The organism is Streptomyces sp. NBC_00086 (assembly GCF_026343255.1).
In the GTDB taxonomy this organism is placed as follows: domain Bacteria; phylum Actinomycetota; class Actinomycetes; order Streptomycetales; family Streptomycetaceae; genus Streptomyces.
Map to the genome: position 1 here is coordinate 6992857 of NZ_JAPELZ010000001.1, position 230686 is coordinate 7223542.

General features: G+C 71.5%; 193 protein-coding genes, 3 rRNA genes, 9 pseudogenes and 1 riboswitch (2 of these 206 running past the window's edge). Of the genes and pseudogenes, 116 read left to right on the top strand and 89 right to left on the bottom strand.

Features of this window, described 5'->3' with window-relative positions:
• The 6 genes from OG276_RS31775 to OG276_RS31800 all read left to right on the top strand — a co-directional run.
• On the top strand, positions 1–253 hold the 3' portion of the coding sequence (locus OG276_RS31775; protein ID WP_266910572.1) for a phosphoribosyl-ATP diphosphatase. It extends 26 nt beyond the left edge of the window; only the last 253 of its 279 coding nucleotides appear in the window; its start codon lies beyond the left edge, outside the window; it ends in the stop codon at positions 251–253.
• A 121-nt stretch (positions 254–374) separates the two neighbouring features.
• Positions 375–1223 carry an ATP phosphoribosyltransferase gene (gene hisG / locus OG276_RS31780; RefSeq protein ID WP_266910574.1) on the top strand — a complete coding sequence of 283 codons (849 nt, stop codon included), beginning with the start codon at positions 375–377 and terminating at the stop codon, positions 1221–1223.
• A 57-nt stretch (positions 1224–1280) separates the two neighbouring features.
• Positions 1281–1745 carry a PH domain-containing protein gene (locus tag OG276_RS31785; protein WP_266910576.1) on the top strand — a complete coding sequence of 155 codons (465 nt, stop codon included), beginning with the start codon at positions 1281–1283 and terminating at the stop codon, positions 1743–1745.
• A 200-nt stretch (positions 1746–1945) separates the two neighbouring features.
• Positions 1946–3355, top strand: a complete 1410-nt coding sequence (locus OG276_RS31790) for a hemolysin family protein (protein ID WP_266910578.1) — start codon at positions 1946–1948, stop codon at positions 3353–3355.
• Positions 3352–4431 carry a hemolysin family protein gene (locus OG276_RS31795; protein ID WP_266910580.1) on the top strand — a complete coding sequence of 360 codons (1080 nt, stop codon included), beginning with the start codon at positions 3352–3354 and terminating at the stop codon, positions 4429–4431. The genes OG276_RS31790 and OG276_RS31795 overlap by 4 nt, the downstream gene beginning before the upstream one ends.
• 112 nt (positions 4432–4543) lie before the next feature.
• The gene (locus OG276_RS31800; RefSeq protein WP_266910582.1) at positions 4544–5080 is read left to right on the top strand and encodes a hypothetical protein; all 537 of its coding nucleotides are present in this window, start codon (positions 4544–4546) and stop codon (positions 5078–5080) included.
• Positions 5081–5130: 50 nt separating this feature from the next.
• Here OG276_RS31800 and OG276_RS31805 read toward each other — a convergent pair whose 3' ends face one another.
• Positions 5131–7083, bottom strand: a complete 1953-nt coding sequence (locus OG276_RS31805; RefSeq protein ID WP_266910584.1) for an AAA family ATPase — start codon at positions 7081–7083, stop codon at positions 5131–5133.
• 400 nt (positions 7084–7483) lie between these two features.
• On the bottom strand, positions 7484–8119 hold the full coding sequence (locus OG276_RS31810) for a uridine kinase (RefSeq protein ID WP_266910586.1): 636 nt from the start codon (positions 8117–8119) through the stop codon (positions 7484–7486).
• Positions 8120–8537: 418 nt separating this feature from the next.
• On the opposite strand from OG276_RS31810, the gene OG276_RS31815 reads away from it, so the two are divergent.
• The 3 genes from OG276_RS31815 (at position 8538) to OG276_RS31825 (ending at position 10735) form a co-directional block, all read left to right on the top strand.
• Positions 8538–9950, top strand: coding sequence for a C39 family peptidase (locus OG276_RS31815; RefSeq protein ID WP_266910588.1), 1413 nt, complete (start codon positions 8538–8540; stop codon positions 9948–9950).
• 84 nt (positions 9951–10034) lie between these two features.
• Positions 10035–10460 carry an SPW repeat protein gene (locus OG276_RS31820; RefSeq protein ID WP_266910589.1) on the top strand — a complete coding sequence of 142 codons (426 nt, stop codon included), beginning with the start codon at positions 10035–10037 and terminating at the stop codon, positions 10458–10460.
• Positions 10461–10576: 116 nt separating this feature from the next.
• Entirely contained in the window at positions 10577–10735 is a 159-nt protein-coding gene (locus OG276_RS31825) for an SCO1431 family membrane protein (RefSeq protein ID WP_243341628.1), read from the top strand.
• Here OG276_RS31825 and OG276_RS31830 read toward each other — a convergent pair.
• From OG276_RS31830 to OG276_RS31840, 3 genes are read right to left on the bottom strand one after another with little or no spacing between them, the layout of a single operon-like run.
• Positions 10732–11646, bottom strand: a complete 915-nt coding sequence (locus OG276_RS31830; RefSeq protein ID WP_266910590.1) for a hypothetical protein — start codon at positions 11644–11646, stop codon at positions 10732–10734. The genes OG276_RS31825 and OG276_RS31830 overlap by 4 nt on opposite strands.
• Entirely contained in the window at positions 11643–12605 is a 963-nt protein-coding gene (locus OG276_RS31835; protein WP_323182382.1) for a DUF6114 domain-containing protein, read from the bottom strand. Before OG276_RS31835 ends, OG276_RS31830 begins: the two co-directional genes overlap by 4 nt.
• The gene (locus tag OG276_RS31840; protein ID WP_266910591.1) at positions 12596–13240 is read right to left on the bottom strand and encodes a DUF6230 family protein; all 645 of its coding nucleotides are present in this window, start codon (positions 13238–13240) and stop codon (positions 12596–12598) included. Before OG276_RS31840 ends, OG276_RS31835 begins: the two co-directional genes overlap by 10 nt.
• Before the next feature lie 111 nt (positions 13241–13351).
• On the opposite strand from OG276_RS31840, the pseudogene OG276_RS31845 reads away from it, so the two are divergent.
• Positions 13352–13861, top strand: a pseudogene (locus OG276_RS31845) (TetR/AcrR family transcriptional regulator); the annotation flags it as partial.
• A gap of 543 nt (positions 13862–14404) precedes the next feature.
• Complete coding sequence (locus OG276_RS31850; protein ID WP_266910592.1) at positions 14405–15574, top strand: acyl-CoA dehydrogenase family protein; 1170 nt, start codon at positions 14405–14407, stop codon at positions 15572–15574.
• An 18-nt stretch (positions 15575–15592) separates the two neighbouring features.
• On the opposite strand, the gene OG276_RS31855 is transcribed toward OG276_RS31850, so the two are convergent.
• A complete protein-coding gene (locus OG276_RS31855; protein WP_266910593.1) occupies positions 15593–15811 on the bottom strand; it encodes a hypothetical protein in 219 nt (72 codons plus the stop codon).
• Between the two features lie 1266 nt (positions 15812–17077).
• Here OG276_RS31855 and OG276_RS31860 point away from each other — a divergent pair.
• Together OG276_RS31860 and OG276_RS31865 are read left to right on the top strand one after the other, a co-directional pair.
• Entirely contained in the window at positions 17078–18211 is a 1134-nt protein-coding gene (locus OG276_RS31860; protein WP_266910594.1) for a hypothetical protein, read from the top strand.
• A 98-nt stretch (positions 18212–18309) separates the two neighbouring features.
• A complete protein-coding gene (locus OG276_RS31865; protein WP_266910595.1) occupies positions 18310–19413 on the top strand; it encodes a phosphotransferase family protein in 1104 nt (367 codons plus the stop codon).
• Positions 19414–19450: 37 nt separating this feature from the next.
• Here OG276_RS31865 and OG276_RS31870 read toward each other — a convergent pair whose 3' ends face one another.
• Positions 19451–19897: a hypothetical protein gene (locus OG276_RS31870; RefSeq protein ID WP_266910596.1), complete on the bottom strand. Its 447-nt coding sequence runs from the start codon at positions 19895–19897 to the stop codon at positions 19451–19453.
• Positions 19898–20115: 218 nt separating this feature from the next.
• Between OG276_RS31870 and OG276_RS31875 the strand changes: the two genes are divergently transcribed.
• From OG276_RS31875 to fxsA, 4 genes are all read left to right on the top strand, one after another.
• A complete protein-coding gene (locus OG276_RS31875; RefSeq protein ID WP_250741559.1) occupies positions 20116–20556 on the top strand; it encodes an Lrp/AsnC family transcriptional regulator in 441 nt (146 codons plus the stop codon).
• A 178-nt stretch (positions 20557–20734) separates the two neighbouring features.
• Complete coding sequence (locus OG276_RS31880) at positions 20735–22384, top strand: amidohydrolase (protein WP_266910597.1); 1650 nt, start codon at positions 20735–20737, stop codon at positions 22382–22384.
• Positions 22385–22692: 308 nt separating this feature from the next.
• Positions 22693–23526 carry a polyprenol monophosphomannose synthase gene (locus OG276_RS31885; protein ID WP_266910598.1) on the top strand — a complete coding sequence of 278 codons (834 nt, stop codon included), beginning with the start codon at positions 22693–22695 and terminating at the stop codon, positions 23524–23526.
• Between the two features lie 89 nt (positions 23527–23615).
• A complete protein-coding gene (gene fxsA / locus OG276_RS31890) occupies positions 23616–24209 on the top strand; it encodes an FxsA family membrane protein (RefSeq protein WP_266910599.1) in 594 nt (197 codons plus the stop codon).
• Positions 24210–24374: 165 nt separating this feature from the next.
• On the opposite strand, the gene OG276_RS31895 is transcribed toward fxsA, so the two are convergent.
• The 3 genes from OG276_RS31895 to OG276_RS31905 all read right to left on the bottom strand — a co-directional run bounded on the left by OG276_RS31895 (position 24375) and on the right by OG276_RS31905 (position 27290).
• Positions 24375–24749 (bottom strand): RNA polymerase-binding protein RbpA, encoded by a 375-nt coding sequence (locus OG276_RS31895; protein WP_007262928.1) that lies wholly within the window; start codon positions 24747–24749, stop codon positions 24375–24377.
• A 320-nt stretch (positions 24750–25069) separates the two neighbouring features.
• On the bottom strand, positions 25070–26452 hold the full coding sequence (locus OG276_RS31900; RefSeq protein WP_266910600.1) for an MFS transporter: 1383 nt from the start codon (positions 26450–26452) through the stop codon (positions 25070–25072).
• A 67-nt stretch (positions 26453–26519) separates the two neighbouring features.
• Entirely contained in the window at positions 26520–27290 is a 771-nt protein-coding gene (locus tag OG276_RS31905; RefSeq protein ID WP_266910601.1) for a glycerophosphodiester phosphodiesterase, read from the bottom strand.
• A 307-nt stretch (positions 27291–27597) separates the two neighbouring features.
• On the opposite strand from OG276_RS31905, the gene OG276_RS31910 reads away from it, so the two are divergent.
• Positions 27598–29100, top strand: coding sequence for a PLP-dependent aminotransferase family protein (locus OG276_RS31910; protein ID WP_266910602.1), 1503 nt, complete (start codon positions 27598–27600; stop codon positions 29098–29100).
• 27 nt (positions 29101–29127) lie between these two features.
• Here OG276_RS31910 and OG276_RS31915 read toward each other — a convergent pair whose 3' ends face one another.
• Complete coding sequence (locus tag OG276_RS31915; RefSeq protein ID WP_266910603.1) at positions 29128–30765, bottom strand: hypothetical protein; 1638 nt, start codon at positions 30763–30765, stop codon at positions 29128–29130.
• Positions 30766–30815: 50 nt separating this feature from the next.
• Positions 30816–31010: a hypothetical protein gene (locus tag OG276_RS31920; protein WP_007262923.1), complete on the bottom strand. Its 195-nt coding sequence runs from the start codon at positions 31008–31010 to the stop codon at positions 30816–30818.
• 280 nt (positions 31011–31290) lie between these two features.
• Here OG276_RS31920 and OG276_RS31925 point away from each other — a divergent pair, with 280 nt between their 5' ends.
• Together OG276_RS31925 and OG276_RS31930 are read left to right on the top strand one after the other, a co-directional pair.
• Positions 31291–31734, top strand: a complete 444-nt coding sequence (locus tag OG276_RS31925; protein ID WP_266910605.1) for an ankyrin repeat domain-containing protein — start codon at positions 31291–31293, stop codon at positions 31732–31734.
• Between the two features lie 378 nt (positions 31735–32112).
• Positions 32113–33510 (top strand): HEAT repeat domain-containing protein, encoded by a 1398-nt coding sequence (locus OG276_RS31930; protein ID WP_266910607.1) that lies wholly within the window; start codon positions 32113–32115, stop codon positions 33508–33510.
• An 81-nt stretch (positions 33511–33591) separates the two neighbouring features.
• Here OG276_RS31930 and OG276_RS31935 read toward each other — a convergent pair whose 3' ends face one another.
• The 5 genes from OG276_RS31935 to OG276_RS31955 form a co-directional block, all read right to left on the bottom strand.
• Positions 33592–34311: a hypothetical protein gene (locus tag OG276_RS31935; RefSeq protein ID WP_266910609.1), complete on the bottom strand. Its 720-nt coding sequence runs from the start codon at positions 34309–34311 to the stop codon at positions 33592–33594.
• Positions 34308–34892, bottom strand: a complete 585-nt coding sequence (locus OG276_RS31940) for an RNA polymerase sigma factor (RefSeq protein ID WP_266910611.1) — start codon at positions 34890–34892, stop codon at positions 34308–34310. Before OG276_RS31940 ends, OG276_RS31935 begins: the two co-directional genes overlap by 4 nt.
• Before the next feature lie 107 nt (positions 34893–34999).
• Complete coding sequence (locus OG276_RS31945) at positions 35000–35869, bottom strand: biotin-dependent carboxyltransferase family protein (RefSeq protein WP_266910613.1); 870 nt, start codon at positions 35867–35869, stop codon at positions 35000–35002.
• The gene (locus OG276_RS31950; RefSeq protein WP_266910615.1) at positions 35866–36489 is read right to left on the bottom strand and encodes an allophanate hydrolase subunit 1; all 624 of its coding nucleotides are present in this window, start codon (positions 36487–36489) and stop codon (positions 35866–35868) included. Before OG276_RS31950 ends, OG276_RS31945 begins: the two co-directional genes overlap by 4 nt.
• Positions 36486–37286: a LamB/YcsF family protein gene (locus OG276_RS31955; protein ID WP_266910617.1), complete on the bottom strand. Its 801-nt coding sequence runs from the start codon at positions 37284–37286 to the stop codon at positions 36486–36488. The genes OG276_RS31950 and OG276_RS31955 overlap by 4 nt, the downstream gene beginning before the upstream one ends.
• A 107-nt stretch (positions 37287–37393) precedes the next feature.
• Between OG276_RS31955 and OG276_RS31960 the strand changes: the two genes are divergently transcribed.
• From OG276_RS31960 to OG276_RS31970, 3 genes are all read left to right on the top strand, one after another.
• A complete protein-coding gene (locus tag OG276_RS31960; RefSeq protein WP_266910619.1) occupies positions 37394–38899 on the top strand; it encodes a hypothetical protein in 1506 nt (501 codons plus the stop codon).
• A gap of 382 nt (positions 38900–39281) precedes the next feature.
• Positions 39282–40244: a hypothetical protein gene (locus OG276_RS31965; protein ID WP_266910621.1), complete on the top strand. Its 963-nt coding sequence runs from the start codon at positions 39282–39284 to the stop codon at positions 40242–40244.
• Between the two features lie 116 nt (positions 40245–40360).
• Positions 40361–45013, top strand: a complete 4653-nt coding sequence (locus tag OG276_RS31970) for a hypothetical protein (RefSeq protein ID WP_266910623.1) — start codon at positions 40361–40363, stop codon at positions 45011–45013.
• 66 nt (positions 45014–45079) lie between these two features.
• Here OG276_RS31970 and OG276_RS31975 read toward each other — a convergent pair whose 3' ends face one another.
• Positions 45080–45553 (bottom strand): hypothetical protein, encoded by a 474-nt coding sequence (locus OG276_RS31975; RefSeq protein WP_266910625.1) that lies wholly within the window; start codon positions 45551–45553, stop codon positions 45080–45082.
• A gap of 358 nt (positions 45554–45911) precedes the next feature.
• On the opposite strand from OG276_RS31975, the gene OG276_RS31980 reads away from it, so the two are divergent.
• From OG276_RS31980 to OG276_RS31995, 4 genes are read left to right on the top strand one after another with little or no spacing between them, the layout of a single operon-like run.
• Positions 45912–49040: a nitrate- and nitrite sensing domain-containing protein gene (locus OG276_RS31980; protein WP_266910627.1), complete on the top strand. Its 3129-nt coding sequence runs from the start codon at positions 45912–45914 to the stop codon at positions 49038–49040.
• Entirely contained in the window at positions 49037–49474 is a 438-nt protein-coding gene (locus OG276_RS31985; protein ID WP_243341589.1) for a roadblock/LC7 domain-containing protein, read from the top strand. The genes OG276_RS31980 and OG276_RS31985 overlap by 4 nt, the downstream gene beginning before the upstream one ends.
• 10 nt (positions 49475–49484) lie before the next feature.
• Positions 49485–49931, top strand: a complete 447-nt coding sequence (locus tag OG276_RS31990) for a DUF742 domain-containing protein (RefSeq protein WP_266910629.1) — start codon at positions 49485–49487, stop codon at positions 49929–49931.
• On the top strand, positions 49912–50550 hold the full coding sequence (locus OG276_RS31995; RefSeq protein ID WP_266910631.1) for an ATP/GTP-binding protein: 639 nt from the start codon (positions 49912–49914) through the stop codon (positions 50548–50550). The genes OG276_RS31990 and OG276_RS31995 overlap by 20 nt, the downstream gene beginning before the upstream one ends.
• Before the next feature lie 209 nt (positions 50551–50759).
• Here the strand turns inward: OG276_RS31995 and OG276_RS32000 are convergent, their stop codons facing one another.
• Genes OG276_RS32000 through OG276_RS32015 form a run of 4 tightly spaced genes read right to left on the bottom strand, consistent with a single transcriptional unit; the run spans position 50760 to position 53652 of the window.
• A complete protein-coding gene (locus tag OG276_RS32000; protein WP_266910633.1) occupies positions 50760–51959 on the bottom strand; it encodes a lipid-transfer protein in 1200 nt (399 codons plus the stop codon).
• Entirely contained in the window at positions 51956–52432 is a 477-nt protein-coding gene (locus tag OG276_RS32005) for a Zn-ribbon domain-containing OB-fold protein (protein ID WP_266910635.1), read from the bottom strand. The genes OG276_RS32000 and OG276_RS32005 overlap by 4 nt, the downstream gene beginning before the upstream one ends.
• 43 nt (positions 52433–52475) lie before the next feature.
• Positions 52476–52856 (bottom strand): DUF962 domain-containing protein, encoded by a 381-nt coding sequence (locus OG276_RS32010; protein WP_266910637.1) that lies wholly within the window; start codon positions 52854–52856, stop codon positions 52476–52478.
• Between the two features lie 13 nt (positions 52857–52869).
• Entirely contained in the window at positions 52870–53652 is a 783-nt protein-coding gene (locus tag OG276_RS32015) for a M15 family metallopeptidase (RefSeq protein ID WP_266910639.1), read from the bottom strand.
• Between the two features lie 29 nt (positions 53653–53681).
• On the opposite strand from OG276_RS32015, the gene OG276_RS32020 reads away from it, so the two are divergent.
• On the top strand, positions 53682–54200 hold the full coding sequence (locus tag OG276_RS32020) for an NUDIX domain-containing protein (protein ID WP_266910641.1): 519 nt from the start codon (positions 53682–53684) through the stop codon (positions 54198–54200).
• 36 nt (positions 54201–54236) lie between these two features.
• On the opposite strand, the gene OG276_RS32025 is transcribed toward OG276_RS32020, so the two are convergent.
• A complete protein-coding gene (locus OG276_RS32025) occupies positions 54237–56672 on the bottom strand; it encodes a glycoside hydrolase family 31 protein (protein WP_266910643.1) in 2436 nt (811 codons plus the stop codon).
• 248 nt (positions 56673–56920) lie between these two features.
• On the opposite strand from OG276_RS32025, the gene OG276_RS32030 reads away from it, so the two are divergent.
• On the top strand, positions 56921–58900 hold the full coding sequence (locus tag OG276_RS32030) for an acetoacetate--CoA ligase (protein WP_266910645.1): 1980 nt from the start codon (positions 56921–56923) through the stop codon (positions 58898–58900).
• A gap of 70 nt (positions 58901–58970) precedes the next feature.
• Positions 58971–59888, top strand: coding sequence for a hypothetical protein (locus tag OG276_RS32035; RefSeq protein ID WP_266910647.1), 918 nt, complete (start codon positions 58971–58973; stop codon positions 59886–59888).
• 79 nt (positions 59889–59967) lie between these two features.
• On the opposite strand, the gene ptsP is transcribed toward OG276_RS32035, so the two are convergent.
• Positions 59968–61638 (bottom strand): phosphoenolpyruvate--protein phosphotransferase, encoded by a 1671-nt coding sequence (gene ptsP / locus OG276_RS32040; RefSeq protein ID WP_266910649.1) that lies wholly within the window; start codon positions 61636–61638, stop codon positions 59968–59970.
• A gap of 74 nt (positions 61639–61712) precedes the next feature.
• On the bottom strand, positions 61713–62162 hold the full coding sequence (locus OG276_RS32045; protein WP_266910651.1) for a PTS glucose transporter subunit IIA: 450 nt from the start codon (positions 62160–62162) through the stop codon (positions 61713–61715).
• A gap of 735 nt (positions 62163–62897) precedes the next feature.
• Here OG276_RS32045 and OG276_RS32050 point away from each other — a divergent pair.
• The 13 genes from OG276_RS32050 (at position 62898) to OG276_RS32110 (ending at position 78645) form a co-directional block, all read left to right on the top strand.
• Positions 62898–64422, top strand: a 16S ribosomal RNA gene (locus OG276_RS32050).
• 286 nt (positions 64423–64708) lie between these two features.
• A 23S ribosomal RNA gene (locus tag OG276_RS32055) occupies positions 64709–67831 on the top strand.
• A 74-nt stretch (positions 67832–67905) separates the two neighbouring features.
• Positions 67906–68023 (top strand): 5S ribosomal RNA (gene rrf, locus OG276_RS32060).
• Together the 16S, 23S and 5S rRNA genes form the textbook arrangement of a ribosomal RNA operon.
• Before the next feature lie 130 nt (positions 68024–68153).
• Positions 68154–68744, top strand: a complete 591-nt coding sequence (locus OG276_RS32065) for a CDP-alcohol phosphatidyltransferase family protein (protein ID WP_250745186.1) — start codon at positions 68154–68156, stop codon at positions 68742–68744.
• A 97-nt stretch (positions 68745–68841) separates the two neighbouring features.
• Entirely contained in the window at positions 68842–71337 is a 2496-nt protein-coding gene (locus tag OG276_RS32070) for a mannose-1-phosphate guanyltransferase (protein WP_266910653.1), read from the top strand.
• 131 nt (positions 71338–71468) lie between these two features.
• Complete coding sequence (locus OG276_RS32075) at positions 71469–72371, top strand: DUF881 domain-containing protein (RefSeq protein WP_266910655.1); 903 nt, start codon at positions 71469–71471, stop codon at positions 72369–72371.
• On the top strand, positions 72368–72700 hold the full coding sequence (locus tag OG276_RS32080) for a small basic family protein (RefSeq protein WP_112452698.1): 333 nt from the start codon (positions 72368–72370) through the stop codon (positions 72698–72700). The genes OG276_RS32075 and OG276_RS32080 overlap by 4 nt, the downstream gene beginning before the upstream one ends.
• 5 nt (positions 72701–72705) lie before the next feature.
• A complete protein-coding gene (locus OG276_RS32085; RefSeq protein WP_266910657.1) occupies positions 72706–73605 on the top strand; it encodes a DUF881 domain-containing protein in 900 nt (299 codons plus the stop codon).
• 483 nt (positions 73606–74088) lie between these two features.
• Positions 74089–74628, top strand: a complete 540-nt coding sequence (locus OG276_RS40885) for an FHA domain-containing protein (RefSeq protein WP_323182383.1) — start codon at positions 74089–74091, stop codon at positions 74626–74628.
• Positions 74629–74647: 19 nt separating this feature from the next.
• Positions 74648–75421, top strand: coding sequence for a MerR family transcriptional regulator (locus tag OG276_RS32095; RefSeq protein ID WP_266910659.1), 774 nt, complete (start codon positions 74648–74650; stop codon positions 75419–75421).
• 107 nt (positions 75422–75528) lie between these two features.
• Positions 75529–76002: a bifunctional nuclease family protein gene (locus tag OG276_RS32100; protein WP_030009777.1), complete on the top strand. Its 474-nt coding sequence runs from the start codon at positions 75529–75531 to the stop codon at positions 76000–76002.
• Between the two features lie 180 nt (positions 76003–76182).
• Positions 76183–76839 carry a MerR family transcriptional regulator gene (locus OG276_RS32105; RefSeq protein ID WP_266910661.1) on the top strand — a complete coding sequence of 219 codons (657 nt, stop codon included), beginning with the start codon at positions 76183–76185 and terminating at the stop codon, positions 76837–76839.
• Positions 76840–76992: 153 nt separating this feature from the next.
• A complete protein-coding gene (locus OG276_RS32110; RefSeq protein ID WP_266910663.1) occupies positions 76993–78645 on the top strand; it encodes a DNA polymerase IV in 1653 nt (550 codons plus the stop codon).
• A gap of 467 nt (positions 78646–79112) precedes the next feature.
• Here OG276_RS32110 and OG276_RS32115 read toward each other — a convergent pair whose 3' ends face one another.
• Entirely contained in the window at positions 79113–79478 is a 366-nt protein-coding gene (locus OG276_RS32115) for a PRC-barrel domain-containing protein (protein WP_266910665.1), read from the bottom strand.
• Positions 79479–79597: 119 nt separating this feature from the next.
• A riboswitch (glycine riboswitch) is annotated at positions 79598–79696 on the top strand.
• A 198-nt stretch (positions 79697–79894) separates the two neighbouring features.
• Here OG276_RS32115 and gcvP point away from each other — a divergent pair.
• Positions 79895–82780: an aminomethyl-transferring glycine dehydrogenase gene (gene gcvP, locus OG276_RS32120; RefSeq protein ID WP_266910667.1), complete on the top strand. Its 2886-nt coding sequence runs from the start codon at positions 79895–79897 to the stop codon at positions 82778–82780.
• Positions 82781–82884: 104 nt separating this feature from the next.
• Here gcvP and OG276_RS32125 read toward each other — a convergent pair whose 3' ends face one another.
• Positions 82885–83091 carry a DUF5999 family protein gene (locus OG276_RS32125; protein ID WP_323182384.1) on the bottom strand — a complete coding sequence of 69 codons (207 nt, stop codon included), beginning with the start codon at positions 83089–83091 and terminating at the stop codon, positions 82885–82887.
• A 269-nt stretch (positions 83092–83360) separates the two neighbouring features.
• Positions 83361–83981 (bottom strand): hypothetical protein, encoded by a 621-nt coding sequence (locus OG276_RS32130; protein ID WP_266910671.1) that lies wholly within the window; start codon positions 83979–83981, stop codon positions 83361–83363.
• Between the two features lie 512 nt (positions 83982–84493).
• On the opposite strand from OG276_RS32130, the gene OG276_RS32135 reads away from it, so the two are divergent.
• A complete protein-coding gene (locus OG276_RS32135; protein ID WP_266910673.1) occupies positions 84494–86029 on the top strand; it encodes a glutamate-cysteine ligase family protein in 1536 nt (511 codons plus the stop codon).
• 230 nt (positions 86030–86259) lie between these two features.
• The gene (locus OG276_RS32140) at positions 86260–87003 is read left to right on the top strand and encodes a CPBP family intramembrane glutamic endopeptidase (protein ID WP_266913286.1); all 744 of its coding nucleotides are present in this window, start codon (positions 86260–86262) and stop codon (positions 87001–87003) included.
• A gap of 17 nt (positions 87004–87020) precedes the next feature.
• Here OG276_RS32140 and OG276_RS32145 read toward each other — a convergent pair whose 3' ends face one another.
• Positions 87021–87839 (bottom strand): PhzF family phenazine biosynthesis protein, encoded by an 819-nt coding sequence (locus OG276_RS32145; RefSeq protein WP_266910675.1) that lies wholly within the window; start codon positions 87837–87839, stop codon positions 87021–87023.
• 121 nt (positions 87840–87960) lie between these two features.
• Positions 87961–88137 (bottom strand): annotated as a pseudogene (locus tag OG276_RS32150) (DUF4265 domain-containing protein); the annotation flags it as partial.
• Between the two features lie 598 nt (positions 88138–88735).
• On the opposite strand from OG276_RS32150, the gene OG276_RS32155 reads away from it, so the two are divergent.
• Entirely contained in the window at positions 88736–89356 is a 621-nt protein-coding gene (locus OG276_RS32155) for a PadR family transcriptional regulator (protein WP_266910677.1), read from the top strand.
• 130 nt (positions 89357–89486) lie between these two features.
• Here the strand turns inward: OG276_RS32155 and OG276_RS32160 are convergent, their stop codons facing one another.
• Complete coding sequence (locus OG276_RS32160; RefSeq protein ID WP_266910679.1) at positions 89487–89915, bottom strand: SRPBCC family protein; 429 nt, start codon at positions 89913–89915, stop codon at positions 89487–89489.
• A gap of 215 nt (positions 89916–90130) precedes the next feature.
• Here OG276_RS32160 and OG276_RS32165 point away from each other — a divergent pair, with 215 nt between their 5' ends.
• Together OG276_RS32165 and OG276_RS32170 are read left to right on the top strand one after the other, a co-directional pair.
• Positions 90131–91090, top strand: coding sequence for a DMT family transporter (locus OG276_RS32165; RefSeq protein ID WP_266910681.1), 960 nt, complete (start codon positions 90131–90133; stop codon positions 91088–91090).
• A gap of 204 nt (positions 91091–91294) precedes the next feature.
• The gene (locus OG276_RS32170) at positions 91295–92311 is read left to right on the top strand and encodes a DMT family transporter (RefSeq protein WP_266913288.1); all 1017 of its coding nucleotides are present in this window, start codon (positions 91295–91297) and stop codon (positions 92309–92311) included.
• On the opposite strand, the gene OG276_RS32175 is transcribed toward OG276_RS32170, so the two are convergent.
• Positions 92298–93029, bottom strand: coding sequence for a pyridoxamine 5'-phosphate oxidase family protein (locus OG276_RS32175; protein ID WP_266910683.1), 732 nt, complete (start codon positions 93027–93029; stop codon positions 92298–92300). The genes OG276_RS32170 and OG276_RS32175 overlap by 14 nt on opposite strands.
• A 37-nt stretch (positions 93030–93066) precedes the next feature.
• Here OG276_RS32175 and OG276_RS32180 point away from each other — a divergent pair, with 37 nt between their 5' ends.
• On the top strand, positions 93067–94398 hold the full coding sequence (locus OG276_RS32180) for an aminotransferase class I/II-fold pyridoxal phosphate-dependent enzyme (protein WP_266910685.1): 1332 nt from the start codon (positions 93067–93069) through the stop codon (positions 94396–94398).
• A gap of 62 nt (positions 94399–94460) precedes the next feature.
• Here the strand turns inward: OG276_RS32180 and OG276_RS32185 are convergent, their stop codons facing one another.
• Positions 94461–95456 carry a DMT family transporter gene (locus OG276_RS32185; protein ID WP_266910687.1) on the bottom strand — a complete coding sequence of 332 codons (996 nt, stop codon included), beginning with the start codon at positions 95454–95456 and terminating at the stop codon, positions 94461–94463.
• A gap of 74 nt (positions 95457–95530) precedes the next feature.
• Here OG276_RS32185 and OG276_RS32190 point away from each other — a divergent pair, with 74 nt between their 5' ends.
• Positions 95531–96451 carry a LysR family transcriptional regulator gene (locus OG276_RS32190; RefSeq protein ID WP_266910689.1) on the top strand — a complete coding sequence of 307 codons (921 nt, stop codon included), beginning with the start codon at positions 95531–95533 and terminating at the stop codon, positions 96449–96451.
• On the opposite strand, the gene OG276_RS32195 is transcribed toward OG276_RS32190, so the two are convergent.
• Entirely contained in the window at positions 96448–96906 is a 459-nt protein-coding gene (locus OG276_RS32195) for a pyridoxamine 5'-phosphate oxidase family protein (protein ID WP_266913290.1), read from the bottom strand. The two genes, OG276_RS32190 and OG276_RS32195, sit on opposite strands and share 4 nt — an antisense overlap.
• Before the next feature lie 121 nt (positions 96907–97027).
• Between OG276_RS32195 and OG276_RS32200 the strand changes: the two genes are divergently transcribed.
• From OG276_RS32200 to OG276_RS32260, 13 genes are all read left to right on the top strand, one after another.
• Entirely contained in the window at positions 97028–97642 is a 615-nt protein-coding gene (locus tag OG276_RS32200) for a cysteine hydrolase (RefSeq protein WP_266910691.1), read from the top strand.
• 164 nt (positions 97643–97806) lie between these two features.
• Complete coding sequence (locus OG276_RS32205; RefSeq protein WP_266910693.1) at positions 97807–99114, top strand: cation:proton antiporter; 1308 nt, start codon at positions 97807–97809, stop codon at positions 99112–99114.
• Positions 99115–99123: 9 nt separating this feature from the next.
• On the top strand, positions 99124–99447 hold the full coding sequence (locus tag OG276_RS32210; protein WP_266910695.1) for a PadR family transcriptional regulator: 324 nt from the start codon (positions 99124–99126) through the stop codon (positions 99445–99447).
• Positions 99444–100124: a hypothetical protein gene (locus OG276_RS32215; RefSeq protein WP_266910697.1), complete on the top strand. Its 681-nt coding sequence runs from the start codon at positions 99444–99446 to the stop codon at positions 100122–100124. Before OG276_RS32210 ends, OG276_RS32215 begins: the two co-directional genes overlap by 4 nt.
• 292 nt (positions 100125–100416) lie before the next feature.
• The gene (locus OG276_RS32220; RefSeq protein ID WP_266913292.1) at positions 100417–102660 is read left to right on the top strand and encodes an MMPL family transporter; all 2244 of its coding nucleotides are present in this window, start codon (positions 100417–100419) and stop codon (positions 102658–102660) included.
• A gap of 185 nt (positions 102661–102845) precedes the next feature.
• The gene (locus tag OG276_RS32225) at positions 102846–103223 is read left to right on the top strand and encodes a hypothetical protein (protein WP_266910699.1); all 378 of its coding nucleotides are present in this window, start codon (positions 102846–102848) and stop codon (positions 103221–103223) included.
• Between the two features lie 27 nt (positions 103224–103250).
• Entirely contained in the window at positions 103251–104090 is an 840-nt protein-coding gene (locus OG276_RS32230) for a HipA family kinase (RefSeq protein ID WP_266910701.1), read from the top strand.
• A complete protein-coding gene (locus OG276_RS32235) occupies positions 104087–104470 on the top strand; it encodes a DUF3037 domain-containing protein (protein ID WP_266910703.1) in 384 nt (127 codons plus the stop codon). The genes OG276_RS32230 and OG276_RS32235 overlap by 4 nt, the downstream gene beginning before the upstream one ends.
• 115 nt (positions 104471–104585) lie before the next feature.
• Positions 104586–105347, top strand: coding sequence for a 3-oxoacyl-ACP reductase FabG (fabG, locus tag OG276_RS32240; RefSeq protein WP_266910705.1), 762 nt, complete (start codon positions 104586–104588; stop codon positions 105345–105347).
• A gap of 20 nt (positions 105348–105367) precedes the next feature.
• Entirely contained in the window at positions 105368–106129 is a 762-nt protein-coding gene (locus OG276_RS32245) for an SDR family oxidoreductase (RefSeq protein ID WP_266910707.1), read from the top strand.
• Positions 106130–106281: 152 nt separating this feature from the next.
• On the top strand, positions 106282–107865 hold the full coding sequence (locus OG276_RS32250; protein WP_266910709.1) for an ABC transporter substrate-binding protein: 1584 nt from the start codon (positions 106282–106284) through the stop codon (positions 107863–107865).
• Between the two features lie 165 nt (positions 107866–108030).
• Complete coding sequence (locus tag OG276_RS32255) at positions 108031–108702, top strand: uracil-DNA glycosylase (protein WP_266913294.1); 672 nt, start codon at positions 108031–108033, stop codon at positions 108700–108702.
• 93 nt (positions 108703–108795) lie between these two features.
• Positions 108796–109302, top strand: a complete 507-nt coding sequence (locus OG276_RS32260) for a hypothetical protein (RefSeq protein WP_266910711.1) — start codon at positions 108796–108798, stop codon at positions 109300–109302.
• 40 nt (positions 109303–109342) lie between these two features.
• Here OG276_RS32260 and OG276_RS32265 read toward each other — a convergent pair whose 3' ends face one another.
• Both OG276_RS32265 and OG276_RS32270 read right to left on the bottom strand, forming a co-directional pair.
• A complete protein-coding gene (locus tag OG276_RS32265) occupies positions 109343–109927 on the bottom strand; it encodes a hypothetical protein (RefSeq protein WP_266910713.1) in 585 nt (194 codons plus the stop codon).
• Between the two features lie 72 nt (positions 109928–109999).
• Complete coding sequence (locus tag OG276_RS32270) at positions 110000–110524, bottom strand: DinB family protein (protein WP_266910714.1); 525 nt, start codon at positions 110522–110524, stop codon at positions 110000–110002.
• 82 nt (positions 110525–110606) lie between these two features.
• On the opposite strand from OG276_RS32270, the gene OG276_RS32275 reads away from it, so the two are divergent.
• A complete protein-coding gene (locus tag OG276_RS32275; RefSeq protein WP_266913296.1) occupies positions 110607–111512 on the top strand; it encodes a Gfo/Idh/MocA family protein in 906 nt (301 codons plus the stop codon).
• Here the strand turns inward: OG276_RS32275 and lnt are convergent.
• The 4 genes and pseudogenes from lnt to OG276_RS32295 all read right to left on the bottom strand — a co-directional run.
• Positions 111436–113121: pseudogene (gene lnt, locus OG276_RS32280) on the bottom strand (apolipoprotein N-acyltransferase). The gene OG276_RS32275 and the pseudogene lnt overlap by 77 nt on opposite strands.
• Before the next feature lie 159 nt (positions 113122–113280).
• The gene (locus OG276_RS32285; RefSeq protein WP_266910716.1) at positions 113281–113760 is read right to left on the bottom strand and encodes a nuclear transport factor 2 family protein; all 480 of its coding nucleotides are present in this window, start codon (positions 113758–113760) and stop codon (positions 113281–113283) included.
• Positions 113761–113829: 69 nt separating this feature from the next.
• Positions 113830–114006: a hypothetical protein gene (locus tag OG276_RS32290; protein ID WP_266876352.1), complete on the bottom strand. Its 177-nt coding sequence runs from the start codon at positions 114004–114006 to the stop codon at positions 113830–113832.
• 132 nt (positions 114007–114138) lie between these two features.
• Positions 114139–114276, bottom strand: a pseudogene (locus OG276_RS32295) (undecaprenyl-diphosphatase); the annotation flags it as partial.
• 265 nt (positions 114277–114541) lie between these two features.
• On the opposite strand from OG276_RS32295, the gene OG276_RS32300 reads away from it, so the two are divergent.
• Entirely contained in the window at positions 114542–114703 is a 162-nt protein-coding gene (locus OG276_RS32300; protein ID WP_266910718.1) for a hypothetical protein, read from the top strand.
• The gene (locus OG276_RS32305; RefSeq protein WP_266910720.1) at positions 114696–115313 is read left to right on the top strand and encodes an IS3 family transposase; all 618 of its coding nucleotides are present in this window, start codon (positions 114696–114698) and stop codon (positions 115311–115313) included. The genes OG276_RS32300 and OG276_RS32305 overlap by 8 nt, the downstream gene beginning before the upstream one ends.
• A gap of 689 nt (positions 115314–116002) precedes the next feature.
• Here OG276_RS32305 and OG276_RS32310 read toward each other — a convergent pair.
• The 4 genes from OG276_RS32310 to OG276_RS32325 form a co-directional block, all read right to left on the bottom strand.
• Entirely contained in the window at positions 116003–116212 is a 210-nt protein-coding gene (locus OG276_RS32310; RefSeq protein WP_266910722.1) for a hypothetical protein, read from the bottom strand.
• A gap of 780 nt (positions 116213–116992) precedes the next feature.
• Entirely contained in the window at positions 116993–117412 is a 420-nt protein-coding gene (locus OG276_RS32315; RefSeq protein ID WP_266910724.1) for a hypothetical protein, read from the bottom strand.
• A gap of 104 nt (positions 117413–117516) precedes the next feature.
• On the bottom strand, positions 117517–124065 hold the full coding sequence (locus OG276_RS32320) for an RHS repeat-associated core domain-containing protein (RefSeq protein WP_266910726.1): 6549 nt from the start codon (positions 124063–124065) through the stop codon (positions 117517–117519).
• Positions 124066–124186: 121 nt separating this feature from the next.
• Entirely contained in the window at positions 124187–127915 is a 3729-nt protein-coding gene (locus tag OG276_RS32325) for a LamG domain-containing protein (RefSeq protein ID WP_266910728.1), read from the bottom strand.
• 865 nt (positions 127916–128780) lie between these two features.
• Between OG276_RS32325 and OG276_RS32330 the strand changes: the two are divergent.
• The 6 genes and pseudogenes from OG276_RS32330 to OG276_RS32355 all read left to right on the top strand — a co-directional run.
• Positions 128781–128888, top strand: a pseudogene (locus OG276_RS32330) (hypothetical protein); the annotation flags it as partial.
• Positions 128889–128944: 56 nt separating this feature from the next.
• Complete coding sequence (locus tag OG276_RS32335) at positions 128945–129283, top strand: hypothetical protein (RefSeq protein WP_266913458.1); 339 nt, start codon at positions 128945–128947, stop codon at positions 129281–129283.
• A complete protein-coding gene (locus OG276_RS32340) occupies positions 129228–129653 on the top strand; it encodes a hypothetical protein (RefSeq protein ID WP_266913460.1) in 426 nt (141 codons plus the stop codon). The genes OG276_RS32335 and OG276_RS32340 overlap by 56 nt, the downstream gene beginning before the upstream one ends.
• 22 nt (positions 129654–129675) lie before the next feature.
• A pseudogene (locus tag OG276_RS32345) lies at positions 129676–129979 on the top strand (transposase); the annotation flags it as partial.
• Positions 129980–130505: 526 nt separating this feature from the next.
• On the top strand, positions 130506–131006 hold the full coding sequence (locus OG276_RS32350; protein ID WP_266910730.1) for a hypothetical protein: 501 nt from the start codon (positions 130506–130508) through the stop codon (positions 131004–131006).
• A 49-nt stretch (positions 131007–131055) separates the two neighbouring features.
• Positions 131056–131163, top strand: a pseudogene (locus tag OG276_RS32355) (aldo/keto reductase); the annotation flags it as partial.
• Between the two features lie 30 nt (positions 131164–131193).
• Here the strand turns inward: OG276_RS32355 and OG276_RS32360 are convergent.
• From OG276_RS32360 to OG276_RS32370, 3 genes and pseudogenes are all read right to left on the bottom strand, one after another.
• Positions 131194–131508, bottom strand: a pseudogene (locus OG276_RS32360) (hypothetical protein); the annotation flags it as partial.
• A gap of 62 nt (positions 131509–131570) precedes the next feature.
• A complete protein-coding gene (locus OG276_RS32365; RefSeq protein ID WP_266910732.1) occupies positions 131571–132089 on the bottom strand; it encodes a hypothetical protein in 519 nt (172 codons plus the stop codon).
• Positions 132044–132367, bottom strand: a complete 324-nt coding sequence (locus tag OG276_RS32370) for a hypothetical protein (protein WP_266910734.1) — start codon at positions 132365–132367, stop codon at positions 132044–132046. The genes OG276_RS32365 and OG276_RS32370 overlap by 46 nt, the downstream gene beginning before the upstream one ends.
• Positions 132368–132717: 350 nt before the next feature.
• Here OG276_RS32370 and OG276_RS32375 point away from each other — a divergent pair, with 350 nt between their 5' ends.
• Entirely contained in the window at positions 132718–133326 is a 609-nt protein-coding gene (locus tag OG276_RS32375) for a barstar family protein (RefSeq protein ID WP_266910736.1), read from the top strand.
• Positions 133327–133361: 35 nt separating this feature from the next.
• On the opposite strand, the gene OG276_RS32380 is transcribed toward OG276_RS32375, so the two are convergent.
• From OG276_RS32380 to OG276_RS32395, 4 genes are all read right to left on the bottom strand, one after another.
• Positions 133362–135719, bottom strand: coding sequence for a site-specific integrase (locus OG276_RS32380; RefSeq protein WP_266910738.1), 2358 nt, complete (start codon positions 135717–135719; stop codon positions 133362–133364).
• 85 nt (positions 135720–135804) lie between these two features.
• A complete protein-coding gene (locus OG276_RS32385) occupies positions 135805–137001 on the bottom strand; it encodes a tyrosine-type recombinase/integrase (RefSeq protein ID WP_266910740.1) in 1197 nt (398 codons plus the stop codon).
• 377 nt (positions 137002–137378) lie between these two features.
• On the bottom strand, positions 137379–138257 hold the full coding sequence (locus tag OG276_RS32390) for an undecaprenyl-diphosphate phosphatase (protein WP_266910742.1): 879 nt from the start codon (positions 138255–138257) through the stop codon (positions 137379–137381).
• A 48-nt stretch (positions 138258–138305) separates the two neighbouring features.
• A complete protein-coding gene (locus OG276_RS32395) occupies positions 138306–139043 on the bottom strand; it encodes a TVP38/TMEM64 family protein (RefSeq protein WP_266910744.1) in 738 nt (245 codons plus the stop codon).
• 49 nt (positions 139044–139092) lie between these two features.
• On the opposite strand from OG276_RS32395, the gene OG276_RS32400 reads away from it, so the two are divergent.
• From OG276_RS32400 to OG276_RS32415, 4 genes are all read left to right on the top strand, one after another.
• A complete protein-coding gene (locus tag OG276_RS32400; RefSeq protein ID WP_266910746.1) occupies positions 139093–139833 on the top strand; it encodes a DNA alkylation repair protein in 741 nt (246 codons plus the stop codon).
• Between the two features lie 257 nt (positions 139834–140090).
• Complete coding sequence (gene tuf / locus OG276_RS32405) at positions 140091–141269, top strand: elongation factor Tu (protein ID WP_266910748.1); 1179 nt, start codon at positions 140091–140093, stop codon at positions 141267–141269.
• A gap of 110 nt (positions 141270–141379) precedes the next feature.
• Positions 141380–142249, top strand: a complete 870-nt coding sequence (locus OG276_RS32410; RefSeq protein WP_266913298.1) for a patatin-like phospholipase family protein — start codon at positions 141380–141382, stop codon at positions 142247–142249.
• 67 nt (positions 142250–142316) lie between these two features.
• On the top strand, positions 142317–143108 hold the full coding sequence (locus OG276_RS32415) for a spermidine synthase (protein ID WP_266913300.1): 792 nt from the start codon (positions 142317–142319) through the stop codon (positions 143106–143108).
• Positions 143109–143195: 87 nt separating this feature from the next.
• On the opposite strand, the gene OG276_RS32420 is transcribed toward OG276_RS32415, so the two are convergent.
• Positions 143196–144545 carry an MFS transporter gene (locus OG276_RS32420; RefSeq protein ID WP_266910750.1) on the bottom strand — a complete coding sequence of 450 codons (1350 nt, stop codon included), beginning with the start codon at positions 144543–144545 and terminating at the stop codon, positions 143196–143198.
• Between the two features lie 70 nt (positions 144546–144615).
• On the bottom strand, positions 144616–145674 hold the full coding sequence (locus OG276_RS32425) for a hypothetical protein (protein ID WP_266910752.1): 1059 nt from the start codon (positions 145672–145674) through the stop codon (positions 144616–144618).
• Positions 145675–145769: 95 nt separating this feature from the next.
• On the opposite strand from OG276_RS32425, the gene OG276_RS32430 reads away from it, so the two are divergent.
• The 3 genes from OG276_RS32430 (at position 145770) to OG276_RS32440 (ending at position 149859) form a co-directional block, all read left to right on the top strand.
• Positions 145770–146222, top strand: coding sequence for a DUF4442 domain-containing protein (locus OG276_RS32430; protein ID WP_266910754.1), 453 nt, complete (start codon positions 145770–145772; stop codon positions 146220–146222).
• Positions 146223–146555: 333 nt separating this feature from the next.
• Positions 146556–149090, top strand: coding sequence for a beta-glucosidase (locus OG276_RS32435; protein WP_266910757.1), 2535 nt, complete (start codon positions 146556–146558; stop codon positions 149088–149090).
• A 61-nt stretch (positions 149091–149151) separates the two neighbouring features.
• Complete coding sequence (locus OG276_RS32440) at positions 149152–149859, top strand: DedA family protein (RefSeq protein WP_266910759.1); 708 nt, start codon at positions 149152–149154, stop codon at positions 149857–149859.
• Between the two features lie 63 nt (positions 149860–149922).
• Here the strand turns inward: OG276_RS32440 and OG276_RS32445 are convergent, their stop codons facing one another.
• Entirely contained in the window at positions 149923–150468 is a 546-nt protein-coding gene (locus OG276_RS32445) for a gamma carbonic anhydrase family protein (RefSeq protein ID WP_266910761.1), read from the bottom strand.
• A gap of 162 nt (positions 150469–150630) precedes the next feature.
• Here OG276_RS32445 and OG276_RS32450 point away from each other — a divergent pair, with 162 nt between their 5' ends.
• The gene (locus OG276_RS32450; RefSeq protein WP_266913302.1) at positions 150631–151362 is read left to right on the top strand and encodes a DapH/DapD/GlmU-related protein; all 732 of its coding nucleotides are present in this window, start codon (positions 150631–150633) and stop codon (positions 151360–151362) included.
• 16 nt (positions 151363–151378) lie between these two features.
• Here OG276_RS32450 and OG276_RS32455 read toward each other — a convergent pair whose 3' ends face one another.
• Positions 151379–152248, bottom strand: coding sequence for a DMT family transporter (locus OG276_RS32455; protein ID WP_266910763.1), 870 nt, complete (start codon positions 152246–152248; stop codon positions 151379–151381).
• A gap of 115 nt (positions 152249–152363) precedes the next feature.
• Here OG276_RS32455 and OG276_RS32460 point away from each other — a divergent pair, with 115 nt between their 5' ends.
• A complete protein-coding gene (locus OG276_RS32460) occupies positions 152364–152945 on the top strand; it encodes a helix-turn-helix domain-containing protein (RefSeq protein WP_266910765.1) in 582 nt (193 codons plus the stop codon).
• Positions 152946–152997: 52 nt separating this feature from the next.
• Here the strand turns inward: OG276_RS32460 and OG276_RS32465 are convergent, their stop codons facing one another.
• Together OG276_RS32465 and OG276_RS32470 are read right to left on the bottom strand one after the other, a co-directional pair.
• Positions 152998–153807 carry an HAD family phosphatase gene (locus OG276_RS32465; protein WP_266910767.1) on the bottom strand — a complete coding sequence of 270 codons (810 nt, stop codon included), beginning with the start codon at positions 153805–153807 and terminating at the stop codon, positions 152998–153000.
• Positions 153808–153951: 144 nt separating this feature from the next.
• Positions 153952–154356 (bottom strand): CoA-binding protein, encoded by a 405-nt coding sequence (locus OG276_RS32470; protein ID WP_266913304.1) that lies wholly within the window; start codon positions 154354–154356, stop codon positions 153952–153954.
• A gap of 279 nt (positions 154357–154635) precedes the next feature.
• Here OG276_RS32470 and OG276_RS32475 point away from each other — a divergent pair, with 279 nt between their 5' ends.
• Complete coding sequence (locus OG276_RS32475) at positions 154636–155262, top strand: YigZ family protein (protein ID WP_266910769.1); 627 nt, start codon at positions 154636–154638, stop codon at positions 155260–155262.
• Positions 155263–155280: 18 nt separating this feature from the next.
• Here the strand turns inward: OG276_RS32475 and OG276_RS32480 are convergent, their stop codons facing one another.
• Positions 155281–156489 (bottom strand): NAD(P)/FAD-dependent oxidoreductase, encoded by a 1209-nt coding sequence (locus tag OG276_RS32480; protein WP_266910771.1) that lies wholly within the window; start codon positions 156487–156489, stop codon positions 155281–155283.
• Between the two features lie 1026 nt (positions 156490–157515).
• Here OG276_RS32480 and OG276_RS32485 point away from each other — a divergent pair.
• The 6 genes from OG276_RS32485 (at position 157516) to OG276_RS32510 (ending at position 173588) form a co-directional block, all read left to right on the top strand.
• Positions 157516–160782 (top strand): LamG-like jellyroll fold domain-containing protein, encoded by a 3267-nt coding sequence (locus OG276_RS32485; RefSeq protein ID WP_266910773.1) that lies wholly within the window; start codon positions 157516–157518, stop codon positions 160780–160782.
• 315 nt (positions 160783–161097) lie between these two features.
• Positions 161098–167496 (top strand): RHS repeat-associated core domain-containing protein, encoded by a 6399-nt coding sequence (locus OG276_RS32490; protein WP_266910775.1) that lies wholly within the window; start codon positions 161098–161100, stop codon positions 167494–167496.
• On the top strand, positions 167496–168008 hold the full coding sequence (locus OG276_RS32495) for a hypothetical protein (protein ID WP_266910777.1): 513 nt from the start codon (positions 167496–167498) through the stop codon (positions 168006–168008). Before OG276_RS32490 ends, OG276_RS32495 begins: the two co-directional genes overlap by 1 nt.
• Before the next feature lie 774 nt (positions 168009–168782).
• Complete coding sequence (locus tag OG276_RS32500; protein ID WP_266910779.1) at positions 168783–169955, top strand: exonuclease SbcCD subunit D; 1173 nt, start codon at positions 168783–168785, stop codon at positions 169953–169955.
• Positions 169952–172963, top strand: a complete 3012-nt coding sequence (locus tag OG276_RS32505; protein ID WP_266910781.1) for an SMC family ATPase — start codon at positions 169952–169954, stop codon at positions 172961–172963. The genes OG276_RS32500 and OG276_RS32505 overlap by 4 nt, the downstream gene beginning before the upstream one ends.
• Before the next feature lie 121 nt (positions 172964–173084).
• Complete coding sequence (locus tag OG276_RS32510; RefSeq protein ID WP_266910783.1) at positions 173085–173588, top strand: rhodanese-like domain-containing protein; 504 nt, start codon at positions 173085–173087, stop codon at positions 173586–173588.
• Positions 173589–173739: 151 nt separating this feature from the next.
• Here the strand turns inward: OG276_RS32510 and OG276_RS32515 are convergent, their stop codons facing one another.
• The gene (locus OG276_RS32515; RefSeq protein WP_266910785.1) at positions 173740–175452 is read right to left on the bottom strand and encodes a DUF885 domain-containing protein; all 1713 of its coding nucleotides are present in this window, start codon (positions 175450–175452) and stop codon (positions 173740–173742) included.
• A gap of 260 nt (positions 175453–175712) precedes the next feature.
• Between OG276_RS32515 and OG276_RS32520 the strand changes: the two are divergent.
• Both OG276_RS32520 and OG276_RS32525 read left to right on the top strand, forming a co-directional pair.
• A pseudogene (locus OG276_RS32520) lies at positions 175713–175973 on the top strand (PLP-dependent transferase); the annotation flags it as partial.
• 32 nt (positions 175974–176005) lie between these two features.
• Positions 176006–176236, top strand: a complete 231-nt coding sequence (locus OG276_RS32525) for a PLP-dependent transferase (protein ID WP_266910787.1) — start codon at positions 176006–176008, stop codon at positions 176234–176236.
• Here OG276_RS32525 and OG276_RS32530 read toward each other — a convergent pair.
• The 3 genes from OG276_RS32530 to OG276_RS32540 all read right to left on the bottom strand — a co-directional run bounded on the left by OG276_RS32530 (position 176169) and on the right by OG276_RS32540 (position 180305).
• The gene (locus OG276_RS32530; RefSeq protein ID WP_266910807.1) at positions 176169–177614 is read right to left on the bottom strand and encodes a GNAT family N-acetyltransferase; all 1446 of its coding nucleotides are present in this window, start codon (positions 177612–177614) and stop codon (positions 176169–176171) included. The two genes, OG276_RS32525 and OG276_RS32530, sit on opposite strands and share 68 nt — an antisense overlap.
• Positions 177615–177729: 115 nt before the next feature.
• A complete protein-coding gene (locus tag OG276_RS32535; protein WP_266910809.1) occupies positions 177730–179328 on the bottom strand; it encodes an alkaline phosphatase in 1599 nt (532 codons plus the stop codon).
• 137 nt (positions 179329–179465) lie between these two features.
• On the bottom strand, positions 179466–180305 hold the full coding sequence (locus OG276_RS32540) for an alpha/beta fold hydrolase (RefSeq protein ID WP_266910811.1): 840 nt from the start codon (positions 180303–180305) through the stop codon (positions 179466–179468).
• A 401-nt stretch (positions 180306–180706) separates the two neighbouring features.
• Here OG276_RS32540 and OG276_RS32545 point away from each other — a divergent pair, with 401 nt between their 5' ends.
• Entirely contained in the window at positions 180707–181468 is a 762-nt protein-coding gene (locus tag OG276_RS32545; RefSeq protein WP_266910813.1) for a GntR family transcriptional regulator, read from the top strand.
• Positions 181469–181786: 318 nt separating this feature from the next.
• Here the strand turns inward: OG276_RS32545 and OG276_RS32550 are convergent, their stop codons facing one another.
• The 3 genes from OG276_RS32550 to OG276_RS32560 form a co-directional block, all read right to left on the bottom strand.
• Positions 181787–182941, bottom strand: coding sequence for an ROK family transcriptional regulator (locus OG276_RS32550; protein WP_266910815.1), 1155 nt, complete (start codon positions 182939–182941; stop codon positions 181787–181789).
• Between the two features lie 112 nt (positions 182942–183053).
• The gene (locus tag OG276_RS32555) at positions 183054–183704 is read right to left on the bottom strand and encodes a response regulator transcription factor (RefSeq protein ID WP_266910817.1); all 651 of its coding nucleotides are present in this window, start codon (positions 183702–183704) and stop codon (positions 183054–183056) included.
• Positions 183705–183708: 4 nt separating this feature from the next.
• Positions 183709–184902, bottom strand: a complete 1194-nt coding sequence (locus tag OG276_RS32560) for a sensor histidine kinase (protein ID WP_266910819.1) — start codon at positions 184900–184902, stop codon at positions 183709–183711.
• A 108-nt stretch (positions 184903–185010) separates the two neighbouring features.
• Between OG276_RS32560 and OG276_RS32565 the strand changes: the two genes are divergently transcribed.
• Entirely contained in the window at positions 185011–185922 is a 912-nt protein-coding gene (locus tag OG276_RS32565; protein ID WP_266910821.1) for an ABC transporter ATP-binding protein, read from the top strand.
• Positions 185923–185948: 26 nt separating this feature from the next.
• On the top strand, positions 185949–186698 hold the full coding sequence (locus OG276_RS32570) for an ABC transporter permease (protein ID WP_266910823.1): 750 nt from the start codon (positions 185949–185951) through the stop codon (positions 186696–186698).
• Between the two features lie 105 nt (positions 186699–186803).
• On the opposite strand, the gene OG276_RS32575 is transcribed toward OG276_RS32570, so the two are convergent.
• The 6 genes from OG276_RS32575 to OG276_RS32600 form a co-directional block, all read right to left on the bottom strand.
• Entirely contained in the window at positions 186804–187454 is a 651-nt protein-coding gene (locus OG276_RS32575; RefSeq protein ID WP_266913306.1) for an HAD family phosphatase, read from the bottom strand.
• Between the two features lie 45 nt (positions 187455–187499).
• Entirely contained in the window at positions 187500–188060 is a 561-nt protein-coding gene (gene mug, locus OG276_RS32580; protein ID WP_266913308.1) for a G/U mismatch-specific DNA glycosylase, read from the bottom strand.
• Positions 188057–189490, bottom strand: a complete 1434-nt coding sequence (gene purB / locus OG276_RS32585) for an adenylosuccinate lyase (RefSeq protein ID WP_266910825.1) — start codon at positions 189488–189490, stop codon at positions 188057–188059. Before purB ends, mug begins: the two co-directional genes overlap by 4 nt.
• A gap of 262 nt (positions 189491–189752) precedes the next feature.
• The gene (locus OG276_RS32590; RefSeq protein ID WP_266910827.1) at positions 189753–190544 is read right to left on the bottom strand and encodes an SGNH/GDSL hydrolase family protein; all 792 of its coding nucleotides are present in this window, start codon (positions 190542–190544) and stop codon (positions 189753–189755) included.
• Between the two features lie 73 nt (positions 190545–190617).
• On the bottom strand, positions 190618–191637 hold the full coding sequence (locus OG276_RS32595; RefSeq protein WP_266910829.1) for a hemolysin family protein: 1020 nt from the start codon (positions 191635–191637) through the stop codon (positions 190618–190620).
• Complete coding sequence (locus OG276_RS32600) at positions 191634–192974, bottom strand: hemolysin family protein (protein ID WP_266910831.1); 1341 nt, start codon at positions 192972–192974, stop codon at positions 191634–191636. Before OG276_RS32600 ends, OG276_RS32595 begins: the two co-directional genes overlap by 4 nt.
• 318 nt (positions 192975–193292) lie before the next feature.
• Here OG276_RS32600 and OG276_RS32605 point away from each other — a divergent pair, with 318 nt between their 5' ends.
• Together OG276_RS32605 and OG276_RS32610 are read left to right on the top strand one after the other, a co-directional pair.
• The gene (locus tag OG276_RS32605) at positions 193293–193724 is read left to right on the top strand and encodes a GNAT family N-acetyltransferase (protein WP_266910833.1); all 432 of its coding nucleotides are present in this window, start codon (positions 193293–193295) and stop codon (positions 193722–193724) included.
• Positions 193721–194353, top strand: a complete 633-nt coding sequence (locus OG276_RS32610) for a hypothetical protein (protein ID WP_266910835.1) — start codon at positions 193721–193723, stop codon at positions 194351–194353. The genes OG276_RS32605 and OG276_RS32610 overlap by 4 nt, the downstream gene beginning before the upstream one ends.
• A gap of 29 nt (positions 194354–194382) precedes the next feature.
• Here OG276_RS32610 and OG276_RS32615 read toward each other — a convergent pair whose 3' ends face one another.
• The 4 genes from OG276_RS32615 to bioB all read right to left on the bottom strand — a co-directional run bounded on the left by OG276_RS32615 (position 194383) and on the right by bioB (position 198671).
• A complete protein-coding gene (locus OG276_RS32615; protein ID WP_266910837.1) occupies positions 194383–195249 on the bottom strand; it encodes a DMT family transporter in 867 nt (288 codons plus the stop codon).
• Between the two features lie 162 nt (positions 195250–195411).
• On the bottom strand, positions 195412–196113 hold the full coding sequence (gene bioD / locus OG276_RS32620; protein WP_266910839.1) for a dethiobiotin synthase: 702 nt from the start codon (positions 196111–196113) through the stop codon (positions 195412–195414).
• Between the two features lies 1 nt (position 196114).
• Positions 196115–197437, bottom strand: coding sequence for an adenosylmethionine--8-amino-7-oxononanoate transaminase (locus tag OG276_RS32625; protein WP_266910841.1), 1323 nt, complete (start codon positions 197435–197437; stop codon positions 196115–196117).
• Positions 197430–198671, bottom strand: coding sequence for a biotin synthase BioB (bioB, locus tag OG276_RS32630; protein ID WP_266910843.1), 1242 nt, complete (start codon positions 198669–198671; stop codon positions 197430–197432). The genes OG276_RS32625 and bioB overlap by 8 nt, the downstream gene beginning before the upstream one ends.
• Before the next feature lie 157 nt (positions 198672–198828).
• Here bioB and OG276_RS32635 point away from each other — a divergent pair, with 157 nt between their 5' ends.
• Entirely contained in the window at positions 198829–200004 is a 1176-nt protein-coding gene (locus tag OG276_RS32635) for an 8-amino-7-oxononanoate synthase (RefSeq protein WP_266910845.1), read from the top strand.
• A gap of 82 nt (positions 200005–200086) precedes the next feature.
• Here OG276_RS32635 and OG276_RS32640 read toward each other — a convergent pair whose 3' ends face one another.
• A complete protein-coding gene (locus OG276_RS32640) occupies positions 200087–200308 on the bottom strand; it encodes a DUF397 domain-containing protein (protein ID WP_266910847.1) in 222 nt (73 codons plus the stop codon).
• A 12-nt stretch (positions 200309–200320) separates the two neighbouring features.
• Positions 200321–201208: a helix-turn-helix transcriptional regulator gene (locus tag OG276_RS32645; RefSeq protein ID WP_266910849.1), complete on the bottom strand. Its 888-nt coding sequence runs from the start codon at positions 201206–201208 to the stop codon at positions 200321–200323.
• A 197-nt stretch (positions 201209–201405) separates the two neighbouring features.
• Between OG276_RS32645 and OG276_RS32650 the strand changes: the two genes are divergently transcribed.
• Positions 201406–201858: an ATP-binding protein gene (locus OG276_RS32650; protein WP_266910851.1), complete on the top strand. Its 453-nt coding sequence runs from the start codon at positions 201406–201408 to the stop codon at positions 201856–201858.
• Positions 201859–201877: 19 nt separating this feature from the next.
• Here OG276_RS32650 and OG276_RS32655 read toward each other — a convergent pair whose 3' ends face one another.
• Positions 201878–202267, bottom strand: coding sequence for a VOC family protein (locus OG276_RS32655; RefSeq protein WP_266910853.1), 390 nt, complete (start codon positions 202265–202267; stop codon positions 201878–201880).
• 304 nt (positions 202268–202571) lie between these two features.
• Between OG276_RS32655 and OG276_RS32660 the strand changes: the two genes are divergently transcribed.
• From OG276_RS32660 to OG276_RS32690, 7 genes are all read left to right on the top strand, one after another.
• Positions 202572–202874, top strand: coding sequence for an urease subunit gamma (locus OG276_RS32660; RefSeq protein WP_266910855.1), 303 nt, complete (start codon positions 202572–202574; stop codon positions 202872–202874).
• 14 nt (positions 202875–202888) lie between these two features.
• Complete coding sequence (locus tag OG276_RS32665) at positions 202889–203200, top strand: urease subunit beta (protein WP_266910857.1); 312 nt, start codon at positions 202889–202891, stop codon at positions 203198–203200.
• On the top strand, positions 203193–204914 hold the full coding sequence (locus tag OG276_RS32670; protein WP_266910859.1) for an urease subunit alpha: 1722 nt from the start codon (positions 203193–203195) through the stop codon (positions 204912–204914). Before OG276_RS32665 ends, OG276_RS32670 begins: the two co-directional genes overlap by 8 nt.
• Before the next feature lie 18 nt (positions 204915–204932).
• Positions 204933–205607: an urease accessory protein UreF gene (locus OG276_RS32675; RefSeq protein ID WP_266910861.1), complete on the top strand. Its 675-nt coding sequence runs from the start codon at positions 204933–204935 to the stop codon at positions 205605–205607.
• Positions 205608–205674: 67 nt separating this feature from the next.
• Positions 205675–206379: an urease accessory protein UreG gene (ureG, locus tag OG276_RS32680; protein WP_266910863.1), complete on the top strand. Its 705-nt coding sequence runs from the start codon at positions 205675–205677 to the stop codon at positions 206377–206379.
• A gap of 80 nt (positions 206380–206459) precedes the next feature.
• Positions 206460–207206 carry an urease accessory protein UreD gene (locus tag OG276_RS32685; RefSeq protein ID WP_266913310.1) on the top strand — a complete coding sequence of 249 codons (747 nt, stop codon included), beginning with the start codon at positions 206460–206462 and terminating at the stop codon, positions 207204–207206.
• A gap of 221 nt (positions 207207–207427) precedes the next feature.
• Complete coding sequence (locus OG276_RS32690; RefSeq protein ID WP_266910865.1) at positions 207428–209122, top strand: alpha/beta hydrolase; 1695 nt, start codon at positions 207428–207430, stop codon at positions 209120–209122.
• 42 nt (positions 209123–209164) lie between these two features.
• On the opposite strand, the gene OG276_RS32695 is transcribed toward OG276_RS32690, so the two are convergent.
• The 6 genes from OG276_RS32695 to OG276_RS32720 all read right to left on the bottom strand — a co-directional run bounded on the left by OG276_RS32695 (position 209165) and on the right by OG276_RS32720 (position 214434).
• Positions 209165–209875 carry a 1-acyl-sn-glycerol-3-phosphate acyltransferase gene (locus tag OG276_RS32695; RefSeq protein WP_266910867.1) on the bottom strand — a complete coding sequence of 237 codons (711 nt, stop codon included), beginning with the start codon at positions 209873–209875 and terminating at the stop codon, positions 209165–209167.
• Positions 209876–209952: 77 nt separating this feature from the next.
• Positions 209953–210111: a hypothetical protein gene (locus OG276_RS32700; protein WP_266910869.1), complete on the bottom strand. Its 159-nt coding sequence runs from the start codon at positions 210109–210111 to the stop codon at positions 209953–209955.
• Positions 210112–210143: 32 nt separating this feature from the next.
• Positions 210144–211073, bottom strand: a complete 930-nt coding sequence (locus OG276_RS32705; RefSeq protein WP_266913312.1) for a cytochrome c oxidase assembly protein — start codon at positions 211071–211073, stop codon at positions 210144–210146.
• A gap of 138 nt (positions 211074–211211) precedes the next feature.
• Positions 211212–212240 (bottom strand): 6-phosphofructokinase, encoded by a 1029-nt coding sequence (locus OG276_RS32710; RefSeq protein WP_266910871.1) that lies wholly within the window; start codon positions 212238–212240, stop codon positions 211212–211214.
• A gap of 207 nt (positions 212241–212447) precedes the next feature.
• Complete coding sequence (locus OG276_RS32715; RefSeq protein ID WP_266910873.1) at positions 212448–213176, bottom strand: type 1 glutamine amidotransferase; 729 nt, start codon at positions 213174–213176, stop codon at positions 212448–212450.
• Between the two features lie 19 nt (positions 213177–213195).
• Complete coding sequence (locus tag OG276_RS32720) at positions 213196–214434, bottom strand: MurT ligase domain-containing protein (RefSeq protein ID WP_266910875.1); 1239 nt, start codon at positions 214432–214434, stop codon at positions 213196–213198.
• Between the two features lie 123 nt (positions 214435–214557).
• Between OG276_RS32720 and def the strand changes: the two genes are divergently transcribed.
• Positions 214558–215121, top strand: coding sequence for a peptide deformylase (gene def / locus OG276_RS32725; RefSeq protein ID WP_250740164.1), 564 nt, complete (start codon positions 214558–214560; stop codon positions 215119–215121).
• A 96-nt stretch (positions 215122–215217) separates the two neighbouring features.
• Here def and OG276_RS32730 read toward each other — a convergent pair whose 3' ends face one another.
• Complete coding sequence (locus tag OG276_RS32730) at positions 215218–215862, bottom strand: TetR family transcriptional regulator (protein ID WP_266910878.1); 645 nt, start codon at positions 215860–215862, stop codon at positions 215218–215220.
• Positions 215863–216083: 221 nt separating this feature from the next.
• Between OG276_RS32730 and OG276_RS32735 the strand changes: the two genes are divergently transcribed.
• Positions 216084–217313, top strand: a complete 1230-nt coding sequence (locus OG276_RS32735; protein WP_266910880.1) for an acyl-CoA dehydrogenase family protein — start codon at positions 216084–216086, stop codon at positions 217311–217313.
• 119 nt (positions 217314–217432) lie between these two features.
• Here the strand turns inward: OG276_RS32735 and OG276_RS32740 are convergent, their stop codons facing one another.
• Positions 217433–217870 (bottom strand): SRPBCC family protein, encoded by a 438-nt coding sequence (locus tag OG276_RS32740; RefSeq protein ID WP_266910882.1) that lies wholly within the window; start codon positions 217868–217870, stop codon positions 217433–217435.
• A 155-nt stretch (positions 217871–218025) separates the two neighbouring features.
• Here OG276_RS32740 and OG276_RS32745 point away from each other — a divergent pair, with 155 nt between their 5' ends.
• On the top strand, positions 218026–218211 hold the full coding sequence (locus OG276_RS32745) for a DUF5999 family protein (RefSeq protein WP_243341733.1): 186 nt from the start codon (positions 218026–218028) through the stop codon (positions 218209–218211).
• A 173-nt stretch (positions 218212–218384) separates the two neighbouring features.
• Here the strand turns inward: OG276_RS32745 and OG276_RS32750 are convergent, their stop codons facing one another.
• Complete coding sequence (locus OG276_RS32750; RefSeq protein ID WP_266910886.1) at positions 218385–220406, bottom strand: NB-ARC domain-containing protein; 2022 nt, start codon at positions 220404–220406, stop codon at positions 218385–218387.
• Between the two features lie 223 nt (positions 220407–220629).
• The gene (locus OG276_RS32755; RefSeq protein WP_266910888.1) at positions 220630–221637 is read right to left on the bottom strand and encodes a fibronectin type III domain-containing protein; all 1008 of its coding nucleotides are present in this window, start codon (positions 221635–221637) and stop codon (positions 220630–220632) included.
• 224 nt (positions 221638–221861) lie between these two features.
• Between OG276_RS32755 and OG276_RS32760 the strand changes: the two genes are divergently transcribed.
• From OG276_RS32760 to OG276_RS32790, 7 genes are all read left to right on the top strand, one after another.
• A complete protein-coding gene (locus tag OG276_RS32760) occupies positions 221862–223463 on the top strand; it encodes an ABC transporter substrate-binding protein (RefSeq protein WP_266910890.1) in 1602 nt (533 codons plus the stop codon).
• Between the two features lie 38 nt (positions 223464–223501).
• Complete coding sequence (locus OG276_RS32765; RefSeq protein ID WP_266910892.1) at positions 223502–224467, top strand: ABC transporter permease; 966 nt, start codon at positions 223502–223504, stop codon at positions 224465–224467.
• Positions 224460–225347, top strand: coding sequence for an ABC transporter permease (locus OG276_RS32770; RefSeq protein WP_266910894.1), 888 nt, complete (start codon positions 224460–224462; stop codon positions 225345–225347). The genes OG276_RS32765 and OG276_RS32770 overlap by 8 nt, the downstream gene beginning before the upstream one ends.
• Positions 225348–225460: 113 nt before the next feature.
• A complete protein-coding gene (locus tag OG276_RS32775; RefSeq protein ID WP_266913314.1) occupies positions 225461–226351 on the top strand; it encodes an ABC transporter ATP-binding protein in 891 nt (296 codons plus the stop codon).
• The gene (locus OG276_RS32780; RefSeq protein WP_266910896.1) at positions 226344–227003 is read left to right on the top strand and encodes an ABC transporter ATP-binding protein; all 660 of its coding nucleotides are present in this window, start codon (positions 226344–226346) and stop codon (positions 227001–227003) included. Before OG276_RS32775 ends, OG276_RS32780 begins: the two co-directional genes overlap by 8 nt.
• Positions 227004–227103: 100 nt before the next feature.
• The gene (locus OG276_RS32785) at positions 227104–227298 is read left to right on the top strand and encodes a hypothetical protein (RefSeq protein WP_243341740.1); all 195 of its coding nucleotides are present in this window, start codon (positions 227104–227106) and stop codon (positions 227296–227298) included.
• Positions 227299–227453: 155 nt separating this feature from the next.
• Positions 227454–229022, top strand: coding sequence for a hypothetical protein (locus OG276_RS32790; protein ID WP_266910899.1), 1569 nt, complete (start codon positions 227454–227456; stop codon positions 229020–229022).
• Between the two features lie 257 nt (positions 229023–229279).
• Here OG276_RS32790 and OG276_RS32795 read toward each other — a convergent pair whose 3' ends face one another.
• Positions 229280–230686, bottom strand: partial view of a M28 family peptidase gene (locus OG276_RS32795; RefSeq protein WP_266913316.1) — the final stretch only. 2061 nt of this gene lie beyond the right edge of the window; only the last 1407 of its 3468 coding nucleotides appear in the window; its start codon lies beyond the right edge, outside the window — the gene reads right to left on this strand; its stop codon occupies positions 229280–229282.

Below are 230686 nucleotides of genomic sequence, written 5' to 3' on the forward strand. Positions count from 1 at the left end.
CGAAGAGCTCTTCACCGAGCTCCAGCTCAAGGCCAACGGTGACCCCGGCACCTCCCGCACCGCCGAGCTGGTCGGCAAGGGCGTCCATGCCATCGGCAAGAAGGTCGTCGAGGAGGCCGCCGAGGTCTGGATGGCCGCCGAGTACGAGGGCAAGGAAGCCGCCGCCGAGGAGATCTCCCAGCTGCTCTACCACGTCCAGGTGATGATGGTGGCGCGCGGGATCACCCTCGAAGACGTCTACGCGCACCTCTAGGCCGCAGCGGTTCACAGGCCGCGGCAAGTCCGCGCGGCCCCGGCACAGGCTGCCGGGGCGTCCGCGCGCCCCGCACACGTACCAGCACACCCTTTCGCACCTACGCACCAAAGGAAGCCCCATGCTGCGCATCGCCGTCCCCAACAAGGGTTCACTCTCCGGACCGGCGTCGGCGATGCTCCATGAGGCCGGCTACCGGATGCGCAAGGAGTCCAAGGAGCTCGTGGTCGTCGACCCCGACAACGAGGTGGAGTTCTTCTACCTCCGCCCCAAGGACATCGCGATCTACGTGTCCTCCGGGAAGCTCGACATCGGCATCACCGGCCGCGACCTGCTGCTCGACTCCGGCGCCAGCGCCGAGGAGATCCTGCCGCTGAACTTCGGCCGCTCCACCTTCCGCTACGCCACCATCCCCGGCACCGCGAAGGGCCCCGAGGACTTCCACGGGATGACCATCGCGACCTCGTACGAGGGAATCGTCGCGAAGCACCTCGCCGACCAGGGCATCGAGGCCTCCGTCGTCCACCTCGACGGCGCGGTCGAGACCGCCATCCAGCTCGGCGTCGCCCAGATCATCGCCGACGTCGTCGAGACCGGCACCAGCCTGCGCAACGCCGGACTGGAGGTCATCGGCGAGCCGATCATGACCTCCGAGGCCGTCGTCATCCGCGGCAACGGCACCGACCCCGAGGACCCGCGCGCGCAGCAGTTCCTGCGCCGCCTCCAGGGCGTCCTGGTCGCCCGCAGCTACGTGATGATGGACTACGACTGCCGCGCCGAGCACCTGGAGCGCGCGGTCGCCCTCACCCCGGGCCTGGAGTCGCCGACCGTCTCCCCGCTGCACAACGAGGGCTGGGTCGCCGTCCGCGCCATGGTCCCCGCCAAGGAGGCCCAGCGGATCATGGACGACCTGTACGAGCTCGGCGCGCGGGCGATCCTCACCACCTCGATCCACGCCTGCCGCCTCTGACGGGTCCGCCTCGCGCACCTTTCTTCATCCGGCACCACCCGAAGGCATCTGACGAACATGGCCGACGCCACCGCCCAGCCCGCACCGCCCGCCCTGCCGGTCACCTTCCGGCCGACCCGCACCCGGGCCGTCCTGCTGGGCGTGGGCGCCGCCATGTTCGTCACGATCACGGCGATCGCCCTGGTCCTCGAAACCCTGCACCCCGGTGAGCGGATCGCCTTCGTCTTCACCGCGGCCCTGCTCTCCTCCGTCCTCGTCCTGCTCAGCCGCCCCAAGGTGGTCGCCGACGAGACCGGAGTCACGGTCGTCAACCTCACCACCACCCGCCGCCTGGAGTGGGCGCAGATCCTGCGCGTCAACCTCCGCCCCGGCGACGCCTGGGTGTTCCTCGACCTGAGCGACGGCACCAGCCTGCCCGCCCTCGGCATCCAGCCCGGGGTCGCCAAGGCCCAGGCGATCGGCGACGCCCGCGCCCTGCGCGCCCTGGCCGAAGCCCACGGAACCGGCTCAAAGAACGACTGAGCCCGTCCGGCCTCGTCGCTGCGTCCCATTGCGGCTGCGATCTCAATGACTAACCTGGTGTGGGGGCGCGACCGTGCGCCCTCCCACCGGCCCCGGGACCCCGAGGCCCGTGGGCACCTGCGACTCGAGGAGTGACTCCCTCCAGCAATGGACGGATCGTCCGGTAGTACACGCGCCGCCCTCCCCACGGAGGCGGCGGCATGACCATCCCGCTACTCCTGCTCGTGGCGGCATTCGCCCTGATCCTCGCCAACGGTTTCTTCGTGGCAGCCGAATTCGGCCTCGTCACCGTCGAGAGACCCGAGGCCGAACGCGCCGCGGCCGAGGGCGACCGCCGTGCACGCACGGTCGTCGCAGCCCTGCGGGAGCTGTCCTTCCAGCTCTCCGGCACCCAGCTCGGCATCACCATCACCTCCCTCGTGGTCGGCATGCTCGCCGAGCCCGCCCTCGCCGCCCTGCTGGCCGGGCCGCTCGAAGCGACCGGCCTCCCCAAGGGCGCCGTACCCGGCGCGGCCGTCGTCATCGGCATGCTGCTCGCCTCCGCCGTCCAGATGGTCGTCGGCGAGCTCGTCCCGAAGAACTGGGCCGTCTCCCGGCCGCTGCAGGTCGCCCGTTTCGTGGCCGGCCCGCAGCACGTCTTCTCCCGGGTCTTCCGGCCGGTCATCGCCGGCCTCAACGCCGTCGCCAACCGGCTCGTCCGGGCGCTCGGCGTGGAGCCCACCGAAGAGATGGCCTCCGCCCGCACCCCCGGCGAACTGGTCTCCCTGGTCCGCCACTCGGCCCAGGCCGGCGCCCTGGAACAGGACACCGCCGACCTCTTCGTACGGACCATCTCGCTGGGCGAGCTCACGGCGCAGCTGGTCATGACCCCCCGGGTCAAGGTCAGCGCCCTCCAGCACACGGCCACCGCGGCCGACGTGCTCAACCTGACCCGCGCCACGGGCCTGTCCCGCTTCCCCGTCTACCGCGAGCGCATCGACGAGATCACCGGGGTCGTCCACCTCAAGGACGCCCTCGCCGTGCCCGAGTCCGAGCGCGCCCGCACCAGCGTCAGCGGGATCTGCGTGGCCCCGCTGCTGGTGCCCGGCTCCCTGCCGGTGCAGCCGCTGCTGGAACGGCTGCGCAGCGAACAGCCCATGGCCGTGGTCGTCGACGAGTACGGCGGCACCGCCGGCGTCGTCACCCTGGAGGACATCGTGGAGGAGCTCGTCGGCGAAGTCCGCGACGAGCACGACTTCGCGGAGGACGGCAGCCCCGAACTGGCCGCCGTACCCGCCGAGGACGGCCGCCCCTCCTGGGAGGCCGACGGGAGCTGCCGCGTGCAGACCCTGCGCCGGATAGGCCTGGAGGTCCCCGAAGGCCCCTACGAGACCGTCGCCGGGCTCGTCGCCGACCTGCTCGGCCGCATCCCCGCCCCCGGGGACCGCGCCGAACTGCCCGGCTGGAAGCTCTCCGTGCGCCAGGTCCGCCGCTACCGCGCCGAGCGGGTCCGCCTCGTGCGCACCGCCCCCGCGGGCCCCGGCGCACCGGGCTCCGACGGGCAGGGCTTCTACGGATTCGGCCCCGACGCCGCCGCCCCCGCCGAGCTGGCACAGGTGGGTGGCCGGTGAACGCGCTCCAACTGCTGTTCGCCCTGCTCCTCGTCCTGGCCAACGGCTTCTTCGTCGGCGCCGAGTTCGCCCTCGTGTCCGTCCGCCGCAGCCAGATCGAACCCCTGGCCGTCGACTCCAAGCGGGCCCGCCAGGTGCTCCACGGCCTGGAGAACCTGCCGCGCATGATGGCCGCCGCACAGTTCGGCATCACCATGTGCTCGCTCACCCTCGGAGCCGTCGCCGAGCCCACCGTGGCCCGGCTCCTGGAGCCCGTCTTCCACGCCGCCCACGTGCCCGAAGGGCTGATCCACCCGCTGGGCTACGCGGTGGCCCTCACCGCGGTGATCTTCCTGCACCTGGTCATCGGCGAGATGGTCCCCAAGAACCTCGCCATGGCCGCCCCCGAGAAGACGGCCCTGTGGTTCAGCCCCGGACTGGTCGCCTTCGCGCGGGTCTGCGGACCGGTGACCACGGCGCTGGGCGCCTGCGCCACGCTGATCCTGAGGCTCTTCAAGGTGGAGCCCAAGGACGAGGTCGAGGCCGTCTACACCTCCGCCCAGCTCGGCCGCCTGCTCAAGGACTCGCGGCAGGCCGGTCTCCTGGAGCCGGTGGAACAGGAGCGCCTGGAGGACGCGCTGGAACTGGGCAGCCGCCCGGTCACCGACGTCCTCCTCGCCCCGGACCGGCTGGTCACGGTCGGCCCGGCCGTCACCCCGCGCCAGATCGAGCAGCTCACGGTCCGCACCGGGTACTCCCGCTTCCCCGTCCGCGCGGACAGCGGTGCCTTCATGGGCTACCTGCACGTGAAGGACGTCCTGGACCTGGAAGACCGGGAACGGGCCGTGCCCCAGCGGGTCTGGCGCCGCATGACCACGGTCTGCTCCACGCTCCCGCTGGACGACGCCCTGACGGTGATGCGCCGCGACGCCACCCATCTGGCGCAGGTCGCGGATCCCTCGGGCCGGGTCCTCGGCCTGGTCGCCATGGAGGACGTCCTGGAAACGCTGGTCGGCGAGGTGCGCGACCCCGCGCACCGCACGGCACCGCACGCCCGCAGGACCGAACCCCGCTCGGAGGGGGCGCTCACCGGCTGACGCCGTCGCCGCACCGGCGCCGGACCCGTCGCAAGACGGGTCCGGCGGCCGCGCCGGGCCGCCATACTCGCGGTGCGGTGCGGTGCGGTGCGGCGTGGGAGGGGGCGGGGTCATGCGGTCCGACGAACGGGACGAACGCGGCGAGCGCGACGAGCACGGCGGGTCTACTGGGTCTACTGGGTCTACTGGGTCTACGGGGGCCGGTGGGTCCGGCGGGCGTGACGAGTCCGGCGGGCACCGGGACCCGGAGCTCCGGGACACGGCCCGCGCGGTGCTGGACCTGCTGAGGGAGGACCTCGACGCACCCTCCCCGGTGGCGCGCCGACTGCGCGAGGTGATCCTCGACGGGCTGCCGGCCGAACGGGTGGCCGTCGTCGCCGCCTTCGAACGCGAACCCTTCGCACCGGCCGCGGCCCTGGCCTTCGAATCGGTCCTGTGGGAACGCGCGGCGGCGGACCCGGAGTTCGCGGACCGCGTCCGGGCCCTGCTGCAAGGCAGGCTCGGCGACGTCGAGGCGGACGAGCGGTGGGCCGAGCAGTACGGCGGACGGCCCCTGTGGGCGGGCTGGATCTTCATCGCGGCGGGTTTCGCCTTCCTGGTCCTCTCCGCCTTCGCGGCCTGCGCCGGCCCGCCGCCGGACATTCCGTAGCGCGCACGGCGTTGCGGGATGCCGGCGCGGTACGGGCGCGCCGGAGGCGCTCACAGGGGCGGCGGCTCCGGCCGTTCCTGGGGGCCGCGGCCCGACAGGACCTCCCCGTACGCCTGCATCAGGTCCGCCAGCCGCAGGGTGGAGAGGTCCTCCCGGGAGGGATCACCGGTGAAGCCGGACAGCCGCAGGTCCCGGTACGCGCAGCTCTTCTCGTACAGCGTGCGCAGGAACCGCCCGTTGCCCAGCTCGTCGATCCACCCCTGCTCCACCACGTGCCCGCTGATGCTCCGCAGCTCCTCCAGCGCCTCCTCGTCCCACCGGTCGCCGTTGGCGTCCGCCAGGACCCCGCCGATCGAGGTGAGTTCCAGCGGCCGGTAGCTGGGGAAGTCGACCCGGGTGGTGAACCGCGAGGACAGCCCCGGATTCGTGGCGAGCAGCCGGTCCATCCCCGCCGGATAGCCCGCGAGGATCACCACCAAGTGGTCGCGGTTGTCCTCCGCCCGCTTCAGCAGCACCTGCAGGGCCTCGTCGCCGTACGCGTCGCCCTTGCTGTAACCGGAGTTGGAGAGGCTGTACGCCTCGTCCACGAACAGCACCCCGCCGATCGCCGAGTCGATCAGCTCGTTCGCCTTCACGGCGGTCTGCCCGAGGAACTCGCCGACCAGGTCCGCGCGCCCGGCCTCCACGAGGTGGTCGCCGCCGAGCAGGCCCAGCGCGTAGAAGACCCGGCCCAGGATCCGCGCCACCGTGGTCTTGCCCGTGCCCGAGGGCCCGGAGAAGACGAAGTGCCGTTTCGGCGGCTGCACCGGCAGCCCCTGACCCGTCCGCAGCCTGGCCATGTGCAGCTGCGCGGAGAGTGCCTTCACCTGCCGCTTGACCGGTTCCAGGCCCACCATCCGCTCCAGCTCCGCGAGCGCCTCGGCCAGCGCCGCCGGATCCGCCGGCCCGGCCGGCAGACCCACCGGTCCCGGCTGCGAAGGCAGCGAGGCCTTGCGCCGTACGCCGGCCGGCAGCCCCGCGCCGGGCCCCGGCGCCCCCGGGCCGTGCCGCGGCTCCGGCGGGTCGGCCGCCGTCAGCGGGTCAGCGTCCGGCTGCCCGTCCGCGGCGATGCCCTGGACCGGCCCGCCCCCGCCCAGCGCCACCGCCGCGAAGTCCCCGCCCGACGGGGCCGCTCCGTGCCCGCCGAAGGCCTCGTAACCGCCACCGCTCGCGTACCCGGCCAGGCCGTCGGCGTCCTCGCTGTCCTCGATGGCCGTCAGCCGGGCCGCCGTGTCCATGAACGCCGGGTCCACCCGGTGCACCGCCCGGTACAGCGGCAACGCCGCCGCGCTGCGCCCGGTCCCCTCGTGCGCCCGCGCCAGCCAGTACCGCAGCTCCTTGCGCTGGGGCTGCTCGCTGCGGCAGCGCATCAGGGAGGCCGCCAGCAGCGGCTCGGCCTGCCCGTACATCTCCAGCCGGACCCGGGCCATCCCGCCGAAGAGGCCCGCCTCGATGCCCAGGAGCGGATCGTCGACCAGCGATTCGGTGGAGCGGACCAACTGCTCCCAGTCCTTGACCAGGTACGCCCGGCAGGCGTGCAGGAAGCGGACGTGCGGATCGGTGTCCACGGGCGGCAGGGCCGCGAGCGCCTGGTCCAGCTCGGGGACGTGGCGCCCGTCCAGCCAGTGCGAGGCGTGCGCCAGCAGCAGGTCCCGCCTGGTCTCCAGTACCGGCTGCACCCACCAGCCCAGCCAGTACCAGGAGTTCAGCGTCCGCCGGTGGCGGGCCCGCTGTTCCCCGAAGCGGTCCCGGTGGGCGTACATGCGCAGTAACGCGTTCGTGGTGTCGACGCGGAGCGCGTGCAGGCCCAGCCAGGCATCCGCCATCGCGGGATCGAGTCGTACGGCCGCCCGGAACTCCTCCTCGGCCTGCGGGTAGGCGCCCATCGTGCAGGCGTCCACTCCTCGCAGCCAGGCGAGTTCGGCCGGGGCGTGCGCGCTGCTGCCGTGCGCGGCGAAGTCCATCACGTCCCCCACAAGCCTGCCCCCGTGGTGCCCAGCAACCCCCGCGATGCGTACGCGAGTTGTCGCTGCGCCGATGAAATCAGGGGTGCATCGTACCTGCGGTTACGCACCTTACGTAGGGTGCCGCGAAGACGGGCCGGGCGCGTATCAGGGCGGTCCGTGGTGACGCAGGGTGACGAATCGGCCGGGATGTGCCCCCTGCGACACCGCGACGGAGGAGTGCAGGGCGGGACTCGGCGGGGTGTCGGGGGCGACACGAAGCCCCCGATCACGGGGGAACAATCGGGGGCTCCATGTTCGCGGCGGCCGGTGAGGGCCGCTTCTTCAGAACGTAAGGCCGTCCCGGCCCCCGGGTCAAGCGGCCCGGAGGCGCCCGCGGAGAGGGACTTTCCGCGGCCCCTCAGCCCTGGGGGGCCTCATCACCCTCAGTCACCCGAGCGGTGCTTCCGGCTGCCCCGGCAGCCCCGGAAGTCCACTCGTATCCCGTAGCGCTCTGCCGTACCAGGGTGTCCGCGAAGGGGCGCGAAGGATCATTCGAGAAGTGCGCGAGCTCCGCGCGCTCCCATCCGTCCCAGAAGTCGGAAAGTTCCCGCCCGTCCCGATCGCGCCCGCGCCCCCACGACTTCGCACGCGGGGTCTCCATCCACAGCAGCCGCGCCAGGTGCGGACGCAGCGCGCGCCGTCCGGCGCCGACACCCTCCACGAGCAGGACCGGACCCGGATCCAGCACCCGCTCCGGCCCGAACCGCCGCTCGACCCAGTCGTACGGGGCCCAGTGCGCGGCCCGCCCCGCGGAGAGCGGCTCCAGCACCTGCGTCCGCAGCCGCCCCACCCAGCCGAACAGCTCCTCGTGCGTGGCCACATCGTCCAGCCGCAACACGGGGACCCCGCCCAGGGCTTCGGCGAGCGCCTTGGCGAAAGTCGTCTTCCCGGACCCGGCGTGCCCGTCGATCCCGACGAGGCGGACGGGCCCGAGGGAGGGCGGCAGGGCGAGGATCTCGCGCGCGAGGGGCTGGAGCGAAGGCTGATCTTCCACGCCCCCACCGTATGACCCCGCCGCCACCCCGCGCGACGAACCGGCCCTGCGGGCGGAGGTCCCCTACCGGCCCTTCGCCCGTTCTCCGGGCTGCGCTCGGACCCCCTGGGGCTCCGCCCCAGACCCCGCGCGCCAAACGCCGGCGAAAATCCAGCCCCTCCGGCGTTTGAGGAGCGGGGGTCCGGGGGCCGGCCCCCGGCAACGGCGCCGCACCCGGCAAAGGGTCCGGGCGGAGCCCGGGGAACGGTGGAAGGGCGGGTAGGGGACAGCCCCGCAGGGCCCACCCCCGAGGGAACGGGGGAGAGGGGGCGGAGCCCCGTCACCCCGACACGGCCCTCCGGCTTCACGGCGTCGCAGACGGGAACTGGAAGGGTGTGCGGGAGCCGACCCGCCGCACCGACCCCTGGGGGCCACGCAGATGACCGCACCCACACCCCGCCGAGCCCTACTGGCGGTAGCCCTGGCGGCAGCCGCAGCCACCGTCCCCGGCGGCCGAGCCTCCGCGGCGCAGCCGAAGCCCGCCCCCGGGGGCCCGGGGCAGGACACCCCGGCCCCGGCCCCGGCCAAGGCCAAGGCAGAGGCCGCCGCAGCCACCCGCAAGACGGTCGACAACCGCTTCTGGTACTCGTACGCCCACTGGACCGCCGGCCAACACCAGGGCACCACCGCCATCGGCGGCGCCCGCCCCGGCCTGGAGATCAAGACCCCGACGGGCCGCACCGAGTACAAGGACCCGCACACCGCCAAGAAGAGCACCTGGGAGTACGCCACCTGGACCTCCCCGGTCCACACCTCCACCGTGCCCGCCACCGAGGCCATCGCCTCCTGGAACGCCCGTACCCCCGCCGGCACCTGGATCCAGGCCGAACTGCGCGGCACGTACACCGACGGCACCGCCTCCCCCTGGTACGTGATGGGACGCTGGGCCTCCGGCGACGGCGACATCCGCCGCACCTCCGTGGACGGGCAGACGGACGGCAAGTCCACCGTCTGGACGGACACCCTGGCCGTGGACACCCCGGCGAGCGGGCTGCGCATCAAGGACTGGCGGCTGCGCCTGACCCTGTACCGCAAGCCCGGTGCGAGCCGGGGCCCCACGGTGTGGCTGGCCGGAGCCATGGCCTCGGACGTCCCGGACCGGTTCACCGTCCCCGCGTCCGCCGCCTCCGGCGGGGCCCACGAGCTGAAGGTGCCGAGGTACTCGCAGGAGACGCACGCCGGCCAGTACCCCGAGTACGACAACGGCGGCGAGGCCTGGTGCAGCCCCACCTCCTCGCAGATGATCATCGAGTTCTGGGGCCGCAGGGCCAGCGTCTCCGCCGTGGCCTGGGTCAAGAAGGACTACGCGGACCCGCAGGTCTGCCACGCCGCCCGCTCCACGTACGACTCGGCCTACAAGGGCTGCGGCAACTGGCCCTTCAACGCCGCCTACGCCGCCACCTACCGGCAGCTCGCCGGCGTCGTCACCCGCCTCGGCTCCCTCGCCGACGTGGAGACCCTGGTCCGGGCGGGCATCCCGGTCATCACCTCCCAGTCCTTCACGGCCGAGGAGCTCACGGGCGCGGGCTACGGCACGGCCGGGCACCTGATGACCGTCATCGGCTTCACGGCCTCGGGCGACGTGATCGCCAACGACCCGAACTCGGCCGACAACGCCGCCGTGCGCCGCGTCTACCGCCGCCGGCAGTTCGAGAACAACTGGCTCCGGACCAAGCGTCACAACGCGGCCGGCAAGGTCGTCTCCGGCACCGGAGGCGTCTGCTACCTCTACGGTCCGATCCGGCCGAACCCGGCCCAGGTCCTCGCGCTGCGGGCGGTCGGCGTGCTCTGAGATTTCGCGTTGCCACGGACGGCATGTAAGTGGAACATAAAGGGCAAAAGGGCAATAGGAGCTTCTCATAGGAGGCAGCCCGCCATGACCACCCAACCCAGAATCGAACACCACCCCGACCTCGCTGAGATGCGCTCGCGGTTCGAGCGGGTCACCAGCACCCCGAGTGCCCAGGTCGTCGAGGCGCTGGCCCTGATGACTGGCCTCTACATCGCCGCTTCGCCGTGGATCGCCGGATTCAGCGGGCTCAGCTCGCTGGCGATCAACAACCTCATCGCGGGCCTGGCGTACTGCCTGTGCATGAGCGGACTCGGCTCCGCTTACGAACGCACCCACGCCATGGCCTGGACGGCGGTGGGTCTCGCCGCCTGGACGATCGTCGCGCCCTTCGTCATCTCCGGCGACGTCAGCACCACGCGCACGGTGTGGAGCAACGTCATCGCCGGCGGCATCGCCCTGTGCCTGGCACTGGCGATGGCGGGCATGGCGGGCCGCGACCGCACCACCTGATCCGCCCCGCACCCCTCACGCCCTCGGTCCGCACCCCGCGGCCGGGGGCGTGAGACATGCCACCCGTGACCATCGTCTCTACCGCGAGGGCCGCCTCCGCTGTCACATTGGAGGGCATGACCGCACACAGCGCCGCCCTGACCGCCCGCGCCCGCAACCTGGTCCGCACCGGCGGCCCCGAGGACGATTCCTCCTCCTGGCTGGAGCACGTGCTCGGCTGGACCCTGGTCGTGGTCGTGGCCATGTTCGTCACCCAGGTCGGCTGGTTCTTCTAACCTCCGCCGTTCCCCGCCCCGGGCTCGGCCTCGGCTTCGGGCTCGGCCTCCGGCTCCACCCGCCAGTGCCCGTCCGGCACGCCCACCAGCCCGTACAGCGTCCGCACGGGCGAGCGCGCCGGCAGCAGCACCACCCCGGCCAGCAGGGCGAACGCCCCGATCCCGGCCCACCACCCCAGCAGCCGGACGAGGACGCTCGCGCCCACCGCCCCCGCGAAGGGCAGCGCGTAGACCCCCGCCCCGGCGATCGCCACCGCGACCACCCGGGGCACCTTGAGGTCCGCCGCGGCGCCCGGCAGCCGCCAGCCCTCCACGAGCCAGCCGATCTCGGCCAGCAGCATCGTGCCGATGACGGCCGTCCCGAAGATCAGCACGGCCAGGAAGGTGCCCGAGGTCGCGAAGGCCAGGACGCCGTTCGCGACACCGGCCGAGGCCCAGTCCGAGTAGGCCCCCGGGTCGGCGCTCAGCAGCCGCTCGTACCCCGTGCCGTCCCACCCGTGGATCAGGGTGAAGAACAGCAGGAAGTACCCGGCCACCGCCTGGAGGTACCCCCAGTACCCGGCACCGACCAGGACGAACAGCCGCGCCGTCAGGAAGCCGAGCAGCGCGCCGACCACCACCGAGGCCCCGTAGAAGAGCGCGAAGCCGGCCCACACGCCCTCGTGGTCGCGGGCCACGTGCATCGTGGACCAGGCCGGGTTCTGCCACATCAGGTACACCCCCGTGGGGGCGGGCAGCAGCGCCGCGTAGAGCAGGGTGAGCGCCAGGTACGGATTGGCCGCGCGGCTCCTCGTACGGACTCCCTCGCCCCGGACCGACCGCTCCCACCACTGGAGCTGGCGCCCGGCGGCCACCGCGAAGGTGGCGCCGATGCCGTACGCCCACAGCGGCGCGGCCTGGAGGGGGATCACGAGGCCACCAGCCGCAGGTCGTCGGTCTTGATCACGTCGGAGGTGACGAGCGCCTGCTCCGCGCTCACCCGGGTCATGAAGACGAACGGCGGGATGACCGGGGGAGCGGGCAGCCCGTCGGGGCTGAAGGTCACGCAGAGCAGTCCCTCGATGCACCCGCTGAACCTCGTCAGGTACAAGGTCACGTCGCCGCTCAGGTCGAGCCTCTTCGCGGCGAGCCCGTACTCCTCGCGGCCGTCGCGGGTGCGCAGCTCGTAGTCGGTGAGCGTGGCGGCCCGCATCCGCAGCACCAGCACCTTCAGCGGGCCGTCCGCCGTGGGCACGTGGGTGACCCCCGCGAAGGCGAACCCCTGCGGGGCGAAGAGCGAGGTGGTCACGGTCGGGGGAGTGCGCGCGGCCATCGGCGGACCGGCCTGAGCGGCCCTCGCCTCCCCGGTGCCCGCCACCAGCGAGGCGAGCAGCACCACCGGCAGCGCGACCGCCAGCGTGCGCGGCCCGCTGCCGTCCAGGCTCGGGACGTACGGGCCCTCCTCGCCCGCCTCCGGATCGGGCAGCGGGGTCCAGCCGAAGGCCAGCGCGCTGCCCGCGATGCCGAGCAGCATGCCGAGGAGGAAGCCCCCGAGGTTGGTCGCCACGAAGGACAGCACCGAGAGCAGCAGCGCGTGGATGGAGACGTAGGCCCGGGCCTGCGGCAGCAGCCACAGGAACAGGCCGGCGGCGATCAGCGCGAGGCCGATCCCGATGGCGGCGATCCCGCCGAGGCCCAGGCTGACCAGCACCGTGAGCGGGGAGAGCGGGACCAGCAGCAGCTCGGTCCCGCCCAGGATCACCAGCAGCCCGCCCCAGAAGGGACGGGTGCGGCGCCAGGCGCGCAGCCGCCGCCGGGGGCCGGGCAGCGGGAGCCGACGCTCCAGCCATCCGCTGCCCGGCCCGGCGGCCCCGCGCAGGCCTAGAAGCACTTCTTGCCGTCCAGGCTGACGTTCAGCTTCAGGCCCTTGAGGTGGAAGTTGCCGCCGGTCGCCGACCAGGCGTGCGACTTCACGTCCACCACCTCGATGTCCCCGGCCTGGAGGCCGAACTTGCCGGCCTCGCCCTTGATCCCGCCGACCTGGTCGAGGGTGGAGGCGTCGCGGCCGATCTGCGCCGTCCCGAAGACTGCGTCGCCGGCCAGGTCCTCGCCGTCGATGACGAGATTGCTGGCGGTGACGTTGCCGGACGGGCCGCCGGCGGTCAGCTTGAAGACCACCTTGCCCACCGGGGTGTCCACCTCGGCGGCCTGGCAGATGTCCGTGAGGGTGGCCTCGCCGATGCCCAGCAGCGCCACGGGATGCCCCTTGCCGTCGACGGAGCGGTCGGTGTGCACGTAGGAGGCCAGGCCCTTGCTGCTCAGTTTGGATGAGGAGACCTGGAAGCTCGTCCCCGAGACGGCGAAGGAGGCGGCGAGCGCGCCCTGCGCCATGACCATCGCCATCGCCCCGACCGCGACGACCGCGGGCATCGCGACGGCTGCGGTCTTCTTCCAGTTGGTCCGGCCCTCGGGCGTGTTTCTCGTACTTCTCGTGCTTCTCGTCGTGCTCGTCCTGCCGTTGCCCATGATGTGGTCCTCCCGTACGTCGTCCGGTGCGCAGGGGGAGTGCAAAGGGGGGTGCAACAGGGGTCTGCCATACTTCGGGCTTCCTGTGGCAGTTCGAGGCTAGGGCTGAATTTGAATAATAGTCAACAGCGCGGAACGACCGGCCGTTCGCAGGTTCGGCGGGCCGAACTGATAGCGATCGGGCGCAAGTTGTTCGCCGACACCTCGTACGACGCGCTCTCCATGGACGACATCGCCAAGCACGCGGGCGTCGCCAAGGGGCTCATCTACTACTACTTCAAGAGCAAACGCGGCTACTACCTGGCCATCGTCGAGGACTCGGTGGCCGAGCTCGTGGCCCGCGCCGCGGGCGAGAGCGAGCTGCCCAACGCGCAGCGGGTGCGCAGCACCATCGACGGCTACCTGTACTACGCCGAGCACCACCAGGCCGCCTACCGCACCATCGTCACGGGCGGGGTCGGCTCCGACTCCGAGGTGCTCGCCATCCGCGACGCCGTCCGCGAGGAACTCATGGCGACCATCGCGGAAGGCGCGTACGGCCGCCGCGAGATCCCGCCGATCGCCCGGCTGGCACTGGTCGGCTGGCTGGCGGGCGTCGAGGGCAGCACCCTCGACTGGATCGGCCCGGGGGAGGCTCCGGCGCGGGTTCCGGCGCAGGGCTCCGCGCAGGGCTGTGAGGAGATCGCCGGCGAGGCCTGTGACGAGACCTTGGGCGAGGCCTCGGTCGAGACGCCCGGCCGGACCTCTGGACAAACCCCCGGCGAGACCTCTGGCCAGACCCCTGAGTGCGTCCCTGGGCAAGCCCCCGAGCACACCCCCGAGCACGCCCTCGCCCAGGCCCGGGAAGGCCGGGGCTCCGGGGCCCCGGGGCATCCCGGCCACCCGGACCGGGCCGAGTTCGGCGCCCTGCTGGTGCGCACGCTGCGTGCGACCCTGACGGTGATCGAGGAGTTCGCCCCCGAATGCCCGGCCCCGCCCGTCCCCGAGGAGGATCTCGCGCCCGTGACGGGAAGCCCCTGATCGGGCATACTCAACCGCCGCAGCCTCTTGAACAGGACCTTCCCGCGATCCGGGAGGGCACCATCGGCTGTGAGCCCCGAGACCCGGCGACGCGTACCACCCTCACGCGTCGCCCCGTGCTTGACGAGTGAGGAGAGCGCCGCCATGACCGACCGCGCGCCGCAGGTGGACCGATCGCTGCCCACGGAGGAGTCCCGCGACCTGCTCGCGCTCGTTCGCGAGATCGCTCAGCGGGAGATCCGGCCCCGGGCCGCCGAGGAAGAGGACGCCGGCCGTTTCCCCCGGGAGGTCTTCACCCTTCTCTCCGAGGCCGGACTGCTCGGGCTCCCGTACGCCGGTGAATTCGGCGGCGGCGACCAGCCGTACGAGGTCTACCTCCAGGTGCTGGAGGAGCTCGCCGCGGCCCGCCTGACCGTCGGGCTCGGTGTCAGCGTGCACTCGCTGGCCTGCCACGGCCTGGCCGGCTACGGAACCAAGGAGCAGCAGGCCGCCCACCTGCCCGCCATGCTCGGCGGCGGACTGCTCGGCGCGTACTGCCTCTCCGAGCCGGCCTCGGGCTCGGACGCGGCCTCCCTGACCACGAAGGCGGTCCGGGACGGCGAAGACTGGGTGATCAGCGGAACGAAGGCCTGGATCACCCACGGCGGCGTCGCCGACTTCTACACGGTGCTGGCCCGCACCGGCGTGGCCGGCCCGAAGGGCATCACCGCCTTCCTGGTCCCGGGCGACGCGGAGGGCCTCACGGCCGCGGTCCCCGAGAAGAAGATGGGCATGAAGGGCTCGCCCACCGCCCAGCTGAACTTCGACGGCGTACGGGTACCCGACTCGCGCCGCATCGGCGAGGAGGGTCAGGGCTTCACCATCGCCCTGGCAGCCCTGGACGCGGGCCGCCTCGGCATCGCCGCGTGCGCCATCGGCGTGGCCCAGGCCGCTCTGGACGAGGCCCTGGCCTACGCCCTGGACCGCAAGCAGTTCGGACACCCCATCGCGGACTTCCAGGGCCTGCGGTTCATGCTGGCCGACATGGCGACGAAGATCGAGGCGGGCCGCGCGCTGTACCTGGCGGCGGCCCGGCTGCGGGACGCGGGCAAGCCCTTCTCCCGCCAGGCGGCGATGGCCAAGCTCTTCTGCACCGACGCGGCGATGGCCGTCACCACGGACGCGGTCCAGGTGCTGGGCGGCTACGGCTACACGGCGGACTTCCCGGTCGAGCGGCTGATGCGCGAAGCGAAGGTCCTCCAGATCGTGGAGGGCACGAACCAGATCCAGCGCATGGTGATCGCCCGCCACCTGGCGGGCCCCGAATCCCGCTGACCGCGCCGCGGTGAGCGGTCAGCCGCCGCCGAAGAGGGGGCCGGTCGGCCAGATGGGCGAGGAGGCGATCCGGGACCACTCCGGATCGCGCTGCCCCGGCACGGTCCGGCCGTCCTCCTCCCAACGGGTGAGCAGCGCCTTGTAGATGGGCGGGTCGGGGGTTTGCCGAACCGATTCTTCGTACCCTGCGGCCGGCGCCCTTCGGCGGCGCCCCACCCTCGGTGTGGAAGTCTCCATCGTGGTCATACCGGGCCAACGCGCCACCGGACCCACGGGTAACCCCGCCCATCCGTTCGACCTGTCCCCACCGCCGCCACCGGCCCGCCCCCCCCGGCATCCGGAAGCGGCCCCCGGGTCCCCCCGCTGGCAGCGCGCCCCCCAACCCACCGCACCCCGCAGGCAGCACACGCGTCTGGGCGCCCGCGTCCCGCTCCCGCCGCGCAACGCGGGCATCCCCTCCGGCAGGGGCGGGTCTGCCACCGGGGCGCCCGCGTCCTGCTCCCGCCGTGCGACGCGGGCGTCCCCTTCGGCAGAGGCGGGTCTGCCACCGGGGCGCCAGCGTCCCGCTCCCGCCGCGACGCCGATGCCCCCTCCGGCAGGGGCGGGTCTGCCACGGGCCGACGGTGGCCCGGTCCGGGCGGCGCCCGGGGAACGGTGGAAGGGCGGGTAGGGGACAGTCCCGCAGGGCACCGCCGCCACCGCCAAGGCCATGACATGACCTCTCCTCCGGGCACCCGGAAGCGTCCCCCGGATCCACCACCGCCCCCGCTGGCAGCGCGCCCCCCAATCCACCGCACCCCGCAGGCAGCACACGCGTCCGGGTGCCCGAGACCTGCTCCCGCCGCGCGACGCGGCCTCCCCTCGCGCAGAGGCGGGCCTGCCACCGACCGAACCCGGCCCCGCCGACCGGGACCCGGCCGGGACCCGACCGGCGGGCGTCCTCCGGGATCCCGCACCCCACCGGGAGCGAGGGCCTCCGCTCGCGCAGAGGCGGGTCCACCACCGGCCGACCCCTCGCAGGCGCCCTCCGGCTAGCCCGCGCCCCGCGGGAAGTGCGCGCCTTCCCGCACGCAAAGGCGGGTCCGCCACGGACCGACCGGGGCCCCGCCCGTCGGGCCCGGCCGGGCCTCCCGCATCCCGCCGGAAGGCGCGCCCTTCCTCACGCCGAGGCGGGTCTTCCGCCACCGGACCGACCGGGACCCCTGAGGATCCCGCATCGCGGGGAGCGCGGCCCTGCCATCCCACACAAGCGGGGCCGACCTGGTCGGGCAGGCCGCCGGGCGCCGGCCCGGGAAGCCCCCGAACGGGCGCGCCCGGTCCTCCGGGGCCACCCCGGGCACCTCGGGGAGCCCCCCATCCCCCGTCAACGGCCCGCCCAACCGGGCCCCCGCACGATGTGTCTCCCTGCCAGTTCGTGCCACAACCCTGTTCCCCACCACGCAATCTGACGTACCGTCATCTCCGCCCAGGTGTCACCCTCGCACCCGTTTCCGGAGGTTCGTCATGCCCGCCGACCGTCCCGTACCGCTCGATGAATACCCCATCCACCAGGCCCCGTTGTCGATGAAGCACCTCGTCACCGGCGACCGCAACGCCTACGACCGCTGCATCTTCCACGTCTTCGACCACGCGGGCCGCGCCGTCCTGATACTCGGCCTCGGGGTCTACCCCAACGCCGGCGTCATCGACGCCTACGCCACCCTCCGGGTCGGCGACGAACTCCTCGCGGTCCGGGCCTCCGACGCCCTCACCGACGACCGTATGAACCTCTCCGTCGGCCCGCTCCGCATCACCGTCGACGAACCCCTCCGGCGGCTCACCCTCTCCTGCGCCGCCGACCCCGAGGACCCCGACGGGCTCTCGTACGAGATCACCTGGACCGCCGAGTTCCCCGCCGTGTGGGAGCCGCACCACACCCAGCGCCGGGGCGACCGCCTCATCCTGGAAGGCCGCCGCTTCGTCCAGGCGGGCAGCGTCACCGGCACCATCCGGGCCAAGGGCGAGGAGTTCACCCTCGACGCCGACTGGACCGGCACCCGCGACCGCAGTTGGGGCGTGCGCCCGATTCCCGGCGAGGAGGGCGGCCGCGCCGCCGAGGAGCACCGGCCCGAGGGTTTCCACTGGCTCTGGATCCCCGTCCGGTTCGAGGACCGCTTCCTGATGGTCATCACCCAGGAGGACGCCGACGGCCACCGGGCCCTCAGCGAGGCCGTCCAGGTCTTCCCCGAGGGCAGCGGCCGCCACGACGTGCAACTCGGCTGGCCGCACACCGACATCCGCTATCGCCCGGGCGGCCGCCACCCCGAGAGCGCCGTCGTCCACCTCACCGATCCGGCCGGCCGCAAACCCCTCGAACTCGGCGTGGAGATCATGAACTCCTCCCCGCTCGCCGTCGGAGCCGGCTACCCGCCCGCCTCCGACTGGCAGCACGGCACCTGGCAGGGGCGCGGCTGGACCGACCGCCGCACCTACGACCTCTCCGACCCCTCGGCCCACCCCATGGCCGCCTTCGGCGTCACCGACCACTCGGCCCGCTTCACCCTCGAAGGCCGCACCGGCTACGGCATCTTCGAGCACGGCAGCTTCGGCCGCCACGACCCCAGCGGCTTCGCCGACTACAGCTCGGTGGCCCCGTAACCCCGGACGGAACGACCGGCGCCGCACCGCAACCACCCGCATCCGCATCCGCAACCGCATCCGCCACCTCAACAGCCAAGCCAGAGAAGGGGTTTCCCATGGCAGGACCGGCACCGCGCCCCCGCACCTCCACCCGCGAACCCGAGGAGCTGGGCCGGCGCCTCGCCGCCTGGCTCGACGCCGAACTCCCCGGCGCGAAGGTCACCAACGTCTCCGTCCCCGGTTCCAACGGGATGTCCAGCGAGACTCTGCTCTTCGACATTGAGCACCCCGACGCCCCGATCCGCGCCTGCGCCCTGCGCCTCGCCGCCGACCCGGCCGCCTACACCGTCTTCCCCACCTACGACATGCCCCGCCAGCACCGGGTCATGAGCCTGGTCGCCGCCCACACCGACCTGCCGGTCCCGCGGGTGCAGTGGCTGGAAGAGGACCCCGGGCCGCTCGGGGCCCCCTTCTTCGTGATGGCCCGCGCCGAAGGGCGCGTACCGCCCGACGTGATGCCGTACACCTACGAGGGGAACTGGCTGCACGCCGCGACCGACGCACAGCGCGCCGAGCTCCAGGAGGCGAGCATCGCGCTGCTCGCCCGGCTGCACGACCAGTTCCCGCCCGAGGAGGCGCGGTTCCTCCTCCCGGACGGCGACGGGAGCCCGCTGCGCCGGCACGTCGAGTCCCAACGCGCCTACTACGACTGGGTGGTGGCGGGGAAGTCCCGGTCACCGCTGCTGGAGCGGGCGTTCGCCCGCCTCGAAGAGCTGTGGCCGGACGACGAGGGCGGCCCGGCCGTCCTCAACTGGGGTGACGCGCGCATCGGCAACGTCATCTACCAGCCCGACGGCTTCGAACCGGTGGCCGTACTCGACTGGGAGATGGCGGCCTGCGCCCCGCGCGAAGTCGACCTGGGCTGGACCGTCTACCTGCACTGCTTCTTCCAGGACCTGACCGTCGGTTTCGGCCAGCCGGGCCTGCCGGGCTTCCTGCGCCGCGAGGACATAGAACGCCGGTACGCCGAACTCACCGGGCACGCGCCGCGGGACATGGACTTCCACACGCTCTACGCCGCCCTGCGGCACGGGATCGTGATGCTGCGCATCGCCTACCGGCAGGCGCACTTCGGCGAGGTCGAGATCCCGGCGGACCCCGACAGCCTGATCCTGCACCATGCCAGTCTCACCGCCATGGTGCAGGGAACGTACTGGTAGACGCCTCGGTGGCCGTCGGGGCCATTCCGGCCGGGGGTCAGGCGGCCTGCGCGTGCTGGCGCATCTGCGGCATCGCCGCGGGCGCCGGCATCCGTACGGGACGCGAGCCGGGGCCGCCGACGTGCGAGAACGGCTGCGTCCGCCAGTCCAGCCCCTGCGGCAGCGCCAGGTGGACGACGGGCTCCAGCTCGGGAGCCTCCTCGGCGCCGAAGTCGAGGGTGGGCAGCGCGTCGGAGGCGGGCCGCCCGGTGCCCGCGCACACCGTGAGCCCGAAGGGGTTCCACGGGGTCAGGCAGAGGGCGTGCTCCGGCAGGAACTCCTCGTCCGCCACGAGGGCGATCGACTGGCCGCAGTCGGGGCAGGTCGCGTGGTGGATCTCGAAGCCCTCGGCGTATTCGAGGTAATCGTCGTCGTCGGCGTAACCGCTCTCGACGATTTCCAGGGGCTCCGGTTCGGTGCGACCGGCGCGCTTGGTGTTCAGCATGGATGTACTCCCCCTTGGGTGGGCCGGGCGGGCAGGTTCTTCGGCCACGGCCACCCCAAGCACTTCCCGTCGCGCGGCACGAGTAACCACTTCCGGCCGTCGTACGCCCGCATACGCCTGTGGCCTTGGTCACATGCCTGCCGCAGGTGCCACCTCAATCCGTGGACACGGGTGGGCCTAAACGGTTCGGGGCCGTAAGTTGTGCGGCTATGAGCGCAATGGAGGAGCTGGACCGCCAGATCGTGGATCTGCTCGTGCGGGACGGGCGGATGAGCTACACGGACCTGGGCAAGGCCACCGGACTGTCCACGTCGGCGGTCCATCAGCGAGTACGCCGCCTGGAGCAGCGCGGTGTCATCCGCGGGTACGCGGCCGTCGTGGACCCCGAGGCCGTCGGTCTCCCCCTCACGGCCTTCATCTCGGTCAAGCCCTTCGATCCGAGCGCACCCGACGACATCGCGGAGCGGCTGGCCGGCGTTCCCGAGATCGAGGCCTGCCACAGCGTCGCGGGCGACGAGAACTACATCCTCAAGGTCCGCGTGGCCACCCCGCTGGAGCTGGAAGACCTCCTGAGCCGCCTGCGCGCCCTGGCCCACGTCTCCACCCGCACGACGGTGGTCCTCTCCACCCCGTACGAGGCCCGCCCGCCCCGGGTGTAATTCCAGCCTCGTCGGCAAATCCAGCCCGCAGGCCAAATCCAGCCTCGCCGGCGTTTGAGGCGCGGGGTCCGGGGCGGAGCCCCGGGGAACGGGCGAAGGGCGGGTAGGGGAAACACCCCCGGCCCCCTGTGGCGGGGCCGTGGTCCGCGGCGCGCAACGCACCCGCCAGACTGTCGGCATGACAGACCGCACCACCGCCGACTCCGCCACAGCCGCCGGAGCCCCCGCCCCCACCACCGCAGGCACCCGTACGGTCCTCCTGCGCGGCGGCGAGGTCCACAGCCCCGCCGATCCCTTCGCCACCGCGATGGTCGTCGAGCGCGGCCACATCGCCTGGGTCGGCTCCGAGGGCGCCGCGGACGCCTTCGCGCAGGGCGTGGACGAGGTCGTCGACCTCGACGGGGCGCTCGTCACCCCCGCCTTCACCGACGCCCACGTGCACACCACCTCCGCCGGCCTCGCCCTGACCGGCCTGGACCTCTCCACGGCCGCCTCCCTCGCCGAAGCCCTCCAGCGCGTGCGCGCGTACGCGGACGCCCGCCCCGGTGACCGGGTGCTGCTGGGCCACGGCTGGGACGCCGCCCGCTGGCCCGAGCGCCGCGCCCCCCGCAGGCAGGAGCTCGACGAGGCCACCGGCGGCCGCCCGCTCTACCTCAGCCGCATCGACGCGCACTCCGCCGTGGTGACCACGGAGCTGCTCCGGCTGGTTCCCGAGGCGCGCACGGCAGCGGACGAGCCGCTGACCCGGGACGCCCACCACGCCGTACGCCGGGCCGCGCTCGGCGCCCTCACCCCGGCCCAGCGCGCCGAGGCCCAGCGGGCCGCCCTCGACCGGGCCGCTTCCCTCGGGATCGGCTCCGTCCACGAGTGCGGCGGCCCGGAGATCTCCTCCCCGGAGGACTTCACCGCCCTCCTGGAGCTGGCACGGACCCACCCCGGCCCCCGCGTCTTCGGCTACTGGGCCGACCGGGACCTCGCCCAGGTCAAGGAACTCGGCGCCGTCGGGGCCGCCGGCGACCTCTTCGTCGACGGGGCCCTCGGCTCGCACACCGCCTGCCTGCACGCCCCGTACGCCGACGCGGAGCACACCGGCACCGACTACCTCGACGCGCGGGCCGTCGCCGAACACGTCGCCGCCTGCACCGAAGCGGGCCTCCAGGCGGGCTTCCACGCCATCGGGGACGCCGCGATCACCGCCGTGGTCACCGGGGTCCGGGCCGCCGTCGACAAGGTCGGCCTGGACCGCGTGCGAGCCGCCCGGCACCGCGTCGAGCACGCCGAGATGATGACCCCGGCCACCATCGCCGCCTTTGCCGAGCTCGGCCTCACCGCCTCGGTGCAGCCCGCGTTCGACGCGCTGTGGGGCGGCGCGCAGGGCATGTACGCCGACCGGCTCGGCGCCGAGCGCGCCCGCACCCTCAACCCGTACGCGGCCATGCTCAAGGCCGGCGTTCCGCTCGCCTTCGGCTCCGACGCCCCGGTCACCCCGCTCGACCCCTGGGGCACCGTCCGGGCGGCCGCCTTCCACCACACTCCCGCCCACCGCATCTCCGCACGGGCCGCCTTCGCGGCCCACACCCGCGGCGGCTGGCGGGCCCTGGGGCGCGACGACGCGGGCATCCTCGTCCCGGGCGCCCCGGCCGACTACGCGGTCTGGGACACGGCCGAACTGGTGGTGCAGGCCCCCGACGACCGGGTCGCCCGCTGGTCCACGGACCCCCGCTCCGGCACCCCCGGACTGCCGGACCTGACCCCCGGCGGCGAGCTGCCGGTCTGCCTGGCCACGGTGGTCGGCGGCCGGGAGGTATTCGTACGGCCACAGGGGTGATCCGGGTGGCCGTGGTTCGGTGAGGGCGGCCGGACCCGGATAGGTTCGGCCGGGTCCACCACCGGACGTCCGAACCGGACGGAGCCGATCGCACAGCCGCGCCCGCGCCTCGGGGGCGAGGGAAGGTTTCGCCGCAAGGGTGTCCCCCCTGCTTCGCAGGAGTTGGGGGCGGGTGGCCTCAGATCGGGGCCCCGCGGTCCAGTAGACAACGGTCAGGCGGCCCGCAGCCAGCGGGAGCCGGTCCGGCCCGAAGGACCGCGGGCCCCGATCGCTGTTCTAAAATCATCCTCTGCGACACGACGTACAGGATGTACGAGAACGCAAAAGGGGAATCAGTGAGCGACGGCGGACAGCGAAGCTACGGACCGCTCGGCACGGCCTTGGTGATCATTCCGACCTACAACGAGGCGGAGAACATCGGGCTGATCGTCGGCCGCGTCCGCGCGGCTGTACCGGGGGCCCACGTCCTGGTCGCCGACGACAACAGCCCGGACGGCACCGGAAAGCTCGCCGACGAGCTTGCCTCTGCGGACGACCAGGTCCACGTCCTGCACCGCAAGGGCAAGGAAGGGCTCGGGGCCGCCTACCTGGCGGGCTTCGGCTGGGGCCTGGAGAACGGCTACGGCGTCATCATCGAGATGGACGCCGACGGCTCCCACCAGCCCGAGGAGCTGCCCAGGCTGCTCACCGCCCTGGAGGGCGCAGACCTGGTGCTGGGCTCCCGCTGGGTGCCGGGCGGCCGGGTCGTGAACTGGCCCAAGAGCCGCGAGTTCCTCTCCCGGGGCGGGTCCACGTACTCCCGGCTGATGCTGGGCGTCCCGATCCGCGACGTGACCGGCGGCTACCGCGCCTTCCGCCGCGAGACCCTCGAAGGGCTGGGCCTGGCCGACGTGGCCTCGGCCGGCTACTGCTTCCAGGTCGACCTGGCTCGCAGGGCCGTGCAGAAGGGCTTCCGCGTCGTCGAGGTGCCCATCACCTTCGTCGAGCGCGAGTTCGGCGACAGCAAGATGAGCAAGGACATCGTGGTGGAGGCCCTCTGGCGGGTCACCCAGTGGGGCATCAAGGAGCACGCGGGCAAGCTCTCGGGCAAGGTGTCGGACACGCTGTCGGGGAAGCTGACGGGCAAGGCCCGGGGCAAGTAGGCCGCGTCACCGGGGGGCCGCCACCCCTAGGGGATGTCCGGTACCTCCGGCTGAGGACGTCTTTACGCCGGCCCAGGCACACTGGGGGTATGACGACCGGAGTTCCGACCTCTACGGCCCCCCGGCGGCGTTCGCCCGCCCGTACGTACCTTCCCCTGGCCATCGCGGCCTGGCTCATCCTGGAGATCTGGCTGCTCGGCCAGGTCGCCGGAATGATCGGCGGCGGGGGAGTCGCCCTGCTGCTCGCGGGCGGCCTCGTGCTGGGTGCGGTGGTCATCAAGCGGGCCGGGCGACGTGCCTTCAAGAACCTGACGGACACCTTCCAGCAGGCCCAGGAGGGCCGTCAGCCGACTCCGCAGCAGCCCGGCAAGCCCGGCACGGGCAACGGCCTGACCATGCTGGCAGGGCTGCTCCTGATGATGCCCGGCCTGATCTCCGACGCGGCCGGTCTGCTGCTCCTGCTCCCGCCCGTCCGCGCCCTGATCGGCCGCCGGGCCGCCCGCTCCCTGGAGCGGAAGATGGCCTCCGCGCCGGCGGGCTCCTTCGGCGACGCCTTCCAGCAGGCCCGTATCCACTACCCGGACGGCAAGGTTGTCCCGGGCGAGGTCATCCACGGCGAGGTCATCCGCGAGGACGGGCCGCAGCGGCCCGACAACGGCAGCCGTCCGCCGCTGACCCCCTGAGGGACTGCCCCCTGCGGCACTGACCCCCTGAAGCACTGAGCCGGCCCGCCCAGCCGGCAGACCGACCCAACCGCGCAGCACAAGGCCGAGGGGCCCCACCACACGGTGTGTGGTGGGGCCCCTCGGCCTTGTGCTGTCGTGCTTCGCCGCTGTGGCGTCCGGCTGTCAGGCGGACTTGCGGCTGTCCCGCGGATGCACGGCAATGTTCATGGCGCCGGAACGAAGGACCGCGAGCCTCTCGGCCAGCACTTCCTCCAGCTCCTCGCGGGTGCGCCGCTCCATGAGCATGTCCCAGTGCGTTCGCGCAGGCTTGCCCTTCTTCTCTTCGGGCCCATCCCCGTCAACCAGGAGTGCCATGGCGCCACACGCCTTGCACTCCCACTCCGGCGGAATTTCTGCCTCAACCGAGAACGGCATCTCAAATCGATGTCCGTTCTGGCATGCGTACTCCACCGCCTGGCGCGGGGCCAGATCGATGCCGCGGTCCGTCTCGTAGCTGGTAACCACGAGCCGCGTACCGCGGAGAGCTCGCTCACTCATGAATCGTGCCTCCCGGGCTTGTCGCCCACAGGACAGGTGTCGCTGTCGTCGTCATCCGGTCAACGTCCGGTCGGCGGTATAGATTCCCGCTCCGGGTCATGCGTCGCCCGTCGTACCGCCCCTTGTTGTACCCACCAGTGCCCGTTTTGTCACATCTGGCAGCAGATGTCACCCAACGTCTTCACTTCATAAGCACGCAGTAACGGTCCGCCTGGCAGGCCAAAGGCGTACACTACCGGCCCTTAGCTTGAACGTCGAAATTCGTTCCGAATTAGCGCGGCTGAAGTCTGCCCGATCCGTCGGAACCGCCGGATCCCCGGTCAGATCCGCTCGGGTACAGGATTGCCCGCCGCCTCCACCGCGCGCCGCACCGGCACTCGGGCGAGCAGCACGAAACCCAGTGCGAAGAAGACCACCAACGAGATGATCGCGTCCCGGTAGCTGCCCGTGACCTGGTACGTCAGCCCGAAAACCAGCGGTCCCACCCAGCTCAGCCCCCGGTCGCTCATCTCGTACGCCGAGAAGTACTCGGCCTCCTTGCCCGCCGGAACCAGGTGCGAGAACAGCGAGCGCGACAGCGCCTGGCTGCCGCCCAGCACCAGTCCGATCATCGCGGCCAGTGCGAAGAACCACACCGGGGTCCGGGCCGGCAGGAAGTATCCGGCGGCCAGCGTCACGCCCCAGGCCGCCAGCGATCCGAGAATCGTCCGCTTGGCGCCGTACCGGAGGGCCAGCCGGCCCATCCCCAGCGCACCGGCCACTGCGAGGACCTGAACGAGCAGGATCGCCCCGATGAGCGTGGACTGCTCCAGCTTCAGCTCCTCCGACCCGTAGATCGAGGCCTGGGAGATCACCGTCTGCACGCCGTCGTTGTAGATCAGGTACGCCAGCAGGAACGACAGGGTCAGCGGGTAGCGCCGCATGTCCTTCAGGGTGGCGATGAGCTGCTTCCAGCCGCTGACGGCCGGGGCGGCGCCCGGCTCCCGGACCACGGCGCGGTCCCGCAGCCGGCGCAGCGGGATCAGCGCGAAGGCACCCCACCACAGGCCCGCCGAGGCCAGGCAGATGCGGATCGCCATGCCTTCGGTGAGACCGAAGGAGTCGTGGCCCATGTAGAGCGCCAGGTTCATCACGAGCATCAGCGAGCCCGAGGTGTATCCGAAGGCCCAGCCGCGCGAGGAGACCGTGTCCCGCTCGTCCGGCGTGGAGATCTGCGGCAGGTAGGCGTTGTACAGCACCATCGAGACCGACAGCGAGGCGTTCGCCACGATCAGGAGCAGTCCGCCCAGCAGGTAGCGCTCGCCGGCCAGGAAGAACATGCCGGCCGTCGCCGCGGCCCCCGTGTACGCGGCCACGGCCAGCAGCGGCTTCTTGCGGCCGGTCCGGTCGGCGACCGCCCCCGCCAGCGGCATGAGCAGCACGGCCAGGATCACCGAGGCGGACACCGTGTAGGCGAAGAAGGAACCGGCCCGCACCGGGATGCCCAGCGGATGGACGAAGCCCTCGGCGTCGGCCGCGGCCTTGGCGATCGACGTGAGGTACGGCCCGAGGAACACGGTGAGCACGCTCGCCGAGTACACCGACACCGCGAAGTCGTAGAAGTACCAGCCGCGCTGCTCGCGCTTGCGCGCGGCCGTTGCCGCCGCGGCGGCTCTGCCGTCCTCGGCCCCCGGTTCCGCGTCGTCCGTCGTCTGCGCACTCATCGGTGCCCCCTCGCTGTCCCCGTACCGCTGCGGCCGCCGCCACCTGGCGCGCAGCCGAACGGGCCGGTCAGGCCCAGGCTCCGCGCCGGTCCAGCACCGTGCGCAAGATGTCGATCCGGTCGGTCATGATGCCATCGACTCCCAGGTCCAGGAGAGCCTCCATGCGTTCCGGTTCGTTCACGGTCCACACGTGCACCTGGAGCCCCCGTTCGTGGGCCGTCCGCACGAACCTGCGGTCCACCACGCGGATGCCCGCCTGGGTCTCCGGCACCTGCGCCGCCACCGCGCCCGCGCGCAGCGCGGCGGGGATCGCGTACGACCGCAGCCGCAGCCCGAACACCCCCGCCACCCCGTACGAGGTCGCCAGGCGGGGGCCGGCGATCTTCTGGGCCCGGGCCACCCGGCGCTCGGAGAAGGAACCCACGCACACCCGGTCCCAGACCCCGGTCCGCGCGATCAGGCCGACCAGCGGGTGCACGGCGGACTCGTCCTTGATGTCCACGTTCCACCGGGCGTCCGGGAACTCCTCCAGCAGGTCCTCGAAGAGCGCGAGGGGCTCGGTCCCGCCGGCCCGGACCTCGCGGATCCGGCGCCACGGCAGCTCCCGGATGCGCCCCTGCCCGTCGGTGACCCGGTCCAGGGTGGCGTCGTGGAAGGCGACCAGCTTGCCGTCGGCGCTGGCGTGCACATCGGTCTCGAAGTACCGGTAGCCCAGGGCGGCGGCCCGCCGGAAGGCGGCGGCGGTGTTCTCCAGCCCGTCCGAGGCCCCGCCGCGGTGCGCGAAGGGGATGGGACCCGGGTGGTCGAGATAAGGGTGGGGTAGGCGTACGTGCGTCACCGCGGCAGTATGCCCCCTGCTCCCGCCGGTGCGGGAGTGCCCCGATGGCCGCCCGGTGAACGGCCCGCCGGTTCAGTTCCGCAGCACCCACGGATCGACGCCGGAGTACACGTACGCGGCCTGGTACCCCGGGGCGCGGGGGAAGAGGTCGAGGGCCATCCTCCGGACGCTCCAGGCGGGCCCGAACCCGGGGCCTCCTCATTTCGCGCGGAGCACTCCGTGGCACCCTGGACCCCGCAGGACCAATCCAATGCCGGCTCCCGCGGGGGCCGACAGGGGCCAATTCGACGAAGGTGGACCGGACGACATGGCGCAGTGGACCTCGGCCGTAGGTGCCGCACAGCTCGGCCGGCTCATCACCTCCCAGCAGGGCCGGACCGCCGCGCCCGGCGGGCGCAAGCTGCCCGCGTACCGCACGCTCGCCGACGGCGTCCGCCTGCTCGTCCTCGAAGGCCGCATCCCCGTGGCCGCCCGGCTCCCCGCCGAGCGGGAGCTGGCCGTCGCGCTCTCCGTCAGCCGCACCACCGTCGCCGCCGCCTACGAGGCCCTGCGCGGCGAGGGGTTCCTGGAATCCCGCCGGGGCGCCGGCAGCTGGACCTCGGTGCCCGCCGGCAACCCGATGCCGGCCCGCGGGCTGGAGCCCCTGCCCCCCGAGTCCCTCGGCTCGATGATCGACCTCGGCTGCGCCGCCCTCCCGGCCCCCGAGCCCTGGCTCACCAAGGCCGTGCAGGGCGCCCTGGAGGAACTCCCGCCGTACGCCCACACCCACGGGGACTACCCGGCCGGCCTGCCCGCGCTGCGCCGCATGCTCGCCGACCGCTACACCGAGCGCGGCATCCCGACCATGCCCGAGCAGATCATGGTCACCACGGGCGCGATGGGCGCCATCGACGCCATCTGCAGCCTCTTCGCGGGGCGCGGCGAGCGGATCGCCGTCGAATCCCCGTCCTACGCCAACATCCTCCAGCTCATGCGCGCCGCCGGGGTCCGCCTCGTGCCCGTCGCCATGGGGGAAGGGCTGACCGGCTGGGACATGGACGTCTGGCGCCAGGTGCTGCGCGACTCCGCCCCGCGCCTGGCCTACGTGGTCGCCGACTTCCACAACCCGACCGGGGCCCTGGCCTCCGACGAGCAGCGCCGCGCGATGGTCGAGGCGGCCCGCTCGGCCGGTACCGTCCTGGTCGCCGACGAGACCATGGTCGAGCTCCAGCTGGACCCGGCGATGGAGATGCCCCGCCCCGTCTGTTCCTTCGACCCGGCCGGCTCCACCGTCATCACCGTCGGCTCCGCCAGCAAGGCCTTCTGGGCCGGCATGCGCATCGGCTGGGTCCGCGCGGCCCCCGACGTCATCCGCAGCCTGGTGGCCGCCCGTGCCTACGCCGACCTGGGCACGCCCGTGCTGGAACAGCTCGCGGTGGACTGGCTGATGCGCACCGGGGGCTGGGCGCAGGCCGTGGAGATCCGCCGCGACCAGGCCCGCGAGAACAGGGACGCCCTGGTGGCGGCGGTCCGCCGGGAGCTGCCGGACTGGGAGTTCCGGGTCCCGCTGGGCGGCCTGACCCTGTGGGCCCGCGCGGGCGGGCTCTCCGGTTCCCGGCTGGCCGAGGTGGGGGAGCGGGTGGGCGTACGGGTCCCCTCGGGGCCCCGGTTCGGCGTGGACGGCGCCTTCGAGGGGTACGTCCGGCTCCCCTTCACCGTCGGCGGCCCGGTGGCCGAGGAGGCGGCGGCCCGGCTGGCCGCCGCGGCCCGGCTGGTCGCCACCGGAGCGGGCGGCGGCGGGGCGGAGCCGCCGCGCACCTTCGTCGCGTAGGACGGGGCCGATCGGACCCGCCGCGTCCTACGGGACGTCCGCCGGGACCTCGGGGATCTCCGAGGCGTCGATCGCCGGGCCCTGCGCCTGGGCGGGCGGCTGGACGATGTGCAGCGGCTTGCCCAGCGTGACGTGGTCCGGGGCGGGCTTGGGCGCTGCCTGCCGCTCGGGCAGCAGGTCCAGTACCGCCTGCCGGTGTCCCGGGTGGGTGGCGTCGTCGTACGGGTCCGGCGTGGCCGGAACCTGGAGCCGGTGCACGGGACCGGCGCCGAGCCGGGCGTACCCGCGCCCCGGCGGCAGGACGGCCGTCGGCGTGGTGTGCGGGGGCAGTCCCAGCACGTCGGCGATCTGCTGGATCGTGGCGGCTCCGAGCACCGCCCGGGCCCTCGTGTGCTGCCAGACGGAGTCGTGCAGCAGCTCCAAGTGGTCGAACTGCTCGGCCACCACCACCGTGACGTGCGCGGCGCGCCCGTGCCGCAGCGGCACCTGGAGCTGCGCGATCGGATCGGGGGCGCCCTCGGCGGCGGCCAGGTGGGCCAGCACGCTGGGCCGGTCGAGCAGGATCCACAGCGGACGCCGGGTGTCCTCGGGCGCGGGCCGGCCGGCTTCGCGGGCCCGGTGGGTGGCGATCAGGCGCCGCTCGGTCTCGCGGGCGGCCCATTCCAGGGTGGCCAGCGCCCCGGTCGGCCCGCACTCCACGGCGAGGACGCCCGCGCGGCCGGAGAGGCAGGAGTACTCGCCGGTGCCGCCGCCCTCGACGATCAGTACGTCGCCCCCGTGCCGCAGGGCCTGCAGGGCGACGGACCGCAGCAGCGTGGACGTACCGCTGCCGGGCTGCCCCACGGCCAGCAGATGGGGCTCGGCGGAACGGGATCCGGTGCGCCAGATGACCGGCGGCATGTCCCGGGGCTCGTCGCCGTCCAGGACGGGCAGCGTGCGCTGCACGCTGCCGGGGTCGGTGAAGCCGAGCACGGTCTCACCGGGGGAGGTGACGAAGGGCTGGGCGGCGATACCTGTCGGCAGCGCCGCCAGCACGCTCAGGTCGAGCTGGTTTCCCTCCTCGTCCCAGTCGAAGAGATACTCCCGTCCGCGCCCGGACTTGGCGTGCAGCAGTGCCTCGATCCGGGCCCTCGATGCGGCCTCGCCGTCGGTGAAGTAGGCCGGGTAGCGGATGTGGAGCCGGGTGACGCGGCCCGCCTCGTCGAACTCGTAGCCGCTGAAGGCCTTGTCCCACTCCCCGCCGTGGGCGAAGAGGGGGCTCGGATCCTCCGGGATGGAGAAGTACGGCACGAGGGCTTCGTAGAGGGAGCCGAGCCGTTCGGTCTCGGCATCGCTGGGACCGGTCTTCGCCGGGGTGCGGTCGCGTCCCTGCCAGGCCGCCGCCGCCATGAGGGTGATCAGGGCGGTGAGGGGCCCGTAGGGGACGAGCGCGACCACGAGGACGCAGGCGGCACCCAGGAACAGCGCGGGACCACGCTTGTCCTTGGGGGTGTCGCACCACTTGCGCCGTCCGGCCGAGGCCAGGACGCGCAGGCCCCGTCCGATGGTGAGGAGCGGATGGAGGACGTCCGTGGCGCTGTCGGCGGCCGTGCGAGCGAAGTCGCGGCCCCGGGTCAGCGACACGGTGCCGCTGCTGAGGATGCGGGGAAGTGGGCGCCGGGCCACGGGCGTCTCCTGGAGTTGTGGATGCTTCGGGTGGGTGCCGGGGCCGGGCGCTAGAGCTTGATCCCGCCGAGAAGACTCGCGAGGCTCGCCGTGCTCGCCGTGATGCTGGGGGCGATGGCGGAGCCTGCGAGGAAGAAGCCGAAGAGGGCGCACACGAACGCGTGCGTCAGCTTCATGCCGTCCTTCTTGAAGAACAGGAAGCAGATGATGCCGAGCAGGACGACACCTGAGATGGACAGGACCATGAGTCAGTTCTCCTGGTGGGTGGGGACAGTCACCATCAGTTCTTCCAGGCTCACAGGAAGTATCAATGCGATAAAAGGTGCATATGGGTGAATCTAGTAATTTTTCACTTGACCGGCCCATCCCGGCTGGCGCGCCTGGCGGGACGGGGGCATGGGGGCCGCAAGGTGATCATTGCCTCGGCCCGCGCCGCTCATGTGCAGGTCCGGGCGTTACTCTGACGCTTCACCCGTACGGACGCAGTGCCGTGCGCAGCCCTGCCCGTGAAAGGCGGTACGACCGATGAGTGAGCACGTCGAGAACGGCTCCCAGGACTCCCAGGCCTCCCAGGACTCTCCGGGCGTTCCCGACGAGGACGTCGTCGAGCTGGCCACCAAGATCTTCGACCTCGCCCGCCGCGGTGAGACCGAGACCCTCGCCGCGTACGTCGACGCGGGCGTCCCGGCCAACCTCACCAACGACCGCGGCGACACCCTCGTCATGCTCGCCGCCTACCACGGCCACGCCGACGCCGTCACGGCCCTGCTGGCCCGCGGCGCCGAGGCCGACCGGGCCAACGACCGCGGCCAGACCCCGCTCGCCGGCGCGGTCTTCAAGGGCGAGGAGGCCGTCATCCGCGCGCTGCTCGCCGGGGGCGCCGACCCGAACGCCGGAACGCCCTCCGCCGTGGACACGGCCCGCATGTTCGCCAAAGCCGACCTGCTGGAACTTTTCGGAGCCAAGTAGTCCGCTTCTGTCGGTCCCCAGCCGGTGCCCAGGCCGGTCTCCGGGCCGGTTCCCGGCCGGTTTCCGACTGGTCCAGACCTCACGGGTTGGTCACGGCGGCCTTAAATGTGGTCGCGGCGCACAAACCGCCTGGGTCATCATGGCGTCGGATTCGATTCGCGGACAGGGCGGACGGGCAGGAGCGGGCAGGACACAACGGGTGTCCGACCCCCACTCCTGCCGGGGGACCGCCACCCTGGCCGAGAAGCACCGACGAGAGTGAGAAGGCAATGGTCTACATCGAGCGGAACCTGACGGCGGACGTCCTCGCATGCTGTTACGCGGCCCTGTGAATTCCGATTCCCGGTTGCGTCCCCAGCTTGATTTGAGGCCATTCCCATGTTCGAACCAGTCATAGCGCCGAGCGGCACCCTGCTCGGGCTCCTGCAGCGCGGCCGCGGCGACGGCACGCTGCACGCGCTCGCCGCGCCCAGAGCCGAGGCCCTCGCGGCGCTCAACCACTGCGTGGCCGGCGATCCGCGCCAGGACTGGCAGGTCGAGAACCGCTCCCTGTACTACGCACGCCTGTACCTGGACCTCGACGGCCCCCTGGGCGAGATCGAGGCCCACCTCCTCGGCGTCGACGACCTCGTCGACGAGGACGACCGCCGCACGGGCCTCGCCCTGTCCGTCCTGGGCCACCTGGCCTCGTACGGCCGTGACGACGCGCTCATGCTGCTGCGCCGGTACGCCGCCACGGGCGCCAACTGGGCCTGGGCCCTCGACGAACTCGCCCTGCGCGACGACGACGAGGGACTGCGTTCCCTGGCCGCACCGGTCCTCGCCCGCTTCCCCGACACCGCCGAGGGTGAGGCGCGGCTCGCCGCCGCCGTCCGCGACGCCTACGAGCCCAGGCCCTGGTGCCTGTGGGAAGAGGACCCGGCCTACGGCGAGCGGCTGCGCGCCGCCCGCCAGCAGGGCTCCTTCGACCGCTGGCAGCGCCAGCTCACCCCGCGCGGCCCCCAACCCGGCTGGGGCGTCCAGGCCGTCTTCGACTGGGCCGCCGACGGACTGCGCCGGGGCACCCCCCTGCACGTCCCGGCCGCCCGCTGCCTGGCCGCCGTGGCCACCCCCGAGGACCGCTCCGCGATCCTCGCGGCCGCCGCCGGCGCGTCCGGAGAGGCCGCCCGCGCCACCGCGCTGCACCACCTGGTCCTCGCCGAGCCGGAGAACCCGGCCGTACTGGACCTCATCGAAGCCGCCGGCGACGAGCCGGCCGTAGCCGCCTACGAGCGCATGTGCGGCCCCGCCGCCGTCGAGCGGGCCCGGCGCTGGGTCCAGCGCCCCGACGCCCTCGGAACGGCCGCAGGGACCCTCCTGGCCGCCCGCGGCGGAGCCGAGGACGCCACCCTGGTCCTCGGGGCCCTGCGCTCCACCGTCCGCGGCTCGGGCCCGGACTCCACGCCGCTGTTCACCCTGGTCGACGGAGCCGGCCGGCTCCGCATCGGCTGCGCGGCGCCGGTACTGCGCCACATCTACCGCGAGACGGCCTCCTCCCACCTGCGGGGCCGCGCCGCCCGGGCCCTGGCGGCCACGGACCCCTCCTTCGCGGCGGGCTTCGCCGTCGAATGCCTCTGGGACTGCGAGGAGACCACCCGGGAGGTGGCCGCCCGCCACGCGGAGACGGCCGACGCCCGAGTGGCCCCGCGCCTGCGCCGCCTGGCGGCGGACCCGGCCGAGGAAGAGGACGTCCAGTCGGCGGTACGGAGCCGGATCGCCCCGGAGTCGGCCGTGTAGCCGCGCACCCCTGCGCAGCGCGGCGCGCCCCCGGTCCGAGGAACGGACCGGGGGCGCGCCGTCGGTTGGCCGACCGTCGGGCTACGGCTTGCGCGGTGAGCCCGCCGTAGGGCTCGCCGTGGCGGATCCGCCCGTCCGGGCCTCCTTCTCCCGCTCCTCCCGCGCGATCCGCTGCTTGTCCTTGAGCACCGCGGCCTCCTTCGGGCTCAGGGTCCGCTGGGGAGCCTTGGCCGGGTCGGCGTAGACGGGCACGCAGGACGGCACCTTCGGCGTCTCGACGGCGCCGAAGCCGATCGGGTGGACGTCCGAGGCGTCCGCGGGCGTGCTCACCACCAGCGTGTGGCCCGGCGGCACCGTCTCCGGGGTGATCATCATCTGTGCGGACTCGTCCCGGGCGCCGGCGAACTCGCCCCCGCCCTCCCCGGGAGTGAGTCCCTGCGGGTAGGCCACGCTCGACGGGCACCGCTCCGACGGCTTGCGCGGCACCACCGCCACCGCGATCCCCAGCTCCCGCAGCTCGCGGACCGTCCCGTCGAGACCGTCCGGGTGGAAGATGTGGACCGAGATGGTGCCGTCGTCGTTCCGGGACACGGCGTACGCGGGCGACGTACCGCCGTCGTCGCCGAGCACCGGCAGGACCACCAGAGCCGCGACCGTCGCCGCCACCGCGCCGAGGGCGATCGGGATCCGGTAGCGCCGGGCGGTCGACCGCACAGGGGCGGCGGCGGGGGGCTGATCCGCGGCGATGGCCATGAGCTCGGCCTTGAGCCGCTCCTCGAACGCGTGGGGCCTGCTGCTCATCGGACTACCTCCAGGTGCGGTTCCGCGGTGGAGAACGGGGCGGGTTCGGTGGCGCGAAGGGCGCGCCGGGCACGGTGCAGGCGGACGCGGACCGTCGTCGTGGTGACGCCCAGGGCCTGCGCCGCCTCCGCCGGCGTGAGGCCGTCGACGACGACCAGGTCGAGCGCCGCGCGCAGCGGCTCGGACAGGGCGGCGTGCCGCTCGGCGACGGCCCGGAAGGCCCGCTCCGCGTCGATGCGCTCCTCCAGCGCGGCCACGTCCTCGTCGTCGAGGAGCCGGCGGCCGCTGAGCCGGGCCAGGGCGCCGCTCTCGCGGGCCAGACCGCGGGCGTGGCCCGACAGGACGTTGCGGGCGATGCCGAACAGCCAGGCGACCGGCACGCCCCGGTCGGGCCGGTAGCCGCCCGCCGACCCCATCGCCGCGAGGAAGACGTCCGCCGTCAGGTCCGCCGCCACGTGCGGATCGGCGACCCGGCGGGTGACGAAGCCGAGGACGGCGTCGACGTGCTCCTCGTAGAACCTGCCGAACCCCTCGGGCGTGGTGAGATCCGGTGGTCCGGCCTCCCGTGATGGGTTGCGCACCCGTTTCCTCCCGTGTGTGCGAGGCCCCTGCGGCCCCGTTCACCCGTACTTGGCACCCTGAGCGCGAAGCGTTTCATCCGGCCGCGCACCGGGTTACGGACCCGGCCTCAGCGGCTCCGTACGAACCGGACGGGGACCCCCGGCCGGGCCTGGGCCGCCGCGTCGAGCGCGGGGCCCGGCGGGACGACGCCGACGACCGGATAGCCGCCGGTGACCGGGTGGTCGGCCAGGAAGACCACCGGCTGCCCGTCCGGCGGAACCTGGACCGCACCGAGCACCATCCCCTCGCTCGGCAGCTCCCCGCCCCGGGCCCGGACCAGCGGCGGCCCCTCCGTGCGCAGCCCGATCCGGTTCGAAGCGGCGGAGACCCGGTACGCCGCCCGCAGCAGCCGCGCCGTCAGCGACTGCGCCGTGAACCAGTCGGCCCGCGGCCCCAGCCGCAGCGGAAGGACCAGTTCCGCAGGCGGGCCCGGCGCCGCAGGGGCGTCCGCCCCGGCCACCGGATCCGGACCGGGCGCGCCCACCGGCAGCAGCGCCCCCGCCGACAGGACCGGCGGGCCCAGGCCCGACAGCAAGTCGGTCGAGCGACTGCCGAGCACCGGCTGCACCGCGAACCCTCCCCGCACCGCGACATAGCCGCGCAGTCCCGACTCCGCCCGGCCCACCTCCAGCTCCGACCCGGCGCGCAGCAGGACCGGGGCTCCCCAGGCCGCCGCGCGCCCGTCGACCCGTACCGCACAGGGCGCCCCGGTGACCGCCACCGTCACCGGGCCGCCCACCGCCCGCAGCCCCACACCGTCCAGGGTCGTCTCCAGGACGGCCGCCCCGGGCGGATTGCCCAGCAGCCGGTTCGCCAGCGCGTGCGCCCCCGTGTCCAGGGCCCCCGAACGGGGAACGCCGAGGTGGGCGTACCCGGGCCGGCCCCGGTCCTGGACGGTGGTCAGCGCGCCCGCCCGTACGACCTCCAGCCCCCTCACGGCGCCGCCTCCGCGGCGAACCGCACCCGCACCCCCGGCGCGAACAGCGCGGCCGGCTCGCGCGCCGGATCCCACAGCACCGCGTCGGTGGATCCGATCAGCTGCCAGCCGCCGGGGGAGGAGCGCGGGTAGACCCCCGCGTACTCGCCCGCGAGGGCCAGCGAGCCCGCCGGCACCGCGGTACGGGGCGTCGCGCGCCGGGGCAGGTGGAGGCGGGCGGGCAGTCCCGTCAGGTAGCCGAAGCCGGGGGCGAACCCGCAGAAGGCCACCCGGAAGGTGATCGCGCCGACGATGCCGGGCACCTCATCGGGGGACACCTCCCACAGGGCGGCCACCTCCGCGAGGTCCGGGCCGTCGTAGCGCACGGCGACCGTCACCGGGGGCGGCCCGTCGGACGGCGCCAGCGGGGGGACCCGCCAGCGGGCGATCCGGGCGGCGAGGACGCGCGGCTCCCGTACCCCGTCCAGCAGGACGGTCCGGGCCGCCGGCACGATCTCCCGTACGGCGCCCAGCTCGCCCGCGTCCCGGCGGCGCAGCAGCTCCGCGTGGAGCGCGGCCACCTCCCCGGCGGAGTCCACCTCCAGCAGCAGCGCCCCGGCGCCGGCCTCCAGCGCCCTCACGCGAAGGCCTCCACCCGGACCCCGGCCCCACCGAGCGCCCCGCGCACGCGCAGGGCCAGCTCCGCGGCCCCGGGGGTGTCCCCGTGCAGGCACAGGGAGCGGGCGGACACCGGGATCCGGGAGCCGTCCGCGGCCGTCACCGCGTGCCCGGCGGCCATGTCGACCGCGCGGGCCACCACCGCGTCCGGGTCGTGGACGACGGCGCCCGGCTCACCGCGCGGGACGAGCGTGCCCGCGGGGGTGTAGGCGCGGTCGGCGAAGGCCTCCGGGACGCCGGGCAGCCCGGCCCGCCCGGCGGCGGCGAGCAGCAGGGAACCGGGCAGCCCGAGCACCGGGAGCCCGGCGGGACCGGCCGCGAGGCGCACGCCGGCCACGACGGCTTCGGCCTGGCCCGCGTCGTGCACGGTGCGGTTGTAGAGCGCGCCGTGCGGTTTCACGTACGACACCCGGGAACCGGCCGCCCGCGCGAAGACCTCCAGCGCCCCGATCTGGTAGGCCACCTCGTCGGCCAGCTCACCGGCCGGCACGTCCATGGAGCGGCGGCCGAAGCCCGCCAGGTCCCGGTACGAGACCTGCGCGCCGATCCGCACCCCGCGCGCGGCCGCCAGCTCGCAGACGCGGCGCATGATGGACGGGTCGCCGGCGTGGAAGCCGCAGGCGACGTTGGCGCTCGTGACGACGGACAGCAGGGCCTCGTCGTCGGTCAGCGTCCACCGCCCGAAGCCTTCGCCGAGGTCGGCGTTGAGATCGATCACGGGGCCGGCCGCCGGGGTTTCCGGCGCGATCATGGAAGCCATGCGGTGAGCGTAGAACAGGGCGCGGGCCGCGCACTCGCCGATCGCGGGAGGATCGGGCGAACCATCCCGTTTGGGATGTTGTCAGGGTCAGCGCCTAGTCTTTGCCCGTGACTCTCCCTGCCCCGGCGAAGACCCTTCCCTCCCCGGCGCCGGGCCCGGCCGCCGACGAGGGCCTGGCCCGGCGGCTGCGCGCGCTCGCCTGCACCGCCCCGCTGCACGACCTCGACGTACGCAAGGCCAATCTGGCCGGCGAGTACGGGGTCTACGCGATGGCGGAGGTCGCGCTCGCCGCGATCGACCTGGTCACGCTCAACATGGACTTCGACACCGGCGCGGACCACGAGCAGATAGTGGCCCGCCTGCTGCCGCGCGTCGCCGCCCAGGCACCGGCGCGCCCCGCGGCCGAGCACGAGCGGGTGGCCCGCTGGGTGCTGGAGAACCTGATCAACGTCGGCAGCGTCGACCGCGGATTCCGCGCGATCTACGGCACGTTCGGCCCGGACGGGGTGTACGTCCGGCGCGACTACGACTTCAAGCTCATCGAGGAAGTCCCGGGCTACGGCGGCGCGGTGTACCTGCGCACCACGGACGAGGCCGTCAACGTCCTGGTCGGCGCCCTCGACACGGACGTCACCAGCGCGCAGATCGCCGCCGAGGTGAAACTGGAGGTCCTGATCAGCCGGGGCCGCCTCGCGGACGCCCAGCTCGCCGCCGAACAGGCCCGCTACCGCACCGTCCAGTACGCCGAGACCCTGCGCCGCACCCTCGACGCGACCCGGCGCAACGTGCGGGCCGTGGACTGGCTGGTGACCGTCCCCGACATGATCGCGGAGGCCCTGGACCACGTCGCCGACCGCTACCGCCACGAGAACGCGATCCTGACCAACATCCGCAAGGCCCGCGACGAGGCGGAGGAGCCCGACAACAAGCGGCGCGCCGCCGAGCTGGTCGACATCGTCAAGGACTGCATCCGCCGCCACACCCAGCTCCAGTCCCGACTCCTCGACGCGGGCCCGCTCTTCCGCGCCGAACAGGACCGCCAGGCCTTCGCCGCGCCCGCACCGCGCTCCGGGATCGACCTCTACGGGCAGCTCGTGGCCCCCACCCTGCCGCTCCCGGTCGCGTCGGCGATCCGCGTCACGGACGCCTTCTTCGCCTCGGGCGCGGGCCTGCGCACCCCCGTCTCGGTGCGCGTCGCGGACCTGGTGGAGATCCTCCTCACCCCGCCGGTGGAGCGCGAGCACCTGGGTCTGGAAATGCCGGAGCCGGACCTGATCGCGACCCCGGACGACAGCCGCTTCAGCGAAGAGCAGCTCGCCGCCGCGATGACACTCCTCGAACTTCCGCACGACGCCCCGCGCCGCCTGTCCGGCCTCCTCGCCGAAGCCCGCCGCTCCGACCCCGATCTCCCCTACCTGGTCGCCCTGCTGGCCGTCCACGCGGCGAGCCCGGCCGTGGGCACGGCGTACCGCCAGGGCGAGGAACGCCTCCTCTTCGCGGTCGACGACGGCACGGAACTCGAAGACCCCGAATTCGGCGGCGCGGACCTCATCGTCGGCACCGCCCTCCTGGACGCGGCAGCCATGACGGCGGACCGCACGGAGGCGGCATGACCCCACCGCCCCACCACCGCCCCACCTGCCCCGCCTCCGCCCTCGCGGGGCGGAGGGTCCGACCCACGCAGCCCGGGTCCGCCCCGGCGCCGCGGCGGGGCCGGTCCGTACCGCTCCGGCGTGCGGCCGGGACCGGCCGTGCCGGTGGTGTCACCCTCCCCGCGGGTGTGCCCGCGGGGTCCGTTGCGGGGGCGGAGCCCCAGGTGTCCGGGGCCCACCCGGGGGTGTGGGGGCTTGCCCCTGCTTTCAGGAAGGGGCGGGGTGGGGGAAATCCCTCCGCCGCCGAAGCCACCGCGCAGCAGCACGTCACCACCCGCTTGAGCCGCACCCGCATGAGCCGCACCCGCATGAGCCCCACCCGCACCGCCGAGGAGACCCACCCGTGAGCGACCACCACGCCGAGCCGCACCCCGCGTGGAGCGAGCCCGACGCGCCCGAGGCATCGGCTCCGGTCCAGGCGCACGCACACGCACACGCGCCCGCGCCCGCGCCGGCCATGGCGACGGCTCAGCCCCCGCAGGGCCCCGTCACCCCGGCGGACGCCGCAGACGCGGCCCGCCTCGTGGCGTTCGGGCTCCAGCCCAAACTGCTGCCGGCCCGCGACGCGGAGTACGCCGAACTGCTGCGCCGCTACCGCGAGGACTCCCCCTTCGCCCGGCTCGCCGACGCCGTCGCCACCGGCCTCGGCTTGGTCGTCCTGGAGGTGTCCCCCCGCGCCGGCATGGCCGTGGCCGCCGGCGAGGACTCCGTCTTCGCCGTCCGCATGGGCGACTACGCCCGCCGCACCACCGCCGACTCCGCGGACCGCTTCCTGCACGGCCTCGCCCACCTCGCCGTGGCGGCCCTGGCCTTCCCCCGCCCCGAGGACCTCGCCGACGACGGCTACATCGGCCGGATCACCGTCAACGGCGTCGACGCCTTCGTCCGGCAGACCTGCCGCCGCCTGGAGGAGCGCGCCGAGGAACTCGGCGAGAACACCGACCCGGCCTCCGACGCCCCCGGCCTGGAGGCCGCCTGGCGGGTCTACGCCCGCCGCAGCGCGACCGGCGCCACCAAGGACGCCCGCAGGCTGGCCGGTTCCACCACCGGCATCGTCGGTAAGGCCGCCGCCTTCCTCACCGACTCCGGCTTCCTCCAGCGCACCGGGGACGAGGCCGGAGGCACGTACCGCACCACCCCCCGCTACCAGCTCCAGGTCCGCGACATGGCGGGCAGCGCGGCCATGGCCGAGCTCCTCGACCTCGGCGTGGTCCCCGTCAGCGACGGCTCCGCCAGCCTGCTGCCGCCGCCCGAGGGCGACGACCTCGAACTCGCCGCCGACGCGGGCCTGCCCTTCCACGCCTGAGCCGAGCCGCCGCACCCGCCGAGCCGCCCCACCCGCCGCCCCCACCCGCCGGGCCACCCGACAGGCCCGCCACCCGTCCCCGTACGACCTACGAAAGACCACGAGAGTCCGCCGCCATGTACGAGCTGTCCCGGATCCGCCTCTACTCCATCGGGCCCGCCGGCGCGCGCTACGCCGACACCGTGCTCGACCTGCGCGGAGTCGGTGAGCCGGTGCCCCACCCGGCGCCCACCCAGGCGGAGTTCTTCGAGGACGAGCCCACCGGCCCGCCGCGCCGCCCCGCGCCCGCCGGTGTGCTCTTCCTGGAGAACGGCGGCGGCAAGTCCGTGCTGCTCAAGCTGATCTTCTCGGTGATGCTGCCCGGCCACCGCAACACCCTGGGCGGCGCCAGCTCCGGCGTCCTGCGCAAGTTCCTGCTGGCCGACGACTGCGGCCACGTGGCGCTGGAGTGGCAGCACACCCAGACCGGCGAGTGCGTGGTCGTCGGCAAGGTCAGCGAATGGCGCGGCCGCCAAGTCTCCAACGACCCGCGCAAGTTCGCCGAGGCCTGGTACTCCTTCCGGCCCGGCCCGGGCCTCAGCCTGGACAACCTCCCGGTGGCCGAGGCCACTTCGGTGCGCCCGCCCGTGGAAGGCGTCTCCGGAGCCCAGGGGCGCCGCCGCACGATGAAGGGCTTCCGCGACGCCCTGACCGAGGCGGGCAAGGCGTACCCGCACCTCGAGGTGTACTTCGAGGAGATCCACGACCGCTGGAACGAGCACCTCACCGAGGTCGGCCTCGACCCCGAACTCTTCCGCTACCAGCGCGAGATGAACGCCGACGAGGGTGAGGCCGCCGGCCTCTTCGCGGTCAAGAAGGACTCCGACTTCACCGACCTGCTGCTGCGCGCCGTCACCGACACCCGGGACACGGACGGCCTCGCCGACCTCGTCCACGGCTTCGGCAACAAGCTCGGCCGCCGCGCCGAGCTGATGGCCGAACGGGAGTTCACCGCGGGCTCCGTGGACCTCCTCACCAAGATCGTCGAGGCCGCCGCGGCCCGCTCCCGACTCCGCGACGTCCACGCCGGCGCCGAACGCCGTACGCGCACCCTCGCCCGGCGCCTGTCCGCCCGCGCGGGCGAGGAGCGCGGCCGCGCCGCCGACCTCGCGCAGCGGGTCACCGGCGCCGCCCACCAGGTCACCGCCGCCGAATCCGCGCGCGCCCGCAGCGCCGCCGTCTCGGCCGAACTCGCCTACCGGCACGCCTCGCTGGCCCTGACCGTCGCCGACAAGGCCGCCGCCGCGCAGCGCCGCGAACTCCTCGAAGCCCGCACCCTGCACTCCGCCTGGCAGGCCGCCGAGCACGTCCTGCGCCACCGCTCCGCCGCCGATCGCTCCGCCCGGGTCGCCGCCGCGATCCTGGAGGCCGAGCGGGACGCCGCCCCGGCGCTCGCCGCCCGGGCCACCGCCGCCACCGAGCTCGTACGGGCCCTGCACGCCGCCGCCGAGCAGGGTGAGCGGGCCGCCAACGAGGAGGAGGAGCGTTCCGCCGTCCTCCAGGAGACCGGCGAGGCCTCCCACCGCGCCGCCACCGCCGCCGCCACGGCCGCCCAGCGGGCCCGCAGCGAGGCCGAGCACCTGCGCGCCCGCCTCGCCGAGGTCCAGCAGGAGACCGCCGAGGCCGTCCGGGCCGGCTGGCTCGACGACTCCGCCCCCGACGCCGACCCGGCGCGCGCCGCCCTGGCCGCAGCCGACGCGGAGAAGACGGCCGTGGCCGCCTGGGACGAGTCCCGCGAGGCCTCCCGCACGGCCGCCGAGGCCGCCCGCGAGGCCGCCGCGGCGGAATCCCGCGCGGAACTCACCGCCGCCCGCGCGGCGGACGCAGCCGACGCGGCCGAGGCGGCCCACGACGCCGAGCACCGGGCCGCCGCGTCCCTCGCCTCCGCACCGCGCCTGGCGGCCCTCCTGGGCCTCCCGGACGCCCCGGGAGCGACCGGCACGGGCGGTGCGCCCCAGGGCTCCACAGGGTCCCCCGCCCCGACCGGCGTCGAGGTCGCCGGGCTCACGGTCGCCGACTTCGACCGGGGCGCCGACGAACTGCGCGAACTGCTGACCCGCGCAGTGGCGACCGCCGAACGCCAGCTCTTCGACCTGCGCACCGCCGCCGCCGACGACTCCCGCATCCTCGGCGCCCTCGGCGACGGCGGCCTGCTGCCGCCCGGCCCCGATGTTCTCGCCACCGTCGAGTTCCTCGGCGAGCACGGCATCCCGGCCCTCCCCGGCTGGCGCTACCTCGCCCAGTCCGTGGACCCGGCCGACCACGCCGCCGTCCTCGCCGCCCGCCCCGAACTCGTCGACGGCGTGGTCATCACCGACCCCGACACCCACTCCCGGGCCCGCGAGGTCCTCTCCGGCGCGGCCCTGCTGCCCCGCTCCACCGTCGCCGTCGGCACCGCCGCCGCCCTGCTGGCGCCGGTTCCCCCGGCCGACGAAGCCACCGGATCCGCCATCCACGGCATTTTCATCGTCACGCCGAACCCGGCCATGCACGACGAGCACGCCGCCGACGAGGAACGCCAGGCGCTGCGCGCCCGTGCCACCGCCCGCGACACCGAGATCCGCGAGCTCGCCGCCCGCCTGTCCGGCGACCGCGAGCTCGCCGCCCGGCTGCTGTCCTGGCGCAACGGCTGCCCGCCCGGCCGCCTCACCGAGCTCGCGGAGCAGGCAGCCGCCTCCCGCGGCTTCGCCGAGGAGACCGACGCCGAACTCGCGGAGGCCCGCACCGTACGCGCCGAGGCCGACGAGGCCGCCGCCGACGCCGCCCGCGTCCGCGACGAGCGCCAGGACACCGCCCAGCGCGCCCGCCGCGTCGCGGACGCCCTCGCCGGTCTCGCGTACCGGCTGCGCGAGCGCTCGGGCTGGCAGACCAAGCTGCGCGAACTCGCCGACGACGCCGCCGAGTCCGAGGCCCGCGCCGAGGTCTGCCTCGACCGGGCCCGGGCCGCCGACGAGGACCGCCGCGCCGCCCAGCGCGCCGCCGACGACGCCCGCCGCACCGCCCGCGCCCTGCGCGCCGAGCGTGCCGAGGTCGCGGGTGCCCCCGATCCGCTGCCCGAGGCCCCCGCGGGCAACGGGGCCAAGGCGCCTCTCCCGGCGCTGCGCGAGGCCTACCGCGCCGCCTCCCAGCTCTACGAGAAGGTCGGTGTCGGCGCCGACCTGCGCTCCGAACAGGCCCGCGCCGAGAGCGACGAGAGCGTGGCCCTCGCGGAGCTCGACCGCCTCACCAACAAGGTCCGTACCCGCGCCGCCCAGCTCCTCGAAGGCACCGACGGCGCCGACGGCCCCTCCCGGCAGGCCGCGGCCGCCCGCGCCGAAGCCCTCGTACAGATGCTGGAGACCCGCGCCTCCACCGCGAGCGAGCAGCTCGGCCGGCTGCGCGGCGAGGCCGAACGGCACGCCCCCGCCGAGGGCGAGGCACACACCGAGCTGCCCGAGGAGCTGATCCCCGACAACGTCGAGGACGCCCAGGCCATGCTCCGCACCGCCACCGCCCAACTCGCCGCCCACACCACCGCCGTGGAGTCCGCCCGCGCGGCCCACGCCGACCTGCTGCGCTCCCACCGCACCGCCGAGGAGGGCGCGGGCGGCTTCGACGAGACCGCGGCCATGCTCCGGGACCTCCTGCGCGACCACACCCACCAGGAGGACGAGCAGGAGCCGGTGGCCCACCCCGGCAGCCTGGAGGAGGCCCGCCAGTCGGCCACCGAGGCCCGCCGCGCGCTACGGGCCTGCGCCGCCGACCTGTCCGCCGCCGAGGCGGCCGTCCGCGAGGCGAGCGACATCCTGGTCCGGCACGCCAACGCCAACCGCTACGAGCAGGTACGCACCCCCGCGCGCCAGCAGATCCGCGAACTGCCCGCCTCCGCCCTGCCCGAGCACGCCGCGGCCTGGGCGGTGGCCTTCGCCCCCCGGCTGCGCGTCCTCACCGACGAGCTGGCGCAGCTGGAGCGCAACCGGGACAGCATCGTGGACCGGCTGCGCGGCCTCGTGGAGTCGGCCCTGGCCACCCTGCGCTCCGCCCAGCGGCTCTCCCAGCTCCCCGAGGGGCTGGGGGAGTGGTCGGGCCAGGAGTTCCTGCGCATCCGCTTCGAGGAGCCCGACCAGGCCACCCTCACCGAGCGGCTCGGCGAGGTCATCGACGAGGCGACCCGCGCCGCGGTGAAGAAGAACAGCACCGCCTCCTTCGGCGAGGGCCGCCGCGACGGCATGTCGCTGCTCCTGCACGGGGTCCAGGCGGCCCTGGAGCCCAAGGGCATCGCGGTGGAGATCCTCAAGCCCGACGCGGTGCTGCGCGCCGAGCGGGTCCCGGTCGGCCAGATGGGCGACGTCTTCTCCGGCGGCCAGCTGCTCACCGCCGCGATCGCCCTGTACTGCACGATGGCGGCGCTGCGCAGCAACGACCGGGGCCGCGACAAGCACCGGCACGCGGGCACGCTCTTCCTCGACAACCCGATCGGGCGCGCGAACGCCACCTACCTGCTGGAACTCCAGCGGGCCGTCTCCGACGCGCTCGGCGTCCAGCTGCTCTACACCACGGGCCTGTTCGACACCACGGCCCTCGCCGAGTTCCCGCTGGTCATCAGGCTGCGCAACGACGCCGACCTGCGCGCGGGGCTCAAGTACATCAGCGTCGAGGAGCACCTGCGCCCGGGCCTGCCCCAGCAGTTCGCGGAGGGGGAGACCATCCACGGCGAGATCACGGCGACCCGCATGTACCGCCGCAGCTGAGCCCGTGGGGCGGGGCGGCACGGGGCGGGGCGGCACGGCACGGGGCGGGCGGCCCGTGCGGGCGCCTCAGCCCCGCCCCGTGCCCGTCGGCGGCGGCCAGATGCCGGTCGCCTCGCCGCGCACGGGTATGCGGGGCGGCAGGGGAGGCGCCGAGCGGGCCTCCCGGCGCGCCTTGCGACGCTCGCGCCGCCGCCCCCGCGCCGTACTGCTGGGCTCCGAGAGGACCCCGTAGCGCTGGTTCCACGTCTGCCGGGTGATCAGCACGTCGAGCACGCCCCACGTGGCCACGATGACCCCCGCTATCGCGCACAGCGACAGCGGAAGCGCCAGCCAGGAGGCGGTGACCGTCAGGAAGAAGGCGATCGTCGCGTCCGTCAGCGTCACGGCGACTATCAGCACCGCCCGCACGGCGGATCTGCGCACCGGGTCCGGCATGCGCCTGCGCCCCGCCGGCTGATCCACCCACAGGGCCCGCCCCTGCTGCGCCCCGGATCCCGCGTCTCCGACGTCGTCGCCGTGGTCCTCGTACCTCTTCGCCATGGTCGGTGCCTCCCCTCCACGCGGCCTCTCATGCCCGCCCCGAACAGGTAGACGCGCGAAGGGGCCGATAGATTCCCGGATCCCGGACGCGTCGGGAGCCCCGAAGTATCGCGGAACGAAGAATTCCAGCCATCCATTCCGCCACGGGGACCGAGGCCCCACCAAGTGTCATCTGCCACATATCGGGCCGCACTTCACGGGAACTATCGGACAACTCGTGATCTTCGTCCGGGGCTCAGGCCGAAAACGTCCGGACAGGCCTTCGAAGGTTCGCCGTGGCAGTAGTAGGCTCACGCCGTTTAAATGACGGAACACCAACCCCCGGTAACGGGGTTGAGCTGGGGAGGCTGGGGAGGCCATGCGCTTTCGCGGGAAGTCCATCCGCCGGAAGATCGTGGCGTTGCTCCTTGTGCCGCTCGTCTCCCTGACGGCCCTCTGGGGCTTCGCAACGGTGATCACCGGCCGGCAGGCCGTCCAACTCCTCGATGTCGCCTACGTCATCGACAAGGTCGGCTACCCCGTGGAGGACGTCGTCCGCGTCATCCAGAAGGAGCGCCGCCAGACCCTCGTGGTCATCGGCGACCCGCGCGCCGCCGTCGCCAACACCGAGCTGCTCATCAGTCGCGCGGCCACCGACGAGGCGGTCGAGAAGATCTCCGCCGACGCCAAGGACCCCGAGGTCGCCGACGAACTCGACCCGGCCTCCGCCCGGCACCTGAGCTCCGTCCTCGAAGCGTTCCGCAGCATCGGAGCGCTGCGCAGCGCGGTGGACGGGGGCTCCCTCGACACCAACCAGGCGCTGGAGCTCTACAACCGGCTCGTGGACCCCTGCTACGACTTCCTCATGAACCTCCACGCGCTCGAAGACGTGGAAATGGACAAGCAGGGCCGGGCCCTCGTCGGCATCACCCGCGCCCGCGAGACGCTCTCGCGCGAGGACGCCCTCGTCGCCGGGGCCCTGGCCGCCCGCAACGTCAGCCAGGCGGACATCCGCCACGTCTCCGACTTCGTCGCCAACCGCAAGCTGCTCTACGAGTTCAACCTCGCGATCCTCCCGGCCGCCGACCGGGAGCAGTTCGAGCAGTACTGGAACAACCCGGAGAGCCGCGCCCTGCGCGAGGCAGAGGAGCGATTCCTCGTCCAGGGCCCGACCCACAGCCCGCGCAACGTCCCTGCCGCCCACTGGGACACGGCCGCCGGAAAGGTGCTCGAAGACCTCGCCGTCATGGGCACCGCCGCGGGCGACCGCTACCAAAAGCGCGTCGAGCCCGTCGCCATGGACGTCTTGGTCCAGGCCGCCCTCGCCGGGGTGCTCGGATTCATCGCCCTGATCGTCTCGCTCGTCCTGTCCGTGCGCATCGGCCGCGAGCTGATCCGCGACCTGTCCCGGCTCCGCAAGGAGGCCCACGAGGTCTCCGGCATCCGCCTCCCCGGTGTCATGCGCCGCCTCGCCGCGGGCGAGAACGTGGACGTGGAGACCGAGGCCCCGCGCCTGGAGTACGAGAAGGACGAGGTCGGCCAGGTCGGCCAGGCCCTCAACACCCTCCAGCGCGCGGCCATCGAGGCCGCCGTCAAGCAGGCCGAACTGCGCCGCGGGGTGTCCGAGGTCTTCGTCAACCTGGCCCGCCGCAACCAGGTGCTCCTGCACCGCCAGCTCACCCTGCTCGACACCATGGAGCGGCGCACCGAGGACACCGAGGAGCTCGCCGACCTCTTCCGCCTCGACCACATGACCACCCGCATGCGCCGCCACGCCGAGGGCCTGGTGATCCTCTCCGGAGCCGCGCCCTCCCGCCAGTGGCGCAAGCCCGTGCAGCTGATGGACGTCGTACGGGCCGCCGTCGCCGAGGTGGAGGACTACGAGCGCATCGAGGTGCGCCGGCTGCCGCGCCTGGGCATCGGCGGCCCGGCCGTGGCCGACGTCACCCACCTCATCGCCGAACTCCTGGAGAACGCCACCGTCTTCTCCCCGCCGCACACCGCGGTCCAGGTCCTCGGCGAGCGCGTGGCCAACGGCTTCACCCTGGAGATCCACGACCGCGGCCTCGGCATGACACCCGAAGCGCTCTTCGACGCGAATCTCCGGCTCAGCGAGACCTCCGAGTTCGAACTCTCCGACACCGACCGGCTCGGCCTGTTCGTCGTCAGCCGCCTCGCGCACCGCCACGAGGTCAAGGTCCGCCTCCAGATCAGCCCCTACGGAGGCACCACCGCGGTGGTCTTCCTCCCGGTGGCCCTGCTGACGGAGGCTCCCGAGACCAACGGCGCCGGCATCCGGCTGGCCGGCGGCAAGGCACTCGGCGGTCCGGTCGGCGCCACCCGGCAGAGGGCCGTCGCCGAGAGCGGAACCTCCGGCCGACGGCTCCCGGCCGGCGCCGAACTGCGCGGCCCCGTCGAGCTGGAGGCCCCGATCGGCATGCTGGGGCTGGACGAGCCCGCCCCGGCCCCGGAGGACGTCCCCACCGGCATCACGGGCTCCGCCGCGACCGCCGGGCTCACCGGGGTCTCCGGAGCCAAGGGCAGGCCCGCCATGGCCACCCTCGACGACGAGACCCCGCCGAACGGCATCTCGCGCAACTCCCTGCTCGGCCTGCGCCCGGCCGGCCGCCCGCACACGGACCGGCACACCGACCGAGGCGGTCCCCGCAAGGCCGACCGCATCGCGGACCGCATGGGCGAGCGGGCCCCGGACGGCTCCGGCGACCGCACCGGTCTCTGGAAGGGCGACCGGTCCACCGACGCCACCGCCGAGCGGGGCGGCGCCCGGCTCACCGACCGCGACGCGGGCCGGGACGGCCTGCGCGACCGCGACCGGAACCACGACCGGGACCGCGACCGCACCCGTGACCGCCGCGACCACCGCGAGCGGGAGCCCCTGCCGCCCACCGGCCCGGTCCGCCTGGAGCCGGCGCGCGCGGAATCCGCCCGCCCCGACGGCGCCCGCTCGCCCGGCGCCGTGCCGCTCCCGCGCCGGCGCCCCACCCCGACCCTGGTGGCCGAGCACGGCCGCCGCGTGGACCCCCGTCCCGTCTCGGCCGTTCCGGACCCGGCCCAGGAGGGGCCACTCCCCAGCGGCCCGGCGCACCCCGCGCCGGCGCCCTCCGGGGCGACCCTGCCCCGCCGGATCCGCCAGGCCAGCCTCGCGCCCCAGCTCAAGGACGCCCCGGCCCCGGCCCCCGCCGAAGCCGCCGCGGACCCGGGGGCCGACCGCGACGCCGAGGACGTACGCCGGCGCATGTCCTCGCTCCAGCGCGGCTGGACCGCGGGCCGCGACCACCACGCGCGGCAGCAGGCGGAGCACGCGACTCAGGCCGAGCAGACGGCTCAGGCCGAGCCGACGACCCAGGCGCCGCAGCAGACCACGCCCGCCCTGCAGGCCGACCAGCCGCGGCAAGCGCGGCGACCCGCACCACACCAGTCCGTGACCGAGGCCGGCACCCCTGCCGCCACCGGTCCCGGTAGCGAGAACGAAGGGGACGGTCGATGACCGCACCGCAGTCCGGCAACGACACCAGGGGCCGCGGCTCCGGCCCGCTCAACTGGCTCCTCGACGAGCTCGTCGACCGGGTCGCCAGCATCCGCAAGGCCGTGGTCCTCTCCGGCGACGGCCTGCCCACCGGAAGCTCCAAGGACCTCACCCGGGAAGACAGCGAGCACCTGGCCGCCGTGGCCTCCGGGTTCCACAGCCTCGCCAAGGGCGTGGGCCGTCACTTCGACTCCGGCAGGGTCCGCCAGACCGTGGTCGAGCTGGACGAGGCGTTCCTCTTCGTCATGGCGGCCGGCGACGGAAGCTGCCTGGCGGTCCTGGCCGACGCCGACTCCGACGTCGGCCAGGTCGCGTACGAGATGACGCTCATGGTCAAGCGGGTCGGTGACCACCTGGCGACCGCCCCGCGCACCGGGCTGCCAGCCGGAGGGTGAGTCGGACGGCATGAGCGATCCAGGCCAGGACCACCCCGCCCACATCCCCGGCACTGCCGCCGCTTCCGCTGCCGACGCCGCTCGCGACCAGTGGTTCGACGACGACGCGGGTCCGGTGGTGCGTCCGTACGCGATGACCCGCGGCCGGACCAGCCACGCCGGACAGCACCGCCTCGACCTGATCGCGCTGGTGGTCGCGGAATCCGCGGCGGCCGACCCGGTCTGGGACACGACCCTGTCCCCGGAACACGCCGACATCCTCGGGCTCTGCCTGCTCCGCCCGCAGTCCGTCGCGGAACTCGCGGCCGAACTCGACCTCGCGGTCGGGGTCGTACGCGTTCTGATCGGCGACCTCGTCGACGACGAACTGGTACACGTGACCCGGCCGGTCCCCCCGGCCGAACTGCCCGACGAATCCATTCTGCGTGAGGTGATCGATGGCCTTCGGGCGCTCTAGCCGCACCGGCGCCATGCATGCCGTGACGCCGGTCGAGCCGCTGACCCTGAAAATCCTGGTCGCGGGCGGCTTCGGGGTGGGCAAGACCACCCTGGTCAGTGCGGTGAGCGAGATCAGACCGCTCCGGACGGAGGAACGTCTCTCCGAGCCGGGCCGCGCCATCGACGACACCGGGGGAGTGGAGGGCAAGAGCACCACCACGGTGGCCATGGACTTCGGGCGCATCACCCTGCGCGAGGACCTGGTGCTCTACCTGTTCGGCACCCCCGGGCAGAACCGCTTCTGGTTCCTGTGGGACGAGCTGGCCCAGGGCTCGCTCGGCGCCGTCGTCCTCGCGGACACCCGGCGGCTCTCCGACTGCTTCGCGGCCATCGACTACTTCGAGCGCCGCGAGATCCCCTTCGTGGTCGCCGTGAACTGCTTCGAAGGAGCGGAGCAGTACCCCGTGGTGACCGTACGGGAAGCCCTGGACCTCACTCCGGAGGTACCGGTGCTGCTGTGCGACGCACGGGACCGGGAGTCGGTGAAGGACGTGCTGGTGGGGGTCGTGGAACACGCGATGACCCTGGCCAGGGCCCGCCGCCGGAGCCTGACGGCGGGGGACCGGGGCCCGGCCTGATCCGAAGGCCACGCCCCCGCCATGGGCCGCGACATGGAGGCGGCCCGTACCCCCGCCGACTGGGGTACGGGCCGCAGCTCTCATGGGGGGTTCCGGGATCCCGGTCGCGGCGCGGGACCGTGGAGAGAGTGTGAACCCGCCACTGGGGACCGTCAAGCATTCGGACAGCAGCCGCTGTTCAGCGGCCCACCAGGCGCTGAGCGAACCCTCTAGCGCACGGCGACGACCGCCGAACCGTGCCCGAACAGCCCCTGGTTCGCGGTGATTCCGGCCCGCGCTCCCGCCACCTGCCGATCCCCGGCCGTGCCCCGGAGCTGCCAAGTCAGCTCGCACACCTGGGCGATGGCCTGCGCCGGCACCGCCTCCCCGAACGACGCCAGTCCACCACTGGTGTTGACGGGGATCCGCCCGCCGAGCGCGGTCGCGCCCTCCCGCACGAGCTTGGCCCCCTCGCCCTCCCCGCACAGGCCGATGTCCTCGTACCACTCCAGTTCCAGCGCGGTGGACAGGTCGTAGACCTCGGCGAGCGAGAGGTCGTCCGGTCCGAGCCCCGCCTCCTCGTACGCGGCCCGCGCGATCGAGGCCCGGAAGGACCCGGGTACCGGAACGGCCGCGGTGGTCGAGTCGGTGGCGATGTCCGGCAGGTCCAGGACGGTACGGGGATACGTGGGCGTCACCGTGGACACGGCCCGGATCCGCACCGGGTCCGGGACGCCCCGCGAGCGCGCGAAGTCCATGCTGCTCAGCACCAGCGCCGCGCCGCCGTCGGAGGTGGCGCAGATGTCGAGCAGCCGCAGCGGATCGGCGACGATCGCCGAGGCGGCCACCTCCTCGGCCGTCACGGCCTTGCGGTAGCGGGCGTTCGGGTTCAGCAGCCCGGCCGCCGCGTTCTTCACCTTGACCTGCGCGAAGTCCTCACCGGTGTCCCCGTAGAGGGCCATCCGGCGCCGGGCGTACAGCGCGAAGTACGCCGGGTTCGTGGCCCCCAGGACCCGGAAGCGCAGCCAGTCCGGGTCGTCCGGCCGGTCCCCGCCCGCCGGCGCGAAGAACCCCTTCGGGGCGGCGTCCGCCCCGACCACCAGCACCACGTCGGCCAGACCGGCCAGGATCTGCGCCCGGGCCGCACCGATGGCCTGGGCGCCGGACGCGCAGGCCGCGTACACGCTGGTCACGCGTGCGCCCTGCCAGCCCAGCGCCTGCGCGAAGGTGGCCCCGGCCACGTAGCCGGGGTAGCCCGACCGCACGGTGTCGGCCCCCACGATGGACTGCACGTCGGTCCAGTCCAGCCCGGCGTCGGCGAGCGCGGCCCGCGCGGCGGCCCGCCCGTACTCGACGAAGCTGCGGCCCCACTTGCCCCACGGGTGCATGCCGGCCCCGAGGACGGCGACGTCCGCGACGGAGGCGCTCACCGCTCCACCCCCACGGGCCGGAACTGCCAGGTGGTCCAGGCGGTGCCGTCCGGTCCGTCGGAGTCCACGTTCAGCACACCGCCGACCACCTCGACCTCCATCCCGACCGCCAGGTCGCCGACGCCCACCCCGGGCACCGTCTGCCCGAGCACGACCATCCCCTCGGCCTCCAGCTCCACGGCGACCAGGGTGTACGGGGTCCAGGGTGTGTCCGGGTCGGACACGTACGGCGCGGGCGGCCGGTACCGCCCGTCCGTGTAGGACCAGACCCGGCCGCGCGGGGACAGCGGGGTCTCGACGAGCTCGCCGCCGCCCGGGCAGCGCGGATTGCGGCAGTACGCGTCCTCGCGCGGGAAGAACACGGCGGCGCAGGCGGAGCACCGGGTGCCCAGCAGGCGGAAGCCGCCGCCCGTGCCGTCCGCGTCGTCCCCGGTGAACCACCCGCTGACCACGGGTGTGCGTGTGCGTTCCAAGACCCCTCCCGAAACCGATATCTGACGAACCGTCAGAAGTCTGTCAGGGAACGCTCGGGAACGCACCCCCGGTGCCGCACTCCTCGCACGGGTTCTCGGCAAGCCACTTCCGCGCGATCTCACCGAGCTCCGCGTCCCGCCCGGCCAGCATCATCCGGATCATCTGCGCGTCCCCGCGCAGCGACCACCCCGGATTGCCGAAGCTGGCCGGGTTGTTCCGCTCGATCAGGAAATGCGCCGGCCAGGCGGTCCCGTACCCGATCACGGGGAGCGCGGCGAGGTACCGCTTGCGGCCGCGGGCCAGCCCGTAGGCGGTGAGCGCGAGGCCGGTGAGGGTGCCGGTGAGATGGATCCAGCGGGTGGCGGCGCGGGAGTGCATGGCGACGTAGTAGGGCCAGAACTCCTCGTACGAACTGAATGTCATGCGGGCACGGTACTCAGCGGTGAACGGAGGCGACAGAGACGGGAAAATCGAAATACGTGGCCGGGAACGCCTCCGGTGCGTACGTGAAGTGCCACCACTCCTGAGGCAGGTTCACGAACCCCTGCGCGCCGAGCAGCCGCCCGAGCACCTCCCGGTGCGCGCGGGCCGAACCCGTCACCCGCGGGCTGGCGGTGTGCGCCAGCGGATCGAAGAAGTCGAAGGGCGTCCCCATGTCGAGGGGCCCCCGTCCCACCTCCGTCAAGGTCACGTCGACGGTGCTGCCGCGACTGTGCCCGGACTTCTCGGCGATGTACCCCTCCGGGATCAGCCGTTCCTTGGCCACCTCCGGATAGAACTCCGCCTTGGTCCGCTGATCCGCCCCGTCCCGGGCCCACCGCACGAACCGGTCGACGGCCCGCTGCGGCCGGTAGCAGTCGTACACCAGCAGCGAGTACCCGCCGCGCAACGCCTCCCGCTGCGCCCGCCGCAGCGCCTCGGCGGCGGGCCGCGCGAGCAGACAGACGGGCTCGTCGTAGCCGTCCACGACCGCCCCGGTGAAATTCCGCGACGTGGCGTACCGCATCTCCTGCCCGATGGTCGCATCCACCTCGGACACCACGACGAACCCATCGCCCGGCGCGGCCCGCCCGACGGGGACGGCTCGGGGCGGGACGGCCGCTCCGAGCGCGCCCACCGCCCCGGGCGAGCCTGGCGCGGCCACCACCCCAGGCGCGCCCACCGCCGCCAGTGCCCCCAGCATCCCCAGCGCGCCCACCCATCCCGCAACGACCGTCATCCGCATGCCCCTTGGCATACCATCGCCGCATGCCGGCGCACCTGAAGGACTCGCACTGCTCCACCTGCGGAGCCCTGTTCGATTCGGCCGACTGGCCCCGCACCTGCCCGTCGTGCGGCGCGGTCGCCTACCGCAACCCCCTCCCGGTAGCCGTCGCGCTCCTCCCCGTCGAGGACGAGCTGGGCGCCGGCCTGGTGGTCATCACCCGCACCATCGAGCCCGCCCTCGGCGGCATCGCCCTGCCCGGCGGCTTCATGGACTTCGGCGAGGACTGGCGCGAGTCCGTCGTCCGCGAACTCCGCGAGGAGACCGGCATCCACGCCCCGGCCTGCGAGGTCGCCCTCGCCGACACCCTCAGCTCCCCGGCCGGCCACCTGCTCGTCTTCGGCCTGCTGCCCGTACGCCCCACCGCTTCCCTCCCCGCGTCGACCCCGACGGACGAGACCACCGGCTGGCACGTCCTGCGCGGCCCGGAGCAGCTGGCGTTCCCGCTCCACACGAGGGCCGCCGCAGCGTGGTTCGAGGGCAGGTATACGCACCCGGCCTGAGGCGGCCGACCCCGGCCGCCCCACGCCCGTCCCGACTCAAAGCCCCCGCAGCACCACCCCGTCCACCCGTTCCCCGGCCTCGTCCTCCACCACCACCGCGTCCCCGACCCACCGCACCACGTACCGTTCCACCTCGCCCGGCTCGAAGCCCGGCCCCGGGTCCCGGATCACCACCCCGCCGCCCGTGCGGCCCCGCGCCGGGGCCCACGCCTCCAGGGCCACCGATCCGTCGGCCGCCCGCACCGGCAGCAGCGAGCCGGCCCGCGCCAGCACCGGGATCCGGTCCGCCGGGGCGTCCAGCAGGATCTGGCCCGGTCCCTCGTACGCCCGGCCCGTCGCCGTGTCGTACCACTGCCCGCGCGGCAACCGCACCGCCCGCCGGTCCGACCCGCACTCCAGCACCGGAGCCACCAGCAGGGCGTCACCGAGCAGGAACGCGTCCTCGCACTCCCGCAGCGCCCGGTCCTCCGGCGCCCCCCACCACAACGGCCGCACGTACGGGGCCCCGGTGCGCCGCGCCAGATGGGCCAGCGTCACGAAGTACGGCCGCAGCCGCTCCCGTTCCGCCAGGACGGCCCGCGCGGCCCGGGTGGTCTCCTCCCCGAACTCCCAGGGCTCCCGCCGCCCCGCCCAGATCGCCGAGTGGGTCCGGAACAGCGGCAGGTAGGAGCCCAGTTGCAGCCACCGCAGGTACAACTCCGGTGAGGGGGTGCCCCAGAAGCCGCCGACGTCCGGCCCCGAGTACGGCACCCCGCACAGCCCGAGGCCCAGCACCAGCGCCAGCGAGGCCCGCAGCCCGTCCCAGCTGCTGGCCACGTCACCCGACCACGTGCCCCCGTACCGCTGCATCCCCGCCCACCCCGACCGGGAGAAGAGGAACGGCCGCTCGGCCGGGCGCAGCCGTACGAGCCCCTCCCAGCCCGCGCGCGCCATCGCGAGGGCGTACACGTTGTGCGCCTCCCGGTGGTCCCCGCCGGCCCCGTCCATCGCGTGCCGCGCCGAGCGGGGCAGCGTCCGGTCCCCGAACGGGGCGAAGGCGACCGGCTCGTTCATGTCGTGCCAGACCCCGGCGAAGCCCTGCGCGAGCCGCTCCTCGTACAGCCCTCCCCACCACCGCCGCACCTGCGGATCGGTGAAGTCCGGGTACGCGCACTCGCCCGGCCACACCTCTCCCCGGACCTCCCGCCCCGCCGCGTCCCGTACGAAGGCCCCGTGCGCGCCGACCGCGAGCCCCGAGGCGTGCACCGGGTCGCCGGTCTTCACCGCCGGGTCGACGATGGAGACCAGCCGGACGCCACCGTCCGCCAACTCCTTGGCCAGCCCCGGCAGATCGGGGAACCGCTCGCGGTCCACGGTGAAGACCCGGTGGCCGTCGTAGTGGTCGATGTCCAGATGGACGGCCGACAGCGGCAGCCCGTGCTCGGCGTACCCCGCCACGATCCGCCGTACCTCCGCGGCGCTGCCGAACCCCCACCGCGCGTGCTGGTACCCCAGTGCCCACTCCGGCGGCACGGCCGCCCCGCCGGTCAGCCCGGACCAGCCCTGCAACACCCGCCCGGGCGGCCCCACCAGCACCCAGCACCGCAAGGGGCCGCCCTCCATGCGGAGTTCACAGGATCCGGGCCGGTCCGCCCCCGAGCCCGCGCCCTCCTCGCCCTCCCGCAGCACCACCCGCCCGTCCCAGGAGTTGTCGTGGAAGATCAGGTGCGTACCCGCGTCCGCGACCACCAGCTGCACCGGCATCGTGATGTAGAGGGGGTCCTCGCCGGAACCGGCCCCGGACCCGAACCCGCCCTTGGGGTCCGTGTTCCACAGCCGGTAGCTGCCGTCGCGCAACCGCGGCCCCACCGCCCGCCCGCCCAGCCCGAACACCCGCGCGTCCGCCGCCACCTCACTCCGCAGCAGCCACCGCGCGTCCCCGCCGCGACCGGCAGCTCTGCCCCCACGGCCCCCGCCGGCGGCTCCGCCCTCGTCGGCTCCACCACCTCCAGCGGCCCCGCCGCCCCCGCCGGCCGGCTCCCACCACCGCGGCGGCAGATCCCGCCGCAGCACCGTCCCACCGGGGGTGCGCACCTCCACCGCCCCGTGCCGGGACACCGCCACCGTCACGCGCTCGGACACCACCCGCCACCCGCCGTCGGTGTCCGGTTCCAGCACGGCGCGCGGATCGGGCTCCGGCCCGCTGCCGACCACCGCGTACGAGGGCGTCGGCGCGGCGCCGTCCCATCCCCAGAACACCGCCCCGCCCGCGGTGACCCGTACCAGCAGCTCCGAACGGGTGAACCGGAGCACCCCACCACCCGCCCGCGGCTCCGTACCGGTCAGCACACCCGGCACCCGCGCCCGCTCCGCGCCCCGGGGCGCGAGCCCCGCCGCGTCCACGCGCCGGTTGCGCCACGCGGAGCGCCAAGCGCGCCGCCCCCGCTCGCCGCCGAGGTCCTTCACCGCACGCACCAGCCCACGACCGTCCATGGCGCCCACCCTGCCACCGCCACTCGGCCCAGAAGGCGCCGTTCAACTGCCGTTCACCCGCAAAAGGATCACAGCCGACCGCCGATGACGGCTCTGGTGCGGATGTCGATCACATGGCATCGTCCCTGTGAGCCCCCGTGCGCACACCCCGCGCGCGATGGCACCGTACGAACACAGACACCACACCACACCGCACACCACGACACGCCCACGAAGCGCGAACCGCAGACGTGACCGGGAGCCGACGCATGACCGCAGCAGCCACCCCCTCCGAGCCCCTCTGGTCCCCGGGCCCCGACCGGATCGCCGCGGCCCGGATCACCGCCTTCCAGGCCTGGGCCGCCGAACACCACGGCGCCCCCGCGGACGGCGGCTACCCGGCCCTGCACAGCTGGTCCGTCGACGAACTCGACACCTTCTGGCAGGCCGTCGCCGAGTGGTTCGACGTCCGCTTCACCACCCCGTACGAGGCCGTCCTCGCGGACCGCTCGATGCCGGGCGCGGTCTGGTTCCAGGGCGCCACCCTCAACTACGCCGAGCACGCCCTGCGCGCCGCCGAGGACCCGGCCCGCGCCGCCGACGCGGCCCTGCTCCACGTGGACGAGACCCACGAGCCCACCCCCGTCACCTGGGCCGAGCTCCGCCGCCAGGTCGGCGCGCTCGCCGCCGAACTGCGCGCCCTGGGCGTGCGCCCCGGCGACCGCGTCAGCGGCTACCTCCCCAACATCCCCGAGGCCGTCACCGCGCTCCTCGCCACCGCCGCCGTCGGCGCCGTCTGGACCTCCTGCGCCCCCGATTTCGGCGCCCGCAGCGTCCTGGACCGCTTCCAGCAGGTGGAGCCGGTGGTCCTCTTCACCGTCGACGGCTACCGCTACGGCGGCAAGGAACACGACCGCCGCGACACCGTCGCCGAACTGCGCGCCGAGCTCCCCTCGCTGCGCGCCGTCGTCCACATTCCGCTCCTCGGTACGCCGGCCCCCGCGGGCGCCCTCGACTGGTCGGCCCTCACCTCGGGCGACACCGAGCCGGTCTTCGAACCGGTCCCCTTCGACCACCCGCTCTGGGTCCTGTACTCCTCCGGCACCACCGGCCTGCCCAAGGCCATCGTCCAGTCGCAGGGCGGCATCCTCCTCGAACACCTCAAGCAGCTCGGCCTGCACTGCGACCTGGGACCCGAGGACCGCTTCTTCTGGTACACCTCCACCGGCTGGATGATGTGGAACTTCCTCGTCTCCGGCCTGCTGACCGGAACCACCGTCGTGCTCTACGACGGCAGCCCGGGATTCCCCGACACGGGTGCCCAATGGCGCATCGCGGAGCGCACCGGGGCCACGCTCTACGGCACCTCCGCCGCCTACGTGATGGCCTGCCGCAAGGCGGAGGTCCATCCCTCCCGCGACTTCGACCTCTCCGCCGTGAAGTGCGTGGCCACCACCGGGTCCCCGCTGCCGCCCGACGGCTTCCGCTGGCTCCACGACGAGGTGGCCGAGGACCTCTGGATCGCCTCGGTCAGCGGCGGCACCGACGTCTGCAGCTGCTTCGCTGGCGCCGTCCCCACCCTCCCGGTCCACATCGGCGAGCTCCAGGCCGCCTGCCTGGGCACGGACCTCCAGGCCTGGGACCCCTCCGGCAAGCCCGTCACCGGTGAGGTCGGCGAGCTCGTCGTCACCAACCCCATGCCGTCCATGCCGATCCGCTTCTGGAACGACCCCGACGGAAGCCGCTACCGCGACAGCTACTTCGAGATGTTCCCCGGTGTCTGGCGCCACGGGGACTGGATCACGATCACCGACCACGGCTCCGTCGTCATCCACGGCCGCTCCGACTCCACCCTGAACCGGCAAGGTGTCCGGATGGGTTCCGCGGACATCTACGAGGCCGTCGAGCGACTCCCGGAAATCAAGGAATCGTTGGTCATCGGCCTGGAGGAGCCGAACGGCGGGTACTGGATGCCGCTCTTCGTCCACCTCGCGCCGGGGGCCGTCCTCGACGACGCGCTCCGCTCCCGGATCAAGGCGACGATCCGCGAGGAGCTCTCCCCGCGCCACGTCCCCGACGAGATCATCGAGGTCCCGGGCATTCCGCACACCCTCACCGGCAAGCGCATCGAGGTCCCCGTCAAGCGCCTCCTCCAGGGCGCCCCGATGGCCAAGGCGGTCAACCCCGGCTCCGTCGACAACCTCGACCTCCTGCACTTCTACGAGGAGCTCGCCCGCACCCGCGGCTGACGCGAACGGCCACTGTCAGTGGCAATGATTACTCTGAGTGAGTAAGCGATCGCGTCACTCAGGGGGAACCATGCCACGCTCGAACGACACCGGAACCGCCTCCACCACGGGCCGTCCGGCCCGCACCGGCAGGCGCCGCACCCTGCGCCGCGAAGTCCCCAGCACCGTCGGCCTCCTGGCCGACGCCGGGGACTTCGCGGCCATGCGCGGGTACCGCAGCTTCGCCTTCGACGACCACCGCGACTACCTGGACCACGTGGACCGGCTGCTCCGCTCCCTCGCGGCCCAGGGCATCCACACGACCATCGCCCTCTTCGACCCGGTGGAGTACGCCGACTACTGCGCCGACCGCGGACTGGATCCGGACACCCCCGGCGCCCGCACCCGCTTCACCGCCGTACTGGGCGGCGCCACCGGCGGTCTCCCGTATGCCGGCCAGCCCATCGACGAACTGGTGCCGCTCCTCGTGGACGCGGCCGTCCGGCAGGCCACCTGGGAGTACGCGAGCTCGCTGCTGGCCGAAGTGGGCCGCTGCGCCGACTGCGGGGAGGACATCGGGACCGCCTCCCTGGAGCGCGCCACCGAGGTGCTCCGGCGCCTGGTGGACCGGGCCGGCCCGGGCCACCACCATCTGGTGTGCAGCGTCCCGGCACAGGACGAACAGCTCGTGGCGGTCCTGCACGCCGACACCGGCCCCAGCGGCCGCCCCCGGGTGGACGGCCGCGACGGCCTGGACTTCGTGACCGTCCTCGCCGCGGGCCTGGCCCTCGGTGGGCCCGGGGGACTGGTCCTGCGCACCACCACCGAAGGAGACCGGGACCGGGTCCACGGCTGGCGCCTGGACCGCGGCCGCCTGGTACCCCTCTCGGCGGCGGCCGTCTTCAACGCCTACTGCACCGACGCCGACACCGGAGAGCCCGTGGGCCCCGAGCCCGGCGTCGAGTACTGCCCCGGATACGAGGTGGACGAACCGGGCCCGCACCACTGAGCGCGGCGCACCCCGCCCACCCGGCAACGGCCGAGGGGCCCCCGCCACCGGCGAAGGCCCCTCGAACGTCGACGACGTACTACTCGCCGGACAGGACCGCCTGGGCGGCCACCCGGGCCTCCTCGGCGCTGTCCGTGGCACGCGCGGCCGCAGCCGCACGCTCGCACTGCGCGAGGGTGTACTTGGCCAGCGTCGCCCGCACGTAAGGAATCGAAGCGGCACCCATCGAAAGGGAGGTGACACCCAGACCCGTCAGCACACAGGCCAGCAGCGGGTCGGAGGCGGCCTCGCCACAGACGCCGCAGCTCTTGCCCTCGGCCTTGGCGGCCTCGGCCGACATGGCGATCAGGTCGAGCAGCGCGGGCTGCCACGGGTCCTGCAGCCGCGATACGGCACCGACCTGACGGTCGGCGGCGAAGGCGTACTGGGCCAGGTCGTTGGTGCCCAGCGAGAGGAACTCGACCTCCTGGAGGATCGAGCGCGCCCGCAGCGCGGCGGAGGGGATCTCCACCATCGCACCGAACTTCGCCTTCAGACCGGCCTCGCGGCACGCGTCCGCGAACGCCTTGGCGTCGATCCGGTCGGCCACCATCGGGGCCATGACCTCAAGGTAGACCGGCAGTCCCTCGGCGGCCTTGGCCAGCGCGGTGAGCTGCGTGCGCAGCACGTCCGGGTGGTCGAGCAGCGAGCGCAGACCACGGACACCCAGAGCCGGGTTCGGCTCGTCGGCCGGGGTCAGGAAGTCCAGCGGCTTGTCGGCGCCGGCATCCAGAACACGTACGACGACACGGCCCTCGGGGAAGGCTTCGAGGACCTTGCGGTACGACTCGACCTGCTTCTCCTCGGTCGGCGCGTGCTTGCTGTCGTCCAGGAAGAGGAACTCGGTGCGGAACAGGCCCACACCCTCCGCCCCGGCATCGACCGCGGCCGGCACGTCCGCCGGCCCACCGATGTTGGCCAGCAGCGGGACCTTGTGCCCGTCGGACGTCGCGCCCGGACCCGAAGACGCGGAGAGAGCGGCCTTGCGCTCGGCGGCCGCGGCCTCCAGCTCGGCCCGCTTCGCCGCGCTCGGCTCCACGAACAGGTCGCCGGTGCTGCCGTCGACGGCGATGACCGTACCTTCGGCGATCTCGCCGGCACCCGGCAGCGCCACGATGGCCGGCACGCCCAGCGCACGCGCGAGGATCGCGCTGTGGCTGGTCGGGCCGCCTTCCTCGGTCACGAAACCGAGGACGAGCGCCGGGTCGAGCAGAGCGGTGTCGGCGGGAGCCAGGTCCCGCGCGATCAGCACGTACGGCTCGTCGCTGTCGGGCACACCCGGCATCGGCACACCGAGCAGGCGCGCGACGATGCGGTTGCGCACGTCGTCCAGGTCGGCCACACGGCCGGCCATGTACTCACCGGCACCGGCGAGCAGGTCACGGTAGGCGGCGAACGCGTCGTACACGCCGCGTTCGGCGGTGCTGCCGACGGCGATGCGCCGGTCGACGTCCGCCATGAGCTCGGGGTCCGTGGCGATCATCGCCTGGGCCTCGAGCACGTGCTGGGCCTCGCCACCGGCCAGCTGGCCCCGGGCGATCAGGTCGGCCGATACGGCTTCCACGGCCTGACGGGCGCGCCCCTGTTCGCGCTCCGCCTCGTCCGCGGTGATCTGCCTGGCAGGCGGTTCGAGAACCGCCGTGCCCATGTGCCGAACCTCGCCGATCGCCACACCGTGGCTCACGCCGACGCCTCGCAGCGTTGTCTCCATTTCACCTGTCTCCGATTGAGCGGCGGGTCCACCCGCCGCGTTGGATGTCCAGTTCGCCCGAGCAGGCGGATACGTCACTGCCAGCCGAAGAGAACGTCTCCGGCCTTCATGTCTCCGGCCTCGACGACGTCGGTGAGGGAGTCGGCAGTCGCTTCCAGCGCCACGACGGGGCAGATCGGCGACTTGCCGGCCGCCTCGACCGCGGCGGGGTCCCAGCGAATGACCTCCTGGCCGCGGGTCACGGTGTCGCCCTTGTTGACGAGCAGCTCGAAGCCCTCGCCATTGAGCTGAACGGTGTCGATGCCCAGGTGCGTGAGCACACCGTGGCCTTCGTTGTCGACGACCACGTACGCGTGCGGGTGCAGGGAGACCACCACACCGTCTACGGGGGACACCGCCGCCGAAGGCTCGCGCACGGGATCAATGGCGGTGCCCGGTCCCACCATCGCGCCGGAGAACACCGGATCGGGCACTGCCGCGAGTCCGATGGCGGTCCCGGCAAGTGGGGACGTCACGCTGGTCATGGGGGCCTCCCAGGGGTGGGGCTTCGTCGTGTCGCCGTCACTACCTGTCGCGAACGGCGTACTCTCCAGAAGGATAAGTCACAAGATGTTCGGGTTCGCCCGATGTTGGTCCCGAACTGGACTGGTCCTTCGGCACGGAGACTAGTGGACTAGACCGGTGGACTAGACCATACGCCTGAATCGATTTGCCCGGGCCCCCGTGGACCTGTACTGTCGTGACTCCCGCCAGGAAGCCCCGCGTGAACATTTCGCGAACGGCTGATGGACGGGACTCCTCCTCTCTCTTGTCTGATCTTGATCTCTGCTCCTTTCCGCACGCCTATTCGGCAAAGCAGGAGAGTGGTCAGAGAGAAGGAAAAGCACTGATAGAGTCGGACTCGCCGGAAAGGGAAAACGCGAAAGCGGATGACCTTGAAGGCGGAAACAAGCGAGACAGACTCTGATAGAGTCTGAAACGCAAGAACAGAACGAAAGCCCGGAGGAAAGCCCGAGAGGGTGAGTACAAAGGAAGCGTCCGTTCCTTGAGAACTCAACAGCGTGCCAAAAATCAACGCCAAAAAGTTGATACCCCGTCCATTTCGGTGGATGAGGTTCCTTTGAAAAAGACCTGTGAGGTCGCGGCTTCGGCCCTGACACTTGCAGGCAATTACACAGCGAGGACGCAGTGGACGGTCGGTCTTATTCCGACATGACTGTCCCGCTCTAAGTGCGTGTGCACCGGATTACCGGTAAACATTCATGGAGAGTTTGATCCTGGCTCAGGACGAACGCTGGCGGCGTGCTTAACACATGCAAGTCGAACGATGAAGCCCTTCGGGGTGGATTAGTGGCGAACGGGTGAGTAACACGTGGGCAATCTGCCCTTCACTCTGGGACAAGCCCTGGAAACGGGGTCTAATACCGGATAACACTCCTGCCTGCATGGGCGGGGGTTAAAAGCTCCGGCGGTGAAGGATGAGCCCGCGGCCTATCAGCTTGTTGGTGGGGTAATGGCCCACCAAGGCGACGACGGGTAGCCGGCCTGAGAGGGCGACCGGCCACACTGGGACTGAGACACGGCCCAGACTCCTACGGGAGGCAGCAGTGGGGAATATTGCACAATGGGCGAAAGCCTGATGCAGCGACGCCGCGTGAGGGATGACGGCCTTCGGGTTGTAAACCTCTTTCAGCAGGGAAGAAGCGAAAGTGACGGTACCTGCAGAAGAAGCGCCGGCTAACTACGTGCCAGCAGCCGCGGTAATACGTAGGGCGCAAGCGTTGTCCGGAATTATTGGGCGTAAAGAGCTCGTAGGCGGCTTGTCACGTCGGATGTGAAAGCCCGAGGCTTAACCTCGGGTCTGCATTCGATACGGGCTAGCTAGAGTGTGGTAGGGGAGATCGGAATTCCTGGTGTAGCGGTGAAATGCGCAGATATCAGGAGGAACACCGGTGGCGAAGGCGGATCTCTGGGCCATTACTGACGCTGAGGAGCGAAAGCGTGGGGAGCGAACAGGATTAGATACCCTGGTAGTCCACGCCGTAAACGTTGGGAACTAGGTGTTGGCGACATTCCACGTCGTCGGTGCCGCAGCTAACGCATTAAGTTCCCCGCCTGGGGAGTACGGCCGCAAGGCTAAAACTCAAAGGAATTGACGGGGGCCCGCACAAGCAGCGGAGCATGTGGCTTAATTCGACGCAACGCGAAGAACCTTACCAAGGCTTGACATATACCGGAAAGCATTAGAGATAGTGCCCCCCTTGTGGTCGGTATACAGGTGGTGCATGGCTGTCGTCAGCTCGTGTCGTGAGATGTTGGGTTAAGTCCCGCAACGAGCGCAACCCTTGTCCTGTGTTGCCAGCATGCCCTTCGGGGTGATGGGGACTCACAGGAGACCGCCGGGGTCAACTCGGAGGAAGGTGGGGACGACGTCAAGTCATCATGCCCCTTATGTCTTGGGCTGCACACGTGCTACAATGGCCGGTACAATGAGCTGCGATACCGTGAGGTGGAGCGAATCTCAAAAAGCCGGTCTCAGTTCGGATTGGGGTCTGCAACTCGACCCCATGAAGTCGGAGTTGCTAGTAATCGCAGATCAGCATTGCTGCGGTGAATACGTTCCCGGGCCTTGTACACACCGCCCGTCACGTCACGAAAGTCGGTAACACCCGAAGCCGGTGGCCCAACCCGTAAGGGAGGGAGCTGTCGAAGGTGGGACTGGCGATTGGGACGAAGTCGTAACAAGGTAGCCGTACCGGAAGGTGCGGCTGGATCACCTCCTTTCTAAGGAGCACAGTACCGATTGCAGACAAACGTTCTGCACGGTCAGCTCAGGGTGGAACGTTGATTAGTTGGCACCAGATGATCTGATGATTCTCAAGTACTGCTTCGGCGTGGAAAGAGGATTCGGAAGAGGTCTGGTGCTTGGCACGTTGTTGGGTATCTGAGGGTACGGCCGAAAGGTCTTATCTTCGCGATGCCGGCCCCAGTAAACTCGCCAGCTTGCCTGGTGGGGTGATGGGTGACTGGTCGTTGCTTGAGAACTACACAGTGGACGCGAGCATCTGTAGGCCAAGTTTTTAAGGGCGCACGGTGGATGCCTTGGCACCAGGAACCGATGAAGGACGTGAGAGGCCGCGATAGGCCCCGGGGAGCTGCCAACTGAGCTTTGATCCGGGGGTGTCCGAATGGGGAAACCCGGCAGTCGTCATGGGCTGTCACCCACTGCTGAACACATAGGCAGTGTGGAGGGAACGCGGGGAAGTGAAACATCTCAGTACCCGCAGGAAGAGAAAACAACCGTGATTCCGGGAGTAGTGGCGAGCGAAACCGGATGAGGCCAAACCGTATGCGTGTGATACCCGGCAGGGGTTGCGCATGCGGGGTTGTGGGAATTCTTTTGACCGGTCTGCCGGCCGGTCGGCGAGTCAGAAACCGTTGATGTAGTCGAAGGACATGCGAAAGGTCCGGCGTAGAGGGTAAGACCCCCGTAGACGAAACATCAGCGGCTTGCTTAAGAATCTCCCAAGTAGCACGGGGCCCGAGAAATCCCGTGTGAATCTGGCGGGACCACCCGCTAAGCCTAAATATTCCCTGGTGACCGATAGCGGATAGTACCGTGAGGGAATGGTGAAAAGTACCGCGGGAGCGGAGTGAAATAGTACCTGAAACCGTGTGCCTACAAGCCGTGGGAGCGTCGCCGTTATTCTTCGGAATAACGGTCGTGACTGCGTGCCTTTTGAAGAATGAGCCTGCGAGTTAGCGGTGTGTAGCGAGGTTAACCCGTGTGGGGAAGCCGTAGCGAAAGCGAGTCCGAATAGGGCGATTGAGTTGCACGCTCTAGACCCGAAGCGGAGTGATCTAGCCATGGGCAGGTTGAAGCGGAGGTAAGACTTCGTGGAGGACCGAACCCACCAGGGTTGAAAACCTGGGGGATGACCTGTGGTTAGGGGTGAAAGGCCAATCAAACTCCGTGATAGCTGGTTCTCCCCGAAATGCATTTAGGTGCAGCGTCACGTGTTTCTTGCCGGAGGTAGAGCACTGGATAGGCGATGGGCCCTACCGGGTTACTGACCTTAGCCAAACTCCGAATGCCGGTAAGTGAGAGCGTGGCAGTGAGACTGTGGGGGATAAGCTCCATGGTCGAGAGGGAAACAGCCCAGAGCATCGACTAAGGCCCCTAAGCGTACGCTAAGTGGGAAAGGATGTGGAGTCGCAGAGACAACCAGGAGGTTGGCTTAGAAGCAGCCACCCTTGAAAGAGTGCGTAATAGCTCACTGGTCAAGTGATTCCGCGCCGACAATGTAGCGGGGCTCAAGCGTACCGCCGAAGTCGTGTCATTGCAGCAATAGGGCCAACGCCCGCTGTGATGGGTAGGGGAGCGTCGTGTGCCGGGTGAAGCAGCAGCGGAAGCTAGTTGTGGACGGTTCACGAGTGAGAATGCAGGCATGAGTAGCGATACACACGTGAGAAACGTGTGCGCCGATTGACTAAGGGTTCCTGGGTCAAGCTGATCTGCCCAGGGTAAGTCGGGACCTAAGGCGAGGCCGACAGGCGTAGTCGATGGACAACCGGTTGATATTCCGGTACCCGCTTTGAAACGCCCAATATCGAATCAGGCGATGCTAAGCCCGTGAAGCCGTTCCGGACCCTTCGGGGAAAGGAAAGTGGTGGAGCCGGTGACCCAGACTTGTAGTAGGTAAGCGATGGGGTGACGCAGGAAGGTAGTCCAGCCCGGGCGGTGGTAGTCCCGGGGTAAGGGTGTAGGCCGAGGGGTAGGCAAATCCGTCCCTCATATAAGGCTGAGACCTGATGCCGAGCCGATTGTGGTGAAGTGGATGATCCTATGCTGTCGAGAAAAGCCTCTAGCGAGTTTCATGGCGGCCCGTACCCTAAACCGACTCAGGTGGTCAGGTAGAGAATACCGAGGCGTTCGGGTGAACTATGGTTAAGGAACTCGGCAAAATGCCCCCGTAACTTCGGGAGAAGGGGGCCATCACTGGTGATCGGATTTACTCCGTGAGCTGGGGGTGGCCGCAGAGACCAGCGAGAAGCGACTGTTTACTAAAAACACAGGTCCGTGCGAAGCCGTAAGGCGATGTATACGGACTGACGCCTGCCCGGTGCTGGAACGTTAAGGGGACCGGTTAGTCACATTTCGGTGTGGCGAAGCTGAGAACTTAAGCGCCAGTAAACGGCGGTGGTAACTATAACCATCCTAAGGTAGCGAAATTCCTTGTCGGGTAAGTTCCGACCTGCACGAATGGCGTAACGACTTCTCGACTGTCTCAACCATAGGCCCGGTGAAATTGCACTACGAGTAAAGATGCTCGTTTCGCGCAGCAGGACGGAAAGACCCCGGGACCTTTACTATAGTTTGATATTGGTGTTCGGTTCGGCTTGTGTAGGATAGGTGGGAGACTTTGAAGCGGCCACGCCAGTGGTTGTGGAGTCGTCGTTGAAATACCACTCTGGTCGTGCTGGATGTCTAACCTCGGTCCGTGATCCGGATCAGGGACAGTGTCTGATGGGTAGTTTAACTGGGGCGGTTGCCTCCCAAAAAGTAACGGAGGCGCCCAAAGGTTCCCTCAGCCTGGTTGGCAATCAGGTGTTGAGTGTAAGTGCACAAGGGAGCTTGACTGTGAGACCGACGGGTCGAGCAGGGACGAAAGTCGGGACTAGTGATCCGGCGGTGGCTTGTGGAAGCGCCGTCGCTCAACGGATAAAAGGTACCCCGGGGATAACAGGCTGATCTTCCCCAAGAGTCCATATCGACGGGATGGTTTGGCACCTCGATGTCGGCTCGTCGCATCCTGGGGCTGGAGTCGGTCCCAAGGGTTGGGCTGTTCGCCCATTAAAGCGGTACGCGAGCTGGGTTTAGAACGTCGTGAGACAGTTCGGTCCCTATCCGCTGTGCGCGTAGGAATATTGAGAAGGGCTGTCCCTAGTACGAGAGGACCGGGACGGACGAACCTCTGGTGTGCCAGTTGTCCTGCCAAGGGCATGGCTGGTTGGCTACGTTCGGGAGGGATAACCGCTGAAAGCATCTAAGCGGGAAGCCTGCTTCAAGATGAGTATTCCCACCTCCTTGAGAGGGTAAGGCTCCCAGTAGACGACTGGGTTGATAGGCCAGATGTGGAAGCCCGGTAACGGGTGGAGCTGACTGGTACTAATAGGCCGAGGGCTTGTCCTCAGTTGCTCGCGTCCACTGTGTTAGTTCTGAAGTAACGAACTGTGTCATATCCGGTTTGGTTAACTTCATAGTGTTTCGGTGGTCATAGCGTTAGGGAAACGCCCGGTTTACATTCCGAACCCGGAAGCTAAGCCTTTCAGCGCCGATGGTACTGCAGGGGGGACCCTGTGGGAGAGTAGGACGCCGCCGAACAATCATTGTAGAAAGCCCCGTACCGGGTAACCGGTACGGGGCTTTTCTGCGTTTACGGACCGGTGCACCGGCTCCTGTAGGGTCAGGGTGCATCGTTCGACATTTCTACAGTCACAGTGGAGGCCCCCGGGTGGAGGTCCAGGAGACTCGGGTTCAGACTGACCGAATTTTCACCATTCCGAACATCCTGAGCATGGCTCGCCTCGCAGGCGTACCCCTGTTCCTGTGGCTGATCCTGGCCGAGCACGATGGCTGGGCACTTGCCGTCCTGATGCTCAGCGGGATCAGCGACTACCTCGACGGGAAGCTGGCCCGGCGCTGGAATCAGATCAGCAGCCTCGGCCGGCTGCTGGACCCCGCCGCGGACCGGCTCTACATCCTGTCCACCCTGTTCGGTCTCACGTACCGCGAGATCCTGCCGCTCTGGCTCACCGGCGCCCTGCTCGCGCGCGAGCTGATGCTGCTGGTCATGGTCTGGATCCTGCGCCGGCACGGCTATCCGCCGCCCCAGGTCAACTTCTTGGGCAAGGCCGCGACCTTCAACCTGATGTACGCGTTCCCCTTCCTCCTGGTGAGCACCTGGTCGGGTTGGTTGGCCTGGATGGGGTCAGTTTTCGGATGGGCGTTCGCCGGATGGGGTACAACCCTCTATTGGTGGGCAGGAGTCCTTTACGTGGTACAAGTCCGCCGGTTGGTGAAGGCGGACGCCACGGCCGATTGAGCTCGCTCGGCGTGACTGACGCGGGGGAGTGGTCCAGTCACCGTCCGGGACGGGTGAGGTCGGCGATACGCCGTCTCTCAAGGAGGACTCTTCCGACATGAAGGCCGTCGTGATGGCTGGTGGCGAAGGCACTCGGCTTCGCCCCATGACCTCAAGCATGCCCAAGCCGCTCCTGCCGGTGGCCAACCGGCCGATCATGGAGCACGTGCTCAGGCTGCTCAAGCGGCATGGGCTCAACGAAACCGTGGTCACCGTGCAGTTCCTGGCGTCGCTCGTCAGGAACTACTTCGGTGACGGCGAGGAGCTCGGAATGGAGCTCACCTATGCCAACGAGGAGAAGCCACTCGGGACCGCCGGCAGCGTGAAGAACGCCGAGGAGGCTCTGAAGGACGACACCTTCCTCGTCATCTCCGGCGACGCGCTCACCGACTTCGACCTGACCGACCTGATCCGTTTCCACAAGGAGAAGGGCGGGCTCGTCACCGTGTGCCTGACCCGGGTGCCGAACCCCCTGGAATTCGGCATCACCATCGTGGACGAGGAAGGCAAGGTCGAGCGCTTCCTGGAGAAGCCGACCTGGGGCCAGGTTTTCTCGGACACGATCAACACCGGCATCTACGTCATGGAGCCGGAGATCTTCGACTACGTGGACGCGGACGTCTCCGTGGACTGGTCCGGTGACGTCTTCCCGCAGCTGATGAAGGAAGGCCGGCCCATCTACGGCTACGTCGCCGAGGGCTACTGGGAGGACGTCGGCACCCACGAGAGCTACGTCAAGGCCCAGGCCGACGTACTCGAGGGCAAGGTCCAGGTCGACATGGACGGCTTCGAGATCTCCCCCGGCGTGTGGATCGCCGAAGGGGCCGAGGTGAGCCCGGACGCGGTGCTGCGCGGGCCGCTGTACATCGGGGACTACGCCAAGGTCGAGGCCGGCGTCGAGATCCGCGAGCACACCGTCATCGGATCGAACGTCGTGGTGAAGAGCGGTGCGTTCCTGCACAAGGCCGTCGTCCACGACAACGTGTACATCGGGCCGCACAGCAATCTCCGCGGCTGTGTCATCGGCAAGAACACCGACATCATGCGCGCCGCCCGGATCGAGGACGGGGCCGTCATCGGCGACGAGTGCCTCGTCGGCGAGGAATCGATCATCCAGGGGAACGTCCGGGTCTACCCCTTCAAGACGATCGAGGCCGGCGCCTTCGTCAACACCTCGGTCATCTGGGAGTCCCGCGGGCAGGCACATCTGTTCGGCGCGCGCGGGGTCACCGGGATCCTGAACGTGGAGATCACCCCGGAGCTCGTGGTCCGGTTGGCAGGTGCCTATGCGACGACCCTGAAGAAGGGTGCGACGGTCACCACGGCCCGTGACCACTCCCGTGGCGCGAGAGCGCTCAAGCGGGCCGTGATCTCGGCGCTCCAGGCCAGCGCCATCAACGTCCGGGACCTGGAGAACGTACCGCTGCCCGTGGCGCGGCAGCAGACCGCGCGCGGCAGCGCGGGCGGGATCGTGCTGCGGACCTCGCCGGGCGTGCCCGACTCGGTCGACATCATGTTCCTCGACGAGCGGGGGGCGGACCTCTCCCTCCAGCAGCAGCGCAAGCTCGACCGGGTCTACGCGCGCCAGGAGTACCGGCGTGCGTTCCCCGGAGAGATCGGTGACCTGCAGTTCCCGGGAAGCGTCTTCGACGCCTACACGGGATCCCTGCTGCGGCGCGTGGACATCACCGGGGTCGCGGACTCCGGGCTCAAGGTCGTCGTGGACGCCTCCAACGGCAGCGCCGGCCTGGTGCTGCCCAGCCTCCTGGGCCGGCTCGGAGTGGACGCCCTCACGGTCAATCCGGGGCTCGACGAGTCCCGGCCCACGGAGACGGCCGAATCCCGCCGGGCGGGACTGGTCAGGCTCGGGGAGATCGTGGCGTCCTCGCGGGCGGCCTTCGGAGTCCGCTTCGACCCGGTGGGCGAGCGGATCTCCCTCGTGGACGAGCGCGGCCGCATCATCGAGGACGACCGCGCCCTGCTGGTGCTGCTCGACCTGGTGGCCGCCGAGAAGCGCAGCGGCAAGGTCGCGCTGCCGGTGACCACGACCCGGATCGCCGAGCAGGTGGCGGCGTACCACGGGACCCAGGTGGAGTGGACCACGACCTCGCCCGACGATCTGACCCGGGTGGGGCGCGCGGAGAACACGATCTTCGGCGGTGACGGGCGGGGCGGCTTCATCGTCCCCGAGTTCAGCAGCGTCTTCGACGGATCGGCCGCCTTCGTGCAGTTGATCGGGCTGGTGGCGCGGACGCAGCTCACGCTCAGCCAGATCGATGCCCGGATCCCGCGGGCGCACGTGCTCAAGCGGGACGTGCCGACCCCGTGGGCCGTGAAGGGGCTCGTCATGCGACGGGTCGTGGAGGAGGCCGGGGACCGGCAGGTGGACACCACGGACGGGGTACGGGTCGTCGAGGCCGACGGGCGGTGGGCCCTGGTGCTGCCGGACCCGGCGGAGGCGGTCACCCACCTGTGGGCCGAGGGACCCGACGACGCGTCCGCGCAGGCGCTGCTGGACGGCTGGGCCGCGGTGGTGGACGGTGCCGGGCACTGAGCGCCCCGCACGGGACGGCGTAGGCCGCACCGCAGCGGCGTAGGGCGGAGGTCCGGTGGAGCGGGCGGGGCGAAGGTCCCGCCGGTCCACCGGACGTCCGCATTCGGTGGGAGCGGCGCCGACATGCGACGATGTGCGGCATGTCGCAGCCGCCCCACAACCGCAGTTCGGCACCTCCGGCGCGGCCGGACGCTTCCATGTCGCTGCTGACGCACGTGATGGACCACTCCCTCGACGAGGGCTACGCGGAGGCTTCTGCCCGGCGCCAGGCCGAGGGCACGTCCGGCCTGCCGCGGACCCTCAAGGCCAAACTGGGTCTCGCCGCCGGGCTCGTGCTCGCCGCCATGGTCGTCACCCTGGGCGCCGCGCAGGCACGGGCGACCGCGCCGGTGCTGGCCAAGGAGCGTCACGAACTCATCGACCGGGTCGAGCGGGCCGATGCGCACGCGGACGGTCTGGAGCGGGACATCGAGCGGCTGCGGGACACCGTCGCCGCCCGGCAGCGCGAGGCCCTCAAGCAGCACGGCGGCGAGCAGGGACAGCTCCTGGCCCTGCTGTCGGGAGCCACCGAAGTGCACGGGCCCGGGATCAAGCTCACGGTGGACGACGCGAAGGGCTCGACGACCGCGGACGGCTCCCAGCCGCGCGAGAGCGCCGGATTCTCGGACACCGGGCGGCTCCGCGACCGCGATATGCAGAAGATCGTCAACGGGCTGTGGCAGTCCGGGGCGGAAGCGATCTCGATCAACGGGCAGCGGCTGACGTCGCTCTCGGCGATCCGGGCCGCGGGTGACGCGATACTGGTCGACAACAGGCCGCTGGTGCCGCCGTACGAAGTGCTGGCGGTCGGCGACAAGAAGCGCCTCGGAACCGCGTTCCAGGACTCGGCGGACGGCCAGTACCTGCATGTGCTGCAGGAGAACTACGGCATCCGCTACTCCTTGTCGTCCGAGGCCGAGATGCGCCTTCCGGCCGCGTCGAGCCTGACCGTACGTACGGCTACAGCAGCAGAGCAGCAGAAGGGTGCATCGTGATCGCGGTACTGGGCCTCGTGGTCGGAGTGGTGGTCGGACTTCTCGTCCGGCCCGAAGTGCCGGCCGTGGTGGAGCCTTATCTGCCGATCGCCGTGGTCGCGGCGCTGGACGCGGTGTTCGGAGGCCTGCGCGCGATGCTGGACGGCATCTTCGTGGACAAGGTCTTCGTGGTGTCGTTCCTGTCGAACGTGGTCGTGGCGGCGCTGATCGTCTTCCTCGGCGACAAGCTGGGGGTCGGCTCGCAGCTGTCCACGGGTGTGGTCGTCGTCCTCGGCATCCGCATCTTCTCCAATGCCGCGGCCATCCGCCGGCACGTGTTCCGGGCGTGAGGCCGATGAGTACGAACGACACCCCGCCCGAGGAGCCCGGGGCCGCGGCGCAGCGGCCGAAGGAACAGCCTCCGCTGGAGCCGCCGGCCGGGCCCGTGGGCCGCGCGGCCGAGCCCGTGGCGCAGGAGGGGGCCCGGGAGGAGACCGCAGAGGCGCCGGGCGGGACCCAGCCGACCGGGCCCGAGCAGACCGGCAGGCAGCGGCTGGCGGCCGGTCTGTGGCCGCCGCGGGTGAGCCGCGCCCAACTGATCGTCGCGGTGCTGCTGTTCGTCCTGGGGCTCGGTCTGGCCATCCAGGTACGGTCGAACAGCGACTCCAGCGCGCTGCGCGGGGCCCGTCAGGAGGACCTCGTACGGATCCTCGACGAGCTGGACGGGCGGACCAAGCGGCTGGAGGACGAGAAGCAGATCCTCGACGACCAGCGCCGGGAGCTCGAAAGCAGCTCCAACCAGGCCGAGGAGGCCCGGAAGCAGACCGTGGAGAAGGAACGCCAACTCGGGATCCTGGCCGGTACGGTGGCCGCGCAAGGTCCGGGCATCGTGCTGAAGATCACGGACCCCAAGGGCCAGGTGCAGTCGGACAAGCTGCTGGACACCCTCCAGGAGCTGAGGGCGGCCGGGGCCGAGGCGATCCAGATCAACGGGGTGCGGATCGTGGCGGACTCGTACTTCTCGGACGAGGAGGACGGGGTCGCGATCGACGGTAAGAAGATCACACAGCCATATGAGTTCAAGGTGATCGGCAAGCCGCAGGACCTGGAGCCGGCGCTCAACATCCCCGGTGGCGTCGTGCAGTCGCTGGAGAAGGAGCAGGCGGTCGTCAGCGTCACACGTCCGGCGAAGATCGTTGTGGATGCCTTGCGGGCTGCGAAGCAGCCTGACTACGCTCGGTCGTCATCGTCGTGATGCGGGAGGTGCCGGAGACCGGCTCACGCGGGCGAATGCCTGCGGGGGGTCGACGCACCGAAGTCGCGGTGCGTGGTGGAAACTGTCTGATGGTTACGGACGTTGTAAGTATGTCCGGGTCGGCAGGTGTTGCATTCGGAGTTCGTCCTGCCCCACGGGCGGGTCTGTTTCGGTCAAGGGGAATCGCCCGTGAAGTTGTTTGAGAAGTTGTTCGGCAAGAAGAACCGCGAGGAAAGCGGTGCGGCCAGGCACCGCGCGGGGCACGGCGACGTGGAAGGGCAGGGCGACCGGCCGCTCTTCCGCGACGAGGTCGCCGGAGCGGGTGACATTTCGGGCGCGCACGGCGCGTCGACTGTTGACCCTGCCGGTACCGGACGCATAGGTTTCGGTGAACCATCAACCTCAAGTACGGGTGGAGGGTTTGCCCCCGACCCGTATGCCACCAATGCCTCCGCGGGGCAGCCGCGGCGCGAGGAGCCGTCCATGTCGGCCGAGCAGATTTGCAGCAGGTGCGGGCACCGCAGCGATGCGGCGAGCCGGTTCTGCTCCAACTGCGGGGCGCCGCTGCGGCCGGGTCTGACGCCGGAGCGTGCCTCGGAGACCACGTCCACCATCTCGATCTCGGGCCTGGAGGCCTACGAGGCCGAGGTGTCGGGACAGACGCACGTGTCGTCCTCGCTGTCCCCCGAGGCCCAGGCCGCGGTGGAAGCGCTGCCTCCGGGTTCCGCCCTGCTGATCGTGCGGCGCGGCCCGAACTCCGGCAGCCGGTTCCTTCTGGACGGTGAGCTGACGACGGCCGGCCGGCACCCGCAGAGCGACATCTTCCTGGACGACGTCACCGTCTCCCGGCGTCATGTCGAGTTCCGCAGGAGCCACGACGGTTTCACCGTCTCCGACGTCGGCAGCCTCAACGGCACGTACGTGAACCGTGAACCGATCGACTCCGTCGCCCTGCACAACGGCGACGAGGTGCAGATCGGCAAGTACCGGCTGGTCTTCTACGCGAGCCTGCGGGGGCACTGACCCTTCAAGGGAAGGTCCCATGCTGCGTATCCCGGCAGGCGGTGCCGCCAAGAGCGGCACCGCCACCGCCGCCTCCTCGGGCGTGCGGCTGGTGAGCATCGGAACGGTGCTCACGATGCTGCGTGACGAGTTCCCCGAAGTCACGATCTCGAAGATCCGTTTCCTGGAGGCGGAGGGGCTCGTCGAGCCCCGGCGCACACCTTCCGGATACCGCAAGTTCAGCACCGACGACGTGGAGCGCCTCGCCCACGTCCTGCGGCTCCAGCGCGACCACTACCTTCCGTTGAAGGTCATCCGCGAGCAGCTCGACGCGCTCGCACGGGGCGAGCAGATCCGCATCCCGGCGCCCACGGCGCACGGGGAGTCCGTCGACCCCACGAGCCCCGTCGCCCTCTACGGCGAGGTGGGCCGGGAGCGGCCGACCGTGGCCCGGGTGGGCCGGGCCGAGCTGATGGCCGCCGCGGAGGTGGACGAGGTCCAGCTCGTGGAATGGGAGTCCTACGGGCTCATCGCGGAGGCGCCCGGCGGCGGATTCGACGCCGAGGCGGTCACCGTGGCCCGTCTGGTGGCCGATCTCGGCCGATTCGGTCTGGAGCCGCGCCACCTGCGGGCGATGAAGGCCGCCGCCGACCGGGAGGCCGGTCTGGTGGAGCAGGTCGTCTCGCCGCTGCGCCGGCACCGCAATCCGCAGACCAGGGCCCATGCCGAGGCCACCATGAAGGAGCTCGCGGGGCTCTCCGTACGGCTGCACGAGGCCCTCGTGCAAACTGCTCTCGGGGTGCGGATCCACTGATCCCGCGGGGTTTTCGCGCCGACTTCGGGTGAGTTCGGACGGGCTTGTGGGCAGGCTTGGGGGAGCCCGACTACCCAAACCTGCCGGGCAGGTCCTAGGGTTGCTGTGTGAACGAGCTCGACGTTGTGGGTGTCCGGGTGGAAATGCCCTCGAACCAACCGATCGTGCTCCTGCGTGAAGTGGGAGGCGACCGGTACCTCCCCATCTGGATCGGACCAGGGGAGGCGACCGCCATTGCCTTCGCGCAGCAGGGCATGGCCCCTGCCCGGCCGCTGACGCACGACCTTTTCAAGGACGTGCTGGAAGCGATCGGCGAGGAGCTCACCGAAGTCCGGATCACGGATCTGCGGGAGGGCGTCTTTTACGCGGAGCTCGTCTTCGCCAGTGGAGTCGAGGTGAGCGCGCGGCCCTCCGACGCCATAGCGCTCGCCCTGCGGACCGGGACGCCGATCTACGGCAGCGACGGCGTGCTCGACGACGCCGGAATCGCGATCCCGGACGAGCAGGAGGACGAGGTGGAGAAGTTCCGCGAGTTCCTCGACCAGATCTCGCCAGAGGACTTCGGTACCGGCCCGCAGTGAGGCGCGGGTCGCGCCGTCCTCCCGGATATTTCAGCCCATTCGAGTAGCCTTTCCCCGCAATGGGGTACGGGAAACCACTCTCAGGGTGATTATCACTCGGCGTGCCGAGTGTGGCGATCGTTGACGCACCCCTGGTGACTGCCTACCTTCGAGGTGGCAGGTCAAGGACGGAGGGTCGGCGTGAGAGTCACGGGCGACGGTATGACCGGGGGCATCCCCGCACGGAGTGACGGTGGGCCGTACCCGCTGCACGGTGGTGCGGTGAACTCCGCGCGCCGTCAGCCGGAGCCCGCGCCGGTCGGTTCGGTGGGGCCGGTCGAGTCGGTGGGGGGCGAGTCCGCACCCGAGCAGGTCGGATACCGGGGGCCGACGGCGTGTGCCGCGGCCGGCATCACGTACCGGCAGCTCGACTACTGGGCACGGACCGGGCTGGTGGAGCCCACGGTGCGTCCCGCTTACGGGTCGGGGACGCAGCGCCTCTACAGCTTCCGGGACGTGGTCGTCCTCAAGATCGTGAAGCGCTTCCTGGACACCGGGGTGGCGCTGCAGAACATCCGCACCGCCGTGCAGCACCTGCGCGACCGGGGTTTCTCGGACCTGGAGCGGATGACGCTGATGAGCGACGGCGCCACCGTGTACGAGTGCACCTCGCCGGATCAGGTCGTCAGCCTGCTCCAGGGCGGCCAGGGAGTCTTCGGCATCGCCGTGGGCGTGGTCTGGCGCGATGTCGAGAACGCGCTGTCGCAGCTGCACGGGGAGCGGGTGGACACGGGCGAGACGGTGGTCAGGCACAACCCGGCCGATGAGCTGGCCGCCCGGAGGAACCGGGCCGTCTGAGGCGTGGAGCGGGGGACGGGGACGGGCCGGATGGTCCGTCCGGTCCCGACCGGGGTCTGCTTTCCCTTGCGTGCGGTTGGTGCCGGTGGGCCGCCCGGCTCGCCTGTCCCGGGGTCGGGCCGATTGTCAGTGGTGTAGGGCAGCATCGGAGCTGTGAGAGCCGCGCCGACCATCCTGCACCTGGACATGGACGCCTTCTACGCTTCCGTGGAGCAGGCGTCGAAGCCGAGCCTGCGCGGCAAGGCCGTCATCGTCGGCGGGCTCGGGCCGCGCGGGGTCGTCGCCACCGCCTCCTACGAGGCAAGGCGCTTCGGGGTGCATTCCGCCATGCCGATGGCCCAGGCACGGCGCCTCTGCCCCAACGGCGCGTGCCTGATTCCGCGCTTCAGCCTGTACCGCGAGGTCAGCGACACGGTCATGGGGATGCTCCGGGAGCTTTCCCCCCTCGTGGAGCCGCTGAGCCTGGACGAGGCCTTCGTGGACCTTGAGGCCGGCGGCGTCGCCTTCGACTCCGAGGCCGCGCGGGCCGTCGGCGAGCGGCTGAGGGCCGATATCGCCGCCGCGACCGGGCTGAGCGGTTCGGTGGGGCTCGCGGGGTCCAAGATGCTGGCCAAGGTCGCCTCCGAGGAAGCCAAGCCGGCCGGACTGCTGCTGATCGAGGTCGGCACGGAGCGGGCGCACCTCGCACCGATGTCGGTACGGACCCTGCCCGGGGTGGGGCCGGCCACCGGGGAGCACCTGCGGCGGGCCGGGATCACCACGGTGGGGGAGCTGGCGGGAGCCGGCGAGGACGAACTGGTCCGGATGGTGGGGCGCTCGCACGGCGTCGGGCTGTACCGGATGGCGCTGGGTGTGGACGAGCGGCCGGTGGTCGCCGAGCGCGATGCGAAGTCCGTTTCGGTGGAGGACACCTTCGACGTGGACCTGCACGACCGGGTGCGGATCCGGAACGAGGTGCAGCGGCTCTCCGACCGGTGTGTGGAGCGGCTGCGGGGGTCGGGGCACTCGGGGCGGACCATCGTGCTCAAGGTGCGGCGCTACGACTTCTCCACGCTGACCCGCTCGGAGACCCTGCGGGGGCCCACGGATGACCCCGCGGTGGTGCGGGAGGCTGCCGGGCGGCTGCTGGAGGCTGTGGACACCACGGGCGGGGTGCGGCTGCTGGGGGTGGGGGTGACAGGGCTGGCGGACTATACGCAGGAGGACCTGTTCGCGTTCGCCGATGCGATGGCTGCGCGGGCCGGGGCGGGTGAGGGGTCGGCTGCGGGGCCGGGGCTCGGCGCTGGCGCTGGCCTTGGCCTGGATCCGGATGCGGACCCCGATGTGGATCCCGATGCGGATCGTGCCGGCGGGGGGCAGGAGGCCGAGGTCCGGGTCCAGGGCCTGGGGAGTGGTGCCGGGCGGGGGGCCGTGGCGGGTCTGGGTGGGGCTGCTGGGCAGGGGCCGGGTGCCGGATCGGCGGAGGGGGAGGCCGGCGGGCAGGGTCTGGGCGTGGGGCAGGGCCCCGGGCACGGGCTGGGGGCTGAGTCGGGGCGTGGGGGTGGGGTGGGTCTGGAGGGTGTCGAGGGCGTGCCTGAGCGGCGGTGGGCGGCCGGGGGTGATGTGCGGCATGCGGTGTACGGGCCCGGGTGGGTGCAGGGCAGTGGGGTCGGGCGGGTGACCGTACGGTTCGAGCAGCCCGGATCCCGGCCCGGCCGGGTGCGGACGTTTCTGGTGGACGATCCCGAGTTGGAGCCGTCCGATCCGATGCCGTTGGTCGGGGACCAGGCCTTGGGGGTCGGGGGGGATGGGGTGGGGACTGGGTAGGGGGTGGGGCCGCCCTGCGGGGCTGCTGTCCCCTACCCGCCCTTCCACCGTTCCCCGGGCTTCGCCCGGACCCCTTGCAGCGTGCGGCGCCGTTCCCGGGGGCCTGCCCCCGGACCCCCGCTCCTCAAACGCCGGAGGGGCTGGAGTCTCCCCGGAGGGGCGGTAGCGGCCCCCGGAGGAGCTGGAGTGGCCCCCCGAGGGGATGGGGTGGCCTCCGGAGGGGCTGGAGTGGCCCCAGGGGTTACTGGAGTGGCCTCCGGAGGAGCTGGAATGGCCGGGGGTTGCTGGGGCGGCCTTCGGAGGGGCTGGAGTGGGCCCCGGGGTTGCTGGAATGGCCCCCCGAGAGGCTGGTGTGGCCTTCGGAGGGGCTGGAGTGGCCCCCGGGGTTGTTGGAATGGCCCCCCGAGAGGCTGGAGCGGCCCCCTGAGGGGCTGGAGTGGCCGGGGTTGCTGGGGTGGCCGTTGGGGTCAGGGGGTGTCGGGGGTCTTGTGGCCGAAGTCGTGCTGGAAGTCGGAGGGGAGGGTCAGGTCCAGGCCGTAGTGGTGGTAGAGCTGCAGCTCCTGTTCGGGGGAGAGGTGGCGGCCGACGCCGAAGTCGGGGGCGTCCTTGATGAGGGAGCGCTCGAAGGGCACGCGCAGGGTGTCGCCCACCATCTCGCTCGGCTCCAGCGGGACGAAGGCGTCCCGGCTGAAGAGTCCGGTGCGTACGGCGGCCCATTCCGGGACGCCCGTGGCGTCGTCGAGGTAGACCTCGTCGACGGTGCCGATCTTGGTGCCATTGCGGTCGAACGCCTTGCGGCCGATCAGGCTGCGGGGATCGATGTCGGTCTGCACGGTCCGGTCCCTCCATTTGGGCGCAACTCCTCCGTAAGCACTACAAAAGTGCATTTCCGGAGAGGGGGCCACTCGAGGGAGGTGCCCAGATCCTCGCTGGTAGGCTGGGTGACGGCTGTTGACCCTGTGCGGGAGAGTCCTCCGAGTGAGTGAGACGGAGGCGCCGAAGGAGCAAATCCTCCCCGGAATCTCTCAGGCATACGTACCGCACGTGGTGAGGCCACTCTGGAAAGCAGGTGCGGGAACCGGGCGCGCAGTGCCGGTCCCTCTCCTCACCGACGGTGAAAGCCGGATCTCGTGGGCGACCCCCGCGCGGCCCGGTGAAGCTCTCAGGTTGTGATGACAGAGGGGGAGGCCGTCCGGGTGCCCGCGCCGTGGTGCCCCTCGCAGGTCGTACGACCAGGAGGCCTCCGTACATGACCGCCAACCGCATTTCGCTCTCCCAGCTGGAGCGAGGCATCCCCTTCGAGCAGCGCCACATCGGCCCGGATGCCGAGGCGCAGGCGAAGATGCTCGCTCAGGTGGGCTACGGCTCCCTCGACGAGCTCACCGCCGCCGCGGTACCGGATGTGATCAAGACCACTGCCGCGCTGAACCTGCCCGAGGCGCGGACCGAGGCCGAGGTGCTCGCCGAGCTGCGTCAGCTCGCCGACCGCAACCAGGTCCTCTCGTCCATGATCGGCCTGGGTTACTACGGCACCTTCACGCCGCCGGTGATCCTGCGCAACGTCATGGAGAACCCGGCCTGGTACACGGCGTACACGCCGTACCAGCCGGAGATCTCCCAGGGCCGCCTCGAAGCCCTGCTGAACTTCCAGACCGTCGTCGCTGAGCTGACCGGGCTGCCGACCTCCGGCGCCTCCCTGCTCGACGAGGGCACGGCGGCCGCCGAGGCCATGACCCTGGCCCGCCGCGTGGGCAAGGCCAAGGGCAACATCTTCCTCGTCGACGCCGACGCGCTGCCGCAGACCATCGCGGTGATCCAGACCCGCGCCGAGCCGATCGGCATCGAGGTCGTCGTCGCCGACCTGAGCGACGGGATCCCGGCCGAGATCGCCGAGCGCGGCGTCTACGGCGTGCTCCTCCAGTACCCGGGTGCTTCCGGCGCCGTGCGGGAGATCAAGCCGGTCATCGAGCAGGCGCACGCGCTCGGCGCCATCGTCGCCGTCTCCGCCGACCTGCTCGCCCTGACCCTGCTGACCTCCCCGGGTGAGCTGGGCGCGGACATCGCGGTGGGTACCACCCAGCGCTTCGGCGTCCCGATGGGCTTCGGCGGACCGCACGCCGGCTACATGGCCGTCCAGGCCAAGCACGCCCGCTCGCTGCCCGGCCGCCTCGTCGGCGTCTCCGTGGACGCGGACGGCAACAAGGCCTACCGTCTGGCGCTGCAGACCCGTGAGCAGCACATCCGCCGCGAGAAGGCCACCAGCAACATCTGTACCGCGCAGGTGCTCCTCGCCGTCATGGCCGGCATGTACGCCGTCTACCACGGCCCGGACGGGCTGCGGACGATCGCCCGCCGCACCCACCGCTACGCCGCCCTGCTCGCCGCCGGTCTGACGGCCGGCGGGGTCGAGATCGTGCACGGCGCCTACTTCGACACCATCACCGCGCGCGTCCCGGGCCGGGCCGCCGAGGTCGTGGCCGCGGCCCGCGAGGGCGGGGTCAACCTGTACCAGGTCGACGCCGACCTGGTCTCCGCCGCATGTGACGAGACCACCCTGCGCGCCGACGTGGACGCGGTGTGGGCGGCCTTCGGGGTCACCGCCGACCTGGAGGCGCTCGACGCCACCACGGCCGACGCGCTTCCCGAGGGGCTGCTGCGCGAGGACGCGTACCTGACCCACCCGGTCTTCCACCAGCACCGGTCCGAGACGGCGATGCTGCGCTACCTGCGCAAGCTGTCCGACAAGGACTACGCGCTGGACCGCGGCATGATCCCGCTGGGCTCCTGCACCATGAAGCTCAACGCGACCACCGAAATGGAGTCGGTCACCTGGCCCGAATTCGGCCAGTTGCACCCGTTCGCTCCGGTCGAGCAGGCCGAGGGGTACCTCACGCTCATCACCGAGCTGGAGGAACGTCTCTGCGAGGTCACCGGATACGACAAGGTCTCCATTCAGCCGAACGCCGGCTCCCAGGGTGAGCTCGCCGGCCTGCTGGCCGTCCGCGCCTACCACCGGGCGAACGGCAACGAGCAGCGCACCGTCTGCCTCATCCCGTCCTCCGCGCACGGCACCAACGCCGCGAGCGCCGTGATGGCCGGCATGAAGGTCGTCGTCGTCAAGACCGCCGACGACGGCGAGGTGGACGCGGACGACCTGCGCGCCAAGATCGAGCAGTACCGCGACGAGCTCGCCGTGCTGATGATCACGTACCCCTCCACGCACGGTGTGTTCGAGGAGCACGTCGCCGACATCTGCGCCCAGGTGCACGACGCCGGCGGCCAGGTCTACGTGGACGGCGCCAACCTCAACGCCCTGGTGGGCCTGGCCAAGCCGGGTCACTTCGGCGGCGACGTCTCGCACCTGAACCTGCACAAGACCTTCTGCATCCCGCACGGCGGCGGCGGCCCGGGCGTCGGCCCGGTCGGTGTCCGGGCGCACCTGGCCCCGTACCTGCCCAACCACCCGCTCCAGCCGACCGCCGGTCCCGAGACGGGCGTCGGTCCGATCTCGGCCGCTCCGTGGGGCTCGGCCGGCATCCTGCCGATCTCCTGGTCGTACGTGCGCCTGATGGGCGGCGAGGGCCTCAAGCGCGCCACCCAGGTCGCGGTGCTCGGCGCCAACTACATCGCCAAGCGCCTGGAGCCGCACTACCCGGTGCTCTACACCGGCCCGGGCAACCTGGTCGCGCACGAGTGCATCATCGACATGCGCCCCCTGTCGAAGGCGACGGGCGTGAGCATCGACGACATCGCCAAGCGCCTGATCGACTACGGGTTCCACGCGCCGACCATGTCCTTCCCGGTCGCCGGCACGCTCATGATCGAGCCGACGGAGTCCGAGGACCTCGCCGAGATCGACCGCTTCTGCGACGCGATGATCGCCATCCGCGCCGAGATCGAGCGGGTCGCGGGCGGCGAATGGCCGGTCGACGACAACCCGCTGGCCAACTCCCCGCACACGGCGGCGGCGCTGGGCGGCGAGTGGAACCACCCGTACACCCGCGACGAGGCCGTCTTCCCGGGCGGTGTGTCGGCCGCGGAGAAGTACTGGCCGCCGGTGCGCCGCATCGACGGCGCCTTCGGTGACCGGAACCTGGTGTGCTCCTGCCCGCCGCTGGACGAGTACGACAACTGATCGGCGACGGGTCGACCATCGGTCGGCAACTGATCCGGTGACATGACGAAGGGGCCGGTCCGGGAGTTCTCTCCTGGGCCGGCCCCTTTCGTTCGCGTCGTCGGCTAGGCCGCCTTCATCACCTGCGTCGCCGCGAGAGCGCGGTGCGGGGCGATGATCTGGCCGTCCGGCAGCAGCTCACCGGTGTCCTCGAACAGCAGGACGCCGTTGCACAGCAGGCTCCAGCCCTGTTCCGGGTGAACGGCCACGGGGTGCGCGGCCTCCCTGTCGGCGGAGTCGGCGGTCGGGCATGCTGGCTTGTGCTGGCACATGGATGCGTTCTTTCGCTGCGGTGTGGTCTGTGTGCTGCGGCTCGATGCGTTGGTCATGGCCGCCCCCCGTATCAACGATTTGGCTCGGTCAGGGTCCCCAGTGTTCCCCCACGGCACCGGGTCCGCAGGGATTTCCCGGCAGCTGTCCTCATAGATTGATGACGCATCACCCGTGCGGGCGGTTCAGGTCAACTCCCCTGTCATTTCGGATGGTTCGCTGGGGGCCCGAGTGGGCTAGGCCGAATGGGCAGAACCGGCCAGGGGTCGGATCAGGCGGCCGGAGCGGCCATGGAAGGCGGGACCGGGGGCGCCGTCGGCGTGAGCCGATGGGTCAGTACGGGCAGCAGTTCGGACACGGGGTGCGGCCGGTAGGCGGCGATGCCGGGCGGTGCGGGCGCCAGCGGCACCAAGAGGTCGGCGGCGGCCGGGAGCCCGGCGGAGGCGTCGGCGCCCACCGATCCGTGCAGCCACAGGGTCAGCATGTACAGCTCCGGTACGGACAGAAGGCGCGGCTGGTAGTTCTTGCCGAGCGATTCGGCCTGGCGCAGCGCGCGTTCGGTGGCGGCGACGTAGGGGCCTTCGAAGAAGTGGGAGAAGGTCCACCCGTCCGGGGTCAGCCGGGTGTCGGCCGCCGCGACGTAGCGGTCGCCGCTGCGGATCAGGAACCGCCAGCCGGTCAGGCGGGTGCGCGGCGGCCTGCCGCCGGCGGTCAGGCCGGAGACGTGCAGCCGGTCCAGAACGTGGACGGGCAACGGCAGTTCGGCGGTCATCGGCCCCTGGAGGGCGCGCAGGGCCGGTGTGTGCGCCTCGTGGACGGCGGTGGGGGAGCCGAGGGCCGCGAGGACGCTGCGCAGGGCGGGCGCGGGAGCCGGAGGGACGTGCAGCGGCATGGTGGGTCGCCTCTCACTTGGGAGACCTGTGGAACGGGGCGGGTGCGGGGTGCGGACGGCGCTGTCGCATTCTGGGGTCAGAGGGGGGCTGAGGGGCAATGGCCGCGCGCCAACTCTCTGCCTCGCATGCGGAGTTTATCTGACATGTGTTCACGCAGTGTTTCGGCTAGCTGTCCCGCCTATTGCCGACAAGGCGCTTACCGGTCCCGCTGACGTGGCATTCATGCCGGGTGCGCGCAAAATTTCCGCGCTGACCTCGGAGGTTACCGGATGGGGGCTCGGCTGAAAAGCGTCGGTTATCGATAACCGGCAAGGTCTACGCTGTATTTGCGCATGAGCCCTTGCCAGGTGAATGTGCCAAAGCGCCTGTCGGCCAAACCGGCGCGCGCTCCCCGCCAGTCACGCCCCTTCCGCGTTATCGATCACGCCGCCGGGGCATCATCGACCGTAACGCGCGCCTGGGGGCGGATCCATTCCACGCTGCCCAGGCCCAGTCGAGGAGGGACGCTCCGATGGGGGAGAAGGTCGTGGCGGGCGGATTCGACCTGTCCGATCGGCAACGGTACCGGAGGAAGCTTCACGAGTGCCTGGAGGTACTGGAGCGACTTCTGGAGGAGAAGAGGTTCGATCGCCCCAAGAACATGATGGGGCTGGAGATCGAGTTGAATCTCGCAGGTGCCGACGGGTTGCCGAGAATGGTGAATGCGCAGGTCCTCGAGCGTATTGCGAGCAACGATTTCCAGACGGAACTGGGAATGTTCAACCTGGAGGTGAACGTCCTCCCGCACCGGCTCGGCGGCCGGGTATTCGACCAGCTCGCCGAGGAACTGAGCGCGGGTCTCGGCTATGCCCACCGGCAGGCCCTGGAGGTCGGCGCCGGGGTGGTCATGATCGGAATTCTGCCGACGATCTCGCGCACCGACCTGGTCACCGCCAACCTCTCGGCGGTGGACCGCTACTCCCTGCTCAACGAGCAGATCCTGATGATGCGGGGCGAGGACTTCGTGCTCGACATCGACGGGGTCGAGCGCCTGACCTGGACCTCCGGGTCGATCGTGCCGGAGGCCGCCTGCACCTCCGTACAACTGCACCTGCAGGTGACGCCGGCCCGGTTCGCCGACGTGTGGAACGCGGCCCAGGCGGTCGCGGCCGTACAGATAGCCGTCGGGGCCAACTCGCCCTTCCTGTTCGGGCGGGAGCTGTGGCGGGAGTCGCGGCCGCCGCTCTTCCAGCAGGCCACCGACACCCGGCCGCCCGAGCTCCAGGCGCAGGGGGTGCGCCCGCGCACCTGGTTCGGCGAGCGGTGGGTGGACTCGGCGTACGAGCTCTTCGCCGAGAACGTCCGCTACTTCCCGGCCCTGCTGCCCATCTGCGACGAGGAGGAGCCGCTGCGGGTGCTCGCCGAGGGCGGGGTGCCGAGCCTGCAGGAGCTGGTGCTGCACAACGGCACCGTCTACCGCTGGAACCGGCCCGTCTACGGGGTGGCCGACGGGGTACCGCACCTGCGCGTGGAGAACAGGGTCCTGCCGGCCGGTCCGACGGTGGCCGACGTCGTCGCCAACGCGGCCTTCTACTACGGGCTCGTACGGACGCTCGCGGACGAGCAGCGCCCGGTGTGGAGCCGGCTGCCCTTCGCGGAGGCGGAGGCCAACTTCGACGCGGCCTGCCGCTACGGCATCGACGCCCGGCTGCGCTGGCCGCGCCGGGGCCGGGGCGGGGGATTGGCGAGCGTGCCCGCGGTGCGGCTGGTGCTGGAGGAGCTGCTTCCGATGGCGGCCGCCGGACTGGACGCGTGGGGCATCGAGCCCGCCGACCGGGACCACTACCTCGGCATCATCGAGGAGCGGTGCCGGCGCCGGGTGAACGGAGCCACCTGGCAGGTGGACACGTACCACCGGGCGCTCGCGGACGGGCTGGAGCGGGACGCGGCTCTGGCCGCGACCACGCGCCGCTACAGCGAGCTCAGCCACCGGGGCGATCCCGTGCACACCTGGCCGGTGGGGCTGGGGGGTGGCGCCGCGGCGGCGGGACAGGCGGCCGCGGACTGATTTCCTGCTGAATCCCGGGCCTGCCCGGTCCCGCCTCGTCCCGCCCGGTCCCGCCCAGTGATCCCCTTGCCCCGTGGAGGAGGCAGTATGGGGTGATCGGGGCGGGGCGCCCCGCGAGATGTCGCAGCCGAGATGTCACGGCGGTGGCGGGACGGGAGACGGGCGTGCGGACGGAGCCGGAACCGGTGGTCGGGGAGCTCGAACTCGGCGAGGGCCCGAAGGGGCGCGGGATGCTGCGCTCCGAGACGCTGCTCGTGCTCGCGCTGTCCCTGGGCGCGAGCGGCGTCTCGGCGCTGATCAGTTTCATCGGCTCGCTGACCAAGCCGGGCGGGCTCAAGGACCAGGCCGCCACGCTCAACGGCTCGTACGCCCCCGGGCGGCCCTGGCTGGACCTGGCCTGGCAGCTCTTCGGCATCGCGAGCGCCCTCGTCCCCGTCCTGCTCGTCGCGCACCTGCTGACCCGTGAGGGCGCGCCCGGGCTGAAGGTGCTGGGCTTCGACCGCACCCGGCCCTGGTGGGACCTGGGCCGGGGAGCCCTCGTCGCCGCCGGCATCGGCAGCGCGGGACTGGCCTTCTACCTGGGGGCCCGGGCGACCGGCTTCAACCTCACGGTGGTGCCGGAGGCACTGCCCGACGTGTGGTGGAAGTTCCCCGTGCTGATCCTCTCCGCGGTGCAGAACTCCGTGGTGGAGGAGGTCATCGTGCTGGCCTACCTGCTGCGCCGGCTCGACCAGCTCGGCTGGTCGCCGATGGCCGCGCTGCTCGCCAGCTCCGTGCTGCGCGGCTCGTACCACCTCTACCAGGGCATCGGCGGATTCATCGGCAACGTCGTGATGGGCGTCGTCTTCGTCCTCGCCTACCGGCGCTGGGGCCGGGTGGGCCCGCTCGTCGTCGCGCACGCGCTGCTCGACATCGTGGCCTTCGGCGGGTACGCCCTGCTGGCGGGCAAGGTGGGCTGGCTGCCCACCCCGTAGGCGCACCGCCCGGCCGCTTACGGTGCGCTGAGCAGCTCGCCGTCGACGACCGTGACCGCGCGCCCGATCAGCAGCGTACGGTCGCCCAGCAGCCGGACCCCGACCAGGCCGGTGCGGGCTCCGCCCTGGAGGCCGACCAGCTCCGTGCGGCCCAGCCGCCGCGCCCAGAAGGGGGCCAGGGCGGTGTGGGCGCTGCCGGTCACCGGGTCCTCGTCGATGCCGAGGGCGGGGAAGAAGCCGCGCGAGACGAAGTCGTAGCCGCGGGAGGGGTCCTCGGCCGCCGCGGTCACGATGACCCCGCGCCGGGAGTAGCCGCGCAGGGCGGCCAGGTCCGGCGCGAGTTCCCGTACGGTCCGCTCGTCGGCCAGCTCCACCACGAGGTCTCCGATGTGCGCGGAGGTGTCGTGGACCGACTTGGCCGTGGCGCCGAGCGCGCGCTCGACGGCGGCGTCCGGGTCGACCTCGGTCAGGGAGGAGGTCGGGAAGTCCATGACCAGGGTCCCGTCCTCCTCGGCCGTGACCTTCAGGATCCCGCAGCGTGCCGAGAAGCGGACCGTCCCCGTCGTGAGGCCGCTGGTGGCCAGGACGTGGGCGGTGGCCAGCGTCGCGTGGCCGCACATGTCGACCTCGGCGGTCGGGGTGAACCAGCGCAGCGCCCAGTCCGCCTCACCGCCGGGCGGGAGCGGATGGGCGAAGGCGGTCTCGGAGAGGTTGACCTCGGCGGCGACCTGCTGGAGCCAGGCGTCCGGGGGGAACCCGCCGTCGAGCAGGAGGACTCCGGCGGGGTTGCCGCCGAAGGGGCGGTCGGTGAAGGCGTCGACGATTCGGATGCGCATGTCACCGACCGTAGGGACGCGGCGGAGGCGGCCGCAAAGGCCAATCCGGGATGACTGGACTGTTCGGGTGGCCGGGCTCGGGCCGGATGGGTGCAGCACCGCCGCGGTGATCTCGTCGAGGTCAGGCGTTCCACCACTCGTCGGTGCCGCAGCCGACTTCGTAGTGCCACCAACCCTGCTCCTCCCCGTGGGTCAGGAGTGCCTTGATCCCGGTGAAGTCCGCGTCGGCCGGTGCGGTGAAGGCCACCATGGGGAACTCCTTGCTGAAGACCTCGCCCCCGAGCCCGAACGGTGAAAGGCCGCTCCAGCACTTGCCGGGCCAGGGCCAGTGTTACCTCGATGTCGTCGCTCCAGGAACAGATCTCCAGCCATGCCAGGTAGCCGGACTGAGCGAACACCAAGACCTCACCGGGGCATTCCCCGTCCTCCGTGACGATCTGGGCCTCCGCCGCCACCACCGTGCCCGAGCCGGACGGTGCCGGGGTGACCAAGCTCCTGTCGAGATCGAAGTACGCGGTGCCGCACCCGCACGTGCACCGATCCCGCACCCGCAGATGGGGGATGTGAACACGGAGCGCCACGTGGACGGGGTCCTCCCCGCCGAGAAGGACACCGAGCACCTCGACCACGTCGGCAGGGAGGAGCTCAGGCATGCCCGCACCGTATCCAGCCTGCATCGTTTCCATCCATCGAGATTCGATGAGACGGACGAGGCCGTGGTCGAACCTCGGTGAGATCGGTCAAGGATCGGTGAGGCAGGACGTGGTCATGCGGTGGTCCGGGCTGTGTTCGTTGAGGGAGTTTCCGATATATCGTTGACGCATCGCGATGGGTCAGCGATAGTGGAGACATCGCAACAGCGACTACGAGTACCGAATGAGGAAAGGAGCGCAGTCATGCGTTCACACGGACAGCACGGACACGACCACGGACATGAGCACGGACGGGGTCACGGCCACTGCGGGCCGGACCGTCGGGAGGAGTTTCAGGGGCGGCGCGCCGCCTTCGGGCCGTTCGGGCCGCCCTTTGGAGGCGGGCCCTTCGGTGGGCGTGGCGGGCGCGGTGGACCGCGCGGCCGGGCCCGGCGGGGTGATGTGCGCGCCTCCATCCTGGCGCTGCTCACCGACCGGCCCATGCACGGTTACGAGATGATCCAGGAGATCGGCGAGCGCAGCGGCGGGGCGTGGAAGCCCAGCCCGGGGTCGGTCTACCCGACCCTGCAGCTCCTGGAGGACGAGGGTCTCATCACCAGCGAGAGCGAGGGCGGCAAGAAGCTGTTCACGCTCACCGATGCCGGCCGCGCCGAGGCCGAGTCCGGCCCGGACGCCCCCTGGGAGGAGGCCGGCCGGGGCTTCGACTTCGAGGCGATGAACGAGGTCCGGACGGCCGGATTCGGCCTGATGGAGGCCTACGGCCAGGTCTTCAAGACCGGCACTCCCGCGCAGCGGGAGAAGGCCCTCGCCGTCATCAACGACGCCCGCAAGAAGCTCTACCTGATCCTGGCCGACGAGCACTGAGTGCGCGTCGGCGGGACCTCCCGCACCACATGACGGCGCGCCCCGCGAGGATTCTCGCGGGGCGCGCCGTCATGTGCGTGTGCGTGTGGGTGCCGGTGTGCGTACGGACCTGCTCGACCCGGAGCGGTGGTCAGGCGACCAGGCCGGAGAGCTTGCGGAGCGACTCGTTCAGGGCGGCGGTGGCCGAGTCCTTGAGCTTGCCCGCCATGAGGGAGACCGCGGCTCCGGTGAACTCGCCGTCGATGCGGACCGTGGTGGCCCCGCCGTCCGGGATCAGGGTGTAGCGGGTCAGGACGGCCACGCCCATCGGACCCTTGCCGGTGATCGCGAAGACGCGCTCGTCCTCCAGCTCCGAAACCGTCCACAGGACCTCGGCGGGGAAGCCCATCATCTTCATGTTCTCGGCGAAGGTGGATCCCACCGCCAGGGTCTCGGGGCCGCCCTTCGGGAAGTTGGTGTGGGTCATGCTCCACTGGCCGTAAGCGTCCCAGTCGGTCAGCTGGGACCAGAGCTTCGCGGCGGACGCCTCGATGCGTGATTCCGCGGTGACTTCAGCCATGCGACCACCCCTTCTCGTCAGGTACGTGCGGCGGAAGGTAGTCCCGGCGGACGCAACATTCAAGACTGACGACCTGTCAGATATTGCGGAGCGGGGCGGGTGGGGAGGTCGGTGGGAAGCGGGTGCGGACCCGGCCGGTGTCGGGTCGGTCTCGGGAGCGTCTCAACAGGTGTCACGGGTCTGTCGCTCCTGACCGGGCCTGCCATGATGTCCGAATGCAAGCGTCAGGGAGACATGCCGGACTGGGCCTCGCCCTCATTTCGGCGATCGCGTTCGGTGGTTCGGGTGTTGCGGCGAAGCCGCTGATCGAGGCGGGTCTGGACCCGCTCCACATGGTCTGGCTCAGGGTGGCCGGGGCGGCGCTCGTGCTGTCCCCGCTGGCCTGGCGCCATCGCGATCTCGTACGCAGCAAACCCCTGCTGCTCGCAGGCTTCGGGATCGTCGCCGTGGCCGGGGTCCAGGCCTTCTACTTCGCCTCGCTGTCGCGGATCCCGGTCGGCGTGGCCCTCCTGCTGGAGTACCTCGGCCCGGCGCTCCTGCTCGGCTGGATCCGCTTCGTGCAGCGCAGGCCCGTGACCCGGGCCGCCGCGGCCGGCGCCGCCGTGGCCGTCGTGGGGCTCGCCTGCGTGGTGCAGATCTGGGCCGGGCTCAGCCTCGACCTGCTCGGCGTGCTGCTCGGCCTCGCGGCAGCCTGCTGCCAGGCCTTCTACTTCGTCTTCGCCGACCAGGGCAGCGACGGGGACGACGTGCCCGACCCGATGGGCATGATCGCGTACGGCATGATCGTCGGCACCCTCGTGATGACCGTGATCGCCCGGCCCTGGCAGATCGACTGGCAGGTGCTGGGCGGCGACGCGGCGCTCGGGGACCTGATGGTGCCCGCGCCGGTGCTGCTCGGCTGGGTGGTGCTGATCGCGACCGTCTTCGCGTACCTGACGGGTGTGGTCTCCGTGCGCAAGCTGTCGCCGCAGGTCGCGGGCGTGGTGGCCTGCCTGGAGGCGGTCGTGGCGACCGTACTGGCCTGGGTGCTCCTCGGCGAGCACCTCTCGACCTGGCAGATCATCGGCGGCGCCCTGGTGCTGGGCGGGGCCTTCATCGCGCAGACCTCCCGGAAGGTCGCGCCCGGGGTCGCGGAGCCGGTGGCGGCCCTGGACCGCGATCCGAGCAAGGTCTAGGATCGCGATCATGCTGTCGACCGTGCTTCCGCCTCCCGCCGCCTAGCGCGGGCGGCTGCCACCACGTAGGAGAACCCGGCCCGGGCCGTGACCCGGGCGGATTCGCGCTGCCCGCGAAGCGATGACCTGCTCCTTTCATCCTTCACGCATGCGCGGAGAACTCTCGTGTCGATTCAGTCGATTCAGTCGGTCCAGTCCGACCACATGCCCGCCACCGGGCGCAGTCTGCTCTTCCTCGTCATCGCCGGAACCGCCTGGGGCACGGCGGGGGCGGCGGCCTCGCTGCTCTACCTCGCCAGTGACCTCGGTCCGCTCGCCCTGTCGTTCTGGCGGTGCGCGGGCGGGCTGGCGGTGCTGCTCGGGGTACTCGCCGTACGCCGTCGCCCGCGGGGCGCCGCCAGGGCGGGTGCCGCCAGGGCGGGCGCCGTCCGGGCGCGGGCCTCGGTGGGGTCGCTGATCGGGACCGGGCTGATGTTCACCCTCTTCCAGTCCGCGTACTTCGCCGCCGTGCGCGAGACCGGCCTCGCCGTGGCCACCGTCGTCACCCTCGGATCCGGGCCCGTGCTCATCGCGCTCGGGGCCCGGTACTGGATGGGGGAGCGGCTCGGCCGGGGCGGGATCCTCGCGGTCGGCGGGGCGCTGGCCGGGCTGGCCGTGCTCGTCCTCGGCAGCGGCGGCGGCGGCGAGGTGCGGCCGCTCGGTGTCGGCTGGGCGCTGCTGTCGGCCGCCGGCTACGGGGCCATGACCCTGCGGGCCAGGCTGCTCGGGCGGCGCGGGACCGGCGGGGACCCGCTGGTCACCACCGTCTGGTCGGTCGGGGTCGGCACGGTGTGCCTGCTGCCGTTCGCCCTGGTGGAGGGCCTGATGCCGCACACCGCGGAGCCCGTCCGGGTGCTCTGGCTGCTCGCGTACATGGCCACCGTGCCGACCGCGCTGGCCTACGCGCTCTACTTCAGCGGGGCCGCCGCGGTGCGGGCCGCGACGGTGTCCGTGATCATGCTGATCGAGCCCGTCGGCGCGGCGGCGATCGCCGTTCTGGTGCTCGGGGAGCGGCTGACCGGGCCGGTGGTGCTGGGCACCGTACTCCTGCTGACGGCGGTCGGGGCGCTGATCGCCGCCGAGTGGCGGCGGCCGGTGGACACCGGGGCCGCGGACGCGCCGGAGGGCGGGCCGGAGGTCCGGCCCGCCCTTGTCGATGAAGTGGTCGTCAGAGCGCGGTGACGTAGTCCGGGACGGCGATGCCCGCGGCGAGGTCGGCGGCCGGGACCGGGGTCCCGTACGCCGGCGCGACCGGGACCACGCCCGTCCAGAACGGCAGCGCCAGGTCCTCGGGGTCGTCGTTCGGCCCGCCCGTACGGAGCTTCGCGGACACCTCGTTCAGGTCGAGGCGGATCACGGCCGTGGCCGCGAGCTCCTTGGCGTTCGCCGGCCGCGAGTCGGCCGAGCGGCCCGGGACGACCTGGTCGACGAGGGCGTCGAGGGCGATCCTGCGCTCCTCGGGGTCGGTCACCTCGTAGGCGGTGCCGTGTACGACCACCGAGCGGTAGTTGAGCGAGTGGTGGAAGGCGGAGCGGGCCAGAACCAGGCCGTCGACGTGCGTCACGGTCACGCAGACCGGCAGCCCCGGGTCGGCCTTGCCGGCCGCCAGGAGGGGGCGCGAGCCCGTGGAGCCGTGGATGTAGAGGGCCTCGCCCACCCGGCCGAAGAGGGTCGGCAGGACCACCGGGGCGCCGTCGCGGACGAAGCCGAGGTGGCACAGGTAGGCCTGGTCGAGTATCGAGTGCACGGTCTCGCGGTCGTAGCGGGCGCGGTCGCGGGACCGGGTCGGGACGGTACGTTCGGTGGGCGCGTACCCGGCGGGCGACGCATTGGAGGGCGCCGTCGAGGCCGCTGCCGTCGACGTCTCCGTGGTGGTCTCGGGGGCAGGCGTGACGCTCATCGTGCGGACTCCGTTGTATTAGTGCATACTTGCCTTTGTGCTAGGAGAGTATCTGATCATCGGGCGGCGCGCATCGGAAATCGCCGCGAGTGTGGAAGCGGGCGTCGCCTCGGGCGCGCTCGCGCCGGGAGCGTTGTTGCCGCCGATGCGGGAGCTCGCGGGCGTGCTGGGGGTGAACCCCAACACCGTGGCCGCCGCGTACCGCACGCTGCGCGAACGCGGGGTCATCGAGACCGACGGGCGGCGCGGCAGCCGGGTGCGGGCCCGCCCGGCGACCGCCCCGCGCGACCAGCTGCGGATGGCCGTCCCGGCGGGGGTGCGCGACCTCGTCTCCGGCAACCCGGACGTGCGGCTGCTGCCCGCGCTGGACGCCGCGCTGGCGGGCGCGGCGCGCCGGTACGCCGCGCAGCCGACGCTCTACGGCCAGGACCCGGTCGTTCCGGAGCTGGCGCGGCTCGCCAGGGCCGCCTTCGACGCGGACGGGGTGCCGACCGGGGAGGTGGCGGTGACCTCGGGCGCGCTGGACGGCGTCGAACGGGTGCTGGCCGCGCACCTGCGGCCCGGGGACGCGGTGGCGGTCGAGGACCCGGGGTGGGGGAGCGTGCTCGACCTCGTCCCGGCGCTGGGGCTACGGGTGGTGCCCGTGGCCGTGGACGACGACGGGCCGCTGCCCGACGCGGTGGAACGGGCGCTGGCGCAGGGGGTCCGGGCGCTGCTCGTGACGGCCCGGGCGCAGAACCCGACCGGGGCGGTGGTGAGCGCGGAGCGGGCCGCGGAACTGCGGGCCGTGCTCGCCGGGCACCCGGACGTACTGGTCATCGACGACGACCACGGACACGGGATCGTGGACCTGCCGCTGAACGTGCTGGGCGGGGTGACACGTCACTGGGTGCTGATCCGCTCCACCGCGAAGGCGTACGCCCCCGATCTGCGGCTCGCCGTGCTGACCGGCGACGGGGTCACCCTCGACCGGGTCCGGGGGCGGCAGCGGCTGGGCCCCGGGTGGGTGAGCAGGCTGCTGCAGTACACGGCGGTGGAGCTGTGGAACGCCGGAGCGGTCGACCATGCGGCGGTCGCGCGGTCCTACGGGGAGCGCCGGGACGGACTGGTCGCGGCGCTGGCCCGGCGCGGGGTGCGCGCCCAGGGGCGGAGCGGGATGAACGTGTGGGTGCCCGTCGCCGAGGAGACGGCGGTGGTGACACGACTGCTGGGCGCCGGCTGGGCGGTCGCTCCGGGGGCCCGGTTCCGGGTGGAATCGGGGCCGGCCGTGCGGATGACGATGTCGGCGCTGTCCCTGGCGGACGTACCGGGGCTGGCGGAGGCGGTGGCCTCGGCCGTGCGCCCGGCGGCCGGGGGGCGGCTGGACTGACGGCGGGGTGCCGCGCGGCGGCGGGCCCCCTCCCGATCCGTCCCTGATCCGAAGGGCAGGCCTCAGCGGCGCCGGGTCTGGGTGAGGGCCGCGCCGGCCAGGACGACGGCCGCGCCCACCGGGGTGTTCCAGTGGAGCTGCTCGTCCAGGAGGAGGACGCCCGCCGTCGTCGCGATGACCGGGATGAAGTACGTGACCATCTGCGCGGTGGTCGGGCCGATCTCCGTGACCAGGCCGTACTGCATCTGCAGGGCCATGCCCGTGCCCAGGGCGCCCAGGGCGATCACCGACAGGGTCGGCCAGAGCGGGAACGAGGTGGGGGCCGAGGTGAACAGGACGCTGACCGCCGCCAGTTGGAGCGTGGAGACCAGGAGCTGCGCGCCGGTCAGGGCGACCGGGGAGCCCGGGGTCGAGGCCAGGGTGCGGCGTACGTAGATCCAGCCGATCGGGTAGCAGAGCGCGGCCAGCAGGGCGAGCGCGGTGCCCTTGGCGTCGAGGCCCGAGAAGCCCTGCCACGCGCCGAGGACGGTCAGGACACCGATGAAGCCCAGGCCCAGGCCGGCGAAGCGGCGGCGCGTCGGGCGGTCCTCGGAGAGCGCGACCAGCGAGAGGGCCATGCCCCACAGCGGCGAGGTGGCGTTGCAGATGCCGGCGAGGCTGGAGGGGATGCTCAGTTCCGCGTACGCGAAGAGCGAGAACGGGGCGGTGTTGAGCAGCAGCGCCGCCACCGACAGGTGGGCCCAGGTGCGCCGGCCCCGGGGAAGCGGCTCGCGGCGGATCAGGAGCACCGTGAGCAGGGCCAGCGCGCCGAAGAAGACCCGGCCGAGGGCGACCTGGAACGGGGCGTACGCCTCCGTGCCCACCTTGATCAGCAGGAAGCTGAAGCCCCAGATCACCGAGAGGACCGCGAAGCGCAGGCGCCAGTCCAGCCGGGCGGTGGCGGGCGCCATCGTGGTGGCGGTGGCGGTGGCGGTGGCCGCGGTGGCATTGGCGGTGGAGGTGGCCGCGGTGGTGGCGGTCGGGGGCAGGGACGGGACCGGGGTGCTGGGGGCGCTCATGACAGCAACCTTGGCCCGTGCAACCTCGTAGGGCAAGCGAAAGTTGTTGGGGGTGACGTCGTAGGATTGCTTACATGTTGAACTTGGAGCGGCTGCGCACCCTCGATGCCCTCGCCCGCCACGGCTCCGTCAGCGGCGCCGCCGACGGGCTCCATGTCACCACCTCCGCCGTGTCCCAGCAGATGGCGAAACTGGAACGGGAGGTCGGCCAGCCGCTCCTGGCCAAGAACGGGCGCGGGGTCCGGCTCACCGATGCCGGCCGGCTCCTCGCCGAGCACGCCGCCCGGATCATCTCCCAGGTCGAGCTCGCCCAGGCCGATGTCGAAGCCCGCCGCGGGTGTGCGGTCGGCGAGCTGCGGATCGGCGCCTTCGCGACCGCCATGCGGGGGCTGCTGCCGCAGGTCCTGGCGGAGCTGCGTGCCGAGCACCCCGAACTGCGGCCCCGGGTGAAGGAGCAGGAGCCGGAGGAGAGCATGGCCGCCGTGGTGCGGGGCGACCTCGACATGGCCCTCGCCATCGACTGGCACAACAAGCGGATGCCCGTACCGGTCGAGCTCACGCGGGCCCACCTCCTGGACGACACCCTGGACATCGCGGTGCCTGCGGGGCATCCGCTGGCCGGGTGCGACGGGATCTCCCTGGCCGAGTTCGGCGAGGACGACTGGATCTCCTGGACCGAGGGGCAGTTCTGCCACGAGTGGCTCGTCTCCACCCTGCGCGGTACCGGCATCGAGCCCCGGATCACGCACATCGCGGAGGAGCACCACACCCAACTGGCCTTCGTGGAGGCCGGACTGGGCGTGTGCGTGGCCCCCCGGCTGGGGCGCGGTCCCGTGCCGCCGGGGGTCCGGCTGCTGCCGGTGCGCGACAGCGTCCGGCGCCACGTGTACGTCGTCTGGCGGGCGGACGCCGACCGCCGGCCGTCGATCCGGGCCGCCGTCGAGGCCCTGAAGCGGGTGGCCGCGGCCACGGCTTCGGCTTCGGCTTCGGCCTAGATCTTGCGGAAGTCCCAGGACACGATCGAGTCCGGTGTCAGCCGGATCCAGGCGTGCCGTCCGTCGTGCGGCATCTCCGTGATGCCGAAGTTCTTGACGGGGAAGAGCCGCTCCGGCTCGGCCAGTTCCCCGCACGGCTCGCCCGTACGCGGGGCCTCGCCCACGAAGACGGCCGTGCCGGACAGTTCCACCCCGCGCAGTTCGTCGTAGGCCTCACCGGCGTCCACGACCACCGAGATGCGGGGGTCCTTGCGGAGGTCGGACCAGCGGCGGCTGCGGGTGATCGAGTACAGCCACAGGGAGGTGCCGTCCCAGACGAACCAGAGGGCGCCCACGTGCGGGCGCCCGTCGGGGGAGACCGTGGCCACCCGGCAGGTGCGCTGCTCGCGCAGGAAGGCGTTCGTCTCCTCGTCGGTCATCATGATGCGGCGGCCCCGCCGCTGCGCCCTGTCCACGGGTGTGCTGTCCACGGGTGTGCCGTCCACGGGTGTCCTGTCCATATGGTCCGCGCCCCTTCACATCTGACTATGTGTCAGGAATCATGCGTGCTCTTCCGTCGCCACGCCAGGGGGAGCCATGGCCGATCTCGATCCCGCCACCACCGCACTGCTCACCGTCGAGTGCCAGAGCGGCGTCGTCGGCGAGGAGAGCGCCCTGCCGGAACTGGCGAAGGAGGCCCGGGACTCCGGCATGCTGGACCGGGTCGCCGCGCTGGTCGAGGCCGCGCGCGGGGCCGGGGTGCAGGTGCTGCACGCGGTCGCCGAGCGGCGGCCGGACGGGCTCGGGGCCAACAGCAACGCCCGGCTGTTCCGGGCCGCCGGGAGGCTGCCCGTGCGCCAGCTGACCGGGAGCCCGGCCGTGGAGGTCGCCGCGCCCATCACCGTCGCCGAGCAGGACCTCGTGGTCCGCCGGCTGCACGGGCTCTCCCCGATGGCGGGCACCGACCTGGACGCGCTGCTGCGCAATCTCGGCATCCGCACCCTCGTCGTCACCGGGGTCTCCTCCAACATCGCGATCCCGAACACCGTCTTCGACGCGGTCAACCTCGGCTACCAGGTCGTGGTCCCGTCCGACGCCATCGCCGGGGTGCCCGCCGCCTGGACCGCCGAGGTGATCCGCAACTCCCTCTCCCTCGTCGCGGCCATCACCACGGCCGAAGCCCTCCTGGCCCAGTGGGCCCCGGCGGGCTGATCTCCGTAACACCCGCCAAATCGGGAGCCGTTGTCGAGTTCCGCAAATCGCGGCGGCGTAGGGTCGGGGGTTGGCCGCGGCGTGTGGGCCGTGCGTAGCGTGGGGAGCGGAATCCGCGCGCTGTGCGCGTGACGGCCCACGGGGAGGTCGAGGTTCGTGCCCCAATGACCAGCCATCAAGTGCAGTTGCTCCTGCTGGACATCGCGCTGATCCTGATGCTCGCCCGCGGGCTGGGCGCTCTGGCCGCCCGCGTCGGCCAGCCGCCCGTCGTGGGTGAGATCCTCGCCGGGATCCTCCTCGGGCCCACCCTCTTGGGCGACTTGGCCACGGACCGCCTCTTCCCGGCCGACGTGCGGCCCCTGCTGGCCGGCCTGGCGAACGTCGGGGTCACGCTGTTCATGTTCGCCGTCGGTCTGGAACTGGAGCACCGCTTCCTGCGCGGCAGGGTCCGGGCAACCCTCGGAGCGGCCGTCGGATCGACCCTCGTGCCGTTCGCCCTCGGCGCCCTCCTCGCCTTCTACGTGCTGCGCCACCACCCCACCGAACAGCGGGCCGCATTCGTGGTGTTCATGGGCCTGTCGGTATCGGTGACCGCCTTTCCCGTCCTTGCCCGGATCCTCGTCAGCCGGGAGCTGTCCCGTACGGCGATCGGGGGTCTCGCGCTGGCCACGGCGGCGGTCGTCGACGTGGCGGCCTGGTCGGCACTCGGCGGCGTGCAGGCGGTGGCCGGCGGCGCCGCGGACTACTGGATGGTGGCCCTGCTGATCCCGTTGGCGGGAGTACTGCTGGCCCTGCGGCCACTGCTGCGCAGGATGTTCGCGCCGGGCGGTACCGAGAAGCCCCTCACCCAGACGATCCTGGCCCTCGTGATCGTCGGGGCGCTCCTCTCCGCGGCGGCCACCGAGGCTATGGGGATGCACCACATCTTCGGCGCCTTCCTGTTCGGTGCGCTGATGCCCCGCGAGGGCGTGGACCTGCTGCGCGAGCAGATCCTCGAACGCACCGGCCAGATCACCTTCCTGCTGCTCCCCGTGTACTTCGTGGTGGCGGGCCTCAAGGTGGACCTGCGGGGCGTGGGGATCGAAGGACTGGCCGAGTTCGGCGTCATCCTGCTCGTCGCGATCGGCGGGAAGCTCGGCGGCACCTACCTGGGCGCGCGCTCGCAGTCCCTGGGCAAGAGGGACTCGGCCACCCTGGCGGCGCTGATGAACACCCGGGGCCTGACCGAGCTGGTGATCCTCGGAGTGGGTCTGGAACTCGGGCTGCTGGACGGCTCGCTGTATTCCCTGATGGTCGTGATGGCCCTGATGACGACGGCGATGACGGGGCCGCTGCTGTCCCTGATCGGCGCCAGGGGCACCCGGGCGCCGGCCCCGATCCAGGCCCCGATCCCGGCCTCGATCCCGGCTGGCGCAGCCCGAGCGGGAGGCGCCGGGGCGAGCGCCGGGTCCGGTTCCGGCCCCGATGTGTAGTGTGGCGACATGAAGGCAGAGACCTTGCGAGGCAACCTGGAAGGCATGCTGCTGGCCGTGCTGGAGCCCGGAGAGCAGCACGGGTATGCCGTCATCGAAGAGCTCAAGCGGCGCAGCGGGGACGCGATCAACCTCCCTACGGGGACGGTCTATCCGGCCCTGCACCGGCTGGAGGCCGCGGGGCTGGTCGGCAGCGAGTGGTCGACCTTCAACGGCCGCCGCCGCCGCAACTACTTCCTCACCACGGCCGGCCGCCGCGCCCTGGCCGACAAGCGCACGGCATGGCGGGAGGTCTCCTCGATCATCTCGGTGGTGCTCGGAGGCGGGGCGTGACGGAAGCGGCGGTACTGCGGCGCTACACCGCCCGCATCGCCGAGCACCTCGTCGGACCGTCTTCCAGGCGGTCGGCGATCCTCGATGAGGTGCTGGACGGCCTGGAGTGTGCGACCGAGAGCAATCTGGAGCACTGTCCCGACGCCGAGGAGGCCGCGCAGCGCGCCGTCCGGGAGTGGGGTCCGCCCACCGAGGTGGCACGGGCCTACAACGACGCCACGCTGCGGATCAGAGCCAACCACTTGTCCGTGCGCGCCGTGTGCGCGCTGCCGCTGCTCGCGGCGACCTGGGCGTCCGCCATGCTCGGGGGTCCGCCCGGGCCGTGGGCGTACCGACATCCGCCGTTGCTGCTGGTGGGGTTGTCGGTCGTCGCGTTCGGCTGTGTGCTCTCCCTGGCGGGAGCCGTCTCCGGGCTCCGCAAGGGCAGTGGCATCGAGGCGGCGGACGCCCGGCGGGACCGCGGGGTCACGACCGGGACGCTCGCGGCTCTCATCGGACTGCTCTGCGTGCTGGGTGCGCTGATCCTGCTGATGCTCAACAGGGGCCTGAGCCACCCCGAATCCCTGGACTGGCCGATGGTCTCCGTCGCGGCGGCCCTGACCCTGCTGGCCGGCGCCTACTTCGGGCTGGCCCTGAAGCGTTTCCTCTCGGTGATGCGGGGAGCCGGTTCCCCGTAGCGTCCGCGTTCCGCAGCATCGCGCAACACCGCGCAACACCGCGCAACACCGCGCAACACCGCGTAACACCGTTTAACACCACGATCAGAGCCCCTGGTGGGGGCGGCATCCACGGACGGATGCCGCTCCCGCCAGGGGCTCTTCGCGTTCCCCGGCGCGGTCCGTGCCCCGCCCAACTCTCCTGCCCGGCAATGGCTTTGTGTTGCGGACGCCGTGCCAGGCGGCTACGTTGACCGCCATGTGTAGCGAGGCTACACAATAGCGTCGCTACAGGAGGTGTGCCGTGGAGCGCATGACGCGATGGGTGCTCGCCCATCGGCTGCCCGTGGTCCTGGTCTGGGTGGTGCTCACCCTGGTCGGGGGCGCCCTGTCCGGCAGCACGATCGAGAGGCTCTCCTTCGAGTCCCGCCTCCCGGACAAGCCGGCCCAGGTGGCGAACGACACCCTCGCCCGGCACTTCTCCCAGACCGGAGGCAAGAACGCCCCGCTCCTCCTCGTGGTGACCGTGCCGGACGGCACGACCGCCGACAGCGAGGAGGTCCGTACGGCCTGGGGCGACCTGATCGCCAAGGTCACTCCGCAGGGCGGCCGCAGCGTGTCCTACGCGAACACGGGCGACGACTCCCTGATCTCCGGGGACAGGCGCACCACCGTCGCGCTGCTCTACCCGCCGGCGAACCGCACCAACGCCCCCTACGAGCAGTCGCTCCCGGGGATCAGGCAGGCGGTCGGGCAGGCGAAGATCGCGGGCGCACCGGTCGAGCTGACCGGCCAGCCCGTCCTGTCCGGCCGCGACAGCGGAGCCCAGCGCAGCCCGATCCACGAGACGCTGATCGGAGCCCTGGGGGCCCTCGTCGTGCTCTGCCTCGTCTTCACCAGCGGCCTGGCCGTCGTTCCCCTGCTGATGGCCGCGGTCGCCATCCCCACCACGTTCCTGCTGGTGCGCGGCATCACCGGGGTCACCGACGTCTCGTTCATCGTCCAGTTCCTGGTGGCCCTCATCGGTCTGGGCATCGCCATCGACTACGCCCTCCTCGTCGTCACCCGCTGGCGGGAGGAACGGCAGAAGCCCGGAGCCGACGGCCCCGGTCCCGCCGCCCGCCGCGAAGCGGTCGTACGCTCCCTGGCCAGTGCCGGCCGCGCCGTCGCACTCAGCGGCGCCACCGTGGCGATCTCGCTCGCCGCCCTCGTGGTCCTGCCCGTCCCCTTCCTGCGCAGCGTCGGCTACGCGGGTCTGCTGATCCCGCTCGTCAGCGTCGCGGTCGCCCTGACCCTGCTGCCCGTCCTGCTGTACTCGTGGGGCGACCAACTCGACCGGCCGCGCCGGGCGCACCGCCCGGACAGCAGGATGTGGGCCAGGATCGCCGGGGCCACCACCCGCCGCCCCGCGCTCACCGCGGTGATCAGCGGCGCGCTGCTGCTGGCCCTGGCCGCGCCCGTACTCGCCCTGCGCCTGGGGCAGCCGGCCACCGTGACGCTCGCCCAGGGCGGACAGCCCGCGGCGGCCTTCCAGCGGATCGTCGACGCGGGCTTCGGCGAGGGCATCGCACGCCCTCTCGAAGTCGTCGTGGACGGCGCGAGCAGTGTCGCGATGGAGAGCAGGCTCGGCGCTCTCGAAGGCGTCGCGGGCTCCGTGGCCCCCGCGGGCTGGCAGCGCGGCGGACGGCGCATCGTCGAGGTGTGGACCGCGGCGGACCCGTCGAGCGGCGACGGCCGGGACGCGGTGACGGCGGTCATGGACACGGCGGGGGAGACCCCCGGCGCGCTCGTGGGCGGCGGACCCGCCCAGGACGTCGACTTCATCGACGCGGTCTACGGGTCCCTCGGGCTCATCCTCGTCTTCGTCGCCCTGCTCACCTTCGTCGTGCTGGCCCGGACCCTGCGCTCGGTGGTCCTGCCGGTGAAGGCCCTGGTCCTCAACGCACTGTCGACCTGCGCGGCGTACGGGGTGGTCGTGCTCGTCTGGCAGGAGGGCCACGGGAGCGAGGCGCTGTTCGGCACCCCGGCGATCGGGGCGGTGACCATCTGGATCCCCATGGCGGTCTTCGCCTTCCTCTTCGGGCTGTCCATGGACTACGAGGTGTTCATCCTCCACCGCATCCGCGAATCCCACCTGGAGCTGGCCGCCGAGGGGGTGCGCGACACGGTGATCCCCTCCGTCGTGACGGGCATCGGCCGGACCGGCCGGCTCGTGACCTCCGCGGCGCTCATCCTCTTCCTGGCCTTCACCGCGCTGGGCAGCGTCCCCATCACCGACGTGAAGGTGTTCGCCACCGCGCTGGCGGCGGGCGTCATCATCGACGCCACCGTCGTACGCGGCCTCCTCACCCCGGCTCTGGTCACCCTCCTCGGGCGGTCCAACTGGTGGTTCCCGGACGCCTTGGGCCGGTTGCTCGTCACCTCCCCCGGACGGGCGGCCGGCCCGGGGCGGGACCCCGGCCTTGACGCGGCGGCAGACGGTGGGGGCGGGGCGGTGACGCCGGCCGTCGTTCCCTCCTCGGCGACGGCGGGCCCGCGCGGCCACGGACGTCGGTGATCCGCCGGATCGGTGGGTCCACGGGGTCGGCCGGGTCCGCCGGGATCCGCCGGAATCCGTCCCGTGCCGATGTCTACCGGTCCAAGCCTCCTCGCCCGATCATGACCGGACGGTCCCGCCCCCGGGACGCGGCAGTCGGGGATCGCGGGTCACGCGCGGGCCCGATGCGGAGAGGAGCGGCACTCATGGAGGACGAGGCGGCGGACGCGGTGGCCACGGCCACGGCGATCGTGCATGCGGCGGCGATCAGGCGGGCACGGCAGGAGCAGGTCGTACGGGCGGTGGCGTGGCTCTGGGGCGGGGCGTTCCTGGCCGGCTGCCCGTCCGGCGTGTGGTGGAGAGGGGACCGGGCGAACATCCCGCTCGTCGGTGAGGTGCTCGCCGCCTGGGGTCCGGGCACGATGCCCTACCCGACCGACCTGATCGGGCTGATGCTCCTCGTGTACGCGGCCCTCTTCGCGGCCGCCGGGGCCGGGGCCCTGTGGTGCGGCGCCGCGGACCTCGCCCGCCGCGTGAACCCTCTCGCGCGCTACGACCGGCCCCGGGAAAACCATGGATCGTGAACCATGATCGCCGGATAGCCTGGATAAATGCTCACAGAAGTGATCGCGACCCGCTATGTGACGCCCCTGCGTGAGGGCGGCTCGCTCCCGGGAATCGTGGAAGCCGACGATCTCGGCACGTACGTCATGAAGTTCACCGGAGCCGGCCAGGGCCGCAAGACCCTGGTCGCCGAGGTCATCTGCGGCCGGCTGGCCCAGCGGCTGGGGCTGCGCGTCCCCCGGCTGGTGCAGATGCAGCTCGACCCGGTCATCGGGCTCGGTGAGCCCGACCAGGAGGTCCAGGAGCTGCTGAAGGCCAGCGGCGGGCTGAACCTCGGGATGGACTACCTCCCCGGCTCGATCGGCTTCGACCCGCTCGCGTACCAGGTGGACCCGGTGGAGGCGGGGCGCGTGGTCTGGTTCGACGCACTGATCAACAACGTCGACCGGTCCTGGCGCAATCCCAACATGCTGGTCTGGCACGGGGACCTCTGGCTCATCGACCACGGCGCCACCATGATCTGGCATCACAACTGGCCCACCGCCGAGAGCGCCGCCGCCAAGCCCTACAACGCCTCCGACCACGTACTGGCCCCGGTCGGCCCGGACATCGCGGCGGCGGCGGCCGCGCTCGCGCCGCTGGTCACCGAGGAGCTGCTCACCGAGGTCGCGGCCGACGTGCCCGACGAGTGGCTGGTCGACGAGCCGGGCTTCGACTCCACCGACGCGCTGCGCCGCGCCTACGTGCAGGCCCTGCTGCCGCGCGCGGCCACGATCCACGAGAGGATCACGATGGAGGCCGAGGCGAAGGTCCGGTCGGGTCCGCCCGGCTGGCTCGCCGACCGCCTCGACCCCCGTCCCCGGAAGATGAAGAGCGACAGCGAGTGATCAAGCGGGACGTGTTCGAGTACGCGCTGGTGCGTGTGGTGCCCCGGATGGAGCGCGGGGAGTGTTTCAACGCCGGCGTGATCGTCTACTGCCGGGCGCGCTCGTACGTCGCCGCGCGCACCCATCTGGACGAGGCGAAGCTCCTCGTGCTGGATCCGGGGGCCGACGTGGCCGGGGTACGGGCCGCGTTGCGCGGGGTCGAGGGCGTGTGCACGGGCGGCGAGTTCGCGGGGCAGGCGGCCGGTGACGACGCGGGGCGGCGGTTCCGGTGGCTGATCGCACCCCGGAGCACCGTCGTGCAGCCCGGCCCGGTGCACATCGGCCTGACGGCCGATCCCGAGGTGGAGGTGGAGCGGCTGCTGGACCTGCTGGTCCGGTAGCCCGATCGACTCCCCGTTGACACGGAGTGCCAGGGCTCCTAGCGTCTCCTCAGCTGAAGCTACTAAGCGGTTGCTCAGCCCTGAGGGGCCGCTTTCCGAGGCGAGGAGATCCAGCATGTCCACCACCGAGCAGCGCGTCGCGATCGTGACCGGGGCGGCCCGGGGCATCGGCGCGGCCACCGCCCTGCGCCTGGCCGCCGAAGGGCGGGCCGTCGCCGTACTCGACCTGGACGAGGCGGCCTGCAAGGACACCGTGGAGGCGATCACGGCGGCCGGCGGCACGGCCGTCGCGATCGGCTGCGACGTCGCCGACAGCGCCCAGGTGGAGGCGGCCGTCGAGCGGGTGGTGAGCCTGCTCGGCGCTCCGACCATCCTGGTCAACAATGCGGGTGTGCTGCGCGACAACCTGCTCTTCAAGATGAGCGACACCGACTGGGACACCGTCATGAACGTGCACCTGCGCGGTGCGTTCCTGATGTCGAAGGCCTGTCAGAAGCACATGGTGGCAGCCAAGTTCGGCCGGATCGTGAGCCTCTCCAGCAGCTCCGCGCTCGGCAACCGCGGCCAGGCCAACTACTCGGCGGCCAAGGCCGGTCTGCAGGGCTTCACCAAGACGCTGGCCATCGAGCTCGGCAAGTTCGGCATCACCGCGAACGCCGTCGCCCCCGGTTTCATCGTCACCGAGATGACCGCGCACACGGCCTCCCGGGTCGGGATGGACTTCGAGGACTTCCAGGCCGCGGCCGCCACGCAGATCCCGGTGCAGCGCGTCGGGCGCCCGGACGACGTGGCCAACGCCATTGCCTTCTTCGCCGGCGAGGCCGCCGGCTTCGTTTCCGGCCAGGTCATGTACGTGGCCGGCGGCCCGCTCAGCTGACGAAAGGCAGGGTTCACGTCATGACGTACGACGGAACGGACAGCGGCAAGGTGGCGCTGATCACCGGGGCGAGCCGGGGCATCGGCTACGGCATCGCCGAGGCCCTGGTGGCGCGCGGCGACCGGCTCTGCATCACCGGGCGGAACGAGGAGGCCCTCAAGGAGGCCGTCGAGCAGCTCGGTGCGGACCGGGTGATCGGGGTCGCGGGCAAGGCGCACGACGAGGCCCACCAGGCCGTCGCCGTGGAGCGGGCGATGGAGGCCTTCGGCCGCGTCGACTTCCTGATCAACAACGCGGGGACCAATCCGGTCTTCGGGCCGATCGCGGACCTGGACCTCGGGGTGGCCCGCAAGGTCTTCGAGACCAATGTGATCTCGGCGCTCGGCTTCGCCCAGCGCACCTGGCACGCCTGGCAGAAGGAGAACGGCGGCGCGATCGTCAACATCGCCTCCATCGCCGGCGTCTCCGCCTCGCCCTTCATCGGGGCGTACGGGATGAGCAAGGCGGCCATGGTCAACCTGACCCTCCAGCTCGCCCACGAGATGGCGCCGGGGGTCCGGGTCAACGCGATCGCGCCCGCGGTGGTGAAGACCAAGTTCGCGCAGGCGCTCTACGAGGGCCGGGAACAGGAGGCGGCCGCGGCCTATCCGCTGGGCCGGCTCGGGGTTCCGGAGGACATCGGAGGGGCCGCCGCTTTTCTTACATCTGCACAAGCGGAATGGATCACGGGACAAACTCTGATCGTTGACGGGGGAATGTTCCTCAATGCCGGAGTGCATTGACCGATAATCGGACGCATTTGCCTCTCAAGGGGAGGCAAATGCGTACCGAATGGGCACGTAATCGGTCAAGTGCCTCATGAAACCTACCCATTGGTTTCGTGATGCTCTGCGGTAGGGTCTGCCGCACCCCTGGCTGATCGAGGAGCGTGCACGTGTTCAACCGGACCAGATGCCTGCAGATCACTGCGGCCGTTGCGTCCATATCCCTGCTCTCCGGATGCGGCCTGTTCTCGGACGACGGTGGCAATGGCGAACAGCGGATCGTCGTCGGAACGACGAGCGCACCCACGACCCTCGATCCGGCCGCGGCCTGGGACGGCTCCTGGGAGCTCTACCGGAACGTCTACCAGACCCTGCTGGCGTTCCCCACGGGTGCCACCAAGCCCCAGCCGGACGCCGCCCAGAGCTGCGAGTTCACCGACTCCGGGAACGAGTCGTACCGCTGCACCGTGCGCAAGGGCCTGAAGTTCTCCGACGGCGAGCCGCTGGACGCCAAGGCCGTCAAGCACTCCCTGGACCGGATCATGGCCATCGACGCCCCCTCCGGCCCCAAGGCCCTCTTCGGCAGCCTCGACAAGATCGAGACGCCGGACGCGCAGACGGTGGTCTTCCACCTGAAAACCCCGGACGCCACCTTCCCCTTCGTGCTCGGCTCCCCGGCCGCCTCGCTGGTCTCGCCGAAGCAGTACCCGGCCGACAAGCTGCGCGAGGGCGACAAGGTCACCGGCTCCGGCCCGTACACCCTCGAGTCGTACAAAGAGGGCAGCGAGGCGGTCCTGAACCGCAACGAGAGCTACAACGGCTTCGCCAACCGCCGCAACGGCGGGGCCACGATCCGCTACTTCGCGGACTCCAAGAAGATGATCGCGGCCCTCAAGGGCAAGGAGATCGACGCGACCTACCGCGGCCTCTCCGCCGAGGAGGTCAAGGACCTCCAGGCCCCCGCCTCGCACGACGAGGGCGTCCAGGTCGTCGAGAACGTCGGCGCCGAGATCCGCTACCTGATCTTCAACCCCAAGGACCCGCAGGTCGCCAAGGTCCAGGTGCGCCAGGCGATCGCGCAGCTCATCGACCGCGGGGCGCTCGTCTCGCAGGTCTACCAGGGCACCGCCGAGCCGCTCTACTCGATGGTCCCCAAGGGGGTCGTCGGCCACAAGACGCCGTTCTACGACAAGTACGGCCAGCCGGACGTGGCCAAGGCCAAGAAGACCCTCAAGGACGCCGGGATCCCCACGCCGGTCGACCTGACCTTCTGGTACACCACCGACCGCTACGGTGCCTCCACCGCGGACGAGTTCACCGAGCTCAAGCGCCAGCTCGACGAGAGCGGGCTCTTCAAGATCACCCTGCGCGGGCAGCCCTGGAAGGCCTTCCAGGAGGGCTACAAGAAGGGCGAATACCCGGTCTTCGGCCGCGGTTGGTTCCCCGACTTCCCGGACCCGGACAACTTCATCGCGCCGTTCGTCGGCAAGGAGAACGCGGTCGGCACCCCGTACGAGTCCAACGAGATCCTGAGCGTCATCCTGCCCAAGTCCCGCCGCGAGAGCGACCGGTCGGCCGGCGTCCACGAGTTCGAGAAGGCCCAGCAGATCTTCGCCGACGACGTCCGGCTGCTGCCCCTGTGGCAGGGCAAGCTGTACGTCGCCGCCCGCGAGGACATCGCCGGCGCGGAGCGGGCGCTCGACCCGCAGACCGTCATGCAGCTGTGGGAGCTGCACCGCAAGACCAGCTGGTAGCAGGCCCCGTACGCCGCCCCGCCCGCCCGCACCGCCCACCCGGGCGGGGTGGGCGGGCGCCGCGTTGTCAGTGGTCACCGGTAAGTTCTTGATCCGTCGCGCGAAGCAGTTGCGCGGGCGTGAAGTCTCGAACAACGTGTACCGGAGGTTGTCGCCGTGACCCAGATGCTGCCCGAGTCCTGGCTCCCCGTCCTCGGCGGGGAGCTGGATCAGCCCTACTTCAAGGAACTCACCGAGTTCGTCGAGAAGGAGCGGGCGAACGGGCCGGTCTACCCGCCCCGCGAGCAGGTCTTCGCGGCCCTGGAGGCCACCGCGTTCGACCAGGTGAAGGTGCTGGTCCTCGGCCAGGACCCGTACCACGGTGCGGGCCAGGGCCACGGGCTGTGCTTCTCCGTGCAGCCCGGCGTGAAGACCCCGCCCTCGCTGCGCAACATCTACAAGGAGATGCAGGCGGAGCTGGACACCCCCATCCCGGACAACGGGTACTTGATGCCGTGGGCCGAGCAGGGCGTCCTGCTGCTCAACGCGGTGCTCACCGTCCGCGAGGCGGAGCCCAACTCGCACAAGGGCAAGGGCTGGGAGAAGTTCACCGACGCGGTGATCCGCGCGGTGGCCGCGCGCCCCGACCCGGCCGTCTTCGTCCTCTGGGGGGCGTACGCCCAGAAGAAGCTCCCGCTGATCGACGAGGAGCGGCACGCGGTCGTCAAGGGGGCCCACCCCTCCCCGCTGTCGGCCAAGAAGTTCTTCGGCTCCCGGCCGTTCACCCAGATCAACGAGGCCGTCGCCGCCCAGGGCCATGCGCCGATCGACTGGCGGATCCCGGACCTGGGCCGATGACCGACCGCGCCTAGGCGGCATTGCCGGTGCCTCCGGCTAGCGTCTTGATGATCAGACCGGAGCAGGTCTGACAGGAACAAGCCGGAGGCCGCGTTGACGGAGCAGCAGGAGGCGTCTGAGGACGCCGTCATGACCAGGATCGGCCAAGCGGCCATCCTGCTGCACGCCGGCGACCGCGAGGAGGCCCGCAACCGGCTCGGCGAGATCTGGTCCGAGATCGGCACGGAGGGCGACTCCCTGCACCGCTGCACGCTCGCGCACTACCTCGCCGACGCGCAGGACGACCCCGCCGAGGAGCTGGCCTGGGACCTCAGGGCCCTGGCCGCCGCGCACGCCGAAGCCGACGGCGACGGTCCCGGTCCGCCCCCGGCCGTCCGGGTCTTCTACCCGTCGCTGCACCTGAGCCTGGCCGCCGACTACGTGAAGCTACGGCGCCCCGAGGCGGCCCGGATCCACCTGGCGCGGGCCCGCGCCGCCACCGGTGCCCTGGCCGACGACGGGTACGGGAACGGCGTACGGGCCGCCATCGCCCGCCTGGAGCGCCGCCTGGCGGCGGAACCGGGGGAGGGGCCCCGACCGTTCCCGGAGCAGAACCAGTAGCGGGAGCGGGAGCGGAACCAGGAGGAGCAGGGCCGGGCCGTCAGCCGCCCTGGACGCCCGCGCAGATGCGGGCCTCCGGGCTGTCCGGATGCCAGCGCCCGTGCCGGCGGCCCAGCGCGCACACGTCGGCGGGCCGCACCGGCAGCTCCCGCACCAGCTCGCGCGGCACCTCGCCGCCCTCGGAACGGGGCCGTCCGGGGTGCCCGCCCGGACGCCCGTCGGTGTGGTCGCGGTGCCCGCTGGGCCGCCGGGGCTCCGGGATGTCCGGAACCGGCGCTGCGGCCGCCGGGGCTCCGCGTGCTCCCGGCCGGCCGTCCTGCGCCGCCTGCGCGGTAGGGGCCGCGGCCCGCGGGACGGCGGCCCGGCCGGAAGCGGAGGGGGCCGGCCCGGCCGGGTGTCCCGGCCTTGCCTCCACGGCCTCCAGCGCCTCCAGAGCGGGTGCCCGGACGACCACCGGCGCGGCCCCCGGCCCGCCGCGGGGCTCGTGCCGGGGCGGCGCCCCCGGGGTGCCGGGGGCGGTCGCGGGCTGCAGGGGAGCCGGGGTCACGTTCACGCAGCCGGAGACGGCCGAGACCGCACAGGCGACGCCGAGCAGCAGCTTTGTCGTGGTTCGGGTTGGATGCACTCACACAACTCTGCTGTGCGAGGACTGTGTTGCGAAAACCCGGAGCCGATATTCACCCCGCACGGGTGACGGCTACTCGCCCGTGGCGCCGTCGATGTGCTCCCGCAGCAGGTCCGCGTGGCCGTTGTGGCGCGCGTACTCCTCGATCATGTGGTTGTAGACCCAGCGCAGGCTGAACACCTCGCCCCGGCGGTGGCTCTCGGCCTTCGAGGCGAGGTCCAGCGAGCGGCCGGCCGCGGCCTGCCGGGCCAGCTCGATTTCGGTCTGCCACACCCGCTCCGCCTCGGCCCAGGTGTCCTTGTCGGCGAAGTGGAAGTCCCCGTCCGGGTTCTCGCCGTTGCAGTACAGCTCGGGCAGCTCCTCGTCCAGCATGATCTCCCGGAACCAGTACCGCTCCACCTCGGCCATGTGCCGCACGAGTCCCAGCAGGCTCAGTGCGGACGGCAGCAGCGGGGTGGTGCGCAGCTGCGCGTCGGACAGGCCCTCGCACTTCCAGGCCAGGGTGGAGCGGTGGTAGTCGAGCCAGCCGTCGAGCATCTCGCGCTCGTCGGCCGTGGTGGAGGGTTCGGAACGGTGGGATCCGTCACTGATCGTCATGGGCGCCATCCTGGTCGAACTCGGCCGTGGTCACCACCGGTTAGGCTGCGTACTCCCACAAGGAACGAACCTGGAGGTCCCGGTGAAGGTCGGCTGTATCGGACTCGGCGACATCGCGCAGAAGGCGTACCTGCCCGTCCTGACCACCCGCCCGGGGCTCGAACTGCACCTGCAGACCCGGACCCCGGCCACCCTCGAACGGGTCGGCGCCCAGCACCGCGTCCCGGCCGAACGCCTGCACACCGACCTCGACTCGCTGCTCGCCCAGAAGCTCGACGCGGCCTTCGTGCACGCCCCGACCGCCGTCCACCCCGAGATCGTGGAACGGCTGCTGGAAGCGGGCGTGCCGACGTACGTCGACAAGCCGATCGCCTACGAGCTCGCGGAATCGCGCCGCCTGGTCGAGCTGGCCGAGGAGCGCGGGGTCTCCCTCGCCGTCGGCTTCAACCGCCGCCACGCGCCCGGCTACGCGCAGTGCGCCGACCACGCGCGCGACCTCATCGTCATGCAGAAGAACCGGGTCGGCCTGCCCGAGGACGTACGGACCTTCGTCCTGGACGACTTCATCCACGTCGTCGACACCCTGCGCTTCCTGCTGCCCGGCGAGGCCGACCAGGTCGACGTACGGGCCGTGGTGCGGGACGGCCTGATGAGCCAGGTGGTGCTCCAGCTGTCCGGTACGGGCTTCACCGCGCTCGGCATCATGAACCGGCTCTCCGGTTCCACGGAGGAGGTGCTGGAGGTCTCCGGGCAGGACACCAAGCGCCAGGTCGTCAACCTCGCGGAGGTCATCGACCACAAGGGCCAGCCCACGGTCCGGCGGCGCGGGGACTGGGTGCCGGTGGCCCGCCAGCGCGGCATCGAGCAGGTCGTCGACTCCTTCCTGGAGGCCGTCTCCACGGGCACGACCCTCAGCGCGCGCGACGCGCTGGCCACCCACGAACTGTGCGAGCGGGTGGTGAGGTCCGCGCTGGAGCAGGCGTCCTGAGCGGCCACGACACGGTCGGCTACCCGGTCGGCGCCGGTGGTGTTCCCAGGGGCGCCCCGGCGCGTTTCCCGGGCCGTACGGAGCGGGCGCCCGCGGCCGCGCCGTAGACGGCCAGGGCGGTCAGCGAGGCGCCCACGGGCCAGTCCCCGAAGCGGACGTACAGGGTCGTGCCCCGCGCGAGCGGGACCTCGTACACCCATGCCGTGCTCGCCGAGGTGGACAGCGCCGGCCCGATCCGCTCGCCGGACGGGCCGTGCACCGCGCTGATGCCGGTGAGAGCGGAGTGGACCTCGGGCCGGCCGGTCTCGGCGGCGCGCAGCGCGGACAGCGAGGCGTGCTGGGCCGGTGCCCAGCTGTTCTGGAAGGTGGAAGTCGACGACTGGTCGACGAGCAGTGCGGCGCCCTCGCGGACGAGGTGGCGGCTCATGTCCGGGAACGCCGACTCGAAGCAGACCAGCGGGCCGAGGCGGACGCCCGGCCGGCCGGGCAGGTCCATCAGGACCGGCGCCTCGCCCGGAACGCGGTTCTCCGCCGCGGCCTTGCCGACCGAGGTGGCCCAGCCCAGCAGCCCGCGGGCCGGCACGTACTCCCCGAAGGGGACCAGGCGCATCTTGTCGTACCGGTCACCGGTCGGGCCCCCGGGACCGACGAGCACCGCCGATTTGCGGATCCCGGGCCGGTCGGCGGCCCGCGCGTCCACGTTGACCAGCAGCGGAGCCCCCACCCGCGCCGACAGGGCGGCGAGCCGCCGGGCCAGGTCCGGGCGGGCCGTCAGGTCCTCGCCGACACTGCTCTCCCCCCACACCACCAGGTCCGGGCGGAGCCCGGCAGAGGTCCCCGTGGGCCCCTGCCCGGCCAGGGCCCCGGTCAGCTGCTCCCCGAGGGCGAACCGCCGCTCCGCGCCGTCCGGGCCGTCCTCGACCGGGCCCGGCTGTACGAGGGCCACGCGCAGCACGCCCGAGACCTCCGGGCGGGGCGCCCACAGCCACACCACCCCCGCCAGCACCGCGCAGCCCGTCACCCCGGCCAGCGCGGGCGTCCGCGCCCCCGGCGCCGTGGCTAGCAGGACCAGCGCGCAGTTCACCGCCACGACCAGCAGGCCGACCAGCCAGACCCCGCCCACCGAAGCCAGCCGCAGCGCGGGCGCCACCTGCCACTGACTGGCACCGAGCAGCCCCCACGGACCGCCCAGCCCCTGCCAGGACCGGGCCAGCTCCGACAGCAGCCAGCCCGCCGGTACGAGGACCAGCGCGGCCGCGGCCCGCCCCGGTCCCGGGAGCCCGCCGAGCAGCTCCCGCACCAGCAGCGCCCAGGGAATCCAGAGCAGGCCCACGAGCGCCGCCACGGCGAAGAGGAACACGTGGAGGCTGGGCAGCAGCCAGTGGTGGACGGCGAAGACGAAGCCGGCGCCGCCGAGCCAGCCCTCCAGGGCCGCGCGCCGGCCGGTGGGGGCCGACCTCAGCAGCAGGATCCAGGGCACGAGGGCGACGTAGGCGAACCACCACAGCGAGGGGGCCGGGAAGGCGAGGCAGGGCAGGGCCCCCGCGACGACCGCTGCCGGCGCACGCCACCACGGGACCCGCTTCGAGACCGTCGAGACCGTCAGCACCCTGGGCCTCCGCTTCCAGTGTGGAACAGCCCTGCCCGTGGAACCAGCCGCTTGTGGAACCAGCTGTCCGTGAACCGGTTGTCCGCCGGGTGAACCACCTGTACGTCCGGCACCTGTCCGTCCGGCACCCGTCCGTCCGGCCATCTGCCCGTCGAACCGTCAGAACGACATGTGCCGCCACTTCTCGTGGACGGTCACCCGCGAGAGCCGCCAGCCGGACCGGGCGGTACGGGTGACGGCGAAGGTGTAGCGGCCCGCCGCGACGAAGTTGGGCGCGGTGACGGCGGGGCCGCCCTCGTCGGGCTCCTCCCCGGCCAGCCGCATGGGATTGAGGAAGTCGGCCCGGACCTCCGCCGTGTCACCGGGGGAACCGCCCTCGTCCGGGATCCGGATCAGCCGGTTGACGATGAGGTGCTGGCGCACCGGGAACAGCTTCATCGTCTCCGCGAGCCAGTCCGCGACCTCCCCGGCGGGGCCCTCGATCCCGCCGGCCGAGGCGTAGTCGGCCCGCCCGCCCGGGGCGAACAGGGCGCGGTACGCGTCCCAGTCGCCGTCGTCCACGGCGATGGCGTACCCCGTGACCAGCTCGTCGATCGCCAGCCGGTCCATCAAGCCCGCAAGGTCCACACGCTGCGTCATCGGGTCAGTGTGCGGGCGCGGGGCGCGGAGGCCAAGGGGCGTGCGGGGACCGGATCTTCCGGCCCCGCGTCAGTGACCGGAACGCGCCTCCCGGGGACGGACCACCACGAGGTAGGCGTCGCTGGCCAGATCCATCACCACCTCCGCGGGCACGCCCTCGCGCGTCCGCTGCGCCGCGTACTCCTCGGCCGGCCAACTTCCCCTCGGACTTCCGGCCGGAAACCGCTCCAGCACCACTCGACCCATGGGACACCCCCTGCTGTTCGTCTTCAGGTCTCTTCAGCACAACGACGCGAAGGCCGCCCGGGAACGTTCCCGAACGGCCTTCGATTCACGCGGAGCGGTGACGTGCGCCACGTTCTTTGCGGAAGACGGGCCCTAGCCCGCCGACTCGCCGGCGTGGGGGCTGAGGACGCCCCTGCCGATCAGGATGACCAGCAGGATGCCGAGCAGGACCCGGTAGATCACGAACGGCATGAAGCTCTTGCTGGAGATGAACGTCATGAACCAGTTCAAGCGTCGAGGTCCTGAGCGGCTTTGAGCTGCTGTTTCCACCACTCTTCAAGATCGAATCAGAGAGCAGTGGGAGATGGCACCCTGCAGTGCTCTCCCTCGCTGGCCACGAAGCGCAGCGACCTGGTTTGCAGCGAATCGGCAATCTCCTGCTCCATGGTCAGTGCCGATGAGGCGGTTGCCGAGCTGGCGCAGGGCGGGGTTGTAGTCCAGGTCCCGGGCTCGTTGCTTGTCGTAGTAGCGGCGGGCGCCGGGCGAGATCTGCAGCGTGCAGATCGGAGAAGTAACCGGGACGGACCCGGCCGCCCTGGCCGTGTTCATCGGTAACCAGAGGACCGGGCACCGCATCCCGCACCGGCTGGCCTGCAGAGCTCTCGGGGTGTCGGAGTCCTGGTTCTACAAGTGGCGCGACAAGCGCCACCGTGCGTGAGGTCCGGCGCGGACAGATGGCCGACGTGGTCCGGCAGATCTTCGAGGACTCCGGCGGCACCTACGGTTCCCCGAAGGTCTGGCGTCTCCTGGTCCGCGCCGGCTGGAGGGTCTCGGTGAACACCGTCGCCCGTCTGATGGCCGAGCTCGGGCTGGCGGGGCGGAAGGTGCGCCGACGGCGCGGGCTGACCCGGCCCGGCAAACGGCCGGCGGCCCCGGACTTCGTGCGGCGGGACTTCACCGCGGACGCCCCGGACCAGGTGTGGTGCGGCGACATGACCGAGATCACCACCGGTGAGGGCAAGCTCTACCTCGTCACCGTCATCGACCTGTTCTCGCGCCGGCTGCTCGGCTACGCGATGGGCGCACACCATGACGCTGACCTGGTCGTGGCGTCCTTGAACATGGCCGCGGCCACCCGCGGCGGTGACGTGAAGGACGTGATCTTCCACAGCGACCGAGGCGGCGAGTACGGCTCCCGGCGCTTCCGGCGGTCCTCCGCGACCACCGGGCACCCAGCCATGCCCACACCCACCCTGACCTGCTGTTATTTACGCGTCAGAGTCGCTCAGCGCTGGACACTGCGCGCCGCGACACACGGACAACCTTGATCCCGTCGGCGCTCGCCGGCCCCTCACCAGGAGATGACCATGCCTCGCGCTGCCCGCTTCGCCGCCACGTACGCCCTGCTCACCGGCGCCCACGAGGTCGGCGACTACATCGTTATCGCGTCAAACAACGTGTCCACCATGCAGAAGGCTCGGTGTCGTGAACCGGCCGGGCTCGACACACCCGACAGGGGACCCGTTGCAGGCCCGGTTCGGGAAGCCGGCGGGTCCGGCTTCCCGAACGCAGAGCTATCGTCGACAGACACGGGCCTCTGCCTAGGTTCCGGCTCCGGCAGGCGTTACTCGACTTCCTCGAAGTTGTAGCTGGAGCTATTGCTGTCGATCTTGATCCGCACAGTCCGGTAGCCCGGCTTGCCGTTTTTGGCGTGCTTGCCCCAGTGCTGGCATGTGAAGCCGGTGTCGCCCCGTACCTCTCATTGATCATCTGGTAGATGAGCTTGTCGACCAGGAGCGCCTTTTTGGGCTCCTTGGTGTACGAGATGATGCTGCTGCCCGCGGTGTAGCTGTCGCTGATCTTGACGTCGTAGGGGATCTCGCCCCCGCGTATGTCACCATGCACTGGCTGACCGCACCGGCCTTCTGCGTCACGCCGGCGGGGTGAGTGGTGCTGGTCTTACCGGCGACCTTGGCGGTGCTGAGCACGTCCTCGCGCAGCGCGTGCTCCACCTTCTTCACGAAGGGAGCGCCGAGATCGGGGGCCGGGGTGACCCGGAGCGCGTCGCCGCACGCATGTACACGTCCGGCTGAGGGCCGGCGATGGCGACCGGCAGGGCCTTTGCCGCGTCGTCGCTGCCGCCGCCCTGGGCGGTTTCCGAAGCGCCGCAGCCCGCGCTGAGTAGGGTCACCGCGGCCACGCCGGTCAGAACTCTGGGGAATCGCATAAGAGGAACGTAAACACCCCGACCGGCGGGCCGTGCCCGGGGTCCGGCACCGGTCCACGCCCGACGCCCCCGCGAGCGACCGCGCCGACACGTGTACGGCTCCCGAGAGAACCGCGCCCGCGCGGACTCGGGACCAAGGCGCCCCTTCCACCGGTTGGGATTTCGTAGCCGGTGGCGTCGAGTGCCGTCCCGGTACAGCGCCCGCCTTGGGCGGGTGGATTGGGCCGATGCGCAGGCGGGCCCGGGCTCGCCGGTGACCGGGCCGGTCGGGCCGCGGCGTTGGGCGACGGTGCGCCAGGCCGTACCGTCGCCGGAGACCTGGATGGCGTGCTCCTTGCCGTAGGCGACCTCCCAGGCGAGCCTCACGGTGTCGATGCTTCGGGCGGAACCCAAGGTCGACGTTGAGTCACTGGTCGTTGCTATAGGCGCTGGTCCAGCGCGTGGTGGGATCCCCGTCGAATTCGTTGACCACGGCGAGGAAGGCCGTCTCGGTGGACGACGCGGTCGCGGTTCGGCCGTAGGCGAGGTCGGCCGAGTCGGGGGCGGGCTTGGACGCGCGGCCGAACGAAACTCGTCCGCCGTGCGGAGCAGGGCGTGCTGCACGGTGGGTTGGCTGTACGAGGAGAGTTGGGTCGGGACTGGAGCGGTGACGGCCGACTGCAGTTCCTGGTCGACGTGGGCCGTAGGCCGGTAGTGCCCCCCCGGGTAGCGGCACCGTGCCGCTGGAACCGCGAGGCCCGGATACCGCCCGCCGGTCTTCGACGCGGACGTGCACACCTGTCACCATTCGCCGATGTCGAAGTTGGCCGCGACGGGCATGACATTGTCGTCGAACACAAGGACCAGGTAGGTGCCGAAGCCGACCAGTTGATCGTAGAGACGCTCGGCGAGCTGATAGGTCTCCACCGTGTCGGACCGGGACCGGGCGGTCAGCATGGCCGGAACGGATTCGAGGGGAGGACCAGGATCCGGCTCGCCCACGTACAAGCTCACGGTCACATCGTCGCTCTGGAAGCCGTAAAGGCGGCCGCCGTCTTCCTGGGTGACGCCGGGGGCCTGCCCGAGGGCCACGTCCAGGATGCCCCCGACGTCCTGCCAAAGCCGGTCTCCGAAGCCGGTGGTGTCCCACGGCCCGGCGGTGGGGCCGACCCGGAACTCGAAGTCCCGATCGCCACCACCGTGCTTCTCAAAGTCTGTCATGCGCATCTCTCGCTCTCTGTCTCGCCGTCTGCCTCGGAAGTATCCACGTGAACGATCGGCGGGGTGCCGGGAGTCCCGGCACCCCGCCGACAGGAGCCACGTGCCTACTTGACGTCCAGGTCGAGCATGTATCCGCGCCCGAAGACGATGACGCGTTGGATATGCGTGTTGCTGCGCTTGAAGTCGTCGATGCCCTTGTTCGCCGTCTTCTCGTCCATGCCGCCCTTGCGAAGATCGATCACGGCCAGGTCGACCTGCTGCTTTCGGTCGGCCTTCTTCAAGTGGTCGCGAAGACCGTCGTCACGCGTACTGGTCATAGCCTTGAAGTCGGCCCGCTTGTCGTCCACCCAGGCATCACCGGCATGCGGCGCGAGCTGGTCGTCGTTCCGGGACATCACATTGTGTCCGTGGATCGCCAGGGTCAGCGCGATCTGGAACTCGGCGGGGTCGTCGAACCCGAATCCCTCCTCGCCCTGCTTGTTCTTGCGCTTCCAGGACTCGTCGATCCGCTCCATGATCTTTTCCACGTCGCTGCGCGAGGGTCCCATCATCTCCAGGAGGTCGTGCGCCAGGTTGGCCGCGCCGCAGCCGTCCCGCGCGCCCCTGCGGCAGAGGTCCTCGTCGATGTCCTCGATCTCCTCTTCCAGGTAGTTGTGGAGGTCCCAGTCCCCGTCGAGGATCTGGTTGACCCGCTCCTTGCGGAGCTTGGCGGCGATCTCCGCGTTGGAGAAGAGCAGCTGCTCCAGGTAGCGCTCGTAGCGGGGCGCGCCCGCCGGGGGGTGGCCGGCCCGGCCACGGCCGGTGTTGTAGTTCGTGCCGCGGTGAGGCGGCGGGTTCGACGTCGCCTTGCGGTCCAGGAGGATGTCCGGGATGCCTCCGGTGCAGGAGATCTCGCCGGTCCTGCACTCTGGCACCGCGAGACCGGAGGGGTCGCTGAGCGTGGTGGGGTTGTTGTTGGCGTAGCCGTAGCCGTTGAGCGACTGGTGCTGCTCCAGCGTCAGGTTCGGGTCCACGCTGATGAACTGCCCGATGGAGGGGTCGTACTGACGTGCCCCGACCTGCGTCAGTCCAGTCCCGGCGTCCGCCGACTTGCCGAGGAACCCCTTGTCGTCGGGCCAGGCCCCGGTGTCGCTGCCGCGCTGGGCGCCGAACGGCGTGGTGTACCGCTTGCTGAGGGCCTGGGCGCTGTCCGCGGAGATCGCGACGTGGCCCGTGCCGTGATGATCGACCGACAGGAAGGTCAGCTTCTCGCTGCCCGACTGGTTGGTGCGCACGGCCACGGTGCTGGTGCCCGCCGTGTAGTACCGGTTGGCCCACTTCTTCCCGGACTTGAGGTGCACCTCGGTGTTCCCCAGGTACAGCACCGACTCGCCGGCGGCCGCGTTGTCACGGCGGATCAGCAGGGTGCCGTCGGCGTCGTACACGTAGCCCGTGGAGGTGCCGCCCTCGGTGAGCTTGCCCAGCCGGCCCTCGTGGTTCCACAGGAGCGACTGGCGGACCGTCGAGGCGGCACTCTCGGCACGGCTCTCCGTGCGTCCGGAGTCGTCGTAGGTGTACTGGGCCGCCGCCGACGCGCAGGCGTCGGGCGCGGTGGAGCGGACGACCGCCTTCAGGGCGTGCCGGCGGGTTGTGTCGTAGCAGTACGTGGAGGTGACCGGGTCGGCCCCGCCGCGGGTCTCCGTGGCCCGCTGCCCGGAGGTGTTGTAGGTGAAGCCGCTCCAGTACGGAGCGGGGCCGCCGAGGTTGGCCGCGGTGCGTCCGGCCGTCGAGCAGTCGGCCGTCTTCGGGGTCCAGGCCTCGGTCAGGCGGCGCAGCCCGTCGTAGCCGAAGCACTGGTAGTCGCCGCCAGTGCCCGTGTCGGCCCGGTCGTGGATGGAGGTGACATTGCCCGCTTGGTCGTAGGCGTACTGGAGGTCCTGCACGGGACCGCGGGTCTGGTCGTCGGTGGCGGAGGCGAGCATCCGGCCGGTGCCGGGCTCGTAGGTGCGGGAGAGGAAGATCCGCTTGGCCGCGGCCGAGGTCCCCAGCTCCAGCTGGTGGACCTGCCCGGTGGCCGAGTAGTCGGCGCCCAGCAGGTAACCGGAGAGCCCGGAGAGCTGAGTGGGCAGGCCAGCGTCGTTGTAGAGCGTCTCGACCGTCTCGGCGGGCAGCCCGCCGGCAGCCGGCTCCTTGACGTTGTTGAGCGTTCCGTCGAGCCGGTAGGCGGTGCCCAGGGCGACGGTCTCGGTGACGGCACCGGAGGTGACCAGCGGATCGGAGGCGGGCAGTGTGAGGGAGGTGGCCGTCGCCCGGCCGACTGTGTCGTACGCGGTGACGGTCTTGGTGTACTCCTTGCTGCCTGCCTGGTTCACACCGTTCTCGTAGCGGACGGACTTGTCGGGCAGGCCCTTCAGCAGGCCGTCGAAGGTCCACTTGGCGAGCTTGTTGACGTCCGTGCGGCTGGTGTGCCACATGTCGGTCTTGCGGCCGAGCTCGTCGTAGCCGAAGAGGATCAGATGCCCCTCGGCGTCCTTGGTGTGGTCGACCTGATCGAGAGCGGTGTAACCGGTGGTGATGGTGCCGGTGTCCGGGTCGGTGCTGGACACCTCCCGCCCGTACAGGTCGTAGGTGTGAGACCAGGTCGAGCCGTCGGGGCCGGTGACGGTCAGCGGCTTGCCGTCACGGGCGTAGGTGTGCGTCACCCGGGTGTACGGGGCCGCGGTCGTGGCACCGTACTGTTTGTCGTCCGGCTGCGGACCCGCGTAGGTCCGGGTCTCCGCGGTACGGCCGAGCGCGTCGGTGATGACCCGCGAGGCGGTGCCGCCCTGAACGGCGGTCGTGGCCACCGAGTCGCCGGTGTACGTGGTGCGGGTGTCCCACTTCTTGGTGCCCCAGGAGGACAGGGCGGTTTTCACTACCCGGCCCGCGCCGTCGTACACCATGTCGTTCTGGACCGGCGCCTGGGCGTTTTCGATGCCGTAGTAGCTGCTGTTGGGCGCCTTGGCGCTGTCGAACGCGTCCGCCTGCGTGACCACGGCCAGGCCCCGCGCGTCGTAGCGGGTGTCCGTCAGGATCCGGCCGCCGTTGACTCCGGGGGTCTGGGTCTGGATCTTCCGCAGCAACGAGTCGTAGAGGGTGTAGCTGGTGCGGTAGCCGACCCCGTCCGCCTTGAGCTGCGCCACCGAGGTCCACGACGGTGTGGTCTGGCTGAGCTTGTAGGTAAAGGAGCCGCTCGGGCTGTCACCGGCGGCCTTGGACCGGTTGGGCAGCCAGACGGCAGTGGTACGGCCGAGGGCGTCGCGGGTGTACTCGGTCCTCTTGAGATTGGCGTCGAGGGTGTAACTGACCGACCCGCGGGCCGGGTCGAAGTAGGTGTACGACTTGTGGGCCTGGCCGTTGGAGGCCAGCTTGGGGTGGGTGACGATGACGCCGGTCACCGGGCCGCCGGCCGCTGGATAGTAGGCGGTGGTGGTGGCGTTGCCCTTGCCGTCGGTGGACTTCAGCGGTCGGCCGAGGCCGGCGGTGTCGGTGTCGGTGTCGAACTGGGTGGTGACGACCGTCTGCCAGGATCCCGCTCCGGGGTTGCGGTCGGCGGTGCCGTTCGCGGCCGGGTATCCGGTGGGCTGGCCGGTCCAGGTGGGCAAGCCGAGCGTCGGGGTCTGGGACGCCGTCCAGGCGGTGGCGGCCGGGTTGTCGAAGACGGTGGCCGCGTCGGACAGCACATCGCCGCGCGTGGCCGTGCTCGTCGGCAGGGACAGTTTGTCGTCGGAGTCCGCGCATGGCTTGCCGACGGTACGGGTCCGGGAGACCAGCGAGGTCAAGCCCTTGCCGGTGTTGCGGGCGTACCAGGTGCGGGTGCAGGTCTCGTCGCCGGTGAACGACCAGTCACCGTGGTTCTCGACCTTGGTGATCATGCCGTAGGTGCCGTCGTAGGTGTTCGTCGACGCCGTGGTCCGCCACTTCTTCGCAGCGGTGAGCCAGGTGTACTCGTAGCTGCGCGCCGTCCGGACGAAGTGGGCCCTGGAGTGCGCGTAGGACTTCTGTTGGCTGGCCGTCTCCTTGGACCATAGGTTGTTGAAGGTGAACGCGATCGGGGTGGCCCCGTCGTAGGTGATCTCCTGCCGGAGCTGTCCGGCGTACTGATCGTGGTCGTCGGCCGCGGCGAGGGTCGCCGAGGGGACGGGAACGGGGGTCACGGTCGCCGTGCGACTGCTGCCGTCCTTGCGCCGGTCGCCATGCATGCCCTGCATGAACAGCCGCACGGACTTGCCACGGATGCTGCCCGGTTCACCGGTGTACGTGGTGACCTGCTGGTAGCCGCGCCAGTTCGACCACGTGCGCTCCTTCTCCTCGGTGAACGGGTCGTCGTTGTAGTGCCAGCCGGCCTTGGCGTACTCGTAGCCCAGTTCGACGGCGGGGTTCTTCGCCGCAGGGTCGCTGGTGCTGACGGCGAGGACCCGGTACTTGTGGAACCAGTCGAGGGCCGGGTCGCCGCCGTTGATCGGCCAGTACACCGGGTAGCAGGACAGGGCGTTGTCGTCCTCGGCGGCCGGCATCCTGGTGCCACGCACGCACTCGGGGTTCGACAGCGCGACTGTGGTGATCGAGCCGGACTCCGCCGTGATGGTGGAGATCCGGGGTCGGGTCAGCGGCAGGATGTTCGCGCCGCCCGGCTGAGTGCCGCCTTCGACGCGATTAGGCCGCTGCTGGTAGGTGAAGCCCACCGGGGGCAACTCGACGGCGGGGCTGCCGTTGAGACCCGTGCGGTGCAGCTTCGTGAGCGTGAGGACCTGGTCCGAGCTGTTGCCGATGTCCTGGCCGTCGAAAAACTCCTGCGTGAACGCGTACGAGTCGACCGGCTTGAACGCGTCGGGCTCGGCCGCGGTCGACCACGACTGGGTCTCGACCTTGACCAGCCGCATGCGTGAGAAGAAGTGCGGGCCGGTGCTCAGGCAGTCCTTGGCGGTCGCTGCGCAGATCGAGTCGAAGGGCACGTCCGGCCAGTTGTCGGCGGTGTCCTTGGTCAGCTCGGCGCATGTGGCGGCCGTGCAGCGCTCCTTGTACGAGAAGACCACGCGGGCGGCCGGCTTGCCGGTGAACAGGGCGCCAGCCCGCTGCCCGTAGCGGATCTCCGTGGGGTGACCGCCGCGTACGTAGTCGGCGAGCTTGGTCTTGTCGCCGTTCTTCGCGTAGTGGTTCAGCTCCTTGGCGTACCAGTACGTCGAGGCGTTCCCGTGGACGTCCTGCACCAGATCCAGGTTCCACCTCCAGGCCTGGGTCTTCGCGCGATCCCCGAAAGCAGCGCCCGCCGTGTACCCAGGCTCGCCGCTGTCGTCGCCGAACACCGGCACCGTCCACACCGACTCGGTGCGCTCGGCCCCGGCGCCGGGAAGCTTGTTCAGGCCGAAGGTGTACGTGGTGCCGTCACCGGTGGTGACCTTCCAGTGCTCGCCCTTCCCGTCGCCCTTCCCCGCAGCCTTGTCGTCACCGTCGTCGCCGTTGTCGGCGCCGGTCTCGTGGACTACCAGGGAGGCGTCGTCGTTCTTCAGCCGCCACGTGCCGGAGGCGTCATCCTTGACCAGCTCGTTGGCCGTGCCGTTCAGGACGAGGGTGGCGTTCTCGTATTTCCAGCACTGATCGGACTTGTCCTTCTGGCCGTCATCCTCGCAGCTGCCGTACTTGCGCTCGATGTAGGACTCGGTCAGCGAGAAGCCTTCACCGATCAGCGAGCCCTGGTTGTTCGTGTTCGCCGTCCGGCCGTCGATGCTGCCCGAGTCATAGGCGAGGCTCAGCGGAGGGACGGGACCGGCCGGGGACGGCGGCAGGGTCAGCGGGTAGTTCCAGGCAAAGGAACCGGAGGAAGCCCCGGCTTCCCAGGTCGCCGACGGGGTGAGCGGAGTGGCTGTCATGTCGCCGCCACCAGTCGCAGACTCCCCGCCCGAGGTGGCGGTCACCGCCATCACCATCGGGGCGGAGCGTGCGGTGAGCACGGTGTCCGCGGTGACCTTCTGCCGTACGGGGTCATTCGCGGACGGCAGCTCGACCGGGACCCGGCAGGCCGCCTTCTCCGGCGTGGTCAGCGCACAGTCCGGGAGCTGCACCAGGCCGAGCCGTCCGGACCAGTTGCCGCCGACGGCCGAGGCGAAGGAGCTGTAGTCCACCGTCACGCCGGCCCGGCCGGGCCGCCCGCCGCCCACGGTGAACAGGACACCGGTCACACCGGCACGGCTCGCGGCCCGCTGGTCGAGGACGGAGACGGTGGCCACGTCCGACGCGGCGGGCCCGGAGCCGGAGGAAGCCGTCGCCCGCTTGCCGTTACCGGACTTCACAACGCTGCCGCGGACATCGACGATCCGCCCGGACGTGCTGGATCCGAGGGGGTCCGAGACGGTGCTGGCGGTCGGCCAGGCCGCCCGCCGCTCGGCCTCTGCGCTCTCGACGAGCTGCCGGTTGGCCTGCTTCTCCCGGGCGACCCTGGCACGAGCCTGGTGTGCGCCCTGGCCGACGACGGGACTGACACGGCTGACCCGGGAGTCGGCGGACGGCGGAGCGCCCGGAAGGTCGGCCGCAGCCGCCGGCACGGCGTTGGGAGCGGCCAGGGACAGGACGATGGCCCCGAGCAGCGGAAGGCTCCGCGTCCGGCGCCGGTGTCCCGACAAAGGTGTTCTTATCACGATGTGCTTTCTTCTCCGAAGGGATGCGGGGCCCCGGCTCCCTGGCGGGTTGAGGAGGGAGCCGGGACCGCTCCGCGGGGCGCGGGCCAGCGGCCCGCACCCTCGGTGGCGTGCGAAAGGCTCAGTCGCCGACGACCGCGGTCTTCTGCTGGGCGTTGTGGACGGCGCCCGCCCAGAGCCTCAGCTGCGTGATGCGGCCCGGCAGACGGCTGCCCCAGTCGGATCCGGTCCAGCCCTTGCCGACCGTGAGGACGCCGGTTCCGGCCTGTGCCGTGAAGGCGGTGGGCACGCCCTGGCGGTCGACGAGGAAGAGGCTGACCGTCTGCGACTGCGCGTCGTAGGCACCGGTCAACTGGACCTCGGTGCCGAGGACCGCCGTCTCCTGACTCTGCACGGACACCGTCGTACCGTCGGTGTTCACCCGGCCGAAGTGCCACCGGCCGAGCGCCCAGGTCTCGGACACAGGCTGCCCGGTCTCCTCGTCGATCACCGGGTCGCCGTTCTCGTCGACCACCTCGTGACCGGTGGTGTCGACGCTGGTCTTCTCGAACCACAGGCCCCAGGACGTGCCGGTCGCGGTCCGCTGGGAGACGATCTGCGCCTTGTGGCCGTTGGGCTTGCCGGCCAGTGCGGCGCCGTCGACGAGGGCCTCCACGGAGACCGTGAACGAACCCGTCGGGTCGACCACCTGCGTGGCGAGATCCCCGCCGCCGGTGCCGTCCAGGACGACGGCGGAGCCGTCCAGCACGGCACCGCTGCCCAGGGTCAGGGCCTGGCCATAGTTGCTGGTGGTGTCCCGCAGGACGCTGCCGGAGGCACCTGAGGGGTTGAGGTCGGCGACCAGTTCGAGATGGGGTAGCCCGGTGCCGTCAGGGCCGTCGAGGAGCCGAGCCTCGGTGGCGATTTCCTCGGCAGACTTCGCCGCCTGCCACACCGTCATCTCGTCGATCTGTCCAGGGAACTGGTCGACGTAGGCGCCGCGATACTTAGCCCGGCCGACCTGGAAGCCTCCGCTCGAGGGCCAGTTGGTGGTGATCGCGTCGGTGCCCTGCAACTGGCCGTTCACATAGAGGGACAGGACGTTCTTCTCGTGGTCGGCGACCATCGCCAAGTGCGTCCAGACATTTAGCTGGGCGGATGCCTGGGCGTTGACGCGCTGACCCTCCAGGTCGGTGGTGGCCGCGTCGGCTGCCGCGAGACGGGCGCACCAGGTGTCCACGGCCGCGCAGTAACTGAGGAAGAAGGCGCTGTGATGGGTGCCGTCCTGACCTGCGACGGTACGGTTGCGGCCACCCTCCTCCAGCCGGACCCAGGCGGAAACGGTGTACGAGGCCGCCGTCTCCAGGACCGGCCTGGTGGTCGAGGCGGACGCCGTCGCGCCGGTGCGGAGCGCCTGGTCCGGGCCGCGGACCTCCGGCACGGTTCCGCTCGCCGCAGTCTTGACGACCTCGCCGCGGCGCCCGTCGGGGGTACGGACGGCACCGGTCAGGGTCAGGTCGTTGCGCAGCGCCGGATCGGTGGCGGTCGCGTCGACGGCGACACCGGACTTCTCGTCAAAACTCCAGCGTGCGATCGCCTTGGGACCTTCGGCGACCAGGAACCGGACGATCTGCTCCTCGCCGCCGAGCGGATAGGCGGCCGACTTCGCCTGGACGTGCAGCAGTTTGGTGCCGGAGGAGGGCGGGGTGATCGTGGCCCGGTAGGTGGTGCCGCTCATCCACGCCGACCAGGTGGCGGTCGTGGAGAGGCGGTAGCGATAGCCGGTGTTGGGCGTGGTCTCTCCGGCGCCCGGCCCGAACAGCACGGTGCCGGCCTTCCCCGGGGCCCCGCCCGGAGTGCAGGATCCGCCGGAGACGCACTCGCTGTAGACGGTCCAGGAACTCAGCGTGGGTTTCCGGGGCGCCTTGCTGTCCACCGTGAAGTAGCACCAGGGCGTGGCTGAGCTGACCAGTTGCGTCGAGTCGCTGTTGTACAGCGAGTAGGTGAAGGCGTTGTAGCGGTACAGCTTGCCGTCGACGAGCGGGTTGTCCCAGGTCTTCGTCTGCGCGGGGAAGTTCTTCGCCGTGCTGCTGTACGCCGCGTATCCGGGGCTCGGCTTGACGGAGCCGCTGGCCGGCTGCGGAGCGTCCGCCCAGGTCGTCCCGTTCTTCACGTCGACGTCGAAGTACACGCGCAGCCTGCCCTCTGCCTCGCCGCCGACCGCTGTCTCGGGTGTGGCCAGCAGGTCGGGCGTCGGGTCGGTCAGAACGGAGGGCTGCCCCTCGTTGGTGCTGCACACGCGGCCGGCGCCGGACCTGATGCCGTACTCGGTGGGGGTGGCGGGCTTGCTGACGTAGCTGACCACGAGGACGGCGTCGTCGTCGAAGCGCTTCCAGGAGACGGTGTCCTTCTCGTCCTTCGCCATCAGCATCAGGGTGAGGCGGGGAAACTTCCCGGCGGCGAAGTCCCGGACGGTGGGCGTCAGGTTCTCGTCCGTCTCCTCAGGGTTGTCGTTGAAGGCGATGGGCGCCTTGGGCTGCGACGGTGAACAGGCGGAGCCGCGGCCGGCGGAGACATGACGGTCGCCCATCTGGTCCAGGACGGCCGGCCCCGGCCATTTGGTCGCGGAGGAGATGTTGTTGGTCCGCTCCAGGTCGACCCAGCGGGCGTCACAGGAGAACGACCAGGTTTCGGTGACCTTGAAGGTGGCGTCGAGGACGTGCTTGCCCTTGAGCTTGTCCGGGGCGAACTCGAAGTACATGCGGTTCGTGTAGCCGTTGCCGCAGTAGTACGACACGCCGCCGATGACGGCGGTGCCGCACCTACCGACACTCATGCCGTTGGTGCCGCCGTCGAAGTTGTAGAACACGTCGCCGTCCGAGGACAGCACCGTGCGCTCGGACTCGTTCAGCTCCACCGAAGGGTCAATGTAGAGTGGCAGTTCGGCCTCGGTCGTACGAGCGATCAGGGCCGAGTCGGGAACCACCTTCACGGAGTCCTCGGCCACCGCGACCCGCATGACCGCGGCCTCGTCGCCGGAACCCGGTCCGCTGAGCGGGTCGCCCTCCTCGGGCGGCGCCACCGGCACCGGCTCCTGGGAGTGCAGCACCGCCGGGACGGCGGCGGCTGACCTCTTCGCGACGGACGCGGAAGCACGTGCCGGGCCGGCGTGCGCAGGGTCGGCGTCGCCTGCCGAGTTCCACATCTGAGCGCTGGGCGAACGGAACAGAACCTGCCCGTTGGCGTCCACGGCCTCCATGCTGCCCGCGGCACCCGGACGGACGGCCAGTCCCTCGGCGTTGAGGGCGTACTCGATGGTGCTCAGGGCCGGGTCGGCCGCGGCCTTGAGCGTCTCGACCTCCAGGACTTGCCGGAACCCCTCGACGGTCGCCGTCAGGATGAGGTTCACGTCGGGACGTACGTTCTCGTACACCGCCCGACTGCCCTCCAGCCTCGGAGCGGGCAACTCGCCCGGCCAACCCAGCGACACGCTGCGGCCGTTCTCGCCGATGGTCACCAGGTCCGCACCCGGGCCGCCGGCGGAGAACGAGATGTCGACAGCGGCGGCCTTCGGCCCGACCGTGCCGTCGGCCCTCGTGACCAGTGTCGGGTCGGGCTTCGTCCAACCGTTGCCGGCATTCACCCGGACCGGGGCGATCGCCTTCTCCAAGGTGAACGTCTTGCCGTCAGGGTTGGCGTAGACGGTGTCCCGCTCCGTGCGTTCCTCTGCGACCTCGACCCGCTGCCCGGTGTTGAAGGCCTCGACGAGCGCGAGTTCGGAGGGCGTGCCTGCCACCTGCGCGGGGGCGGGGGTCGCGGAAACCGGGACCGCGGGCGCAGCGGTGAGGGCGAGGGCCAGCACTGTGAGCACGCCGCAGAACCGGCCGACGCCCCTTCCAGGACGTCTCACGGCGTTCTCCGCGGGGGCGGGGTGCCCGCGACTGCGGACAGATGAATAAGCGTATGCATGGTTGAACCGTTTCGATGAGCACGCCCGGAACGGGTGTGCCGGGAGTGTTGTGTGTGAGGCCGGAGCGGGGAACGGCCGGGGCCTCCGGTCGCGACAGGGGCGACCGACTACCGGGTGGCGGCAGCCTTGGGGTCAGCGCCACAGGGCATGACCCCTTCGGCGAGCGCTAAGGCTCGCGCCGGTGTAGGCCGAAGCCTGTCGATGGTGTGCACGCGTGATCCCCCGGTGATGCGAGGCCTCCCCAGGCCCGCGATACCTACGATCGAGTCAGGATCGTAGGCGACAACTTAAGCATCCTTTTCATGTGAAGCAAGCAGTCACTTACGGAACCAAATATTCCGCCAGCATCCTTGGGGCGAATCGAAGGAAACCCAAGAACTGGAATGAGGGGACGAGTGGAGCTGAGGTTGCGCGGTCGACTCGGGGCGCGGTGACGACGTTGCCGTCGTTCCGTTTCCCCGAGTCGCCGACCCGAGTGAAGTAGGCCGCCGACGAGGTGTCCGTGGTTCGGGTCCTTTTCCGACAGCCCCTTCCCTAACCGGACTGGCCGTTGGGTAGGCCGCCAGCGAGGTCACGGCTTCGTAGTGGTGTGACGCCCGGTTCGTGATGATCTATCAGTTCGGCGATGCCCCGGGAACGCGACAGGCACGGCTTCCAAGATCATGGAGTTCTCTACGTTCCGTGATCCGAGTGGAAGGCCGTGCCTGCCGACGCATCATCGCTGATCCCGCCTGCCCTTGACCAACTCCGCCAGTACCCGCAGGTCGTGCCCGAGGAGATCCCCGGTCTGCTGGAGCGGCTGGCCGAGGTCCCGGATCCGCGTGATCCACGCGGGATACGCCACCGCTTGGCTGCCGTGCTCGCGCTCACCGCGTATGCGGTGCTGGCCGGAGCGACCTCACTGCTGGCAGTCGGTGAGTGGATCGGCCGATGCCCCCAACGTACGTGCTCCAACAGGTCGGTGTCCGCCCCGATCCACTCTCGCCCAGGCGGGTCCTGCCCGCCGAGACGGCGGTCCGCCGACTGCTGGCCCACGTCGACGGCGACGCGCTGGACCGAGCGGTCGGGAGCTGGCTCGCAGAGCGCTGGCCGAAGACGACCGGGGCCGCCGGGATGCGCGGCCTGGCCGTGGACGGCAAGAGCCTGCGGGGTGCGGTCAAAGGGAGGGGGCGGAAGATCCACCTGCTCGCCGCGCTGGAGCACACCACCGGCCTTGTCCTGGCACAGCGAGATCACCTGCTTCCAGCCGCTGCTGGACACCGTCGCTGACCTGGCCGGAGTCGTGGTCACCAGCGACGCGATGCATACCCAGTGCGAGAATGCCGACTACCTCCTCGGCCGGGCGGCGCACTACATCGTGATCGTCAAGGGCAACCAGAAGAAGCTGTGCCGACAGCTCAAGTCCCTTCCCTGGAAAGACATCCCTCTCCAGGGACGCACCCGGGGCGTCGGCCACGGCCGCTCGGAGATCCGCCGGATCAAGGTTGCCACCGTGAACAACCTCCTCTTCCCTGGATCTCGCCAGGCTGTCCAGATCAAGCGCCGGCGCACCGACCGCAAGACCGGCAAGACCACCCCTCGAGGTACTCGACCTCTGAGGCTGATCCTTTGGAGTGGACACCCTGACAATGGATCTTGATGGTCCAGGAAGGGATGCCCAGGTGGGACGTAAGTCTCCGTATCCGGAGGAGTCCAGGAAGGACGCGGTCGCGCTCTACCGCGCCGCGACCGGGAAGCGGACATACGCGGCGGTGGCGGCGGATCTCGGTATCACCGCGGAGTCGCTGCGGACGTGGGTACGCAAGGAAGAGGCCCAGGCCACGCCCGAGGGCCGCGACGGCAGTGTCAGCGCGGCGGAGGAACTGGCCCGGTTGCGGGATGAGAACGCCAGGCTGCTCAAGGCCGAGCAGGAGTGGCGCCTGGAGCGCGAGATCCGCGCCGGGCAGCCGCCTATTTCGCCCGGGATTGCGTCCTGAACACGAAGGGGAGTTGACAGTAGGGCAGCTTCCAAGAGTGGTGCTGTGCGGATGATGAAGGTTTTGTGGCCCTTCGAAGTCGCCCTGCGGGGGGAGGCTTCAAACCGCCTCATGCTGCGTTGGTTGATGACCGTCGTGGTGAGCGATGAGGAAAAGGCGTCCTGCGAGGCGTCAGGTGGGGATCGGGAAGACGAACGCAAGTGAATCGCTGCTGACGTGTCGAAACGAAATCAGACGACATCAAACCGGGGTGTTCCCGAAATCCCGGGATGAGCCTGGCGGGTGCCCGTCTATTGGCCAGGCGGTGTCCGGCATGCAGGCGACGTGATCCCGGTCTGCGGCTTCCGTACGGAACAGGAGAAGGCAGGTACCGATACCGCCCGCCGCGATGCGACGGCAAGAGGGAGTGCCCCAAGCAGAAGCAACTGCGAGGGGTCGAGTACCGATGCGGGACCTGCTGGCGGACCGGCTCGTAGTAGTGACGAAGCCCCCTCGGCGACGCGTGGCGCGCGGCGGTGCCGAACGGGAAGTTCTTCGGTGCGACGGGTACTGCGATCCAGGACAAGGACCGTTCGACGTTCAAGCTGTTCGGTGACCCTGACGATCCGGACTTCGTGATGTCGCGGTACACGCCGGAGCAGTCCATCGCCGATGGGTTCACCAAGCCGGTGATCGTGGAAGGCCGAGCTGTCGGTTTCAACCTCGACAAGGAGGCCCTGGACGAGGCCTTCGACGAGCTGGCCACAGCGGAGGGCCTGGACGAGGAGGAGAAGGTCTTCCTGTCGGGGAAGGCTTCTCACATCGAGACGATCCTCTCCAACCCCGAGCGCGTGGCTGCCGTGTGCAGAGACATCGTCGACCACTTCCTCACATACGTCGCGCCCCTGGGGCAGAAGGCTCAAGTCGCGGCCTACAACCAGCGCCTGGTGATCGCCTACACCAAGGCAATCGAGGCCGAGCTGGAGCGCCGCGAGGCCGTCATGCCGGAGGGCGGATGCGCGAGGTCGGCGTGGTGATGCACGTCGCCGACAGCAAGGAGACCCCGAAGGAGTTCAAGAAGCACCGGAGCACTCCCTTGATCCGGTCCGGCTACGGCTGGCCGTCGAGCGTGCGGCCCGGGAGCTCGGCAGGGAACCTGACACCGTGCTCCTCCACAACCCCGAACGGACCCTCGCTGGCCTGTCCACTGCCGATGGCCACACCCTCCGCGCGCCACATGACCGGCTCACCCGGCTCGCGCCATGCCACGCCCTGGTACCACTCGGGCATCGCGACCCCTTGCAGCATGGCGGCGGCCTCGGTCCCGTTCCAGCCCTGCGGGCCGATCCGCTCGAATCCCCGCCGCTCGATACGCACCCACGTCCCCCGCTCCGTACGGCCCCCCAAGGAACGGCGCTTGCGCACCAGGGCCTCCCGAACCAGTCGCACCTGTAGGGCCTCCTCCACGCGCTCCAGCACGTCTTCCACAGGCTGACGGCGCAGGTCCACCTGGGCAGCAACGGGCAGGGATCCAGTCATCACGACCTCCTCGGCGAACAGATGACCGTATCAGGAGGAGCCCCGCCGACACGATCCGTCCGTCAACACGGAGCACCGCAACTTCCCCTGTCGTCGGCCGTTGCAAGAATGGTGCCCGCCTCGCCCACGCCGTCCGCGGTGGACGAGTCTTCCTTGACCGAGGCAGTGGCCGCGCTCACGGCGATTAGCATCGGCATCCCTCGGTCGAGGAGACCGACGCGGCCGGGCTCGAGCGCAGCGGCCTGCTTCTTGGAACTGGTGAGGAGCAGACCGGTCAGCTCGGCGGCGGTGGACTGCTCGAACCACCACACGGCGCAGCCGGCCTCGTCATCGTCCTCGTCGTGGGCGTCCGCGAGAATCTCGAGTAGCGGACGGTTCGGCTTCACAGGCTTGGCCGCGCGGTCGAGTGCCGCCTGGTGCTTGGCCTCGCTCTCATCGCGGCGCTCGATCAGCTCGTGCAGGGACTCGCCCTGAGACCAGGTGTACTCCCGCCCCTGCATCGCGTTACGCCGGTAGTTGACCTTTTCCTCGTACGCTATGGCCTTCTCGAACAGCTCAGGGTGGCGGTGAGACCGACCCACTCGTGCTTGCGCTGGAAGAAGCAGAAGTAACAGCCCGACCACGTGCGCCACTCGTAGTAGGCCGGCAGACCGGTACCAGCTTCGTCGAGAATGCGATCTACGCCGGCGCGGTCGATACCGTCCTCGCGGAACGGAAAGACGGCGCTGATGTTCGGCTTGGTGCTTACGTAGCCAAGACGGTTCTCGTCTGCGCGGATCGCCACGTACGAGATCACCTCATCGTCGCCGACCCACTCCTCCAAGGGCTTGAGCTTTAGGTTCTTGGTGCTTCTCTGCACTTCACTCTCATGGGTGAAGGCGGGTATGTGACTCGTCAAAGGGCCTCCGAGATGAATGGGATGGGGTCAGGGGGCGGCGCCGGCGACGGCAGGGCAGATCCCCACGCGTCGGTAAGATCAGCGCTCTCAATGGGGGTGCGATGCGAACATCAGGGCGGGGCGGCGAGGGGCAGAAGTACGCGCTGACCTCGGACGAGGACGACAGTGACTTCTGGGGCTTCGCCCACGAAGCCGAGGGGTTGTTCACGCCCCTGCCAGATGAAGAAGGAGCGCGCCGAGTGCACCTCGCGGGTTGCCTCCCGCAGGGTGGCCTACTTAGGTGCGTTGACCACGTCGGCAGTCGTCGTGCCGTGGCGGGGAACGCCTGGTTCGAGCTCCTCGACGGTGACGGTGCCACCATGGGGTCCTACTTCGTCAACGAGGTCACCGTCATCGACGTCAAGCCCTCCGCCAGTGGTGCCGACCTCGTCGACCTCACGGTGACGCTCTGGTGCGAGAACGCACTGCCCGGAGCGGAACGACCGTGGGAGCTGGTCCGCACCGGTCACCTGAACCACACCGGAATGTGGCACGAACTCGCACCCGGGGACCGACACGCGTGGCTGTCGGTGGCCCTGTGGTCCCGGGAGTACCAACGCCAGGGGAAGCCCGATGCGCCTGCGGGCCAGGTGTTCACCTTGGATGGCCGACACATCGTCGACCAAGACAGCTTCTACTGCGCGATCGGTGAGGCCGTCAACGGGCCCGGCGGGTACTTCGGCTGGAACCTGGACGCTCTGGACGACTGCCTTGTCGGCGGCTGGGGCGCGACCACTCCGTTCACTTTGCACTGGGACTTCTCTGCCGAGGCTCGGACGCGGTTGGCGGAGCGCGTGCCCGCCGGTGATCGCGAGGTTGTGCTGTTCGACCTCCTCCTGGAGATCTTCGAGGAACGGGGTGTAAGCGTCATCCTTCGGTGACAGCTCTTTGCTTCGAGGCATCGGTCTGGGGAACGTCATTCGGACTCCTGTGGACGGCGGTGTGCGGGGATGCCGAGGTGGACAGCTGGTCGCTGGGCTCGGCGTTGGGTCTCGTCGCGCTTCGCGCGGAGGAAGGTGAGGGTGAGGTCGATGCCCTCGATCTCACCGATCCAGCCTTCGGCCTCGGCCTGCGTCCTGCGTTGCAGGAGGTCGGCTTCGAGCTCGGAGAGCCGGGCGAGCATCTTGGGATTGACGTGGAGCATCGGGCAGCGGATGCAGGCATGTTCGTGCTGGCAAGGGGTGCCGTAGGGGCGTCCGCAGGAGCCGAGCTCGACCTTGCGGCGGTCGAAGTGCTCCTCGAACTCGGTCCACTCCTGCTCGGTGGCGTCCCGGTACTCCTCCGAGGGGCGGACTTGGCGCCTCTGGTGGAGGTGGGCCTGGTAGTGGCGGATCACGTCCTCGTCGAAGACGGCGACGTAGCCGCGGGTGGTCTGGATGCTGAGGTGACCGAGCAGTGAGGCGCCGATGTGGATGGGCAGACCGCTGTTGACCAGCTCGGTGGCGAAGATCCTCCGGAAGTCGTGCGGAGTGAATTTCAGCCCGCGGAACCCGGGGTGGGTCTCGGCCAGGGCCTCGCACCGTCGGCTGATCATCTGCTGAATGGTGCCGGGGTTGAAGATCTTCGACCCGATCGCTCCGTTCTGGCGCTGGAAGAGGAACGGCATCTGCGCACTCCAGACCTTGTCGTGCGGGTCGTAGCGGCTGACCAGCGGAATCGGCCTTCCTCGCCGGCCGTGGCGCCGGATGATCGAGGCGATGACGTGGAACAGCTCGGCCGACATCGGGATGACGCGCTCGCGGTCGGTCTTGGACGGTTCGATGACGAGCAGCGCGATGACCTCGCCGTTCGCGCGCTGATACTGGCGGATGCTGAGGTGGGTCAGCTCGCACAGCTCCTCGATGCGCACGCCGGAGTGCCGCAAGGTCTCCACTGCCGCCCAGTCCCAGAAGGCGGCCTCCTCCTCCGTGCCGATGTGCCTCAGTTCACCGGAGCCAAGCTCCAGCACGCGGGTGGGAACGGCATCGCCGTGCCGGAGCCGCTTCTGGTCCGACTCGCTGATCACCCGGCGATAGGCGTTGCCGGCGAAGGTGAACTCCTCCCCGTCGGCGGCCTGGTCGGCGCGTTCGCGCAGGAGCCGGGCATGGTCGTAGCGGGACTCGACGTGGTCGACCAGGACGGGTAGGAGCGGCTGGCGCTGTCGGGTGCGGTCCGCGGAGCGTTCGGTTCCCTTCCGCCGGCGGACGCCCAGGCCATGGAATTCACCAGGCGGGACGGGACACGGTGCGACCCAGGCCGCCCAGCGTTCAGGTTCAGCAGCAGCCCAGGTGTGCAGGTCGTAGTAGAAGCTGCGAACCGAGATGACGATGTCGTCCTGGCCCCGCCGGTGGGTGCCGTCGTCCTTGAGACGGATCGTCTCGCGCCAGCGCGTGTAGAGGTCCGGTGCGATCCGAAGTCCCTGCTGTCCGGGGTTGAGCTGCTCGATCTTCACCCAGAAGTGCTTGACCAGCAGGAGCGCGAGCTGCTTCAGACTGGAGTAGTCGAGATCCGCTCGGCGCCGGCCGAAGTAGTCGATCAGCAGGCCGCGGACGGCCTGGTCGCGGATCCCGTACTGATCGACGAGCTCCTCGATGGTCCGCTGACCGCGCATCATCGCCGCCCGCATAGTCGTCGGCGTGGAGACCGGGAACCGCCCCATCGTGATCAGGGCCGTCCACATCCCGTGCCCGAACAGGCGGTTGGAGGCCGGTTGTCCGGGCTGGAGACGGCAGCGGGCCAGCCGGTTGTCGTGCGCGTACTGGAGGATCGACTCCGGCGTGATGTCAGCCAGCGCGACGCCCTGATAGGTCAAGAGCGTGCACATGTCGAGCACTGCCTCCCGCTGGTGCTGGAGCCGCAGCTCCTGTGCGGCGATGTGCTCCTCGAAGGTGACCAGCAGCGGGTCGTTCTGCGCGGAGATGAACAAGGGTGTGAAGTTGTTCAGCTGGTTTTGCCGGAAGGCGAGCATCGTGGGCTGGACGACGCGAAGGCAGAACAGCGTGCGGACCCCCGGGGTGACCGCGAGGCCGGTCGTCCTGCGGGCACCAAGACTGTTCGCCTTGATCAGCCCCTTGCCCAGAGGGCTGGCGTCCCACCGCTCCTGCCAGGTGTGCCCCGGGTGGGTGGACAGGTACTGAAGGATGTCGCGGGTGGCCTGAGCACGCTGGTGCCGGGTAACGGTGGAAGCGTCCTCCCAGACGTCGAAGGCCAGCTTGGAGATGTGGTTGATCGACGCTTCAGACAGTTCTCCGTGCGGTCGCGGCGGGGGATCCGAGACCGCAGGCTGGGGCTTCATCGGACCGCCCACGAACCGGCTGGGAAAGGTGAGCCCCTCCACGATGGGCCCGTGCCGGCGGCTGACACCGGTGGTTGTGCTGGACCTAGCCACCGAACACCGCCTTGATGTCATCCGCGGAGTACCCAGTGGGGTAGCTCGTCGCCGGCCGCGGCGTGCTGTAGTGCTCCGCGACCTTGTCGAACATCTCCTCAACCCGCGCGGTCAGGTAGCGGCTGGTGGTCTGGATGTTGGTGTGCCGCATGATCGCTTGGACCTCGACAGGGGTGAGCTTCCCGCCGTTGGCCATCCGGGATGCCGCCGTGTGCCGGAGGTCGTGCAGGGTCCAGTTCGTGCCCAGCAGCTCGTTCGCCCGCTGCATGATCCGACGCATCGCCCAGTAGGACAGGGGGCGATCGCTCCCGCGACGAGTTCGCCAGACCGACTCGCCCCGTGGCGGCGTGCCCGCCTCGTCGAGGTAGTGGGCCAGCCGGACGAATGCCTGCGGCGAGGCCGGCACCGCTTCCCTCTCCCGGGTGCCCTTGGAGATCACGTAGACCCTCTGGCCAGCCCAGTCGATGTCGTCCACTCCGACCCCGAGCAGCTCGACCGCTCGCGCGCCGCTGGAGACGTAAAACTCCAGCAGGGCGCGGTCGCGCTCGCAGCCCATGCGGTCGAACAATTCGTCCCAGAGCCGGTCGGGAATCGAGCGGGGCGGCCGGTCGGAGACCTTCTGCCGTAGCCGTGCCCGCCCCACGACCGCCCGCGGCTCCAACGGGCTTCGGTGAGCGAGGGCCCGTCGACGCTGCGGAGAGATCGGGACGGGATTGACCACCGGCCCGTTGCCCTGATGAGCATGGAACCCGTAGAAGCCGCTGACCACCGACAACGCGTGGTTGATCGTCCTGGGCGCATACCCGGCGCGCAGCGCGGGCTTGCCGGTCCTCAGATTGACCGACCCCGGTGCGGCGCCACCTGCCTGTGTCCGCTGGCGCTGCGGATTCGAGGCCGTCCGTAGCCATCCCGCCAGCACCGCGACCTCAGACTCGGTCGCCTTCTCCCACGCCACTCCCAACAGCCACAGCAGCCGGAACCACCGCAACAGGCCGTACCCGTAGCTGCGTACCGTCAACGGGCTGCAGTCGTTTAGCGCCAGGTCCCGCAGGTAGGCGGTGGCCGCCTCGATCTCGTCGTCGTACGCGTTCACGACGACGTACGGAGGGTGGACGCCCCGAGCGGGGACAACGGCCCCTACCCGGGGCAGCTCGGCCCGCCCCTCGATCAGTTCATGTCGCAGTTCCACGGTGTTCCTCCTCGTTGATCGCACTGACCATCACGCTGATCAACGAGGGGACTTGGTGCAGATAACTGTGCACCAGCGCATCTGGGGGCTGGGAAGCGTGCCTTGGTAGACCTCAAGCCAGTGGTCGAAGTCGCGGGTCGCGTTGAGACGCACGATCGGCTTGCCGACGGCCGCTTCGAGGCGGTGCCGGCCGCCACGCGGAAGGGCCCGCACTGCCGTGCGGGCCCTTCCGCGTCATCCCCCTACTTTGCGGACGCACGCGTCCTAGTGGTGCGTATCCCGGCTCTCTGGTGGGAGATAAGTGGGAGATGATCATGGCGAGGTGCTGCAATCAGGCGCTAGGAAATGCTCGATAGAGCTACCTGTACGGCCCTGGTTCAGCCGCCGGATTCGCCCGCGTGCGGGCTCAGGACCCCTGCTCCCACCAGCACGAACAGCAGGATTCCGAGCAGGACCCGGTAGATCACGAACGGCATGAAGCTCTTGCTGGAGATGAACTTCATGAACCACGCGATGACCGCGTAACCGACGAGGAAGGCGACGACCGTGGCGAAGATCGTCTGGGGCCAGGCGATGTGGCCCGGGTTCTCCATCACGTCCTTGATCTCGAACAGGCCCGAGGCCAGCACGGCCGGGATGGCGAGGAGGAAGGAGTAACGGGCCGCCGCCTCGCGGGTGAAGCCCAGCAGCAGACCGCCGGAGAGCGTCGCGCCCGACCGGGACACACCCGGGATCAGGGCCATCGCCTGGCAGAGACCGAAGATGAGGCCGTCCTTGACGCCCAGTTCCTTCAAGGTCTTGCGCTCGCGGACGACTCGGTGCCGACCGCCCTCTTCGTCGCGCGCCGCCAGCCGGTCGGCGAAGCCGAGCACGAGGCCCATCACGATGAGGGTGGTGGCGATCAGCCGCAGATCGCGGAACGGGCCCTCGATCTGGTCCTTGAAGGCGAGGCCGAGGACACCGATCGGAATCGAGCCGACGATCACCAGCCAGCCCATCTTGGCTTCCTGCTCGGACCGCAGCGCCTTCGTGTACAGCGAGCGGAACCAGGTGGAGATGATCTTCGCGATGTCCTTGCGGAAGTAGATCAGTACGGCGGCTTCGGTGCCGATCTGCGTGATGGCGGTGAAGGCCGCTCCCGGATCGTGCCAGCCGGCGAACGCCGCGGTCAGCCGCAGGTGGGCGCTGGAGGAGATCGGGAGGAATTCCGTAAGTCCTTGGACGAGACCGAGGATGAGGGATTCGATCCAGTTCATGTCGGGGTGCGCTCGTCCTTGTGATCGTCGGGCAGTTCGGGTCCGATGCTAGGGCCCGTGGGGTGCCGCCGTGACCACAGGGGGGTGTACTGCCGTCAGTTCCCGCACCGGCGCCGGACGGTCGGGCTTGTCCACGGGCGCCAGCCGGTGCCGCTTGCGCCAGGCGACGACCGCCGCACCCACGGCGGAGACGGCGATGAAACCGAACGAGGCGAGGAACGCGGGGGAGGTCGGGGAGGAGGCGCTGGCCCCCGCGATCACGTACGCGGCGGTGTTCGGGACCACGCCGATCGCGGTGGCGAGGAGGAAGGGGAGCCAGCCGCAGCGGGACAGCGCGGCGGCGTAGTTGGCCATCGCGAAGGGCAGACCGGGGAAGATCCGGACCGCCAGCATCGAGCGGAAGCCGTGCCGGGCCAGCTGATCGTCGGCCGCCTGCAGCCACCGGCCGCGGATCAGCGGACGCAGGGCGTCACGGCCCATCATCCTGCCGAGGCCGAAGGCGATCCCGGCGCCGATCACCGAACCGCCGACCGCCGCGACCAGGCCGAACTGGGAGCCGAAGAGGGCACCGGAGGCCAGGTTCAGCAGGGGGCGCGGCACCAGGGCGGCCGTGCACGCCCCGTACGCCGCGGCGAAGAGCAGGACCGCGGTGCCCACCGGGAGCCCCGGGGGCCACCCCTCCGAGAGCAGGCGCTGGGGCTCGTACAGCACGACGCAGACGCCGGCCGCGAGGAGCAGCACGACGAGCAGCGAGAGCCGCGTCCACGGCGCGAGGAGGAGGGACATTCCGGGAGACTAACCGACCCCCCTGTCCGAGCGCCGTAATCTGGGCCTCATGCAGTCGAACGACAGGCGGCCCCCGCTGGTTCCCCACAGCGGCCTCGCCGAGCTGTTGGTGGCGCGGCTCACGCAGACCTACGGCGCCGCGGCCGACGCGGAGCGGGCCGGGCCCATGGCCGCGTACATGAAGGACGTCGCGCCCTTCCTCGGGATCCCCACCCCGCTGCGCCGCGAGCTGTCGAGGGCGGTGACCAAGGACACCCCGAAACCGTCCGAAGCGGACTGCGCGGCCCTCGCGCTGCGCTGCTGGGAGCTTCCGGAGCGTGAGTACCGGTACTTCGCCGTCGACTACCTGCGCCGGCACGTCTCCCGCTGCTCCTCCGGCTTCCTGCCCGTGGTCCGGCACCTGATCGTGACGGACCCCTGGTGGGACACCGTCGACCTGCTCGCCGCGCACACGGTCGGGCCGCTCGTGGCGGCGGATCCGGCGCTCGCCGCCGTCATGGACGAGTGGGCCGGGGACGAGGACCTCTGGCCGGCCCGCACCGCCCTGCTCCACCAGCTCCGGTACAAGTCCGCGACCGACACCGAGCGGCTCTTCGCGTACTGCCGCCGCCAGAGCGGCCACCCCGACTTCTTCATCCGCAAGGCCATCGGCTGGTGCCTGCGCGAGTACGCCAAGACGGACCCCGGCGCCGTACGCGCCTTCGTCACCGCCGAGCGGGAGTCGCTGTCCCCGCTGTCCGTGCGCGAGGCGCTGAAGAACATCGGCGAAGTCCGGCCCGCCGCCGCGTAATTCATTGGCCCCGCCGAGCCCGCTCCGGCAGGATCGAGCACATGTCCAGGCACGCCTTCCCCACAGAGCCGTCCGCAGTCGCGGACGCGCCGAAGGCTGCCGTCCCCGTACAGCTCGCCGCAGGCGCAACCGCGTTCGGCGGCGCACGAAGCTGACCCTTCCCGGATCGTCCGGCGGACCCCACAGGGGGAGGGTCGGTTTCGCTCAGGGGTCCCGCGATTCGAGTTTTCAGCTTCGGAATCACACGGGAAGACATCATGGCCAAGACGGCCTTCGTGCGCACCAAGCCGCACCTCAACATCGGCACCATGGGGCACGTCGACCACGGCAAGACGACGCTGACCGCCGCCATCACCAAGGTCCTCGCCGAGCGCGGCGGCGCCTCCTTCGTGCCGTTCGACCGGATCGACCGGGCCCCCGAGGAGGCCCGGCGCGGCATCACCATCAACCTCACGCACGTCGAGTACGAGACCGACACCCGCCACTACGCCCACGTGGACATGCCCGGCCACGCCGACTACGTCAAGAACATGGTTACGGGCGCGGCCCAGCTCGACGGGGCGATCCTCGTCGTCTCCGCCCTCGACGGGGTCATGCCGCAAACCGCCGAGCACGTGCTCCTCGCCCGGCAGGTCGGCGTCGACCACATCGTCGTCGCGCTGAACAAGGCCGACGCCGGGGACCCCGAGCTCACCGACCTGGTCGAGCTGGAGGTCCGCGAGCTGCTCACCGCGAACGGCTACGGCGGGGACGGCGCCCCGGTCGTACGGGTCTCCGGGCTCGGGGCGCTGGACGGCGACCCGCGCTGGACCGCGTCGATCGAGGCCCTGCTCGACGCCGTGGACACGTACGTGCCCATGCCCGTGCGGTACACCGACGCGCCGTTCCTGATGCCGGTCGAGAACGTCCTGACCATCACCGGGCGCGGCACCGTCGTCACCGGCGCCGTCGAGCGGGGCACCGTGGCCATGGGCGACCGCGTCGCGCTGCTCGGCGGCGACGGCGCGGCCGTGGAGTCCGTCGTCACCGGGCTGGAGACCTTCGGGAAGCCGATGGACTCCGCCGAGGCCGGGGACAACGTCGCGCTGCTGCTGCGCGGGGTGCCACGCGACGCGGTGCGCCGCGGCGACGTGGTGGCCGCGCCCGGCAGCGTCGTACCGAGGCGCCGCTTCACGGCGCGGGTGTACGTGCTGTCCGCCCGCGAGGGCGGCCGCACCACCCCGGTGGCGACCGGCTACCGGCCCCAGTTCTACATCCGCACCGCCGACGTGGTGGGGAACGTGGACCTGGGCGAGGCGGGCCATGCCCGGCCGGGGGACACGGTCACCATGACCGTGGAGCTCGGGCGGGACGTCCCGCTGGAGAGCGGGCTCGGCTTCGCGATCCGCGAGGGCGGGCGCACCGTCGGGGCCGGGACGGTCACCGAGGTCGGGTAGCGGCCGGGTAGCCGCGGGGCGGTACCCGCTGTGGTGGCGGTGGTCGGCTTGCGCCAGACTGCCGTCACCACTGGCATGCGGGGAGGGAGCAGTTCGTGGAAGGCAGCAGCATGGGCGGCGGCGGCGAAGGCAAGGGCACGGCTCTGGTGCTCGGCGGTGGCGGGCTGACCGGCGTCGGCTGGGAGGCCGGGATGCTGTACGGGCTCGCCCGCGCGGGCGTCGACCTGACCGGAGCCGACCTCGTCGTCGGGACCTCGGCCGGCTCGGTCGTCGGCGCGCAGCTCACCTCCGGACTGCTCACCCCGCAGGACCTGTACGAGCGCCAGCTCGGCGACCCCGGAGGGGAGCTCCCCGCGAAGCTGGGAGCCTCCCTGATCGGGCGGTACGCCGTCGCGATGGTGCGGTCCCGCGACGCGAAGTCCTACCGGCGCCGGATCGGGGCCTTCGCGCTCGCCGCCGATACCGAGCCGGAGCCGGTTCGCCGCAAGGTGCTGGAAGGCCGCCTGGTGTCGCACGCATGGCCCGAGCGGCGCTTCGTCATCACGGCCGTGGACGCGCTGACCGGCGAACTCGCCGCCTTCGAGCGGGGGAGCGCGGCCGGGCTCGTCGACGCCGTCTCGGCGAGCTGCGCCGTACCGGGGGTGTGGCCGCCCGTGACGGTCGGGGGGCGGCCGTTCATCGACGGCGGGGTCCGCTCCGCGACCAACGCCGACCTGGCCGCCGGTTATGCGCGCGTGGTGATCCTCGCGCCGATGACCACCGGCGCCGGAATGATCCCCTCGCCCGCGGCGCAGGCCGCACGGCTGCGGGAGTCCGGGGCGAAGGTGCTGCTGATCACCCCGTCCTCGCAGGCCCGTAAGGTCTTCGGACGCAACGTACTGGACCCCGCGCGCCGCGATCCCGCCGCGCGGGCGGGGCTGGAGCAGGCCGCGGCCCACGTGGAGCAGGCACGCGAGGTGTGGGCGGCTCCGGGAGCCTGACAATGGTCCGGTGAGTGACGAACAGATCCCGGTGATCCGGGACGTGGCCCAGGGCACCGCCAAACTGATGCCGGACATCGACCGGGAGCGGGCCTGGCTGCTCACCGTGGACGGGGCGCCGCAGTCGTACGTGGACCTCGACGACCCGGAGCACCTGGAGTTCGAGTACGTACGCCGCCTCGCGCACGTCCTGGACTGCGTGGGCGAGCCGGGGGCCGCGCTGGACCTGCTGCACCTGGGCGGCGGCGCGCTGACCCTGCCCCGGTACGCGGCGGCTGGCCGGCCGGGGTCGCGGCAGGACGTGGTCGAGTTCGACGCCGGGCTCGTCGCGCTGGTCGGGGAGTTCCTGCCGGTGGCGGCCGGGAGCGGGATCACGGTGCACGTCGCCGACGCGCGGGCCTGGCTGGCCGGGGCGCCGGACGCGAGCGCGGACGTGGTGGTGGGGGACGTCTTCGGGGGATCCCGGGTGCCCGCTTCGCTGGCCTCGGTGGAGTACGCGCGCGAGGTGGCGCGGGTGCTGAAGCCGGGCGGGGTGTACGTGGCGAACCTCGCCGACGGGGCGCCGTTCGCGTTCCTGCGGGGGCAGCTCGCGAACTTCGGTGCGGTCTTCGGGGAGTTGGCGCTCATCGCGGAGCCGGGGGTGCTGCGCGGGCGGCGGTTCGGGAACGCGGTGCTGCTGGCTTCGGAGCGGGAGCTGCAGGTGGCGGAGCTTTCGCGGGTGTGCGCGGGTGACGCGTTTCCGGCGCGGGTCGAGGTGGGGGCGGCCCTGGCGCGGCTGATGCGGGGGGCTCTGCCGGTGGCCGACGCCGATGCGGTGGCTTCGCCCGAGCCGCCGGAGGGGGCGTTCAGCCTCGGCTGAGGGGCTCGCCGGCGGTCGTCGCGCGGGGCTCATGTCCCCCTACCCGCCCTCGCCCGTTCCCCGGGGCTCCGCCCCGGACCCCGCGACTCACACGCCGGCGGGGCTGGATTCGGCTGAGGTGGAGGCGGCCGGACTCGGCTTGGCCAGGTCGGGGGCGGCGGCGCCGGGGCCGGTCGGGGCGGGCGGTTTGCGGGTCATGTGGCGGACGTCCGGGACCAGGAGGACGGCTGCCGTCACCACGATCACCAGGCCCGCGCAGCCCCAGAGGGCCGAGGTGCGGCCGATCGCGGATTCGACCGGGCCGGCCAGCGCCATGGCCAGCGGGAGCATCGAGAGCGAGCCGAACCAGTCGTAGGAGGAGACCCGGGAGAACATCTCCTCCGGGATCTCCTGGTGCATCGTCGTCATCCAGCTCACGCCGAACACCTCGATGGCCGCGCCGCTCACGAACATCACCGCGCACAGCCCCCACACGGGAAGCGGCACCGCCAGCCCCGCCGCGGGGAGCGCCAGCGGGAACACGCAGAGGGTCCCGACCAGCAGCAGGCGGCGCGGCTTCCAGGTCATCATCAGGACGGCTCCGCCGATGGTGCCGAGGCCGAAGAAGGCCAGGGCCACGCCCCACGGAGCCGCCCCGCCCAGTTGCTCCAGCGCGACCAGGGGCCCGTAGACCGCTTCGGCGGCGCCGACGACGGCCACGACGACGGAGAACTGGAGCACGATGCTCCACAGCCAGGGGCGGCTCCGGAACTCCCCCCAGCCCTCGCGCAGATCGGTCAGCAGGCCGCCGCCGGGAGCGCGTTCGGGGACGTCGCCGACGTTGAGGAAGGCCCGTAGGGCTCCGGCGACGGCGAAGGCGGCGGCGTCCACGGCGAGCACCCAGCCGGGGCCCAGCAGGGCGACCATGGCTCCGCCGAGGGCCGCTCCGCCGACACTGGCGCCGTTCATCGCCATCCGGAAGAAGGCGAAGGCGCGGTTGGCCTGCGGACCGGAGACGGTGGCCATGAGCATGCCCTCGGCGGCCGGGTTGAAGAAGGCCGTACCGGCGCCGCACAGCGCCGTGAGCAGCATCATCTGCCACAGCTCGGGATCGCCGGTCAGGACGAGGAGGGCGAAGACGGCCTGCGAGAGGCAGTTGAGGGCGTTCGCCGCGACCATGACGTGGTGGCGGGGGATCCGGTCGGCGACGGCTCCGCCGATGAGGAGGAAGAGGACGAGCGGCAGCGTACGGGCGGCGGCCACGAGGCCGACGTCACCGGGGGAGCCGCCCGACTGCAGGACCGCCCAGGTGGTCGCGATGAGCGCTCCGTGGCTCCCGAGGTTCGTGATGACCGCGGCACCCGTCAGGAGGGTGTAGTTGCGGCCGGCCCACTCCGGCGTGCGGCGGGAGGACGCGGGGCGGGCGGGACCGGGGGAGGGGGAGGTAGGAGAGCTCACCTCCGGACTATCCCCGTACCGGGCCGGGAATCCAAACGGATTTCCGGCCCGGTGGGGAGAGCGGAGGAGATCAGACCGCGTTGAGGCGGAGGCTGCTCAGGATCTTCTCGTAGGTCTCCTTGCTCACTTCGCCCGGGACGCCCGCGGCGCCGTAGAGGATCCAGGTGGAGAGGTCACCGTTGGCGGTCGTGAAGCTGAAGGCGACGGACTTGCCGTCCGAGGAGCACTTGTTCTCCTTGGGCAGGCCGCTGACGGTCGCGGTCGCCATGTGTCCCTTGAGCCCGGAGGAGGTCGTGTACTCCTTCGCCTGGGTGACCTTGGTGGTGCCCTTCGGCGCCTTCTGCGCGTACGCGGAGAAGGCCCAGTTGCCGGCCTCGTTGTACGCGGCCTCGGCGGTGCTCTTCGCGCCCATGCCGCCCTTGGTGCCGGTGGCCGCCAGTGAGGTCGAGTCCTCCTTGCCGTCCTTGTCGGCGTCGACCAGGCACCATTCCTCCTTGAGGATGGCGGGCGCCCCCATCATGACGAGGGCCGAGCCGTCGTCCTTGGACTCGTCGCCGAAGCCGATGGAAAGACCCGAGGACTGGACGTCCCAGTCCGGCGGGACGTCGAAGGCGGTGCCGTACTTCGGGTTGAGGACGACCTTCCAGCCGGGGATCACCGGCTTGGCCTCGGCGCCGCCGCGCGGGTTCGCGCTCGGGCTCGCCGGGGCGGCCGGGGCGGAGGAGGCAGGGGCGGACGGGGAGGCGCTCGGCTTGTCGTCCGCCTGGTTGGAGCCCTTGTCGTCCCGCGTCAGGACGAACGCCCCGGTGGCGGCGGCCGCCACGATGACGGCCGAGGCCGCGACGATGGCCACGGTCCTGGTCGCGAAGGGGCTGCCTCCGCGCGGCGGCGGGGGCGGCGGGGTGCCGCCCCACTGGGGTACGGGAACGGTCGGGGGCTGCTGGCCCCAGGCCTGGGGAGCGGGGGGCTGCTGCGGGTACCCGTAGCCGGGCTGCTGCTCCCCGTACGCCACCGTCGGCGGTTGCTGCTGGTACGGGTTCGGCGTTCCCGGCTGCTGCTGGTACGGGTTCTGATGCGCGTCCTGGGGGTTGGGTTCTCCCCCGGGCGGCTGCTGCTGTCCTGGCCACATGGCCGGTAACGATAGTGGGAGTGGGGGCGGGGAGCCACGGCCGCCCCCGTGCGGGTATGGCCAACGCCTACTACTCGCGGGTAACATCGCGTTCCATGAGCGCTGAACAGATGAACGTGGGCGAACTGCTCGCCGCGACCGTGCCGATGGCCAAGACCCTGAAGCTCCAGTTCCTGGAGACCACCCCCGAGCGCGCCGTCGTCCGGCTCCCGGACCAGGCCGAGTTCCACAACCACCTGGGCGGCCCGCACGCCGGCGCGATGTTCACCCTCGCCGAGTCCGCGAGCGGTGCGATCGTCCTGGCCGCCTTCGGCGACCAGCTCTCGTGCGCCGTACCCCTCGCGGTGAGCGCGGAGATCGGCTACAAGAAGCTCGCCAAGGGCGTCGTGACGGCCACCGCCACCCTCGGCCGCCCGGCCGCCGAGGTCGTCGCCGAACTCGACGCGGGCGGCCGCCCCGAGTTCCCCGTCACCATCGCCATCCAGCGCGAGGACGAGGCCGTGACCGGCGAGATGACCGTCGTGTGGACGCTGCGCCCCAACGCCTGACCCCGCCGGGGCCTGTCAGCCGTCGTACGGGACTGCGCCGAGCGCGGCCACCGCACCGAGGTGCGGGTCGGGCTCCAGGGCGAGCCCCGGCGCGAGGCCGACGGCGGGCAGCCGCCGCGGGGCCGAGCTCGGGGAGCCGCCGCGGGGCCGAGCTCGGGGAGCCGCCGCGGGGCCGACCTCGGGCAGCCGCCGCCGCAGGGCTGAACATCGGCGCCGCGGTGGCGCGCCTGATGCGGGCCCGTGCGGCCGTCGGCGCACAGTGGGCGGCGGGAGCGGTCCGGCGCGGGCCGCTCCCGCCACCTGACGCCGATGCCCACGCCGCAGGGAGCGCCCATGAGCGAGGCCGTGTCCAGACGCCGTGCGATGCGCTTCCTCGGGGCGATGGGCGCCCTCGGTGCCGCCCTCGGCGCGGCCGGCTGCGTGCCGGCGCCGCCGCCCGGCGCGCAGCCCCGTAAGGCCTCCGCCTCCGGGGCTGCCCCGGCCGCCGCGCCGGCGGCCGGCCGCACCGCCCGGATCGACGCCCTGCTGGAGCGGCTCACCCTGGAGGAGAAGACCGTCCTGCTGCACGGCGGCCCGGACCCGGCCCCGCTCGGCCAGGCCGGCTACGTGCCGGGCATCCCGCGCCTGGGCATCCCGGCGCTCCGCCTCGCCGACGGTCCGGCGGGGGTCCGCGTCGCGAAGCCCGCCACCGCGCTGCCCGCCCCGGTCCTGCTCGCCTCCGCCTTCGACCCGGCGCTCGCCCGCGCGTACGGCCGGGTCATCGGCCGCGAGGGCCGCGCGCTCGGCATCGACGTGCTCCTCTCGCCGATGGCCAACCTGATCCGCACCCCGTACGCCGGGCGGAACTTCGAGACGTTCTCGGAGGATCCGAAGCTGACGGCCGACCTGGTCGCCGAGGTCGTCCGGGGCATCCAGGACGAGGGCCTCATCGCCACCGTCAAGCACTTCGCGCTCAACAACCAGGAGAAGGGCCGCGACACCGTCGACGTGATCGCCGCCGAACAGACCCTCCACGAGACGGAGCTACGGGGCTTCGAAGCCGCCGTGGCCGCCGGGGCCGGCGCCGTGATGGGCGCCTACAACAAGGTCAACGGGGTCTACGCCTGCGAGAGCAAGCCCCTCCTCGACGAACTGCTCCGCGGCCGCTGGGGGTTCGACGGCTGGGTGATGTCGGACTGGAACGCCACCCACAGCACCGTCGCCTCGATCGGCGCCGGCCTCGACATGGAGATGCCCGCGGGCACCCATTACGGCGCCCCGCTACGGGAGGCGGTGCGCGGCGGCTCCGTCCACGAGGGTGCCGTGGACCTCGCCGTCCGCCGGATCCTGACCACCCTGGACCGCTTCGGACTGCTCGCCGCGCACCCCGCCGCCCGGCCCGCCCGGGACGCCGCCGCCGGGGCCGCGACCGCACGGCGGATCGCCACCGCCGGAGCGGTCCTGCTGCGCAACGAGCGGTCCACCCTGCCGCTGACGGGCCCCGCCGCCCGCTCCATCGCCGTGATCGGCCCCACCGGGCGGACCCCCTTCGTCGGCGGCGGAGGCAGCGCCCACGTGGTGCCGGACGCGGCCGCCGCCCCCCTCGACGAGATCCGGAGGCGGGCCGGCAGCGGCTCCACGGTGGGCTACGCCCTCGGCGAGGACCTCTACGGGCGCCCGCTGCCGCCGAAGCTCCTGACGCCCGAGGCGGGCCTCGACGACCGGGCGGTGGCTCCCGGGCGCACCTGGGGCTTCGAGGGGACCTTCCGGCTGGCCGCCGACGACGAGTGGACCCTGCTCGTCCACTACACCGGGAAACGGCCCTCCGTCCGGCTCGACGGGGAGGAACTCTTCCCCGTACGGCAGGGCGTGGCCGAGCAGTTCGCCGGCGGACTGCTCGGCGCCGCCCCCGACGGCCGCACCGTGCGCCGCCGCACCCTCGCGCTCAAGGCGGGCGAACACCGCCTCGCCGTCTTCGCCGAGGGCGGGCCCAAGGGGCAGCGGCTGCGGCTGCGGCACACCACGACGGCGACCCGGGCCGCCGACCTCGCCGAGGCCGTCAAGGCGGCCAAGGCGGCCCGCAGCGTGGTGCTGTTCGCCTACGAGGACGCCACCGAGGGCAGCGACCGCACCTCCCTGGGCCTCCCCGGCGCCCAGGCGGCGCTGATCGAGGCCGTCGCCGCCGTCAACCCGCGCACCACGGTGGTGCTCAACACCTCCTCCGGTACGACCATGCCGTGGCTCCCGCGTACCGGAGCGGTCCTCCAGATGTACTACCCGGGCCAGGAGGGCGCGGCCGCCACCGCCGACGTGCTCTTCGGCGACGCGGACCCGGGCGGCCGCCTCACCCAGACCTTCCCGGCCGACGAGCGGGCGACCCCGGTCGGCGGGGACCTGATGCGCTACCCGGGGGTGGGCGGGCGGCAGGAGTACACCGAGGGGGTGCACGTGGGCCACCGCTGGTACGACCGGCAGCGGGTGGCTCCGCTGTTCCCCTTCGGGCACGGGCTCTCGTACACGACGTGGGCGTACGAGAAGCTGGCGGTCCGGCGCGGCGGCGCGCACGGCAAGCAGGGCGGGCTGCGCGTGGAGTTCACCGTCCGCAACACCGGACGCCGCACGGGCACCGAGGTGGCGCAGGTCTACGTGGGGCCGTCCCCGGACCTGAAACTGGACCAGCCGGTCCGGGCGCTGGCCGGGTACCGGCGCCTGACCCTCGAACCGGGCGAGGCCCGGCGGATCGTCCTGGACGTCGACGCGCGCACCCTGTCCTCCTGGGACCCGGAGCGGGACGCGTGGGTGGTGGGGACGGGGCGCCGCGAAGTGTTCGCGGGGCGTTCCTCGCGCGAACTGCCGCTGCGGGCAAAGGCTGTGGTGGCGACCGGATAGGCTGCCCGTTCGGTCCGCCACAGGGGGCGGGCCGGGCGGAACGACACGGGAGGACGTACCGGTGCACATCCAGGAATGGCTGGAGACGATTCCGGCGGTCAGCATCTACCTCCTGGTGGGGCTCGTCATCGGACTGGAAAGCCTCGGCATCCCGCTGCCGGGGGAGATCGTCCTGGTCAGCTCGGCGCTGCTGGCCTCACAGCAGGGGCACATCGACCCCGTGGTGCTGGGCATCTGCGCGACCACCGGGGCGATCGTGGGCGACTCGATCGGTTACGCGATCGGGCGCAGGGGCGGGAAGCCGATGCTGGAGCGGCTGGGACGGCGCTTCCCCAAGCACTTCGGGCCGGACCAGGTGGCCATGGCGGAGCGCTCCTTCGACAAGTGGGGCATGTGGGCCGTCTTCTTCGGGCGGTTCGTGGCCCTGCTGCGGATCTTCGCGGGGCCCCTGGCGGGCGTCCTGCACATGCCCTACTGGCGGTTCCTCGTCGCGAACGTCCTCGGGGGGATCCTGTGGGCGGGCGGCACGACGGCCGTCATCTACTCGATCGGGATCGTCGCGGAGCCGTGGCTGAAGGGGTTCTCGTGGGTGGCCCTCGCCCTGGCCCTCGTCTGCGGGATCGCCATGACCGTGGTGGTGCGCGGACGGATGAAGAAGGCCGCCGCGGCGGCGCGGGCCGAGGCCGAGGCCGGTACCGGCGCGGCTGCGGAGGCGTCCGACGCGGTCCCGGCGCAGGCTTCTGGCGCTCCGACCGTACTCACCGACTGAGGAGCCCGGCCCCCTGACCCCGCCCGGCCCGAGGGCGGGCGGGGGGCTTCGGCGCCGGGCCCGTCAGGCGCCCGGGGTCGCCGAGGCGCGGTGCTGCTCGGCCAGCTCGTTGTACATGAGGGCGTTGACCTTGAGGCCCTCGCGCTCCTCCGCGGTCAGCTCGCGCCGCACCTTCGCCGGGACGCCCGCGACCAGCGAACCGGGCGGGACGACCATGCCCTGCGGGACCAGTGCCTGAGCGGCCACCAGCGAGCCGGCGCCGATCACCGCGCCGTTGAGGACCGTCGCGCCCATCCCGATCAGGCAGTCGTCCTCGATCGTGCAGCCGTGCACGACGGCGTTGTGCCCGATGGACACGCGCTCGCCGATGGAGACCGGGAACCCGGGGTCCACGTGCACGGTGCAGTTGTCCTGCACGTTGCTGTCGGCGCCGAGCGTGATCGGACCGCAGTCCGCGCGGAGCACCGCCGAGTACCAGATGCTCGACCCCGCGCCGAGGGTCACGTCCCCGACCACGACCGAGGTGGGAGCGGTGAACGCCGTCGGGTCGATCACGGGGTTCTTCCCGCCGACACCCATCACGAGTGCCTGGGCCGCCTGCTGCGTCATGTGTTCTCTTCCTCTTCCGGTACGTCGTGTCGCGCTACCGGCACCGTAGGCCACGCCGTCCGAGCCACCGGGGATGGGGTGAAGATCACGGCGCGGCCCGGGCCCGGGGCGCGCTACGGTGACCCGGTGGCGAAGAACCAGAACACGTTCTCTTCTCAGGCGGTGCTTTCTTCCCTGACGGCGCTGCGCCGCCGGCTCGCGGGGCGCGCTGTCCACGCGGGCTGGCGCTGGATGCAGCGGGCCGGCGCGGTCACCGCGCAGGCTCCCGGAGGGCTGCGCTTCGGCGCGATCGGGCACGGCACCCGGCTCGCCTTCCCGCAGGGGACGGTCTTCGGCGCGCCCTGGATCCGCCTCGGCGACCACTGCATCATCGGCGAACAGGTCACGCTCACCGCAGGGATGATGCCGGACCTCGACCTCGGCGCCGAACCGGTCCTGGTCCTCGGCAACGGCGTGGTCATCGGCCGGGACAGCCACGTCATAGCCGACACCCGCATCACCATCGGCAACGACACCTTCTGCGGTCCCGGGGTGTACATCACCTCCACCAACCACAGCTACGACGACCCGCACGAGCCCATCGGCAAGCAGTGGCCGCGCAGCGCCCCCGTGGAGATCGGACCGGGCTGCTGGCTGGGGACCGGCGCGGTGATCCTGCCCGGGGCGCGGCTGGGCCGCAACGTCGTGGTGGCGGCGGGAGCCGTCGTACGGGGCGACGTGCCGGACCACGCCGTGGTGGCCGGGGCACCGGCGCGGATCGTCCGCCGCTGGGACCCCGAGACGGGCTGGCAGCCGCCGCTGCGCACCCCGGCGCCGGTCCCGATCCCCGACGGGGTCACCCCGGAGCAGCTGCGCGCACTGGGCGCACTGGCGGACGTGTCGGAGCCGGAGTGAACGCGGCGCCCACGGTCTAGCCCGCCGCGAGGAGGACCGTGCCCGCCAGGGCCAGGCCCGCGCCCGCCGCCTGGACGGTGCGCAGGCGTTCCTTGAGGACGGCGAAGGCGGCCAGGGCGGTGATCACCGGGTAGAGGGAGGAGAGCACGGCGGCGGTGGTGACCGGGCCGTGCTGGGCGGCGATGGAGTAGGTGCCGTTCGCCGCGACGTCCGCGAGCCCGACGAAGGCGAGCGCCGGCAGCAGCCCCCACAGGATCCGCAGGCCGCCCGTACCCGCGGGGAGGGCCGGGGCGCCGCGCCCGGTCCGCACCCACAGGGCCGTGCCGCCGACGGCGATGTTGGTGACGCGCTGCACGAACAGCGCGAGGAACAGGCCGGGCACGGTGGAGGAGGCGTGGGCGATCAGAGCCATCACCGCGCCGAAGCCGAAGGCCGCGACGAGGGTGAGGACGACGGCCTGCCGCTGCACCGGAGCGCCGCGCAGCTCGGGGCCGCCGGCGAGGACGATGCCCACGACGGCCACCGCGATCCCCGCGAGCTGGGCGGCGCCGGGCCGCTCGCCCAGGAGCAGCCCCGCGGCCATCGGCACCACCACGCCGAGGGAGCCGAGCGGGGAGACCACGCCCATCGGACCGAGGGCGAGCGCCTTGTAGAAGCTGAGCATCGCGACCGGCCCCACCAGCCCCGCTCCCACCGCGAACCAGAGCTGCGGTCCGGCCTCCCGCCAGGCTCCGGTGCCCAGGACCACCGCGCCCAGTACGAGGACGGCGAGGATCTGGGAGGCCACGACCACGGTGAGGGCCGGTATCCGGCGGGTCAGCAGCCCGCCGCCGAAGTCGGCGAGGCCCCAGAGGACGGCGGTGGCCAGGGCGAACAGGGCGGTCATGGCAGGCCTCGCAGTACAGTGTGTTGAACGGTGGAGTACATGGTGGAGTACAGCGCACGATAGTTCAGCATAGTGAACCCTGTCATTCAAAATATTGTACGGAGTGGACGGAACGGTGTCTGATCTCGAACAGCTCACCCAGGCGCTCGGCCGCAACCTCAAGCGCTGGCGCCGGGAGCGCGGGTTCACCCTGGAGGCCCTCGCCGCCCGGGCGGGGGTGAGCCGCGGCATGATCATCCAGATCGAGCAGGCCCGTACGAACCCGAGCGTCGGCACGACGGTCAAACTGGCCGACGCCCTCGGCGTCAGCATCACCACCCTGCTCGACCACGACCGCGGTCCGCGGGTGCAGGTGGTACTGCCGGGGCAGGGGGTGCGGATGTGGTCCACCGAGGGCGGCAGCGGCGCGAGCATGCTGCTCGGCGACGACCGGCGCGGGCCGGTGGAGATGTGGACCTACCGGCTGGAGCCCGGCGAGGGGACCGCCTCGGACCCGCATCCGCCGGGCACCTTCGAGATGCTGCACGTCACGGTGGGGGAGCTGACGCTGGTGGTCGGGGACCAGTCGTACGCCGTACCGGCCGGCGGGGCCGTCTCTTTCGAGGCGGACGCCCCGCACGCCTACCGCAACGAGGGGCCCGGTCCGATGGAGATGACGATGGCGGTCTCCATCCCGCCGGTGACCGCCCACGCCTGACGGTGCCCGACCGGGGTGGGTGGGGGCTGGGCGGGGCGGGGCCCGTGCGCGGTCAGCGCGGGCCGGTGGCCTCCAGGTCTGCGCCGCGGGTCGTCCCGCGGGTCGTCTCCGGGGTCGCGCCCAGCACCGGGTGCGTCGCGATCAGGTCCTGGCAGACGGCCAGTACGTTGCGCCGGTCGGCCGTGATCCAGTCCCGGTCCATCGCCCAGCCCCGCAGGATCGGGTCCGGTTCGAAGGCGATGGCGAGGCCGACCTGCTCGAACACCTCGGCGTCGGAGGGGGAGTTCCCGATGGCGAAGGAGCTCCGGCGGTCCACCGGGCTGCCCTTGGTCGCGGTACGCAGCGCCGCGCGCTTGCCGCCCGGCAGGGCCGGCGTGGCGGTGAGGGCTCCGGTGCAGCGGCCGCGCCGGAACTCGGCCCGCATGCCGTGCGCCTCGCCGATGCCCAGCTCGGCCGCCGCACGCCGGACGATCTCGTACGGGCTCCCGGATATCAGTACCGTCCGAAGCCCGGCCGCGTGCAGGAGCCGTACGAGCTCGTCGGCGAAGGGGAGGATCTTCTTCCGGGCCTCCGGCCAGGCGGCGTCGGCGGCCCGCTCCACGTCGGTCCGGTCCGCGCCTTCGAGGGCGCGTGCGAGGTGGCCATAGGCGGCGGCCACGGAAGGGGCGTGGGCCGCCGTGCCCCGCTGGTAGCCGGCCATCATGTCGAGCGCTGCTCGCCCGGCCGCCGGGTCGCAGACGCCGCCGGCGATGAGGGACTCGACGAAGGGGGCGGCCACCGAGCCCTCCACCAGGGTGCCGTCGAGGTCGAGCACGGCGATGCGGGCATGGCTGTGGGCATGGCTGTGGGCATGGCTGGTCACGGTGGCACTCCCTGGTCGGGGTCGGTCCGAGGTGCGCGGCAGACCCCGACGGGGAGGCGCGGTCTCAAGTATTCGTACCGTTTGGGCGGTTTGGGTACTTGAGCCGCGTTGAAAGGGTTGAAGGCCGGGAGGACCCCCGGGGCCTCAGAGGGCGGGGATCTCGATCGCCGGGCAGCGGTCCATGATCATGTCTACTCCGGCCGCGCGGGTGCGGGCGGCGGCGGCCTCGTCGACCACGTTCAGCTGGAACCAGACGGCCTCCGCCCCCTTCGCGACAGCCTCGTCGGCGACGGTGCCCGCCAGCGCGCTGTTCACGAAGACGTCGACCACGTCCACCTTGAAGGGGATCGCCTCCAGCGAGGGATAGCCCTGCTCGCCGTGGACCGTCTCGGCCTTGGGGTGCACGGGGATCACGCGCTTGCCGTACCGCTGGAGAACCTCTGCCACGCGGTACGCGGCCCGGTCCCGGTTGTTGGACAGGCCCACCACGGCCCAGGTGTCGCCGAGCTCGGTGAGGATCTTGCGGATGGTTGCCGGATCGCCGTACACGTGTGCCGCCTCCTGGTGCTGGTTCTGCTGGTTCTGCTGGTTCTGTCGGTCCTGCTGGTCCTGACCGCTGATTGCTGTCAGCCCGGTCAACGGAAAAGGCGCATGCCGGATTCCCCGTAAGCACGGCAGGGCTCCGTCACGTCGGGTCCTCGTCGTCGAGTCCGTGGGTTCCCCAGCGGTCCCGGGCTGGTCTCGATCAGGTGCAGCGGGGTCCGTTGCCGCAGGTAGGCCGCCTGCTGGTCGGCCGGCCCGGGCTCGACCACGGCTTAGGGTGGACGGGTGAAGGCAGACCAGTACGTGACGGTGGCCCGCGAGGGTGTGCACGAGTCCGAGATCAACCGCTCGCGGTTCCTGTGCGCGCTCGCGCCCGCGGCGACCGAGCGGGAGGCGCAGGAGTTCGTCGCCCGGATCCGCAAGGAGCACCCCACCGCCTCGCACAACTGCTTCGCCTACGTCATCGGCGCCGACGCCTCCGTGCAGAAGGCCAGCGACGACGGCGAGCCCGGCGGCACCGCCGGGGTGCCGATGCTGCAAATGCTCACGCGCCGGGACATCCGCTACGCGGTCGCCGTCGTCACCCGCTACTACGGCGGCGTGAAGCTCGGCGCCGGCGGCCTCATCCGTGCCTACGGCGGGGTCGTCGGGGAGGCGCTCGACGTGCTCGGCACCGTCACCCGCCACCGCTACCGGCTGGTCACCGTCACCGTCGACCACCAGCGGGCCGGCAAGACCGAGAACGACCTGCGCTCCACCGGCAGGACGGTGATCGACGTGCGCTACGGGGCCGCCGTGGAAATCGAGATCGCCCTCCCCGAGTCCGACCTGCCGGCCTTCGAGGCCTGGCTCGCCGACAGCACCGCCGGGAGCGCCACCCTCACCCCGGGCGGGGAGACGTACGCGCCCTGAGCGGCCGGGGCGGGGGTATCAACTCGCCGGCTGCGCCGCTCCCACGAGGCGGGGGTCGGAGAAGAACTCGCCGGGCTTGGTGACGCCCGCGTTCACGCGGACGAAGCCGTCCATGGTGTCCTGGCTCTCGGCGACCTTGCCCAGGACCCGCTGCATCTCGGGCGGCGGAGGTTCGAGGGCCGCGAATTCGGCGGTGAACTCGTACATCTGCATGACCCGTTCGTCCCTCGCCTGCTGGTAGCCGAGCATGGCGTCGTCGAAGGCCCCGCGGCCCGCGAAGGCGTCGTCCAGGGCCCCCGCGCACAACTCGGCGTCCTGGAAGGCGTCCTGGATTCCCTGGGCCGTGATGAAGTCCTTCAGGTACCCGGCGTCGCCGACCAGCGCCCACCCCGGTCCGTAGGGGACCCGGAAGTGGTTCTCGACGGCGGTGCCGACCAGCCGTCCGGTACTGGTGGCGGAGGCGATCCGGTCGGCGAAGGCCGGCACGCGGTTCAGGGTCTCGTGGTATCCGCCCTCGATGTCGGCGCGGTTCGCCTCGAAGTCCCGCATCGGCAGTCCGCAGACCACCAGCGTCACGTCTTCGTTGGTGGGCCAGGCCGCGAAGGCGCGGTCGCCCCGCATGTACGCCTCGAACCCGCCGTGCATCGGCAGGTTCGCCCAGTACGTGTAGTAGCTGACCTGGAGCTTCGGCTTCTCCGCGTAGCGGGGGGCGTCCACGGCGCGGGCGACCATCGAGTGCGCGCCGTCGGCCCCGATGACGACCCGGCCGTACTCGGTGGTCGCGGCCCCGTCCGGGCCGTGGCCGCGGATGCCGGTCACCGCGTCCCCCTCCGTGACCAGGCCCTCCACGGTGAACTTCTCGCGCACCTCGGCGCCGGCCTCCACGGCCGCGTCGACGAGGATCTTGTCGAGGACGGTCCGCCGGGGCGCGTACGAGCCCTGGAAGCCCAGTCCCGCCGGCGACCCGGAGATGACGAGGGGTCCCAGGTCGAAGGTGTACGTGGTGATCTCCGGGCAGCCGGTGGCGACGACCCGGTCCAGCAGGCCCCAGCGCCGCAGGGCCGCGAGCCCGGGCGGGTGGATGAGGTGGGTGGAGAGCGTGTCGCTGGGGAAGGCCGCCCGGTCCACCACCAGCACCCGGTGGCCCTGGCGGGCCAGCAGCATCGCCGTACTCGCGCCCGCACAGCGGGCTCCCACGATCACGGCGTCGTAGGTCTCTCCGGTCATGTCGATCGCCTCCCCGAAGGGGTAGGGCTCTTGCTTCCACGGTAGGCGGCGGGGCTGGTCACCGCCTCGGGAGGATCGCCCGTCGAGGTCCACCGAGGCGGCCGCCGCCGTACGCGCCGCCACGGATTTTTGGTCGATCGGAGCATTCCTGTATTGGAAATATGCAGTTCAGTGGCCCCGGGAGAAAGAAAGTCGGTCGGCCGGATTCGCGCGTCAAGAGGTTGCGTTCAATGACGCCTCGGAACTTTCTGATTTTGGAAATTTAGGAGTGAACTGTGAAACCATTGGTTCATGTCATGTTCATGGCGCGACTTGATGTGAGGTCAGGTCGGTGCCGCCTCTTTGTCAGGCGGAGTGTCGGCGGGGTTGTGAACCCGGTCGGTCGACCGAAAGTTTCGCCTAAAAATCCGAGAAGAGATTCACCGGTGTGTCCACATTGGGCATAATTCTGCACGCGGTGACGTAGCGTCAGTTGTGGGTGCAAATTCGACCTTAAGGTGATCAACGGTCCATCGATTCGGTGTTGATGGATTCTAATGAAATGTTTAGCCTCTGCTGTGTGACGTGCAGAGTCTCGTCGCCTTGGAGGGCCTGGGGAGGCCCTCATCCTTCTTCTGGGGCGGGTAAATGTCAGTAAGAGAACGGAGACGGCTTCGCCGTGCTCTGAGTACCGCGATAGGTGTGGCCTTGCTCGTCGGAGCGTCGCCCGCTTATGGGGCTGGTACGCCGCCGGCTGCAGCGGAAGCGCCGCTTCCTGAGGCGCAGCGGGCATCGAAAGAGGCTGCCAAGAGCGGCCAGCGTGTGGAAGTCGTGGGCGAGCGTTCGGAGTTCACGACCACATTTGCGAACCCTGATGGGAAGTCGTTCCGCCTCGTCCAGTCGGTCGTGCCCGTCCGGGCGAAGAGTGCGGATGGTGCCTGGGTAAAGCCTGATGCCACGTTGGTGGTTCGGCCGGACGGAACGGTGGGGCCGAAGGCCGCCGTCGTCGGTCTGAGTTTCTCGGGCGGCGGTGCCAAATCAGACCTCGTGAAGATCGAGCGGGGCGGCCGTACCTTCGGCTTGGGCTGGGGCAAGGCCCTGCCCAAGCCGAAGCTCGAGGGGGCCAGTGCCACCTACGCGGAGGTACTGCCGGGCGTTGATCTTCGTATGACGGCCACGGTGGAGGGTTTCCGCGAGGTCCTCGTCGTCAAGACCCCCCAGGCCGCGGCGAGCCCGGCGCTGAAGAAGGTCAAGTTCGCGCTCAAGGCCAAGGGCCTGGACGTCGCCGGGTCCAAGGAGAACGGACTGACGGCTCGCAACAGCGACGGCCAGACGGTCTTCGAGGCGCCGCCGGCCCGGATGTGGGACTCGGCCGGCCCGGAAGCAGCGCCTGCCGGGGCGAAGCCGGGCTCCGTCCTGCTGAACAGCCGCGCCGCGGTGACCGCGGAAGGTACCGGCCCCGTGGCCGGGTCGGTCAAGGGCGAGGAGTCGCCGTTCGACGGTCCCGGCCTCGGCGATCAGTCGGCGACCATGCCCCTGGCCGTGGACGCCACGAGCCTCACCGTCGTCCCGGACGCCAAGCTCATGGCGCAGAAGGATCCTGCGGCTTTCCCCCTGTACATCGACCCGTCCGTTAACGCGGACTACAGCGTTCAGCGTCTTCTGCTGCGCAACGACGGGTACGAGGACTACGCCTGGGAGAACGGCGAGGACAACCTCGGCAAGGGCGTGGGCGAGTGCGGTTCGTGGGCCGGCTACTACTGCGGTCCGGGCTACGTACAGCGGCTCTACTTCCAGTTCACGCCGGACAACCTGCGCGGCAAGAGGGTCCTGGACGCGACCTTCACCGTCACGGAGCCGTGGTCCTTCCAGTGCGACCCGCGCAACGTGTGGCTCGTGCGTACGGCGGGCAGCTTCACCAAGTCGACGACCTGGGGAACCAAGCCGGCCTACGCGGACCTGATGGGCGACCGTCTGGTCTCTGCGGGACGGGGATCGTCGTGCGATCCGAACTCTCCGGCTGCGCCGATCGAGTTCAATGACAATCCGGATGAAAAGGACGAGAACCTGACGTCCACGGTCGCCGCCTGGGCGACCGGCAACTCTCCGCTGACTCTGGAACTGCGGGCGGAGAACGAGAGCGACACCAGCGCCTGGAAGCGTTTCCGCAACGACGCCGCGCTCACCGTGGACTACATCAGCAACCCGGCCACTCCGACGGCCCAGACCGTCGACGGAACGCCGTGCGAGACGAGCCTCGGTGAGGCGACGACCATCGCGGACTCCACGCCCGAGCTGCGCGCCACGACCGAGGTCCAGCCGGGTGGTGAGGCGGAGGCGCGGCTGCGCGTGGCCTTCCTCATCGAGAAGCAGGACGGGGCGAACTGGGTCAAGGTCAACAGCGGCCCGTTCATCGACAGCCCCAGCAACAGCTACTACGGGGCCAATGCCTCGGTCCGTGCCGAACCGGAACTGATGCCGACCCTGCAGGACGGCAAGACGTACCGCATGCTCACCTGGACCAGGTCCTTCGCCGCCGACGTGGCGACCGCGGGAAGTCCCTATGTGACCTGCTACTTCAAGCTGGACTCGTCCGCGCCGAAGCCCCCGAGGATTTCAACCGGCGGCCTCTACGACGAGTGCACCTCGACCAGCTGCACGGCGAGCGGCAAGCCGGGACTGCCGGGTAAGTTCATCTTCCGTCCGGCCGTGGGCGAGGACTCCAAGGTCGTCAAGTACAAGTACAAGATCGACGGGGACAGCGACTGGGCCGATGCTTCGGTGGCGGCCAGCTCGTCCGTCGAGATCGCCCCGCACCACGCAGGGCTGAACACGGTCTACGTCAAGGGCGTGGACAACGTGAACGGCGGGCGCCTGGGAGAGCTGGCGACGTTCCGGTTCGCCGTGAACGAGGATCCTGATCCGGTGGCGCACTGGAACTTCTACGACATGTCCGGTGACGATGCCAAGGACACCGCGACCAGGGACGTCTCGCCCGATCCGGCCGATCTGCGCAACGGTGCCACCCGTCCCTCGGACGGTCGCCGCGGCTGGCTCCTCAGCAGCAATGACGAGGACACGGCTCTGCGGCTCGACGGTGTCGATGACTACGCGGCGACCTCCGGGCCCGTGATCAACACCCAGGAATCCTTCACCATCGCGGGCTGGGTGCGCCCTGACCGTGTGGACAAGACGTTCTCCATGGCGGGTGTCGCTGGCAAATACATGAGCGCGGTCAACATCACCCACCGCGCGAACGGAACCTGGTCGGCCGCGCTGCCCACCACGGACGACACCAACTCCAACGGCATCAAGTACGTCGTCAACGCCAAGGCGAAGACCGTTCCCAAGGTGTGGACGCACGTCGCCGTCGTGTACGACAAGGCCGCCAGGCGACTGCGGCTCTACGTCAACGGCGACTTCCAGGAAGGCATCGACCTGCCCTCGGACTTCAAGCCCGTGGCCGCGACAGGTCCCCTGACCATCGGTCGCAACCAGTACCGCGGTGACTGGGTCAACGACTTCCCCGGCCTCATCGACGAGATGACCGTCTGGCAGTCCGACCTGAGCGCGGAATCGCTGCGGGCGGACGTGCAGATGCACGACAAGACCACCGGCCGGAACATGGTCGAGCTCTCGGCCCGCTGGAACCCCGACACCGTCGCCGGAAGCACCCTGACGGACACCTCCGGCTACGACCGCGACCTCACCCTGTCCTCGGGTGCGACCATCGCAGGCGGCAAGCTGCTCCTCAACGGGACCACGGGCGACGGATGGGCAGCAGGACCGATCGTCGACGAAATGGGGTCGTTCACCGCGACCGCCGGAGTCGAACTCGACTCCGAAAAGCTCATCGCCAAGCCCAACGGGTACATCGCGCAGGTCTTGGGCCAGCGCAACAGCGGCGGGGCGGCATGGGGCCTGTGGTTCAAGAAGACCGCCACCGAAACCACCCACCACCCCGACACCGGTGAGCTGGTGACCTCCGTCCTCGGCAACTGGTACTTCGGCCGCCTCAACGCCGATGGCACCGGCACCTGGTCGGTGAGCCCGGCCAGAGCCGAGCTCGACACTTCCGTGCAGGTCACCGTCGTCCACAACGCCCAGGACAACCGTCTGAAGCTGTACGTCGACGGCAACTACGTCTCCGACCGTGACGACTTCTACGCCACCGAGTCGGGCAGCACGACCTTCGCGGTCGGCAAGGGCCTCGTCAACGACGCCTGGGGCAACTACCTCCCCGGCAAGATCAACGACGTCCGCGTATGGACCGGCGCCATGATCGACGCCGAACAGGTCAAGGACTTCACCTAGACCGGCCACGGCTGCCACTTCTTGGCAGCCGTGGCCAGCACTGAGCGGCCGGGGTCTCGTTCTGCGACCCCGGCCGCTCGGCCCTTGTGCTCCGCGCGCTCATCGCCACTCACTCACACACCTCTACCTTGCGGCTCGTCCGCTCCAGGAGTTTTTGTGTCAAGAAAAAGAAGTCTGTTGGCGAGAACACCGATCATCGGAGTCCTCGCCCTGGCCTTGTCCGTAACCGGCTCGATCACGGCCCCCCTCGCCAGCGCCGCAGATGCACCCGGCCGACCGTCGAGCCCGCAGCACCGGCCTGCGAAGGTGAACTCGGTGCCGGTCGAGACGATGGCCTCAGCCGAGCTGATCGCCAAGCTCAAGGCCGAGGACAAGGCCCAAGCCGAACGCGCTAAGGCCAACCCGAAGAACACCTGGCCCAAGGCCACCACCCTCAAGAGCGACTTGGCCAGTGCCCCGGCCGCCAACTCCCTGGTGGCCGTCGCCCCGCCGGCCAAGACCGCCCGCGCGGGCGCCGCCGCCTCCGGTCAGGCCACGGTGCAGGTGCTGGACCAGCAGGCGGCCCGCAAGGCGGGCATCACCGGCGTGCTACTCACGGCCACCGCCGCCACACCCGGCACCGCACGGGTCGAGGTGAACTACGACTCGTTCGCATCGGCCATCGGCGGCTCTTGGTCGACCCGCCTGGGCCTGGTGACCCTGCCGGGCTGCGCGCTGACCACCCCGGACAAGCCGGAGTGCCGCACGACCACACCCGTCGCCTCCAACAACGACATCGCCAGCCATGAACTCTCCGCCAACGTCACCCTGGCCGGCGCCAAGCCGGCCACGACAGGCAGTGTCCTGCTCCGCGCTCAGGAACTCCCGAGCACGCCCTTGCTGAGTGCCGCTTCGGCTGCACCCACTGTGCTCGCGGTGATGGCCACGAGTGCCGCGTCGACTTCAGGTGCCGGCGATTACAAGGCCACCCCCCTGGCCAGCTCCTCCACCTGGGAAGCTGGCGGGTCATCGGGATCGTTCACCTGGTCCTATCCGCTCACCGTGCCGCCCGCAGCAGCGGGTCCTGCGCCCTCGCTGGCCCTGTCGTACGACTCGGGGTTCATCGATGGCCGCACCGCGACCACCAACAACCAGGGGTCCCAGGTCGGTGAGGGTTTCGACCTGGCCTCGTCCTACATCGAGCGCAAGTACGCCTCGTGCGACGACGACGCCCAGGCGGACAAGCACGACCAGTGCTGGAAGTACGACAACGCCTCCCTCGTCCTGAACGGCAAGGCCAGCGAACTGGTCAAGGACCCTTCGGATGCGACGGGCAACACCTGGCGCCTGAAGAACGACGACGCCACCAAGGTCATCCGCGGTCGGGGTGCCGTCAGCACCGATGACGGCGACACCACCACCGACCCGAATGACACCGACGGTGAGTTTTGGAAGGTGGTCACCAGTGACGGAGCCACCTACACCTTCGGCCTGAACAAGCTCCCCGGCGCGCCCGCGGACACCGAAACCAACTCGGTCTGGACCGTTCCCGTCTTCGGCGACGATGAAGGCGAGCCCGGCTACAAGAAGAGCAGCAGCTTCTCCGGCCGTTCGGTTCAGCAGGCCTGGCGCTGGAACCTGGACCTGGTCCAGGACCTGCAGGGCAACGCCTCCACGTACTGGTACACCAAGGAGGGCAACTACTACGCGAAGAACGGCGACAAGACGACTCTTGGCGCCTACACGCGTGGTGGCTACCTCAAGGAGATCAAGTACGGGCAGAGGGCGGACGCGCTCTTCACCGGCATCGCCTCCGGCCGCGTCGCATTCACCTACGACGAGCGCTGCGAGTCGGACTGTTCCTCGCTCACCGAGGACACTGCCGACAACTGGCCCGATGTGCCCTTCGATACCATCTGCGCGAGCACGGCGACAGACTGCAAGTCCACGGGTCCGTCGTTCTTCACCCGCAAGCGCCTGACCAACATCACCACGCAGGTCTGGTCCACGGCTGTCTCGCCTGACGCCTTCACCGACGTCGACAGCTACGCCCTCGTCTCCGGATACACGGCGCCGGTCAATCTCAACGACCCGAGCGACCGGAGCCTGGTCCTCAAGTCGGTCACCCGCACCGGCAAGAACGGCACCGACCTCAAGCTGGACCCGGTCGACATCGTCTACGACAACCGGCCCAACCGGGTCGACGTACCGGGCGACGACATCCTGCCGATCAATCGCCCCCGCATCCGCACCATCACCTCGGAGACCGGAGCCACGACCACGGTCACCCTCTCCGACCCGCAGTGTGTCAGCGGCACCAAGATGCCCACGGCGGTCGACGACAACGCCGACGACGCACGCCCCTGCTACCCGGTGAAGTGGAAGGTCAACGGTGGCGATACGCGCCTGGACTGGTTCCACAAGTACCGCGTCACCAACATCACCACCAAGGACGCCGTCACGGCTGCCACCGTGTCCAACTCGTACGACTACGAGAAGCCCGGCTGGCGCTACAACGACGACCCCATGACGAAGGAGAAGGATCGCACCTGGTCCAGCTGGCGCGGCTACGGCAGGGTCACCACCTACACGGGCGTCGGCTCCAACCGCTCCAAGACCACCAACGTGTACATGCAGGGCATGTACGGCGACAAGACGGCCGACCCGAAGGTCACCCGCACCAACAAGGTGCCCGTCATCGACATCGACGGCGCCGGCCCGATCGCGACGTCGGACTCCACCGACTACGACCAGGTGGCAGGCTTCCTGCGCCAGTCGGTCACCTACAACGGGTCGACCATCATCGCGTCCTCCCTGAACTACCCGGGGTACACGAACACAGCCACGCAGAACGTCTACAAGATGACGGATGCGGGGCAGGTTGCGAAGGACAGCGACGGCAAGCCGATCGTCGACAAGACCATCACTGCCTCACAGGTTCGTACGTCGCGGGCGTATCAGTACACGTACCTCACCGCCTCCGACACCTTCCGTCGGACCCAGACCGACTACTCGTACGACGACTACGGCATGATCGCGCGTGTCAGCGCCCTGGGCGACCACGCCAAGAGCGGCGACGAGACCTGCACCAACACCTGGTACGCCCGCAACCCAGCCGCTGGCCTGACCAACCTGGTCTCTCGCACCCGGACCGTGGCCCAGGCCTGCGTGGATGCCGACGGCAATGACCTCACCGATGACAAGCTGACCTTGCCCTCCTCGCTGACCACCCGCGGCGATGTCATCTCCGACACCGCGACCGTCTACGACGACGCCACGGTCACCGGGTGGAAGGACGGGCGCGTCCCGACCAAGGGACTTGCGACCTGGACCGGCCGGGCCAAGGCCTACCCTGCCGCCAGCGGCACCAACCCGCGCACCCCGTCCGAGACGGACGGCTGGCAAAAGCTCTCCAGCGCCACCTACGACATCCTCGGCCGGCCCCTGAGCGCCACCGACGCGGCAGGCAACACCTCCACCACCGCCTACACCCCGGCGACCGTCGGCCCGCTCACGGCCACCGTGAGCGCCAAGCCCACGCTGGACTCCAACGGGCAGACCCACCGGACCTACGCCTACTTCGACCCCGCCCGCGGTGCGGTGATCAAGGGCGAGGACGCCAACGCGAAGATCACCACCAGCGCCTACGACGCGCTCGGCCGCGTCACCGGCACCTGGCTGAGCAATCGCAGCCAGACTGGCGGTGAGACCCCGAACATCAGGTACGGATACTCCTTCAAGCGCGGATCCTCACCCTGGACCTCGATAACCCAGCTCAAGCACGACAACACCACCTACCGGACCCCGGTCTACGCCGTCGCCGACTCCCTGCTGCGTCCGCTGCAGACCCAGACCCTGTCGCCCAACGGCGGACGGATCCTCACCGACACCCGCTACGACTCCCGCGGCCTGGCCTACGACACCTATGCCGACGCCTGGGACGACAAGAACACACCGGACGGCGACTACGACGCCGTCACCGCCGGAGGGCCCTTCCCGCAGACCAAGACCTCCTTCGACGCCGCAGGCCGCCCGACGACCTCCGAGCTGTGGGTCAACGGCACCAAGAAGTGGTCCACGGCCACCAGCTACACCGGCGACTCCGTAGCCACCTCTGCACCTGACGGGGGCACGGCCGCTCGTACCATCACCGACACGCTGGGTCGGACGACGGAAACCCGCACGTACGCGGGCGAGCAGCCGGATGACAGTGCGTACGGCGCCACCCTCGGTACCGCGTACACCAGCGTGAAGTACACGCTCACCCGAGACGGCAAGCCCGCCGCGGTCACCGGGCCGGACAGCAGTAAGTGGTCATACACCTACGACCTCTACGGCCGTCAGCGCACCGTCACCGATCCGGACACCGGGACGACCACCACGCACTACACGTCGCTGGATCAGATCTCCAGCACGGACGACGCACGCGGCACCACGCTCCTGTACTCCTACGACGAGCTCGGCCGCAAGACCGCCAAGTGGCAGACCTCCCGCACGGACGCCAACAAGCTGGCCGCCTGGACCTACGACACTCTCCTGCGGGGTGCGCCTACTGCCTCCATTCGCTATGTCGGCGGCACGACGGGGAAGGCCTATACCAAGAAGGTCTCGGAGTACGACTACCTCGGCCGTCCCAGCAAGACCGAGCTGACGCTGCCCGCCGACGACGCGCTGGTCACCTCGGGCGCCGTCAATGCGACCACCGCATACGAGACGAACCTCTGGGCAGACGGCACCGTCTCCAGCACCTCCGAGCCCGCGGCCGGCGGCCTTCCCTCGGAGACCATCAGCACCGACTACAACAGCTACTTCCTGCCGGACGGTCTCTCCGGGACCAGCGGGTACGTCCAGAGCGTCGGCTACTCGCCTCTCGGCCGGCTCGAGACGATGAAGCTCTCGCGTTCGGGAGCGCTCGGCGTCAAGGACGTAGACATCGCCAACACCTTCGAGGAAGGAACGGGCCGCCTCAAGGCAACCACCGTCTACGAGCCGACCCACGGCCTCGTCCAGGACAGCACGTACACGCACGACGACGCCGGCAACGTCACGTCGATCTTCGACAAGGCCACGGTCAGTGGCGCCAGCGCGGCCGACTACCAGTGCTTCACCTACGACGGCCAGCGCCGCGTAACCGAAGCCTGGACCCCGAGCACCGCCGACTGCGCCAGTGCCGGACGGACCACGGCCAACCTCGGAGGACCCGCCTCCTACTGGAAGTCCTACACCTACAACGCCGGTGGCCAGCGCGCCTCGGAGACCACGCACACGAGCTCCAGCACCACCAACCGCACCTACTGCTACGACACCGCCCGCAGGCACGCCCTCGTCTCCAGCACCACCGGGACGGACTGCACGGCGGTCGCGGACCAGTACACCTACGACGAGAGCGGGAACTCCACCAAGCGCCTTCGTTCTCCCTCCAGCAGCGACAGCCAAGTGCTGACCTGGAGCGGGGAGAACAAGCTCAGCAGGCTCGTCGAGGGAACCGACACCACCAGCTACCTGTACGACGCCGACGGCGAGCTCCTCATCCGCCGCAATACCGCAGGCGAAACCGTCCTGTACGCCGGGTCCACCGAGGTCCACCTCGAAGGCACCAAGAAGTGGGCCAACCGCTACTACACCCTCGGCGGCCAGCGCGTAGCAGTCCGCAGCAACGAGACAGGCACCTCGAAGGTCTCCTTCCTCTCCAGCGACCACCACGGCACCTCCTCAGTCGCCATCGACAGCGGCGACGAGCAGACGTTCAGCAAGCGCTACATCACCCCCTTCGGCGCCCCCCGAGGCAACACCGTCGGCACCTGGCCCGACGACAAACGCTTCCTCGGGAAGTCCGCCGACACCAACACCGCACTCACCCACATCGGCGCCCGCGAATACGACCCCTACACCGGACAATTCATCAGCGTCGACCCGATCCTGAGCCTCGACCAGCACCAGTCCCTCAACGGCTACACCTACGCCAACAACAACCCGGTCACCTCCAGCGACCCAACGGGTCTCTGTGTCCCCAATGAACGTGGCGGTTGCGAATCGGGTACTCGCCCAGGCGAAACCCCAGGAGCAGGCACATCCCCTGGCTGCATTTTCGCCTGCCCCCCCGCCGGCCCCCCCGGAGCTACAGCTGGCGGCACCGGCGGAACCAACGGCGGCGGAACCACCAGACATACCAATGACTACAGTGACACGGAAGATAGGATCTACGACAAGGAATCACCCGGTAAGAAAGATCGCGAAGTATTCAATCGACTCCAGTACGTCGTAACCGGACTTTGGTTCAAGGGATGGTTGAATGGCTGGGCACTGCTGAGTCATTATCTCGATAATACGGGGGACGATTTCATTCTTCATCCGGATCAGATGATCGAGGAAATTCCGCGATTCAAGCAAAAAGTATCCGAATTCTTCCAGGATGAGGATGGAAGCGATTCCGGATGGAGGCAGACTCGCGCTGACGAGGATGACGGTCATAGCAGTCTAGACTGGTACTATGCCCTCAATAGTTTCCAGTGGCGCGTTTCCGATATTAAGGTTGACACGTACGGAAAGGTCGCTTCCTACAATTTGGAAATCAGGAAAAGATACGACTGGGGAGTGCCCAGTGAGAATCGGGATGATCTCGATGGTCCGATGGGGCTTCACTTCACTCAGCCCGAGATTGCTCACCTGCACACCGTCGGGCTGGCCCAAGATTTCAACGTGTACGGAAGTTCGCGCATGACGGGGACGCCATAATGGCCTACGCGAAGAGCCTGAAAATTCTCCTGGCGCTCCTTGCTGGCGCGGCGCTCGCCGGGTGCGGCAGTGCGGTCCAGTCAGCTGCGCCCAGCGGGCGTACTCAGGTGCGGAGTGACCACTACGAGCGATTTCAGGGCCGTCCCAGTCCAGAGGACTTGAAACGCTACGGACTCCCGATTCCGGGTGACGTTCAGGCCGTCGAACACTGGAAATACAAGAGTAGTGGTGCAGGCATGGACCTCTGGGTTCGGTTTGAGGCGACTCAAGCTCAACTGGACCAGTTTCTGAGGAATCTCGGGCAGAGTGAGCTCGATATGCTACCCGGCCATTCGCCATTCGACTCCAAGGATGAGGCGAAACTGGGATGGGACATCCAGTCCGGACCTGACGTTTCGGGTTTGGCCATACCAATTCCCGACAGTGACTTGCATGGCACGTACAGGCAGGTGGCGGTAGATAGACGGGGCGACTCGCTTGTCATGGTTTACGTCTCTTCGGCGACCACCTGACGCTGAGCCCCTTCTCACCTGAGGGTGCTGCCGGACTGTTGGTGGTGAAGGGTTGCACGTAACGACGAAGCTCCTGGTGGACGGGTTCTCGACCGAGATCGCCGTGTCCGCCAGGAGCTTCGCGTGTCTTCCTGGCCTAGTTGGGGTGGCGGCTCCCGGTTCAGGGGGCGGCGGGTAGTGCGCCGAGTCGGCGCCGGCACGTGGTGAAGGCGTCGCTCCAGGGCCAGGTGGCCTCGAGCCGCAGCCATCGGCGGTGTGCGTGTTTCGCGAGGCGGGCGGGCAGGTCGTAAAGGCGAAACGCATGATGTCGGGCTCGCCCTGGGCGAGGCCTTCGGCATCGTGGAGGGCCGGCCAGCAGCCTCATCCAGGCATCGAGATCGGCGGCGAGGTTCGAGGCCAGCATCGTGAAGCTTGCCGGTGACGGCCGCCGAGATCGAGGTCCGCAGGAGCCGAGGCCATCGAGGCGTTGAAGCAAGGCCTCGATAGGGCAGGGCTCGCTCCCGCTGCCCCTTTCACGGCATCGGTCGTTTGACGTGCTGGCCCCGTGCTTGCCGCTGGAGCCAGGTACGGGCCTTCTTGCCCCGGTGCCGGTGCGTGGGCTGCCGACGCGGGTGACCCTCCGGCTCGTTCGCTGGCGGCCACCCTGACTGAGGCGTGTGGTGGCTCAGGAGGTGGCATGCGTTAGCGTGGCAGGGGGGCGACTGTGAGTCCTGGGTCGGTTCGTGCTGGTTTTAGAGGGGTCGTAGGGGTAAACGTGCAGGTCGGGGTCGTTCTGTGAAGTTCCTGCATACCTCCGACTGGCATCTGGGGCGGAGCTTTCATCGGGTGAACCTGCTCGGTGCTCAGGCTGTTTTTATCGATCATCTGGTTGAGGTCGTGCGGGAGCGCGAGGTCGACGCCGTGCTTGTTGCCGGTGATGTTTATGACCGGGCCGTGCCGCCGTTGCCTGCCGTGGAGCTGTACGACCGGGCACTGCACCGACTTGCCGATCTTGGCGTTCCTACCGTGATGATCTCCGGTAATCATGACTCCGCCCGCCGTCTTGGGGTCGGGGCCGGGCTGATCGGGCGGGCCGGGATTCACCTCAGGACCGATCCCGCCGGGTGTGCCGACCCCGTGGTGCTGGGCGACGTACACGGGGACGTGACGTTTTACGGGCTGCCGTATCTGGAGCCTGCGCTGGTCAAGGATGAGTTCGGGGCCTCGAAGGTGAGCCATGAGGCCGTGCTCGGGGCGGCCATGGGGCGGATTCGGGCCGATCTGGCCGGGCGGGCGCCCGGGACGCGGTCTGTTGTGCTTGCGCATGCCTTTGTGACCGGCGGGCAGGCCAGTGACAGTGAGCGCGACATCACCGTCGGGGGCGTCGAGGCCGTGCCGGCCTCCGTTTTCGATGGGGTCGACTACGTCGCGCTGGGGCACCTGCACGGCTGCCAGGTGATCAATGAACGCGTTCGCTATTCCGGTTCCCCGCTCGCCTACTCCTTCTCCGAGGCCGATCAGCGCAAGAGCATGTGGCTCGTGGAGATGGGGGAGGGCGGGGAGATCGTGAGTGCCGAGCGGGTCGACACTCCCGTGCCGCGCGGTCTCGCTCGGGTTCGGGGGCCGCTGGAGGAGCTGCTTTCCGAGGGGGCGTACGCCCGGTACGAGGACTGTTGGGTGGAGGCCACCCTCACCGACGCCGTCCGGCCCGAGGATCCCATGGCCCGGCTCGCCGCGCGGTTCCCCCATGTTCTGAGCCTGGCCTTCGACCCCGAGGGCCGGAGCGAGGACGCCGGCGGGTCCTATGCGCAGCGGCTGAAGGGGCGCAGCGACCGGGAGATCGCCGAGGACTTCGTCGCCCACGTGCGCGGGGGCGGCGGGTTCTCCGACGAGGCCGAGCGGGACGTGCTTCAAGGTGCTTTCGACGAGGTGCGGGCCGAGGACAGCCGGCAGGAGACCCACCGATGAGGTTGCACCGGCTGCGCATCACCGCCTTCGGGCCCTTCGCCGAGCCTCAGGAGATCGACTTCGACACGCTCTCCGGCGCCGGGATCTTCCTGCTGCACGGGCCCACCGGCGCGGGCAAGACCTCCGTCCTGGATGCCGTGTGCTACGCCCTGTACGGGTCCGTGCCCGGTTCCCGGCAGGCCCCCGGTACCAGTCTGCGCAGTGACCACGCGGCGTCCGATACCCCGACCGAGATCACCCTCGAACTCACCGCGGGCGGGCGGCGCCTGGAGATCACCCGGCGCCCCGAACAGGACCGGCCCAAGAAGCGCGGGACCGGGACGACCAAGGACAAGGCGCAGAGTTGGCTGCGTGAGTACGACGGGGACGGCTGGAGCGCGCTGAGCCGGTCCCATCAGGAGATCGGCGAGGAGATCGAGCAGCTGCTCGGCATGAGCCGCGAGCAGTTCTGCCAGGTCGTGCTGTTGCCGCAGGGGGAGTTCGCGCGCTTCCTGCGGGCCGACGAGGTGGCGCGCGGGCGGCTGCTGGGCCGGCTCTTCGACACCCGCCGCTTTGCCGCCGTGGAAACCCTGCTCGGTGAGCGCCGCCGCGCCGCCGAGGCCAAGGTCCGCGCCGGTGACGAGCAGGTGCTGCACACCGCCCAGCGCCTCGCCCAGGCCGCCGGGGACGCCGCCGACCTGCGCGCCTGGCCGCTGCCCCGGCACCAGCCGGGGGACCCCGGGCTGGCCGGGGCGATCCGTGCCTGGGCCGCCGTCGCGCGCTGCTCCGCCCGGGAGCGGCTCACCGTCGCCGAGTACGCCCTCGCCGCCGTCGAGGGGCGCTACCACGCCGCCCGGCGGGCCGCCGAGGACGTACGGGAGCTCGACCGGCTGCAGCGCCGGCACGCCGAGACCACCCGTCGGGCGGCCCTGCTCGCCGAGGCCGGTCCGGAGCGGGAGCGGGTGCGCGCCCTGCTCGACCGGGCCCGGCGCGGAGCCCTGGTCGCCCCCGCCCTGGAGCTGCGCGGAGCCGCCGCCGGCGCGCACATGGCCGCCGCGCACGCGGAGTCGGTGGCCCGGGCGGAGCTGCCGCCGCAGCTCGCCGAGGCGGGGACCGAGCAGCTGGCCGCCGTGGAGCAGCGGCTGCGCGAGGATCTGGGAGCACTCGGAGCCGCCCGCCGCGCCGAGCAGCGCAGCGCCGAGATCGGTCGCGAACGGGCCGACCTGGAACGGGAATCCCGGGCGGCCGAGGAGCAGCAGCAGGAGACCGCCGAGTGGCTGGGCCGCTGGGAAGCCACCCGGACCGAGCTGGCCGGGCGCGCGGACGCCGCCCAGCAGGCCGCGACCCTGGCCGAGCAGCTCGCCGGCAAGCTGGAGCCCGCGAGGCTGCACCTGCACGCCGCCCGGCGGCGCGACGCCCTCGACGCGGACGCGGAGCAGGCCTCGGCCGAACTGCTCACCGCCCGCGAGGAGTCGGCCGCCGCCCGGGAACGCTGGCTCGAGCTCAAGGAGACCCGGCTGCGCGGGATCGCCGCCGAACTCGCAGCCGCCTTGGTGGCGGGGGAGCCCTGCACCGTGTGCGGGGCCGCGGAGCATCCCTCCCCGGCCCGGCCCGCCCCCGGTCACGTCGACCGGGCCGCGGAGGAGGCGGCGCACGCCCGCTTCGAGGGGGCCGAGGAGCGCAGGGCCGCGGTGGAGAGCGATCTGGCAGCCGTCCGACAGACCCGCGCAGAAGCCGCCGCCGTCGCCGGCGACGCCACCACCGCCGAACTCCTCGAACTCACCTCCGCGCTGAGTTCCCGTCACGCCGAGGCGCACGCCGCGGCCGCCGGGCTGCACACCGCCCGCGAGCGGCTGGCCCGCGCCGAGCGGGAGCACGCGGTGCGCAGCGCCGAGCGGAGCGAAGCCGAGGCCCGGGCGGCGGCGCGGGCTTCGCGCCGCGAAGCCCTCGACCGGGAACAGGCCTCGCTGGAAGCGGAGCTGGCCCTCGTACGGGACGGAGCGCCCAGCGTCGCGGCCCGCGCCGGAGTCCTGGAGGACCGGGTCCGCATGGTCACGGCGGCGGCCGTCTCGCTGCGCCGGGCCGAAACCACCGCCGCCCGGCTGAAGGAGGCCGACGACCAGCTCGCCGACGCCGCCTTCAAGGCCGGCTTCGACACCACCGAGGAGGCGGCCGACGCCGTGCTCCCCGAGTACGAACGCAGCGCGCTCCAACGCCGCACGGACACCTGGCAGGCGGAGGAGGCCATGCTGGCCGACCGCCTCGGCGAGAGCGACACCGCCGCGGCGGCGGCCCTGCCCCCGGCCGCGCCGGAGGAGGCCGAGGCCTATGCGGCGCTGGCCGCCGCGAAGCTTCGTACGGCCGGGTCCGCCGTGGACGCGGCCCGGGTCCGGTGCAAGGACCTCGACGGGCTCTCCCTCCAGGCGGAGCGGGAGCTGCGCTCCCTGGGACCGCTGCGCGAGGCCTACGAACGGGTGGCCCGGCTCGCCGGACTCACCGCGGGCACCTCCGCGGACAACGAGCGCAAGATGCGGCTGGAGGCCTACGTGCTCGCGGCCCGGCTGGAGCAGGTCGCCGCCGCGGCCACGGTACGGCTGCTGCGCATGTCGGGCGGTCGCTACACCTTGCTGCACTCCGACGCCAAGGCGAGCGGACGCGGGCGTTCCGGGCTCGGGCTGCACGTGGTGGACGCCTGGACCGGCAGCGAGCGGGACACCGCCACCCTGTCCGGCGGCGAGACCTTCTTCGCTTCGCTCGCGCTCGCGCTGGGCCTCGCCGACGTGGTCACCGACGAGGCGGGCGGCATGCGGCTCGACACCCTCTTCATCGACGAGGGCTTCGGCAGCCTCGACGACCAGGCGCTGGACGAGGTGCTCGACGTACTGGACTCGCTGCGCGAGCGCGACCGCAGTGTCGGCATCGTGAGCCATGTCGCCGACCTGCGGACCCGGGTGCAGGCCCAGCTGGAGATCGTCAAGCAGCGCGGGGGTTCGGTGGTGCGGCATCGCACGGCGGGCGGAACGGGCTGAAACCCCTGGTCAACGGGGTGAAACCGGTCCTCGGGGGATACTCGGGGACCCTCGGGGACATGTCGGTCTCCGGGGGGAGGCCCTCGCCGAGGAGTGATCAACAAATTGTAGATTTCTCGGTATGACGACCACGAACACGCCCGCTTCCACCAACCCCGTCCTGCGGGTTCCCCCGGCCGCACCAGCCGCGGCCGCCGCCTACTTCGCGGCGAGCCTGGCCTTCCACGCCGATGTCTCGGACGTCGCCGCCGCCTTCAAGGCCCACCGGGAGGACGGCGCCGAGCTCGGCTTCCAGCTGGTCGACTCCCGCTCGACCCCGTCCTGGGACCAGGCCCACGTGCCCGGGGCCGTCCACCTGCCGAACGCCCTCGTCGCCGAGCAGGCGGAGCGCCTCCTCGACAAGAGCGTTCCCGTGGTCACCTACTGCTGGGGCCCCGCCTGCAACGGCGGCACCCGCTCGGCGCTCGCCCTGGCGCAGCTCGGCTTCCAGGTCAAGGAGATGCTCGGCGGCATCGAGTACTGGATCCGCGAGGGCTTCGAGGTCGAGACCTGGCAGGGCCGCGAACAGCGCCCCGAGGCCGACCCGCTGACCGCGCCCACGGACTCCGACGACTGCGGCTGCTGAGGACTGGTTCCTCAGGACTGGCTGCTGAAGACCGGCCGCCCCCGCAGGTACGGACGGGCGGGCGGACGGGCGGACGGGCGGACCGACGGACGGGCCGACTCCGCGAGGGGGGAGCCGGCCCGTCCGTCCTACCGTGGTGCGGTCCCGGTGGTCAGAGCTTCGACAGCTCGTCCACCAGGTCGTCCAGGCCCAGCGACCCCTGGGACAGCGCCGCCATGTGCCAGGCCTTCAGGTCGAAGGAATCGCCGTGCGCCGCGCGCGCGTTGTCACGGCCCTGCAGCCAGGCGCGCTCGCCCAGCTTGTAGCCGATCGCCTGGCCCGGCATCGACAGGTAGCGGGTCAGCTCGCTCTCGACGAAGTCGCCCGGCCGGCCGCTGTGCAGGCCGAAGAACTCCTGCGCCAGGTCGACCGTCCAGCGCTCGCCCGGGTGGAACGGCGAATCCGCCGGGATCTCCAGACCCAGGTGCATGCCGATGTCCACGATGACGCGCGTGGCGCGCATCATCTGGGCGTCCAGGTACCCGAGGCGCTGCTCGGCGTCCTTGAGGTAGCCCAGCTCGTCCATCAGCCGCTCCGCGTACAGGGCCCAGCCCTCGCAGTTGGCGCTGACGAGACCGATGCTGGCCTGGTAGCGGGAGAGCTGGTCCGCCACGTGCGCCCACTGCGCCAGCTGGAGGTGGTGGCCCGGAACGCCCTCGTGGTACCAGGTGGAGACCAGGTCGTAGACGGGGAAGCGGGTCTGGCCCATCGTCGGCAGCCAGGTGCGACCGGGACGGGAGAAGTCCTCCGAGGGACTCGTGTAGTACGGGGCCGCGGCGCCGCCCGGAGGGGCGATCCGCGACTCCACGCGCTTGACCCGCTCGGCGAGTTCGAAGTGGGTGCCGTCGAGGTTCTCGATGGCCTCGTCCATCAGGCCCTGCAGCCAGGCCTGGACCTCATCCACGCCCTCGATGTGGGTGCCGTGCACGTCCAGGTGCGCCAGCGCCTCCCACGGACCCGCGTCCGGGAGGATCTTGGCGGCTTCGGCCTTCATCTCCGCCAGCAGCCGGTGGTACTCCGACCAGCCGTAGGCGTACGCCTCGTCCAGGTCCAGGTCGGCGCCGTTGAAGTAGCGAGACCAGAGGGCGTAGCGCTCGCGGCCCACCGGGTCGGGCTTGCCCTCGACCGCGGGGGCGTACACGTCCCGCATCCAGTCGCGCAGTTCCAAGACGGCGGCGGTCGCGCCGGCGGCGGCCGCGTCGAGCTCGGCGCGCAGGGCCTGGGGGCCGGTGGCGGCGAACTCCGCGAAGTAGCCTTCCTTGCCCTCGCCCTCGGCGCCCTCGCCCGCCCAGGCGGTGAGCTGCTCGATGAAGGTGGCGGTGGGGCGCGGGCTCCCGAACAGGCCGCGGTCCAGGCCGAGCGCGAGGCACTCGCGGTAGCCCGCGTACGCGACCGGTACGGCGCGCAGCCGTTCGGCGATCGCCGCCCAGTCCTCGTCGGTCTCGGCCGGGGTCAGGGAGAAGATCTCGCGGACCGAGTGCGCGGGGGAGTGGATGTTGCTGACCGCGCGCAGATCCTCGTCGGCCTCGTGGACGGCGAGTTCGGCGTTGAGGCGCTCGCGCAGCAGGCGGGCGCAGCGGCGCTCGGCATCGCTGTCGGCGCCCGGCTGCCGCTCGGCGGCGTCGAGCCGCGCGAGCGTGGTGCGGGTGAGTTCGGCGGCCGCCGCGCGGCCCGCCGGGGAGAGGTCCGGGAGCTTTCCGGAGCTCGCGGCGACACCGAGATAGGTGCCCGTGATCGGGTCGATGGCGATGAGGTCGTCGACGTAGGCATCGGCGACCTGTCGGGGCAGCCGTGCGGCGCTGTCACTGGTGATGATGTCTGACATGTGGACATCTTCGTATGCGGGACGGGTCCGCGTCATCACCAAACATCGTCAGCCTGCTGACGCGGGGGGCGGCAGCGGCCCGCGATCCCGCTCCTGGAGGATCAACCTGGCCTCCATCCTGGAGACTTCACGGGCGAGGTGAACTCGTCGAGGACCGGCCGCCGGAGCTCGCCGGGATCCGAATCGGCCGCGTGGGCGGGGTGGTCGTCCGGGCCCGTCGGAGGGAAGACGGCCCGCGAGGCCGACGCGTTCGGGACGACGGAGCCCGGCCCGGGGGCCCGCCGGTCCGCTCCCGGCCGGACGATCCGACCACCGCCTGCTTCGGGACGGCCCTGTCCCGGCTCGAAGGCACCGAGAGCGCCGTCGCCTTCGCGAGCGGGATGGCCGCGTAGTCGGCGTGCCTGCTGGTGCGGGGGATGAAGGAGTCGCGTCACGTGGGCGCCGTACGGCCGTTGTACGGGGGCTGCGCCCACCTGCTGAGCGGCGGCCTGCTGGGGACCCGGGTGACCTGGGTGGATCCGGACGGCACCCGGCCTCCTTCAGCCACCTCATCGTGGCCGAGGGGGACCGCCACGCCCCGGGCGTGGGCGACCGCTTGCTGCGCTTGTCGGTCGGGCTGGAGGACGTGGACGATCTGTGGGCCGATCCGGGCCGGGCGCCGGACCGGGCGATGGAGCCGGTGCCCGGTCAGGAGCGGGCCGGGGAGCCGGTCCGGGTCACTGCTGGTTGCGGGGTAGGCCGCGGAGGGATTCGCCCGGGAGCTCGTACGGCAGCCGGGAGCTGACCGGGGTCGCGTCCAGCCGGGCGGTGATCACCAGGGTGCCCTCCTCGATCTGGTAGTCGAGGGGGAGGCCGAGCCCGCGCATGGCGGCGACCATGCCGGTGTTCTGGGCCTGGGTGACGGCGTACACGCTGTCGCATCCGGCCTCGACGGCCATCCCGATCAGCCGGCCCAGCAGCTCGGAGCCGATGCCGCGGCGCTGCCAGTCGTCCTCGATGAGCAGGGCGACCTCGGTCTCGTCGCCGTCCCAGAGCAGGTGGCCGAGGGCGACGAGCTTGCCGGAGGCGGTGGTCGCGGCGAGGGTGCGGCCGAAGCGCGGGCTCAGCAGGTGGCCGAGGTAGCGGTCGGCGTCGGCGACGGGGCCGTGGTAGCGCAGGCCGAGGGTGCGCTCCGAGCAGCGGTCGTGCATGGCACGGGCCGCGGGCAGGTCGGAGCCGTCGGCGCGGCGGACGGTGATCTCGTTGCCCTCGGGAAGGGTCAGTACGTCACGGCTGCGCGGGACCCGCGGTCCGAGCCGGGCGTCCAGCTCGACGAGCGCGCGGGCGCGGGCGAACTCGGTCGGGGTGAACGGCAGGTAGGGCCGCTCGATGGTGATGGCACCGCCGGACGGGTCGCGCAGCCGCATGACCGTGGCCTCCAAGACGCCTTCGACGGGCGCGTCGGCGCCGGCGTTGGGGCGCCCGGAGAGGGTGGTCGCCGGGATGGAGTGGATGGTGCAGCGGCCGAGCAGCTGGCGCAGGGCGAGCGGCAGTTCGGCGGCGTCCAGGGCGGTGCGGGTGGCCAGCCCCAGGACGCGGGTCGGGGTGTCGACCAGGTCGTGTGCGTCGGCGCGCTCGATCCAGGTGCTGTGGCCGCCGGCGCCGGAGATGGCCCGGGTGAGGTCGGCGGAGGGCAGCTGATGCGGGGCGCGCAGCAGGAACTCGTCCACCGTGCCGCCCTCGGGGAGCGGGTGCGTCTGCAGGGTCAGGATGTCGACCCCGCTCCGGGCGAGTGCGGTGCAGAGCGCGGCGAGGCTGCCGGGCTCGTCGCGCACGGTCGTCCGCATCCGCCAGAGGGCGGAGGCCAGTGCGGCGTCCGTACCGGCCGTCGCCGCGACCGCGCCCGTGGCGGTGTCCGTGGGCGCGGCGTCCGAAGGCGCGGTGTCCGTGGGCGGCGGCGCATGGCTGTGGCGGCGTGCCCACCAGGTGTGGAACGCCGCCGTCACCAGGAGTGCGACGGCCGAGGCCACGAGCAGGACCGGGCCGCGGGGACCGTGCACCACGAGGTTGGCGATGGCGTCGGCGACCGCGACGGCGCAGAAGAGAGCGGCGAGCTCGACGACGTCGCGGCGCCAGTGGTGGCGGTGGGGACGCTGGGCAGGGGCAGCAATACGCTCAGTCATGCAGACCACTGTGACGCAGGGGTGTTGCGTGATCACGAACGATCTGTGACCGACTGGTTAAGGATCCATCTGGCCGATTTCGCCCTGTTTTCCGGCCGATTTCAGATGTCGGACCCTACTGCCCCACCCGTCCGGGCTGCAGGGTCCGGGTGAAGAGTACGCCGCCTCCCTGGCGGCGCAGCCGGACGGTGAGCTCGCCGCCGTCCCCGTCGATCTCGACCTCCCCGTAGTACGGGGGATTCTCGGACGGGGACATGTTGGCGAAGGGCGCGGACTGGACGTACGCCGTCTCCGGGCCGAAGGTGGCGTCCAGTCGGCCGGAGGGGAAGCCGCCCGCGCCGATGGGGCCGGAGACGAACTCCCAGAAGGGTGCGAAGTCGGTGAAGGCGGCCCGCTCGGGCGCGTAGTGGTTCGCGGCCGTGTAGTGCACGTCGGCGGTGAGCCAGAGGGTCCCGGTGATGCGCTGGTGCTTGATGTGCCGCAGCAGCTCCGCGATCTGCAGTTCGCGCCCGAGCGGCGCCCCGGGGTCGCCCTGGGCGACGGCCTCGAAGTTCGCGGCCCCGTCGGCCACCACGATGCCCAGCGGCATGTCGGCGGCGATGACCTTCCAGGTGGCGCGGGAGCGCGAGAGCTCGCGCTTGATCCAGGCCAGCTGTTCGGGGCCGAGGATGCCGATGGGGTCGTCGGTCTGGCGGCCGGGGGAGTTCGCGTCGCGGTAGGTGCGCATGTCGAGGACGAACACGTCGAGCAGCGGGCCGTAGCGCATCACCCGGTACATCCGGCCCTCGGCGCGGCCGCCGCGCAGGTCGGTGACGGGGAAGTACTCGCCGAAGGCCCGGCGGGCCCGGCCGGCGAGGGTGTCGACGTCCTTCACGGTGTAGCGGGGGTCGTCGAGGATCTGGCCGGGGTACCAGTTGTTGCGCACCTCGTGGTCGTCCCACTGGGCGAGGACCGGCACCTGGGCGTTGAAATCGCGCAGGTTGCCGTCGAGCAGGTTGTAGCGGAAGTTGCCCCGGTACTCGGCGAGGGTCTCGGCGACCTTCGCCTTCTCCTCGGTGGTCACGTTGTGCCACAGGGTTCCGTCGCGCAGCGGTACGGAGGCCTGGATCGGCCCGTCGGCGTAGATGGTGTCCCCGCTGAAGAGGAAGAAGTCGGGGTTCCGCAGGCGCATCTCGTCGAAGACGCGGTAGCCGCCGAGCTCCGGGTTGATGCCCCAGCCCTGGCCGGCGAGGTCACCGGACCACAGGAAGCGCACGTCACGGCGGCGGGAGGCGGGCGCGGTCCGGAAGGTGCCGTGGACCGGCTCGCCGGTGCGGCGCGGATCGTCGGGGTCGGCGAGGAGCACCCGGTAGTGGATCTGCTGTCCGGGCGGGAGCTCGCGCAGGGTGGTGGTGCCCGTGAAGTCGGAGTCCGGGCCGAGCAGCGGGCCGCGGTGGCGGCGGACGGCGTAGCGGAACGACTCGCTCGGGGAGGTCTCGACGTACATCCGCGCGGGGCGGTCGGAACGCGTCCAGACGGTGGCCGAGTGGGCGGTGATCTCGCCGGACTGGACGCCCCAGAAGGCGTTCGGGCGGCCCGAGCGGGCGAAGGCGGGCGCCGCCGCGTGGGCGGGAATGGACAGGGCGCCCGTCAGGGCGCCGGACAGGGCGAGGCCCACCGGGACGGCGAGGGAACCGCCGAGCAGGGAGCGTCGGGTGTGCGGCAGAGGTGCCATCGGTGCGTCTCCAGAGGCCGGCGGGGACGGGCCGGACCAGTGTGTCGCCGTACACCGGCGGCACACCGGACCGCCCGCGTCGTGCACGCGAACCATGCGTGAACACTGATGCGGTCCCCTGGCGCTCCGTCAACACCTCATCGGGCGCGCTCCGTTGTGTCCAGGATGACGCGGGCGACCAGGGCCGGGTCGTCGTTCATGGGCACGTGGCCGCATCCGGGGAGACGGACGAGGCGGGCGCCGGGGATGGTGTGCTTCGCGCGGACGCCTTGGCGGCGCAGGAGTAGCCGGTCGCGACTGCCCCAGGCGATGGTGACGGGCAGGCCCGGCAGATCCGCGGTGAACCGTACGGAGCCGCCCGCGGCCAGGGTCTGCTCGAAGCCGGAGGCCTCGCGCAGGGCGATGGTCTCGGCGACCACGGAGCCGGGCGAACGCCGTCCCGGGCGCGCGTAGATGCTGCCGGTGAGCGCGGCGCGTCCGGCGGCGCTGCGGGCGAGCCGTTCCACGGCGGAGCGGGGCAGCGCGCCGGCGCCGGCGCGCATCGCGCGGAGCGCTGTGAAGGCGTAGCGGCGCTCGCCCTCCGACCAGAACCCGGCGGGGGAGAGGGCGGTGACCGAGCGCGCCAGCCCGACGCGCCCCATCTCCAGGGCGAGCAGTCCGCCGAGGGAGTTGCCCGCGACGTGCGGCCGCTCGATGCCGAGCGCCGCGCAGAGCGCGTTCAGCGCCGAGGCGACGGTGCCGAGATCGTACGGAACCCCGTGCGGCAGCGGCTCCGAGACGCCGAAGCCGGGCAGGTCGACGGCGATCACGTCGTACTCGGCGGCCAGGATGTCGGTCACCGGGTGCCAGGCCTGGAGGTGGTGGCCGATGCCGTGGAGCAGCAGGAGCGGCTCGCCCGCGCCCTTGCGCTCGTAGGCGGCGGTCGTGGTGCGGGGGCCCAGCGGCGAATCGATCGTGAAGGAGACCGTGGCGGTCATGCTGCTCCTCGTCGGGGGTCGGGCGGCTTCGGCGGCCGTGTGAGACGGCTTGTCAGTAGTGTCTCTCGACCGGTTACCGCCCGGTAGCCCCTGGAGGCGGGACTTCGGCTTTCGCGGTGACTTCGGCGGCGCCCTTCGTGGTGCCCTCCGCGGCGCCCGCCGCGGCGCTCTTCGGGGTGTCTTCCGTGACGCCCTCCGCGTGCTTTCCGCGGTGCTCGCGAACATCCCGTGAACAGCTTGATGCATATGCCCGATCTGCCCGACAAAGGGATGAGCATTGGTCTTGACCAAGGGGGTGCGCCGACTTATCGTCGCAGGCATAGTGCAGGAACCTTTAATAAACAAAGGCGCGGAACTCCCGCTGGAACACGGCGAGTGCGGCGATAGCAGGAGGAGTCAGGGTGGGGACCACGCAGCTCGAAACGGTGCCGGAGCCGAAGTACTTGCACCTCAAGACCGTCCTCAGTGAGGCGCTCGACCAGGACTTCGCCGTGGGCGAGGTCCTGCCGAACGAGCGCGAGCTCGCCGCCCGCTTCGGTGTGGCCCGCGCGACCCTGCGCCAGGCATTGGAGCAGCTCGAACTCGAAGGCCGCCTCCAGCGCCGCCGCGGCGTCGGCACCACCGTCGCCCCGCCGCGCGTGGGCGTCGACGTCGGCAGTGCGCAGCACAGCTGGCCCGGCGAGAGCGTCGACGGGTGGGAGCCGGTGGACGCGGCGGAGGAGGCCGTGCTCACCCCGGCCCTCCTGAAGCTCCTCGGGACCACCCCCGGCGAGATGGTGCTCGCGGTGCGCCGCAGCCGCGTCGAGCAGGGCCAGGTCCTCGCGGCCGAGCTGCTGTACGTGCCGGCCTCCTCGGTGCCGGGCCTCTCCGCCATCGACGCCCCGGCCGGTCCGGCCCGCGCCCGGACCGTCATGCGCGAGCTGCAGAAGCTGGTCCTCGACGGCCAGGACCGCTCGGTGGAGCTCGGCTCCGCCCGTGCCGAGGACGCGAAGGAACTGGACCGCCTGCCCGGCGCCCCGGTCCTGCTGGTCACCACCCGCTACTTCACGGCGGCGGGCACGGCGGCCGTCTCGGTGGCCACCTACCGGGCGGACACCTGCCGCCTGACCTTCGGCGACACCGGTGACGTGCAGATCACCCACGACACGCGGGTCGCGTCCTGACCACCTGCTGACCGGGGCCGCCGCGAAGTGGCGGCCCCGCTCGGCCGTCTTCTGCTTCAGCCCGTCCGGCGTTTGAGGACCGGGGCCGGGCAGGGCAGCCGGGGAGCGGGCGAAGGGCGGGTGGGGGATCTTGCCCTCCCGTGGATCTTGCCCTCCCGCAGGGACCCGCCGACGCCGAACCGCAGGGACCCGCCGACGCCGAACCGCGGCATCGAACGGGCGCCGGCCGGCCCGTGAGTGGCGGCGTGTGTGCGGATCCGCAGCCCCGGAGGAACCGGCGGCGGCGCGGACCCGCACCCGTACCGGCCCCGGAGGGGGTCAGCGGCGGGCGGTGACCGTCTTCTCCACCGCGAACAGTTCTTCTTCCACGTGGTCCAGCGCCAGCCGCAATGCTCCCGTGGCCACCGCCGCCTCGCCCAGCAGGGACAGCGCCACGCGCGGCGGGCGCAGGCAGTACCGCTCCAGTTCACGGCGCAGGGGGTCCAGTACCCCGTCGAGTCCGGCCGCCCAGCCGCCGACCACGACCAGCTCCGGGTCCATCGCCAGGACCAGCGCGGCCACGTCGTGGACCAGCCGCTGGATGAACCGCTCCACCGCCGCCACCGCGCCCACGTCCCCGCGCTTGGCCATCGCGAAGACCTCCGCCACCGCCCGCTCGTCCAGCGGGTGCAGCGGTTCACCGGTGGTCGAGAGCAGCTTCTCGGGCGTGACCTCGCGCCCCAGCAGGTGCAGGGCGCCGATCTCCCCGGCCGCCCCGCCGAACCCGCGGTGCAGCCGGCCCCCGATCAGGGAGCCCGCTCCGGGGCTGAGCCCGGCCATCACGAAGACCATGTCGTCGGTGTCGGTCGCGGCGCCCTTCCAGTGCTCGGCGACCGCCGCGGCGTTCGCGTCGTTCTCCACCTGCACCGGGCAGCGGAACGAACGCCGGAGCCGCTCCCCGAGCGGCAGCCCGGTCCAGCCGGGCAGGGCCGTGCCGAGGCGGACGGTGCCGTCGGCCTCCACGATTCCGGGGCTGCCCACGCCGACCGCCCTCAGGGAGTCCCGCGGGATCCCGGCGCGGCGCAGCAGGTCGGCCACCGCACCGCGGACCCGTTCGAGCCGTTCGTCGGCGGAGGCCGTCTCGGCGACCTCCTTGGTGCCGGCGCCGATCACTCGTCCGTCCAGCCCGGACAGCAGCACCGCGATCCGGTGCGCGCCGATCTCCACGCCGAGCAGGTGCCCCGCCTCCGCGCGGAAGCGGAACCGTCTGGCCGGGCGTCCCTGGCGCCGCGCACCCTCCTCCGCGCCCGCCTCGACGACGAGGCCCGTCCTGATGAGCCCTTCGACGACTCCCTCGACGGTCGGCCGCGAGAGGCCGGTGACCCGGGTGAGGTCAGTGAGCGTCGGCGCCTCGGCCGCGCGCAGGGCCCGCAGCACCACGGCGGAGTTGATCCGCCGCAGCAGAGAGGGGTCCCCGCCGGTCAGCTGCCCCAACGTGTGTCCTCCCAGGTAGCGAGCTTGTCAGCCGGATCGTACTGCGCACCGGGCGCGGCGGCGAGAAGCAGCCCCCCATCGGCCGGAATCCGGCCTTCCCCTCGTGGGCCGGTCACGCGGGAGCGACGAACCCGGACTCGTACGCGGTGATCACTGCCTGGGTCCGGTCCCGCGCCCCCAGCTTCGCCAGGATCGCGCTGACGTGGGACTTCACCGTCTCCGTGCCGACGATCAGCTCGCGGGAGATCTCGATGTTGGTCAGCCCCTTCGCCATCAGCCGGAGCACGGCCTCCTCGCGCTCGGTCAGCGCCGCCCGCTCCAGTACCGTCCGTGCCTGGCGGTTGCCGTACTCGGCGGCCAGCGAGCGGACCGCCGCGGGGAAGAGCAGCGTCTCGCCCTCCGCCACCAGACGGACCGCGTGCACGATCTCCGACGGGCGGGCCCGCTTCAGCAGGAACCCGTCGGCGCCGGCCCGCAGCGCCTGGTAGACGTACTCGTCGTTCTCGAAGGTGGTGACCACGAGGATCTTCGGCGGCGAGTCCACGCTCCGCAGGACCGCCCGGGTCGCCTCGATCCCGTCGAGCAGCGGCATCCGCACGTCCATCGCCACGACGTCGGGGCGCAGTTGCCGCACCAGCGGGACCACCGCGGCGCCGTCGGCGGCCTCGCCGATCACCTCGATGTCGGGCTGGGCGTCCAGGACGGCGCGCAGACCCGCGCGCACCAGGGGTTCGTCGTCGACGAGCAGTACGGTAACCGGCATCCGATCAGCGTATTCGCTCCAGCGGCAGCCGCGTACGCACCCTCCAACCCCCCTTGTACGGACCGGTCTCGGTCTCCCCGCCGAGCAGCGCGGCCCGCTCCCGCATCCCGCGCAGCCCGGTGCCGCCGCCGGTCATGACGGAGGGCCGGTCCGGCAGCGGATTGGTCACCTCCAGGTCCAGCCGGTCGGCGACCATGCCGATCCGCACCCGTACCGGTACGGGACCGCAGTGCCGCAGCACGTTGGTCAGCGCCTCCTGAAGGATCCGGTACCCCTCCTGGCTCACCGAGTCGGGCAACTGGTCGAGCGGGCCGATCAGTTGCGCGTCGACGGTGGCGCCGGAGGCGCGCGCCGACTCGAACAGCCGGTCGGCCTCCGCCAGGGTGGGCCGCTGGGACGGCCGCTGACCGGACTCCCGCAGGACGCGCAGCACCCGGTCCAGGTCCTCCAGCGCGGCCCGGCCCGTCTCCTCGATCGCGCTCAGCGCACGGTCCGTGAACTCCGGATCGCCCGCCGCCCGCGCCGCCCCGGCCTGGACGACGGCCACGGTCAGTGCGTGGCCGATGGAGTCGTGCAGCTCCCGCGCGATGCGGGTGCGCTCCAGCAGCTGCTCGGTCCGCACCTCCAGCGCGGTGAGCCGCTCCGCCGCCGAAGGCCCCAGCAGCCTGCGGGCGATCGCCGTGATCATGTCGCCGAGCAGGACCACGACGACGATCAGGAGGACCAGGGGCAGCGGAGCCAGTGCCCAGGCCGCCCAAGCCGGGAGGCCGGCGGGCACCAGCCGGTCGTCGGTGACCGTCCCACCGAGGCCGGTCCTGATCAGCTGGATCGTCAAGACGGGCAGCCACACCGTGACGAAGATGGAGACCAGCCCGACGACGAGCCGTATCTCCAGCCACAACAGGGTCCGCCACCGGTCGCTCCACCCCTCGGAGGCAACGGTGCTGAAACTCTGCTCCTCGGCCTCCCGGCCGCCCTGGGAATCGCGCTCGTGAGGAGTGAGGAGGAACTGCGCCTGGAGCCCCTCGGCCAGCCGCATCCAGGGCAGCAGGCCCATCGGTATCACGAGCAGCATGGGCATCCACGGAGCCTCGGGCGCTATGAACATCCACATGGCCAGCATCAGCATGGGCACGCACAGATGCACCCAGCGCGAGTAGGTCACTGGGCGCAGCGCGGCGCGGAACAGTCGGTGCATCCCCTCATCGTGGCAGTTCGGGGCGGTGCGGCTCCTCCCCCACGTGGGGGAGAAGGAACCCTCGCATGGGGGAGGAAGAGGGGTGGGGACGGCGGCGAACCTTGAGACATGAACAGCATCGAGATCCGAGAACTGACCAAGGAATTCGGCCGGACCCGGGCCGTTGACCACCTCACCTTCGATGTCATGCCCGGCCGAGTCACCGGTTTCCTCGGACCCAACGGGGCCGGGAAGTCGACCACGATGAGGCTGCTGCTGGGCCTGGACCGGATCACCTCCGGGACGGCCACCATCGGCGGCCGGCGGTTCACCGAACTCCCCGATCCCCTCCACCGGGTGGGCGCCCTGCTGGACGCGCAGTCGGCGCACGGCGGCCGCACGGCCCGGGACCACCTTCGCTTCCTCGCCGTGGCCAACCGCATCCCGATGAGCCGGGTGGAGGCGGTCCTGGAACAGTCCGGAATAGCCTCGGCGGCCAAGCGGCGGGTCAAGACCTTCTCCCTGGGCATGCGTCAGCGCCTCGGCATAGCGGCGGCGCTGCTCGGAGACCCGGAAGTGCTCCTCCTGGACGAGCCGACCAACGGCCTCGACCCCGAGGGCATCATCTGGATCCGCGAACTCATGCGCGGCCTGGCCGCCGAGGGGCGCACGGTGCTCGTCTCCAGTCACCTGATGACCGAGACCGCGGCCCTCGCCGACCACCTGATCGTGCTCGGGCGGGGCAGGCTGCTGGCCGACACCTCCATCGAGGAGTTCATCGACGCCCGCAGCACCCCGAGGGTGCGGCTGCGCACCACGGACCCCGTCCGGCTCCGGGCCACCCTGGCCCGGGACGACTTCGAACTGGTCACCGCCGAGGGCGGGCGGTGGACCGTGGACGGCATACAGGCCGAACAACTCGGCGTCATCGCAGCCCGCGAGGGCATTCCGATGCTGGAACTGATCGACGAGCGGGCCTCCCTGGAGCAGGCCTACCTCGACCTCACCGCCGACAGCGCCCAGTTCGCCGCCACCAGCTGACCCACCCCTTCCAAGGAGGCCTCCCCATGAGCACCGCTCTGCCCACCGTCCCCGTCCTGCACTCGGAATGGATCAAGATACGGTCCCTGCGCGGCACCTTCGGGGCGCTGATGGCCATCTTCGCTGCCACGGTGGGCATCCAGGTGCTGACGGCCTCGCTGATCGGCACGGCGGAGGAGGGCAGCATGGGAGAGGACCCGCTCCTCGCGGCCTTCTACGGCCTCAACTTCGGCCAGATAGCCGCCTTCGCCTTCGGCGCGACCGCTCTTTCCTCGGAGTTCCACAACAGCGCTCTGCGGACGTCGTTGACCGCGGTGCCGAACCGTGCGCGGCTCTACCTGTCGAAGATGGCCATGGTGGGAGGACTCGCCTTCCTGGTCGGCCAGCTCAGCGGGGTGGCCGCATTCGTCGGAGGGCAGGCCTTCATGGGTGAGTACGCCCTGGAACTGGGCAGCCCGGGCACCTACCGTGCGATCTTCGGCTGCGGTGTGTACCTCGCCCTGATGGCCCTGCTGGCGGCCGGACTGACCGCGGTGCTGCGCAGTGCTTCGGCGGTCCTGAGCCTGCTCATACCCTTCGTGCTGATCCTGTCGTTCGTCCTCGGCCAGGCTTCCGAGGGCGCCGCCGGGTACCTGCCGGACCGTGCCGGTCAGATGATGATGCGGCTGGACACCTCGGTGGGCCTGGCTCCCTGGGCCGGTCTCGGGGTGCTTGCCCTGTGGACGCTGGTCGCCGTGACGGGCGGATGGCTGTCGGTGCGGCGGCGGGACGCCTGACACCCGACCGGTTGGATCGATCGGCTCCGCGGGGTGGGCGAGCTCCCCGCCGAGCCGGTTCGTTCGGGCAGTCACGCGGGCCCCGCCGCCCGGCGGGGGCAGCGGTCAGTGGCCGGTGAGGAGGCCAGGGAGCCGGCGCATGTCGTCGAAGACGACGGTTCCGGGGCCTTCGAGCTGCTCGGCGGGGGTCAGCCCGCCGGCGTAACCGAAGGCCCGCATCCCGGCGGCGCGGGCCGCCTGGACGCCGGGCCGGCTGTCCTCGACCACCGCGCAGGCGGCGGGATCCACGCCCATCCGCTGTGCGGCGTACAGGAAGAGGTCCGGGGCCGGCTTGCCGCGGGGGACCTCGGTGGCGCTGTGGATGCGCCCCGCGAAACGCTCGTAGAGGCCGGTGCGGCCGAGGGTGTGCCGCATCTTCTCGTGGGAGCCGCTGGAGGCCACGCACGTCGGCAGTGTGATCGCTTCGAGTGCCTCGGGCAGTCCCTCGACGGGGGAGAGTCCGAGATCCACTGCCTCGCGGTGACGTTCCTCGAACAGCTCCCACCAGAGGTCGGCCGTCCGCGGGCCCAGTCGTTCGGTGACCTGTTCACGGATGGAGAGGGAGGAGCGCCCGATGAACCGCTCGATGACCTCGGCCTCGGTGAGGGGCCAGCCGAGCTCCGCTCCGAGGGAGACCTGCACGCGGGCGGCTATCCGCTCGCTGTCGACGAGAACCCCGTCGCAGTCGAATATCACGAGCTCAATCGGCCTGATGATCATCACCGGATGATAGACGGCCCTCCGGACCGCCGGGGCGGGGATCTAAGAGCCGGACGCGGCCGGGCCCGGGTGCTCGGCGGCCGCGCGGAGGCGGCCGTACTCCTGGGCCATGGAGGCTGCGGTCCAGCGGGCGTTGAGGCCGCTGGGGTTGGGGAGGGCCCAGATGCGGGTGGCGCCGATGGTGCGCTCCTGGGGGCCGATCTGGGCCTTTCGCTCGCCGAAGGCGGTGCGGTAGGCGGTGACGCCGACCACGGCCAGCCACTGGGGGCGCAGGAGTTCCACCTTGGCCGTCAGGATGCGGCCGCCCTCGCGGAACTCCTCGGCGCTCAGTTCGTCGGCGCGGGCCGTGGCACGGGCCACGACGTTCGTGATGCCGAGGCGGTACGTCGGCAGCTCGTCCTGCTCGTCGGGGGACAGGAGGCGCGGGGTGAAGCCCGACAGGTGCAGGACCGGCCAGAAGCGGTTGCCGGGACGGGCGAAGTGGTGGCCCGTCGCGGCGGAGAGGAGACCCGGGTTGATGCCGCAGAAGAGGACACGAAGACCGCCCGCGACCACGTCCGGGAGGACGCGGTCGCGGGCGGAGCCGAGCTCATCGGGGGTCAGAGGATCGACCCGGGGGTGTAGCCCGCGGCCTCGGGGTGCTCCTTGGTGATCTCCTCGATGCGGGAGAGCACCGCGGCGACCTGGTCGCCCGCCGCGCCGGTGAAGGACAGCTTGTCGGCCATCAGGGCGTCCAGCTGCGCCCGGTCCAGCGGCATCCGCTCGTCGGCGGCGAGCTTGTCCAGCAGCTCGTTGCGCTCGGCACCCTGCTCGCGCATGGCGAGGGCGGAGGCCACCGCGTGCTCCTTGATGACCTCGTGGGCGGACTCACGGCCCACCCCGGCCCGCACGGCGCCCATCAGGACCTTGGTGGTGGCGAGGAAGGGGAGGTAGCGGTCCAGCTCGCGGGTCACGACGGCGGGGAAGGCGCCGAACTCGTCGAGGACCGTCAGGAAGGTCTCCATCAGGCCGTCGAGGGCGAAGAACGCGTCGGGCAGCGCGACCCGGCGGACCACGGAGCAGGAGACGTCGCCCTCGTTCCACTGGTCGCCGGCCAGCTCGCCGGTCATCGAGGCGTAACCGCGCAGGATGACCATCAGGCCGTTCACGCGCTCGCAGGAGCGGGTGTTCATCTTGTGCGGCATCGCGGAGGAGCCGACCTGGCCGGGCTTGAAGCCCTCGGTCACCAGCTCGTGGCCGGCCATCAGGCGGATCGTCTTGGCGATGGAGGAGGGCGCCGCGGCCAGCTGGACCAGGGCGGTGACCACGTCGTAGTCGAGGGAGCGCGGGTAGACCTGGCCGACCGAGGTGAAGGCCTGGCCGAAGCCGAGGTGAGCCGCGATCCGCTGCTCCAGGTCGGCCAGCTTCGCGGCGTCGCCGCCCAGCAGGTCGAGCATGTCCTGAGAGGTGCCGACCGGGCCCTTGATGCCGCGCAGCGGGTAGCGGGTCAGCAGGTCGTCCAGGCGGCCGTAGGCGACCAGCAGCTCGTCGGCGGCGGTGGCGAAGCGCTTGCCCAGGGTGGTCGCCTGAGCGGCGACGTTGTGGGAGCGGCCGGCCATGACCAGCTCGGCGTGCTCGCCGGCCAGCTTGCCGAGGCGGGCGAGGACGGCGACCGTGCGGTCCCGGACCAGTTCCAGCGAGAGCCGGATCTGGAGTTGCTCGACGTTCTCGGTGAGGTCGCGGGAGGTCATGCCCTTGTGGACGTGCTCGTGGCCGGCGAGGGCGTTGAACTCCTCGATGCGGGCCTTCACGTCGTGCCGGGTGATCTTCTCGCGCTCGGCGATGGAGGCGAGGTCGACGGTCTCCAGGACGCGCTCATAGTCGGCGAGGGCCGCGTCGGGGACCTCGATGCCGAGGTCCTTCTGGGCGCGGAGCACGGCGAGCCACAGCCGCCGCTCCAGCGTCACCTTGTACTCGGGGGACCACAGGACGGCGAGCTCCGCGGAGGCGTAGCGGCCGGCCAGGACATTGGGGATGCGGGGCTTGGCAGTCACGTGGATGGATTCTACTTGGGCCGCGGCTGTGCGTTTACGCAGGTAGGGGACCCGGCCGGGATTGTGCCTTGCTACGAGAGCGTGCGGGGGGCGGGCACGGGGTGGGAGAGGGCGGGGAAGGGGTGCCCGCGAGCCCCGCGGGCTGACCGTACCCGGGTGCCCCGGCGGTGCGGCGAGGCGCGGTCCCGGGCGGCGCTGTGCCGGGCGGCGCTGTGCCGGGCGGCGCGGGCCGGGCAAGATCCGAAAGGGACGGCCCAACGGCCTAGACGAGCCGGTCTGCCGCCGGAGCCTCGTGCGGCAGCAGGTCCGGGCGCTTGGCGGGCCTGCCGTCGCCGCTGGAGCGGCCCGTCAGGCGGCGGCCCACCCAGGGGAGCAGGTGCCGGCGGGCGAAGCTGAGGTCCTGCGAGCGGCGCGCGGTCCAGCCCGGAGGGGCGGTGGCCGGCAGTTCGGCGTTCCAGTCCGCCTCGGGCGGCAGGCCCAGAGCCTGCCAGACCGCCTCCGCGACCCTGCGGTGGCCTTCGGCCGTCAGGTGCAGCCGGTCCACGTCCCACATCCGCGGATCGCCGAGCGCGGAGGACCCGTACAGGTCGACCACGAGGGCGCCGTGCCGCGCGGCGAGCTCCTCGATGATGACGAAGAGCTCCTCCATGCGCGGACGGAAACGTTCCATCACGGGGCCGTTGCGGCCCGGGGAGCGCATCAGGACCAGCGTCCCGCAGGTGGGCGCCAGCAGGCCGACGGCCTCCTCCAGGTGTCCGCGCACCCGGCCCATGTCCACCTTGGGGCGCAGGGTGTCGTTCAGCCCGCCGACCAGGGTCACCACGTCGGCGCCCATCCCGGCGGCCGCGGGCGCCTGCTCCCCGGCGATCTGCCCGATCAGCTTGCCGCGGACCGCGAGGTTCGCGTAGCGGAAGCCCGGCTCGCGGGCGGCGAGGCGGTCGGCGAGCAGATCGGCCCAGCCCCGGTAGGAGCCGTCGGGGAGCAGGTCCGACATGCCCTCGGTGAAGGAGTCGCCGACCGCGACGAAACTGGTGTACCGCGCATTCATCTCCATGGCGGGAGCGATGCTACCGCCCGGTACCCCGGCCCCGCACGCGGGACCGGGGGAGCGGCCGCACCGCGCCGCGCTAGGCCGAAGCAGGCCTGCCGAACAGCTCCCGCAGCACGTCCTCCATCGTGACCAGGCCCGTCATGACCCCGTCCGGCCCGAGCACCGCCGCCAGGTGCGTCCGGCTGCGCCGCATCGCGGTCAGCACGTCGTCCAGCGGGGTCTCCGCCCGGACCTGCGCGATCGGCCGCAGCGCGCCGACCGGGAAGGGCTCGTCCCGCTCGGCCGCGTCCAGCGCGTCCTTGACGTGCAGGTACCCCAGGATCCGGCCCTGTGCGTCGATCACCGGGAACCGGGAGTACCCCGACTCGGCCGACAGCCGCTCCAGTCCGGCCGGTGTGATGCCCTCGCGGGCCGGAACCACCCGGTCCGCCGGCAGCACCACATCGGTCACCGGCCGCCGCCCCAGCTCCAGGGCGTCGTGCAGCCGCTCGCTCGCGCGGTCGTCGATGAGTCCCGCGTTGCTGGAGTCCTTGACGATCCGGGCCAGCTCGTCGTCCGAGAAGGTCGCCGTGACCTCGTCCTTGACCTCCACCCGCAGCAGGCGCAGCAGGGCGTTGGCGAAGGCGTTGATCGCGAAGATCACCGGCTTCAGCCCACGGGTCAGGGCCACCAGCGGCGGCCCCAGCAGCAGGGCGGTCCGCACCGGCTCGGCCAGCGCCACGTTCTTCGGCAGCATCTCGCCGAAGAGCATGTGCAGGTACGTGGCCAGGGCCAGCGCCACCACGAAGGAGATCGCGTGGGTCAGCCCGGACGGCACCCCGAAGAAGTCGAACGCCGGGGTCAGCAGGTGGGCGATGGCCGGCTCGGCCACCACGCCCAGCACCAGGGTGCACAGCGTGATGCCCAGCTGGGCCGCCGCCATGAGCGCCGACACGTGCTCCAGGCCCCACAGGACGGCGCGCGCCCTGCGGTCGCCCTGCTCGGCGTACGGCTCGATCTGGCTGCGCCGCACGGAGATCATGGCGAACTCCGCACCGACGAAGAAGGCGTTGACGACCAGAGTCGCCAGGCCGATCAGCAACTGGACGGCGGTCATCGGGCCTCCTCCACACCACTACCGGGGGTCGGTCCGGCCGGCACGTGCAACAGCACCCGCGCGGCCCGCCGCCCGCTCGCGTCCACCACGTCCAGCCGCCAGCCGTCGAGCTCCAGGCTGTCGCCGACCAGGGGGATCCGCCCCAGCTCGGTCGCTATGAGGCCGGCCAGCGTCTCGTACGGGCCGTCCGGCACGCGCAGCCCGATCCGTTCGAGCTGGTCGGTGCGTGCGGAGCCGTCCGCGGAGAACAGGGCGCGCCCGGAGGCGTCCTCCCCGGCCGGGGCCAGGTCGGGGGTCTCGTGCGGGTCGTGCTCGTCGCGGACCTCGCCGACGACCTCCTCGACGATGTCCTCCAGCGTGGCCACACCGGCCGTACCGCCGTACTCGTCGATGACCACGGCCATCGTCTGCCTCCCGGACAGCCGGTCCAGCAGCCGGTCCACGGTCAGTGACTCCGGTACGAGGAGGGGTTCGCGCAGCAGCGAGGACACGGGGTGGTTGTGGCGCTCCTCGGCGGGCAGGGCCAGTACGTCCTTGATGTGGACGGTGCCGACGACGCTGTCGAGGTTGCCGCGGTAGACGGGGAAGCGCGACAGTCCGGTGGCCAGCGTCGCGTTCGCCACGTCCTCGGCGGTGGTCTGCAGCTCCAGGGCGGTGACCTGGACCCGGGGGGTCATGACGTTCTCCGCGGTCAGGTCGGCGAGGTTCAAGGTCCGCATGAACAGTTCGGCGGTGTCCTTCTCCAGGGCGCCCGCCTTCGCGGAGTGCCGGGCCAGGGCCGCCAGCTCCTGCGGGGTGCGCGCCGAGGCGAGTTCCTCGGCGGGCTCCATGCCGAACCGGCGGACCATGTGGTTCGCCGTGGTGTTCAGATGGCTGATGAGGGGCCTGAAGGCGCGGCTGAAGATCCGCTGCGCGGTGGCGACCCGCTTGGCGACGGCCAGCGGAGAGGAGATCGCCCAGTTCTTGGGGACGAGCTCGCCCACGACCATCAGGACGATGGTCGACAGCACGGTGCCGAGGATCAGGGCGGTGGAGGACGCGGCTCCGGTGGACAGGCCCATGGCCTCGAAGGGGCCCTTGAGGAGGGCGGCGATCGAGGGCTTGGAGATCATGCCGATGACCAGGCCGGTCACGGTGATGCCGAGCTGGGCGCCGGAGAGCTGGAACGTCAGGCTGCGGACGGCGGCCAGGGCGCTGTCGGCGCCGCGCTCGCCGCGCTCGACGGCCCGTTCCAGTTCGCTGCGCTCGATGGTGGTCAGCGAGAACTCGGCCGCGACGAAGACTCCGCAGGCAAGGCAGAGCAGCAGCGCCACGACGAGCAGGAGCACTTCGGTCATCGGTCCCTCACCTCCGTCCCATGATCAGCCAGGAGGAGGGGTGTCGCGCGCTGTCGCGGGCGGGAAGGAAGGGGACTGGGAGGCTCGCCCATGGACGGACGCTCACACCTTTCGTTCGTGGGAAGTGAGGAACAGCTGCCTACAGGGTAAAGGAAGGGCAAAGCAGGCGGATCATTCCTTCGGTGGGGCCGTATGTGCAAGATCTTCGCATCGAACCCGCGTCGGCGTCCGGGAGACGGGAGCGGGTGCGCGCACCGGTGCGTCTCGGTGGGCAGAAGTCGGTGGCGGGCCACCGGCCGGTCGTGCTTGGCTCCGGGCATGACCGATCTGCACATACGGGCCGCGGTGCCGGCCGACGCCGAGACCGTGCTCGCCTTCTGGAAGGAAGCGGCGGAGGGCACCTCGATCACGGACGACGCGGACGGCGTGACCCGGCTCGTCACCCGGGATCCCGAGGCGCTGATCCTCGCGGAATGCGACGGGGTCCTGGTCGGGTCCGTGATCGCCGGCTGGGACGGCTGGCGGGCGTCCCTGTACCGGCTCGCCGTACTGCCGTCCCGCCGCCGCCAGGGGATCGCCACGGCGCTCCTGGAAGCGGCCGAACGGCGCTTCGTCGCCGTCGGGGGCCGCCGCGGTGACGCGATGGTCCTCGAAGCGAACGAGCGCGCGCAGCGGGCGTGGGCCGCCGCCGGCTACCACCGCGAGGATCACTGGCGGCGCTGGGTCAAGCCGCTGGGGGAGACGGCGTGACGACACCCCGCACCGGCCCCCGCGGCGTGGTGGCCTTCCTCCTCGCCGCCTCAGTGCTCGCGCTGACCGGCTGCGGTACGAGGAGCGCCGCCGCCGGGGATCCGCAGGAGCCGCCGGCGCCGTCCGTGGCCCCCTCCGTGGACTACGCCGCCCGGGCCGCCGCCGCGGCCGCCCGCCACGACGCGCTGTTCCCCGAGATCGCGGCGCGGTGCGCCGACGTGGGGACGGGCGGCGCGAGCCCCGATGCCACGGTGCGCGAGCTGCCCGCGGATCCCGAGGCACGGAAGTACGCGGAGAACCACGCCTTCAAACAGCAGGTGGAGCTCACCCCCGGGGCCCGGTGCCGGGGCGATGCGCACGCCGCACGGATCAGGGCGGCGGTCACGGGCGGCAGCGGCGGGAAGGGCGCCCCGCACACGGCGGAGGAGCTCCGCGCGGTCCTGACCGGGCTGGGGTACGGCTTCGACGCCGGGGGTGTGTACGGATCCGGGGCGGTGAACGTCTCCTTCGTCCTGTCGGTCCCCGAGAGCGGCCCCTGCGTGACGGGCCGGCTGGGCCCGCCGGTGGTCGTCCAGGCCCACGGGGCGTACGTGGAGGGCGGCTGCCTGGAGCCCCGCGGAGGCCACTGACGACCGGCCGTACGGCCGGGGCCGCGGTCTCACGTCGTGCCGGCTTCGGCCCCGGCGCTGTGTCTGGCCAGGGCGAGGACCCCGGCGCAGATCAGGGACAGGCCCAGCACCTGTGGCAGCAGCCACCAGTGGGTCCGCAGGTGTTCCTCGTACAGCAGTACTCCCAGCGCGACGCTGACGCCCGCGTCGCCGAGCGTCAGCGCGGGCTGCGAGGCGACCAGCGGGCCGCCCTGCATGGCGTGTTCGAGGAGCAGGAGCGCGCAGATGCCGGTCGCGGCGAAGCCGTAGGTCTCCCAGGTGCGCAGGAAGGCGCCGATGCCGCCCTCGTCGAGTACGTGCATGGCCGATTTCATCAGTGCGGCGGTCAGCGCGTAGCAGACGGCGGTGGCCGCGCCGAGGCATCCGGCCCGTATCCGGCCGGGCGGCCGCCGCAGGCCGGCCACGGAGAGCGCCGCCACCGCCACGGCGCACGCCGCCAGGGCCACGGCCCACCGGCCGACCGGAACATCCGTACGGTTCCCCGTCGGTGAGGCGGCCACCAGCACGATCCCGAGGCCGGCCACCACCGCTCCCACGGCGAGCCACAACGGCCCCGGCATCCGGGTCCGCGTCACCAGCGAGGCGATCAGGAGCGCGAGCGGCAGCTCCAGGACGAACAGGGGCTGTACGAGGGCCAGCGCGCCCGTGGCCAGCGCCACGGCCTGCCCGGCGCCGGCCGCGATCACGGCCAGGATCCCGCCGATCCAGAGCGGTTGCCGCAGCAGGTCGAGCACCAGCCCGAAGCGGAACCCGTCGCTCTGCGGCACGATGAGCGCCGCCCGCCGCTGGAGCACGGTCGCGAGCGCGTTGCTGAGCGCCGCGAACAGCGCGAAGAGGACCGGCACGAGGAAGCCCACCCCCCGATACTCGGCCGCCCCGCCGCGACTCCCCACCCCGACACCGCCGGGTGGCCGCGCGGCACCGCCCGTTCCCCCGTCCGGCCTTACGGACCGGGGCGAGGAGGCGCCGTACGGAGCCTTGCCGCCCCGGTCCGCCCGCGCGGGCGGGCGGGCGGGGGGTCAGACGGCGGGCGCCGACCAGGTGCCGTGGAGGGGGGCGCCGAGCCAACCGGGCGCCGAGGTACGGAAGGCTGCCGGGGCGAGGGCGCCCGCACCGGCGGGGACCGCGCCCAGGAGGGGGAGCGCCGAGACCGAGGGCAGGTCGGCCAGGTTGCAGCGGGACGCCAGGTCCGGTTCGGCCGGCCAGCTGCCGATCACCACGCCCGGGGAGGTCAGGCCGCGGGCCCGGAGGGCTTCGGCCGTCAGGGCGGTGGAGTTGAGGGTGCCGAGCCCCGCCGGAGCCACGATCAGCACCGGAGCGCCGAGCAGCCGGGCCGCGTCCGCCAGGGTGTGGCCGGCTTCGTCGAAGCGGACCAGGAGGCCGCCCGCGCCCTCGACCAGGACCAGGTCGTGGGAGAGGGCGAGCGCGCGGGCCGCCTCCGCGATCCGCTCCGGGGAGAGCGTCGGGAGACCCGCGCGCCGGGCCGCCGTGTCCGGGGCCAGCGGCTCCGGGTAGCGGGCCAGCTCCACCGTGGTGACGGCGGAGCCGGCCAGCCGGCCGACCTCCGCCGCGTCTCCGGGCTCGTCCGGGCCGACGCCCGTCTGGGCCGGCTTCAGTACGGCCACGGAGAGGCCCGCCGCGAGCGCCGCCGCCGCGACGGCCGAGGTGACGACCGTCTTGCCGATCTCGGTTCCCGTCCCCGAGACCATCAGCACCGCCATGTCAGGCCTCCTTCGCGGCCGCGACCACGGCCCGGCAGATGCGGGCCACGTCCGCGTCGCCCGTCACGAACGGCGGCATCGTGTAGATCAGGTCCCGGAACGGGCGCAGCCAAACGCCCTCCCGGACCGCCGCCGCCGTGGCGCGGGCCATGTCGACCGGGTGGTCGAGCTGGATGACGCCGATCGCGCCCAGGACCCGTACCTCCCGGACGCCCGGCAGGTCCGCGGCCGGGGCCAGGCCCTCCAGCAGGGCCGCCTCGATGCGCTTGACCTCGCCCTGCCAGTCCTGGCCGAGCAGCAGGTCGATGGAGGCCAGGGCCACCGAGGTGGCCAGCGGGTTGCCCATGAAGGTTGGCCCGTGGGCCAGGACCGGGACCGCGCCGCGTGAGATCCCGTCCGCGACCCGCTCGGTGCAGAGCGTCGCGGCCAGGGTGAGGTAACCGCCGGTCAGCGCCTTGCCCAGGCACATCACGTCCGGGGTGATCCCGGCGTGGTCCGCCGCGAACAGCGCGCCCGTGCGGCCGAAGCCCGTGGCGATCTCGTCCAGGATCAGCAGCACATCGAACTCGTCGCACAGCTCCCGCAGCACCCGCAGGTAGCCCGGGTTGTGGAACTGCATGCCGCCCGCGCCCTGGACCACCGGCTCCACGATCACGGCCGCCAGTTCGTCCCGGTGCGCGGAGAACAGGGAGCGCAGGTGGGCGGCGTAGGACTCCTCCACGGGAGCCGAGAAGCCGCTCGGCGGCGCGTCCGCGAAGAGCTGGCGCGGGAGGATGCCCGACCACAGCTCGTGCATGCCGCCCTCGGGGTCGCAGACGGCCATCGGCTGCCAGGTGTCCCCGTGGTAGCCGCCGCGCCAGGTGAGGAGGCGGCTCTTCTCGGGGCGCCCGACCGAACGCCAGTACTGGAGGCACATCTTCACCGCGACCTCGACCGAGACCGAGCCCGAGTCGGCGAGGAAGACGTGCTCCAGGCCCGCCGGGGTGAGTTCGACGAGCTTGGCGGCCAGCCGGACGGCGGGCTCGTGGGTGAGCCCGCCGAACATCACGTGTGACATCCGGCCGAGCTGGCCGGTGACGGCCTCGTTCAGCGCCGGGTGGTTGTACCCGTGGATCGCCGACCACCAGGAGGACATGCCGTCGACCAGCTCGTCGTGTCCCTGCGACGGCTCGGCCAGCCGCAGGCGGACCCCCGAGGCGGAGGCGACGACGAGCGGCTCCTGGCGCCCGGGCATCGGGCCGTACGGGTGCCAGACGTGCTGCCGGTCCAGCGCGAGCAGTTCGCGGGCCGGCAGCGCGTCGGGCGCGTGGTGCTGATCAGGCATTGGGAGCGAGATCCGTTCCCGCACCGCGACGGCGGACCGCCACCAGGCCGGACCGGACCTCGCCCGCTTCCGCCTGGACCGGTACGGGGGCCTCGTGCCCGGCGTGCCCCGAGCAGCCGCCGCACGCCGAACCGCAGCCGGCCTCGTCCGCCGTGGCGGAGGAGCCGCAGACGGAGGCGCCGGAGCCGGAGTTCTTCGAGCCGCAGCCGCCGGTGGGTGCCGTGACCTCGGAGCGGTGCGCGGGCAGGGTCGTCGTACCGGCGCCCTCCACCTCGAAACCGGCGTCCGCGATCATGTCGAGGTCGGCCTGCCCGGCCTGCCCCTCGCTGGTCAGGTAGTCGCCCAGGAAGATCGAGTTCGCCACGTGCAGCGCGAGGGGCTGCATGGTGCGCAGGTGCACCTCGCGGCCGCCCGCGATCCGGACCTCGACGTCGGGGCAGACGAAGCGGACCATCGCGAGGATGCGCAGGGCGCGCTGCGGGGTGAGGTTCCACTCCTTGGCCAGCGGGGTTCCCTCGAAGGGGATCAGGAAGTTGACCGGCACCGAGTCGCTGTCGAGCTCGCGCAGCGCGTAGACGACGTCGACGAGGTCCTCGTCGCTCTCGCCCATGCCCGCGATCAGGCCCGAGCAGGCCGACAGGCCGGCGGCGTGCGCCTTCTGCACCGTGTCGACCCGGTCCGCGTAGGTGTGGGTCTTGGTGATCTGGCCGTACGTGGCCTCGGAGGTGTTGAGGTTGTGGTTGTAGGCATCCGCACCCGCGTCCTTCAGGCGCTCGGCCTGGCCGTCCGACAGCAGGCCGAGGCAGGCGCACACCTCGACGCCCTCGTTCTGCTCCTTGATGGCCTCGATCGTCTTGCCGACGCGGTCCACGTCACGGTCCGTCGGACCGCGCCCGCTCGCCACCAGGCACACCCGCTTCGCCCCGCCGGCGACGCCCGCGGCCGCGGCCTGGGAGGCCTCATCGGGCTTCAGCCACGTGTACTTGAGGATCTCGGCCTTCGATCCCAGCCGCTGGGAACAGTACGAGCAGTCCTCGGGGCAGAGCCCCGACTTCAGGTTGACCAGGTAGTTCAGCTTGACCCGGCGGCCGAACCACTGCCGGCGCACCTTGCCGGCCGCGGCCACCACGTCGAGCAGTTCGTCGTCAGAGGTCGCCAGCACGGCGAGTGCCTCTTCGCGGGTCGGCAGCTCACGCCGCAGCCCCTTGTCCACGAGGGTGTTCAGCAGGTCCATGCTGTCGATCCTGTCCCACCCGGGTACTCCCGGCCAAGGAGAGATCGAACAACATGGCCGGAAGAAGGTGTGTGTATCGCCACACCTGACGCAGGGGTCACGGGCGGTTAGGGTCGGGCAGGTCTGTGGACTGCCGACAAAAACCCGAGGACCGTCGATGCCGCACCAGCACACCCCCGCCCCCGTGGACGTCTTCTCCTGGATCGACGACGCGGAGCGTGCCAGGGAGCAGGCCGGACTGGTCCGGACGCTGCGTCCGCGTCCGGCCTCCTCCCCGCTCCTCGATCTCGCGAGCAACGACTACCTCGGGCTGTCCCGGCACCCGGAGACCGTACGGGGCGCGCGCGAGGCCGCCGAGCGCTGGGGCGCGGGAGCCACCGGATCGCGCCTGGTCACCGGCACCACCGAACTGCACGCCGAGCTGGAGCGGGAGCTGGCCGCCTTCTGCGGGTTCGAGGCGGCGCTGGTCCTGTCCTCCGGATACGCGGCGAACCTGGCCGCCGTCACCGCGCTCAGCGACCGGGGCACCCTGGTGGTCTCCGACGCCGGCAACCACGCCTCGATCGTGGACGGCTGCCGGCTGTCGCGCGCCGAGACCGCCGTGGTCCCGCACTCCGACCCGGACGCGGCCCGCAAGACGCTCGCCGCCCACCGGGGGCGGGCGCTGCTGGTCACCGACTCGGTGTTCTCGGTCGACGGGGACGCCGCGCCGCTCGCGGCCCACGCCGAGGCCTGCCGGGCCGAGGGCGCGGCCCTGCTCGTGGACGACGCGCACGGTCTCGGGGTGCTGGGCGAGGGCGGCCGCGGGGCGCTGTACGCCGCCGGACTCGCGGGGGCTCCCGGGGTCGTCGCGACGCTGACCCTCTCGAAGTCCCTGGGCAGCCAGGGCGGGGCGGTGCTCGGCCCGGCCAAGGTGATCCGGCACCTGGTCAACACGGCCCGGACCTTCATCTTCGACACCGGGCTGGCCCCTGCCGCGACGGGCGCCGCACTGGCCGCCCTGCGCCTGCTGGAGCGGGAACCGGAGCGTGCGGACCGTGCCCGCGCGGTGGCCGCCGAACTGTACGGGCGGCTCACCGCGTCCGGCCTGACCGCGGCCCGGCCGGACGCGGCCGTGGTGTCGGTGCGGGCCCCGTCGGCTTCGGCGGCACTGCGCTGGGCCGCCGACTGCCGCGAGGCAGGTCTGTCCGTGGGGTGCTTCCGGCCGCCGTCGGTGCCGGACGGCATCTCCCGGCTGCGACTGACCGCGCGGGCGGATCTCACGGGGGTGGAGATCGGCCGTGCGGTGGAGACGATCCTGGGGACCGCTCCGGCCGGAGCCACGGACCTCTAGGCGGAGCCGTTACGGGCGCTCCCGCCTTGCCATGCCTTGCCTTGCGATGCCACGCCTTGGCTGAGCCTGGCCTGAGCCGTGCCTACGTCTCCAGATCCGCACGAACGGAGACGAGGAAGCCGGTCCAGGCCGGCCCGGTGAAGAGCACGGCCGGGCCGTCCGTCCGCTTGGAGTCGCGGACGGCGAGCAGGCCGCCGCCGAGGGCGGCCGTTTCCACGCAGTTGTTCATTCCGGTGCTGCGGCTGCTTCGCCGCCACCGTGCGCTGTTCAGAAGTCCGCCTGTGGATAAGGGGGTTGCGGACACGGAGGTGCCTCCTTACGCGTCGTCAGCGAGGGCGCTGATGAGATCCGACGAATCGCGGGGCGGGAGGGCGTGCGCCTGGATGGTGCGGAACGCGGCGCTGTACGCCTCAAGGTCTTCCTTCCGCTCCAGATAGAGGCTACTCGTCAAATGGTCGAGTACCACCACATCCAGATCGGCGATGTTCGGAAATGAGAAGATGACGAACGGTCCGGTGAGGCCGAGATGTCCCCCCACGCTGAACGGCAGTACCTGAAGCCGCACTTGGGGCAAACGCGCCACCTCCACCAGGTGCCTCAGCTGTTCCTCCATCACCCCCGCCCCGCCGATCGTGCGCCGCAGCACCGCCTCGTCGAGCACCGCGCTCAGCTCCAGCGGCGGATCGGCCCGCAGTACGGACTGACGTGCCAGCCGTACGTCGACCAGCGCGTCCACCTTGGGCTCCGGCAGCCCGCCCAGGGCGGCCCGGGTCACGGCGCGCGCGTACTCCGGGGTCTGGAGCAGTCCCGGCACCACGGACAGCTCGACGGTGCGGGCCGACCGGGCCCCCGCCTCCAGGCTGATGAAGTCCCGGTACTCCTGTGGCAGCAGTCCCCGGTAGTCGTGCCACCACTGGCGGCCGCGCCCGGTGTCGTCGTCCGGGGCGGGGCCCGCCGCCGAGGCCGAGAGGGCCTCCAGCAGGGCGCGCTGCTGCACGCTCACGACGTCTTCCCCGTAGACGTCGAGCAGCAGCCGGATGTCCTCGACCTTGACGCCGCTGCGCCCCGTCTCGATACGACTGATCTTCGACTGGTGCCATCCCGCCAGCCGGGCCGCCTCACCACTGGTGAGTCCGGTCCGGTCGCGAAGGGCACGCAGTTCCTCGCCGAGCTTGCGTCGGCGCACCGCGGGACCATGCTGCACACCCGCCTCCTTCCACCGGCACAGCTCGCACCAGTCTGCCGTCCAAATACGCTCTTCCGTAGCAGAGTTCACCGCATTGAGCGACAGATATATGCATATCTTGAGGGATCTGCGGAAACGGCGGGACGATGGGTGGCACTCTGGCGTCCAGCACAGATCCGGGGCGGCTTCGCCCCGGTGGGAAAGGGACCGTCGCCATGGCAGATCATCAGGAAGCATCCGTTACTCTGCCGAGCGATCCCGCCTCGGTCGCGGCCGCCCGCCGCTACGTGGCGGAGGTGCTGGGCGAGTGGGGACTGTCCGAGGGGACCGAGGCCGCCGACAGCATCCGGCTGATCGTCTCGGAACTGGCCACCAACTCCGTGCAGCACACCTTCGGCAAGTCGCCGACCTTCACCGTGGACATCCGCCTGGAGCGCGAGGAGTGGCTCCGCATCGGCGTCACCGACAGCCACCCGCGCTGGCCCAAGCGGCTCCCGGCCGCCGTCCAGCAGGACAACGGCCGGGGGATGGTCATCATCCGCTGGCTCGCCGCGGAAGCGGGCGGCCGGCTCTCGGTCAGCCCGACCGAGGACGGCGGCAAGACCGTGTGGATCGCCCTGCCCTGGGTGGCCGCCGGAGCGCCGGTGCGGACCGCCACCGGCTGCTGACCGGCGGGGCGTCACGACGTCAGGACCCGGCGCGCTCCGCGGCGCTGCGCTCTATGCAGAGTTCGTTGCCCTCCGGGTCGGCGAGCACGGCCCAACCGGTCCCGTCCGGCCGGCGCTGGTCGGACACCAGCTTCGCGCCGAGCCCGAGCAGCCGCTCCACGTTCTCGTCGCGGGTGCCGGTGGTCGGCTGGATGTCCAAGTGGACCCGGTTCTTCCCGGACTTGCCCTCCGGCACCTGGATGAACAGCAGTCCGGTCACCCCCGGCTGCCCTGGCACCAGCGAGATCTCGGGGTCGTCCGCCAGGTCGTCCGGGTGAATGGGCCAGCCGGTGACCTCGGACCAGAACTGCGCCAGCGCGTACGGCTCCTGCGCGTCGAAGGTGATGTGGTGGACGGGGTTCGCGAACATGCTGCTCCTCGTGGACGGCTCCGTATACGGAACCGGGCTGTGCGACGCCCGGAGTTGAACCGGGTACCTGCACGAAACGTGGGTTAACTCAGCGGAAAAGCGCGGCACCTAGCGTAACGGCCACGTTCCTTCCGCCAATGGTCACCCATGGGCCGGCAAAGCGGCGGTGGGCGGGACGGAAAGTCTTTCCTTGTGTTGGGCAAGACACGCTTGGCTCGGATATGCGCAGGTCAACAAAGTGTTGACGGCCCATAAGGTCGGCTCGGCGCGATGTTGATCATGTCCCGGAAGCTTGGTGATTGCTGTGCAGCTGACCCCCCACGAGCAGGAGAGACTGCTCATCCACGTCGCCGCCGACGTGGCCGAGAGACGCAAGGCGCGGGGCGTACTCCTCAACCATCCCGAGGCGATCGCCCTGATCACGGCACACCTCCTCGAAGGGGCCCGCGACGGCCGGACGGTGGCCGAGCTGATGGCCTCCGGGCGGACCGTGCTCTCCCGCGAGGAGGTCATGGAGGGGATACCCGAGATGATCCACGACGTCCAGGTCGAGGCGACCTTCCCGGACGGCACCAAGCTCGTCACCGTCCACGACCCCATCGTCTGAGAGCGAGTGCCCGCATGATCCCCGGCGAAATCGCCTACGGGGACGGCCCGGTGCGCCTCAACGAAGGCCGGCCCGTCACCCGACTCACCGTGCTCAACGCCGCCGACCGGCCCGTCCAGGTCGGCTCGCACTACCACTTCGCCGAGGCCAACCCCGGCCTCGACTTCGACCGCCGCGCGGCCCACGGCCTGCGGCTCGACATCGCCGCCGGCACCGCGGTCCGCTTCGAGCCGGGCATCCCGGTTGCCGTGGCCCTCGTACCGCTGGCCGGGCTGCGCACCGTGCCGGGACTGCGCGGGGAGACCGGAGGGCCGCTCGATGGCTGAGATATCGCGCCAGGTCTACGCCGACCTCTTCGGGCCCACCACGGGCGACCGCATCCGCCTCGCCGACACCGACCTCTTCGTCGAGATCGAGCAGGACCTCGGCGGCGGGCCCGGCCTGGCCGGCGACGAGGCCGTCTTCGGCGGCGGCAAGGTCATCCGCGAATCCATGGGCCAGGCCCGCACCACCCGCGCCGAGGGCGCCGCCGACACCGTCATCACCGGAGTGGTGATCCTCGACCACTGGGGCATCGTCAAGGCCGACGTCGGCATCCGCGACGGCCGGATCTGCGGCATCGGCAAGGCCGGCAACCCCGACACCATGGACGGCGTCGACCGCGCCCTGGTGATCGGCCCCGAGACCGAGATCATCGCGGGCAACGGGAAGATCCTCACCGCGGGCGCCGTCGACGCCCACGTCCACTTCATCTCCCCGACCGTGATCGACGAGGCCCTCGCCTCCGGCATCACCACCCTCGTCGGCGGCGGCACCGGACCCGCCGAGGGCACCAAGGCCACCACCGTCACCCCCGGACCCTGGCACCTGGCCCGGATGTTCGCCGCGCTGGAGTCCCACCCCGTCAACATCGGCCTGCTCGGCAAGGGCAACACCATGTCCCGCGAGGGCATGTACTCCCAACTGCGCGGCGGAGCACTCGGCTTCAAGCTCCACGAGGACTGGGGATCCACCCCGGCCGTCATCGACGCCTGCCTCACCGTCTGCGAGGAGACCGGTGCCCAGGCCGCCATCCACACCGACACCCTCAACGAGGCCGGGTTCGTCGCCGACACCCTCGCCGCCATCGGCGGGCGGACCATCCACTCGTACCACACCGAAGGCGCGGGCGGCGGGCACGCACCCGACATCATCACCGTGGTCTCCGAGCCCAACATCCTGCCCAGCTCCACCAACCCGACCCGGCCGCACACCGTCAACACCGTCGAGGAACACCTCGACATGCTGATGGTCTGCCACCACCTCAACCCCGCCGTCCCCGAAGACCTGGCCTTCGCCGAGTCCCGGATCCGGCCCTCCACCATCGCCGCCGAGGACGTCCTGCACGACCTCGGAGCCATCTCGATCATCTCCTCCGACGCCCAGGCCATGGGCCGCGTCGGCGAGGTGATCCTGCGCACCTGGCAGACGGCCCACGTCATGAAGAAGCGGCGCGGCCCCCTGCCCGGCGACGGGCCCGCCGACAACCACCGGGCCAGGCGCTACATCGCCAAGTACACGATCAACCCGGCCGTCGCCCAGGGCCTGGCCCGCGAGATCGGCTCCGTCGAGACCGGCAAGCTCGCCGACCTGGTGCTGTGGAAGCCCGCCTTCTTCGGGGTCAAACCCGAACTGGTCATCAAGGGAGGCCAGATCGCCTACGCGCAGATGGGCGATGCCAACGCCTCCATCCCCACCCCGCAGCCGGTCCTGCCGCGCCCGATGTTCGGGGCGTACGGGCGGGCCCCCGGGCTCAACTCGGTCAACTTCACTTCCCAGGCGGCCCTCGACGACGGACTGCCCGAACGGCTCGGGCTCGGCAAGGAGTTCGTCGCCATCGAGAGCACCCGCAAGGTCACCAAGGCGGACATGCGCAACAACGACGCCATGCCGAGGGTGGAAGTCGACGCCGACACCTTCACCGTCACCATCGACGGCGAGGTGGTGGAACCGGCCCCGGCGGCCGAACTCCCCATGGCCCAGCGCTATTTCCTCTTCTGACGGGAGGGGCCTGTTCCGATGAGCCTCGCCACCCTCCTCGTCCTCGCCGACGGCCGCTTCCCCGCCGGAGGCCACGCCCACTCCGGCGGGGCCGAGGCCGCCTGCAAGGCGGGCCGCATCCACGACGCCGCCACCCTGGCGGAGTTCTGCCGGGGCCGGCTGCACACCGCCGGGCTCGTCGCGGCGGGCCTCGCCGCGGCGGCCGCCCTCGGGATCGACCCGGCGGCCCTCGACGAAGCCGCCGACGCCCGGACCCCGTCACCCGCGCTGCGCGCCTCCGCGCGACGGCTCGGGCGCCAGCTGATGCGGGCCGCCCGCGCCACCTGGCCCGGCGCCGAACTGGACGCGATGGCCGCCGCGTTCCCGCGCGGGGCGCACCAGCCCGTGGTGCTCGGCGTCACCGCCCGCTCGGCGGGGCTCCGACCACTGGACGCCGCGCACGTGGCGGCGTACGAGAGCGTGGGCGGGCCGGCCACCGCCACCGTACGGCTGCTCGGCCTGGACCCCTTCGAGGCGAGCCGGGTCCTGGCAGGGCTCGCCCCCGAGCTGGACTCCGTGTCCCGGCAGGCGGTGCGGGCCGCGCTGCGGGCCCGCACCGACGGTACGCACACCCTGCCCGCGGCCTCCTCACCGCTGCTGGACATCGCGGCGCAGGCCCATGCCGACTGGCCGGTACGTCTGTTCGCCTCCTGACCCGCCCCCCACCCCGCAGCCCGCGCGGCGGACCCCGCCCCCCTGCTTCAGCTCAAGGAGACCCCCCATGCACCTCGACCACTCCCTCGGCGGCGTGACCTTCCCGCACCGCCACACCCACAGCGCCGAGCCGCTGCGGGCGGACGGGACCCGCCGCGCCCTGCGCATCGGCCTCGGCGGGCCCGTCGGCTCCGGGAAGACCGCCACCGTCGCCGCGCTCTGCAGGGCCCTGCGCACGGAGCTGTCCATGGCCGTGGTCACCAACGACATCTACACCCGCGAGGACGCCGAGTTCCTGCTCCGCGAAGCCGTCCTGCCGCCCGAGCGGATCAGCGCCGTGGAGACCGGCGCCTGCCCGCACACCGCCATCCGCGACGACATCTCCGCCAACCTGGAAGCCGTGGAGGAGCTGGAGGAGGCCTTCCACGGGAACGGACGGCTCGACCTGATCCTCGTCGAGTCCGGCGGCGACAACCTCACCGCCACCTTCTCCCGGGGCCTCGTCGACGCCCAGATCTTCGTCATCGACGTGGCCGGCGGCGACGACATCCCGCGCAAGGGCGGCCCCGGCGTCACCACCGCGGACCTGCTCGTCGTCAACAAGACCGACCTCGCCCCCCACGTCGGCTCGGACCTGGACCGGATGGCCCGCGACGCCGCCGCCCAGCGCGGCGAACTCCCTGTCGCCTTCCAGTCCTTGCGCGGCGAGGAGGGCGTGGCCCCGGTGGCCGCCTGGGTGCGCGAGCGGATCGCCGCCTGGACCGCCCGGTGAGCCCCACGGTCATCCCCGCGGCCGTCCCCACGGCGCCGGGCGCGCCCCCCGCCGGCCCCCCGGCCCCCGCTCCGGCCGGCCTGCGCGCCACCGCCCGGATCGGCGCCACCACCGACGGGCGGGGCGGCACCGCCCTGCCCCTGCTGGCCGGGGAGGGGCCGCTCGCCCTGCGCCGCACCCGGGGCGGGCCCGGTGAGGCGGGCGTCATGCTGGTCGGCGCCATGAGCGCCCCCCTCGGCGGTGACCACCTCACGGTCGAGGCCGCCGCGGGACCGGGCGCCCGGCTGGTGTTCCGCTCGGCGGCGGCCACCCTGGCACTGCCCGGCCGGCACGGAGAACCCGCGCGGTACGACGTACGGCTCCGGCTCGGGGACGGGGCGGCGGTGCGCTGGCTCCCGGAGCCCCTCGTCTCGGTGCGCGGCAGCGACCTGCGGGTCCGTACCCGCGCCGAACTCGCCCCCACCGCCCGGCTCCTGCTGCGCGAGGAGCAGGTGCTCGGCCGCACCGGAGAGGCTCCCGGCCTGCTGCGCGCCCGGCTCGCCGTGACCCGGGACGGGCGCCCGCTGCTGGACCAGGAGCTCGCCTGCGGACCGGGCGCACCCGGCGGCTGGGACGGCCCGGCGGGACTCGCGGGCCACCGGGCACTGGGGCAGCTGCTGGTGGTGGACCCGGAGTTCGCGAAGGCCCCGCCGCAGGCAGGGATGCTGGGGGAGTTCGCCGCGCTCACCCCGCTGGCGGGTCCGGCCGTCCTGGTCACGGCCCTGGCCCCGGACGCACTGCGGCTGCGCGAACTGCTCGACTCCGCCTGCGCCGCCTACGGTTGGTGAACCCCGGGACCGCCACGGCCGGCGGCCCACCGAACCCCGGACGAACCAGACACCGCTCAGCGGTACACCCATTTCCGGATATCGGGTTGGCAAAGAACCGCCCCGTGCTCTGTTGCCCGCTCCTGGTCAGGCGGAAGTATCCCCACCACGTGCCGACGCACATCCACACCGGCACGAACCACGCCGCCCACGGCGGCAGATGACGCAGGGGGAACAACCACGTGATACGCAACGCGGTGCTGGGGAGCGCCGCCACTCTGGTCACCGGCACGCTGGCGGCGAGCCTGTTGCTCGCCCCGTCGGCGTCGGCCTCCTCGGCCTCGTCGGGCTTCTCCGGCCCTTCCGGCCGTGACAACCCGATCGCCGAGGCGTTCGGCACCCAGATCGCCGCCGCCCGCGCGGCCCGCACCGGGATCGACTGGAAGGACTGTCCGCCCGACTGGGGCTTCGCGGCGCCCATCCAGTGCGGCTACGTGAAGGTCCCGCTCGACTACAGCAAGCCCTTCGGCAAGACGATCGACATCGCGGTCGACCGCGCCGTCAGCACCGGCACCAAGGAAGAGCGCCAGGGCGCGCTCCTCTACAACCCGGGCGGCCCGGGCGCCTCCGGCATGCGCTTCCCCCGCCGGATCACCACCAAGAGCCCGCTGTGGGTCAACACCGCGAAGGCGTACGACTTCGTGGGCTTCGACCCGCGCGGCGTCGGCCACTCCGCGCCGATCTCCTGCATTGACCCGCAGGAGTACGTCAAGGCCCCCAAGGCCGACCCGGTGCCGGACAGCAAGGCCGACAAGAACGCCCAGCGCAAGCTCGCCGAGGAGTACGCGGACGGCTGCAAGGAGCGCAGCGGCGAGATGCTGCCGTTCATGACCACGCCGAACATCGCGCGTGACCTGGACGTCATCCGTGCCGCCCTCGGCGAGAAGAAGCTGAACTTCATCGGCGTCTCCTACGGCACCTACATCGGCGGGGTCTACGCGACCCTGTTCCCGACGCACGTGCGCCGCATGATCGTCGACAGCGTGGTGGACCCCTCCCGCGACAACATCTGGTACGAGGCCAACCTCGGCCAGGACGTCGCCTTCCAGATGCGCTGGAACGACTGGGAGGACTGGGTCGCCAAGAACGACGCCTCCTTCCACCTCGGCACCACCCGCGCCGAGGTCGAGGCCAAGTGGCTGAAGCTGCGCGCGAAGGCCAAGGCCAACCCGCTCGGCGGGATCGTCGGCCCGGCCGAGCTCATCGGCTTCTTCCAGAGCGCCCCGTACTACGACTCCTCCTGGGTGCCCGTCGCCCAGACCTGGGCCGCGTACGAGGCCGGCGACGAGCAGGCGCTGATCGACGCCATCGCCCCCGACATGAGCGACATCCAGGGCAACGCCTCGGCGGAGAACGGCAACGCCGTCTACACCGCGGTCGAGTGCGCCGACGCCAAGTGGCCCACCAGCTGGTCCAAGTGGGACCGGGACAACACCAAGCTGCACGCCCAGTACCCCTTCATGACCTGGGCCAACGCGTGGATGAACCTGCCCTGCGCCACCTGGAAGTCCAAGCAGCACCACGCGATCGAGGTCGGTGTCGGCGCCCACCGCGGCCTGCCGCCGGTACTGATCGTGCAGTCCGAGCGTGACGCCGCCACGCCGTACAAGGGCGGGGTCTCGCTGAACAAGCGGCTCGCCGGCTCGCGTCTGATCACCGAGCAGAACGCCGGCTCGCACGGTGTCACCAACCTGGTGAACCCCTGCATCAACACCCGGGTGGACACCTACCTGCTCACCGGCCAGGTGGACGCCCAGAACGTGACGTGCGGTCCGCACGCCACCCCGGTGGCCCCGGCGCCCGTCGCCGCCAAGCTGCTCGCGCCGGCCCCGGCCGCCGACCAGCGGGCGATCGACGAGCTCCCCGCCATCCGCTAGCCGGACCGGGCGGGCACCGTTCCGCTCCGCACGGGAGAGGGCTCAGCGCGTCCTGCGCCGGGCCTTCTTCCGTGCTTCCTCTTCCTCCGCCTTGACGTCGGCGGCGTACCGGTCCACGTACTCCTGGCCGGACAGGGCGAGGACCTCGTACATGATCTCGTCGGTGACGGCCCGCAGCACGGCCCGCTCGCCCTCCATCCCCGCGTACCGGGAGAAGTCCAGCGGCCGGCCGAAGCGGATCGTGACCCGGCGGATCTTGGGGATCTTCTGTCCGGGCGGCTGGATCTCGAAGGTCCCGACCATCGCGCACGGGACGACGGGCACCGCGGCGCCCAGGGCCATCGCCGCCACTCCGACCTTGCCCTTGTACAGCCGCCCGTCGTGCGAGCGGGTGCCCTCCGGGTAGATGCCCAGCAGCTCGCCCTTGGACAGCACCCCGAGCCCCTCGCGGAGCGCGGCCTGACCCGCGTCCTTGCCGGAGCGGTCGACCGGGATCTGTCCGGCACTGCGGAAGAAGGCGGCGGTGAGCCGTCCCTTCAGGCCCGGTCCGGTGAAGTACTCGGCCTTGGCGAGGAAGGTGATGCGCCGCGTCAGGATCGCGGGCATCAGGAAGTGGTCGGAGAACGACAGGTGGTTGCCCGCGATGATCGCGGCCCCGTCCTCCGGGATGTTCTCCAGTCCTTCGATGCGGGGCCGGAACAGGAGCCGCAGCAGCGGCCCCAGGATCACGTGCTTGAGCAAGTGGTAGAACACCAAGCGGCTCCCGTCGACGTCCCGTGGTCAGGGGACATCCTACGGACGGTCAGCCATCGATCGCAGGGGGCGGCGGCTCAGGCACTGCCCGTGGCCGCCATTCCCGCGGTGAGCAGCCCCAGCACCACCCAGCCGAACCACAGCCAGCCGTTGCTTCCGAGGGCCACGGAATACGTGGCGATCGCCACCAGAGAGGCGAAGGTCATCACTGCCATCGCCTTCACGGATCCGGTCATGCCCCATGGTGGCGCCTGAAGGCGGTCCGGCGCTACTGGCCACGCGCTTGGAGCGAGGCGAGATACGAGTTGTAGGCCGCCAGCTCCTGATCCCCGTTGCGGTCCTCGGACCGGTCGGAGCGCTTCGCGGCCCGCTGTTCCGAGTGGTACCACTGGTAGACCAGCGCGATCAGCACCAGCACCGAGGGGATCTCGCTGAAGGCCCAGGCGATTCCGCCGCCCCACTGCTGGTCGAGCAGGGGGTCGATGCCGAGGGAGGCGGGCGGGTTCGCGTACGTCTTGATCATCGGCTCGCTGGCCATCATCAGCGCGATGCCGAAGAAGGCGTGGAAGGGCATTCCGGCGAACAGCTCCAGCATCCGCATCACGTAGCCGGGGCGGTGCGGGCCCGGGTCCACGCCCATGATCGGCCAGAAGAAGACGAGGCCGACGGCGAGGAAGTGCACCATCATCGCGATGTGGCCCGTCTTCGACCCCATCAGGAAGTCGAAGAGCGGGGTGAAGTACAGGCCGTAGAGGCTGGCGATGAACATCGGGATGGTGAACACCGGATGGGTGATCACCTTCATGTACCGGCTGTGCAGGAGCATCAGGAGCAGCTCGCGCGGCCCCTTGTGACCTCGGGCCGCCGGCGCCAGCGCGCGCAGGGCCAGCGTCACGGGCGCGCCCAGCAGCAGCAGGATCGGGCTGAGCATGCTGATCACCATGTGCTGGACCATGTGCACGCTGAACATGACCATGCCGTAGTCGTTCAGCTTGGTGCACATCACCAGGGCCACGCTCAGCACGCCGATGGTGAAGCCGATCGTCCGCCCGACCGGCCAGGCGTCCCCGCGCCGGCGCAGCCGCACCACGCCCCACCCGTACAGCGCGAGGCCGAGGATCGAGCCGATGAGGAAGAAGGCGTCGAAGGAGAACTCCAGCCCGCGCCCGAGGGTGAAGGGCGGCAGGTCCATCTTCATGTCCATGCCGTCGTGCGCGAGGTAACTCAATCTCTTCACTCCCTTGACCCGTGGTGCCCCACCACAGTAATGCCGCCCCCGGACGGGAATCGTCCGGGGGCGGCCATTACGGGAGTGACGCGCGGAAAGGGGGAAAGATCACAGGACGTTCTGCGCCTCGTCGTAACGCTCCGACGGAACCGTCTTCAGGGTCTGCACGGCCTCGTCGAGCGGGACCATGACGATGTCCGTGCCGCGCAGGGCCGTCAGCATCCCGAACTCGCCCCGGTGGGCGGCCTCCACCGCGTGCCAGCCGAAGCGGGTCGCCAGGACGCGGTCGTACGCCGTGGGCGTGCCGCCGCGCTGGACGTGGCCCAGGATGACCGGCCGGGCCTCCTTGCCGAGGCGCTCCTCCAGCTCGACGGCGAGACGGTTGCCGATGCCGGCGAACCGCTCGTGGCCGTACATGTCGGTGCCGCCCTCTTCCAGGGCCATCGAGCTGCCCTCGGCGGGCTTGGCGCCCTCGGCGACCACGACGATCGCGAAGCGCTTGCCCTGCTCGAAGCGCTCGCCGACGATCGCGGTCAGCTCCTCGATGTCGAAGGGGCGCTCGGGCACGACGATCGCGTGCGCGCCGGCCGCCATGCCCGAGTGCAGGGCGATCCAGCCGGTGTGGCGGCCCATGACCTCCACGACCATCACGCGCTGGTGGGACTCCGCGGTGGTCTTCAGCCGGTCCAGTGCCTCGGTGGCCACCCCGACGGCGGTGTCGAAGCCGAAGGTGACGTCGGTGGAGGCGATGTCGTTGTCGATCGTCTTAGGGACGCCGACGATCGGCAGGCCGCCCTGCGAGAGCAGGTTCGCGGCCTTCAGCGTGCCTTCGCCGCCGATCGGGATGATGGCGTCCAGGCCGAGATCGGCGACGTGGCCGCGGGCCCGCTCCACGCCGTCGCGCAGATGGGCGGGCTGGACCCGGGAGGAGCCCAGAATCGTTCCGCCACGGGCCAGGATGCCGCTCACGGCGTCCAGGTCGAGCTTGCGGTAGTCGCACTCCAGGAGGCCGCGCCAGCCGTCGTGGAAACCGATGACCTCGTCCCCGTGGTCGACGACGGCGCGGTGCACGACGGAGCGGATGACGGCGTTGAGCCCGGGGCAGTCGCCTCCGGAAGTGAGCACACCTATGCGCATGGCAGGGGAGGACCTTTGCAACGTGGGCCGACGACCGGACCACGTCGTCCGGTTGGAACTACCCAGCACCCTACAAGCGGATCGAGGGTGGACTGAACCATCCTCCACATGCTGGTCAGATCAGTCGTACGAAAACACGTCGGCCCGGATGCCCCGAGGGGAATCCGGGCCGAACGCCGGGTATCGGCGGTGCCGGTGGCGGTGCGGCTACGCGGGCTGCGTGGCCGCCGCGATGCGCTCGGCGCGCAGCGCCTCGTACCAGCGGTCGTCGATGGGCGGCAGCGCGTTCACGTCGAGGGCCAGCTTCAGCAGCAGGTCCGCGATCTGCGGGTTGCGCGCCAGCACGGGACCGTGCATGTACGTGCCGAACACCGTGTCGTTGTACGCGCCTTCGGTGCCGTCGCCGGTGCCGTTGCCGCGGCCCATCGTGACCCGCGCGAAGGGCCTGGCCGTCGGGCCGAGGTGCGTGACGCCCTGGTGGTTCTCGAAGCCGGTCAGCTGCGGCAGGCCGAGCCGGGGGTCGATGTCCCCCAGCACGTCGCCGACGCACCGCTCGCCCTCGCCGCGCACGGTCACCACGTCCAGCAGGCCGAGGCCCTGCTGGCGCTCGCCGACGTCGTTGACGAACTCCTGGCCCAGGATCTGGTAGCCGGCACAGACGGAGAAGACGATCGCCCCGTTCGAAACGGCGCGCTCCAGACCGCCGTCGCGCAGCAGGCGCTCCGCGGCCAGCCGCTGCGGCCGGTCCTCACCGCCGCCGATCAGGTAGATGTCGCCCGAGGTGGGGATCGGCTGGTCGCTGCGCACGTCCACGCGCTGTACGTCCAGGCCGCGCCGGCGGGCCCGGCGCTCGACGACCAGGGCGTTGCCCTGGTCTCCGTACGTGCTGAGCAGGTCGGGGTAGATCCACACCAGACGCAGGCTGTTGTCGCTCATGCTCTTGTCCTTATGGGTACTAGTTGCCGACGCGGCGGCGCACGTCCTGGAAGGCGGTGTAGTTGGCGATCAGCTCGATCTGTCCGGGCGGCGCCAGCTGCACGGCCTCGTCGAGGGTCTCGCACACCCGGAAGTCCAGGCCCGCGACCTCCAGGCGGACCGCGAGGTCCAGCTTGCGGTCGCCGATCACGAAGATCGGGTGGCCGGCCAGGCGCGGGTAGTCCACGTCCCACAGCCAGGAGGTGTCGGTGCCGTCCGCGCCGCGTGCGTTCACCGACAGGATCACCGGGGTCGGCGGCGGGTCGATCAGGGAGAAGGTCTCCAGCCAGCCGGCCGGGTTCTTCGCGAGCAGCAGCCGCAGTTCGCGGCCCATGAAGCTCACCACGTCGTAGCGTCCGGCGACGGCCTGCACCTGGTACATCCGCTCCAGTGCCACCTGCGGCGGGACGCCGAAGACGGCCGCCACCGCGGCCGAGGTGGCCGCGTTCGCCTTGTTGGCGCGGCCCGGGAGCTGGAGGCTGATCGGCCAGGCGCTGCCGTGCGGGTCGAGCACGTGGTCACCGGAGAGCACCCAGCTCGGGGTGGGACGCCGGAAACCGCACTCGCCGCAGAACCAGTCGTCGCCCGGACGCTGCATGACGCCACCGCAGGAGGGGCACGACCAGGCGTCGTCCTTCCACTCCTGACCGGCCGCGACCCACACCACGTTCTGCGAGGAGGAGGCGGACCACACGATCAGCGGGTCGTCGCAGTTCGCGACGATGACCGCCTTGGAGCCGGAGAGGCCCTCGCGCCACTTCTCCGCGAGCATGCGGGTCTCGGCGGCGCGGTCCAGCTGGTCACGGGAGAGGTTCAGCAGGGCGATCACCTTGGGGGTGACGTCCCGGGCCACTCCGGCCAGGTACTTCTCGTCCACCTCGATGACGCCGTAGCGGGCGTCCGAGCCGCCCGCCAGGGCGGAGGTGATGCCCGCGGGCATGTTCGCGCCCAGCGCATTGGAGACGACCGGGCCGCTGGCCCGCAGGGCCTCCGCGATGAGCCGGGTCGTCGTGGTCTTGCCGTTCGTCGCCGAGACGAGGACGACGTCGAGATGCTGCGCCAGCGCGCCGAGGAGATCGGGGTCGAGCTTGAGCGCGACCTTGCCTCCGATCACCGATCCGCTTCCGCGTCCCGCGGCCCGCGACACCGCCGCTGCGGCCTTGCCCGCCGTCACGGCCAGCTTGGCCCGCGGCGAAAGCGGCTCTGTGTTGCCTGCCATCGTCCCTTGTCCTCCTTGCGTCGGTCGCCCCCAGCCTATCCATGACCTGCCCGCGCCCGGACCGCGGCGCCCCCGGTCTGCCGAAGATCTCCTCATATAGTCGCCCGTCGTACTCTTACCGCCATGCGACAGCGCCCCCTCCCCGGTACCTCCGGCATCGTCCGCACCATGAGCCTGCTGGGCGACCCGGTGCTCCATTCCGCTTGCGCGGAGGTCACCGAGTTCGGTCCGGCCCTCGACCGGCTCATCGAGGACATGTTCGCGACGATGTACGCCGCCCAGGGCGTCGGCCTCGCAGCGAACCAGATCGGCGTGGGGCAGCGGGTGTTCGTATACGACTGCCCCGACGACGAGGACGTCCGCCACGTCGGGCACATCGTCAACCCGCGGTTGGTGTCCGCGGAGGGGGACGAGTTCGCCGGTCCCGAGGGGTGCCTGTCCCTGCCGGGGCTGGAAGCGTCCACGGTCCGCTTCGACGAGGCCGTCGTCGAGGGCGTCACCTCGGACGGGGCGCCGGTTCGGGTGGCCGGGACGGGGTTCTTCGCGCGGTGCCTGCAGCACGAGTGCGATCACCTGGCCGGTGCGGTGTACGCGGAGCGGGTTACGGGGCTGCGGGCGCGCAAGCTGCGCAGGCAGATCCGGAAGACCGACTGGGGTCAGGCCGGGATCCACGCGCTGGGGGAGTGAAAGCCCGGCGGGGCCGGGGTTCCCGGGGCTCCGCCCCGGACCCCGCGCCTCAAACGCCGGCGGGGCTGGATTTGCCCCTGACGGTGCCCGGTGGGGCTAGAAGCCCGGGCCGTCCGCTCGGTTGCCGGCCGTGGCCAGGCGGCCCCACAGGAGATCGGTGAGGGCGCTGACGAGTTCCTTGCGCGCGCAGGGGCGTTCGCCGAGCCACCAGTCGCCCGCCGCGTGCATCATGCCGACGATGCCGTGGCCCCAGACCCGGGCCAGGCGTTCGCCGCCGGGGCCCAGGTCCACGCGTTCGCCGATCACCTGGGCCAACTCCTCGCCGAGGCGGCGCAGCAGCGGGGCCGAGTGCAGGCCGACGTCGAAGCCGCGCTCGGGGGCCTGGGAGTCCTCGGCCGGGTGCATGAGAAAGCGGTAGACCTGGGGGCGGGCCTCGATCGCGGCGAGGTAGGTGTCGAGGGTGGCCTCCACTCGGCTGCGCCGTTCGGCGGGTGCGTCCAGTGCCGCGCGCAGCGAGTCGAGCAGGGCGTCCGTGTGCCGGACGGCCAGGGCCTGGTAGAGGCCCGCCTTGTCGCCGAAGTGGCGGTAGAGGATGGGCTTGGTGATGCCCGCCTCCGCGGCGATGGCGTTCATGGACGCCTTGGGGCCGTCCCTGAGGACGACCCGGTCGGCGGCCTCCAGCAGCTCCCGCCGCCGGCGCTCGCCCGCTCCCGGCTCGCCGGACTGCCGTGTGGTCTCCATGCCGTCTTCACTCCCCGCCCTTGCGATGTCCTGAGGCCACGCAACGTAACACCCCGCACACCGTGGCGATCTCATCGGCGGTCCGTCATCGCTGCTGCTTGACAGTGCTTACCGGCCGGTAACAGACTGGAGTCGGAGTGGGGGTTACCGTAGGTAACTTGCTTGATGGACACTGCTCGGCAGCCACCTGTACGGCAGGCGACACGAAAGATGGAGGGGACATGGCGGAGTTCACCATGGAGCTCAACGACGACCAGAAGCAGGTGCGGGACTGGATCCACGGCTTCGCCGCCGACGTGATCCGCCCCGCGGCCGCGGAATGGGACGAGCGCGAAGAGACTCCGTGGCCCGTCATCCAGGAGGCCGCCAAGGTCGGCATCTATTCCCTCGACTTCTACGCCCAGCAGTTCTTCGACCCCACCGGCCTCGGCATCCCGATGGCGATGGAGGAGCTGTTCTGGGGCGACGCGGGCATCGCGCTGTCGATCGTCGGCACCGGGCTCGCCGCCATCGGCGTCGTCGCCAACGGCACCGAGGAGCAGATCGGGACCTGGATCCCGCAGATGTACGGCACCCCCGAGGACGTGAAGGTCGCCGCCTTCTGCTCCTCCGAGCCCGACGCCGGCTCCGACGTCGGTGCGATGCGCACCCGCGCCGTGTACGACCAGGCCAAGGACGAGTGGGTGCTCAACGGCACCAAGACCTGGGCGACCAACGGCGGCATCGCCAACGTCCACATCGTCGTGGCCGTCGTCGACCCGGAGCTGGGGACGAAGGGGCACGCCTCCTTCATCGTGCCGCCGAACACCGCGGGCCTGTCCCAGGGGCAGAAGTTCAAGAAGCACGGCATCCGCGCCTCGCACACCGCCGAGGTGGTGCTGGAGGACGTACGGATCCCCGGTTCCTGCCTGCTCGGCGGGAAGGAGAAGCTGGACGAGCGGCTCGCGCGGGCCCACGAGCGGGCCAAGGCCGGCGGCGGGGAGCGCGTGAAGAACGCGGCCATGGCCACCTTCGAGGCTTCCCGCCCGGCCGTCGGCGCCATGGCGGTCGGCACGGCGCGCGCCGCGTACGAGGTGGCGCTGGACTACGCGAAGACCCGTACGCAGTTCGGCCGGCCGATCATCGACAACCAGGGCGTCGCCTTCCAGCTCGCGGACATGCGGACCTCCATCGACGCGGCCCGGCTGCTGGTGTGGCGGGCCTCCTGGATGGCGGTCGCGGGCAAGCCCTTCACCTCGGCCGAGGGCTCGATGTCGAAGCTGTTCGCGAGCGAGACCGCCAAGAAGGTCACCGCCCAGGCGGTCCAGATCCTCGGCGGCAACGGCTTCACCCGCGAGTACCCGGTGGAGCGCATGCACCGCGACAGCGCGATCTACACCATCTTCGAGGGGACGAGCGAGATCCAGCGGCTGGTGATCGCGCGCACGCTCTCGGGCATGCCGATCCGCTAGCGCGTCGGTTCGGGAGCGGGGAAGGGGGCCCGGGGCTGCCGCGAGGCGGTCCCGGGCCCCCTTCGTGCGCCTGCGCCGGGCCGGCGGCCCCCGGGCGGCCCGGGGGCCGGACGCCCCGTTCAGGGGCGCAGGAGGGCCTTCAAGGCTCGGGAGAAGCACAGGCGCGCCGCCGCCGCGACCAGGGGGTCGAAGGGGCGGCCCAGGCCCCGTACGCGCAGTTCCTCGCGCCATTCGGCCTCGCAGCCGCCCGCGGGCGAGGGGCGGAGCTCGATCTCCGCCCGGCCCCGCACCACGCGGCCGTGTTTGACGAGCCGGACCAGTCCCGCGGAGCCGTCCTGCGGGGGCCGCCAGAGGGTGACTTCCATCGGGTCGTCGAAGGTGATGCTCCCCACGCCCGTACGCATGGTGAAACGGGTTCCGTTGTGCGTCGGAGGCGGTGTTTCGATGATCGCCCGGGTGAGCGGGACGGCGGCGGCGTGGCGTTCCCAGTCCGTCAGCCTCGTCCACGCCTCCCCGGTGTCGAGAAGTGTGCGGTGAATGATCCGGATAGCGGGCATGAGCGCATCGTAAGCGGGCATACACACCCTGAACTGGGCGGCGAATATGGGTTCCGCCCGGGGGTGGCGATCAGTAATACTCACCGCCACCGTGGATCGCGGATTCGACCGGGTGACCACCGGCCTTCCCGCCCCACTCTGCGAGGAGGTGCGCCATGTGCTCCCACCAGCCCCCCTGCCCGACCGCCGACAGCGTCGACCACGACGCCGCACGCACCGTGGCCTTCCACCCCGAACAGGGCTGGAACCTGCTGTGCAACGGTGCCGTGGTCTTCGATGACACAGGTGAACTGCTCCCCGACGGCCGCACGGTGGAACCCCGCCGCCCGGCCCTGGTCTGAGCGAGGAGGCAGCATGCGCCAGCAGCTGATCCGAAAGCCCGTCCCGAAGCCCGCACCCCGAGACCTGGACCTGCGTACACCGTCGGGCAGACCCCTCCCGTACTGACGGGAGCCCCGGAGTTACGCCACGGCGCCACTGGCTGCGTCCACCGGCCCGGCCCACGCACTGGGCTTCAGCCGGTGGACGCCGCCGCGCCGCCCAGGAAGGCGTTCTCGTACGCCTCGTCGCCGATCGCCGCTCTGGCCTGCCGTTCGCCCTGGTCGCGCAGGGCCGTGAGCGAGGGTGAGCCCATCTGCGGCCGGCCCACCGTGCGCCACCAGGCGTGCCCCGTACCCAGTAGCCGGGCCGCCAGCTCGCCGTCTCCCATGGCCGCCACGGCCGCGGCCAGCAGGTCGAGGCCGAGTGCGATCCCGAAGCGGTCGCCCAGCAGCCGTTTGCCCGACAGCATCGCCCGCGCGTGCCGGGCCGCCTCCCCGTGGTGGCCGAGCCCGAAGGCGGCCACGGCCAGGATGTAGTCCGCGTACGCCCGCAGCCAGCGCTCGCCCAGCTCCGTGCAGGCCTCGCGCAGGCCCTGCGCCTCCTGCTCGGCCTCCTCGAAGCGTCCGAGGTCGCACAGGGCGTAGCCGGTGGCCAGCCGGCACAGCAGCCAGCCCACGCCGGTGGGTCTCCCGCCGTGGCCCCCGCGCGCCCGGGGTCCGGCGAGCGCCAGGGCCCGTACGGGATCGCCCGGCATCAGCACCGACACCGCGTGCAGGTACGCGGCGCGCAGCTCCGGCTCCGGGTCGGCCAGGGTGGCCGCCGCGCCGGTGCACGCCCGGCCGAGCTCCTCGGCCGTGGCCAGGTCGCCCTGGAGCAGGGTGGTGAGCCCGAGGGCCCACAGGGCCTGGACGTACGCGGCTCCGGTACGCGGGCCCCGGCTCAGGGCCCGTTCCAGGAAGGACCGGCCCTCGTCGACGTGGCCGCAGGAGAACCAGAAGAACCAGAGCGCGCCCGCCGTCTCCAGGGCCGCCGTGGGGTCCGAGCGGAGCAGGTGCTCCAGGGCGGTACGCAGCTGCGCGTGCTCGGCGGTCATCCTGCGGTACCAGTCCAGCTGGCCCGGGCCCATCCAGCCCGGGTCGGCGGCCTTCGCGAGCGCCGCGTACCAGTGGGCGTGCCGGTCGGCGATGACCCGTTCCTCGCCGAGTTCCGCCAGCCAGTCCTGGCCGTACTCGCGGATGGTGTCCAGGAGCCGGTAGCGGGCGCCCGCGCCCCGTTCCCGGCTGCACCGGACCACCGACTTCGTCACCAGGTCCGCCAGCACCCGCTCGACCCGGGCGGCGGGCAGGGGGCCGCCCGAGCACACCGCGCGGGCCGCGGCGACGTCGAAGTCCCCGGTGAACACCGAGAGCCGGGCCCACAGCAGCCGCTCGACCGGCTCGCACAGTTCGTGGCTCCAGCCGATCGCGGTGCGCATCGTCTGGTGCCGGGGGAGCCGGGCGGTGGCGGTGCCGGAGAGCAGGTCGAAGCGGCCTTCGAGGCGCTGCGCCATCTGTTCCAGGGTCCACAGCCGCATCCGGGCGCCGGCCAGTTCGAGGGCGAGGGGGATCCCGTCCAGGCGGCGGCAGACGTCCGCGGCGAGGGCCGCCCGGTCCGGGTCGGCGAAGGCGGCGGCGGCGTTCGGGGTGGCGGCGATCGCGCGGGCCCGGAACAGCGCGAGGGCGTCGCTGTCGGGTCCTTCGCTGGGCAGCGGGCTGACTTCGACCAGGTGCTCACCGGGGCTGAGGAGCGGTTCGCGGGTGGTGATGAGCACCGTCAGGCCCGGTGCGGACTGCAGGAGTTCGCCCACCAGGTGCCGGCAGGCGGCCACCAGGTGCTCGCACGTGTCGAGGACGACCAGCAGCTCCTTGTCGGCCATCCACGCGCACAGTTCCTCGTCCAGCGGGCGCGGGGACTGGTGGGCGAGGCCGAGGGCGTGCGCGACGGTGGGGGTGAGCAGTTCGGCGTCGCGCAGCGGGGAGAGCTCCACCCACCACACCCCGTCGCGCCTGCGCTGGCGGGGGTCGGCGGCGGCCCGCAGGGCCAGCCTGGACTTGCCCACGCCGCCGACGCCCGTCAGCGTCACGAGCCGACGCTCGCGCAGCAGGTCGGACAGGAGGCCGAGTTCACGCTCGCGGCCCACGAAGCTCGCCGTTTCCGGCGGCAGGTTTCCCGGCACGGCGCCAGAGTCTGGCCCAGGATCGCCGTCCATGGAATCTGCCTGATTGTTGTTGACCGAGTACTCACCGAACACGGGAGTATTCTGCGCGATCTTCTTTCCCCGCAGTACCGTTCGGGACAGATCGAACGAACAGGATGTCAGGAGCTCCTCCGGCGGGCGGAGTTCGCGCGACCGCCGGGAAGCCGTCCGGGGGTGCTCGGAGCGGCCGTTCGGAGGGCGCTCAGGGGGCCAGTACGACCTGCCGTTCGGCGGAGAAGGCGCCCCAGGTGCCGTCGGGCAGGCGCGCCCGGAGCTTCACCGTCCATGCGGTGCCGGGAGGTTCGGCGACCGTGAGGCGGTGCTCCGCCTGGCCGGCCGGAACGGCGCCCTCGCCGAACTGGATGACGGTGGTGGGGCGGCCGTTGACGTAGAGCTCGTACTCGGTGGTCGCCCGGCCGGTGGCCGGGGCGGTCCAGGCGAGGGTCACCGCGCCCGGCGAGGCGACCGCCGTGAACTCGGCCGGAGCCGTGCCGGTCCGCTGTCCGGGCCCGGGCGGGGTGGTCACGTCCGCGGCGGGACCGGCGGGGGAGGAGTTGTCGGCGCCGTCGCGGGCCCGGACGGTGAAGGTGTACACGCTGTCGGGCCGGAGGTCCTCCAGGACCGTCGTGGTGGTGCCGGGGCCGACCGTGTGGATCCGGGCGTCGCCCTGGTAGACGTCGTACGCGGTGACGCCCGTGTCGTCGGTGGCCGCGGCCCAGGTCAGCCGGGCGGAGGTGGGCCCGAGGGCCCGGCCGTCCGTACGGGCCGGGGCGGTCGGGGCCAGCCGGTCCTCGGCCGTGGCCGCGGGGGTGGTGGCCGAGGCGGCCGCGCCGGCCGGGGAGGTGTTCCCGGCGGCGTCCCGGGCGCGGACCGTGAACGCGTAGGCCGTCCGCGGGGTCAGGCCGGTGATGTCGGTCATCGTCTTGTCGGCGGGCAGTTCACGGACCAGCCGGTCCGCCTGGTAGACGAGGAAGGAGGTCACCGCGTCGGCGGGGGCGGGCGACTGCCACATGACGTGGACCGAAGTGGCGCTGCCCGCCTGGGCGGTGAGCCCGGCCGGGGCCGCCGGGGGCGTGGTGTCGGAGGCGCCGCACGCCGTCAGCGCGGCGGCCGCGAGGGCCAGGGCGAGGGCCGGCGCCGCTCCCCGTACGGACGGCCGCCGGGAGCGGTGCGGGGGGTGCGGCGCGGTGCTGGGTGCGGGGTCGTGCACGGCGGGCGCCCTCTTCTTCCGTTCTTCGGGTCTTCCGGTGCGGCTGGTCCGGTCTTCCGGTGCTTCCGGCTCCCCGGAAAGGTCTAGACATATATGGCATGCTCCGCGGCGGCCGGGCAAGACCCCTGCGCCGCCCCTTCCCGCCGGTGCGGCCCGGTTCGTGTTCTTCCGCTCCCGTCTGGCATTATTGCGAGCTCTTTGCAATAACGAAGGAAGTGCACCAGATGAAGGCCCGGACCGTACGGGGAATGGCCGGGGCGACCGCGGCCGCGGTGATCGTCGCGGGCGCGGCGGCCTGTTCGACCCCCGGGGGAGGTGCCGCGGCGGGTGCCGGGGCGGCCGACTCCGTCGTGGTCGGCATAGCCACCGAGCCGGAGAGCCTCAGCCCGCTGCTGGGCTACGGCAAGGACGGCAACTCGAAGATCTTCGACGGACTGCTGGCGCACGACGCCGGCATGAAGCTGAAGCCCGCGCTGGCCGAGGCGCTCCCCGAGGTCTCCGCGGACGGACTGACCTACACCTACCCGCTGCGCCGGGGCGTGAAGTTCAGCGACGGACGGCCCTTCGGCGCCAAGGACGTCGTCTTCACCTACCGGACGATCCTCGACGCGAAGACGAACAACGCCTCCAAGTCCGAGCTCGACGCGATCGCGGACGTCACGGCGCGCGGCGAAGACGCCGTGGTCTTCACCCTGAAGTACCCCTACGCCCCCTTCGCCGAGCGGACCGTCCTGCCGATCGCCCCCGAGCACATCGCGGGCGGACAGGACGTCAACAGCGGCGAGTTCACCACCCGGCCCGTCGGCACGGGACCGTACGTGCTCACCGCCTGGTCCAAGGGCGAGAAGCTGAGCTTCAAGGCCAACCCGTCCTACTGGGGCGGCGAGCCCGCGGTGAAGAAGTTCACCATGGCGGTCATCAAGGACGACGACGTGCGCGCCACCCGGCTGCGCTCCGGCGAGCTGGACGGGGCCGTCCTGCCGCCGAACCTGGCCAAGGGGTTCAAGGCCGACAAGGCGCTCAAGAGGTATGCCGCCAAGACCTACGACTACCGCCAGGTGACCCTGCCGACCGAGCACCCCGTCACCGGTGACACGGCCGTCCGCCGGGCCCTGGACATCGCCGTGGACCGCGGCGCGCTGGTCGACAAGCTCCTCGAGGGCGCGGGCAAGGCCGCCTACGGCCCCGTCCCGACCGGCAGCCCGTGGTTCGCCGCCGGTACCGAGCGCCCGTACGACCTCGCGCAGGCCCAGAAGATCCTCGACGACGCCGGCTGGATCCCCGGCGCCGACGGCATCCGCGTCAAGAACGGGGTCCGCGCCGCCTTCCCGCTCTGGTACCCCTCCGGCGACAAGCTCCGCCAGGACCACGCCCTCGCCTTCGCCTCCGACGCCAAGAAGGCCGGCATCCAGGTCACCACCGAGTCCGGCAGCTGGGAGGTCATCGAGCCCCGGATGAAGACCGACGCCGTCCTCGCGGGCGGAGGCTCCCCGGCCGACCCGGACTTCGACCAGTACCTGACGCTGAACTCCGCCCTCGCGGGCGACGGCTTCAACAACATGGCCCGGTACGACAACCCGGCCGTGGACCAGGCGCTGCTCGACGGCCGCCGCAGCGCCGACCCGGCCGTGCGCAAGGCCGCGTACGACACGGTCCAGCGCGAGCTGGTCAAGAACCCGGGCTACGTCTACCTCACCCACATCGACCACCTCTACGTCGTGGGCGACCGGTGGGACGGGCCCTCCACCCAGACCGAGCCGCACGACCACGGCCTCGGGACCGGCCCCTGGTGGAACGTCGAGAGCTGGAAGCCGAAGCAGAAGTGAGCGGTCTCCACCGTCTGCGCCGTCTCCCGTGGGGGCCGATGGCGCGCATGGCGGGCCGGCGGACCCTGTTCGCCGGCCCGGTCCTGCTCGTCGTGACCTTCGGGGTGTTCGCGGTCGCCGCGCTCTCCCCCTTCGACCCCGTCAAGGCGTACGCCGGCACCGCCGGGCTCACCGCCTCGCAGGCCGGACTCGACCAGCTGCGGGTGAACCTCGGCGTGGACCAGCCCCTGCTCTCGCGCTGGTGGGAGTGGCTCACCTCGGCGCTGACCGGGGACCTCGGCACCTCCGCCGTCATGCGCCAGCCCGTCTCCGACGTCATCGCGCAGCGGCTCGGCTGGTCGGCGCTGCTCGCGCTGTGCGCCTTCGCCGTCGCCGTGCTGCTGGGCACCGGGCTCGGCGTCCTGGCCGCGCGGCGCCAGGGCGGGCGCCTGGACCGGGCCGTCTCCGGGCTCGCGTACACCCTCGAAGCGGCCCCGGCCTTCTGGCTGGGCCTGCTCGCCATCTGGTTCTTCTCGGTGCGCCTGGGCGCACTGCCGTCCGGCGGCCTCACCGACGCGGGCAGTGACGTGGTCACCGCCGGGCAGGTGGCCCGCCACCTGGTGCTGCCCGCGCTGGTCCTCGGCATCTCCCAACTGCCCTGGTTCTTCCTGTACGTCAGACAGGGCGTGGCCGACGCGCTGGAGGAGGATCCCGTACGGGGCGCCCGTGCGCGGGGCCTGGGGGAGCGGCGGGTGCTGCTCGGCCACGGCCTGCGCTCCGGCATGCTCCCGATGCTGACCCTGATCGGGTCGCGGGTGCCGGAACTGATCACCGGCGCGCTGCTGGTGGAGACCGTCTTCAGCTGGCCCGGCATCGCCGCGGCCACCGTCGAGGCCGCGACCTCGGTGGACTTCCCGCTGCTGGCCGCGCTGACGGTCCTGGCCACGGCCGCCGTGCTCGCAGGGAACCTGCTGTCCGACCTGCTCTACGGGCTGGCGGACCCGAGGGTGGGCTTCGATGGCTGATACGACCGCGACGACCGGAGCGCAGCTCTGGCGGTCCCACGGCCGTGACCGGAGCTCCACCCGGACCCTGCGGGTGCGGACCTCGGCGGTGATCGTCGTCCTCATCGCGCTGGCGGTCCTGCTCGTGCCACCGCTGGTCCAACTCGACCAGCAGGCTGTCGACTTGTCGGCAAAGCTGCTGCCGCCCTCCTGGGCCCACCCCTTCGGCACCGACGACGTGGGCCGCGACCTGCTGCTGCGCTGCGTGTACGGGCTGCGCGTCTCGCTGCTGGTCGGGCTGGTGGCCGCGCTGGTCGCCACCGTCCTCGGCACGGCCGTCGGCGCGCTCGCCGGGGCGCTCGGCGGGTGGCCGGACCGGTGCGTCATGCGGGTGGTGGACGCCCTGTCCTCGATCCCGCACCTGCTGCTCGGCATCTTCATCGTGGCGATGTTCCGGCCGGGGGTGTGGCCGGTGGTCGTCTCCGTGGCCCTGACCCACTGGCTGTCCACGGCCCGCATCGTCCGCGCGGAAGTCCTCTCGCTCCGCTCGCGGCCCTATCTGGACGCGGCCGTCTCGGGCGGCGCCTCGCGGTGGCGGGTGACCGTACGCCACCTCGTGCCCGGAGTGCTGCCGCAGGCGGGGCTCGCCGCCGTGCTGATGATCCCGCACGCCATGTGGCACGAGTCGGCCCTGTCCTTCCTGGGGCTCGGCCTGCCGGCGCACCAGGCGAGCCTGGGCAACCTGGTCCAGACGGCCCGCGGATCGCTGCTCGCCGGCGACTGGTGGCCCACGCTCTTCCCCGGGCTCCTCCTGATCGTCCCGACCCTGGCGATCGCCGGCCTCGCGGGCGCCTGGCGCGAGCGCCTCAACCCCCGCCGCCGATCGGAGCTGACGCTGTGAAGAACCACACCCCTTCGGCGCCGGAGGCGGAGTCGGCCGTTGCCGTGCGGGGCCCGGGGCAGGGCTCCGCACGGCCGGTCCTCGAACTGGACCGGCTCTCCGTGCGGTTCCGGATGCGCGCAGGCCGGTACGTGGAGGCCGTCACCGACGCCACCCTCGCCCTGGCCCCCGGCGAGTGCCTCGCCCTCGTCGGGGAGAGCGGCTGCGGCAAGTCCGTGCTCGCCTCCGCCCTGCTCGGACTGCTCCCCGGCAACGCCGAGACCGCCGGCTCGGCCCGGCTCGCCGACGGCACCGACCTGCTCGCCCTCGACGAGCGCACCCTGGCCCGGTCCATCCGGGGCCGCCGCGTCGCACTGGTGCCGCAGAGCCCGGCCGCGCACCTCACCCCGGTCCGCACCATCCGCTCCCACCTGGAGGAGACGGTCCGCGAACTGACCGGGGCCGCCAAGGCGGAGCTCCGGGACGCCGCCGAAGCCGCGGCCCACCGGGCGGCCTTTCCCGCCACCCACCTCGACCGCCATCCCCACGAGCTCTCCGGCGGGCTCGCCCAGCGCGCCGCCACCGCGCTCGCGCTGATCGGCGACGCGCCCCTGCTGCTCGCCGACGAGCCGACCACCGGCCTCGACCGGGACCTGGTCCACCGCACCGTCGACGAGCTGCGCGCCCACACCCGGGACGCCGGCCGGGCGCTGCTGATGATCACGCACGACCTCGCGGCGGCCCACCGCATCGCCGACACCGTGGCCGTCATGTACGCGGGCCGCATCGTGGAAACCGCCCCCGCCGAAGCCTTCTTCGGCGCTCCGGGCCCCCGCCACCCCTACGCGCGCGGACTCCTCGACGCCCTCCCCGAGCGGGCCTTCACCCCCATCCCGGGCGCCCCGCCCGAGCTCGGCGCGCTCCCGCCCGGCTGCGCCTTCGCCGCCCGCTGTCCGCGCGCGGACTCCCGCTGCCGGGCCGAGCGGCCCCCGCTCACCGAAGGGGTGGCCTGCCACCATGCTTGAGCTCACCGCCGTCACCGCCGGCTACGACCGCCGGGCCCCCGTCGTGCGCGGTGCCCACCTGAGCCTCGCCCCCGGCGAATCCCTCGGACTGCTCGGCCCCAGCGGCTGCGGCAAGTCGACCCTGGCCAGGGTCGCCGCACTGCTGCACCGGCCCGAGCACGGAACCGTGGCCTTCGACGGCCGTGCGGTGACCGGCTTCCGGCACCGCGCGCCGCGCGCCCTGCGCACCTCCGTCGGCATGGTCTTCCAACAGCCCCGGCTGGCGGCGGATCCGCGGCTCAGCCTGCGCGAGCTCGTCGCCGAACCGCTCCGGGCGACCGGCCGGCGTAGCGAAATCGACTCCACCGTCCCCGAGTTGGCTGACCGGGTCGGACTGGGCACGGACCTGCTCGGCCGGCGGCCCCACGAGGTCAGCGACGGCCAGCTGCAACGGGCTTGTGTGGCGCGGGCCTTGGTGCTCCGGCCGCGCTGGCTGGTGTGCGACGAGATGACCGCCATGCTCGACGCGTCCACCACCGCCGCGCTGGTCGGAGTGGTCGAGGAGTACCGGGCGGAGTCCGGCGCGGGCCTGCTGGCGGTCGGGCACGACCCCGTACTGCTCGGCCGCTGGTGCGGGCGAACGGTCCACTGGGACGAGATCGTCAAGGACTGAACGCCGGTCACGGACCGTCAACACCCGTTTGGCGGACACGAGTTTGGCCCGAAGGGCCCTCCCGCTGCGCCACCATGACGGCGCGTAAGGAGGTGTTCCGATGGTGATCTCCCTCTCCGTCCTCGTCCTGCTCCTCGTCCTCGCATGGATCTTCATGCGCGGCGGCGGCCTCAAACTGTCGCACGCGCTCGTCTGCGTCCTGCTCGGCTTCTATCTGGCGAGCAGCAGTCTCGCGCAGACCATCCACAACGGGGTCTCGGCCACGGCGAACGTGGTCAGCGGGTTCAAGCCCTGACGCCCAGTCAAATGATCGACTGTTGCGCCTTCGTGAATCATCCGGCTCTTCCATGGACTCCTCAGGCAGTGCGATCTAGCGTCTGGCCCCGGCGCGATGTCAGACGCAATGTCAATAGAAACCTCGGACCACCGAGGACAAGGGAGGAAGTCCGGATGTTCCGAAGAGCGCTGAACTGCGCCGTGGCGCCGGCTCTCGCCGCATGTGCGGTGTTGTACGGGGTCTCGCCGGCCGCCGCCGAGGAGATACCCCTGGCCCCTGGCCACCGCCTGATCAGCCATTACGACGGCGCCCCGGCCGCCGCCGCGCCGCTGCCCGGGGAAGCCCCGCCGCAGCACCCCTTCCTCGCGCCCAACGGCCGCAGCGGCATGCACTCCGACGCGGCGGGCAGCGCCACCTCGCCCTGGTCGGGACCGCTCGGCAAGAACCCGAAGGTGGCCAGCGAGAAGATCGCCGCCCTCGGCGGCGAATGCGCCACCGCCACCTTCGACTCGGGCGGCCGGCTGGTCACGGTGTGCGGCACCTTCGGCGGCTTCAAGGTCAAACTGCTGGAGCCCCGTACGCTCGCCACGCTCGCGGAGTACCAGCTCCCGCAGCGTTCCTCGACGGTCCAGGCGATCACCTCGCTCGACTTCTCGAAGATCTTCAAGGACACCTCGGGCGGCGCCTACTTCTACCTGGACAACCAGGACCGGGCGGTGCTGGCCGACTCCCGCCAGCACATCCTGAGGCTCTCGCACGTCCGGAATCCCGATGGGGTCTGGCAGTTCAAGGTCGACAACGACTGGGACCTCACCGGCCAGGTCCCGCACGACTGCGTCGACTGGACCAACCTGTGGCCCACCGGCACCTGTGACCCGGTCACCTCGGTGATGCCGGACTGGAACGGCCTCATCTGGTGGGTCACCCGCCAGGGCCGCGTCGGCACCGTGGACCCGGTGACCTCGGTGATCCGCTCGGTCCGGCTGGCGGGGGAGGAGATCCAGAACTCCTTCTCGGTCGGCGAGGACGGGGTCTCCATCGTCACCGACCACGCGCTCTACAGCTTCACCGCCTCCGCCGACGGCACCCCCGTCGTGCAGTGGCGCCAGACCTACGACCGGGGTACGGGAACCAAGCCCGGCTCGGTCAACCAGGGTTCGGGCACCACCCCGGACCTCTTCGGCAACGGCTACGTCGCCATCACCGACAACGCCGACGACCGGATGAACGTCCTGGTCTTCAAGCGGGGCCTGGACGTGCCCGAGGGGCAGCGGCTGGTGTGCAAGGTCCCGGTCTTCGGGTCGGGCGCCTCCACCACCGACAACTCCCTGATCACCTGGGGCAACAGCATCGTCGTCGAGAACAACTACGGCTACGAGAACGTCACGTCGCTGGTCCTCGGCAAATCGGTCGTCGGCGGCGTCAGCCGCATCGACGTCCGCGCCGACGGCAGCGGCTGCGACACGGTCTGGCAGAGCGCGATCCGCTCGCCCTCCGTGGTCCCCAAGCTCTCCACCGCGAACGGGCTGCTCTACTTCTACGAGAAGGAGCCGAACGTCTGGGGGATCGACGCCTGGTACCTCACGGCCGTCGACTTCCGCACCGGTGAGCGCCGCTGGCGTCAGCTGACCGGCACCGGCCCGCTGTACGACAACAACTGGGCCCCGATCACGCTCGGCCCCGACGGGACGGCCTACGTCGGCGTCTTCAACGGCATCGTCTCGGTCCGCGACGGCGGCTGAACCCCGGCGCCGAACCACGGCGCCGGGGCATCGCGGGGGCCCGTCCACGGGACGGGTCCCCGTTCAGGGCAGCCGGAACCCGGTCGTGCGCGGCCCGGCGAAGGAAGCGGTGAGGGCGGGGGCGGCCACCAGGAAGGGGCGGGCCCAGGTGGACCTCCGGCGGGGCCTGCATGCACCGCGCACGAGCGGGCGGCACCCGCTCCGGCCGTGGGGCCGGGGCGGGTGCCGCCCGGGTGGTGCTCAGGGTGCCGGGGGCGTCAGCTCACCTGGAGGGTGACGTCGTCCACGACGAAGGAGGTCTGCAGGGAGGCGTCCTCCAGGCCCTGGAACTTCAGCGTGACCGTCTGGCCGGCGAACTGGGAGACGTTGAACGTCTTGAGCTGGTAGCCGGAGGCCGCGTTCACGTTGGACAGGGTCGTCAGCGTCTGGCCGCCCACCGAGACCGTGAAGGTGTCGTAGACCGTGTTCTCGGTCTCGGCGGTGTCGATGTGCAAGTAGAAGCCGAGCTGGTACGAGGAGCAGCCGGTCGGGATGGTCACGGACTGCGAGGCGCTGTCCGTGCGGGCCGAGCCGTAGCCGTTGAGCCAGGCCTTGTACGTGCCGCCGTGCGGGGTCTGGCCGGCCTGGTTGGTGATGACGTTCGTGGTGGTCGTCCACGGGGTGGTGCCGCTTTCGAACCCGCCGTTGGCGACGAGCTGGCGCGGGGTGCAGGAGGGGCCGGTCCCGGTGACGGTCAGGGTGTAGGTGGTGGTGTGGCTGACCGAGCCCGCGCCGGTGACGGTCAGGGTGTAGGTGCCGGGCGCGGTGCTCGCGCCGACCTGGACGGAGAGCGTGGAGGAGCTGCCCGACTGGACCGAGGTGGGGCTCAGCGAGGCGGTGGTGCCGGCCGGGGCTCCGGTCACCGACAGGGCGACGGTCTGGGCGGCGCCGCTGGTGGTCGCGGTGTTGATGGTGGAGGTGGCGGTGCCGCCCTGGGCGGCGCTGCCGGTGGCCGGGGAGGCGCTGATGGAGAAGTCCGGGCCGGGGGTGGTGCCGCCGACGGCCTGGTTCCAGACGGTGTAGGCCACGCCGTCGGCGCTGCGGTCCAGGACCGTGGCGCTGATGTTGTTCGTGGTGTCGCAGGAGGCGTGGTAGCAGGGGTCGTACGCCGCGTTCGCGGTGCCGCCCCACTTCGTGGCCTGCGCCGAGGTCTTGCGGGCGCTGGCGCCGGCCGCGTAGCCGGAGGTGGGGATGCCGCCCTGCTGGAAGGAGTAGTCGTCACTGCGGCCCTGGCCCTCGGTGTTCTCCTCGGGAGCGAGGTTCAGGGAGGTCCAGTAGGCCTTGAGCGGGGCGGCCGCGGTGGAGTTGACGTTGTTGATGAAGTAGCCGCCGTTGGTCGAGCCGACCATGTCGAAGTTGTAGTAGGCCTTGATGGCGGACTTCTGGGTGCTGGTGAGCTGGTTGACGTAGAACTTCGAGCCGTTGAGGCCCTGCTCCTCGTCGGTCCACCAGGCGAAGCGCACGTGCTTGGTCATCGTCGGGTTCTTCTGGGCGAGGACGAGCGCGTTCTCCAGCAGGGTCGCGGAGCCCGAGCCGTTGTCGTTGATGCCCGGACCCGCCGAGACGCTGTCGAGGTGCGCGCCGAACATGATCGTCTGGTCGGCGGGGCCGCCGGGCCAGTCGGC

Bases quoted from the DNA above. Each gene is read 5' to 3' on its own strand.
- hisG (WP_266910574.1), top strand. From the start codon at position 375: ATGCTGCGCATCGCCGTCCCCAACAAGGGTTCACTCTCCGGACCGGCG.
- OG276_RS31785 (WP_266910576.1), top strand. From the start codon at position 1,281: ATGGCCGACGCCACCGCCCAGCCCGCACCGCCCGCCCTGCCGGTCACC.
- OG276_RS31790 (WP_266910578.1), top strand. From the start codon at position 1,946: ATGACCATCCCGCTACTCCTGCTCGTGGCGGCATTCGCCCTGATCCTC.
- OG276_RS31800 (WP_266910582.1), top strand. From the start codon at position 4,544: ATGCGGTCCGACGAACGGGACGAACGCGGCGAGCGCGACGAGCACGGC.
- OG276_RS31805 (WP_266910584.1), bottom strand. From the start codon at position 7,083: ATGGACTTCGCCGCGCACGGCAGCAGCGCGCACGCCCCGGCCGAACTC.
- OG276_RS31815 (WP_266910588.1), top strand. From the start codon at position 8,538: ATGACCGCACCCACACCCCGCCGAGCCCTACTGGCGGTAGCCCTGGCG.
- OG276_RS31820 (WP_266910589.1), top strand. From the start codon at position 10,035: ATGACCACCCAACCCAGAATCGAACACCACCCCGACCTCGCTGAGATG.
- OG276_RS31825 (WP_243341628.1), top strand. From the start codon at position 10,577: ATGACCGCACACAGCGCCGCCCTGACCGCCCGCGCCCGCAACCTGGTC.
- OG276_RS31840 (WP_266910591.1), bottom strand. From the start codon at position 13,240: ATGGGCAACGGCAGGACGAGCACGACGAGAAGCACGAGAAGTACGAGA.
- OG276_RS31850 (WP_266910592.1), top strand. From the start codon at position 14,405: ATGACCGACCGCGCGCCGCAGGTGGACCGATCGCTGCCCACGGAGGAG.
- OG276_RS31855 (WP_266910593.1), bottom strand. From the start codon at position 15,811: ATGGAGACTTCCACACCGAGGGTGGGGCGCCGCCGAAGGGCGCCGGCC.
- OG276_RS31860 (WP_266910594.1), top strand. From the start codon at position 17,078: ATGCCCGCCGACCGTCCCGTACCGCTCGATGAATACCCCATCCACCAG.
- OG276_RS31865 (WP_266910595.1), top strand. From the start codon at position 18,310: ATGGCAGGACCGGCACCGCGCCCCCGCACCTCCACCCGCGAACCCGAG.
- OG276_RS31870 (WP_266910596.1), bottom strand. From the start codon at position 19,897: ATGCTGAACACCAAGCGCGCCGGTCGCACCGAACCGGAGCCCCTGGAA.
- OG276_RS31875 (WP_250741559.1), top strand. From the start codon at position 20,116: ATGGAGGAGCTGGACCGCCAGATCGTGGATCTGCTCGTGCGGGACGGG.
- OG276_RS31880 (WP_266910597.1), top strand. From the start codon at position 20,735: ATGACAGACCGCACCACCGCCGACTCCGCCACAGCCGCCGGAGCCCCC.
- OG276_RS31885 (WP_266910598.1), top strand. From the start codon at position 22,693: ATGTACGAGAACGCAAAAGGGGAATCAGTGAGCGACGGCGGACAGCGA.
- fxsA (WP_266910599.1), top strand. From the start codon at position 23,616: ATGACGACCGGAGTTCCGACCTCTACGGCCCCCCGGCGGCGTTCGCCC.
- OG276_RS31895 (WP_007262928.1), bottom strand. From the start codon at position 24,749: ATGAGTGAGCGAGCTCTCCGCGGTACGCGGCTCGTGGTTACCAGCTAC.
- OG276_RS31900 (WP_266910600.1), bottom strand. From the start codon at position 26,452: ATGAGTGCGCAGACGACGGACGACGCGGAACCGGGGGCCGAGGACGGC.
- OG276_RS31910 (WP_266910602.1), top strand. From the start codon at position 27,598: ATGGCGCAGTGGACCTCGGCCGTAGGTGCCGCACAGCTCGGCCGGCTC.
- OG276_RS31920 (WP_007262923.1), bottom strand. From the start codon at position 31,010: ATGGTCCTGTCCATCTCAGGTGTCGTCCTGCTCGGCATCATCTGCTTC.
- OG276_RS31925 (WP_266910605.1), top strand. From the start codon at position 31,291: ATGAGTGAGCACGTCGAGAACGGCTCCCAGGACTCCCAGGCCTCCCAG.
- OG276_RS31930 (WP_266910607.1), top strand. From the start codon at position 32,113: ATGTTCGAACCAGTCATAGCGCCGAGCGGCACCCTGCTCGGGCTCCTG.
- OG276_RS31935 (WP_266910609.1), bottom strand. From the start codon at position 34,311: ATGAGCAGCAGGCCCCACGCGTTCGAGGAGCGGCTCAAGGCCGAGCTC.
- OG276_RS31955 (WP_266910617.1), bottom strand. From the start codon at position 37,286: ATGGCTTCCATGATCGCGCCGGAAACCCCGGCGGCCGGCCCCGTGATC.
- OG276_RS31970 (WP_266910623.1), top strand. From the start codon at position 40,361: ATGTACGAGCTGTCCCGGATCCGCCTCTACTCCATCGGGCCCGCCGGC.
- OG276_RS31975 (WP_266910625.1), bottom strand. From the start codon at position 45,553: ATGGCGAAGAGGTACGAGGACCACGGCGACGACGTCGGAGACGCGGGA.
- OG276_RS31980 (WP_266910627.1), top strand. From the start codon at position 45,912: ATGCGCTTTCGCGGGAAGTCCATCCGCCGGAAGATCGTGGCGTTGCTC.
- OG276_RS31985 (WP_243341589.1), top strand. From the start codon at position 49,037: ATGACCGCACCGCAGTCCGGCAACGACACCAGGGGCCGCGGCTCCGGC.
- OG276_RS31990 (WP_266910629.1), top strand. From the start codon at position 49,485: ATGAGCGATCCAGGCCAGGACCACCCCGCCCACATCCCCGGCACTGCC.
- OG276_RS31995 (WP_266910631.1), top strand. From the start codon at position 49,912: ATGGCCTTCGGGCGCTCTAGCCGCACCGGCGCCATGCATGCCGTGACG.
- OG276_RS32010 (WP_266910637.1), bottom strand. From the start codon at position 52,856: ATGACATTCAGTTCGTACGAGGAGTTCTGGCCCTACTACGTCGCCATG.
- OG276_RS32015 (WP_266910639.1), bottom strand. From the start codon at position 53,652: ATGACGGTCGTTGCGGGATGGGTGGGCGCGCTGGGGATGCTGGGGGCA.
- OG276_RS32020 (WP_266910641.1), top strand. From the start codon at position 53,682: ATGCCGGCGCACCTGAAGGACTCGCACTGCTCCACCTGCGGAGCCCTG.
- OG276_RS32025 (WP_266910643.1), bottom strand. From the start codon at position 56,672: ATGGACGGTCGTGGGCTGGTGCGTGCGGTGAAGGACCTCGGCGGCGAG.
- OG276_RS32030 (WP_266910645.1), top strand. From the start codon at position 56,921: ATGACCGCAGCAGCCACCCCCTCCGAGCCCCTCTGGTCCCCGGGCCCC.
- OG276_RS32035 (WP_266910647.1), top strand. From the start codon at position 58,971: ATGCCACGCTCGAACGACACCGGAACCGCCTCCACCACGGGCCGTCCG.
- ptsP (WP_266910649.1), bottom strand. From the start codon at position 61,638: ATGGAGACAACGCTGCGAGGCGTCGGCGTGAGCCACGGTGTGGCGATC.
- OG276_RS32045 (WP_266910651.1), bottom strand. From the start codon at position 62,162: ATGACCAGCGTGACGTCCCCACTTGCCGGGACCGCCATCGGACTCGCG.
- OG276_RS32070 (WP_266910653.1), top strand. From the start codon at position 68,842: ATGAAGGCCGTCGTGATGGCTGGTGGCGAAGGCACTCGGCTTCGCCCC.
- OG276_RS32075 (WP_266910655.1), top strand. From the start codon at position 71,469: ATGTGCGGCATGTCGCAGCCGCCCCACAACCGCAGTTCGGCACCTCCG.
- OG276_RS32085 (WP_266910657.1), top strand. From the start codon at position 72,706: ATGAGTACGAACGACACCCCGCCCGAGGAGCCCGGGGCCGCGGCGCAG.
- OG276_RS40885 (WP_323182383.1), top strand. From the start codon at position 74,089: ATGTCGGCCGAGCAGATTTGCAGCAGGTGCGGGCACCGCAGCGATGCG.
- OG276_RS32095 (WP_266910659.1), top strand. From the start codon at position 74,648: ATGCTGCGTATCCCGGCAGGCGGTGCCGCCAAGAGCGGCACCGCCACC.
- gcvP (WP_266910667.1), top strand. From the start codon at position 79,895: ATGACCGCCAACCGCATTTCGCTCTCCCAGCTGGAGCGAGGCATCCCC.
- OG276_RS32125 (WP_323182384.1), bottom strand. From the start codon at position 83,091: ATGTGCCAGCACAAGCCAGCATGCCCGACCGCCGACTCCGCCGACAGG.
- OG276_RS32130 (WP_266910671.1), bottom strand. From the start codon at position 83,981: ATGCCGCTGCACGTCCCTCCGGCTCCCGCGCCCGCCCTGCGCAGCGTC.
- OG276_RS32135 (WP_266910673.1), top strand. From the start codon at position 84,494: ATGGGGGAGAAGGTCGTGGCGGGCGGATTCGACCTGTCCGATCGGCAA.
- OG276_RS32140 (WP_266913286.1), top strand. From the start codon at position 86,260: ATGCTGCGCTCCGAGACGCTGCTCGTGCTCGCGCTGTCCCTGGGCGCG.
- OG276_RS32145 (WP_266910675.1), bottom strand. From the start codon at position 87,839: ATGCGCATCCGAATCGTCGACGCCTTCACCGACCGCCCCTTCGGCGGC.
- OG276_RS32155 (WP_266910677.1), top strand. From the start codon at position 88,736: ATGCGTTCACACGGACAGCACGGACACGACCACGGACATGAGCACGGA.
- OG276_RS32160 (WP_266910679.1), bottom strand. From the start codon at position 89,915: ATGGCTGAAGTCACCGCGGAATCACGCATCGAGGCGTCCGCCGCGAAG.
- OG276_RS32165 (WP_266910681.1), top strand. From the start codon at position 90,131: ATGCAAGCGTCAGGGAGACATGCCGGACTGGGCCTCGCCCTCATTTCG.
- OG276_RS32170 (WP_266913288.1), top strand. From the start codon at position 91,295: ATGCCCGCCACCGGGCGCAGTCTGCTCTTCCTCGTCATCGCCGGAACC.
- OG276_RS32175 (WP_266910683.1), bottom strand. From the start codon at position 93,029: ATGAGCGTCACGCCTGCCCCCGAGACCACCACGGAGACGTCGACGGCA.
- OG276_RS32185 (WP_266910687.1), bottom strand. From the start codon at position 95,456: ATGAGCGCCCCCAGCACCCCGGTCCCGTCCCTGCCCCCGACCGCCACC.
- OG276_RS32190 (WP_266910689.1), top strand. From the start codon at position 95,531: ATGTTGAACTTGGAGCGGCTGCGCACCCTCGATGCCCTCGCCCGCCAC.
- OG276_RS32200 (WP_266910691.1), top strand. From the start codon at position 97,028: ATGGCCGATCTCGATCCCGCCACCACCGCACTGCTCACCGTCGAGTGC.
- OG276_RS32205 (WP_266910693.1), top strand. From the start codon at position 97,807: ATGACCAGCCATCAAGTGCAGTTGCTCCTGCTGGACATCGCGCTGATC.
- OG276_RS32210 (WP_266910695.1), top strand. From the start codon at position 99,124: ATGAAGGCAGAGACCTTGCGAGGCAACCTGGAAGGCATGCTGCTGGCC.
- OG276_RS32220 (WP_266913292.1), top strand. From the start codon at position 100,417: ATGACGCGATGGGTGCTCGCCCATCGGCTGCCCGTGGTCCTGGTCTGG.
- OG276_RS32225 (WP_266910699.1), top strand. From the start codon at position 102,846: ATGGAGGACGAGGCGGCGGACGCGGTGGCCACGGCCACGGCGATCGTG.
- OG276_RS32230 (WP_266910701.1), top strand. From the start codon at position 103,251: ATGCTCACAGAAGTGATCGCGACCCGCTATGTGACGCCCCTGCGTGAG.
- fabG (WP_266910705.1), top strand. From the start codon at position 104,586: ATGTCCACCACCGAGCAGCGCGTCGCGATCGTGACCGGGGCGGCCCGG.
- OG276_RS32245 (WP_266910707.1), top strand. From the start codon at position 105,368: ATGACGTACGACGGAACGGACAGCGGCAAGGTGGCGCTGATCACCGGG.
- OG276_RS32255 (WP_266913294.1), top strand. From the start codon at position 108,031: ATGCTGCCCGAGTCCTGGCTCCCCGTCCTCGGCGGGGAGCTGGATCAG.
- OG276_RS32270 (WP_266910714.1), bottom strand. From the start codon at position 110,524: ATGACGATCAGTGACGGATCCCACCGTTCCGAACCCTCCACCACGGCC.
- OG276_RS32285 (WP_266910716.1), bottom strand. From the start codon at position 113,760: ATGACGCAGCGTGTGGACCTTGCGGGCTTGATGGACCGGCTGGCGATC.
- OG276_RS32290 (WP_266876352.1), bottom strand. From the start codon at position 114,006: ATGGGTCGAGTGGTGCTGGAGCGGTTTCCGGCCGGAAGTCCGAGGGGA.
- OG276_RS32310 (WP_266910722.1), bottom strand. From the start codon at position 116,212: ATGCGATTCCCCAGAGTTCTGACCGGCGTGGCCGCGGTGACCCTACTC.
- OG276_RS32315 (WP_266910724.1), bottom strand. From the start codon at position 117,412: ATGACAGACTTTGAGAAGCACGGTGGTGGCGATCGGGACTTCGAGTTC.
- OG276_RS32335 (WP_266913458.1), top strand. From the start codon at position 128,945: ATGCCCCCAACGTACGTGCTCCAACAGGTCGGTGTCCGCCCCGATCCA.
- OG276_RS32380 (WP_266910738.1), bottom strand. From the start codon at position 135,719: ATGAAGCCCCAGCCTGCGGTCTCGGATCCCCCGCCGCGACCGCACGGA.
- OG276_RS32390 (WP_266910742.1), bottom strand. From the start codon at position 138,257: ATGAACTGGATCGAATCCCTCATCCTCGGTCTCGTCCAAGGACTTACG.
- OG276_RS32395 (WP_266910744.1), bottom strand. From the start codon at position 139,043: ATGTCCCTCCTCCTCGCGCCGTGGACGCGGCTCTCGCTGCTCGTCGTG.
- OG276_RS32400 (WP_266910746.1), top strand. From the start codon at position 139,093: ATGCAGTCGAACGACAGGCGGCCCCCGCTGGTTCCCCACAGCGGCCTC.
- tuf (WP_266910748.1), top strand. From the start codon at position 140,091: ATGGCCAAGACGGCCTTCGTGCGCACCAAGCCGCACCTCAACATCGGC.
- OG276_RS32410 (WP_266913298.1), top strand. From the start codon at position 141,380: ATGGGCGGCGGCGGCGAAGGCAAGGGCACGGCTCTGGTGCTCGGCGGT.
- OG276_RS32415 (WP_266913300.1), top strand. From the start codon at position 142,317: ATGCCGGACATCGACCGGGAGCGGGCCTGGCTGCTCACCGTGGACGGG.
- OG276_RS32425 (WP_266910752.1), bottom strand. From the start codon at position 145,674: ATGTGGCCAGGACAGCAGCAGCCGCCCGGGGGAGAACCCAACCCCCAG.
- OG276_RS32430 (WP_266910754.1), top strand. From the start codon at position 145,770: ATGAGCGCTGAACAGATGAACGTGGGCGAACTGCTCGCCGCGACCGTG.
- OG276_RS32435 (WP_266910757.1), top strand. From the start codon at position 146,556: ATGAGCGAGGCCGTGTCCAGACGCCGTGCGATGCGCTTCCTCGGGGCG.
- OG276_RS32445 (WP_266910761.1), bottom strand. From the start codon at position 150,468: ATGACGCAGCAGGCGGCCCAGGCACTCGTGATGGGTGTCGGCGGGAAG.
- OG276_RS32455 (WP_266910763.1), bottom strand. From the start codon at position 152,248: ATGACCGCCCTGTTCGCCCTGGCCACCGCCGTCCTCTGGGGCCTCGCC.
- OG276_RS32480 (WP_266910771.1), bottom strand. From the start codon at position 156,489: ATGACCGGAGAGACCTACGACGCCGTGATCGTGGGAGCCCGCTGTGCG.
- OG276_RS32495 (WP_266910777.1), top strand. From the start codon at position 167,496: ATGGCCTACGCGAAGAGCCTGAAAATTCTCCTGGCGCTCCTTGCTGGC.
- OG276_RS32505 (WP_266910781.1), top strand. From the start codon at position 169,952: ATGAGGTTGCACCGGCTGCGCATCACCGCCTTCGGGCCCTTCGCCGAG.
- OG276_RS32510 (WP_266910783.1), top strand. From the start codon at position 173,085: ATGACGACCACGAACACGCCCGCTTCCACCAACCCCGTCCTGCGGGTT.
- OG276_RS32515 (WP_266910785.1), bottom strand. From the start codon at position 175,452: ATGTCAGACATCATCACCAGTGACAGCGCCGCACGGCTGCCCCGACAG.
- OG276_RS32530 (WP_266910807.1), bottom strand. From the start codon at position 177,614: ATGACTGAGCGTATTGCTGCCCCTGCCCAGCGTCCCCACCGCCACCAC.
- OG276_RS32535 (WP_266910809.1), bottom strand. From the start codon at position 179,328: ATGGCACCTCTGCCGCACACCCGACGCTCCCTGCTCGGCGGTTCCCTC.
- OG276_RS32540 (WP_266910811.1), bottom strand. From the start codon at position 180,305: ATGACCGCCACGGTCTCCTTCACGATCGATTCGCCGCTGGGCCCCCGC.
- OG276_RS32555 (WP_266910817.1), bottom strand. From the start codon at position 183,704: ATGCCGGTTACCGTACTGCTCGTCGACGACGAACCCCTGGTGCGCGCG.
- OG276_RS32560 (WP_266910819.1), bottom strand. From the start codon at position 184,902: ATGCACCGACTGTTCCGCGCCGCGCTGCGCCCAGTGACCTACTCGCGC.
- OG276_RS32565 (WP_266910821.1), top strand. From the start codon at position 185,011: ATGAACAGCATCGAGATCCGAGAACTGACCAAGGAATTCGGCCGGACC.
- OG276_RS32570 (WP_266910823.1), top strand. From the start codon at position 185,949: ATGAGCACCGCTCTGCCCACCGTCCCCGTCCTGCACTCGGAATGGATC.
- OG276_RS32590 (WP_266910827.1), bottom strand. From the start codon at position 190,544: ATGGAGATGAATGCGCGGTACACCAGTTTCGTCGCGGTCGGCGACTCC.
- OG276_RS32595 (WP_266910829.1), bottom strand. From the start codon at position 191,637: ATGACCGCCGTCCAGTTGCTGATCGGCCTGGCGACTCTGGTCGTCAAC.
- OG276_RS32600 (WP_266910831.1), bottom strand. From the start codon at position 192,974: ATGACCGAAGTGCTCCTGCTCGTCGTGGCGCTGCTGCTCTGCCTTGCC.
- OG276_RS32605 (WP_266910833.1), top strand. From the start codon at position 193,293: ATGACCGATCTGCACATACGGGCCGCGGTGCCGGCCGACGCCGAGACC.
- bioD (WP_266910839.1), bottom strand. From the start codon at position 196,113: ATGGCGGTGCTGATGGTCTCGGGGACGGGAACCGAGATCGGCAAGACG.
- OG276_RS32625 (WP_266910841.1), bottom strand. From the start codon at position 197,437: ATGCCTGATCAGCACCACGCGCCCGACGCGCTGCCGGCCCGCGAACTG.
- bioB (WP_266910843.1), bottom strand. From the start codon at position 198,671: ATGGACCTGCTGAACACCCTCGTGGACAAGGGGCTGCGGCGTGAGCTG.
- OG276_RS32635 (WP_266910845.1), top strand. From the start codon at position 198,829: ATGCCGCACCAGCACACCCCCGCCCCCGTGGACGTCTTCTCCTGGATC.
- OG276_RS32650 (WP_266910851.1), top strand. From the start codon at position 201,406: ATGGCAGATCATCAGGAAGCATCCGTTACTCTGCCGAGCGATCCCGCC.
- OG276_RS32655 (WP_266910853.1), bottom strand. From the start codon at position 202,267: ATGTTCGCGAACCCCGTCCACCACATCACCTTCGACGCGCAGGAGCCG.
- OG276_RS32665 (WP_266910857.1), top strand. From the start codon at position 202,889: ATGATCCCCGGCGAAATCGCCTACGGGGACGGCCCGGTGCGCCTCAAC.
- OG276_RS32670 (WP_266910859.1), top strand. From the start codon at position 203,193: ATGGCTGAGATATCGCGCCAGGTCTACGCCGACCTCTTCGGGCCCACC.
- OG276_RS32675 (WP_266910861.1), top strand. From the start codon at position 204,933: ATGAGCCTCGCCACCCTCCTCGTCCTCGCCGACGGCCGCTTCCCCGCC.
- ureG (WP_266910863.1), top strand. From the start codon at position 205,675: ATGCACCTCGACCACTCCCTCGGCGGCGTGACCTTCCCGCACCGCCAC.
- OG276_RS32700 (WP_266910869.1), bottom strand. From the start codon at position 210,111: ATGACCGGATCCGTGAAGGCGATGGCAGTGATGACCTTCGCCTCTCTG.
- OG276_RS32705 (WP_266913312.1), bottom strand. From the start codon at position 211,073: ATGAAGATGGACCTGCCGCCCTTCACCCTCGGGCGCGGGCTGGAGTTC.
- OG276_RS32710 (WP_266910871.1), bottom strand. From the start codon at position 212,240: ATGCGCATAGGTGTGCTCACTTCCGGAGGCGACTGCCCCGGGCTCAAC.
- OG276_RS32715 (WP_266910873.1), bottom strand. From the start codon at position 213,176: ATGAGCGACAACAGCCTGCGTCTGGTGTGGATCTACCCCGACCTGCTC.
- OG276_RS32720 (WP_266910875.1), bottom strand. From the start codon at position 214,434: ATGGCAGGCAACACAGAGCCGCTTTCGCCGCGGGCCAAGCTGGCCGTG.
- def (WP_250740164.1), top strand. From the start codon at position 214,558: ATGCGACAGCGCCCCCTCCCCGGTACCTCCGGCATCGTCCGCACCATG.
- OG276_RS32730 (WP_266910878.1), bottom strand. From the start codon at position 215,862: ATGGAGACCACACGGCAGTCCGGCGAGCCGGGAGCGGGCGAGCGCCGG.
- OG276_RS32735 (WP_266910880.1), top strand. From the start codon at position 216,084: ATGGCGGAGTTCACCATGGAGCTCAACGACGACCAGAAGCAGGTGCGG.
- OG276_RS32740 (WP_266910882.1), bottom strand. From the start codon at position 217,870: ATGCCCGCTATCCGGATCATTCACCGCACACTTCTCGACACCGGGGAG.
- OG276_RS32745 (WP_243341733.1), top strand. From the start codon at position 218,026: ATGTGCTCCCACCAGCCCCCCTGCCCGACCGCCGACAGCGTCGACCAC.
- OG276_RS32760 (WP_266910890.1), top strand. From the start codon at position 221,862: ATGAAGGCCCGGACCGTACGGGGAATGGCCGGGGCGACCGCGGCCGCG.
- OG276_RS32765 (WP_266910892.1), top strand. From the start codon at position 223,502: ATGGCGCGCATGGCGGGCCGGCGGACCCTGTTCGCCGGCCCGGTCCTG.
- OG276_RS32770 (WP_266910894.1), top strand. From the start codon at position 224,460: ATGGCTGATACGACCGCGACGACCGGAGCGCAGCTCTGGCGGTCCCAC.
- OG276_RS32775 (WP_266913314.1), top strand. From the start codon at position 225,461: ATGCGCGCAGGCCGGTACGTGGAGGCCGTCACCGACGCCACCCTCGCC.
- OG276_RS32780 (WP_266910896.1), top strand. From the start codon at position 226,344: ATGCTTGAGCTCACCGCCGTCACCGCCGGCTACGACCGCCGGGCCCCC.
- OG276_RS32785 (WP_243341740.1), top strand. From the start codon at position 227,104: ATGGTGATCTCCCTCTCCGTCCTCGTCCTGCTCCTCGTCCTCGCATGG.
- OG276_RS32790 (WP_266910899.1), top strand. From the start codon at position 227,454: ATGTTCCGAAGAGCGCTGAACTGCGCCGTGGCGCCGGCTCTCGCCGCA.